189 protein-coding genes and 2 pseudogenes (2 of these 191 running past the window's edge) are annotated in these 230,686 nt (G+C 44.4%); 102 read left to right on the forward strand and 89 right to left on the reverse strand.

Going from position 1 to position 230,686, the window contains the following annotated elements; translation table 11 throughout:
- The 3 genes from OC193_RS20935 to OC193_RS20945 all read right to left on the reverse strand — a co-directional run.
- A protein-coding gene (locus tag OC193_RS20935) for a MaoC family dehydratase (RefSeq protein ID WP_048661150.1) crosses the window boundary here: on the reverse strand, positions 1-78 show its 5' end (the start). The gene continues 609 nt to the left of window position 1, outside the view; only the first 78 of its 687 coding nucleotides appear in the window; the start codon lies at positions 76-78; its stop codon lies beyond the left edge, outside the window.
- Positions 79-427: 349 nt separating this feature from the next.
- Positions 428-3,580, reverse strand: a complete 3,153-nt coding sequence (locus OC193_RS20940) for an efflux RND transporter permease subunit (RefSeq protein ID WP_048662337.1) — start codon at positions 3,578-3,580, stop codon at positions 428-430.
- 11 nt (positions 3,581-3,591) lie between these two features.
- The gene (locus OC193_RS20945; protein ID WP_048662338.1) at positions 3,592-4,728 is read right to left on the reverse strand and encodes an efflux RND transporter periplasmic adaptor subunit; all 1,137 of its coding nucleotides are present in this window, start codon (positions 4,726-4,728) and stop codon (positions 3,592-3,594) included.
- A 259-nt stretch (positions 4,729-4,987) separates the two neighbouring features.
- Between OC193_RS20945 and OC193_RS20950 the strand changes: the two genes are divergently transcribed.
- On the forward strand, positions 4,988-5,431 hold the full coding sequence (locus OC193_RS20950) for a dCMP deaminase family protein (RefSeq protein WP_004737813.1): 444 nt from the start codon (positions 4,988-4,990) through the stop codon (positions 5,429-5,431).
- A 90-nt stretch (positions 5,432-5,521) separates the two neighbouring features.
- Here the strand turns inward: OC193_RS20950 and OC193_RS20955 are convergent, their stop codons facing one another.
- From OC193_RS20955 to pepT, 3 genes are all read right to left on the reverse strand, one after another.
- Positions 5,522-6,364 (reverse strand): mechanosensitive ion channel family protein, encoded by an 843-nt coding sequence (locus OC193_RS20955; protein ID WP_048662339.1) that lies wholly within the window; start codon positions 6,362-6,364, stop codon positions 5,522-5,524.
- Between the two features lie 136 nt (positions 6,365-6,500).
- Positions 6,501-6,968, reverse strand: a complete 468-nt coding sequence (locus OC193_RS20960) for a DM13 domain-containing protein (protein WP_048662340.1) — start codon at positions 6,966-6,968, stop codon at positions 6,501-6,503.
- Between the two features lie 76 nt (positions 6,969-7,044).
- Positions 7,045-8,277 (reverse strand): peptidase T, encoded by a 1,233-nt coding sequence (gene pepT, locus OC193_RS20965; protein WP_048662341.1) that lies wholly within the window; start codon positions 8,275-8,277, stop codon positions 7,045-7,047.
- A gap of 350 nt (positions 8,278-8,627) precedes the next feature.
- On the opposite strand from pepT, the gene OC193_RS20970 reads away from it, so the two are divergent.
- The 3 genes from OC193_RS20970 to OC193_RS20980 all read left to right on the forward strand — a co-directional run bounded on the left by OC193_RS20970 (position 8,628) and on the right by OC193_RS20980 (position 11,087).
- Positions 8,628-8,771: a hypothetical protein gene (locus OC193_RS20970; RefSeq protein WP_165887210.1), complete on the forward strand. Its 144-nt coding sequence runs from the start codon at positions 8,628-8,630 to the stop codon at positions 8,769-8,771.
- Positions 8,772-9,115: 344 nt separating this feature from the next.
- Positions 9,116-10,168 (forward strand): aldo/keto reductase, encoded by a 1,053-nt coding sequence (locus OC193_RS20975; RefSeq protein ID WP_048662342.1) that lies wholly within the window; start codon positions 9,116-9,118, stop codon positions 10,166-10,168.
- 184 nt (positions 10,169-10,352) lie between these two features.
- Positions 10,353-11,087 (forward strand): RNA methyltransferase, encoded by a 735-nt coding sequence (locus OC193_RS20980; protein WP_048662343.1) that lies wholly within the window; start codon positions 10,353-10,355, stop codon positions 11,085-11,087.
- A 194-nt stretch (positions 11,088-11,281) separates the two neighbouring features.
- Here OC193_RS20980 and fdxA read toward each other — a convergent pair whose 3' ends face one another.
- Entirely contained in the window at positions 11,282-11,605 is a 324-nt protein-coding gene (fdxA, locus tag OC193_RS20985; RefSeq protein ID WP_017631334.1) for a ferredoxin FdxA, read from the reverse strand.
- 255 nt (positions 11,606-11,860) lie between these two features.
- On the opposite strand from fdxA, the gene OC193_RS20990 reads away from it, so the two are divergent.
- On the forward strand, positions 11,861-13,492 hold the full coding sequence (locus OC193_RS20990; protein WP_048606003.1) for an NAD(P)/FAD-dependent oxidoreductase: 1,632 nt from the start codon (positions 11,861-11,863) through the stop codon (positions 13,490-13,492).
- A gap of 132 nt (positions 13,493-13,624) precedes the next feature.
- On the opposite strand, the gene bluB is transcribed toward OC193_RS20990, so the two are convergent.
- Positions 13,625-14,293, reverse strand: coding sequence for a 5,6-dimethylbenzimidazole synthase (gene bluB, locus OC193_RS20995; RefSeq protein WP_048662344.1), 669 nt, complete (start codon positions 14,291-14,293; stop codon positions 13,625-13,627).
- A 181-nt stretch (positions 14,294-14,474) separates the two neighbouring features.
- Between bluB and OC193_RS21000 the strand changes: the two genes are divergently transcribed.
- The 4 genes from OC193_RS21000 (at position 14,475) to OC193_RS21015 (ending at position 18,010) form a co-directional block, all read left to right on the forward strand.
- Positions 14,475-15,680 (forward strand): DEAD/DEAH box helicase, encoded by a 1,206-nt coding sequence (locus tag OC193_RS21000; RefSeq protein WP_048661141.1) that lies wholly within the window; start codon positions 14,475-14,477, stop codon positions 15,678-15,680.
- 111 nt (positions 15,681-15,791) lie between these two features.
- Positions 15,792-16,193: a PPC domain-containing DNA-binding protein gene (locus tag OC193_RS21005; protein ID WP_048662345.1), complete on the forward strand. Its 402-nt coding sequence runs from the start codon at positions 15,792-15,794 to the stop codon at positions 16,191-16,193.
- Between the two features lie 70 nt (positions 16,194-16,263).
- The gene (locus tag OC193_RS21010) at positions 16,264-16,887 is read left to right on the forward strand and encodes a 3'-5' exonuclease (protein WP_048662346.1); all 624 of its coding nucleotides are present in this window, start codon (positions 16,264-16,266) and stop codon (positions 16,885-16,887) included.
- A 202-nt stretch (positions 16,888-17,089) separates the two neighbouring features.
- On the forward strand, positions 17,090-18,010 hold the full coding sequence (locus OC193_RS21015) for an IS5 family transposase (protein ID WP_048661579.1): 921 nt from the start codon (positions 17,090-17,092) through the stop codon (positions 18,008-18,010).
- Between the two features lie 29 nt (positions 18,011-18,039).
- Here the strand turns inward: OC193_RS21015 and OC193_RS21020 are convergent, their stop codons facing one another.
- Positions 18,040-18,873, reverse strand: coding sequence for a DUF6279 family lipoprotein (locus tag OC193_RS21020; protein WP_210437839.1), 834 nt, complete (start codon positions 18,871-18,873; stop codon positions 18,040-18,042).
- A 283-nt stretch (positions 18,874-19,156) separates the two neighbouring features.
- Between OC193_RS21020 and OC193_RS21025 the strand changes: the two genes are divergently transcribed.
- On the forward strand, positions 19,157-19,330 hold the full coding sequence (locus OC193_RS21025) for a hypothetical protein (protein ID WP_048662348.1): 174 nt from the start codon (positions 19,157-19,159) through the stop codon (positions 19,328-19,330).
- A gap of 140 nt (positions 19,331-19,470) precedes the next feature.
- On the opposite strand, the gene dbpA is transcribed toward OC193_RS21025, so the two are convergent.
- The 4 genes and pseudogenes from dbpA to OC193_RS21045 all read right to left on the reverse strand — a co-directional run.
- Positions 19,471-20,850, reverse strand: a complete 1,380-nt coding sequence (dbpA, locus tag OC193_RS21030) for an ATP-dependent RNA helicase DbpA (protein ID WP_048662349.1) — start codon at positions 20,848-20,850, stop codon at positions 19,471-19,473.
- A gap of 148 nt (positions 20,851-20,998) precedes the next feature.
- Complete coding sequence (locus OC193_RS21035; RefSeq protein WP_048662350.1) at positions 20,999-21,907, reverse strand: aldo/keto reductase; 909 nt, start codon at positions 21,905-21,907, stop codon at positions 20,999-21,001.
- A gap of 217 nt (positions 21,908-22,124) precedes the next feature.
- Entirely contained in the window at positions 22,125-22,712 is a 588-nt protein-coding gene (locus OC193_RS21040) for a hypothetical protein (protein WP_048662351.1), read from the reverse strand.
- Positions 22,713-22,923: 211 nt separating this feature from the next.
- Positions 22,924-23,034: pseudogene (locus OC193_RS21045) on the reverse strand (PstS family phosphate ABC transporter substrate-binding protein); the annotation flags it as partial.
- A gap of 100 nt (positions 23,035-23,134) precedes the next feature.
- On the opposite strand from OC193_RS21045, the gene OC193_RS21050 reads away from it, so the two are divergent.
- The 3 genes from OC193_RS21050 (at position 23,135) to OC193_RS21060 (ending at position 26,537) form a co-directional block, all read left to right on the forward strand.
- Positions 23,135-24,982, forward strand: coding sequence for a M3 family metallopeptidase (locus OC193_RS21050; protein ID WP_048666373.1), 1,848 nt, complete (start codon positions 23,135-23,137; stop codon positions 24,980-24,982).
- Between the two features lie 216 nt (positions 24,983-25,198).
- Positions 25,199-26,008 carry a helix-turn-helix domain-containing protein gene (locus tag OC193_RS21055; protein WP_048661053.1) on the forward strand — a complete coding sequence of 270 codons (810 nt, stop codon included), beginning with the start codon at positions 25,199-25,201 and terminating at the stop codon, positions 26,006-26,008.
- A gap of 127 nt (positions 26,009-26,135) precedes the next feature.
- Entirely contained in the window at positions 26,136-26,537 is a 402-nt protein-coding gene (locus OC193_RS21060; protein WP_048661054.1) for a DUF1090 domain-containing protein, read from the forward strand.
- A gap of 308 nt (positions 26,538-26,845) precedes the next feature.
- Here OC193_RS21060 and OC193_RS21065 read toward each other — a convergent pair whose 3' ends face one another.
- A complete protein-coding gene (locus OC193_RS21065) occupies positions 26,846-27,679 on the reverse strand; it encodes a RecX family transcriptional regulator (protein WP_048662353.1) in 834 nt (277 codons plus the stop codon).
- A 204-nt stretch (positions 27,680-27,883) separates the two neighbouring features.
- Positions 27,884-29,488 carry a mechanosensitive ion channel family protein gene (locus OC193_RS21070; RefSeq protein ID WP_048662354.1) on the reverse strand — a complete coding sequence of 535 codons (1,605 nt, stop codon included), beginning with the start codon at positions 29,486-29,488 and terminating at the stop codon, positions 27,884-27,886.
- A gap of 252 nt (positions 29,489-29,740) precedes the next feature.
- Between OC193_RS21070 and OC193_RS21075 the strand changes: the two genes are divergently transcribed.
- Positions 29,741-29,989, forward strand: coding sequence for a hypothetical protein (locus OC193_RS21075; RefSeq protein ID WP_017062732.1), 249 nt, complete (start codon positions 29,741-29,743; stop codon positions 29,987-29,989).
- A gap of 528 nt (positions 29,990-30,517) precedes the next feature.
- On the opposite strand, the gene OC193_RS21080 is transcribed toward OC193_RS21075, so the two are convergent.
- Positions 30,518-30,742, reverse strand: coding sequence for a hypothetical protein (locus OC193_RS21080; protein WP_230682298.1), 225 nt, complete (start codon positions 30,740-30,742; stop codon positions 30,518-30,520).
- 159 nt (positions 30,743-30,901) lie between these two features.
- Between OC193_RS21080 and OC193_RS21085 the strand changes: the two genes are divergently transcribed.
- The 3 genes from OC193_RS21085 (at position 30,902) to OC193_RS21095 (ending at position 34,369) form a co-directional block, all read left to right on the forward strand.
- A complete protein-coding gene (locus OC193_RS21085; RefSeq protein WP_048662533.1) occupies positions 30,902-32,965 on the forward strand; it encodes a protein-disulfide reductase DsbD family protein in 2,064 nt (687 codons plus the stop codon).
- A gap of 3 nt (positions 32,966-32,968) precedes the next feature.
- The gene (locus OC193_RS21090; protein ID WP_048662355.1) at positions 32,969-33,538 is read left to right on the forward strand and encodes a protein disulfide oxidoreductase; all 570 of its coding nucleotides are present in this window, start codon (positions 32,969-32,971) and stop codon (positions 33,536-33,538) included.
- A gap of 111 nt (positions 33,539-33,649) precedes the next feature.
- A complete protein-coding gene (locus tag OC193_RS21095) occupies positions 33,650-34,369 on the forward strand; it encodes a DsbA family protein (RefSeq protein WP_048662356.1) in 720 nt (239 codons plus the stop codon).
- A 315-nt stretch (positions 34,370-34,684) separates the two neighbouring features.
- Here the strand turns inward: OC193_RS21095 and OC193_RS21100 are convergent, their stop codons facing one another.
- Positions 34,685-35,704, reverse strand: a complete 1,020-nt coding sequence (locus OC193_RS21100; protein WP_048662357.1) for a succinylglutamate desuccinylase/aspartoacylase family protein — start codon at positions 35,702-35,704, stop codon at positions 34,685-34,687.
- Between the two features lie 377 nt (positions 35,705-36,081).
- On the opposite strand from OC193_RS21100, the gene OC193_RS21105 reads away from it, so the two are divergent.
- From OC193_RS21105 to OC193_RS21115, 3 genes are all read left to right on the forward strand, one after another.
- Positions 36,082-37,074, forward strand: coding sequence for a porin (locus OC193_RS21105; protein WP_048662358.1), 993 nt, complete (start codon positions 36,082-36,084; stop codon positions 37,072-37,074).
- A 156-nt stretch (positions 37,075-37,230) separates the two neighbouring features.
- Positions 37,231-38,121: a DMT family transporter gene (locus OC193_RS21110; protein WP_048661118.1), complete on the forward strand. Its 891-nt coding sequence runs from the start codon at positions 37,231-37,233 to the stop codon at positions 38,119-38,121.
- A gap of 69 nt (positions 38,122-38,190) precedes the next feature.
- Positions 38,191-38,817, forward strand: a complete 627-nt coding sequence (locus OC193_RS21115; protein ID WP_048662359.1) for a glutaredoxin domain-containing protein — start codon at positions 38,191-38,193, stop codon at positions 38,815-38,817.
- Between the two features lie 144 nt (positions 38,818-38,961).
- On the opposite strand, the gene OC193_RS21120 is transcribed toward OC193_RS21115, so the two are convergent.
- The 3 genes from OC193_RS21120 to OC193_RS21130 form a co-directional block, all read right to left on the reverse strand.
- The gene (locus OC193_RS21120; protein ID WP_004737777.1) at positions 38,962-39,096 is read right to left on the reverse strand and encodes a hypothetical protein; all 135 of its coding nucleotides are present in this window, start codon (positions 39,094-39,096) and stop codon (positions 38,962-38,964) included.
- 285 nt (positions 39,097-39,381) lie between these two features.
- Entirely contained in the window at positions 39,382-39,732 is a 351-nt protein-coding gene (locus OC193_RS21125) for a hypothetical protein (protein WP_017057980.1), read from the reverse strand.
- A 100-nt stretch (positions 39,733-39,832) separates the two neighbouring features.
- Positions 39,833-41,038, reverse strand: a complete 1,206-nt coding sequence (locus tag OC193_RS21130) for a multidrug effflux MFS transporter (RefSeq protein WP_048662360.1) — start codon at positions 41,036-41,038, stop codon at positions 39,833-39,835.
- A gap of 108 nt (positions 41,039-41,146) precedes the next feature.
- On the opposite strand from OC193_RS21130, the gene OC193_RS21135 reads away from it, so the two are divergent.
- Both OC193_RS21135 and OC193_RS21140 read left to right on the forward strand, forming a co-directional pair.
- Positions 41,147-42,043: a LysR family transcriptional regulator gene (locus tag OC193_RS21135; RefSeq protein WP_048662361.1), complete on the forward strand. Its 897-nt coding sequence runs from the start codon at positions 41,147-41,149 to the stop codon at positions 42,041-42,043.
- A 161-nt stretch (positions 42,044-42,204) separates the two neighbouring features.
- Complete coding sequence (locus OC193_RS21140) at positions 42,205-44,049, forward strand: putative bifunctional diguanylate cyclase/phosphodiesterase (protein WP_048662362.1); 1,845 nt, start codon at positions 42,205-42,207, stop codon at positions 44,047-44,049.
- Between the two features lie 132 nt (positions 44,050-44,181).
- On the opposite strand, the gene OC193_RS21145 is transcribed toward OC193_RS21140, so the two are convergent.
- The 3 genes from OC193_RS21145 to OC193_RS21155 form a co-directional block, all read right to left on the reverse strand.
- Positions 44,182-45,474 carry a peptidoglycan DD-metalloendopeptidase family protein gene (locus OC193_RS21145; protein WP_048662363.1) on the reverse strand — a complete coding sequence of 431 codons (1,293 nt, stop codon included), beginning with the start codon at positions 45,472-45,474 and terminating at the stop codon, positions 44,182-44,184.
- Positions 45,475-45,751: 277 nt separating this feature from the next.
- A complete protein-coding gene (locus OC193_RS21150; RefSeq protein WP_017630092.1) occupies positions 45,752-46,051 on the reverse strand; it encodes an isoamylase early set domain-containing protein in 300 nt (99 codons plus the stop codon).
- Between the two features lie 126 nt (positions 46,052-46,177).
- Positions 46,178-46,831, reverse strand: a complete 654-nt coding sequence (locus OC193_RS21155) for a hypothetical protein (protein ID WP_048661113.1) — start codon at positions 46,829-46,831, stop codon at positions 46,178-46,180.
- 32 nt (positions 46,832-46,863) lie between these two features.
- Here OC193_RS21155 and OC193_RS21160 point away from each other — a divergent pair, with 32 nt between their 5' ends.
- From OC193_RS21160 to OC193_RS21175, 4 genes are all read left to right on the forward strand, one after another.
- Complete coding sequence (locus OC193_RS21160) at positions 46,864-47,346, forward strand: GFA family protein (RefSeq protein WP_179947237.1); 483 nt, start codon at positions 46,864-46,866, stop codon at positions 47,344-47,346.
- Positions 47,347-47,496: 150 nt separating this feature from the next.
- Positions 47,497-48,171: a YoaK family protein gene (locus OC193_RS21165; protein ID WP_048661112.1), complete on the forward strand. Its 675-nt coding sequence runs from the start codon at positions 47,497-47,499 to the stop codon at positions 48,169-48,171.
- Positions 48,172-48,400: 229 nt separating this feature from the next.
- The gene (locus OC193_RS21170) at positions 48,401-49,771 is read left to right on the forward strand and encodes a YjiH family protein (protein ID WP_048661111.1); all 1,371 of its coding nucleotides are present in this window, start codon (positions 48,401-48,403) and stop codon (positions 49,769-49,771) included.
- Positions 49,772-50,203: 432 nt separating this feature from the next.
- A complete protein-coding gene (locus OC193_RS21175; RefSeq protein WP_048661110.1) occupies positions 50,204-52,075 on the forward strand; it encodes a methyl-accepting chemotaxis protein in 1,872 nt (623 codons plus the stop codon).
- A gap of 112 nt (positions 52,076-52,187) precedes the next feature.
- Here the strand turns inward: OC193_RS21175 and OC193_RS21180 are convergent, their stop codons facing one another.
- Both OC193_RS21180 and ppiC read right to left on the reverse strand, forming a co-directional pair.
- A complete protein-coding gene (locus tag OC193_RS21180; protein WP_048662364.1) occupies positions 52,188-53,594 on the reverse strand; it encodes an alpha-amylase family glycosyl hydrolase in 1,407 nt (468 codons plus the stop codon).
- A gap of 282 nt (positions 53,595-53,876) precedes the next feature.
- Positions 53,877-54,158 (reverse strand): peptidylprolyl isomerase PpiC, encoded by a 282-nt coding sequence (ppiC, locus tag OC193_RS21185; protein ID WP_258185064.1) that lies wholly within the window; start codon positions 54,156-54,158, stop codon positions 53,877-53,879.
- A gap of 281 nt (positions 54,159-54,439) precedes the next feature.
- Between ppiC and OC193_RS21190 the strand changes: the two genes are divergently transcribed.
- Complete coding sequence (locus OC193_RS21190; RefSeq protein ID WP_048662365.1) at positions 54,440-55,354, forward strand: chemotaxis protein; 915 nt, start codon at positions 54,440-54,442, stop codon at positions 55,352-55,354.
- 94 nt (positions 55,355-55,448) lie between these two features.
- Here the strand turns inward: OC193_RS21190 and OC193_RS21195 are convergent, their stop codons facing one another.
- From OC193_RS21195 to hutW, 4 genes are all read right to left on the reverse strand, one after another.
- A complete protein-coding gene (locus OC193_RS21195) occupies positions 55,449-56,009 on the reverse strand; it encodes an ATP--cob(I)alamin adenosyltransferase (protein WP_048662367.1) in 561 nt (186 codons plus the stop codon).
- A 162-nt stretch (positions 56,010-56,171) separates the two neighbouring features.
- Entirely contained in the window at positions 56,172-56,702 is a 531-nt protein-coding gene (hutZ, locus tag OC193_RS21200; protein WP_048661102.1) for a heme utilization protein HutZ, read from the reverse strand.
- Positions 56,703-56,857: 155 nt separating this feature from the next.
- Positions 56,858-57,379, reverse strand: coding sequence for a heme utilization cystosolic carrier protein HutX (hutX, locus tag OC193_RS21205; RefSeq protein ID WP_048661101.1), 522 nt, complete (start codon positions 57,377-57,379; stop codon positions 56,858-56,860).
- Between the two features lie 324 nt (positions 57,380-57,703).
- A complete protein-coding gene (gene hutW / locus OC193_RS21210; protein WP_048662368.1) occupies positions 57,704-59,113 on the reverse strand; it encodes a heme anaerobic degradation radical SAM methyltransferase ChuW/HutW in 1,410 nt (469 codons plus the stop codon).
- A 161-nt stretch (positions 59,114-59,274) separates the two neighbouring features.
- Between hutW and OC193_RS21215 the strand changes: the two genes are divergently transcribed.
- The 6 genes from OC193_RS21215 (at position 59,275) to OC193_RS21240 (ending at position 64,166) form a co-directional block, all read left to right on the forward strand.
- A complete protein-coding gene (locus OC193_RS21215; protein ID WP_048662369.1) occupies positions 59,275-60,087 on the forward strand; it encodes an energy transducer TonB in 813 nt (270 codons plus the stop codon).
- Between the two features lie 2 nt (positions 60,088-60,089).
- On the forward strand, positions 60,090-60,791 hold the full coding sequence (locus tag OC193_RS21220) for a MotA/TolQ/ExbB proton channel family protein (protein WP_048662370.1): 702 nt from the start codon (positions 60,090-60,092) through the stop codon (positions 60,789-60,791).
- Positions 60,788-61,201, forward strand: coding sequence for an ExbD/TolR family protein (locus tag OC193_RS21225; RefSeq protein WP_048662371.1), 414 nt, complete (start codon positions 60,788-60,790; stop codon positions 61,199-61,201). The genes OC193_RS21220 and OC193_RS21225 overlap by 4 nt, the downstream gene beginning before the upstream one ends.
- Before the next feature lie 150 nt (positions 61,202-61,351).
- Positions 61,352-62,242, forward strand: coding sequence for a heme/hemin ABC transporter substrate-binding protein (locus OC193_RS21230; protein ID WP_048662372.1), 891 nt, complete (start codon positions 61,352-61,354; stop codon positions 62,240-62,242).
- Between the two features lie 104 nt (positions 62,243-62,346).
- The gene (locus OC193_RS21235) at positions 62,347-63,384 is read left to right on the forward strand and encodes a FecCD family ABC transporter permease (RefSeq protein WP_048662373.1); all 1,038 of its coding nucleotides are present in this window, start codon (positions 62,347-62,349) and stop codon (positions 63,382-63,384) included.
- Positions 63,384-64,166 (forward strand): heme ABC transporter ATP-binding protein, encoded by a 783-nt coding sequence (locus OC193_RS21240; RefSeq protein ID WP_048662374.1) that lies wholly within the window; start codon positions 63,384-63,386, stop codon positions 64,164-64,166. Before OC193_RS21235 ends, OC193_RS21240 begins: the two co-directional genes overlap by 1 nt.
- A 395-nt stretch (positions 64,167-64,561) precedes the next feature.
- On the opposite strand, the gene OC193_RS21245 is transcribed toward OC193_RS21240, so the two are convergent.
- Positions 64,562-65,023, reverse strand: a complete 462-nt coding sequence (locus OC193_RS21245; RefSeq protein WP_004731875.1) for a TetR/AcrR family transcriptional regulator — start codon at positions 65,021-65,023, stop codon at positions 64,562-64,564.
- 530 nt (positions 65,024-65,553) lie between these two features.
- Between OC193_RS21245 and OC193_RS21250 the strand changes: the two genes are divergently transcribed.
- Positions 65,554-65,853 (forward strand): YfcZ/YiiS family protein, encoded by a 300-nt coding sequence (locus tag OC193_RS21250; RefSeq protein WP_017062761.1) that lies wholly within the window; start codon positions 65,554-65,556, stop codon positions 65,851-65,853.
- Positions 65,854-65,889: 36 nt separating this feature from the next.
- Here the strand turns inward: OC193_RS21250 and OC193_RS21255 are convergent, their stop codons facing one another.
- Positions 65,890-66,192, reverse strand: coding sequence for a YnjH family protein (locus OC193_RS21255; RefSeq protein WP_048662375.1), 303 nt, complete (start codon positions 66,190-66,192; stop codon positions 65,890-65,892).
- Between the two features lie 101 nt (positions 66,193-66,293).
- Here OC193_RS21255 and OC193_RS21260 point away from each other — a divergent pair, with 101 nt between their 5' ends.
- Positions 66,294-66,893, forward strand: coding sequence for a hypothetical protein (locus tag OC193_RS21260; protein ID WP_048662376.1), 600 nt, complete (start codon positions 66,294-66,296; stop codon positions 66,891-66,893).
- A gap of 102 nt (positions 66,894-66,995) precedes the next feature.
- Here the strand turns inward: OC193_RS21260 and OC193_RS21265 are convergent, their stop codons facing one another.
- The gene (locus tag OC193_RS21265; protein WP_048662534.1) at positions 66,996-68,102 is read right to left on the reverse strand and encodes a 1-acyl-sn-glycerol-3-phosphate acyltransferase; all 1,107 of its coding nucleotides are present in this window, start codon (positions 68,100-68,102) and stop codon (positions 66,996-66,998) included.
- Between the two features lie 175 nt (positions 68,103-68,277).
- On the opposite strand from OC193_RS21265, the gene OC193_RS21270 reads away from it, so the two are divergent.
- Positions 68,278-68,904, forward strand: coding sequence for a hypothetical protein (locus tag OC193_RS21270; protein WP_048662377.1), 627 nt, complete (start codon positions 68,278-68,280; stop codon positions 68,902-68,904).
- A 133-nt stretch (positions 68,905-69,037) separates the two neighbouring features.
- Here OC193_RS21270 and OC193_RS21275 read toward each other — a convergent pair whose 3' ends face one another.
- Positions 69,038-69,526, reverse strand: coding sequence for a hypothetical protein (locus OC193_RS21275; protein WP_048661091.1), 489 nt, complete (start codon positions 69,524-69,526; stop codon positions 69,038-69,040).
- A 22-nt stretch (positions 69,527-69,548) separates the two neighbouring features.
- Entirely contained in the window at positions 69,549-70,070 is a 522-nt protein-coding gene (locus OC193_RS21280) for a nicotinate-nicotinamide nucleotide adenylyltransferase (protein WP_048662378.1), read from the reverse strand.
- A gap of 109 nt (positions 70,071-70,179) precedes the next feature.
- Between OC193_RS21280 and nadE the strand changes: the two genes are divergently transcribed.
- Positions 70,180-71,010, forward strand: coding sequence for an ammonia-dependent NAD(+) synthetase (gene nadE, locus OC193_RS21285; RefSeq protein WP_048662379.1), 831 nt, complete (start codon positions 70,180-70,182; stop codon positions 71,008-71,010).
- A gap of 100 nt (positions 71,011-71,110) precedes the next feature.
- Here nadE and OC193_RS21290 read toward each other — a convergent pair whose 3' ends face one another.
- The gene (locus OC193_RS21290; RefSeq protein WP_048662380.1) at positions 71,111-72,967 is read right to left on the reverse strand and encodes a hybrid-cluster NAD(P)-dependent oxidoreductase; all 1,857 of its coding nucleotides are present in this window, start codon (positions 72,965-72,967) and stop codon (positions 71,111-71,113) included.
- A 208-nt stretch (positions 72,968-73,175) separates the two neighbouring features.
- Here OC193_RS21290 and OC193_RS21295 point away from each other — a divergent pair, with 208 nt between their 5' ends.
- Positions 73,176-73,334, forward strand: a complete 159-nt coding sequence (locus OC193_RS21295; RefSeq protein ID WP_004731890.1) for a YqaE/Pmp3 family membrane protein — start codon at positions 73,176-73,178, stop codon at positions 73,332-73,334.
- A 202-nt stretch (positions 73,335-73,536) separates the two neighbouring features.
- Positions 73,537-74,565, forward strand: a complete 1,029-nt coding sequence (gene pyrC / locus OC193_RS21300) for a dihydroorotase (protein WP_048662382.1) — start codon at positions 73,537-73,539, stop codon at positions 74,563-74,565.
- A 138-nt stretch (positions 74,566-74,703) separates the two neighbouring features.
- Here pyrC and OC193_RS21305 read toward each other — a convergent pair whose 3' ends face one another.
- Positions 74,704-75,609: a DUF808 domain-containing protein gene (locus OC193_RS21305; protein ID WP_048662384.1), complete on the reverse strand. Its 906-nt coding sequence runs from the start codon at positions 75,607-75,609 to the stop codon at positions 74,704-74,706.
- 174 nt (positions 75,610-75,783) lie between these two features.
- On the opposite strand from OC193_RS21305, the gene OC193_RS21310 reads away from it, so the two are divergent.
- Complete coding sequence (locus OC193_RS21310) at positions 75,784-76,710, forward strand: M14 family metallopeptidase (RefSeq protein WP_048662385.1); 927 nt, start codon at positions 75,784-75,786, stop codon at positions 76,708-76,710.
- Between the two features lie 201 nt (positions 76,711-76,911).
- On the opposite strand, the gene OC193_RS21315 is transcribed toward OC193_RS21310, so the two are convergent.
- The 10 genes from OC193_RS21315 to xsc form a co-directional block, all read right to left on the reverse strand.
- Entirely contained in the window at positions 76,912-78,519 is a 1,608-nt protein-coding gene (locus OC193_RS21315) for a BCCT family transporter (RefSeq protein WP_048662386.1), read from the reverse strand.
- 485 nt (positions 78,520-79,004) lie between these two features.
- Positions 79,005-79,577: an aldolase/citrate lyase/malate synthase family protein gene (locus OC193_RS21320; RefSeq protein ID WP_017064292.1), complete on the reverse strand. Its 573-nt coding sequence runs from the start codon at positions 79,575-79,577 to the stop codon at positions 79,005-79,007.
- Between the two features lie 236 nt (positions 79,578-79,813).
- Complete coding sequence (locus tag OC193_RS21325) at positions 79,814-80,734, reverse strand: cache domain-containing protein (RefSeq protein ID WP_048662387.1); 921 nt, start codon at positions 80,732-80,734, stop codon at positions 79,814-79,816.
- Between the two features lie 11 nt (positions 80,735-80,745).
- Positions 80,746-82,086: a TRAP transporter large permease gene (locus tag OC193_RS21330; RefSeq protein WP_017057942.1), complete on the reverse strand. Its 1,341-nt coding sequence runs from the start codon at positions 82,084-82,086 to the stop codon at positions 80,746-80,748.
- 37 nt (positions 82,087-82,123) lie between these two features.
- The gene (locus OC193_RS21335) at positions 82,124-82,666 is read right to left on the reverse strand and encodes a TRAP transporter small permease (protein ID WP_048662389.1); all 543 of its coding nucleotides are present in this window, start codon (positions 82,664-82,666) and stop codon (positions 82,124-82,126) included.
- 163 nt (positions 82,667-82,829) lie between these two features.
- Entirely contained in the window at positions 82,830-83,831 is a 1,002-nt protein-coding gene (locus tag OC193_RS21340) for a TRAP transporter substrate-binding protein (RefSeq protein ID WP_048609745.1), read from the reverse strand.
- A 117-nt stretch (positions 83,832-83,948) separates the two neighbouring features.
- Entirely contained in the window at positions 83,949-85,415 is a 1,467-nt protein-coding gene (locus tag OC193_RS21345) for an NAD(P)/FAD-dependent oxidoreductase (protein ID WP_048662391.1), read from the reverse strand.
- A gap of 48 nt (positions 85,416-85,463) precedes the next feature.
- Positions 85,464-85,901 (reverse strand): nuclear transport factor 2 family protein, encoded by a 438-nt coding sequence (locus OC193_RS21350; protein WP_048661081.1) that lies wholly within the window; start codon positions 85,899-85,901, stop codon positions 85,464-85,466.
- Between the two features lie 262 nt (positions 85,902-86,163).
- The gene (locus tag OC193_RS21355) at positions 86,164-86,970 is read right to left on the reverse strand and encodes an FRG domain-containing protein (protein WP_048662393.1); all 807 of its coding nucleotides are present in this window, start codon (positions 86,968-86,970) and stop codon (positions 86,164-86,166) included.
- A gap of 429 nt (positions 86,971-87,399) precedes the next feature.
- Positions 87,400-89,211: a sulfoacetaldehyde acetyltransferase gene (xsc, locus tag OC193_RS21360; RefSeq protein ID WP_048662394.1), complete on the reverse strand. Its 1,812-nt coding sequence runs from the start codon at positions 89,209-89,211 to the stop codon at positions 87,400-87,402.
- Between the two features lie 264 nt (positions 89,212-89,475).
- Here xsc and OC193_RS21365 point away from each other — a divergent pair, with 264 nt between their 5' ends.
- Together OC193_RS21365 and OC193_RS21370 are read left to right on the forward strand one after the other, a co-directional pair.
- Positions 89,476-90,456, forward strand: coding sequence for an AAA family ATPase (locus OC193_RS21365; protein ID WP_048662395.1), 981 nt, complete (start codon positions 89,476-89,478; stop codon positions 90,454-90,456).
- Positions 90,457-90,459: 3 nt separating this feature from the next.
- Positions 90,460-92,181 carry a cobaltochelatase CobT-related protein gene (locus tag OC193_RS21370; protein WP_048662396.1) on the forward strand — a complete coding sequence of 574 codons (1,722 nt, stop codon included), beginning with the start codon at positions 90,460-90,462 and terminating at the stop codon, positions 92,179-92,181.
- Between the two features lie 51 nt (positions 92,182-92,232).
- On the opposite strand, the gene OC193_RS21375 is transcribed toward OC193_RS21370, so the two are convergent.
- The gene (locus tag OC193_RS21375) at positions 92,233-93,000 is read right to left on the reverse strand and encodes a sulfite exporter TauE/SafE family protein (RefSeq protein WP_048662398.1); all 768 of its coding nucleotides are present in this window, start codon (positions 92,998-93,000) and stop codon (positions 92,233-92,235) included.
- A 57-nt stretch (positions 93,001-93,057) separates the two neighbouring features.
- Positions 93,058-94,167, reverse strand: a complete 1,110-nt coding sequence (gene pta / locus OC193_RS21380; RefSeq protein ID WP_048662400.1) for a phosphate acetyltransferase — start codon at positions 94,165-94,167, stop codon at positions 93,058-93,060.
- A 155-nt stretch (positions 94,168-94,322) separates the two neighbouring features.
- On the opposite strand from pta, the gene OC193_RS21385 reads away from it, so the two are divergent.
- Together OC193_RS21385 and OC193_RS21390 are read left to right on the forward strand one after the other, a co-directional pair.
- Positions 94,323-95,111, forward strand: coding sequence for an IclR family transcriptional regulator (locus OC193_RS21385; RefSeq protein ID WP_048661074.1), 789 nt, complete (start codon positions 94,323-94,325; stop codon positions 95,109-95,111).
- A 245-nt stretch (positions 95,112-95,356) separates the two neighbouring features.
- A complete protein-coding gene (locus OC193_RS21390) occupies positions 95,357-96,784 on the forward strand; it encodes an NAD-dependent succinate-semialdehyde dehydrogenase (RefSeq protein ID WP_048661073.1) in 1,428 nt (475 codons plus the stop codon).
- A gap of 211 nt (positions 96,785-96,995) precedes the next feature.
- Here OC193_RS21390 and OC193_RS21395 read toward each other — a convergent pair whose 3' ends face one another.
- Together OC193_RS21395 and OC193_RS21400 are read right to left on the reverse strand one after the other, a co-directional pair.
- Entirely contained in the window at positions 96,996-99,179 is a 2,184-nt protein-coding gene (locus OC193_RS21395) for a malate synthase G (RefSeq protein WP_048661072.1), read from the reverse strand.
- 117 nt (positions 99,180-99,296) lie between these two features.
- On the reverse strand, positions 99,297-100,250 hold the full coding sequence (locus tag OC193_RS21400) for a LysR family transcriptional regulator (RefSeq protein WP_019825141.1): 954 nt from the start codon (positions 100,248-100,250) through the stop codon (positions 99,297-99,299).
- 130 nt (positions 100,251-100,380) lie between these two features.
- Here OC193_RS21400 and OC193_RS21405 point away from each other — a divergent pair, with 130 nt between their 5' ends.
- Together OC193_RS21405 and OC193_RS21410 are read left to right on the forward strand one after the other, a co-directional pair.
- Positions 100,381-101,979 carry an isocitrate lyase gene (locus OC193_RS21405; RefSeq protein ID WP_048662401.1) on the forward strand — a complete coding sequence of 533 codons (1,599 nt, stop codon included), beginning with the start codon at positions 100,381-100,383 and terminating at the stop codon, positions 101,977-101,979.
- A 212-nt stretch (positions 101,980-102,191) separates the two neighbouring features.
- Positions 102,192-102,770 carry a hypothetical protein gene (locus tag OC193_RS21410; protein ID WP_048662402.1) on the forward strand — a complete coding sequence of 193 codons (579 nt, stop codon included), beginning with the start codon at positions 102,192-102,194 and terminating at the stop codon, positions 102,768-102,770.
- A gap of 103 nt (positions 102,771-102,873) precedes the next feature.
- Here the strand turns inward: OC193_RS21410 and OC193_RS21415 are convergent, their stop codons facing one another.
- Positions 102,874-103,266 carry a cystatin family protein gene (locus tag OC193_RS21415; protein WP_048662403.1) on the reverse strand — a complete coding sequence of 131 codons (393 nt, stop codon included), beginning with the start codon at positions 103,264-103,266 and terminating at the stop codon, positions 102,874-102,876.
- 668 nt (positions 103,267-103,934) lie between these two features.
- Between OC193_RS21415 and OC193_RS21420 the strand changes: the two genes are divergently transcribed.
- Positions 103,935-105,170: an acyl-homoserine-lactone synthase gene (locus tag OC193_RS21420; protein ID WP_048661067.1), complete on the forward strand. Its 1,236-nt coding sequence runs from the start codon at positions 103,935-103,937 to the stop codon at positions 105,168-105,170.
- Complete coding sequence (gene luxN / locus OC193_RS21425) at positions 105,163-107,739, forward strand: quorum-sensing autoinducer 1 sensor kinase/phosphatase LuxN (protein ID WP_048662404.1); 2,577 nt, start codon at positions 105,163-105,165, stop codon at positions 107,737-107,739. The genes OC193_RS21420 and luxN overlap by 8 nt, the downstream gene beginning before the upstream one ends.
- Positions 107,740-107,837: 98 nt before the next feature.
- On the opposite strand, the gene OC193_RS21430 is transcribed toward luxN, so the two are convergent.
- Entirely contained in the window at positions 107,838-108,113 is a 276-nt protein-coding gene (locus OC193_RS21430) for a hypothetical protein (RefSeq protein ID WP_048661167.1), read from the reverse strand.
- Positions 108,114-108,554: 441 nt separating this feature from the next.
- Positions 108,555-108,890 (reverse strand): annotated as a pseudogene (locus tag OC193_RS21435) (DUF1254 domain-containing protein); the annotation flags it as partial.
- A gap of 133 nt (positions 108,891-109,023) precedes the next feature.
- Between OC193_RS21435 and OC193_RS21440 the strand changes: the two are divergent.
- A complete protein-coding gene (locus OC193_RS21440) occupies positions 109,024-109,941 on the forward strand; it encodes a LysR family transcriptional regulator (protein WP_048661065.1) in 918 nt (305 codons plus the stop codon).
- A 42-nt stretch (positions 109,942-109,983) separates the two neighbouring features.
- Here the strand turns inward: OC193_RS21440 and OC193_RS21445 are convergent, their stop codons facing one another.
- Positions 109,984-110,910, reverse strand: a complete 927-nt coding sequence (locus OC193_RS21445) for a LysR family transcriptional regulator (protein WP_048661064.1) — start codon at positions 110,908-110,910, stop codon at positions 109,984-109,986.
- A 129-nt stretch (positions 110,911-111,039) separates the two neighbouring features.
- Between OC193_RS21445 and OC193_RS21450 the strand changes: the two genes are divergently transcribed.
- The 5 genes from OC193_RS21450 (at position 111,040) to OC193_RS21470 (ending at position 116,401) form a co-directional block, all read left to right on the forward strand.
- Positions 111,040-111,828, forward strand: a complete 789-nt coding sequence (locus tag OC193_RS21450; protein WP_048662405.1) for a hypothetical protein — start codon at positions 111,040-111,042, stop codon at positions 111,826-111,828.
- A 67-nt stretch (positions 111,829-111,895) separates the two neighbouring features.
- Entirely contained in the window at positions 111,896-113,407 is a 1,512-nt protein-coding gene (locus tag OC193_RS21455) for a DUF1214 domain-containing protein (protein WP_048662406.1), read from the forward strand.
- 231 nt (positions 113,408-113,638) lie between these two features.
- Positions 113,639-114,970: an MFS transporter gene (locus tag OC193_RS21460; RefSeq protein WP_048662407.1), complete on the forward strand. Its 1,332-nt coding sequence runs from the start codon at positions 113,639-113,641 to the stop codon at positions 114,968-114,970.
- A gap of 143 nt (positions 114,971-115,113) precedes the next feature.
- Positions 115,114-115,995, forward strand: a complete 882-nt coding sequence (locus OC193_RS21465) for a DMT family transporter (RefSeq protein ID WP_048661060.1) — start codon at positions 115,114-115,116, stop codon at positions 115,993-115,995.
- Between the two features lie 160 nt (positions 115,996-116,155).
- Positions 116,156-116,401: a hypothetical protein gene (locus OC193_RS21470; protein ID WP_048661059.1), complete on the forward strand. Its 246-nt coding sequence runs from the start codon at positions 116,156-116,158 to the stop codon at positions 116,399-116,401.
- A gap of 53 nt (positions 116,402-116,454) precedes the next feature.
- Here the strand turns inward: OC193_RS21470 and OC193_RS21475 are convergent, their stop codons facing one another.
- Complete coding sequence (locus tag OC193_RS21475; protein ID WP_048661058.1) at positions 116,455-117,642, reverse strand: GGDEF domain-containing protein; 1,188 nt, start codon at positions 117,640-117,642, stop codon at positions 116,455-116,457.
- Positions 117,643-117,945: 303 nt separating this feature from the next.
- Here OC193_RS21475 and OC193_RS21480 point away from each other — a divergent pair, with 303 nt between their 5' ends.
- The 3 genes from OC193_RS21480 (at position 117,946) to OC193_RS21490 (ending at position 121,948) form a co-directional block, all read left to right on the forward strand.
- A complete protein-coding gene (locus OC193_RS21480) occupies positions 117,946-118,734 on the forward strand; it encodes a phytanoyl-CoA dioxygenase family protein (RefSeq protein WP_048661057.1) in 789 nt (262 codons plus the stop codon).
- Between the two features lie 20 nt (positions 118,735-118,754).
- The gene (locus OC193_RS21485) at positions 118,755-119,744 is read left to right on the forward strand and encodes a zinc-dependent alcohol dehydrogenase family protein (protein WP_048662408.1); all 990 of its coding nucleotides are present in this window, start codon (positions 118,755-118,757) and stop codon (positions 119,742-119,744) included.
- Between the two features lie 299 nt (positions 119,745-120,043).
- Positions 120,044-121,948, forward strand: coding sequence for a bifunctional metallophosphatase/5'-nucleotidase (locus OC193_RS21490; protein ID WP_048662409.1), 1,905 nt, complete (start codon positions 120,044-120,046; stop codon positions 121,946-121,948).
- A gap of 192 nt (positions 121,949-122,140) precedes the next feature.
- On the opposite strand, the gene OC193_RS21495 is transcribed toward OC193_RS21490, so the two are convergent.
- Positions 122,141-122,842, reverse strand: a complete 702-nt coding sequence (locus OC193_RS21495) for a hypothetical protein (protein ID WP_048662410.1) — start codon at positions 122,840-122,842, stop codon at positions 122,141-122,143.
- A 474-nt stretch (positions 122,843-123,316) separates the two neighbouring features.
- On the opposite strand from OC193_RS21495, the gene OC193_RS21500 reads away from it, so the two are divergent.
- The 4 genes from OC193_RS21500 to OC193_RS21515 all read left to right on the forward strand — a co-directional run bounded on the left by OC193_RS21500 (position 123,317) and on the right by OC193_RS21515 (position 128,108).
- Positions 123,317-124,024 carry an ABC transporter ATP-binding protein gene (locus OC193_RS21500; RefSeq protein ID WP_048661052.1) on the forward strand — a complete coding sequence of 236 codons (708 nt, stop codon included), beginning with the start codon at positions 123,317-123,319 and terminating at the stop codon, positions 124,022-124,024.
- Positions 124,025-124,028: 4 nt separating this feature from the next.
- Positions 124,029-126,563: an ABC transporter permease gene (locus OC193_RS21505; RefSeq protein WP_048662411.1), complete on the forward strand. Its 2,535-nt coding sequence runs from the start codon at positions 124,029-124,031 to the stop codon at positions 126,561-126,563.
- Positions 126,563-127,696: a lipocalin-like domain-containing protein gene (locus OC193_RS21510; RefSeq protein WP_048662412.1), complete on the forward strand. Its 1,134-nt coding sequence runs from the start codon at positions 126,563-126,565 to the stop codon at positions 127,694-127,696. Before OC193_RS21505 ends, OC193_RS21510 begins: the two co-directional genes overlap by 1 nt.
- A gap of 202 nt (positions 127,697-127,898) precedes the next feature.
- Positions 127,899-128,108, forward strand: coding sequence for a hypothetical protein (locus OC193_RS21515; RefSeq protein WP_048662413.1), 210 nt, complete (start codon positions 127,899-127,901; stop codon positions 128,106-128,108).
- A 298-nt stretch (positions 128,109-128,406) separates the two neighbouring features.
- On the opposite strand, the gene OC193_RS21520 is transcribed toward OC193_RS21515, so the two are convergent.
- On the reverse strand, positions 128,407-129,195 hold the full coding sequence (locus tag OC193_RS21520) for an AraC family transcriptional regulator (RefSeq protein ID WP_048661047.1): 789 nt from the start codon (positions 129,193-129,195) through the stop codon (positions 128,407-128,409).
- A gap of 98 nt (positions 129,196-129,293) precedes the next feature.
- Here OC193_RS21520 and OC193_RS21525 point away from each other — a divergent pair, with 98 nt between their 5' ends.
- The 4 genes from OC193_RS21525 (at position 129,294) to OC193_RS21540 (ending at position 133,447) form a co-directional block, all read left to right on the forward strand.
- Complete coding sequence (locus OC193_RS21525) at positions 129,294-130,187, forward strand: DMT family transporter (protein WP_048661046.1); 894 nt, start codon at positions 129,294-129,296, stop codon at positions 130,185-130,187.
- Between the two features lie 193 nt (positions 130,188-130,380).
- Positions 130,381-132,030, forward strand: coding sequence for a peptide ABC transporter substrate-binding protein (locus tag OC193_RS21530; RefSeq protein WP_048662414.1), 1,650 nt, complete (start codon positions 130,381-130,383; stop codon positions 132,028-132,030).
- A 407-nt stretch (positions 132,031-132,437) separates the two neighbouring features.
- Complete coding sequence (locus OC193_RS21535; RefSeq protein WP_019822926.1) at positions 132,438-132,941, forward strand: acyl-CoA thioesterase; 504 nt, start codon at positions 132,438-132,440, stop codon at positions 132,939-132,941.
- 233 nt (positions 132,942-133,174) lie between these two features.
- A complete protein-coding gene (locus tag OC193_RS21540; RefSeq protein WP_048661044.1) occupies positions 133,175-133,447 on the forward strand; it encodes a hypothetical protein in 273 nt (90 codons plus the stop codon).
- 634 nt (positions 133,448-134,081) lie between these two features.
- Here the strand turns inward: OC193_RS21540 and malG are convergent.
- From malG to malE, 3 genes are all read right to left on the reverse strand, one after another.
- Positions 134,082-134,972 carry a maltose ABC transporter permease MalG gene (gene malG, locus OC193_RS21545; RefSeq protein WP_019822930.1) on the reverse strand — a complete coding sequence of 297 codons (891 nt, stop codon included), beginning with the start codon at positions 134,970-134,972 and terminating at the stop codon, positions 134,082-134,084.
- A gap of 11 nt (positions 134,973-134,983) precedes the next feature.
- Entirely contained in the window at positions 134,984-136,555 is a 1,572-nt protein-coding gene (malF, locus tag OC193_RS21550; protein WP_017060049.1) for a maltose ABC transporter permease MalF, read from the reverse strand.
- Positions 136,556-136,636: 81 nt separating this feature from the next.
- Complete coding sequence (gene malE, locus OC193_RS21555) at positions 136,637-137,821, reverse strand: maltose/maltodextrin ABC transporter substrate-binding protein MalE (protein ID WP_048661042.1); 1,185 nt, start codon at positions 137,819-137,821, stop codon at positions 136,637-136,639.
- A 665-nt stretch (positions 137,822-138,486) separates the two neighbouring features.
- Here malE and malK point away from each other — a divergent pair.
- Positions 138,487-139,599, forward strand: coding sequence for a maltose/maltodextrin ABC transporter ATP-binding protein MalK (gene malK, locus OC193_RS21560; RefSeq protein WP_017060047.1), 1,113 nt, complete (start codon positions 138,487-138,489; stop codon positions 139,597-139,599).
- A gap of 223 nt (positions 139,600-139,822) precedes the next feature.
- Here malK and OC193_RS21565 read toward each other — a convergent pair whose 3' ends face one another.
- The gene (locus OC193_RS21565) at positions 139,823-140,023 is read right to left on the reverse strand and encodes a restriction endonuclease subunit S domain-containing protein (protein ID WP_017065689.1); all 201 of its coding nucleotides are present in this window, start codon (positions 140,021-140,023) and stop codon (positions 139,823-139,825) included.
- 209 nt (positions 140,024-140,232) lie between these two features.
- Positions 140,233-142,149 carry a methyl-accepting chemotaxis protein gene (locus OC193_RS21570; RefSeq protein ID WP_048662415.1) on the reverse strand — a complete coding sequence of 639 codons (1,917 nt, stop codon included), beginning with the start codon at positions 142,147-142,149 and terminating at the stop codon, positions 140,233-140,235.
- Between the two features lie 456 nt (positions 142,150-142,605).
- On the opposite strand from OC193_RS21570, the gene OC193_RS21575 reads away from it, so the two are divergent.
- From OC193_RS21575 to OC193_RS21600, 6 genes are read left to right on the forward strand one after another with little or no spacing between them, the layout of a single operon-like run.
- Positions 142,606-143,562, forward strand: coding sequence for an AAA family ATPase (locus OC193_RS21575; protein ID WP_048662416.1), 957 nt, complete (start codon positions 142,606-142,608; stop codon positions 143,560-143,562).
- 10 nt (positions 143,563-143,572) lie between these two features.
- Positions 143,573-144,499: a DUF58 domain-containing protein gene (locus tag OC193_RS21580; protein ID WP_048662417.1), complete on the forward strand. Its 927-nt coding sequence runs from the start codon at positions 143,573-143,575 to the stop codon at positions 144,497-144,499.
- Positions 144,496-144,981 (forward strand): DUF4381 domain-containing protein, encoded by a 486-nt coding sequence (locus OC193_RS21585; RefSeq protein WP_048662418.1) that lies wholly within the window; start codon positions 144,496-144,498, stop codon positions 144,979-144,981. The genes OC193_RS21580 and OC193_RS21585 overlap by 4 nt, the downstream gene beginning before the upstream one ends.
- The gene (locus tag OC193_RS21590) at positions 144,974-145,966 is read left to right on the forward strand and encodes a vWA domain-containing protein (RefSeq protein WP_123300550.1); all 993 of its coding nucleotides are present in this window, start codon (positions 144,974-144,976) and stop codon (positions 145,964-145,966) included. The genes OC193_RS21585 and OC193_RS21590 overlap by 8 nt, the downstream gene beginning before the upstream one ends.
- Complete coding sequence (locus OC193_RS21595) at positions 145,959-147,923, forward strand: vWA domain-containing protein (RefSeq protein WP_261978796.1); 1,965 nt, start codon at positions 145,959-145,961, stop codon at positions 147,921-147,923. Before OC193_RS21590 ends, OC193_RS21595 begins: the two co-directional genes overlap by 8 nt.
- A 2-nt stretch (positions 147,924-147,925) precedes the next feature.
- A complete protein-coding gene (locus OC193_RS21600) occupies positions 147,926-149,605 on the forward strand; it encodes a BatD family protein (RefSeq protein WP_048662421.1) in 1,680 nt (559 codons plus the stop codon).
- Between the two features lie 106 nt (positions 149,606-149,711).
- Here OC193_RS21600 and OC193_RS21605 read toward each other — a convergent pair whose 3' ends face one another.
- The 5 genes from OC193_RS21605 to OC193_RS21625 all read right to left on the reverse strand — a co-directional run bounded on the left by OC193_RS21605 (position 149,712) and on the right by OC193_RS21625 (position 155,774).
- A complete protein-coding gene (locus tag OC193_RS21605) occupies positions 149,712-151,856 on the reverse strand; it encodes a sensor domain-containing diguanylate cyclase (RefSeq protein WP_048662422.1) in 2,145 nt (714 codons plus the stop codon).
- Positions 151,857-152,192: 336 nt separating this feature from the next.
- Positions 152,193-152,942, reverse strand: coding sequence for a phosphate ABC transporter ATP-binding protein PstB (gene pstB, locus OC193_RS21610; RefSeq protein WP_004732036.1), 750 nt, complete (start codon positions 152,940-152,942; stop codon positions 152,193-152,195).
- A gap of 90 nt (positions 152,943-153,032) precedes the next feature.
- Entirely contained in the window at positions 153,033-153,896 is an 864-nt protein-coding gene (gene pstA / locus OC193_RS21615; protein WP_048661034.1) for a phosphate ABC transporter permease PstA, read from the reverse strand.
- A gap of 15 nt (positions 153,897-153,911) precedes the next feature.
- The gene (pstC, locus tag OC193_RS21620; RefSeq protein WP_019822958.1) at positions 153,912-154,841 is read right to left on the reverse strand and encodes a phosphate ABC transporter permease subunit PstC; all 930 of its coding nucleotides are present in this window, start codon (positions 154,839-154,841) and stop codon (positions 153,912-153,914) included.
- Between the two features lie 111 nt (positions 154,842-154,952).
- Positions 154,953-155,774: a phosphate ABC transporter substrate-binding protein gene (locus tag OC193_RS21625; RefSeq protein WP_048661033.1), complete on the reverse strand. Its 822-nt coding sequence runs from the start codon at positions 155,772-155,774 to the stop codon at positions 154,953-154,955.
- A 466-nt stretch (positions 155,775-156,240) separates the two neighbouring features.
- Between OC193_RS21625 and OC193_RS21630 the strand changes: the two genes are divergently transcribed.
- On the forward strand, positions 156,241-157,884 hold the full coding sequence (locus OC193_RS21630) for a methyl-accepting chemotaxis protein (protein WP_048662423.1): 1,644 nt from the start codon (positions 156,241-156,243) through the stop codon (positions 157,882-157,884).
- An 81-nt stretch (positions 157,885-157,965) separates the two neighbouring features.
- On the opposite strand, the gene OC193_RS21635 is transcribed toward OC193_RS21630, so the two are convergent.
- The 7 genes from OC193_RS21635 to OC193_RS21665 all read right to left on the reverse strand — a co-directional run bounded on the left by OC193_RS21635 (position 157,966) and on the right by OC193_RS21665 (position 168,714).
- Positions 157,966-158,523, reverse strand: coding sequence for an Lcl C-terminal domain-containing protein (locus tag OC193_RS21635; RefSeq protein ID WP_048662424.1), 558 nt, complete (start codon positions 158,521-158,523; stop codon positions 157,966-157,968).
- Positions 158,524-158,525: 2 nt separating this feature from the next.
- Positions 158,526-160,010 carry an Lcl domain-containing protein gene (locus OC193_RS21640; protein ID WP_048662535.1) on the reverse strand — a complete coding sequence of 495 codons (1,485 nt, stop codon included), beginning with the start codon at positions 160,008-160,010 and terminating at the stop codon, positions 158,526-158,528.
- A 4-nt stretch (positions 160,011-160,014) separates the two neighbouring features.
- Complete coding sequence (locus OC193_RS21645) at positions 160,015-162,342, reverse strand: proprotein convertase P-domain-containing protein (protein ID WP_048662425.1); 2,328 nt, start codon at positions 162,340-162,342, stop codon at positions 160,015-160,017.
- 9 nt (positions 162,343-162,351) lie between these two features.
- The gene (locus OC193_RS21650; protein ID WP_048661028.1) at positions 162,352-164,493 is read right to left on the reverse strand and encodes a TonB-dependent hemoglobin/transferrin/lactoferrin family receptor; all 2,142 of its coding nucleotides are present in this window, start codon (positions 164,491-164,493) and stop codon (positions 162,352-162,354) included.
- Positions 164,494-166,515, reverse strand: coding sequence for a prolyl oligopeptidase family serine peptidase (locus tag OC193_RS21655; RefSeq protein WP_048662426.1), 2,022 nt, complete (start codon positions 166,513-166,515; stop codon positions 164,494-164,496).
- Positions 166,516-166,825: 310 nt separating this feature from the next.
- On the reverse strand, positions 166,826-167,734 hold the full coding sequence (locus OC193_RS21660) for a lipase secretion chaperone (RefSeq protein WP_048661026.1): 909 nt from the start codon (positions 167,732-167,734) through the stop codon (positions 166,826-166,828).
- A 38-nt stretch (positions 167,735-167,772) separates the two neighbouring features.
- Positions 167,773-168,714, reverse strand: coding sequence for a lipase family alpha/beta hydrolase (locus OC193_RS21665; RefSeq protein WP_048661025.1), 942 nt, complete (start codon positions 168,712-168,714; stop codon positions 167,773-167,775).
- 480 nt (positions 168,715-169,194) lie between these two features.
- Between OC193_RS21665 and OC193_RS21670 the strand changes: the two genes are divergently transcribed.
- On the forward strand, positions 169,195-170,448 hold the full coding sequence (locus OC193_RS21670) for an SGNH/GDSL hydrolase family protein (protein ID WP_048661024.1): 1,254 nt from the start codon (positions 169,195-169,197) through the stop codon (positions 170,446-170,448).
- A gap of 101 nt (positions 170,449-170,549) precedes the next feature.
- Here the strand turns inward: OC193_RS21670 and OC193_RS21675 are convergent, their stop codons facing one another.
- Positions 170,550-171,881, reverse strand: a complete 1,332-nt coding sequence (locus tag OC193_RS21675) for a DEAD/DEAH box helicase (protein ID WP_048661023.1) — start codon at positions 171,879-171,881, stop codon at positions 170,550-170,552.
- 361 nt (positions 171,882-172,242) lie between these two features.
- Here OC193_RS21675 and OC193_RS21680 point away from each other — a divergent pair, with 361 nt between their 5' ends.
- Positions 172,243-172,509 carry an Lpp/OprI family alanine-zipper lipoprotein gene (locus OC193_RS21680; protein ID WP_017061882.1) on the forward strand — a complete coding sequence of 89 codons (267 nt, stop codon included), beginning with the start codon at positions 172,243-172,245 and terminating at the stop codon, positions 172,507-172,509.
- 177 nt (positions 172,510-172,686) lie between these two features.
- Here the strand turns inward: OC193_RS21680 and OC193_RS21685 are convergent, their stop codons facing one another.
- Entirely contained in the window at positions 172,687-173,661 is a 975-nt protein-coding gene (locus OC193_RS21685; RefSeq protein WP_048662427.1) for a L,D-transpeptidase family protein, read from the reverse strand.
- 346 nt (positions 173,662-174,007) lie between these two features.
- Here OC193_RS21685 and deoD point away from each other — a divergent pair, with 346 nt between their 5' ends.
- From deoD to OC193_RS21705, 4 genes are all read left to right on the forward strand, one after another.
- Positions 174,008-174,718, forward strand: coding sequence for a purine-nucleoside phosphorylase (gene deoD / locus OC193_RS21690; RefSeq protein WP_048661021.1), 711 nt, complete (start codon positions 174,008-174,010; stop codon positions 174,716-174,718).
- An 82-nt stretch (positions 174,719-174,800) separates the two neighbouring features.
- Entirely contained in the window at positions 174,801-176,270 is a 1,470-nt protein-coding gene (locus OC193_RS21695; RefSeq protein ID WP_048661020.1) for a lactate dehydrogenase, read from the forward strand.
- Positions 176,271-176,456: 186 nt separating this feature from the next.
- Entirely contained in the window at positions 176,457-177,926 is a 1,470-nt protein-coding gene (locus tag OC193_RS21700; RefSeq protein WP_048662428.1) for a hypothetical protein, read from the forward strand.
- On the forward strand, positions 177,926-179,506 hold the full coding sequence (locus OC193_RS21705; protein ID WP_048662429.1) for a GGDEF domain-containing protein: 1,581 nt from the start codon (positions 177,926-177,928) through the stop codon (positions 179,504-179,506). The genes OC193_RS21700 and OC193_RS21705 overlap by 1 nt, the downstream gene beginning before the upstream one ends.
- A 65-nt stretch (positions 179,507-179,571) precedes the next feature.
- Here the strand turns inward: OC193_RS21705 and OC193_RS21710 are convergent, their stop codons facing one another.
- The gene (locus OC193_RS21710) at positions 179,572-180,474 is read right to left on the reverse strand and encodes a DMT family transporter (RefSeq protein WP_048662430.1); all 903 of its coding nucleotides are present in this window, start codon (positions 180,472-180,474) and stop codon (positions 179,572-179,574) included.
- Between the two features lie 274 nt (positions 180,475-180,748).
- Between OC193_RS21710 and OC193_RS21715 the strand changes: the two genes are divergently transcribed.
- The 6 genes from OC193_RS21715 to OC193_RS21740 all read left to right on the forward strand — a co-directional run bounded on the left by OC193_RS21715 (position 180,749) and on the right by OC193_RS21740 (position 186,385).
- The gene (locus OC193_RS21715) at positions 180,749-181,144 is read left to right on the forward strand and encodes a DUF3302 domain-containing protein (protein WP_048662431.1); all 396 of its coding nucleotides are present in this window, start codon (positions 180,749-180,751) and stop codon (positions 181,142-181,144) included.
- Entirely contained in the window at positions 181,144-182,274 is a 1,131-nt protein-coding gene (locus OC193_RS21720; protein ID WP_048662432.1) for an HlyD family secretion protein, read from the forward strand. The genes OC193_RS21715 and OC193_RS21720 overlap by 1 nt, the downstream gene beginning before the upstream one ends.
- 326 nt (positions 182,275-182,600) lie before the next feature.
- Positions 182,601-183,149 (forward strand): ECF-type riboflavin transporter substrate-binding protein, encoded by a 549-nt coding sequence (locus OC193_RS21725; protein WP_048662433.1) that lies wholly within the window; start codon positions 182,601-182,603, stop codon positions 183,147-183,149.
- 6 nt (positions 183,150-183,155) lie between these two features.
- Positions 183,156-184,850, forward strand: coding sequence for an ABC transporter ATP-binding protein (locus OC193_RS21730; protein WP_048661016.1), 1,695 nt, complete (start codon positions 183,156-183,158; stop codon positions 184,848-184,850).
- On the forward strand, positions 184,847-185,686 hold the full coding sequence (locus OC193_RS21735) for an energy-coupling factor transporter transmembrane component T family protein (protein WP_048662434.1): 840 nt from the start codon (positions 184,847-184,849) through the stop codon (positions 185,684-185,686). The genes OC193_RS21730 and OC193_RS21735 overlap by 4 nt, the downstream gene beginning before the upstream one ends.
- Positions 185,687-185,908: 222 nt before the next feature.
- Complete coding sequence (locus OC193_RS21740; RefSeq protein ID WP_048662435.1) at positions 185,909-186,385, forward strand: hypothetical protein; 477 nt, start codon at positions 185,909-185,911, stop codon at positions 186,383-186,385.
- Between the two features lie 62 nt (positions 186,386-186,447).
- Here OC193_RS21740 and glgB read toward each other — a convergent pair whose 3' ends face one another.
- The 3 genes from glgB to OC193_RS21755 all read right to left on the reverse strand — a co-directional run bounded on the left by glgB (position 186,448) and on the right by OC193_RS21755 (position 193,613).
- Positions 186,448-188,628 carry a 1,4-alpha-glucan branching protein GlgB gene (gene glgB, locus OC193_RS21745; RefSeq protein ID WP_048661013.1) on the reverse strand — a complete coding sequence of 727 codons (2,181 nt, stop codon included), beginning with the start codon at positions 188,626-188,628 and terminating at the stop codon, positions 186,448-186,450.
- 175 nt (positions 188,629-188,803) lie between these two features.
- On the reverse strand, positions 188,804-190,984 hold the full coding sequence (malQ, locus tag OC193_RS21750; RefSeq protein WP_048662436.1) for a 4-alpha-glucanotransferase: 2,181 nt from the start codon (positions 190,982-190,984) through the stop codon (positions 188,804-188,806).
- 175 nt (positions 190,985-191,159) lie between these two features.
- Positions 191,160-193,613, reverse strand: coding sequence for a glycogen/starch/alpha-glucan phosphorylase (locus tag OC193_RS21755; protein WP_048662437.1), 2,454 nt, complete (start codon positions 193,611-193,613; stop codon positions 191,160-191,162).
- Between the two features lie 567 nt (positions 193,614-194,180).
- On the opposite strand from OC193_RS21755, the gene malT reads away from it, so the two are divergent.
- From malT to sstT, 7 genes are all read left to right on the forward strand, one after another.
- A complete protein-coding gene (gene malT, locus OC193_RS21760; RefSeq protein WP_048662438.1) occupies positions 194,181-196,889 on the forward strand; it encodes an HTH-type transcriptional regulator MalT in 2,709 nt (902 codons plus the stop codon).
- A 588-nt stretch (positions 196,890-197,477) separates the two neighbouring features.
- Positions 197,478-198,398: a DUF368 domain-containing protein gene (locus OC193_RS21765; protein ID WP_048662439.1), complete on the forward strand. Its 921-nt coding sequence runs from the start codon at positions 197,478-197,480 to the stop codon at positions 198,396-198,398.
- Positions 198,399-198,594: 196 nt separating this feature from the next.
- Positions 198,595-199,035, forward strand: a complete 441-nt coding sequence (locus OC193_RS21770; protein WP_048661009.1) for a hypothetical protein — start codon at positions 198,595-198,597, stop codon at positions 199,033-199,035.
- Positions 199,032-199,628 carry an SCO family protein gene (locus OC193_RS21775; RefSeq protein WP_048662440.1) on the forward strand — a complete coding sequence of 199 codons (597 nt, stop codon included), beginning with the start codon at positions 199,032-199,034 and terminating at the stop codon, positions 199,626-199,628. The genes OC193_RS21770 and OC193_RS21775 overlap by 4 nt, the downstream gene beginning before the upstream one ends.
- 85 nt (positions 199,629-199,713) lie before the next feature.
- A complete protein-coding gene (locus OC193_RS21780) occupies positions 199,714-200,172 on the forward strand; it encodes a copper chaperone PCu(A)C (protein WP_048661007.1) in 459 nt (152 codons plus the stop codon).
- A gap of 525 nt (positions 200,173-200,697) precedes the next feature.
- The gene (rsgA, locus tag OC193_RS21785) at positions 200,698-201,762 is read left to right on the forward strand and encodes a ribosome small subunit-dependent GTPase A (protein WP_048662441.1); all 1,065 of its coding nucleotides are present in this window, start codon (positions 200,698-200,700) and stop codon (positions 201,760-201,762) included.
- Between the two features lie 389 nt (positions 201,763-202,151).
- Positions 202,152-203,366, forward strand: coding sequence for a serine/threonine transporter SstT (gene sstT / locus OC193_RS21790; protein ID WP_048661005.1), 1,215 nt, complete (start codon positions 202,152-202,154; stop codon positions 203,364-203,366).
- A gap of 174 nt (positions 203,367-203,540) precedes the next feature.
- Here the strand turns inward: sstT and OC193_RS21795 are convergent, their stop codons facing one another.
- From OC193_RS21795 to OC193_RS21805, 3 genes are all read right to left on the reverse strand, one after another.
- On the reverse strand, positions 203,541-204,752 hold the full coding sequence (locus OC193_RS21795; RefSeq protein ID WP_048661004.1) for a tetratricopeptide repeat protein: 1,212 nt from the start codon (positions 204,750-204,752) through the stop codon (positions 203,541-203,543).
- Positions 204,753-205,058: 306 nt separating this feature from the next.
- A complete protein-coding gene (locus tag OC193_RS21800) occupies positions 205,059-205,661 on the reverse strand; it encodes a response regulator transcription factor (protein WP_048662442.1) in 603 nt (200 codons plus the stop codon).
- A gap of 11 nt (positions 205,662-205,672) precedes the next feature.
- Entirely contained in the window at positions 205,673-207,535 is a 1,863-nt protein-coding gene (locus OC193_RS21805; RefSeq protein ID WP_048662443.1) for a sensor histidine kinase, read from the reverse strand.
- Positions 207,536-207,744: 209 nt separating this feature from the next.
- Here OC193_RS21805 and dsrO point away from each other — a divergent pair, with 209 nt between their 5' ends.
- The 5 genes from dsrO (at position 207,745) to OC193_RS21830 (ending at position 214,974) form a co-directional block, all read left to right on the forward strand.
- On the forward strand, positions 207,745-208,581 hold the full coding sequence (dsrO, locus tag OC193_RS21810) for a sulfate reduction electron transfer complex DsrMKJOP subunit DsrO (protein ID WP_048662444.1): 837 nt from the start codon (positions 207,745-207,747) through the stop codon (positions 208,579-208,581).
- Positions 208,578-209,711, forward strand: a complete 1,134-nt coding sequence (nrfD, locus tag OC193_RS21815) for an NrfD/PsrC family molybdoenzyme membrane anchor subunit (RefSeq protein WP_048662445.1) — start codon at positions 208,578-208,580, stop codon at positions 209,709-209,711. The genes dsrO and nrfD overlap by 4 nt, the downstream gene beginning before the upstream one ends.
- 14 nt (positions 209,712-209,725) lie before the next feature.
- On the forward strand, positions 209,726-212,818 hold the full coding sequence (locus tag OC193_RS21820; RefSeq protein WP_048662446.1) for a tetrathionate reductase subunit A: 3,093 nt from the start codon (positions 209,726-209,728) through the stop codon (positions 212,816-212,818).
- Positions 212,819-213,261: 443 nt separating this feature from the next.
- Positions 213,262-213,903, forward strand: coding sequence for a c-type cytochrome (locus tag OC193_RS21825; RefSeq protein ID WP_048662447.1), 642 nt, complete (start codon positions 213,262-213,264; stop codon positions 213,901-213,903).
- A 9-nt stretch (positions 213,904-213,912) separates the two neighbouring features.
- Positions 213,913-214,974 carry a c-type cytochrome gene (locus OC193_RS21830; RefSeq protein WP_048662448.1) on the forward strand — a complete coding sequence of 354 codons (1,062 nt, stop codon included), beginning with the start codon at positions 213,913-213,915 and terminating at the stop codon, positions 214,972-214,974.
- A 156-nt stretch (positions 214,975-215,130) separates the two neighbouring features.
- On the opposite strand, the gene OC193_RS21835 is transcribed toward OC193_RS21830, so the two are convergent.
- Together OC193_RS21835 and OC193_RS21840 are read right to left on the reverse strand one after the other, a co-directional pair.
- Positions 215,131-216,060 (reverse strand): LysR family transcriptional regulator, encoded by a 930-nt coding sequence (locus OC193_RS21835; protein ID WP_004732134.1) that lies wholly within the window; start codon positions 216,058-216,060, stop codon positions 215,131-215,133.
- 26 nt (positions 216,061-216,086) lie between these two features.
- Positions 216,087-216,527, reverse strand: a complete 441-nt coding sequence (locus OC193_RS21840) for an Lrp/AsnC family transcriptional regulator (RefSeq protein WP_009845852.1) — start codon at positions 216,525-216,527, stop codon at positions 216,087-216,089.
- 141 nt (positions 216,528-216,668) lie between these two features.
- On the opposite strand from OC193_RS21840, the gene OC193_RS21845 reads away from it, so the two are divergent.
- Entirely contained in the window at positions 216,669-217,253 is a 585-nt protein-coding gene (locus OC193_RS21845; protein ID WP_048662449.1) for a LysE family translocator, read from the forward strand.
- 54 nt (positions 217,254-217,307) lie between these two features.
- Here the strand turns inward: OC193_RS21845 and OC193_RS21850 are convergent, their stop codons facing one another.
- The gene (locus OC193_RS21850; RefSeq protein ID WP_048662450.1) at positions 217,308-217,697 is read right to left on the reverse strand and encodes a DUF1294 domain-containing protein; all 390 of its coding nucleotides are present in this window, start codon (positions 217,695-217,697) and stop codon (positions 217,308-217,310) included.
- 622 nt (positions 217,698-218,319) lie between these two features.
- Between OC193_RS21850 and pulA the strand changes: the two genes are divergently transcribed.
- Positions 218,320-221,961, forward strand: coding sequence for a pullulanase-type alpha-1,6-glucosidase (gene pulA, locus OC193_RS21855; RefSeq protein ID WP_048662537.1), 3,642 nt, complete (start codon positions 218,320-218,322; stop codon positions 221,959-221,961).
- 620 nt (positions 221,962-222,581) lie between these two features.
- Here the strand turns inward: pulA and OC193_RS21860 are convergent.
- On the reverse strand, positions 222,582-223,412 hold the full coding sequence (locus OC193_RS21860; protein ID WP_017078578.1) for a MalM family protein: 831 nt from the start codon (positions 223,410-223,412) through the stop codon (positions 222,582-222,584).
- Between the two features lie 162 nt (positions 223,413-223,574).
- Positions 223,575-224,783, reverse strand: a complete 1,209-nt coding sequence (lamB, locus tag OC193_RS21865) for a maltoporin LamB (protein ID WP_048660984.1) — start codon at positions 224,781-224,783, stop codon at positions 223,575-223,577.
- A gap of 434 nt (positions 224,784-225,217) precedes the next feature.
- Here lamB and glgX point away from each other — a divergent pair, with 434 nt between their 5' ends.
- The 3 genes from glgX to OC193_RS21880 all read left to right on the forward strand — a co-directional run bounded on the left by glgX (position 225,218) and on the right by OC193_RS21880 (position 230,051).
- Positions 225,218-227,191: a glycogen debranching protein GlgX gene (gene glgX / locus OC193_RS21870; RefSeq protein WP_048660983.1), complete on the forward strand. Its 1,974-nt coding sequence runs from the start codon at positions 225,218-225,220 to the stop codon at positions 227,189-227,191.
- Positions 227,192-227,439: 248 nt separating this feature from the next.
- On the forward strand, positions 227,440-229,182 hold the full coding sequence (locus OC193_RS21875; protein ID WP_048662451.1) for a sensor domain-containing diguanylate cyclase: 1,743 nt from the start codon (positions 227,440-227,442) through the stop codon (positions 229,180-229,182).
- Between the two features lie 140 nt (positions 229,183-229,322).
- Positions 229,323-230,051 (forward strand): tRNA (adenine(22)-N(1))-methyltransferase, encoded by a 729-nt coding sequence (locus OC193_RS21880; protein ID WP_048662452.1) that lies wholly within the window; start codon positions 229,323-229,325, stop codon positions 230,049-230,051.
- A gap of 104 nt (positions 230,052-230,155) precedes the next feature.
- Here OC193_RS21880 and OC193_RS21885 read toward each other — a convergent pair whose 3' ends face one another.
- A protein-coding gene (locus tag OC193_RS21885; protein WP_048662453.1) for an acyltransferase crosses the window boundary here: on the reverse strand, positions 230,156-230,686 show its 3' portion. Its footprint extends 414 nt past the window's final position; 531 of the gene's 945 nt are visible here — the last part of the coding sequence; its start codon lies off the right edge, out of view; it ends in the stop codon at positions 230,156-230,158.

The raw sequence follows: 230,686 nt of genomic DNA on the forward strand, positions 1-230,686 counted from the left end.
AGACATCCATTGCATAAACTCTGAGTGTTGCGAAGACACGCTATCGCCTCGGTGTTTAAATAAATCAATGACCTTCATAAGAACCTCAATGCACAAGAAATTTCAATATAACTTCGTAATTTTGAAACACTTCACACTATTGTGCAAATGTTTTCGAGCATACACCCGTTAGCTGAACCTTTCTATTTTCATAATAAACAGACACTTACCAATAAAACATCATTTTATTACAAAACTCAAATTAGAGTGTTAGCTCTATCACATAATAAACATTTGATTATATAAATAGCGTTTTTATTCATAAGTGGAATAAAAAAAGGCTTAGCGCGATGCTAAGCCTCAGTTTTTATAAGGGATTAATTTTCACAAGGAATTCGTTTGGGGCTTACTTTTACAAGAAAGCCACCTCCCCAGAAATTAACTTATCCTATTCGTCATCCAGTGGAATCAGTTTGGTATTACCACCGTGCGCCTTCTCACGCTTGCGTTGCACGAATGCATAGAAGCCAGGGATTAGGAACGTACCCGCCAGTAACACACATAGCAGACCACCAATCAATGAAATACCCAGAGAGTTTTGACTCACATGACCTGCGCCCGCAGCGAAGATAAGCGGGAAAATACCCAAGATAAACGACCAAGACGTCATGTTCACAGCACGGAAACGTAGCGTACCGCCCTTCACTGCCGCATCTTCGATTGGTGCGTCTTTCTCTTCACGCTCAACTTTCGCGAATTCTACAATCAAGATTGCGTTCTTCGCGGCCAAGGCTATCAAGAGAACTAAACCAATCTGTGCATATAGGTTCAGCGGTGTGCCTGTTAGGTTCAACGCCAAGAAGGAACCTAAGGTTGCGACCGGTACTACTAAGATAATCGCAATCGGTATGGTCCAACTCTCGTATTGAGCCACCATGAACAAGTAGATGAAGATTAGTGCCAATGCGAACGCGAAGATCGCTTGATTACCTGCGAGTACTTCTTGGTAAGCCATGCCTGTCCATTCGTACTGGTAGCCCTGAGGCAGCACGTCAGCCGCGACACGTTCCATTGCCGCAATCGCATCACCACTTGAGTAACCCGGAGCAGGTTGGCCTTGGATCACTGCACTGCGGTACATGTTGTAACGCCATGCTACATCTGGTTCGAAGATCTGATCGTAAGTCACTAATGTACTTAGCGGGATCATCTCACCATTAGACGAACGCACGTGGAATCGTTGTAGATCATCCATGCTGCTACGGTGTTCGCTGTCTGCTTGCATGGTTACGCGGAAGTTCTTACCAAACATGGTGAAATCATTCACGTACAACGAACCAAGGTTGCCTTGTAGTGTTTGGAAGATTTCCGACAACGGAATTCCAAGTTGTTGCGCTTTCTCACGATCAATGTCGACATAGTAGTGCGGCACATTTGCACGGAAGGTACTGAATGTGTGTGAAATCTCAGGCTGCTTGGTCGCCTCTGCAATCACGTCATTCATAACCATCGCTAGGTCAGTACGGCTACGGCCTAATGTATCTTCAAGAACAAACTCAAAACCAGACGCTGCACCCATACCCGGAACTGCTGGAGGTCCCATTGCAAATACAATCGCTTGAGGCAGTTCTGTTGCTGCTCGACCATTAATACGCTGAGAAATAGCTTGCGCCGAATGCTGACCGTCCAGTGCGTTACGCATATCCCAATCGTGGAGTTTGATGAACATCGACGCACCATTCGATGCAGAAGCGCCCGTCATGAATGCGTAGCCGTTGACCAGCGTCACGCCATCAACACCCGGCTCTTGCTCAACCATCTCTAATAATTGCTTAGTCACATCCTCGGTACGAGACAGTGATGCCGCATCAGGAAGCTGCACATTGACCAGCAAGATGCCCTTATCTTCTTGAGGTACAAACGCCGTAGACGTGGTTTTCGCGAAGTAAGTTACCGCTGCTAGTGCCACAACAAAGAAGGTAAATAGTAGAACGCCCTTTTTCACAAGGAAGCCTGCAATTTGACCGTATTTGTTGGTTACTGATTCAAGACCACGGTTAAACGCTTGGTACCAACGTGCTGTGTTACCACCGCCCTGTTTAAGAACCAGTGAACACAATGCTGGTGACAACGTTAGTGCGTTAATCGAAGAGATAACAACGGCGATACAAATAGTCAGGGCGAACTGACGATACATGATGCCGGTAATACCTGGCAGCATCGCTACTGGGATGAATACCGCAAGTAGAACCAAGGTAGACGTAACGATCGGACCGGTTACTTCTTTCATCGCGATAAGCGTGGCTTTACGCGGTGAAATCGTTGGATCTTTGGCCATCGTGGTATCAACGTTCTCGATAACCAAGATCGCATCATCTACTACAATACCAATCGCCAATATCAAACCGAACAAGGTTACCGTATTGATGGTAAAACCCGTCATCTGCATGATGGCAAACGTACCGATCAAAGATACTGGAATCGCGACTACAGGAATCAAGGTTGCACGTGCACTACCCAAGAACAAGTAGGTAACTGCAATAACCAGCAAAATAGCTTCGATTAGCGTTTTTACTACGCCTTTGATCGACTCTGCAACGAAGAGTGTGGTGTCATAACTCGCTTCATAAGCAACGCCTTCAGGGAAGTTCTTGCTTAGGTTGTCGAGCATCGCCATGACCGCTTTACCACTTTCCAGCGCGTTAGCGTCTGACTGAAGTGACAGCGTTACGATTGAAGCGTCTTGACCACGGTATTTGCCATTACCATCGTAGAACTTTTTACCAAGCTCAACACGTGCAATGTCTTTTAGGTAAACCGTTGAACCGTCTTGATTTGCACGAAGCACAACATTTTCAAACTCATCAGCCGTTTCTAGTCGACCTTTTGTTACCAAGTTGAACTGTACCTCTTGTGCGTCGTTATAAGGTGCTGCTCCAATACGACCTGCAGCAACTTGAACGTTCTGCTCCGCCAACGCGCGATTCACGTCAGAGGTAGTTATATTCAGGTTAGCCATTTTCTCAGGATCTAACCAAACACGCATCGCGTATTCACCACCACCCAACACGTTAACTTCACTAATGCCCTTTACACGAGCCAATTGGTCTTTAATGTTTAAGTTCACGTAGTTGATCAGGAATTGATCGTCGTACTCACCGTTTGGCGAGTAGAAGTTCAATACCATCAAAAGGTCAGGTGAACGCTTTTTAACGGTGACGCCCACCATTCTAACTTCCTGAGGAAGCTTTGATTCGATTTGAGCAACTCGGTTCTGAACGTTGACCTGAGCCATATCTGGATCAGTTCCAACATCAAAGGTCACATTAAGGTTGTAGGAACCATCATTAGCACTCTTAGAAGACATGTAAATCATATCTTCAACGCCGTTAACCGACGTTTCTATGGGGTCGGCTATCGCCTGCTCTACTACTTCAGCACTTGCACCAGTATAGAACGCGGTAACACTAACAGAAGGCGGACTAATTTTTGGATATTCCGCCACTGGCAAGATAGCGAGAGATATAGCCCCCGCCAGCGTTAAAATTATGGATATTACAAGGGCAAACTTAGGCCTTTGAATAAAGAAACGACTCAACATAAATAAGCCCCTTACTCAGGTTGTTCAGCAGTAGGTTGAATGCGAACAGACATACCATTACGCACACGCTGTAAGCCTTGAGTGATAACTGCGTCATCCTTCTCTAGTCCAGAGTGAACAATCACACCACCTTCAACTTGTCTACCCATCTCGATGTTTCTACGTTCAGCGACAGGCGCACTCTCGCCTTCAACCAAAACCATCACAAAGTCACCTTCAAGGTCAGTTTGAACCGCGCGGCGCGGGATAGTCACAACATCAATAGATTGCTTCTCTCTTAGGTCCACACGAACGTGCTGGCCCGGAAGTAGTTGCTGATCTGGATTATCGGCAATCGCACGCATTGCGATTGTGCCTGTATTAAGATTGATTCGGTTACCTAAGAAATCCAGTTGGCCTAGGTGTTCGAATACTTCACCATTCTCAAGCATGATCTGAACTTCAACACGATCAGAATCACTGCTGCCGTCACCTTCAATGCGGTCCATACCTAACTCAATACGCTCACGCTCACTGATACTAAACGACGCATGGATTGGGTCTAGGCTAACCAAAGTTGTCAACACACCTGAAGACGGTGAAACTAGGTCACCTTTACTTACTTTCGTGTCACTGATTCTTCCAGAGAAAGGCGCGATGATTTTGGTATGAGAAAGCTGAACATTGGCGGCATTTAGCTGTGCTTGGCTTGCTTCAAGCTGTGCTTGCGAACCTAATAAGTTTGCCGTCAATGCATCAAACTCCGACTGCGAAATACTGCCCTTTGGAAGCAGGTTCTTACCGCGGTTAAAATCAAGTTCGGCTTTTTTAAGGTTGGCATTCGCTTGAGCAACAGCCGCTTTCGCGCTTGCTACTTCTGCTTCAAATGAAGATGGTTCAATGGAGTAAAGTAACTGGCCCTTTTCGACCATTTGACCTTCATTGAAATGACGGCTTTGTAAATAGCCTGAAACTTGCGCTGTGATAGCCGTGTCTTCAACGGCTTCAATACGACCGATGTACGACTTACTTTGTTGGTGAGAAACAACGCTAACATCCTGTACAGCTACGAGAGGTAAAGGCGCTTGCTTAGTATTTTGAGCATCTTGCCCACATCCAGCAAGAATAAGAGAGCTTGCAAGAGCCGTAAGGATTAACTTTTTACGCATGGTTATACCGTCACTTATGAGAAATTGAACAGCATAAAAGTTACGTAACACAATTGCTTCAAATGTCCGAGGAATATCAATTATAACTCGCAAAAGTGTATCAATATGTTAATTGAAACCAAGTGCTTATAAAGTCATTACAAACACGCTACAATTCCTAAGTAAATCAATCTCTCAGCTTTTGTTCTCTATGGATATTGTCTAACATAATGTATTGTCAGACAGATAAGCATTCACATTTAATTGTTAAGGAATTCTCATGATTTCAAAATGGGCTAAACGTTTCTATCAAATGGCGGAATTGGTCGGTTCTTGGAGTAAAGATCCTTCAACTCAAGTCGGCGCCGTAATCACTAAGCACAACCGTATTGTTTCCGTTGGTTTTAATGGCTACCCACATGGCGTGTCTGATAGTGCGGATACTGATGACAGAGAAATGAAGTACCTCAAGACGCTTCACGCTGAAGAAAATGCAATTTTATTCGCCAAGCGTGATTTGGACAGTTGTGAAATCTGGGTAACTCACTTCCCTTGTCCAAACTGCGCAGCGAAAATCATCCAAACCGGTATTTCTGCGGTTCACTGCCCAGAGCAAAGTGAAGACTTCCTTTCTCGCTGGGGCGACAAGATTAAAGTTAGCCAAGATATGTTTGAGCAAGCGGGTGTACAAGTGGATTGGTTACCACTCGCTGATCTAGACTAATCTCAGAAATAGATAACAAGAACAAAAAAGCCGAGAGTCGATATTATCGCTCTCGGCTTTCTTTTGTTTAGGACTCAGCGGACTGCAGAATTAAGTGCTGGCAGGAAACGCTTCAGCGTATGCTTCCATAAAGTCTTTGCGAATGTCTTGCTCTAAATGAATCGCTTTTTCGGTCGGGCAGAAAATCATAAAATGTACTTCTTGCTCACCCGTCGAACTGCTCGTGATATGGATGTGAGGCTCAGAACCCGGTAAGTCAACGCCAGCGTGCTTTTCGATCACGCCGTTGTAACGGCGGGCAACATCGATAAACTCTTCGCAATGCTCTTCAATTTTTACAATAAGACTCGGAACCATAGGGTATAGGTTTACAAAGTCTTTCACCGTCACAAAAAAGTTATGATAAACATAGCGCTTCATGAAGTTTAGGTTCTTTACCGGATAAGTGAAGAACATGCTGTTGGGCAGCGTGGCAGTCTTGCCAGTGAAGTGATACTGCCCATGATACAAATCGATTTCTTGTATCACAGTCGCCATCAAATTGTGCTCAATCACCTCACCGCTGATTTTACCCACCTCAATCCAGTCACCAATTCTAAATGAGCGAGAACTCGCACGTTGAATAGAACCAGTGAAACACAAAATGATCTCTTTAGACGCAACGACGATAGCAACAGCAATAGCCGTAACTGACAGTGCAAATTCGCTGATTTCGGATTTCCACAACACAAATAACGTCACAACAATAATCGCAAACGTGCCGTTTTTGGTTCGTGACATCCAGTTACGTTGGTCTTCGCTAAGGAAAGCAACATCACCTCTTATTTGAGACAAGGTGATTCGGCGAATGATTAAGATAATAGTGATAATCAACGCACTAAAAATAAACTTATGAGCGAGTAGAAAATCAATTACTTGCCACAACTTTTCCATTACTTATTCCTTAGCATTACAACAGTTAGCTTTACAACGGTTAGCTTTACAAGAAAGCCGCTAATATCAGTGCTATGAAAAAGCGCTCAACTCCTGAGCGCTCGTGTTCATTCTGATATTAACCTAGCTAAGGCTATCATTTTATCTTGGCTGAAGTAATAAATTGACCAAAAGTTTCACACCAAATCACAACGGTATTAAATCGATTAAGATCAGTGCCTTCGGGAAGAGCAACCATAAAACGGTCGAATGTTTTGACATCTCCGACTCTCAGTAACTCGTTCTTGCTGTCATTGAAAGCTTGCTCGGTTTCAATAAACTTAGGCGAGAGGTAAACCTTGTAATCAGGTCCCGGCGCCAACTCACCTTCAAAAGCTATCGCACTTTCAGACACAGAAACGATGCCCTCGCCCCAATGTAAGAAATCACTGTCTTGGCGATCTTTGCTGAACTTGCCGGTATAAATAGCCTGTTGTGAGACCGCTTCAACTGAACTCGAAGATGGGGAATCAGGTTCAATCAAGATAGGTAATGAATAGACACCAAGCCCAAAACCAAAAGCACCCACGGCTATGTGGGTGCAAAGTAAAACTAACTTTTTCATCGCGTACTCCCCTATGCTTAAAGAGAGTATTATTGAATACTCTCAAAAATACAAAGAGATATAACGCTCTGATGTTCTATTTTTGGTAATGCGTCGCTGTACGTTGAGACAATTCGACAATCACTTTTACCGCTTGCTCCATGCCTTGAATGGTAATGAACTCATGAATACCGTGGAAGTTGTAGCCACCAGTAAAGATATTCGGACATGGTAGCCCCATGAAAGATAAGCGAGCACCATCTGTACCACCTCGGATAGGCTTGATCATTGGCTCAACATCGCACTCAATCATCGCTTGCTTTGCTAATTCAATAATATGTTGATGCGGTTCAACCATCTCCTTCATGTTGAAGTAGCTATCAGTTAACACCAACTCAACACGGCCTTTCTCAAGACGCTCATTCAACTCATCTACTTTCTGTTGCATGAATGCCTTACGCGCTTCTACACCTTCACGTTCAAAATCACGGATGATGTAACCCAATTCAGAGCGAGCTACACCCATTTCAGCCGACTTCAGGTGGTAAAAGCCTTCATAACCTTCTGTGCACTCTGGTGTTTCTTGCGCAGGCATCATCAATTGGAATTGCGCCGCAATGTTCATCGAGTTCACCATTTTACCTTTTGCAGTGCCCGGGTGAACGTTGACGCCATGGCAAATAACGTCAGCACTTGTGGCATTGAAGTTCTCAAATTCCAACTCCCCTACTGGACCACCATCGATGGTGTACGCCCACTCGGCACCAAACTTTTCAACGTCAAACAGGTTCGCACCGCGGCCAATCTCTTCATCCGGAGTGAAACCAATGCAGATGTCGCCGTGTTTGATGTATGGATTCGCTCTCAGGTAAGCAATCGCGCTGATGATTTCAGCGATGCCCGCTTTGTTGTCGGCACCAAGCAAAGTCGTGCCGTCAGTCGTAATAAGGTCGTGACCATGTAAAGAATCAAGGTCTGGGTATTGGCTTGGGCTCAAACTCTCGCCACTTTCACCTAATTCAATCGTTCCACCTCGGTAATCTTTAATCACTTGTGGTTTCACGTTGGTACCTGATGCGTCAGGAGCGGTATCCATGTGTGCGACAAAGCCAATCGCAGGTACTGGGTAGTCGACGTTCGACGGCAGTTTCGCCATCAAATATCCATTTTCATCTAAAGAGACATCAACTAACTCTAATGCGATCAATTCTGACTTTAAGGCTTCAGCAAAGGTGATTTGACCCGGTGAACTTGGGCATTGCTGGTTAGAAGGATCGGATTTGGTATCAAAAGTAACGTAATTCAGAAAACGTTCTACTAGCTTTTCCATAATTCATCTCACCATGGATTAAGTAATTAATTTACTGACTTAATATGTAATATAGATAAGTAATTTATTGTTAGAGAATTACCTATGCTAAGTCAGTAGCGAGGTTTTTCATCTTACGCCCCTGACCATCTATGTAATTGCTCTAAATCATTATTGTGCGAAATTAGATGAGCTTCCTATACTTATAAACAGAGGGTTTCGTCAGTTCCAATATTGCATACGGATGATAAGCGATCGCTTTGTACGCATTCTACGCCCTCCACTCTCAGCCTAAAAAAAGTACAAAGTGGATGATGATCACAATTTATCTCAGATGCAGAATCTGTCATACGTTACACGGAGATACAGTTATGACGATTAATAAATATTTCATTTTCTCTCCTCAAGCCTCTGAGGAAACACTTCAACCAGTATTAACTGAGAAAGAAGTTCAAAGGCAGGAAGCTCTAAAACAGGCGCAGACCCAGGGTGGGTTTGATACAAACGCAGCCTAGTAACTGAATGGTTCTCTAGTGCCATTAAGACCCCTATAAAAAAGCTCTACTCACTATCCGGTAGAGCTTTTTTATTTCTAAGGCAGTATTCGTTACTCGGCATTCAAATGCGCTAAAACTGTCGTTACATTACCTTTTCCATTCATCCTTTCTTGCATATCATTTTCACAACTAACGCTTGCTGTCCACAGCGCTTAGAAATGACTCATTAAAGTTCCCCAAGCCATACCTTGTCGTGCCATTTTGTGCTAATAATTCATATTCGTTTTCATTCATCACTCGCCCTTTTTTCAAATACTTTTATGCGAGTACCAGAGAACTTAACCACAGGAATCCCGAATTCAATGGAATATTCAAAACTAGGAAGTAGTCAAATTCCCGTTTCCCGAATCTGTCTTGGTAGCATGACTTGGGGGCTGCAAAATACGCAACAGCAAGCCGACCAACAGATCGAATACGCACTAAGCCAAGGTATTAACTTTATTGATACGGCAGAAATGTACGCGGTTCCGCCTTCTCCAGATACCTACGGCAAAACAGAAGCAATTATCGGCAACTGGTTGTCTCGTAATCCGCAACGCCGCCAAGAGTTAATCATTGCGAGTAAAATAGCAGGGCCAGGGCTACCTTGGGTTCGAGATGGTGGCCCGATAACGGGTGAAGCCGTGATCGCCGCAGTTGATGCGTCATTACAACGCCTACAAACAGACTATATCGACCTTTACCAACTTCACTGGCCAAATCGCACCACACCCCACTTTGGCAAGCATTTCCCTAATCACATTCGATTCAGCGATATCGACCGAAAGCAGCATGAAGCTGAGATGTTAGAAATCCTCCAAGCACTGGCAAGCTGTATTAAAGCCGGCAAAATCCGCCACGTTGGTCTATCCGATGACAGCACTTGGGGCATTAACACTTACCTCAAGTTAGCCGAGAAGCATGACTTACCACGAATGGTTTCGATTCAAAATGAATTTAGCCTACTGCACGCAAAAGACTGGCCATATCTGATTGAAAACTGCGTGCATGAAGACGTCGCTTACTTACCGTGGTCACCTTTGGCGGCCGGTATGCTTAGTGGCAAATACATTGATGGCGCAAGGCCGGAAGGCAGCCGTTGGACTTACATGCAGCGCAAAGGCATTTTCCGTGATACTGAATTGGCTAATGAAGCAGTTAAAGGCTACGTAGAAGTGGCAAACGCTCATGGATTCACGCCGAGTCAGCTCGCCTTAGCATGGTGTAACCAAGTGGATGGCGTTACCTCAACCATCATTGGTGCAACTACTATGGAGCAGCTAAAAGAGAACGTAGCCGCATTCAGCAAACCGCTGTCAGAAGAGATCCTGACTGATATCAATACCGTCTTTAAGCGCTATCCTGTGCCGTATTGATCTTTGGTTGAGCTTTACCAGCTCTGTTCAGCTTGAGTAAATCCTATAAGAGCGCGCTATTTAGTGCGCTTTTCTTTTTTATGTGGGTCGCTTTTGCTTTTTATATGGATCGCATTGAGTCATCACGCTTTTGGTTATCTAACCTTTGCTCTATAATGCGCGGGCTTATATCTAGGATAAAAACATGATTTCAAAAAACCAATTAAAACTCCTTCGTGCTTTGGGCCAAAAGAAACAACGTAAAGCCCACGGCCTGTTTCTAGTTCAAGGTGAAAAGAACGTTCTTGAGCTGTTCAATAGTGACTTAGTCGTGAAGAACGTCTTTGCTACCGCTGATTTCTTATCTGAAAATCACGCTTCACTGATTGAGTTTGATTGTGTTGAAGCCTCGCAGGATGATCTAACCAAAGCGAGCACTTTGGTGAGTAACAACGCAGCGATTGCGGTTGTTGAGATCCCAACGTTTGAACTACCAGAAGCAACAGGACTGATGATTGCGCTTGATGGCGTTTCAGACCCTGGCAACCTAGGTACGATTATTCGCGTAGCAGACTGGTATGGTATCAAGCATATTGTCGCGAGCAGTGATTGCGCAGACCCATACAACCCTAAAACGATCAGCGCGACTATGGGTAGCTTTGGCCGAGTACACGTAAGCCAAACGGACTTACCTGCTTACTTAGAACAAGCGAACCTGCCGGTTTACGGCGCGTTTTTAGAAGGTGAAAGTGTTCATAAGACTGATTTCACTGCCAACGGCATTTTGCTGATGGGTAGCGAGTCTCACGGTATTCGTGAACATGCGGCTAAATACGTGACAGATAAGATTACGATTCCAGCATTCGGTGGCGCAGAGTCTTTGAACGTTGCAATGGCGACTGGCATCATTCTCGACAACATGCGTCGTCAGCATAGCTAATCAATTCAAGATTAAACAGCTAGTTAGAATTAGCGGATACAAAGAGCAAGATTCCCTATCTTGCTCGTCCCTCGCAGTAGGGAATGACGTAAAAAGAGACCCGAGGCAAAGTTTAATACAGCCGTCATCCTCAAGAAGGAGGGACGACTGAGTTGGGGATCTTTTTTGGGGAAGGTTTAGTTCAAGTAACAGAATTACTTTTCTAGCATTGCCAACTTGTCCGACACACCATTCCACTTTTCAGCGTCATCCATTGGTGCTTTTACTTCCGTTTGCACAGGCCAAATCTCAGCGAGCTCGGCATTCACTTCAATAAAGATCTTTTGATCTTCTGGCAGTTCATCTTCTTGGAAGATCGCTTGAGCGTCGCATTCAGGTACACACAAACCACAATCAATACATTCGATTGGGTTGATTACCATGAAATTCGGGCCTTCATGGAACGCATCTGCGGGGCATACCGCCACACAGTCTGTGTATTTACATTGAATACAATTATCGCCTACGACAAATGCCATGATGCTCTGCTCTATAAGTTAGTCAAAATTGAAGAATGGAGGATAATACTCATCCCAAGGCAAAATTCAACATCATACGGCTCTAATATCGTGTCTATTTGCTCCATGTTTCCAAATTAGTATGACAGATAAATCAATTTCTCGTAAAATGCGCGCCATTGTGAGCTTATCGTTTCTTGGAGCATCAGCGTTTTCATCAAACTCTGTACTAATAAACGATCTAGCTAAGACACCTATAAAAAACGAGACATCGAAATGATACGTTTAACCGAAATTAAACTCCCACTAGACCATGAAGAGTCTGCTATTCAAGACGCTATTGAAGCGAAACTTGGTATTAACTCTGATCAGGTACTCTCTTTTAATATCTTTAAACGTGGCTACGATGCTCGTAAGAAATCAAAGATCTTACTTATCTACACGCTTGATGTTCTCGTTGAAAACGAAGCTGAGTTGTTAGAACAATTCATCAGCGACCCGCACGTCAAAGTGACTCCTGATATGGAGTACAAGTTTGTTGCTAAAGCGGTTGAGAACCAAACTGAGCGCCCTGTGGTTATCGGTTTTGGCCCTTGTGGTCTGTTCGCTGGCCTAGTACTTGCTCAAATGGGCTTCAACCCAATCATTGTTGAGCGTGGTAAAGAAGTTCGCGAACGTACGAAAGATACCTTTGGTTTCTGGCGTAAGCGCACTCTAAACACTGAATCAAACGTGCAGTTTGGTGAAGGCGGCGCAGGTACCTTCTCTGACGGTAAGCTATACAGCCAAGTGAAAGATCCAAAACACTACGGCCGTAAAGTAATCGAAGAGTTCGTTGCTGCGGGTGCACCAGAAGAGATCCTATACGTAAGTAAGCCGCACATCGGTACTTTTAAACTGGTTACCATGATCGAAAAAATGCGTGCTTCTATCATCGAACTAGGTGGCGAAATCCGTTTCAGCACTCGTGTTGACGACGTTCACATGGAAGATGGTCAAATCACTGGCCTAACGCTTTCTAACGGTGAAGAGATCAAATCTCGTCACGTGGTACTGGCTGTTGGCCACAGTGCTCGTGACACGTTTGAAATGCTGTACGATCGTGGCGTTTACATGGAAGCGAAGCCTTTCTCTGTTGGTTTCCGTATCGAACACAAGCAATCGATGATCGATGAAGCTCGTTTCGGTAAGAACGCAGGCAACCCAATCCTAGGTGCTGCGGACTACAAACTCGTTCACCACTGTAAGAATGGCCGTACTGTATACAGCTTCTGTATGTGCCCAGGCGGTACTGTAGTAGCTGCAACATCTGAAGAAGGTCGCGTAGTAACTAACGGCATGAGCCAATACTCTCGTGCAGAACGTAACGCAAACAGCGCAATCGTTGTAGGTATCGACCCAGAACGTGATTACCCAGGTGATGCACTGGCTGGTATCCGTTTACAGCGAGAACTAGAAAGCGGTGCTTATGTTCTTGGTGGCGAAAACTACGATGCACCAGCACAGAAAATCGGTGACTTCCTGAAAGGTCGCGATCCAAGTGCAATCGGTGAAGTACAACCGTCTTTCACGCCGGGTATCCACCTAACAGACATTTCAAAAGCGCTGCCTGATTTTGCTATCGAAGCGATTCGTGAAGCAATCCCAGCGTTCGAGAAGAAGATCAAAGGTTTCTCTACGCCAGACGGCCTACTAACCGGTGTTGAGACTCGTACCTCTTCTCCTGTATGCATCAAACGTGGCAAAGACTTCCAAAGCATCAACTTAAAGGGCTTCTTCCCTGCAGGTGAAGGTGCGGGCTACGCAGGCGGTATCCTTTCTGCTGGTATTGATGGGATTAAGGCTGCAGAAGCGCTAGCACTATCAATGGTAGAGCAGAACCAAGCTGAGAAGATTGAGATCGCATAGGCTCTTGGTTTATTTATCTAAATTGGTTTGTATATCTAAATCAGATAACAGCTAGCAAATATCAAAAAGGGCTCAATGAGCCCTTTTTTAGATCTTGATACTAGCCATCGAGATTAATGCCGGTAGATGCAATTACTCTTCGTTTGACTTGATTTGCTCTGAATTCCACTTCCCTTCATGAATCGCTGAATTCACATCTCTTCTTGGTAGCCAACCCATAGTTTCTAGTTCGGGCTTGTCTTTGAAGTGATCAACGTAGCCGATACATAAATACGCCACGATATCGATGTTTTCTGGGATATCTAATGCATCTCTCAGTGTTGAGTCGTGCAGGATACTCACCCAACCTAGTCCTAGGTTTTCAGCTCTTGCCGCGAGCCACAGATTTTGAACGGCACACACGGTACTGTACAGATCCATTTCTTGTTTAATAGTTCTGCCGAGCACGGCCTTTCCGGTTCGATTACGGTCGCAAGTCACGCAGATACCGATAGGCGACTCAACAATACCTTCAAGCTTTAGACGCTTATACATCGCCTGCTTTTCATCAGTGAACATTTCCGCTGATTCGGCATGAGCTTGATTAAAACCCGCTTTGATTTGTTGCTTGGTTTCGATATCACGGACAACGACAAAATCCCAAGGCTGCATAAAGCCAACACTGGGAGCATGGTGCGCTGCGGTTAGCACACGCATCAAAACGTCTTCTGGGATCTCATCAGGAAGAAACTGACCACGAACATCTCGGCGAGAAAAAATCGTTTTATATACTGCATCGCGTTCATTCGGCGTAATTTCCATACATCCCTGTCTTATCGTCGTCTTATTGAGCCAGTATTATTGAGCCAGTATTATCCAACTAAAGTGTCTATGTTACTAGCAGTACACAAGCAACATGGTAGAATGCCGCCATTAATCTTATCCTTGTATAAGATTGTTAAACCTTTCCATCGCTATTTAGCCAAATCATACCGAGAAACTTATGCCATTTTCCAAGCTTGGATTAAGCTCACCTATTGTTAAAGCCGTTGCAAAACAAGGCTATGAAAAGCCAACCTCTATTCAAGAAAAAGCAATTCCGATTGTACTTTCTGGTAAGAACCTTATTGCGGCAGCACAAACGGGTACAGGTAAAACTGCGAGCTTTGTTCTCCCTATCTTAGAAATGCTAAGCAAAGGTGAAACGCAGCGTAAAAAACGTATTCGCGCCGTGATTCTTACACCGACTCGTGAGCTGGCTGTTCAGGTTGAACAGAACATCACTAAGTACGCTAAGTTCCTAAACCTAACTTCATTAGCGATGTACGGTGGCGTGTCTTACCAACATCAAAAAGATCGTCTGATTGAAGGTGTTGATATTCTGGTTGCAACTCCAGGTCGTTTGATCGACATGTACGGACAACGTGCCGTTCACTTTGATGAAGTTGAAGTATTGGTTCTTGATGAAGCAGACCGCATGCTAGACATGGGTTTCATTGAAGACATCAACAAGATCATTGCGCGTTTACCACAAGACATCCAAAACCTACTGTTCTCGGCAACGCTTTCAACGCCAGTTCGTGCGCTAGCGAAAAGTGCTATCAGTGAAGCGGAAGAGATTTCAATTGCGAAAACTGACGCGTCTAAAGCGAACATTGAGCAATGGTTGGTAACGGTAGATAAAGACCGTAAGTCAGCACTATTGAGCCACATGATTACCGAAGGTAATTGGGATCAAGCGCTTATCTTTATCGAAACTAAACATGGCGCGGCTAAGTTAGTGGCTCAACTTGAAAAGCGTGGCATTCAGGCAGAAGCTTTCCACAGTGGACGCAGCCAAGCGATCCGTGAAAAGATCTTGGCTGACTTCAAGAAAGGTCGTCTAAAGTACTTGGTAGCGACTGGCGTTGCTGCTCGTGGTATCGATATCGACAACCTAAGCCGCGTGGTAAACTACGACATGCCTTTCCCTGCTGATGACTATGTTCACCGTATTGGTCGTACAGGCCGTGCTGATGCGTCTGGCGAAGCGATCTCTTTCCTATCGAAAGATAACTTCAAGAACCTGTGCATTATTGAAAAGCGTCTCGGTCACTTGATTGAACGTCGCGTTGTTGAAGGTTTCGAACCACGCAAAGAAGTACCAATTTCAGTATTGAACTTCGTTCCTAAGAAGAAAAGAGAACAGCAAGAGAAAGAAGGCAAGTAACTATCAAAGCTTAACTAGCAGCGATAACGTGTTAGCCGGCGTATTACTTAAACGAAGCCCTCTGTGGCTTCGTTTTGTTCTTTGATACACAGATAAAACAGAGGTATTGAGATGATTACTCCTATCGCAACGAGATTAACCCGAGGCCAAGACCTAAAGCTTGAGATCCAGAGGCTAGTGACAGCACACAATATCTCCGCGGGCTCTATTGCGTCTTGTGTAGGATGTGTTTCTCAACTCAATATTCGCTTAGCTAATGCCAACAACACCAAGCTAGTTCAAGCTCCGTTCGAAATCGTATCTGTGATGGCAACGTTAACGCCTAACCATCAGCACGTTCATATATCCGTTGCTGATGAGAATGGCGATGTGATTGGCGGGCATCTGCTGGAGGGAACGATTATCGCCACCACCGCTGAGTTGATTATTCACCGTTACGATACTTTGACCTTCAACAGAGAGCATGATGATACGACGGGTTACACTGAGCTCACTATTAGCAGTAACACATAATAGCTTCACCTATAGCAGAACCAAACGCCTCATATAAAACGATACCACCCAATAGCAATTAGGAAACACGATGGCTACACACTCCGCAGACTCCGTTATCGTTCTCGATTTCGAAACCACAGGCTTATCACCAAATATGGGTGACCGAGCGATTGAAATCGGTGCGGTGAAACTCGTTAATGGCGAAGTCGTCGACACCTTCCAACAACTCATGAACCCAGGGTTTCGTGTCAGTGGATTCATTGAAGGCTATACCGGAATCAGTAACCGCATGTTAAGCACAGCGGCCAGTTGCAGTGAAGTGATGAATGAATTTGCAGACTTCATTCAAGACAGCCAACTTGTCGCTCACAATGCCTCATTTGATAAACGCTTTCTTGATGCAGAGTTAGATAACATTGGTCGTGATTACAATGGACAATTTGCCTGCTCAATGCTGATTGCTCGCCGCCTAATCCAAGACGCACCGACTCATAAGCTAGGCGACCTTGTGCGTTTCAAGAATATCGACAACGACGGCACCTTCCACAGAGCGTTAGCCGATTCAGAGATGACAGCACGTTTATGGTTATTGATGATTGATGAACTGCAAAGCGACCACGGTATTCAGCAACCAAGCTTTCAACTGATGCAAAAAATATCGAAGACAGCGAAAGGCTCTATTCCAAAGTTGCTGATGAGTAATCGAGGTTAAGTGCATTCGGAATAATTAGAATAAGTGAAGGCTGCTCTATATTTCTAGAATAGCCTTTTCTTTTATTAGCAAGGCATACTTGCGCCCTACTCTTGCAAAGTCATCAAAGTTGACTCAAGGCTCGGCTTTGTTGCGTAATTCAATGGAACTAAATCCAGAGCCTACGATCTGATCAGTTACATCCACTATCTCTCGTAGCCTCATGCCTAAACCTCTTTACAAAACAACCAACTGGAAGCAATACAACCAATCACTCATTAATCGAGGCTCTCTGACCTTTTGGATTGATGAAGAGGCGATAAGCGGGTGGGCGCAAAGCAAACAGAATAAGCGCGGGAGGCCACGTCGATTCAGTGACTTAGCTATCACGACAGCGCTCATGGTAAAACGAGTTTTTTCTATGCCACTGAGAGCGCTGCAAGGATTTATCGACTCGGTATTTAGACTTGCCCATGTTCCATTGAGTTGTCCACATTACACCTGCATCAGTCGTAGAGCCAAGCAAGTTGAGGTCTCATTTAAGAGTAAAACGAGAGGAGCGATACAGCACTTAGCCATTGATGCGACTGGCCTTAAGGTTTATGGCGAAGGTGAATGGAAAGTCAAAAAACACGGGGCAGATGGCAAGCGGAGAGTTTGGCGAAAGCTGCATATTGCAGTCGATACAAGCACTCACGAGATCATTGCAGCCGAGCTAAGTTTATCGACGGTTACAGATGGAGAGGTCCTCCCGAATTTACTGAAACAAACACGCCGAAGTATCCTTGAGGTGTCTGGTGATGGCGCTTACGACACGAGAGCGTGTCACGCTGCTATTAAGATTAAGCGAGCCGTTGCGCTTATTCCCCCAAGAGAAGGGGCAGCCTTCTGGGAGCGCGGTCATCCTCGAAATCTCGCAGTGGGTTGCCAGAAGTTATACGGCTCAAATAAGTATTGGAAAGAGCGGTATGGATACCACAGACGTTCACTCTCAGAAACCGCGATGTATCGAGTTAAACAGTTACTAGGAGGACGATTGAGCTTAAGAAATTACAATGCGCAGGTGGGTGAGACTTACGCGATGATAAAAGCGTTGAACAAGCTCACTGGGTTAGGGATGCCTGAAACTTGTCGTATTGACTAAGAAATACCCGAAACGGGGTAGCTCTATCTTTAAATATAATTACGCAACAAAGCCTCAAGGCTCTCTAATTCATTCATGAAATAAGACCATTGCTTATCACTACTTACCGATGCGATATCCACTAAAAACTTGGCGGATGTCTGCATATTCTTGTTGAGTTGAGATTCCAAACCGTCAGGGTAATAAGACTCATTGTTCAAAAGCAACTTCATAATAATCGGCTGAGCGATATGTAAGTCACTCTTCTTTTCCATAAGTATCGTAAGATCTTGGTAGGTATTATTTTGATATTCTCGCCAACTAGCGTTGGTATTTACCCACTCTTGAGACCAAGTATATATAATCTGTTTTTGTTCTTTCGATACCGATCCTAGCCATCGCTCTAGTCTCTCTTCTATCCGATTTCGATATCGCTCTCTGGAATCTTCGTCATTCAACGACAATCTTTCTTCGTAATAGTCTTGCTGCTTTTCTCTAAAGTTTTTTAAGAATTCACTATCTTGCTTAGGGCTAAGTTGCATACTTAACGCGTACACATCGGGTGCAAACTTATTAACGATCGCACGAATATGATTTTTAATTTGCTCACTTTGGTCGACGATAAAGGCAGAGTTCATATCAGGACGAGTAATACTTTGAATCGCTTCTAATTGCGAAATGTACAAGGGGAGTTGAGTTTCTTTATGCCAGGCTTGCAATGAGTCTAGACGGGCTTCTAGCTCAGACTCTTGACTATTGGATAACGAAACAAAGTCTTCGATATAACTGACCGCAAACCAACTGATATTGTTATAGGCGAATTTCGTCCCACACCCAGCAAATAGGAAGCACACCAATAACATTAACCAACGACATTTTCTCATTACACCCTCTCACAACCCTTTACTGATCAGCGAACCTGTAAACAGATTTATCAGATTCACCCTTGATCTTATAACATTAGCTATAAAAGCAGCTGATCGTAAAAACTTTCAGATAAATTGAGACTTCACCTTGCTAAACCGTCTATTTAGGCAAATGATTAAACTAAAAATAATTAACGGCAGTGATGTAACTTGATTTTTATTACTCATTTGACGCAATACGAACCCTATAAAAGAAACGGGTTAGCGTATTTTCAAATGATTGATATTTGGGAGGCAAGCTATGGCCGCTATTCCTGAGTACCCAAGCGATTTAGAATATGAGCTTTGTTATTTTGATGATGGTTCAATAACCACAATCACGATATTCGTTCACAATCGACAGGAAGCGATGAATTGGTATGTTAGCGAAGGAAAACATATCAACGATCTTTATTCGATAAGACCCGATGAATAATGCTTTGATATAGAGGACTAGATCGACGAACCTAAGAGAAGAAACTTGAGTAACATTTTGTAGAACACCCTTTACTGCAATGCCATGAATTAGCAATGTCATTAATTAGACATATCACAGCAAAGGGCTTCAGTCTCGAATTACTTCAGGATTCGGGCGCGGAATTGACGACCCTTCATTTTACCTGATTCGATCTTGTTCAGTGCTTTCTTAGCTACAGAGCGTTCTACAGCAACGTAAGCGCGCATTGCGAACAAGTTGATCTTACCTACTGATTTACCATCAATACCACCTTGACCAGTCAATGCACCAAGAATATCACCTGCACGAAGCTTAGCTTTCTTACCGCCATCAATCTGAATGGTTACCATGTTTGAGTAGTACGGCTTAGCAATGGGTTTTGCTGGAAGCTCAGATGGCACAATCGGCATATCCATGTACTCATCAATTTGAGCAACACGGTACATCTCTTTCTCACTAAAGAAGCTGATAGCAACGCCCTTGCTTCCTGCACGGCCAGTACGACCAATGCGGTGTACGTGAACTTCAGGGTCACGAGACAATTCAAAGTTGAATACAGCATCTAGGTTATCAACATCAAGACCACGAGCCGCAACGTCTGTCGCCACTAGAATCGAGATGGTTTTATTTGAGAACTGAACCAAAGCTTGGTCACGTTCACGCTGTTCCATGTCGCCATGAAGTTCGATAACACTGAAACCACGGTGGCTTAGCTCATCGTTTACGTTCTGCACTTCTTTCTTAGTGTTACAGAACACAACCGCAGATTCCGGTTGGTGATGAAGTAGCAGCAACTCTAGAGCATCATCACGAGCTTCAGAACCTTCTAGCTTGTAGAAGTGTTGCTGGATGCTTGAGTGGTCATGCGTTGACTCAACCTTCACCATTTCTGGGTTGCGCATAATGCGGTCTGCAACAGATTTGATCTGTTTAGGGAAAGTTGCACTGAATAGCAGAGTTTGGCGTTCTTTTGGCGCCGCTTCAATCACTGCGTCCAAAGCGTCTTGAAAACCCATCTCTAGCATGCGATCCGCTTCATCTAACACAAGTGTGTTCAGCTCAGACAGGTCAATACGGCCTTTCTCTAGGTGGTCAAGAATACGACCAGGAGTGCCCACAAGAATGTGTGCGCCATGCTCTAATGAACCAATCTGTGGGCCCATTGGCATACCGCCACATAGTGTCAGCACTTTAATATTGTGAATACCACGAGCAAGAGTACGGATCTCTTTTGCTACTTGGTCTGCAAGCTCACGAGTCGGACATAACACTAAAGACTGAACACGGAAACGCTTAACGCGTAGGTTCTGCAGCACGCCTAAACCAAAAGCAGCTGTTTTACCTGAACCCGTTTTACCCTGACCGATAACGTCCTTGCCATTTAGGATAGTAGGAAGACTTAACGCTTGGATCGGCGTCATTTCAGTATAACCAAGAGAATCTAACGTATTTAGAAGCTCTGGTTTAAGGGCGATTGAAGAGAATTTTGAAGTGCTCAATGGAAATATCCAACTGGTGAAAAACAGAGTGCATTATGAGTGTTTTTGAAAATTATTCCACCTTAATCACAGTTTTGCAGAAATAGGTTAGGCGAACACAAAAAAGCCAGCTTTCTTAGCTGGCTTTCGCTTCTATATGAATTGCTTTCTATGGCACACCGTGACCTTTAGATGCAACCCATACGCGGTACCACTGCTCGCGAGTCAGTTCAATTTTCAGTGCATCAACAGCTGTCTTAACGCGCTCAATCTTACCAGAGCCAATAATGGCCATTGGGTTAGACGGTAAACGGCGTACCCATGCGTAGATCACTTGATCAATGCTGTCGGCACCCACTTCTTTGCGAATCGCTTCGAGTTCATCACGAACGCGAATCGCTTGTGCTGAATCGCCACTAAAGATGCTACCGCCGCCGAGACAAGACCACGCCATTGGGCGAATGCGGTTCATCTGTAGTTGATCTAAGGTGCCATCATGGGCAACTTCGAAGTTCAGTGGGTTAATTTCAACTTGGTTGGTAACTAATGGCTTACCAAGGCGAGATTGAAGCAATTCAAACTGACGCGGTGTGAAGTTAGAAACACCAAAGTGCTTAACTTTACCGACCTTATGTAGCTCTGCGAACGCTTCAGCTACTTCATCCGCATCCATCAGTACATCTGGACGGTGAATAAGCAATACATCGAGTTCGGCAACACCTAAACGCTCTAGCGAGTTATTTACTGATTGGTAAATGTGGTGTGCGCTGGTGTCATAGTGATTGATCTTACGATCAGGAGTGTGGTCACCACATAAGTTGATATCGCACTTGGTGACAATTTGAATATCATCACGAAGGCTTGGCTCAAGTGCTAATGCTTCACCAAACAACTTTTCACATTGGTAGTTACCGTAGATATCCGCGTGATCAACAGTTGTGATGCCAAGATCAATGTGCTGCTTAAGGAAAGTCAGGCGTTGTTTCGGGGTCATGCCCCATTCAGCTGTACGCCAGTATCCTTGCACCAACTCAGAAAGTTCTGGGCCTTGTGGCGCTGTCGTTACTCTTGCAACCATGGGTTGTCTCCTTTATCAATACTGAACGTATCCTAAGCTCGTTTTACCGAAGGCTCAACGTATAACAAATGGCAAAAGTAAACGCTTGCCAAAAATGTGAGAGCCACAGAAAAACGAACACTTAAATGAATAATAACTTGCTGTCTGCCCGTGAACCGTTATTCCAAACGGCTTGTTCTCTCTAATGAATTACGAAAGCATCTATAAATTTGAGCAATTAAAAGCGATTTAGTTCAACCGTTAAGTTATCACCATCACTCTGTAACTGAACCCAAGGAGAAGACGAACTAGCAGATGATGAGTTAGGAACGTTCCATAAACTCACTTGATCAGATGAATGGTGTGGTGCATTAATAAATTCTACGAGCTGCTTATCTACCTCATCAAAACCAACGCCCTCACGTTTTGCGTGTTCGAGTTGAGCGACGACATCGAACTCATCTTCCCCAATACGGATTGAACTCAGAGCAAAGCCATCTTGACGAAGGTAAGCCTGAAGCTTGGTATAACTTAAGTTCGAATATGGCAAGCTTAAGCGAACCACTTCAATACTTGATTCACCTAGCTCCAGTTCAACATAAACATCCAGATCGTAATATTTGGTTTGGTCACTGCACAGCAGAGTACCTTCTACATCACCACAATCCATAAGATCGACATCGTTGATATAGTTTTGAGAACTTGGTTGATCTGAACTTGTGTTGAATACCGTTCGCAGCCACCAGCTTTCGGTTGCTTGCGCAGAAAATACAATGGCATTCAAAACCAATAAAAAAGGTAGGATTAAGACAGGAAGAGTTCTCATTAATTGTGCTTATTTCGTGCGGCATGAAGCGTTCATTATACGTGACCAATCAACAAACAAACGCCTGACCGACAAATTTTAGGCGAAAAAAAACGGGCATACATGCCCGCTAGATAAATTCTATCGCCGAATAACGTAATCCGTCACGTTGAGAACCATTACGGGACTAACAGTACCATCCCGACGATTCACGTACAACACATCATACTGATTATTTATAGCCACCTTCTATTACAGGCTCTTCAAGTGATAGTCTTACTTTATTACGTTGAATGGCTTCTGGCGGCAAACTGATGAAGCCGTATTGGTTCAACACGCTTTGATAGCCATGTGACTTACATTCCGTTATATGTAATGTCACAAAATACATCTTGTGAATGTGTCATAATCTTGAAATTACTGGTTAATCTTCAAGGAATGTCATGACTGCAACGAACTATCTCAACCAATTGAATCAAAAGTATCTTGCGACTCATAAAGCGAAAGAGGACTTCTTTTGGGATACCTATATGGGCATCAGTGACGATCATGATGGTTCAACCCTAGCGCAAACCCAGTGGACCGAGTTTTTAAGTTCAGCTGAACAGATTGCGGCAATCGAAGCTCAATTAGGTACCATCGACCAGATTCAAGATCCTCAAGAAAAAGAAAGCACATTAGCAGGGCTAAATGGTTGGCTAGCTACGTTCAAATCGCACACTATTGAATCTCAACAATCACAAGCGCTAAAAGCAGACCTCATCAAGTTTGAAGCCGAACTGTTTGAGAAAAAACAAAATCACGTAATGACTTACGTAAATGAAACGGGTGATGAAACAGAAGGTTCGTTGCCCGTTCTCGGCTCAACAGTTCGAACCAATAGTAATGAAAAGGTAAGACTTTCTGCACACCAAACATTGCTCGATTTAGAACAGTGGTTGCTGGTGAATGGCTTCATTGAGCTCATCAAAAAGCGTAACCAATTTGCTCAGTCACTGGGTTATAAAACCTTTTTTGATTACTCAGTCGTTAAAACCGAGCAGATGACAACAGAGCAACTGTTTACGATCCTGGACGACTTCGACGTACGTACGCGCGATAGCCATCAACAAAGTCTAACGAACTTAGCTAAGCAGAAAGGTGAAAGTGCACTGCAAGCTCATAACTTTACCTACTCTTTTGCTGGTGACGTTATGAATGACTTAGACCCTTATGTTCCCTTCTCAAAATCACTGAGACGCTGGATAGAATCTTTTGGTCGCCTCAACATCGAATACTCTCAAGCGACATTGAAATTGGATTTGCTTGATCGTAAAGGAAAGTATCCTAATGGCTTCTGTCATGGGCCAATCCCTTCTTTCTACGACCAAGGCGCTTGGGTTGCGGCTCAAGTTAACTTCACGAGCAACGCTAAGCCCGATCAAGTAGGCAGTGGTTATGATGGGATTAATACCTTGTTTCACGAAGGTGGACACGCAGCGCATTTTGCTAATGTAAAAATGAACGCGCCTTGTTTCTCTCAAGAGTTTGCCCCCACCTCGATGGCTTACGCTGAAACTCAATCTATGTTCTGTGACAGCTTGTTGAACGACGCCGATTGGTTAAAACAGTACGCGCTCAATTCAGAAGGCCAACCTGTGCCAGACGAATTGATTAAAGCGATTATTGATAACAAACAACCGTTTAGAGCCTATCAAGAGCGCAGTATTCTTGTAGTCCCTTACTTTGAGCGAGCACTGTACGAGCTAGCAGATAAGGATCTAACACCTGAAAAGATCACGGCACTTGCACGTAGCAGTGAAAAAGCAATTCTTGGATTGGCTTGCAGCCCTCGCCCACTGATGGCGATCCCACATCTATTGTCAGATGAAGCATCTTGTTCATATCAAGGTTACCTATTGGCTCACATGGCGGTGTATCAAACTCGTGCTTATTTCACCGACAAGTTTGGTTACTTAACGGATAACCCAGAGATCGGGCCTTTGTTAGCGAAACACTATTGGCATAAAGGCAATAGCGTGAACCATAACGGAACAATAGAAAGCCTTACCGGGGAAGGCTTCAATGCCAAATACCTTGCAGATGAATGTAATTTATCACCAGAACAAGCTTGGGCGATTGAGGAGCAAAAAATCAAACAACTGTCGACAAGAGAACGTGCGCCAGTCACTGATTTAAATGCGAAGATATCGATCGTCGATGGAGCAACCGAGTTGGCGAATAATGACAAATCAAACCATAAAATGTGTGATGAGTTTGAGCACTTCATCGTTGGAAAATACGGTCGATAGATTGAATTTTAATACTAGTGAAAAAGGCAAAAATGAGTAGTGACATAACTCATTTTTGCCCCATTACGAGTTACGGGTATAGTTAGGCATTTTGCTGGTAGCTGAATTTCCCACAAATAATGCTAATGTGATAACTATTAATTTGGGGGCTCTAGAGAGCGATACTACAATAAAGCGAAGTAAACTGATTTGTAGATGGAAAGCGGTAGGAACTCAATGACTCGAGATGATTTTTCCAATGAATTAAAAAGGCTTCGTGAAGAGCAAGGCTTGTCACAAGAAGAGCTAGCAACCTTACTTGCCCATTCCCATCGAGCCTTTGAGGGAGTGAATCAAGTAATGATAAGCAAATGGGAAAGGGGAGAAACCAAAACAAGTTTACTGAGACGTTTGGGCATTGCCAATTATTTTGCCCAAGTGTATGAGTTTGATGCGAAAGAAGTAGACGTAATTTCACCTTCAGTTAAGTTGAGTGAAATTCCAGTGAATCAAGATATATCTTATAGTTACGTAATCGACAATGTCGTTAATTACACAGTCAAATCGATTCCTAGCGAGTTATGGACTGATATATTATCGGTTCACTCAAAGCTCTATTCGCTAGACTTTTTGAAATTTTATAACGCTGACCACCTCTCCGTTGATAACCTCGTCATTCTCTGCTTTTACTGCAAAGGGTTAATGGTGGGTCATATCGTTTATGATAATCAGACGGATATGCTGCTAAGTGTTGGCTCGATCAGCTTATCGATTAGAAAACAGGTACTTCAATATTTCGCTGATAATATAAAAAAACCTTCATTCGTTATTCCAGTGCACGACCCCGCGATGGCACAATTTTTATACGATTTATACTTGACGCCTAAGCGTTCTATGTTTGGTTTGTTTCTTTTTAGGGTTGATCCACTGCCGCTCGTTAATAACCCTTTTTATCAAAATATGTCGGCCGACCGTGATCAGTCATTTAAATACTTTAGCTACTATAGCCAAAAGATGAAAAAGAAAAGTATCGAGTTCACTGTGTAATTTGCCAATTGATCGCGCGATATGCCATTTGTGTTTATTTGACGGATAAACAGTATAGAGCCTGATGTTGTTTCCTTGTAAATTGCTCTTCTAGACTCTTTTATTCATTTAGTAACAGGTAATTCCAATGTTCAAAAATCACACCAATCTACTGTTATCTTTACCATTATTTTTCTTCCCACTTGCAGCATTTGCCTCTGATTGTTCAGAAAAAGTGGGCTGTGATAAAAAGGCATGTGAAATTCAGCACAAAATGGAGATTGCAAAAATTAATGGACACACAGAGAAACTTGATGGATTGAGTGATGCGTTAGAGCAAGTAAATATGTTCTGTAGCAATGATGATCTTAAAGATGAGCTAACAGAAAAAATTGAAGACTCTCAAGATGAAATTCTAGAGTATCGTTCAGACCTTAGTGAGGCCGAAACTTATCAAGAAGAAGATAAAATAGCTAAGTACAAAATAAAGATTGAAGAAGAACAGCGTAAAATTGAACATTTTGAAAAGGAATTATCGCTACTTCCATAGCATTTCTGGTAATGGATATCCGTGTACAACGTAATAATCAGTGTTCTATTTTAGTGTGGTTAAATCAAGAATGAATAAAATTAGCTAGGTGGCTCCAAAGAAGAGGGATTCAAACGTTATTTTGAATCCCTCTTCTTTAATTACATTGATTTTTATCGGGCACCTGTAGTGGTTCACTAAATTTGGCGACGCTTATGCAGATATACCATATCTTTTTCCATACGAATGGACTCTATTCGTAACAAGGTAATGTCCAATAGTTACTTAAGGCAAACCAACATACTACATAGGAAATTTTTCCGGCTTAGCTACTCGTTACCTTCACTCAACGCAAATTTAATCTCGTCAGAAGAGAAACCCTTGCGACTTAACATTGCGTACGCCTTTGAGCGCTCTTTGTGATCGTTGAGATCATAAGATTTCTTCTGAAGCTGCTCTAAACACGAAGAGTAAAAATCCAGTTGCTCCTCATTGATTAGTCGGTCGATCAGCGATGACAACTCACTGGTGTCGATTTGTCGCTGTCTAAGCTCTTGCTGAATAGCAGTCAAGCCTTTGCCTTTACGAGCATACTTAAGCACCTCTTTTTCCAAATCGGCTTTCTCGGCCTTAATTTGAATGTTACTTTTCAGTTGATGCGCTTGTGGGTGCTGATCAATCGCTACCTTAACTTGTTGATAGCTAAAGCCACGCTTTTGTAGGGTCGCGACGAGCTTTTCACGGCTCATGGTAAAGCTTGAATAGTAGTGGTTGATTCGGTCTATCAAGATGGTTTGCTCATCGATAGACTTTTCGAATGACACCTTATGGATGGCATCAGAAATGACCGAATCCGTCAGGCCCTTCTTTTTCAATTTTTCAACAATATATCGAGAACCAAATTCACCAGAAAAAGCTTGTTCCACAAATTGTTCTGCGAACACTTGGTCAGACTTGAGATACCCAAATCCTTTCAGAGCCCCTAAAGTTTCATCGATCCAATCTTGATTGTCCGTTTTCACTTTCAACTTCGCAATCAACTCGCTTTCCGTCATGTCCCTCTGGGTTAAATGCCACATCGCAGAGTTCATGACACTTTCGATTCGCGTCGCTTTTCTTACCGTTGTATTTCTCGTTTTTGGGTTTTGCTGTGAATCATCCATTCGATTTCAACTATCCAGACTGAGCCTGCCCCATGATAACGTAATTCTAAGATGGGTGGAGTGATATAAGGAATGAAGCTCAATATAAACCGCAGCCAAAAAAATGGACGCTTATTCAGCGTCCATTTAATATCACATTAAGAATGATGGCTCGAAGCCACACTTAGCTTTTTCGTATTAGCTTTTTCGTATTAGCTCTTTCGCTTAGTTATCTTCGTGATTGTAAATATGCACATCTCGTTGCGGGAATGGAATCGTGATGCCTTCTTCATCGAAGCGTTTCTTCACGGTTTCCGTCACATCCCAATACACATCCCAGTAATCGTCTGTCTTAACCCAAGGTCTTACGACAAAATCTACAGAAGACGTATTCAAGGTATGAAGCTTGATCATGTGCTCTGGTTTTTTCAGTACTAGAGGGTGCGCGACAATGATGTCATTCAATACCGCTTTCGCTTTATCGATATCATCTGAGTAACCAATACCGAAAACCATATCAACACGTCTTACACGTTCTGCCGTGATATTGTTGATCACGTCACCCCAGATCTTGTTGTTTGGGATCACTAAACGTTGGTTATCGATAGTTTGTACCGTGGTCGACACTAAGCTCATGTCTTTTACCGTGCCTTGCACGCCCGCCACTTTAACCATGTCACCAACATCATAAGGACGGTAAATCAAGATCATCAAGCCCGAGGCGAAGTTAGACAGCGTATCCTGCAATGCAAAACCAATGATCACACCTGCAACACCAAAACCTGTTAGTAGTGGTGCTAGCTCTATCCCGATTTGCGACAGCGCAATAAGCAAACCAATAAACACGACCGCTTTCGATGCGATTGATACAAAGAAGTCCTGCATCAAGACACTGAAGTCCATTTTAGAGTGCGAAACACTCTTACGAACGGTCTTACGAGCCACGTTAGCTATAAGGCGAGTGACATACAAAATACCGAGAAAAAGAGCGAGTTTAACGATAAAAGAAGGCGTATTTTCAAAAGCCCATGAACTGAACGAACGAAGCCAACCATCCAACAGTTCCAGTGCAACATCAACATCCAACACATCGGCATTAATGTCGCCTGTCGTCGCCAGCAACACTCTCTTGTAAGAAGTCACGTCGACGCCAAACGGTTCCATTAGTGTGATGGTTTCTTCTAAGCTCGCCACCATTACACTAGTACGCTCGCTGAAACGCTCAAGCTCCTTTTTAATGGTCGCTTTCTCTTCTTCATTCACGAAAGACAAACGCGCTTCTAGATCTTGTCGCTGTGTGTCTGTGTAAAGAATGGCATTAGTCAAGTATTTAGAGCGAGACACCAAGTCTACTTTTAGAGCTGTTTCAGGTACAGCGACATCGACCCCACGATCTTTCGACCAAGTGAGTGTCTTTGCTAGTTGTTGATAATAAACATCCATCATTCCGATTCGTTTTTGAATGCGTAATTCAAGACGTTTCTTAGCGTCACCCTCAGCTGAACGGTTTTCTTTACTCATTGAAACGATTTTGCCTTCATTCAATGTCAGCAATTTTTGTAAAAGTTCAACCTGCTGAGCCAGAATGGCATCTAGCCCTTCCTTCTTGTCTGAAGAGAGTTGTGTAAAAATCTCCTCACGTAGCCCTTGATTCTTACGCCTTAATATATCTTCAAGAAAGGGTTTCTCAGCATCATGCGCCGTTTCTAATGTTGTTAGATCGATCATTAACTGATCTTGTACTTCTGCGATTTTCTCAACGCTCTGCGCATAACTTCCAAATGCGACAAACGCCAACATTAACAATAGACAACGCCAAACCTTCATCATATTAATTCCTATTACTGTCTAAATTGACCCTATAAATAGTAGTAAAAAGAACATGGATAACAAGCATTTAAACGTATGTTATGTTAAAAATTCGCAAATTATCAGCATGCTTCTAATATTTGAGAGTTCCAATCCCCTCTTATGACCTGTAGAGTACGCATCCAACAAAGAATAACGGCCAATATCTTAATTTTAGGGTAAGCACTAAAGCGCCTTAAGTACGATATTGGTTCACTGCAAGAGAGCATAAAAATGAACAACGAACTTGACATCATTGAGTCTCTAGAAGAACTAGAGCAATTCCTAATTTCAGTGGAAGCTGGCGGTTTAGGCCTTGAAGGCGTTGAAGGTGTAGGCATGGCAACCAATAATTCAGATGGTCGTCACTTCGTTGCTGTATTCAACAGCAGCCACAAAGTTCTACTTGCTCGCTGGATCACCAAAGAAGTGTTTGATAACGGTAAAGACTTGGTACGTAACGGCCCTCGCCGCACTCACTAAGCCTTTTCAATAGCGCCAATGGTTAAAGCCCAATACGTTCATCGACGAGCTATTGGGCTTTTTTGTATAGCCTGATAATGAATAAACTACTCGATACAGAATAAATTAGTGGCAACTTCCAGTTATTGTGAACTTTAGTGACAGAGCAATGTCGTATTCGCGAGAATTAGTGTTTATGCGTCGTTTATCGTATACCTACGGTTTCCCTCGTTTATACCTAGTTTCACTTTAACAATTTTATGACTTGTGGCGCGAAGAGAACTTATCTAAGCTAGCCACAATTCAACGAGCTCGTTTTAACAACTAACTGATTTAATTACGGACTAATTTTCTGAACACACCGCTACTTTTCTTATCTACACAGAATCGTCGACAAAAGCATTCGCTTTGGGCGCTCTTCCTGACCGGACTGGTTATCGTAACTTGTCTGGCGAGTACTCTGGCCGTAAAGAAAGTATCGTTATCTGCATCCGCTAATGGTCAATCAGTCCTAGTTGGCGCGCAAACTCATACAGAAAACAGTAATCCTCAAACTGACATCGCTTCTTCAGAAAAAATGGCCACTCTATACGCCAGTGTTTTCGGCTTAGAAGCCTCAAAAATGTTAACGTCACCCAATTCAAGTTCATGCAGTCTGAGTTCGAAAATGCTGACCTTTGCCGCCCCAAAAACCGGCTGGATGATCCCATTCGTACTTATTATTGCGGTTGCATTTAACTTACCTCCCCACATATCGAGATTATCTAGAGACAACCATCGCTCTACTCGACCAACAAAACACCGCTTACACCTAAAGCACTGTATATTTAGAGAGTAAATAACCGGGCTATTCCACCCTTTTATTTATTTTTTGGAGATACATTTGTGTACAACACACTACTAACTAAGTTTGTCGATTCTTTGGCATTCTGCATGCGTACATGCGCGAAAACTCTAGTCACAGCCCTTTTGGTCATGACATCATTTACTGCTTTAGCACAGACTACAGGTTGGCTCAGCGTGCCTGAACACCCGCCAGTCAAAATGCGAATGATGTCGACAGGTGAACAGTCAGATGACGGTTCTAAGATTCAAACCGTGCTCGATGTCGTGCTCGACGGCGACTGGAAAACCTATTGGCGCAGCCCTGGTGAAGGTGGCATACCACCAAGCTGGGACTGGTCTGGTTCAACAAACATTGAGTCAGTAGATTGGCATTGGCCGATACCTAAGTACTACGAGCAGCTTGACGTCATGACGTTAAGTTACAAAAAGCACGTCAGCTTTCCTGTCACGTTAACCCTGAAAGACAACACAAAGCCTGCAATATTCAGGGCCTCGTTTACCTTTCCGTCGTGTACCAATATCTGCGTGTTAACCGATTACGATATCGAACTGCCGATTGACCCAAAAACTTTAGCGCTTGATGAAGAAGCGATGTTCTTGTTCAACCAAGGCATGAGCCAGTCGCCACGAGAAGCTAACCGCACTTCGGTGAACGGTTTGTTTTGGGATAAGAGCAAGCAGCAATTGGTTACTCAGCTGACAAGCAAAGATGGTTGGGATAAGCCAATGGTGTTGATTGACGGGCAAGAAGTGATTGATGACTTCTTCTCTCAACCAAGCGTCCACATAACAGACAATACAATGACTGCTGTATTCGATGTCAGTAACTGGCTTGGCGAGGTCGATCTAACCGATCGCACGGTGAGTGTTACAGTATCGGACACAAACTTTGCCGAAGAGATGACAGCTCAAGTTGGGTCAAAACCAATCGCTTATCAAGAAAACAGTAACGGTTTTACTGCGATGATCGGTTTTGCCTTAATTGGTGGTTTGATCCTCAACATCATGCCATGTGTGTTGCCAGTATTAGGAATGAAGTTAAACAGCATCATTCAAAACCAAGGGGCATCTAATCGTCATATCAGACTCTCATTCTTAGCGTCTGCTTCTGGTGTCATTACGTCATTTGCTCTGTTAGCCCTTGGTATGACCATTCTAAAAATGGGTGGCAATGCGATTGGCTGGGGAATCCAATTCCAAAACGTTTGGTTCATCGGATTCATGCTCATCATCACCTTACTGTTTTCAATCAACCTACTGGGTTTATTCGAATTCAGACTGCCTTCAGGTTTGAACACTTGGATGGCAACCAAAGGGGATGATTCACATTCAGGCCACTTTGTTCAAGGCATGTTTGCAACGCTATTGGCAACTCCATGTAGCGCACCATTCCTAGGAACGGCTGTCGCTTATGCGCTTGGTGCTAGCTACCAAGAATTATGGGCTATCTTCATCGCTCTCGGTATAGGTATGAGTGCACCTTGGTTAGTTTTTGCTGCCTTCCCACGTCTAACCAAACTAATGCCTAAGCCTGGCCCTTGGATGTTCACTGTTAAGTTGATTTTCGGCTTGATGATGTTCGCCACCAGCTTATGGTTAACGAGTCTGCTGAGCCCATTCATTGGAAAATTCCCAACGATCGTGCTTTCTGTATTAATCCTAACAACAGTATTGATTTGGATTGGCAAGAAGCTCGGCACCAAGGTGCTGGCTCCTATCTTGGCAACCACCACAATAGTATTTGGCGCAGCGCTTATCGTAGGTAGTGTCACTGCAGATAACTGGGCGACACCTATCGTTGATGACCTTGCTTGGCAAAAGCTGGATGCGAAACAAATTCCAAAATTGATCGATGAAGGCAAAACAGTATTTGTCGATGTAACTGCTGATTGGTGCATCACCTGTAAAGCCAACAAAATCGGCGTCATTCTTCAAGACCCTGTTTATAGCCATCTGCAACAAGAGAATATCGTTCTAATGAAAGGCGATTGGACCACTCCAAGTGAAAGTGTCACTCAATACTTACAAAGTAATGGACGATTTGGTGTGCCATTTAATATCGTCTACGGTCCGAGCTATAAAAGTGGTATTCCACTGCCTGTCATTCTCAACAGTGACACTGTCGTTCAAGCCATCGATGCTGCGAGATAACTAATGAAGACTCCCAACAATGAAGAGAAGCCCAATACGACCAAAGAGCACTCTATAAAGGGTGAGGCTAAAAAGCCAAGTCGCCTTAAAAAGTGGGGAAAGGAACTGGTCTCAATGATACTGCTCGTAGGCGTGGTTTCCTTTGCTATGGATTTTTATCACAGCAGAAGTATGCCTCAAGGAGGTGCGATTCCAATCGTAGGTCAATCACTCCAAGGTGAGGATATTGATGTTATCGAGCTCAGTAAAAACGGTAAGCCTGTCATTGTCTATTTTTGGGCAACTTGGTGTGGTGCGTGCAAATTCGTGAGCCCAACCATCAATAGCTTCAATGACTCTCACCAAGTCGTTACGGTCGCCCTTTCATCAGGACCAGATGAGCGAGTGCAACGCTACTTGGACGCCAAAGAGTATGACTTCCCGGTGATCAATGATCTTTCAGGGCATATCAGTAGAGACTGGGGAATCAATGTCACACCCAGCATTGTCATCATTAAAGATGGAGAGATAAGCAGTATCGCAACAGGCGTTACTTCTCCTATAGGGCTGTGGTTGAGAACTTACTTTGCCTAGCCTATTGGCAAACAGGGCGAGTAAGTCGTTTCAAATCCACTAAACAAAGAACACTAGTGCGAGCGCCACCAAATTATCGCTCACCATTACTAAGAATTCGAGATAAATAACATGAAAAAGCTTCTGATAAGCACACTAATTTTAGGCTCACTAATGAGCACCAACGCCTTCGCTGAACTAAGCAAAGAACAAACCCAACAACTTGAGGAAATTAACCAGTTTCTGAAAGAGAACCCTTCAACTATTTCGGGGTTACACACCAGCTTAGAGCAATATGTAGCGGGCCAAGCTCAAGCAAAGAAAGCCCAAGCAGAAAGCCATGATTGGTTATACAACAATGACGCTCATCCAGTAACAGGAAACCCGGATGGCAAGTCGGTAATCATCAATTTCACCGACTATAACTGTCCTTACTGTAAGCGCTTAGAGAAAGGTTTGGCTCAATTAGTCTCTGAAAATAGCGACATTAAAGTGATCAATGTGTACTTATCATTTAAACAGCAGCAAGTCGACGGCCTCAACACCAATGCCGCTTTATATGCGATGAAAGTATGGCAAGACAAGCCAGAAACGTTCCCTGAGGTTAATAGATTATTGATGGCAAAAAGCGGTATTCACACAAAGAGTTCATTAGAAGCGGTTGCCAAGAAGACAGGAACAGAGACGGAACTAAAAACAACTCAAGAACAAAACCAAGTTCTAACCACTAACCATCAAACGTTCAGTGCACTCGGCTTAACAGGCACTCCAACCATGATGATGAATGGAAATGTTTTACCAGGTTATGTACCTTACGACCGACTAAAAGACATCGTAGATGACGCCTTTTAATCGAGCTTAGAAAGAAATAGAGCCTCTTAAGTGAAGTTGATAAAGCCTACTCGCGCAAACTCGAAGTAGGCTTTTTTATAAGCTTAAGATAATGTTTTCAATATTATTTTTGAAACAGAAAAGCAGTCGAAGTGTCACTATCTTGCAATAGATTCTTAATCTACTCTCGCTACTCTAAAAGCAGTTTTCTCGATGAGTCCAAGACGTGCTTACTCTAGACAACTGTCCTTTGACCGAGCCCTGCTCGGTCTTTTTTTGCGTGTTTTAGATGGTGACACGCTGTATTAATACGGAAACGTCCAACCGACTGCCCCCCTAACTTAGCAAGCGACAAACAAGTGCACCAGGTTCCCTTAACGCATCCACGTTATAGCTAAGGACACGTCCAGCAGACGGTGCGTAATAACGGCGGCATTCATTACCAAAAGCATCATATTGGATGGCTAACAAATCACCTTGCTCCACGCTTTGCAAAAGCTCGACCTGAGGCAGAACAAAACCACCAATATCAGCACGAATAGACACGACGTTGTTGCCTTCAATCCAATCCATGCTTGGCAGTTGCTTTACTTCTAACGGATCTTGTCCATCGACCTCAAGCACTTCATAATAGGAAAGCATGTTCAAAACACCGTCTACCGCTCTTTGAATCATGTCAGGTTGAGTAAACTTACCCATCCCTACTTCGACCGTGATACTTGGGATACCACTTCGGTTCCATACGGTTTCTAAGATACCTGGGTCGCCTGGGTCATTGAGTACGCAATCGGGTTGCATTAATCTCGCCATCTCCAAGCATTGATCAATCCGGTAATCAGCAAAAACATAGAGAGGATAAACCGCGCCGCGCGTTTGGGTATGAAGATCAACCGCGAACGTTGCATTGTGCTTGAGTAAGCGCTCCCATAATGAAGCTACAAAACGCTCAGCAGCTAAACCATGAGAATCACCAGGGAAAAGTCGATTGAGATTAGCCGGACATGAACCCGGATCAGAAGAGATAAAATCGCGGCTATGATTCAATAGCCCAGATAAATTCACCGTTGGTACAATTGTCACTGTCCCTTTTAGATCTTTCCCTACTAAGTCTCGGATAATTTGCTGAGCAGCCAATACACCGTTCAGTTCATCGCCATGAATACCAGCGGTGATCATCAACTTTGGCCCATCTTGGCTTCCTTTAAAAACAGACACTGGCATATTTTTCGGTTGTCCGAGTCCATCACTGGTCACTTGAAACCAAAACTGATGCTCTCCGACCTGTAAGTCTTCAACATTCAAAGAGCCAATAACCTGCCTGCCTTGTAAAACATCGCCTAAGTACTCTGTTTTCATCCAACCACTCCATCTTGTTGAGCAAAATCTATTCTCTCGTAAGTTTTTGCATCATAGAGGATATCTTAACCAGTACAAGCAGTTAATCGATTTAACAGCTGCAGTTCAGCCCATAGAACTCACTCATAACAACCTCATCTCTTTCAAAGTAAAACTCGTACAGATAGCGGTTCTAAAACTTCCAATTTAGATAATTATTCACAAACCGCTCAGCCAAATGAAATAAAAGTGCAATAAAATCAACATCTAAAAAAGTTCCCCATTCACGAAAATGTAATTTTATGGAAATGAAAGCTTAATTTATCTGCTCTAAATTAGCTTCATATCGAAACGGAGAGCGCATTGCTCACGGATTTTAAAATACAAGGTAAGTGATTATGAAAAAGGCAGTTCTAGCTTCTGCAGTGGTAGCAGCACTAGTTTCAGGTTCTTCTCTAGCAGCAACAGTTTACAGCTCTGACGGCACTGAGCTTAAGATTGGCGGTCGTGCGGAATTCCGTGGCGACTTCATCGGTTCAGGTGGTGCCGAAGTTGAAGGTACAATGGAAGATAAAACTCGTTTCCGTTTAAACCTTGGCGGTAAAACAGAACTTACCGATACTGTTACTGCATTCGGTTTCTACGAAGCAGAGCAAAGCACTGGCGATAGCGAGTTTGATAACCGTTACATGTACGCTGGTGTGGATTTCGATGGACAAGCAGTCTCTGTAGGTCGCCAAGACATGGCTTCAGTCATCGTATCTGACTTTACAGATATCACTGAGTTCTCTGGTGTTCAACAATTAATCGATGCAGCTTCGGATAAAGAAGATAGCGTATTTGCATACCGCGGTGGCTTTGATGCTCTTCAGTTAGAAGCAACTTACCAAGCAAACAGTGCAAAAGACACTGATGGCTACGGCATCTCTGGTGTTTATTCATTGCCAATCGGTCTAGACCTTGGTCTTGCATACTCTGGTCAGGATCTAGGTGCAGGTAACGGAAGCGCAAACCAAATCCTTGCTGGCCTAGCATATTCACTAGATAACCTATACCTAGCAGCAACTTACTCAATGGGTGACTTAAACGATAAAGCCGTTGGCCCTATCGCTGAGTCATTCACTGCAATGGAATTCGCAGCACAATATAAAATCACTAAGCAAGTTTCTGCTGCAGCAGTATACACATACCAAGAAAATGAAGCGGCAAACGGTTCTACAGCCGACTCTGTAGATGGTATCGAGCTTGTTGGCTACTACAAACTAAACAGCAACTTCCGTACATACCTTTCTTACTACATCAATGGCTTAGATGAAGTGAAAGACGTAACTACAGGACTAACAACTGAAGGTGAAGATACGCTTCGCCTAGGTGTTCGCTACGACTTCTAATCTAAATTTACTTTAGGTAGACACTAAAAAGGTTGGGCAATGGCTCAACCTTTTTTCATATTCGAATATTCTGACCAACTTCATCAATGCTTTTTTCTGGTTAAGTGGTGCTAAATCCGTATCATAGGCAAACCACGTCAAATAATTAGAAGCATCATGTCACAACACCATCCGATCCAAGGCGCTAGCTGGATGCTAACCGCTGGTTTAGCCTTTGCTTTGATCAACAGCCTAACTCAAATCGCTAGTATTCATTTCGGACTGACTTCTACTACCGTTGCCGTCATTCAGTATTCAATTGCATTGTTCGCCATTCTTCCTTATCTGAAAACATTGGGAATTCGACGAGCACTAAAAACTGATAATCTCAAGCTACACGTATTCCGTGTCTTCCTATCGGTTATTGGTATCCAACTTTGGATTTGGGCGCTGGCTTACCCTGTGCCGATTTGGCAAGGCATAGCCCTTCTTATGACTTCGCCACTGTTTGCAACCATAGGTTCTGGTCTTTTCCTAAAAGAGAAAGTGGGCGCAGCTCGTTGGGGTGCAACCTTAGCAGGCTTCGCAGGTGCTATGGTCATTCTCGAACCGTGGGCTGAAGACTTTAGCTGGGCGACGTTGTTACCCGTTGGTGCAGCGTTCTTTTGGGCATGCTACTCACTGATGGTGAAAAAGCTTTCTTCACAAGACAGCCCTTCCACCATGGTGGTTTACCTTCTGCTATTGATTACGCCATTTAACATCTTGCTGGCCGTTCCTGATTGGCAAATGCCAAGTGGCGGCACTATTTGGGCTATCTTAATCGTTATCGGTGTTATGACAGCACTGGCTCAGTGGGCTATTGTAAAAGCATACTCGGTGGCTGATGCCTCTTTCGTTCAACCGTTTGATCACGCGAAATTACCTCTAAATGTCTTGGCTGGTTGGCTGGTCTTCAGTTGGGTTCCACCAGGTCGTTTATGGCTAGGGGCTGCGATTATCATTGCGTCAGTTGCATTCATTACCCATTGGGAAACAAAAAAAACGGCGAAAGTTAAGAAAGTTTAAAGTCGATGAAATAAATAGTTCGACTGTCCGTTCTATATTGATAAGAGAATTTTAAGCGAGGTCGTAACCATGAAGAAACCAGTCAAGATTACACTATACCGTTGGGCAGGCAGCTGGGGTCCATTTAAAGTAAATATCCCATGTGGAGAATGTACCCTTACCAAAGACATTCTTAAGGACACTTTTGAGAATGAATTGGCTGACGTTGATGTCGAACTAGAAGTGAAAGATTGGTTATCTCACTGGTGGGAACCTTTAAAGCTGGGTTCTTGGCATGCTCCGATCCTTGTTGTTGAAGGCAAGGTAGTAAGCCAAGGCGAAGCTCTAAATCGCGGTGTTCTGATTCAATCGGTCATTAAAGAGTGGACCAAAAGAGACAGCCTAAAAGGCAATATTGTTTATGGTAAAGCAACCTGCCCATTCTGCGTTAAGGCGAAGAAAATGCTTGATGAAGCGGGTGTCGAATACCAATACCACGATGTCGTAAAAGACAGCGCAGCTTTGTATCGCATGATTCCAGAGGTAAAAGCGCACATCGGTGAGAAAACACCGGTCACCGTTCCTCAAATCTGGCTTGATGGTAAGTACATCGGCGGGGCTGATAACTTGGAAGCATGGATGAAAGAGAATGGCTTAGATAGCATTCCTAATAATGTGGTCGACCTGTCCAATCAATCTGCAGGCTGCATTAATTAATAGCCATTAGTCAGAAGCGTAATTTGTGTTTTTTGTGTCCATCCACAACAAAACAAAGCGATACCTTTCACCAATCGCTAAAACGAAAAAGGCCTTAAACTTCATCGAGTTTAAGGCCTTTTAAAATTCCGTTTCTGAAAATGCTTATTTAGCCATTTTCTTCATCATTCGCTTGATAAATGATGCTTTTTTAGGCTTTGACTTGCCGTACATTGCTTCGTGCATCATGTTTTTTGCTGCCATTTGACCCAAGTATGCGTGGCCTAGTTCGTAATTCATGCTTATCTCCGCACTTAATCAACTTTCTTTAGCGCGGATTTTACACTTAAAACGCTCAAAAACAAGATCCAAATCACACTTTATTGCAAAATAATCAATGCAGTTGCAGTGAGCCTGTTTTTGTCTTTGCGCAGACCGGGATTATATCAGTATATCAATGAGTTAACGTGAAGCCCGGTTTGGCCTTAATGCTCTATCCCTATGAACAATCCAAAACATTGGTCTAGACAGTCATAAAAAAAGCAGCTCAAGAGAGCTGCTTTCTAAAATACTTTACTGAGAAACCTAGCTGCGCTTTGGCTGTCTGTAAGTTTTACCGGCAATTTGGTATGTGTCTTTTTGCTTCAATTCAAACATCGTTTCAAAGAACCAAGCTGCAAATTTGATTAAGTCATCGCCTTCATTCATGACATGTTCGATGTACTCTTGCTCTTCGCCTTGTTCATTTTCTTGAAGCGTCACGTGGTAAATACGCTTTTCGCCTTCCACTTCAGCTAGTGCAAATTGACCAGTCAGTGATGCAGCAGCCTCTGCGACTTCTGTATCCTCATTGGATTTCAATAGCTCAAGCGCTTGAGGCAGGCCATCTAGCGCGCAGATAGCTTTTACCAGTACTTCAAATTCATTTTGCTGCATTTTGTTTTTACCTATTCAATGGACCGAAGCATTGTAGAAAACCATCAGCACAAATACAACGTATTAACGATGGTGCGTTAGACGATAGTGAATTTGACATTTAGCTATATTTCATTTCAACAGTATCGTCTTTCTTGTTCATTTTGGTTGAAGACCAAAGCACTCCCCCCATAGCTGCACCAATAATGAGGTAGAACGCGCCTAACTGTAGATGAGTCGTCACCCAACTCTCTACTAAATACCCACCGAGTAAACCCGCCAAACACATCTGAATTGAGCCTGACAACGCAGAGACGGCGCCCGCTTGCTTCTTATGAGGCTCTAATAACATGCTGATCGATAGAGGGAACGAAATCCCTTGTGCTATCGCCAACCAAGTAAACGCCCAAACTAAGTTAAAAATGGATAATTCATGAGTAAGAAGCCAAGCTCCTGAAGCCAAGATGATCAAGATAGCTAGGCTCATCAATTGAGGCGTACTAAACCTACGATTGAGTAAGTTTAAAGCGACGCTACCGATCAATAAGCCCGCCGAAGGAACAATCATCAATGAGCCATATTCAGCGGCGGTCAGCCCTAATTGCTCTTGCATTAAGAATGGAAACAACGACAACGAAACCAAACTCGCCATATAGCTCATCCAGTTGTAACTGGCGCTGGTTAACACTTGGCGATTGGTCAACAAACATCCGTAGTTCTTCACCACTTGGCAGGCATCAAAGCGACTCTTTCCGTATGGCAAAGTTTCATGAAGAACAAAGTAACCTAGCGTAAATATCGCCAATAAGTACATCAGAACGAACAGGAACACCGCCTGCCAACCGAGGTGAAATGAAATCCAACCACCAAATACTGGCGCGATGATCGGCATGATCGAAGCGGTGATCGAGATATAAGACAGCGCCTTGGTAAGCTGAGAGCCATCATAACTGTCGCGAAGCACACTTCGTCCTAACACCGAGGCACTGCCCGCCCCTAAACCTTGCAACAAGCGGCCAACCTCTAGCGCCGTCATATTGTCAGAAAACACGACACAAACGACAGTACCAATCAAATAAACACCCTGACCTAACAAGAAAATAGGTCGTCTTCCCACTGCATCGGACATCGGTCCGTAAAATAGCTGAGACAAGCCAAAACCCACAAGAAACAGCGTAACGAGCAGTTGCACATCCACTTGGGTAACACTTAAGTCAGAAGCAATTAACGGCAATGACGGCAAGTAGATGCTCACACCCACCTGTCCCGTGGCAATAATCATCATTGCTAAGAGTAACGGCGTTTTTTTAAAGGTCGATTGGCTCAAAAAATTCCCTATTCGTGTGATATTTATTCATGATATAAGTTTATATTCAAAACTAGTAATTGATAATTAACCAAATTGGAATTTAATTAAGTCCTAACAGGAAACAATATGGATTGGATCCTCAACGTAAAGAGCTACGTTAGAGTTGTAGAAGAAGGCAGTTTCAATGGCGCTGCACGTAAACTCAATACCACCAGCTCAGCGATCAGCAAAAGAGTAAACTGGTTGGAAGAGCGTATTGGCACTCAACTTTTAAAACGCACCACACGCTCAATTAGCCAAACCGAAGCCGGTGCGCTCTTTTACCTGAGAGCCAAAGATCAGCTCGACAATTGGCAGTCCATTATTGATGAGACTCGCTCGGTTAACCAAACCCCTGCAGGCTTATTAAAGATAGGTGCGACAATTGCGGTTGGCTCTAAGTTTCTCGTGCAATACATGGACGACTTCTTAGAAAAGTATCCAGACATTAAGGTGCAGCTGATCACGACCACTCCAGGACAATTACCAGAACTGGGCTTAGATCTGGTGATCAGTCGTGAACTGGAACAACTCAACTCGTTAAGCTTCAAGAAGACACCGCTGTTTGAACACAAGGCCAGTTTCTATGCTGCGCCGAGTTATCTGGCCAAACATGGTTACCCCACAAGCGAACAGGACTTAGAACAACACAACTCCTTGATCTGGGGAGAGCGTCCAACCCGTGAAGTCACACTAACTAAAGGACAACGCATCACTTTGAACGGTAACTTTGCGACCACCAACCCTGAGGCTTTGTTTCATGCCGCGAAGCGAGGAATGGGCGTACTGTTAACCATCAAAGCAATGATCAAAGAGGATCTTAAACAAGGGACACTGGTTCCAGTATTACCAAATATAACAGCCGACGAAGTGATGGTTTACGCGTACTACCCTAAGCTTGACTACTCACATACACGAACCAAGCTGTTTTTGGACCATTTGAAAGATAGATTGGACAAAGAGCGCAGCACTCAGGCTCTGTGAAATAAGTCACATTTTAATTTGAAAAGTTATACAACACGACCAATAATAAACTAGACGCATATTGATAGTAAAACTTAATACTGCGCAGTTACAAGATCGTACAAACAAGAGCATACACATACGGCTTATACACTGAATCTGGTTAACTAGGGATGGTGACTATGACTCAACATACGCACAACAGCATGATAGACACTGAGCGCATCGGACGTTTACTGAAGTTGGAAGGTATCGACCTTTTAGAGTCGGCTGTACTTACTTTGCACCAAGCCTTTGGTACTCAATACACCAGTATCATTGAGAAAAAATACTTTCCAGACCAAGTTGTTCCTCTGGTAATTGCTCATTCGGGCCATGTACTGCACGACAAAATCAATGCTCGTCATGGGCATATCTACCAGCAAGCGGTTAATCAAAGACACCCAGATTGCTCTTTCGCTCAGTACGTCGTCCAGTCATTACCGACATCAGCATTTAGGCAGGAAGTAACCTCGCAGAACTCGATCGCTATTCCTACTCGTACCCAAAGTGGTGAAGTGATGGGCGTGTTGTTCTCTACGTTTAGCTCGCCTCTTAGTCCAGACCAACAACAAGCCGTGATAAAACACCACCAATTATTCGCCGATATCATCATCCACACCTTGCGTGAAATGTGGTTCAACGACCGTTCTGAGCAACTGGTGAATCAACTCAGTTACGAAGTGTCACACGACAGTTTAACGGGGTTACTAAACCGAAGCTGTTTATCGGATACCCTAGAGTCGATCACTCAACAGAGCGTCACTCCATTCTCACTCGCTCTGCTCGACATCAATAGCTTCAAGGCCATCAATGACATGCACGGCAACTATATTGGCGATAAGGTTCTCCAATATGTAGCAGAGACTTTGCGTCGAACCTTGCCTGAAAGCAACCTGACTTTCCGGACTGCTGGCAATGAGTTCGCTTTCATTACCTATCATTCAGACCCGATAGCCGTTTGCGAGCAAATACTGGACAAGATAAAGCAAGGTTATAGTAACGTTGATATCAAAATCGATTTCGACGTTAGTATCGGCATTGCCCGCTCAGATGGGGATAACAAGGACGTTGAGCAAATCATTTTCAACACCAGTTTGGCGCTTAAAGAGTGCAAACACAGCCAAGATAGCCATATTCAATGTTATGACACTCACTTAAGAGTTCGCTACCAAAGAAAAACCGAGCTAGTTGCTGCGCTGCGAAGTGAACTGGAAAATCCGATTTCACAAAGCTATATCCCCGATAGCAATGGAATGTACGTAGTTGTGCAACCCATTGTGGGCCAAGGCGAGACGCAATGGGAATATTTCGAGGTACTGACTCGCTGGAAGACCGCCAGACACGGTGATATATCGCCAGTAGAGTTCATTCAAATGGCTGAAGAGTCTGGGCTGATTGTCGAGCTTGGTGAGCGTATTATTGAATTAGTGTGCCGCGCTAAAACCACACTAGAGCAAGGTTTAGGCTATAAGGTTAAGCTTGGAATCAACTGCTCCGCGCATGAGCTCACCGATTCGAAACGTTATATATCCTACCTGACTCGAACCATTGAACAGCACCATTTTAAGGCAAATGAGTTTGTTATCGAGTTAACCGAAACAGTTCTGTTATCGCCAACACAAGAGACAAAATCCGCTCTTAACTTTTTAAGAGGTCAAGGCTTTACCATTGCACTCGACGACTTCGGTACGGGCTACTCCAGTTTGAACTACATCCACAGCTACCCTATCGATTGCATTAAAATTGATGCCACCTTTATCCGTAATTTGTTAACCAATTCAACCTCAGAGAGCGTTGTTTGGCTGATTATTCAGCTTGCTCATAGGCTCGATGTGTCATTGGTTGCGGAAGGTGTTGAGAAGCGAGAGCAATTAGAAAAGCTGCACGCAATGGGATGTGACAAGATCCAAGGATACCTCTACTCGCCACCAATGCGACCTGAAGCTATCGTCAGTTATGTTACTCATTCGGAACCTTTGGTTTAAAGCGCTCCCTTTTAATTGAGCTAGGATCAAAAAACCGCGAGAACATGACTCTACTCCGAGTGATGCTCTCGCGGTTTTAATTAGCTGCTTGATAAATAACAGCCTTATTCAGGGTTATCTCAAAGAGCTTAACTAGCTGTTATTAGGTTGGGCTTCTAAAGCGACCTTTAACAGCTTGTCAGCTTCATCTCTTGCAGCTACAAACGTCGCTTTTTCCTTTTTAGGCACAGAATCTGCCATCGGGATATTTGCTGTCATTGCATTGACAGGACGACCACGTTCAATCAGCTCATAGTGCAAATGCGCGCCTGTCACTCGGCCAGTTTTACCAGACAAACCAATACGCTGCCCACGAGATACCGTTTGCCCTTTACGTACGAGGATTTTACTCAAATGTAAGTAACGTGTTTTGTATGTGCTGCCATGCTGAATTACCACGTAGTTACCCGCATATGGGTGCTTACGCGTCATAATTACTTTACCGTCACCCGTTGCTTGAACCGGCGTACCAACTGGCGTCGCGAAATCTGTACCATTGTGCGGTGAAATTCGGCCTGTCACAGGGTGTAATCGCTTAGGATTAAACTGAGAACTTTGACGCCAACCACTGCTCACAGGGTAACGTTGGAAAGCACGTTGTAAGCTATCGCCATTGGCATCGTAATATTGCCCATCAGTATGTAAGTACGCAGAAACAACGCGGTTACGATTCATGATTTTAATCGCTTCAATTTCACGTTTGCCGGTTGCAACACCATCAACATATTGAGCTTTTTGAAGCACTTCAAACTGATCGCCAGCGCGCAGATCTCGGCTAAAGTTCAACTTGTCTTTAAGAAGCGTCACAATATGGTCAATCTCAAGACTGTTGAGGCCAACCTTGTTCGCTGACATCGAAAAACTGCCTTGAATATCACCGACTAAAGGCTTTTGCTTCCATTCACCCGGAATAGAGATGTCTTCGAATTCGTAGCTGCCGTCATCAAGCAGTCGATAAACCACTTTGTCCGCGACGCTAAATTGAAGTTCCATTTTAGAAAGGTCGCCGGTCGCTTCATCACGCCAAAAGCGTAATGTATTACCCGGACGAAGCGTATCTAAAGCAAGGAAGTTCAAATCGGTTTCCATCACGCTCATCATCGATTTATAAGAAAATCCAAGTTGCGTGAAGATGCTACTCAAGTTATCACCAGATTGAATTTGATACTCAAATGTCGGCGGCTCAATAACGGTAACAGAAGAAGGTGACAGAATTGACTCAATAACCGTTGAGTCTGGTAGATCAAGCTCGATCGTTTTCGTCAAATTTGATTGTGAAGATTGCAGAGCAACTCCGATCGCTGCAATAAGCGGCAGTCCTAAAATAGCTACTTTTTTTACAGGTGAAAGCTCGGCAAACGGAGAGGAAAATATTTTTGAATACACGGTAAACAGGTCTTTCTACGATATAAAGGCATAGGATATGCTTTTCAAACGCATAAATCATCAATGCATTGTCATAATATGATGTGAATCTGCCCAAAACAGGTTAAGTCATTGAGTTGCCGTAGATGTAGTACCATTTAACGAGAAATAAAATTAACCGCTAAATTTGAAAATAAAAAAGCAGAAACGGCTAATTTCTGCTTTCGATAGGTTGGCGTTATTCCGTTTCGACTAATTAATACACGAAGCGAATTAGTTGCTAATTATTATAAAGTGGTTAAGCGTTAACCGTCGACACTAGGCAGTTGTCTTCACCAAATTCATTTGGAATATAACGGTCGGCATTCGAATCGTTTACCCATTGTTGATCATCAACTAGGTAGCGGAATTGGAACTCGCCATCTTTAGGTAGACGAGTTTTAAACTTGTAAACCTTCCCTTTCGCCAGTTTTTTCATTGGGGTAGCTTTCCAGTCAAGGAAGTCAGCAACAATGGATACAGAGTTCGCTTCTTGAGCTTCTAGCTCGAAGGTCACTTCCACTTCATCTTTCGTCTTAAAAAAGCGTTTATTAATCATTCGCAAGCTCCATTTGTAAAAGTAAGCAGACACAAGCATAAAAAAGTGTCTAAATTTCATTCATCTTATTAAGATAATATGTAATTTGGCTCACATAAACAACAAATCCTTGCACTAACGAAAACGCTATTGCTTACCAATTGATTGCGTATCAAAAGAAAAGCTCATCAACACCTTTTCAGAAGGGGCTTCTGCAAAGGATTGTTCCGCAGAATGCTGAGTAAAGCCGATAAAACCTTCCCCTGTGAGTTTTTTCTGTGATTGCGAATGTGGCTGTTGAGTGACATCCAAAGTCTGAATTTGCACGCGATCGCCTAAGAAAAACTGGTCAACTAACACGACACGGCTTCGTTGCTGATCATGTTTAAACAAACCAAGGTAATAGAATACGCCACTGCCTTGGTTAGATATCCACATCGGCGCAACGAAAAAGCTCGCGTTGCCCAAAGTCACCGCAGAAAGGCTTTTCGTATCAACAGTCACCACACCACGCTCTACTCCAGAATCATAACGACCAAACGCGATTGCTCTAGGTTCATCGACTTCATTGATAAAAGCGTAGGCGTTAGTTTCTGGAACTTTAATTGTCCATGGGTTGGTCGTCTTCAAATCAAAAACGTTTTCTACAACTGGGTCATAACTCACTTGAGAAGAAGGAAACTTCGCCAAGATCTCTTCATCACTTAAGCTAAAGCGATAAATACCCGCGACTATCACCACAAACAACATGACAATTGGAATCAGTAGAATCAGAGGAATAGGTAAGATTTTCTTTTTCATGAGCAATTATATTCTTTTGTTTTCATCCAGTTGTGCAGACCATAAAGGGCTTTAGTATAATTATCAATACAGGGTTAACCAGAAGTGGAGCATGGATGGATATCAATCATATTAAAGATCGAAATATCAGAAGTTGCGAGTGCCGCTGTGGATCAGTCAACCTAGTATGCCGAGGCGAACCTCAACGAACCTCTGTATGCCATTGCTATGAATGTCAGAAACGCACCGGAAGTGTATTCGGTGTTCAGGCTCGGTTTCCAATAGAGCAAGTCACCCTCAGCGGTGAAGTGACCTCTTTCTCACGCATTAGCGATACAGGTAATGAAGTCACCTATCAGTTTTGCCCCAAGTGTGGCACCACCATGCTTTTGCAGTCGGTTGCCGCCGCCGATTTTTATATCGTCCCGCTCGGATTATTTAAAGAGCAAGACTTCCCACTGCCAAGCTTTTCGGTTTATGAAGAACGCAAACATGGATGGGTTAAGTTCGACCACCAAATGAGCCATTACAACTAGTTCGTTATTGACCGTTACCTTTATATAGCAACAGTATTAGAGCAAACTGCAATACTGTTGCCTAAGATCAAATATCAACGCCCCACAACGCTAGCGTATCTTTTCGCTAGCGTTATAATCTGCTCCTCTTTCTAACCCAGGGTGAACCACATGATTTCTAAGCTACCTCGCTGGGTTGAATACGGCGCCTTACTGTTAGCAGGCCTTGCTGGTAGCGTAAATGCTATTGGGTTACTTGGTTTCCAGCATCAAGCCATTTCCCACATCTCGGGCACCATGTCTTTACTCGGCAGCAGCCTACTCACCCCAACTTCGGCATCTGTGCACCTTCTATTGGTGATCATGAGCTTTATGTTAGGTGCAGCTTTCAGTGGGTTCTTTATTGAAAACCAAGCCCTGAAGCTAGGCCGCCGTTACGGTGTTGCTTTATGTATAGAGGGTGGATTACTGTTCTTGGCGCTGTGGGCACTGTTGCAAGGCTACACTTCAGGCCAGTATTTCGCTTCAGCCGCGTGTGGTCTGCAGAACGCGATGATCACCACTTACAGCGGGGCGATCATTCGAACAACACACATGAGTGGGATCATTACCGATCTTGGGATCATGATTGGCGCTCGCTTAAAAGGAATGCCTTTTGACCGCCGTAAGGCCAAACTGCTGATGTTCATTGTCGTTGGCTTCCTATTTGGCGGCTTAAGTGGCGCTTGTCTGTTCCAACGCTTCGAAATTTTGGCACTGGCCTTCCCTGCCTCTTTCGCCTTCATTATCGCACTTAGCTACTGGTTCTACCTGACTTATCGAACTGAAACTCCAATCAATTTATAAATATCTGGCAATATATCCTCAAACTACGTAACATTCGCAACACTTTATTCTAAACTCTTAATGAGTTGCAGAATAACCAGTGTGAATAGTTAGCGATATTTGATGAATAGTATTGCAAGCGCTATCAATACTGGGTAATCTTGCAGCCAGTGAGAAAATACGGATGTTTAGAGAATAAAAACGCCAAGGATGTGGCTTTTTTACATGTAGAAATACGAGAACAATTAACATGTCTAACAACACGAATACTGCTCAACCAGAGAAATCTAAAGGCAGTTTCTGGGTTTTCTTAATCCCATCTCTGATTGGTTTATTCCTTTTCATGGCACCAATCAGCTACCAAGGTGATCTAACGATCCCTGTCGCTATTCTAGCCAAATCAATTCAAGCGGTTTTCGGTGAGTCTCTAGTTGCTATTATCACTGCAATCGTTGCCTTCATGTCTGTAGCTTCCGTTTTAAGCACCATTTTCAAGCCTGCATTCATTACATCGAATTCATTCTTAAACGGTCTTTTCAACCCGTCTCCACTATGGTTGTTAGTTCGTTTAATTGGCGGTGCAGCCGCGTTCATGGCTTTCTTCCAAGTCGGTCCTGAATTTATTTGGGAAGAGAACACTGGTGGCTTAGTTTTAGAAGGGCTACTACCGACTCTATTTTCAGTATTTATTTTTGCCGGCTTACTACTGCCACTGCTGCTTAACTTCGGTTTGTTAGAGCTGTTTGGCACCCTATTAAGTAAAATCATGCGCCCTATCTTCAACCTACCAGGTCGTAGTGCTATCGACTGTATGGCTTCTTGGTTAGGTGATGGCAGCGTTGGTATCCTTCTTACCAGCAAACAGTACGAGAAGAAGTTCTACACTCAGCGTGAAGCTGCAGTTGTTGGTACGACTTTCTCGGCAGTATCGATTACATTTAGCCTTGTGGTAATTGCACAAGTAGAGTTAGAGCACTTGTTCCTACCTTTCTACGCAGCAATCTGTCTAGCGGGTATTGTGGCAGCGGTAATCATCCCTCGTCTTCCACCACTAAGCATGAAGAAAGACACCTTCATTGACGGTAGCAAGCCGCACAAAGACGCTGATGCAATCCCAGCGGGTCACTCAACATTCTCTTGGGGTCTTGAGCTAGCGGTAAACAAAGCATCACAAGTGAAGTCGGCTAAATCTGTATTTGGCGAAGGCGTTCGCAATGCTGTAGATATGGTCTTTGGTGTACTGCCTGTGGTTATGGGTCTAGGTACCATGGCGTTGGTGATTGCGGAATACACTTCTGTATTCTCGTTCCTAGGCCAGCCTTTCATTCCATTCCTAGAGTTACTTGGTGTACCTGAAGCCGTTGCGGCATCGGAGACTATTGTTGTTGGTTTTGCGGATATGTTTATCCCAGCTATCCTTGCAGCTTCTATTGACAACGAGATGACTCGCTTTGTTATTGCAGCAATGTCGGTAACTCAACTAATCTACATGTCCGAAGTAGGCGCTCTACTTCTAGGCAGTAAGATCCCAGTGAACATCTTGGAACTGTTTATTATCTTTATTCTGCGTACGTTAATTACGCTTCCAGTTATCGCTGGTGTAGCTCACCTAATATTCTAAATTAGATGCTACTTATATAAGTAAATAAGCAGAAAGAATTATAAGCCTCACTTTTGTGGGGCTTTTTTTTGTACGGAATACATTCACACGTCAACTCAAAGCCTCAGAAATATATAAATCTGGCATATCACTCGATTTCATATCAATTTTACCCCTGCCTCTTTTAAATCGAGAACTACATACATAAACACAAAATTAATACATTATTAATTTCTTCCACCTCCAGACAGATCAATTCTTCAACCCATTGAACCAAATACTAAAAGTAACCAATATGTGATTTAGTGAATTTTGTATTGTTTAGGTTGTTGTATTTTTGTAGTCTATTTTGTGAAATTACATTCAAGTAAAATTCAATCTAGTCGATATATATAATTACAAAAACACAATTAACTTTAGTCTTCGCAAAGCCTGTAAGAAGGGGAAAACTCAATGAAATTTAGCCATAAGGTGGTTGCTGCATCATCAGCCTTGCTGCTAGTGACAGTATCATTGCTTTCAATACAACAACTTTACACCGTAAGAAGCGCTGTAGAAAACCACGTCAATGCGAGCCTAAAAGAGATGGTCTCCGGCGTTAAAAACACCGTCGAATCAGAGATGAACGCCAAGAAAGCCTTGGCTCAATCGACGACTGAAGTCATCGAGATCAACCCTGAAGATCGCGCTTACGTTAAAGAAATCTTAGAAAAGCCAAAGCTTAAAAACAGCTTCCTAGCGGTTGGTTTTGGTTATGAAGCAAACGGTTTCGTTATTGAGAATGACGATGGTTGGGATGCAGGTCCAGATTACGACCCGCGAATCCGTCCTTGGTACATTGATGCTAAATCCAAAAACAGTTTAGTCGTGACCGCTCCTTACGTGGATGCATCAAGCAAAAAAGTCATCATCTCAGTAGGTACGCCAGTTAAAGACAACGGCCGCTTTACTGCAGGTATGTTCTACGACCTAGAACTGACCAACCTTGCGACCTTAGTCAACCAAGTAAACTTGTTTGACGCGGGTTACCTATTCCTAGTCACTGCTGACGGCACCACGATTGCTCACCCGAATGCGAAAAACAACGGTGAATCGCTTTCAAGCTACATGCCTCAAGCGACTATTCGTGAAGGCTCTCAGGAAATTGAAGTCGATGGTAAAATGTTCTTGGTTAATTTCACGCACATTCCGAGTGAAGATTGGTACATAGGTGCCATCCTTGACGAAGAGATCGCTTACCAAACCGTTGAAGACTTGAAAAACAGCTCAATGATCTATTCATTGATTGCCGTTATTCTTAGCATCATCGCCCTGACTGTTCTGATTCGTGTATTAATGCGTCCACTTGATGCGCTTAACCAAGCAATTCAAGATGTCGCGAGCGGACAAGGCGACCTAACTAAGCGCCTAGATACCAATACCGACCAAGAGTTCTCTGACCTGGCGAAAGGCTTCAACACCTTTACTGAAAACCTGCAAAATCAAATCATTCAATCGAAAGCGATTGGTGTTGAGATTAAGCGTGGCACTGAAATCACCGTTAAAGGTGCAGGCGAATCAGCAAACGCGATGAATACGCAACTACAAGAGCTTGAACAGCTAGCAACCGCAATGAACGAGATGGCGGTTACGGCAACAGAAGTCGCCAATAATGCTCAAGGTGCGGCGGCTGCGGCTCGTGAAGCTGACGAAGCAACGCTAGACGGCACTTCTGTAGTTAGTGACACCACTCAAGCGATTGATAACCTATCTGAGCGCATCGACCAAGCCGTTGCTGAAGTACAAGTACTTGAATCAGCAACAGCAAACATCGAAACGATTCTCAAGGTAATCAATGATATTGCAGACCAAACCAACCTACTGGCATTGAACGCAGCGATAGAAGCGGCTCGTGCTGGTGAATCAGGCCGTGGTTTCGCAGTCGTAGCCGATGAAGTTCGTACACTGGCGCAGCGTACTCAAGAATCGACCACTGAAATCCGCAACATGATTGAGCAGCTCCAAGCAGGTGCAAGTTCGGTATCGAACGCGATGAATCAAAGTAAAGATACCGCAACTGACGCCGTTGAACGCGCTCAGCAAGCCAACTCTTCACTTGACCGCATCCGAGACGCGATTCAACGCATCTCAGATATGAACATTCAGATTGCTTCAGCAGCAGAAGAGCAGAGCTTGGTAGCGGAAGAGATCAATAACAACACAGTTAAGATCAAAGACCTTTCAACACAAGTGTCAAACGCGGCTCAAGAAGCGAACACAGCAATGCAGGTTCAAACGGACAATGTTCGCCAACAAGACGAGCTATTGAACAAGTTTACGGTTTAACCGTCTTACCGTTAAACTAGCACTCTGTTTAGTAACTAATAAACAGCTTCAAATAAAAAGCCCCGCTTACTGATTACCAGTAAGCGGGGCTTCTCTTTTTAGCCTATCCGAGTTAACTCATGACAGGCTTCAATTCGTTCGTCGTCAACATCATGCACTGGTTGGGTTCAACCTTAATGGTTAAATCCTTACCAACACATTCAAACACATCACCCGACAATAAATCGGTCACTGCGCCAGTCCAATTTAATGAAGCCGTCTTGCTTCGTTTCGATTTATTAATCACCACAATGCCTTTGTCACCACGAACGAACACCAGCAAATCATCATTCGCTTCAACCACACGCATCGCTTCGCCATGAACATGGTTATGAAATTGAATCATGTTTTTCATGTAAGGCGCTTGCCAATCGTTAAGCCAACGAGGCTGACCATTCTCATCCAAAATACCGCTAGTGCTCAGCTCACTGTAAACCAGTGGCACACCGCCATCTCTTCCAAGAATGAAAGCATGAGCCAATCGCTCGTCCACTTCATCCATCACATGCTCCAAAAACACCTCGTTGTTTGGAATATCATGAGTTACTGCAAACGTAATAGCTCGCATGTTCGACAGAGCTTGACCAAAACAGTAAGGGTTAATCAAAGACTTAAAGCTGCCCTGCTCTTCAAAAGCTTTGAAAATAGTATTGAACAACGGGAAATCGTACGCACCTAAACGAGTGTGTTTAAGGTATGGCTCAAGGAAAAGCTCATACTCTTCTTCTGTCGCACCGCCATCGGTAATGATCTCACCGAAGATGTGCATTTCTTCGCAGATGTCATCAGTCCACACCTTACGTAGGTGTGCCAGTGTCATGTGCTTTGCCGCATCAATGCGAAATCCTTTCACACCAATCGCTTTCAAGGCTTTTAGATACGCTCGCTGCTGCGCAACCACATTATCGTTATCCAACAGCGTTGGCAGGCCAGGATCGCTAGCGCCACCGGTAATACGTCCGTTTTGCACTTCCCAAGTGTCTTTCCAGTTCTTGATACCAAACGCTTCCACGAAGTCGTTTTCATCAAATAAAGGCTTAGAAAGATCACCAAACAAGCGGATCGATTCGTAATAGTCAGCATCTTTTTGATAAGACGTCATGTCTTGCTGGTTGGGGTACGTTAAATCGCCGCGGATGCCCGATTCGTTGGCCATGTGGTTAAACACGACGTCTACATAGGTACGAAGCCCATGTTGCTTTAACGTGTCGACCATCGCTTTAAAATCTTGTGTGTCACCCAACTGATTATCGATCACACGATAGTCTTGCGGCTGATAGCGTTGCCACCATTGAGTGCCAGAATCTCGATCGCAGCCTTTAGGACCACGTAATGACTTCATTGCTGGTGAAACTAAAACAGATTTATAACCCAACTCTTGGATCAGTGGGGCGTTCTTCATTACGTCAGCGTAGCACCAGTCAAAGGCATGCAATATGACATCTGTCGCTGGGTTGCTTAACATAGCTGAACTCTCCATGTTGTTCTCCTACCAAACTCGTTTACAGCTTTTTAGAAAAGGCAAAGGCTAAAAGGCAAAGCTGCATAAATTTCCTTAAGAATGGCATTTATTATATGAGTTACTCATTAAAAACCCTCCTCCTCCCAACGATTAGTCACGGCGGATAGTTAAGGGCGTAGCGCTAATTATCGCATAACGTCTGGGATGAACACTCAACCGTATTGCTCTAAAGCGCGCAAAAAAGTCACAAAAAAGGAGCGTATATACGCTCCTTTTATTCAATCTATCACATATTTATTGCTAAGTTCTGTAAAGAACCTTAACCACATGCCAACCAAATTTTGTTTTCACAAGGTGTGGTACTAGCGTCTCGCCAGAGAAGCAAACCTTATCAAACTGAGGCACCATTTGACCTTTTTTGAACTCGCCTAGGTCGCCGCCCTTTTTACCTGATGGACAGGTTGAATGTTTCTTCGCTAGCGTTTGAAATTTAGCGCCCTTTTTAAGCTGCGTCATGATGTCTTCTGCTAGTTCTTTATGCTTCACCAAAATATGAAGCGCTGCTGCTGTTCTTGCCATGATAATTCTCAGTTTGTTGCTGCCAGTTTACTTTCGACGGTTGCTTTGAACATCGCTAATGAACTGACTGTTGTAAATCTGTTTGCCGCTAACGACTTATCGACATAAATCCATCGACAGCCAGCGTTTAGCGTGATTTTAACCCAAGAACAGCTATTCTTCACTCTATAAGCGAAAACAACTGCCTTAAAGGCTACTAAAAACCGCATCGCGACTTGCTGCGGCTTCCATTTCCCTTTAAATTAATCCTTATAAATTAAGCGCGTATTAAGTAGGAGCCACTTATGGCCAAACCGATCAGTAAAGCGAGTCAGTCACAGGGAATGTTGATGTTCAAGTTATCCCTCACTCAAAGTTTTGCGATTGGCACGCTTAAGGTCAGAGAGATCGTCCCTTTTCAGCCGATGACTCAGATCCCCTACTCTCATCATCACGTGATTGGTACAGTGACTATCCGCGACCTTACGGTTCCTGTGATTGATATGTCCGCTGCGATTGGCTTCCGTCCGATAACACCCGCTGAATACCAAGATTGCGTACTCATCGTCACCGACTGTTTAAGAACCGTTGTGGCGTTCTTGGTTCGTTCGATTGATAAGATCATTGAATGCGACTGGAAGAGTATTGAATCTCCACCCACCAGTGTGGGTCGCAATGTCTTTGTAACGGGAATTACACGCTTTGAAGACCGTATTGTACAAATGCTCGACGTGGAACTGCTGCTTTCTAAGATCTACCCAGATTATGAGAATGCGCATATCCCGATGCTGACCGATGTAGAGAGAGAACGCCTCAAAGCATTGAACATCTTATTGGTGGATGACTCTTTGATTGCGCGTAAACAGTTATCTGATGCCTTAGACAGCATCAACATCCCTTACAGCATTTGTAACAACGGCTTAGACGCCATCGACCTAATGCGACGCCAAGCCAGCGCTGGCAATGCCATTGATCTTCTGGTGAGTGATATCGAGATGCCAGGTTTAGATGGTTATGAGCTTGCATTTGAAGTGCAAAACGACAGCGCTCTAAGTCACGCTTACTGTATTTTGCACACATCATTGTCCAGTGAAATCTGTGTGGACCGTGCCAATCAGGTGGGGGCCCACGAAGCGCTTGAGAAGTTCAATGCGGGTGAATTAATCGAAGCTATGCTACGCGGTGCAAAAGTCTTAAACGACGCCTCTACGGCTGCTTAAACTCCATTTTAGAAGCTAAACCTAGCATAGTGCTTAATGGTTTAGCTTCTTATTCTCTTATTTCTTCAAATCCTAACGAGATTAGAGCTAACCGTTAGTCTTTGTTTTCTGGCATAGACTTCTTTGGCATAGAATAGCTCTTACTCACAAATTCCACTTCCTCGACTTCATTGACATGATTGGTAAAAGAGGCCAACGCATAGAGAGTGTTCGCGACTAGGTTTGCGTATTTAAAAAGAATCGGGGCTGGCGACTTTTTACTTTCATGGTGTTCAATACTGACCAGCGCTCGCATGACCTTTTTAGCCTGACAGCGACACAAGTGAAGCTCGCTAGACACTCGGTGCCCACCGGGTAAAACAAAGCCTTTAAAACCACCTTCTAGCTGCTCACGGATACGATGATAGTCTTGCTTGAGCTCGACCAATTCAAATTCGGTGATGGCAAGCTTACCGCGCACAGAGCCATTCAAGTGATAGATGTTTGGCTGCAAGCGTTGCAGGATCTCGCGAACCTGAGGCTCTAGCTCTAAAGACAACACCAGCCCAACTCGGCAACAAAGTTCATCCGACAAAATCTCAAAATCACAGATAGGACTGTCTTCATAGATAAATGGGTAACAGAACTCGTCCCAATCTCGACTTACTGGTTTCACGTACCGATCCTTACACATAAATAATCATCAAACGCCAATATACCAAACTCTTTGATTGAGTCTGAGTTTATTAGCTAAAAGACCCGCAGTTTCCCTGCTTGATAATGAGATAGCAAAAAGCCCTCACATTGGAGGGCTCCTGAAGAAGTAGGTTAAACGAGATTACTCGTTAGACACTTTTTTGTGGCCTTCTTGCAGGTGAACGAAATCCACCAAATCGTCGCCTGATACTTGATATGCTTGACCAAAACCTTTCACGAACAGTCCGTTATCTGCTTTAAGGTTAAATAGAGAGAAATCTTGAAGTTGACTCAAACCATCGATGATCTCGCCAAAACGCTCTTGCATCTGGCCGATCACTTGAGTCCAAAGTTCCGTTTCACGTTCAACAACACTTGCTTGAGCATCAAACGTTAAACGCTTGCGTGCGTAAAGCTGCTTCGAGCTCTCTTCGTCTTCAATCATCATCAAAGAGACTTGAGGGTTCGCTTTCAAGTTACGAGCATGACGAGCAATATCAGAAATGAGAACAAAGTAACCTTCTTGGTTCTGAACGAAAGGTGCGTAACTTACGTTCGGGCGACCTTCTTCGTCAACCGTTGCAAGCTGAAGGGTACGGCGCTCTTGGCGAAACTCTTTAATTTCTGGACCTAGGCGACCTTGTAGACGTTCTTGTTTTACTTGTTGTTCCATGGGTAATTCCTTTCTTCACTTTCTCTGATTTATTATTTTTGCCCGAGGTTGAGCGATCATTAGCGAACTAAACGATCCTCGAGCATTTATGTCTTGTTTAAGCCAGTTGGCAACCCTATGTAAGATTGCTGCTGATTATTTACTATTGACTGTACTTAAGCGTGTTCTTTTAGCGCTTTGAAGCGTTCGACTTGGTCGGCAATCAGCTCACGCTTTTCGTTGCGGCCTAGGTAAATCTTAAAAATATTCTCGCCCGTTTCACTGAAGAAACCGAAGTAATGACTTTCACGACCCATGAACGCTTTGCTCACTAAACCGATCTGTTTGACATTGTCGAGTTTCAGGTGACCATGAAGCTCGCCTTCTTTGCCCATCAGATTGTAGTAACCACGCGCTACTTTACCTTTAGGGAACGGCGCTTTTACTTCAAAGATTGAGCCGAATGAATGCACGATTGTGGTCACTGGGCCCCAACCCACTAATCCTTCTAGAATTTCTTGAGCACGGCTGCCATCTAGCATCACTGCCATGTCGTTTGGAAAAGCAGCTACCACTTCAACTTCTGAAACACCTAGCTTCTCAGCAATCGCAGTAGGAAGCAGTTTTGGTTCTTCTTCTAGAATGCGTGCGACACGTTGTTCTAGGGTTTGTGTCATTTCTAATGTTGTATCTGTCATTGAATATGTTTCCGTATAAACGAGTAATTGACATTAGGGCGTGTTGATCTATCGAGCTGATTTTTGCAGCGAGTTGCTGGGTATTTATACAAGGCAGAGGCTTTGATGTGTAGCTAGCCTACATGAGAAGCCAATAACGTAGTAGAAATGACCAGCAAACGCTGCCCGAAGGGTTCGGCTAAAAGCGTTCTACTCTTTGTTGAGGGAGATTTGCTTAGAATGACTAGGCTACTTCCCCCTCGCCGCGATTAAAACGCTTTTATCTCGAACAAAATTTAACCTCGAAAGGTCAACACGCCCTAGGTATAAACTAAAAATTCGATATTAAGCGTGCTTCAAGCTTGCATGCGGGTGAACGCCCGAGCCTGACGCTTTCGGCGCTGGGTGCATTGCTTGATATTCAGCGTTAAGCACTTGAATCACACTCTGAGCCAGGCTTACAGCCCAGAAGCTGCCAGCAATAGTCAAGCTCAGGTAATCTTCCGAAAGCTCAACCAAACCATTCTTTTCCCAATGTGAGAACAAAGGCTTCAAGTAATCGAACGTGTCTTGTCCCATAAAGGTCGGCAACGTACTTCTTCTAACAACACCAGAATCAAAGCCTGCCTTTAATGTCGAGAAGATTGGCTCTAATGAGCTTTGCTTCGTCATCATGGCAATCGGCAACTGACCTTGTTTTATAGACTCCATATAGCTGTCTAAAGTTCGATGTTGCATCACACCGTGACCGCCAATGTTGCCACCAGCACCACAACCAATTGGAAGCACTTCGGCATAAGTTTTCGCTAAGCTGTTGTAAATGCTGCGTTCGCGGTTATCGCGAGTCCAGTGATTCACGCTCAGTTGTTTAACCTTGTGCTTAGCCATGAACTCAACACCCGCCAAATACATGCTCGCCTTATCAGGCGTATTGGCCGGTGGTGGGATTTTTCCTTTCTCAACAAGATTAAGCATAGGTGCATTGCCCGCAACGATCAGTTGGTAGAGGTCAATACCGTGTGCGCCAGTAGACATGTAGTCTTCTAAATCTTGTTGGAACACTTCCATAGACTGGTGCGGTAGTCCGTATAACAAATCCAGAACGATGGGCGCTTGCTCTGTACGACTTAGTGAACTGATACGTTCTAGCACAACCTCTCGGTCATCTAGGCGCTTAGCACTGCGTCGAACTTGAGTGTTGAAACTTTGAATGCCAAAAGAGAAACGGTTGAAACCACCTTCAAGCGCACGATCAAACATCTCGTCGCCAAATCGATTGATGCGCCCTTCTAAAGTCATTTCCACATCGTTTGCTAACGGAAAGTATTGGCGAATCGCTTTACCTAGTTGCTCCACCTGTTGAGGCGATAGATCGGTAGGTGTTCCACCACCAATGTAGACGGCGTGAAATAATCCAGACTGAGCCCAAAGCGTTTTGGCTTTTTGCTTTAGCTCAACCATCAGAGCATCGAAGTACTCATCCACTAATTTTCGGCTTGCAGCATTTTGGAAGAAGTTACAGAACGTACAGCGCACACGGCAGAAAGGAATGTGGATATACAAGCAACGCTTATCCTGTTTCTTCCCTTCGCTTAGCATCTGTTCATCAAAGAGCTCCAACTTCTTGCTCGGGTCGACCGGAATTGAACTTCCTCCGGCGTGTGCAGAATGCTTTTTGGCAAACGCAAAACGAAGCGGATCAGGGCTAGAAACGCCCAAGATTGATTCGTCGAATTTATAAATATTAAGACTCATATAATCTCTCTAAACACTTACATAGCAAAGCCTGGAAGACTATTCGCTAAAAACTGAGAGAATCATAGATACACGCAAATGATAATGCAATTGATAATTGATCTTATTTAGATTCTAAGCAATAATCCGATACAGAATTTTGATTTGGTAAAGGATTGACTGTGAACGTTCCTAGATATGTTATTGCAGGCGGAGCATCGTTAGTGATTCATGCAGCGCTGTTGTTTGTCGCTCAAGAATCCAAAGTATTTGCGATGCCTGCAGGTAGCCAATCGAGCACGGTATCGATCAACTTCACTCCTAAGAGCATTCCTTCACAAGCTCAGCAAAAAACAATCACAGAACCTGTTGAACCAGAGCCAGTAAAAGAAACAGTCTCGCAAGCCGAACCTAAACCAGTCGAACCAAAAACGGTTGAGCCAAAGCAAGCTAAGCCAACCCCAAAGAAAAAAGCGCTCACCAATAAGCCTCAGTCAAAGAAAGTTGAGAAAAAAGTAATTGAGAAGAAGGTCGTCGAGAAAAAGCCAGTTCAAAAGAAACCAGTGACTGAGAAAAAGGTAGTTAAGAGAGAACACCCAGAGCTGAAACCAGCCACTCAAGCAGAGAGGTTGGCCGACAAGAAAGTCGATAAGAATATGGACGAGTCTGCCAACCAACCTCAGGAAGTAAACCAAGGCGTATCAAACCAAGAGCCGATGCTAGTCACTAAGCCTTCTTTTTCTGCACGCCCTACACCGCCGAATTATCCTCGCCAAGCCAGACGTCGTGGCGTTGAAGGTGTTGCAACTTATGAGATCTGGTTAGACGCAGAAGGCAAACAAATTAAACAAGCATTAGTAAATTCATCAGGCGCACTAATGCTCGATAACGCCGCTTTAGACGCCATTAAACAATGGAAATTCTCACCTCATACTGTCAATGGTCGAGCGATTGCTCACCGAGTACAAATACCTGTTCGTTTTAGGTTGGATTAATCATGCAACAAATCAGTTACTTACAAGATCAACTGGGCTTAATGACTTGGCCTCTTCTTATCTGTTCAGCACTAACAGCAATGATCATCGCAGAGCGTGTATTCCAAGTCATGCTCAGCATTGGTGTGGGCAAACGAGCCATTCGTCGTGAGCTAAACCAAATCTCACCAACCAACAGTAAAGAGATTGAAGCGCTTGCTCAGTCGATTTCAGATAAACGCCCGCTACTGTACAAGGGCGTGTCAATGTTGCTTGCTCACCACTCTTTCTCAAAAGGGTTGCGTGAAGATGCTGCTGGCATTTGGCTACAAGAAAAACGCCACCAGCTTCATGCAGGTTTAAGACTGCTTGGTTTGATCGGCGTGATCAGCCCACTCATCGGCTTGCTTGGCACGGTACTTGGCCTTATTGAAATGTTCAAAGGTGTTGCCGCGACAACAGGCAGCATCACGCCCAATGATTTGGCAGACGGTCTTGGATTAGCAATGAGAACGACTGCCGCAGGCTTGATGATTGCACTTCCTGCTATTTCAGGTGCACAACTATTAGGCCTTTGGGCTGACCGAGTGCTTGCTCAGTTAGAACATACTCTGAACTATGTGAATGTGTGGCTAGAAGGCATGTCGATTCAAACGAATCAATCCGATGATACTCAAGGTAAGCCTGACAACAAAACCTCTATCGGTGATGTGAGCCAAGCATGATTAAAACGCCCTACTCATCGAACACACAGAGCCTGGCTCCTGACTTAACGCCGTTACTCGACATCATTTTTATCGTGATGGTTTTCCTATTGCTTACTGCATCGGTAAAGCTGGAATCGCTAGAAGTTGAGCTGCCAAGCTCGGATGTCAAAAACGTTTCTGAAGTCCACAAAGATTCGATTAGCGTCAATATTTTAGACCACGAACCCTACTGGGCGATTAACGGCCAAGAGTACATCGACTGGGAAAATTTCAAGATAGCCTTGTTAGAAGAGACAGGTTCTGCGGATAAAAAGCCGATCATCATTGGCGCAGATAAAGCTGCCAACGTGGAGAACCTAGTGAAGTTGCTTTCATTCCTTCAAGAGAACGGAATACCAGCGACTCAATTGCTCACTGACGATGGCTAGAACAACACTCAATTTTCAGAAGGTTTAGCTATTGATTGGTGAGACTAAAAAGCCAGAACTAAACCTCTCTATAAATTCGAACTCACAATGCGAACGGACTTCTCACTGAGTATCTTCGCGATACAAGAAGAAAATATAAAGATAAATATTATGAACAACTTAAACGTGCTCAATAAATTAAAGACCAAGACACACCTCCTTTCATTAGCAGCAATCAGCCTGGCACTTAGCGCATCACCCACAATGGCCAACGACGCTGAACAACCTCGCATCATCAGTGCTGGCAGTGCCGTTACAGAATTAATTTTAGCGCTTGGCGCAAAAGAACAATTGGTGGGTATTGATGTGACTAGCCGCTTCCCTCAGTCTGAAAAGCTACCAAAGATTGGCTACCACAGAAACCTGTCTGCGGAAGGTTTACTTGCCCTAGAGCCAACCACATTGATTGGCTCTGATGAAATGGGACCAGACAACGCGATCTCTCAATTAAAATCGGCAGGCGTCGATGTCGAGATCGTGAACACTGAAGCAAACGTTGAAGGGTTATTGAAGCGTATCGACCAAATCGCCAAGATTACCGATACCAAAGCACAGTCACAGCAAGTTAAAGCTGAAGTAAATCAGAAGATTGCTGCACTGAAAGCGAACCAAGTACCAAGCAACGAAGCGAAGAAGGTGCTTTTCTTATTGCTGCATGAAGGTCGTCCTGCGAACGTTGCTGGTGGTGAAACATCACCAAACGCAATCATCGAATTAGCTGGCGGTATCAACCCTGCCGCTCAGAGCTTAACGTCTTACAAGCCACTTTCAATGGAATCACTCGTTGAGATGCAACCTGATGTCATTTTAGTAAGCGGCCGTAGCTATCAAAAAATGGGCGACGCGGATGCCATCCTTAAATCACTGCCTATGCTAGCGGCAACCCCTGCAGGTATGAACAAGCAAATCATTACCGTAAATGGCAGTGCTTTGGTTGGCGGGCTTGGCCTAGAAAGTCTCTCTGAAGCTAAGCGTTTAAACGCACTTATCTACCCGCTATAACTCGACCACCCTATTTCTGCTATCGCTAATTCACTTCCCTTCACCAACTGACTCACGCTTTTGGTGAAGGAGATAAAAGTTAGCGATAGATATTGAGGCCCTTTATGTTGTTACGATCCGTCCCACTGAAAACATCGATGTTAGGCCTAGGTGCTACCTTAGCTTTTGTCGCACTGTACTCGATCACTGTTGGGCCAATGAACATTAGCTTAGCCGACAGCGCTACGAGCTTAATTCGACCAAACAATGACTTAGCACCTCACATTAACTTAGTGATTCAAGAGATTCGCTTGCCAAGAACCATCTTGTGCATGCTGATTGGTGCAATCCTCGCCTTATGTGGCGCGGTAATGCAGGGTTTGTTTCGAAACCCACTTGCCGAGCCTGGTATCATCGGTGTGTCTGCGGGCGCAGCATTAGGTGCTGCACTGGCTATCGTTTTGTTCTCTGAGCTTTCACTTCAATACCCTGCTTTCATGAACTTTGCTGCAGTACCTGTGTTTGCCTTTTTAGGTGGCGCTTTAACCACACTGTTGGTCTATAAGTTAGGCACGGGGAAATTCGGCACCTCTGTCACCATCATGTTGTTGGCGGGTGTAGCGATCAGTGCGCTCTCTGGCGCTGGTATTGGCTTCTTGAATTTTATTGCTGATGACCAAATGCTGCGTGATCTTTCACTGTGGTCGATGGGTTCACTAGCAGGCGCTAAGTGGTCAGGTATTTTACTGGCTGCTGTCACACTCGTTGGGTTGTTTGTTGTTTTCTACCGCCAGGCGATGCCTTTGAATGCCCTATTACTGGGCGAGTCAGAAGCACAACACCTTGGCATCCCAGTACAGAAACTCAAGCGAAAGCTGATTCTACTGACTGCCGCAGGCGTTGGTATCACGGTGAGCCTGTCTGGCATGATTGGTTTTATTGGCCTAGTGATACCTCATTTAGGTCGTATGTTGGCAGGGCCTGACCACCGAGTTCTTCTACCACTATCTGCGGTACTAGGCGCATTGTTGTTAACAGCCGCAGACATGTTCTCACGCGTTGTACTGGCACCAGCAGAGCTGCCAGTGGGTATTGTCACAGCAATCATCGGCGCTCCATTCTTCTTGTATCTACTATTCCAACAGAAAGGGAGAATCCTTTAATGTTTCCTGCAGCGTTAAAAGCAACCGACATCGAAGTGAAGTTCGGCAGCAAAGTGATATTAGATGGCGTTTCTATTGAGATTGAAGCAGGAAAGGTAACCACATTGCTTGGGCCAAACGGCGCAGGAAAAAGCACGCTGCTGAAAGCTTTATGTCAGGAGATATCGAGCACGGGTGATATCCAGTATTTTGGACATGTCAAAGACAAGTGGCCTTCACGCAAGTTGGCGAAACATTTGGCTATGCTTCCTCAACACAGTACCTTGACCTTCCCTTTTTTGGCACATGAAGTTGTTGAGCTTGGTGGTATACCTCTGCAAGAATCCAACAAGAAGCTGACCAGCATTGCTAGCCAAAAAATGGATGTTGCTGATGTGACTCACCTAAGTGAAAGACTCTACCCTTCGCTATCTGGCGGTGAAAAACAGCGAGTTCACTTGGCTCGAGTGTTAACTCAACTCCACCACTCTGGCGATCAATGTATCTTGATGCTTGATGAACCCACATCAGCACTGGATCTTGCCCACCAGCACAACACCTTAAAGATCGCGAGAGAGCTAGCCGACAACCACAATGCCGCCGTTATCGTGGTTCTGCACGACCTAAACCTAGCCGCTCAATATTCTGATCGACTCGTAGTATTAAAAGACGGTAGCTTGGTGTGTGATGGCAGCCCTTGGGAGGCACTTCAATCTTCAATGATTGAGGATGTATACGGCTACAAAAGTATAGTAGAAAAGCACCCAACCATGAGCTTCCCTCAGGTTCACCCCGCCCAATAGACTCGATTTAGAACCCACTCATTTTGAGTATTCGTTCCTAATAACAGTTAAGTCATTCTAAGCCTCGATTTTCTCGAGGCTTTTTATTGGCTCATAGCCTCTCTCTCACCTGAAACTCAATTTTATTAGCAACTATAGCAATGAACCCCACAACGTCTCACTCCGAGCGTTTGAGGCTCTAGAAATAAACAGTATCAGTTAGTGTTGCTTAGTTTTTTGCAACTAAGATTGAATATAAGAGGCAAACGTAAGCATTTAAAAAGAAAAGAAATAACTTCATTTGGAACTAAATACAGTTAGCGGCAACGGTGTGAGAGCAAGAGAAAAAGAGCGAGATAAATGAAATTGCAGGCACAAAAAAAGCCCCCGTAGGAGCTTCTTTCATTGTGTATTGATTATTGGCTCATTCGAATCAATGATTTACCAATCAACCACTCTAGTTCTTTACCGCTAGTATCGCCAAACTGAGTTTCAGTCAGCTTGTATAGACGATCAATACCGTTTGCAGCGAACTCATGCGCGCTCTCAGCAGTAACGATATGATGGAAAAGTAAACGTAAAATCGCTAGGAACTCAGCGTCTTCAAGTGCTGCAACCCAGCTAGCTGAAAATGCGTCAAGGCCATTTTCGAAGTCAATGTGTTCCATGAACATCTTGAAAATACGACCGTCTAAAGCAGCAGTAAAATCCGTTTTCTTTGGAAAGTGATGACTAATACCTGTACGAGAAACGCCTGTTTGTTGACTCAACGTCGTGTATGACATCTTGTCGTAACCCAATCTCAATAGCTGGTCCACAACGGCATCCATGATCTTCTGGATCGTGATTTCTGTATCTTCTTTACTACGCTTTGGCATATTCAGGCTCTTCTCTTTGTAAATCCATCTAACTCAATCAAATGAAGTCAGAATGAAAATCGTTATCAGCATTATGTGAGCAAGGTATTTTTTCGCAAGTATTTATAACTAAATTCACACAAATACTATGTACGAACAATTTTACAGTGATATCTCTTTGGACACTTTGTCTAATTATTCTTCGAAAATCACCTTACAATCCTAAGTCGATAAGTTTAAATAACTACTTAGAATATGAAATACCCAACGAAAAATTCATTGTATAAATACCTATCAAGCGATAGATAGTCTTATAAAATCATTCCTGGCGCAACTAAGTGAATGATATTCTGACAAATTAATAACATTCCTTTTCAACAAAACGTGAGGTAAATCACATACATATTTATCGGCGCGAATGTAGATATTCATTAAGCACCTTAACAAACAACATAGCATACCAGTACAAATTAGTTCAAAGGTTTTAATTTTTGTAGATACAGTTCAAATTGCTCGTTAGAATAACCTCAGACTTTGTAAGAGGATTATTTATGAGCCAAGATATTGGTAACAATGATGTATGTGAGGCTTGCGGTTGCGCAGGTGAAATTGGCTTCATCATCAAAGAAGGCGACGATGTTGCTGAAGTAACGGTTTACGGTAACTCTAAAGCCCTTATTGAAGCTGAATTCGCTAAGTACGTTGAGTTAGCAAAGCAAGTGTCTAGCAATGTTGAATTTGAAGCGTCAGAGATGACTGAAGAAAGCACAGAATTGCATGCACGCTTTAAATTTGAAGTAAGCGCTGAAAAGATTATTTTCGAACTTAAGACTCGCTCTCTAGCTCGCTAATATAAGCACTTACACGCACACTATTAAAAGACGAGTTTATTGCTCGTCTTTTTTTATTATTTCAACCCAACCTAGAGCACCATTAGTCTCAAAGTCATTTTCAGCCGCACATTTAATCACAACACCCGACACCTCAACGATAGCACCGACACTATATGCCCTATCATTGTAATAACAAACTCGTTGCTGTGAACCACTCTGAGTGACTACGACTGCCGCCTTTGCTGGCGTTGATATTGTTTTATTAGCACTTGCTGATATTGAGCAAAGCACCGCGGATAAAATCACAAAAATTTTCAGAATTTGACGCTTTATTCGAATCATAGATTTACCTTTCATTGTCTCTGATTCCTATTTACCTACCAACAAATGAGTAAAACACTATGCGAGGGTAATTTTTTCATTATAGTGTTAACGTCTATCGTAATAAGAAGCTCGTTATGCTCCGAATAATTGCACTTATTATTGGTTCTTTAACCATAACAAATGTGACTGCAGAACCACTCGATCAGTATCAAATATTGAACCATCTCGACAATTACGGAAACTTATATCTACGAAATAAGCCTTATACATCACTACCCACTGGGTTAATTGTTGATGGCAATCTAAATATAGAGAACACAGCGATCACTCGCCTGCCTAAAGGCTTAGAAGTTAACGGTAGCCTCAAAGGCTCTAACAGCCAGCTCTCTCGAGTTCCGACTGGAATTAAGATAAAAGGCTACGCCGACTTAATTGGCAGCAAAATCACCAGCTGGCCAAGAGGCGTAAGAGTGGGTGGTTTTATCAACCTCACTGATACTCCACTTCAGAGGCTACCTAATGGCTTTAGAGTGAAAGGCGATCTGAGCGTGATTCGTACGCCTTTAACAGAACTACCAAACGGGATAATCATTGATGGTGACTTATATATAGGTGGTTCTGGGATCACAACGTTTCCCGATACCATGACAGTCAAAGGCAACATCTATCTAGGCGGCAACACTGTAACCACATGGCCAACCAACCTAGAACTCGGTGGCGCTGTCGCTCGATAGTTCAATCCAAACTTTAGGTCTTAAAAGCAGATGACCAGCAACAAAAAAGGAGCCTAAGGCTCCTTTTTCAGTTCCATCAATGAACTCGTTTGCTAACACTCGTTAGCCGATATTCTTCACTGGGTTCGCATAGCTATCGATCAAGTATTGACGAGCGCCTTGTGGCAAAGTCGATAACTTCTCTTCAAACTCTTGCTTAACCGCAGCTGTAATCGACTCGTCTTCTCTTTCCGCTGCTAGCAAGTTAACTGGGAACAGCTTGTAGTTATCGTGGATCTGACGATCGATCTCTTCAGCAAGAGCTTCAGGCGTATCAAAATCTTGGTTGATAACCTGACCGAAGCCGACGTGAACGCGTCCTTTATTACCGATGATGCCTTGAATGATACTTTCGATATCTTCAAACTCACCCTTTTCGTAACTACCGTTTACGTCTTTTTCGAAAAGCTCTATCGCTTTAGCTGTGTCACATGGGTCGTTCTCGTAAGAAATAGCCACAGGAACAATCTTTAATGACTTTACGTATTCAGGAAAAGCAATTTTTTGCTTACGTCCTTCAACATGGAACATTTTCAAGATTGCTGGCTCAGTAAAATCGTTACCGTCTTTAGCGCGACCTTCCTTTTGAGCGATCCAGATTGAGTTACCCGTTTCTAGAGAGTGCTTAATGTAAGAAGACAACTGCCCTAGCGCTTTCATCATTTCACGTGGTCCTTTCAGAGAACGCTTTACGATAAAGCTCTTGTTCAAACGCATCAATTCAGTTGCACAAGGCTTCTTCAACAGGTTGTCACCAATAGCGATACGACAAGTCTGATGATTATTTTGATGCAGAGCATAATTTACCAACGCAGGATCCATAGCAATGTCACGATGGTTTGATACAAACAGATAAGCTTGGTTCGCATCCAATGACTCGACACCAGTGTACGTCACACCGTTGGTGGTTTTCGCTAGCGTGTCGCGTAAGTACTTTTTCACTTCAATCTGAATGGATTCAACGCTAGTCAGCTTGCTCCATTTCATTTTTAAGTACACACGCAAAATCGGGCTCATTAATGCTTTGAACCAAGACGCATGGTTTGAAAAACGGTAGTGCAAGATTGCACTGATAAATTCTTCATCATTAATAAGACGGTTTAGTGCCGCTGGAATTTCATCATCGCCGTAAGGGCGAATATCAACATATGGATCGGTTGGAGAGGTCATTTTTTCATTCATATAATAAAAAGCTGGCTCATTCTACGCGTTGTTTTGACTTCTCGCAGCTACAGAGCCCATACTTTTGACAAGGTCAGACCAGAAACATTGAAAATCCCCTGTTATTGTTGGCATTCTTTAAGATTAACGGTAATCTTGACGCCCCAAAATTAAGGTACTATCTATGAACTTCGCTATTGAATATACATCGGCTTACTTTTCACACTTGGTGATCACACCACGCAAGAAAGTACTAAAACATAGCCTTGTATCGGTTCAAAGTGGCTTGGTTTTGATCAAACTGGGTAAGCAAGAGTACGCTGTTGAACCTGGCCAAAGCGTTTGGATTCCCTTTGACTGCTTAACTTCGTTGACTTACTTCCCAAACACTCAAATTAGCCGTGTCGACTTTTCTGTACGTTTGACGGATTCATTCCCAAGACAAGCGGGGTACATTACGCAAACTAACCTCTCTTCGGCACTATTAGAAAAGCTAGAACAGACCAAAGCTCGCGCTTCCAATGCCAATAATACGGAACAAGCGTTTAAAGATATGCTTTCTGTATTGAAGCAAGAAGTGCTGTCGTTTAAACCACTGCTTTGCGAAAGTGCGCTTTCTCAGCGATTCAATCAATGGAACATTGATGATTCAAACCTACCACAAGAGCACACTCTGGTGATGGTGATGCGAGAAGCAAAGAAACGTATGCAGTCAGGCCAAAAACGTTCACTTGTGATTGATGATCTGTTCTCAGGTAAAGAGGAAGAGTTCGAGCAACTGTGTATGCTTGTTTTTGGTAAAGATTTATAGCTTGGCGGTAAGTGAGAGTTGGTATTTAAACTAATAAGCCAGATACTAAAAAGCCGCAAAAACTGAGTTTTTGCGGCTTTTTTAATTCTTAGTGTTTTTACATAGATAGCAATCTATCTATGTCACTACCTGTCTAAAATGGCAATTCAACCTGCATCATTAGGTCGGCGTCACGTGAGTCATGCCAACGATAATCAAAGCGCATACGCGGCTGCCCTTCTACTTTCTCACCAAAACCGATGCTGAGTTGAAGACCATGATTCATCAACCACTCTTCCGTCGACATATCATACTGCTCGTCTTCCAGATCTTCGGGAAACCACATCCCCAAACCTACATAGTTTGATTCAATGCTTTGTGTCAGTAGTGGTGCGTCTTTACTTTGAAGAACCCAATCAGACCAATAATCAGGTGTACTTTCTGGTTCATCATCGCTCAGCCCACTGATTTCCATCATACGTTGGCCAAAAGACTCGATACTCGAAGAAAAGTCCAAGCAATTATCGTCACTAGAAGTCAGCATGATCGAATCTAAGCTAAAAAAGTCACATTCAGCGTATGCAGGCATACTGCATGCTGTTATCAACAACGTCGCTGGTATCGCGCGCTTTAGCATAGTCATCAGACCTCTTGAATTAATGAATCTACATTATTGTATACAGACCACTATCTTGCAACATCTTTGTAACTGACTTAGTGCTCAGTTTTGATACATCGCTTCCACTTATCAACGCATTACGAATGTCTGTACTACGAATTTTGACTTTTTCAGGGCAAGCCATTACAGACCACTGCTCGGTAATCTCATCTGATTTATAGAAAGATGAGAACTTAAAGAAGTTATCTGGGCCAATCACAAACGTCAGTTCAGCGTCACGATGTAACTTTTGAAGTTCACTGAGCACTGCAAAAGTCGTGACGCTTTCACCTGGGGTAAATAGGCTCTTTTCGATCAAAGAAAGCTCCACTTGATCCAGTGAAAGATCACTAATAAATGCGTTAACTAACTGACATCTCGTATCAAAGTCTAGCATCTCTTTTCCCCAAGCATGGGCAATACTTGGAACCAGAAGAATCTTGTCGAAATGAGCCAGTGAATCAATCACACTTTTATGCCCTAAGCTCGGCGGATTAAACGCACTACCGAAAATGGCTATTTTTTCCATTATTAATTACTGCCTTCTCTTTCTAAGCTTGTGCAAAGAGGTTTTTAAATCGAATGATTTAGGTATGATAACACTAGATTTTTAATTTGCTTGCAGGAAAGGAATACGAATGGAACAGTTAATTCGTGACGAAATGCGCGTACTACCTTCAATTGACCCTCACTTCGAAGTGACTCGTCGTGTGGACTTTATCAAAACGAAACTTCAACAGTCTGGCTGCAAGTCCCTGATCCTTGGTATCAGTGGCGGTGTAGACTCAACGACCTGTGGCCGCTTGGCACAAATGGCCGTTGATAGCCTTAATGAAACTGCTGGTAGCAACGACTACCAATTCATCGCAGTTCGCCTACCTTACGGTGAACAAAAAGATGAAGACGAAGCGCAACTTGCGCTGTCTTTCATTCAGCCTTCTCAATCTGTTTCTGTAAACATCAAAGCGGGTGTTGATGGGCTTCACGCTGCATCTCACGTTGCGCTTGAAGGTACAGGCTTACTACCAACAGACTCTGCGAAGATCGACTTTGTAAAAGGTAACGTAAAAGCTCGAGCTCGTATGATCGCACAATACGAAATCGCAGGTTACGTTGGTGGTCTTGTGATTGGTACTGATCACTCAGCAGAAAACATTACTGGCTTCTACACCAAACACGGTGACGGTGCCTGTGATTTAGCGCCTTTGTTTGGCCTGAATAAGCGTCAAGTTCGAGAACTTGCAGCAACGCTAGGTGCGCCAGAGCTATTGGTTAAGAAAGTTCCTACTGCCGACCTAGAAGAACTTGATCCACAGAAAGCCGACGAAGCAGCATTGAACCTTTCTTACGACCAAATCGATGATTTCCTTGAAGGTAAAGAAGTCCCTCAAGATGTGTCAGACCGCTTAGTAAGCATCTACAAAGCAACACAGCACAAGCGCCAACCAATCCCAACGATCTACGATTAATTAGTTTTTGAATTAGTCTCAGAATCAAAAAGGCCGGAAGCTCATTCACGAACTTCTGGCCTTTTCTATTTAGTGCTTTTCCTTTTGACCGAACGCGTCGTTAATCAACAACTTCGATATCGGTTTGAGGCACACTGCAACACGCCAGTATCTGTCCCATGTTGCGTTCATGTTCTTGCAGCGCTGGTACATCCGGTTGATGAACTTGCCCTGACTCAAGGGTCACTTTACAAGCACCACAGAAACCTGCACGGCAGCTTGATGCAATAGACACACCCGCCGACTCGGCTTGCTCTAGTAAGGTTGACTGGTTGTTACCTTCGAAAAGATAGCCGTTAACACTCAGTTGTAATTGCTTCACGGCTTCTTCAGTAGCCTGAGCGACACCAAATGCTTCTTGATGATAATGCTGAGGGTTAAGCCCCATTTGAATCAGTAGTTTCTTTGCATTATCCATAAAGCCATCAGGGCCACACACGAACGCTTGGCGCTTGTGTAACTCATCAATTTTAGCCACATGAGACACGCTTAAACGACCAGACAAACCATCCCACTCTTTCGTTGGCTGGCTTAACGAATAAATCACGCGCAACCCAGAATGTTCGTGAGCGATCTTATCAATCTCTGCTTGATAAGGGATATCTTCTTCACTGCTGCATTGGTGATAGAACACCACATCATCAATTTGATCATGGTCTGCTAAGTAACGAAGCATCGACAGCATTGGCGTGATGCCGCTACCTGCAGATAAAAGTAGTAAAGGGTGCGTTGGATTTTGTTCTAGATAAAAAGCACCGTCTGGGTTTTGAGCAACAAGAGTGTCACCTACTTGGAAATGGTCATTGAGCCAGTTTGAAATTTGACCATCGTCCACTCGCTTTACAGAAATCGCCAAACGGCCTGCGCGTGATGGGCTAGAAGATAACGTGTAACGACGAGAAACCTTCTCGCCATCAATCACCATCTCAATCGGTAGATGCTGCCCAGGCTGGTAACTTGGTAGTGAGTGGTTCTCTTTCGCTGGTTCTAGCCAAAACGTTGTAAAGTCGCGAGCGATCTCTTCACGTTCAACACAGGTTAAGTGCAGCGACTCCACCCATGTGTCTTCATAATGCTCTTTCTCTTTGGTTTCGAGCACCTCAACCACATCACCGGCTTTGATTAAACCTTCATTTTTCGCCACTAGGTTTTGACCAAAGAATACGCCACCACGCTCATTCGCTCTGAAAGTCGAGAAGGTATTCAGCGGCTCTTTTGTTGCTCTAAACTCGCCACGTTCAACATCCACCGTCGTTAGAATACAACGCTCACAAGGTTTCACCGCTTCGAATTCAACCTCGCCGATACGGATACGCTTCCAACCATCTTCAGCAAAGGCTTCTGTATTGGATACAACAAAATTGGTACGGAACTGATCCATCGAATGGACTTCAGGGCTGCGGCGATTCAGCTCATCAAGTGATGCTTGGCTGATGATCAACATCGGGTAACCGTCGGCAAAACTCACGTTATGGCCCAACTTTTCACGAACACGATTCGATTGTTCGCCAGAGAACAGTAACTCAACACGAACACCCAACACGTCACTGAACCAATCATCGGCTTCATCACATGTCGTGTATGCCGTGAAGCTGTCTTTCCACACCGTTGCTGGCGCTTCTTGCATCTTGAAGTTTGCATATTTCAGACGCAGTGGCTCTTTATCTTCATAAGTAAAGATCAAACCATCTGGCAGCAAGCTGGAAGACACTTTGACCATTTTCGGATATTTACGCGCCGTAACCATTGAGCCGTCAGCCAATGCCAGCATGAAACGTCTGTCAAAAATTAGACCTTGTTTTTCGACCCAAGCAGAAGAAAGCGCAATGCCGCCCACTGATTTAACCGGAAACACATTGATTTGAGATAAGGAAGGAGCTTGCTCTGAAGCCTTTCGATCTAGAGGTGACTGCGACATAACGATTCCAATGTTTTGTTGTTTGTCCCAATGCTAACAAATGGTTATAAATAGATAAACTGGCAGCTACTAAACACTTGATACTAAGCTAGTATCTTGAGATGTTTAGCTTTCTACCTTGATACATTAAGGCAGCAATGCAGTAACACGTTCTATACTTTGAACACAATTACCGCATTGAACTTTCATTGAATAAAAAGGATTTATCATGAACAAACTCGTCATTATCATCTTATGTGTACTACTTCCGCCTGTTGGCGTGTTCTTCGCTCGTGGTGCAGGTAAAGACCTTTTAATTAACATCATTCTGACTTTCTTCTTCTGGGTGCCCGGAATGATCCACGGACTCTGGGTGGCGACTCGTTAACCCGTCTCCGACCACCTCCGAGAATTAATACCGAATTAAATACGAAGAAAAACAAGCTCCTAACCCTGAAGAGTTAAAAATAGGATGAAATGAAAGTGCTTTTCCACTATCATCCTGTCGCCTAAACGTAAGCGATTGCTTTCACAGATTTCGCCGAGTTTAGGCTCCAACTACATAACACTTCAAATGGTGGGAGCCTTCAATGACACAACTTACGATTACTCGTCCTGACGACTGGCACGTTCATCTACGCGATGGCGAAGTATTAAAAGATACAGTGCGCGATATCAGCCGCTACAATGGTCGAGCGTTAATCATGCCAAATACCATCCCACCGGTAACCGATACCGAAATGGCTCTTGCTTACCGTGAACGCATCATGGCAGAGCAGCCAAGCGAGCAGTTCCAGCCTCTAATGGCACTTTACCTGACAGACAACACAACACCTGACGAAATTCGCAAAGCGAAAGAGTCTGGTACAGTAGTCGCTGCAAAGCTTTACCCAGCAGGCGCGACGACTAACTCGGATTCAGGCGTAACTTCGGCTCAAAAGATTTACCATGTGTTAGAAGCCATGCAAGAAGTGGATATGTTGCTACTGGTTCATGGTGAAGTAACCACTCACGATGTTGATATCTTTGACCGTGAGAAGCAATTCCTAGACACCGTGCTAGCGCCGATTGTGAACGACTTCCCTAACCTGAAGATTGTTCTAGAGCACATCACAACTGCTGATGCTGCAAACTTCGTGAAGAACGCGAACGACAACGTAGCGGCAACCATCACCGCTCACCACCTGCTTTACAACCGCAACCACATGTTGGTTGGCGGCATTAAGCCACACTTCTACTGCCTTCCTATCCTGAAGCGCAACACTCACCAATTAGCACTTATCGAAGCTGCTACAAGCGGCAGCAAGAAGTTCTTCTTGGGTACAGACTCGGCACCACACGCAAAAGGTGCAAAAGAGTCAGCATGTGGCTGTGCGGGTTCTTATACAGCGCACGCTGCCGTTGAACTGTACGCAGAAGTGTTCGACTTAGAAGGTAAGATTGAGAACCTAGAAGCGTTTGCAAGCCACAACGGCCCTGACTTCTACGGTATTCCACGTAACACGGACACCATCACTCTTGTTAAAGAAGAGTGGAACGTTGCTGAAACGATGCCTTTCGGTTCAGACATCGTTGTGCCAATCCGTGGCGGCGAGACGATCGCTTGGTCAGTAAAATAAGAACTTGGAAGGCAAAGTAAATACGATGTAGATACTTCGTAAATACTTCACTTCAACTAAAAAGGGTCACCCGCTTATGGGTGACCCTTTTTTTATTTTGTATGAAAGGAACGCTTTAACTAAGACGTTGTTCAAGCCCTACTTACCGCGAATTTTTCCAATCACAGTCCAAACAGCAACAACGCTCAGTCCAGTTAAGACACCAATAACACCATTCAACAGAGTTGGAACCACCGCTGTCGCTATCGTATGTCCACGAAAATCCATAATAATCGGCTCAATTAAGTGATGAATCGCAGGAACGTTGTGCACCACAATGCCACCGCCAACCAAGAACATCGCTGCAGTACCGACCACAGCAAGCGTCTTCATTAACTTGGGCGCAAACGCGACTAGCCCGTTACCCAATTGAGTTTTAATGGTACTTCCATTCGATGTTCGCTGCAGATAGAAGCCTAAATCGTCCAACTTAACGATCCCTGCCACTAAGCCATAAACACCAATCGTCATCACTACCGCAATCAAACTCACGACAAGAATCTGAGTAAGGATACTTGTACCCGTCACAGTACCCAGTGCTATCACGATGATTTCCGCCGATAAGATAAAGTCGGTACGAATCGCGCCAGCGACCTTTCTCTTCTCGTATTCCTCTATGGATTCACCAGTACTCGTATCTTCCCCCTTTTCATCATCATGATGAGCATGAGGAAAGAGCTTCTCTAAGATTTTCTCTGCGCCCTCAAAACAAAGAAACAGACCACCAATCAAAAGCAAAGGCATGATCAGCCAAGGAATAAAGGCACTGATCAATAATGCCGCGGGCACCAAAATCAGCTTGTTTTTAAATGAGCCTTTGGCAACCGCCCATACCACTGGGATTTCTCGCTCAGCAGAAACACCGGATACCTGCTGGGCATTCAGCGCTAAATCATCCCCCAACACACCAGCGGTTTTTTTCGCTGCGACCTTAGACATCAGTGCGACATCATCCAATACGGTTGCAATGTCATCCAGTAGCGTTAATAAACTTGCTCCAGCCATTTTATGGTCTCTTTTAAGGGATTAAACAATTGATAAAATGTAACACCATCAATTCACTCGTCAAAGTTATGAGTCTGTAAAAAATAGAGTCACAAGTTGTGTTTTCTATTGCCGGATCAGCTAGACAGGACTAGTCTGTCCTCATCTTTCACGAACATAAAAGAAGAAGTATAGATGAAAAGTGAATACTCCTACCCAATTGGTAAGCCAGGACAAAGATGGCAAGAAGCAGAACGTCAAGCATGGTTCGCTCAAAGAACCGTTAAGCGTGAATACCAGCAAGAAGTCGTGCCAAAAATCCAAGCATTAGCAGACCGCTTTGATATCGAGCAATACGGTGCATTGAGCTACGATGAAGCTCGCTTCCCGCTTTTTGCAATCAAAAGCAAAAACTGGGACGCATCAAAACCGACGATCCTTGTAACAGGTGGTGTTCACGGTTACGAAACCAGTGGTGTGCATGGCGCGATAAAATTCGCCGCAACTCAAGCGGAACAATACTCAACGCACTTCAACATTGTAGTAGCACCTTGTGTAAGCCCTTGGGGTTACGAAGTGATTAACCGTTGGAACCCAAATGCTGTTGATCCAAACCGCTCTTTCTATGACGGTACGCCAGCAGAAGAATCAGCAAACCTAAGAGCTTTAGTGGCCTCTTTGCCAGAAGTATTGGTTCACGTTGACCTACATGAGACGACAGACTCTGATGAAACAGAATTCCGACCTGCACTCGCAGCACGTGATGGTATTGAGTACATTGAAGGTATGATTCCAGACGGCTTCTACACGGTTGGCGATACTGAAAATCCACAGCCAGAGTTCCAAGCGGCGGTGATTGCTTCAGTAGAAAAAGTAACGCACATTGCGCCAGCAGATGCAGACGGCAAGATCATTGGTTCTGAAGTTACCCAACATGGTGTAATTAACTACCCAATGAAGAAGCTTGGCTTATGTGGCGGTGTGACTGATTGTAAGTACGGTACAACCACAGAGGTTTACCCGGACAGCGATAAAGTGACAGACGAAGAGTGTAATGACGCTCAGGTTGCAGCGGTAGTCGGTGCTTTGGATTACGTTATTCAGCACGAACTGAACGCGTAAGCTATTAGCTAAAGCTGCTCCCTAAAACTAAAAAGAGCCATAAGTGACGATTCACTTGTGGCTCTTTTTTTGTCTTTTCTACTTGTCTTTGATTTCTTCTTGGGCATAAAAAAGCTCCCTTGCACACAGTACAAGAGAGCTTTGAAATAACACTGAAAAAGGAGTAATTAGCGAACTATATACTCCCCATACTCGATTACTTTATTTAGCGGTTTCACTAACGTTTTCTTGTCCTTTATCTACTTCAGTCAGTAGACCTTTCAACAAGCTAAAACAGCCAATAAGAAGAATGATCGTAAACGGCAGTGCAGCAATGATCGTGATCGATTGCAGTGCTTGGATAGATTGAGTACCACCAATCCACAGCATTACCATTGCAATAGCGCCTGAGATAACCGCCCAAACCACTTTCTGTTTCACTGGTACTTCAAGCTTACCACCCGCCGTCATGCCATCGATAACGATAGAACCTGAGTCTAGCGTAGTCACGAAGAATACGATGATCAGTGCTACAGCGATAACAGATAGAATGCTACCAAACGGGTATGCGTCTAGCATGTAGAACAAGCTTAGAGATACATCTGTGATGCCTTGGTCGAGGCCAAGTTGCCCCACATGACTGATCACTTGCTCGATAGCCACGCCACCAAAGATAGACATCCAAGCCGATGTTACCAATGTTGGGATAATCAGTACGCAAAGTAGGAATTCACGCACCGTACGGCCTTTAGAAATACGCGCTACGAACATACCGAAGAATGGTGCATACGCAACCCACCATGCCCAGTAGAACACAGTCCAACCATGTAGCCATGTTGTGTCTTCTCGGCCTGAACTTTGGCTCAATGCAACGATGTTTGTCACATAACCCGTTACCGCAGTCGCCACAGAATCAAGCACAGTTGTGAAGTTCAGAACAGCGATAAGACCAAGGAATACGAACGCAATAACCATGTTCAAGTTACTAAGGAACTTAACACCACCGTCCATACCACGTAGAACGGAGATGATCGCTAAGCCCATGATCAGAACGATGATAGATTGCTGAAGGAAGATGTTGTTTTCCAAGCCAAACACGTGGCTGATACCACTTGCTGCTTGTGTACCACCTAAGCCTAATGAGGTCGCAAGACCAAACAACGTAACCAGTACAGTAAGTACGTCGATCACATCACCGGTTTTGCCCCATACTCGTTCACCCAGAATTGGGTAGAACACGGAACGCATTGATAGCGGTAAGCCTTTGTTGTAAACAAAATACGCAAGACAAAGTGCCGTCATGCCATAGATAGCCCAAGCATGGAAACCCCAGTGGAATACGGTCGCACCCAGTGCCAATTCACGGCCAGCTTCTGTGAAAGGTTCTGCATCGAGTGGCGTTCCGAACCAGTTGGTGAAGAACGCCGTTGGCTCTGCAACACCCCAGAAAATAAGTCCAATACCCATGCCTGCTGCGAATAGCATCGCAATCCAAGATGACATTGAATAATCCGCAGTCGCGTCTTCGCCACCTAAGCGAACTTTACCCAAAGGTGAGAATGCAAGAATAACGGCAAAAACTAACATGATGTTGGCTCCCCACATAAAGAGGAAGTCAAACTTAGATAAAACAGCACCCTTGATAGAATCAATCGCAGCTTTGGCATCTGCAGGAGGAAGAGCAAGAAGAGTGATGATAAAAAGAAGAGATAAGCCTACTGAGGCTACGAAGACTGTGTTATGGACATCCATGCCCCATTTACTGACGTTATCTTGACCAACTTGATAGTCAGTAGAATCAATACTGTATTTTTTTGATTTAAAACTCATAAATTATGATGTTCGCATATCCGAATCAACGAATATAAGGACGCTCTCCATATCCAACTACTACTTGATTAGCTCGCCATTTCACAAAAATAAAACGTGATAAAAACCACCGAGCAAGGTGATAAATGGACTTACTGGCTCAATCCCAGGACGCGCATAATAGCACAGCACGAAGCATTTTGACTGAGTTTTTGCTCAATAGTCACCCAAAGCACCGTCAATCATGATAGTTGAGACAATAAAAACAGAATAAAATAAACAAATAAAAACCTTTAAATACAGCGCATTAAATTAAAATAACGCACCGTAAAATATCATTCAAAGTTTCTACAGATAATTTTACTAACCACCCAATTTATTTATAGCTCTAATAAAAAAGCCCCGCTATAGGGGCGGGGAAATTACCAAAGGTAAAAGAGAAATCAGTGTTAGGATGTCAGTGCTGCGTCTAGCAGAGCAGCACTTCACATTTCAAAGACAGCACATTAGATCGCGAAGCAAAAACCTAGGTTGTAGTCTTCGCCATTCTTCGCCGTGAACTCTTTGTCTTCACTTGATGCATTCGGGCGGCCGCTTTCATCACCTTTTACTAAGCTCACCCAGTGACGAATACCTGAAGAACGGCTAGCCTCAGTTTGGCCAAACGTGGTGCACGTCTCTAATTGGATATCTTGAATATCAACTAACTCCAGACGGCCTGTGCCTTTACGAGCGCCGATTGTCACTTCAACGTGTGTACCACTTTCATCGCGGAATAGGATTGCTGAAGGCTTAGACTTGTCACCGGTGTAAGCTACAAAATGCTTAGCGCGTTTCAGGCCGGTGTGTTCACCGTTTTTGAAATAAACCTGAACATGTCGGTAATCAATCTCGTAGCTCACTACATCTTCATGTGAACCAGTCTCTAGAGGAAATAGAGTATCAAGCAGCTGTTTCGCCATTTTTTGTTTTTCGAGTTGCTTGTCTGCTTTCACCATCTCGACGGCAAAGACAGCTTCAGCAATAAATGTTGAATGGTTTCTGTGAAGTTCTGTTTTGTCTAGTGTCAGCATATTCATAGTCTATCCCTCGTACGGCTTTAAATTTCATTTAGGTCAAACATCCCAATAGACCCTTTTCAAAATTGTTCTTTACTGTGTGGTTTCCATGTTCTTCATACTACTTGTATTTTTGAAACAATTTCACAACAAAAATTACACACTGTGAATTTTACTAAATCGCTTTTTTACACAAACCGGTATTTCGAGCCCCCAGCCCTTTATTTCACTGGGTTGAGGGTTCAGTAGAAACACGTTTACGTGTTGTTTGAATTTGTGTAATAACCCACTCCAACCAACTTATTGTCGATCACTCGATAGTAAGTATGCTTGGTTTCTACTTTGCTCGACAGCGGGTTTAACCATCGGTAAGTGTAAACACCTCGGCCGTTTTCTTTCGCAAGGTTCAACATCTCCGTGAGAATTGGCTTATCGTCAGGGCTTAGAATTTCGTTGTGTGAACGCCCGACAAGCTCAGGAGAAACCCCGTGCGCCAGCAGTTTCCCAGAGCTCATATCCATCACAAACACATATAAGTCTCCTTCTACAAAACTTCCTTCGGCGTCATTGAACTCCGTTAAACTCTCTTGTTCTGACTCCACTATCGCGGTCATCGCTCTCGCCAATAAATTCTTAGCCTCAGCAGCACTCGAACGTTCTGGGTAATAACCCACAGCGACAATCACATCGCCCACACGCTCAAAGAAAGTCGTTTTCGGCTCACCCATACGATCAGTCGGATTAGTCCAGTGATACTTCACTTCACCAAAACCGTTGTGTACCGCTTTGGTGATCATTTCTCGGAAAAAAGGATTGCCGTAAACGTCTTGCGTGTCCAACACACTGTCACCAACCAGCACCATCGAAGATCCGCCACTGGCAAGGAATTGGCCATCGATGCCCAAAGCAAACACATATAGCTCACCATCGATATATTCAGGGTCACTCATAAAGTCTTTAACGCTTTCATCGCCATCCTTTTGAACATGGACCACCGCTTTAGCAAGGAGAGTTTTGGCTCTTCTTTCTGCGTCACTGACAACGTGTGGTTCAGAAATATCGAGCACATTAACTGGCTTATTTTCTTCCATGGTTTTTGAATGTTCGGCACGTAAACCAATGCCACTCACAACAGCAAACACGGCGCAGCCAATGAGGATGATTCTGGATAAATTCATGGTTATCTCTCCTAATAGCCCACTAAGGACGGAAGCCAAAGCGTAATTTGTGGGAAGAAAGCGATAACGAAAACACCCACAACAGAAGCAAGTACAAAGGGATGGATCTTCGCGGTGATTTGCTCAACCGTTGAGCCCCCTATGCCCGAGGCGACAAAGATATTCTCTCCAAGTGGCGGTGTTGCAAAACCTATCGATAAGGTACACACCACCACAATGCCCACGTGAGTAGGATCAGCACCTAGCATGTACATGATTGGTAGTAACACTGGCACGATGATCATGATGGCCGCTAAGGTTTCCATGAACATGCCGATGAACAACAACAAGGTAATGGTTAACGCCCACACCATGTACATGTTATCGGTGAAGCTGAGTAGTGATTCAGCTACCACTACTGGGATCTTTTGTTCAATCAACAAGCGTCCAAACACGGTAGCGGCAAAGAGGATCAACAACACACGCCCAGTGATCCATGTCGTAGTCGACAGAGATTTCATCACGCTTTTGAACGACAGTTCTCGGTGAATGAAAAGCCCCACAAACAATGAGTAGAATATCGCTACAACTGCGGATTCTGTTGGTGTGAACATGCCGCTGTAGATACCGCCAAGAATTAAGAACGGCGCTAATATCGACCATAAACCGCGGCGCAAGTAGTGCCTTACATCGCCAAACGACCACGTTTCAGTCAGCCCTTTATAGCCTTCGCGCTTAGCAATGAAGTAGTTGGTTACCACCAGCGTCGATGCCATGATGAAGCCCGGTACAACCCCAGCAACAAACAGTTTTGGAATCGATAAAGAAGCAAACTGGCCGTGTTGAGCAATGGCTTCTGGTGGCGCCATTAAGCCCATTGCCGAGATACCAAAGATAACCAAAGGAATAGACGGCGGGATAATAATGCCCAAGCCTCCGGATGCAGCCGTAACGGCCGATGCGTAGCTCTTATCGTAGTCACGCTTGACCATTGCAGGCACCATTAGCATGCCTACCGCAGCGGTGGTTGCAGGGCCAGAACCCGAGATAGCACCAAAGAAAAGACACGCCATTACCGTTGCCGCGCCAAGGCCGCCTGTCACGGGACCCGCCAAGCTTTCGGCGATATCGACCAGACGTTTGGAGATACCCGCCGCCTCCATTAATGCGCCCGCAAGAACAAAGGCTGGCAGGGCCATTAACGGGAAGTTACCCACCGAGGTAAACGCGATTTGTACTAAAGCGATGGGATTTTTGTCGAGCAACATATAGGCCGCCATCGAAGCGCCGGCCAGTGATACTGTGATTGGTGCGCCCAGAATTAACAGCGTTAAAAAGCCACCAAATAAAATTAGAGTTAAATAGGATTCCATTATTACATCTCTCTATTACGACTATTCTCTGTGATGACTATTGCGCGGACTTTTGTGCCGTCATTTTGCGCAGCTCTTTGACTTCTGGATCTTCGTTGGTTGCGCCTTTGAATAAACGCTCATAGTTGTTCCAGATAATTCGAATCATCATCAGTGAAAACGCGATAGGTAAAATCATGTAGAAGTACTTCATCGGGATACCTGTGGTTTGAGACTTCCAAAACAGATTCATTTTGTTGAACACGAAGTCGTAGCTGAGGTAAACGAAGTAGCCGTTGAAACAGAGCCATAGGAAGTCAGCGATGGTTTCACTCACGGTCTGCACGATTGGCGGAAAGAATTTAAAGTGAAAGATCACTCGGTTGTGCGCCGACATCTTGGCCGCAACAACAGCCCCTAGATAGGCAAACCAAACGAACATGTAGGTCGCCACTTCATCACCCCAAGGGATAGAGTAATCAAAAAACTGACGAGTAATAATTTGTGTAAACAGCAATAGGACAAAGCTTGCAAGCAACAAACAACAGGTATATTCCTCAATGTTGTTCAGGTGTTTTTTTATTGTTTTAGCGACTGACATATAACCTCCAATGTTGATTTTCACATGACAACCAGTCGCTCACGGTCCTAAAAGATCAGGTACAGAACAGATCAACGAGTACAGCCATGTAAATGCCCTATCTCACTGTTCTACCGCTAGGTGATTAAGTAGCGGAGAACAGCAGATAGGGCGAATCTAATCGTTACTTTCTACCTAGTAACTCAAGAACGTCGTCTAGCTTGTCTTTGCCCCCAATGCTTGAGTAGAACTTAGGCCAAACTGACTTAGTCACTTTGTTGATCCACTCTTGCTCGTTGTCTGCTGGGTCTGTGAATACCATGCCTTTCGCTTGTAGCTCTTCGCGAATCTTGTTTTCCGTATTTTCTAGATAAGCAAAGCTGTGCTCTGTTGCTTCCTGACCCGCTTCAAGAATGATTTTTTGCATTTCAGGTGTCTGTTGTTGGAAGACCGTTTCACTCACGATTAGAGGTTCTAGAGAAAAAATGTAGCGAATGTTGGTCACGTACTTTTGTACTTCGTTGAACTTCATCGCGTGGACTGTGATGTAAGGGTTATCTTGTCCGTCTACCACGCCTTGTTGCAAACCAGTGAAAGTCTCAGACCATGCCATAGGCGTTGGGTTTACACCCCATGCTTGGTAAGACGCGATCATGATTTCGTTACGAGGTACACGAATCACGAGCCCTTTCAAATCTTCTGGTGAAGCGACGGGCTTTTTCGAGTTAGTCAAAACCCTAAAGCCTGAATAAGCCCAACCGACAATACGGACACCAGCATCACGAATCGTGTTATCGACTAAGTCCTGACCTACTTGCCCTTGAGTCAGTAGTACCGCTTCTTCTGCGCTTTGAATCACATAGGGCATGGTCAATAGACCAACGGTTGGAGAGAAAGGCGTCACGTTGTTGATCGCCAGTACCGAGAAGTCGAGAAGACCTATTGCAGCATCGTTTACGGTGTCTTGCTCATTGCCTAATTGGCCGTTCGGAAACAGATCGATTTTCACTTTACCGTCTGTTTTTTGCTCCATCAGTTCAGAGAATGAGGTCGCTAATTCCCACTGCGTACCACCAGCAGCATCGCCGATAGCCATTTTAAAATTCGCTGCTGCCGCGGTATGAGATAGCACCGCTGTTGCTACAATGGTGACACCAGCAATAATTTTATTTTTAATCAATTTCATAGTCTTAACCTTTCCTATCGTACAGACTTCCTGCCTGTACTTTGCTCACAAGGTGACCTGGTACAACTTTCCTGGTCGTAGTTCTATTTCCCTATTTTGGAAACAATGTTCGGGTAGTTACAGTCTTTCATCCTTTAACGAATACCACTGATAAAGGAACCGCTGCCCCATTCTTCGAAACGGTGCAAACATCTCTGATTCCACCACTTCCCTCACGTTGGGGAACGGAAGTTTTGATTCAAATATTGGTAGGTCGAGCTTGTGACCTTCACCTGCTATCCACTGAGCAAGGCGTTTACCTGCTTGAGCGGAATACATCACGCCATTGCCGCCATAACCCAGCGCGTAGAAGATGGATTGTTTTGGATTCGGCTGATAAATTCTCGGCATCATGTCGTGACTGACATCCACCCAGCCCCACCATGAATAGTCGATTTTGATCTGATCGAGAGACGGGAATTTTCGGGTTAAATCCGATCTCAACATGTCTTCATATTTCTTTTCGGGTGCGTTCTTGCCACTGATGGCACTGCGTGTACCAATCTGTACTCGGTTATCCGGTAACAAACGGTAGTAGTGGCGCAGAATTCGAGTATCAGTAATCACCTGATTGGTTTTGAAGTTACACGCAGCGATCTCGTCTTGAGTTAAAGGACGTGTCACCATCGAGTTAGAAAGCACTGGCAGAAGGCGATTCTTAAGCTCGGAATGCAAACCTTGGCTGGTATACCCACCCGTACAAACACCGACAGAACGCGCCTTCACAACACCACCTGGCGTTTTCAGGTAATGCACACCGCCACGAGTTTCCCAACCCATAACTGGGCTCGACGGGTGAACTTTCACACCGAGAGCTCGCGCCTTTCTTAGGTAACCAAACGCCAGTTTTCCTGCATGAATACCAATCCCTTCGGGTTCATGCATCGCGCCTGCTGCTTCTTGGTCGCCAACGTAATCACGCTTTACGGTTTCCGCATCTAATATCTGCGCATCGTAATCAAACGTGTCACGCAGCAACTTGGCTTCTTTCTCGAGTGTTGACATCACTTTTGGACGATGAGCCACATATAAGTGGCCGCCCGGTTGTGGGTCACAATCGATGTCTTTGATCAGTGACTTGAACGTTTCCATGCCATCCACACACTCGCGGTGCATTTTTAGCGCGGTTTCTAGGCCCCAGCGTTCAATCCACTGAGAACGCTTCAAACGCCCAGAAGCACACTGTGCTTGGCCACCATTTCGGGTACTGCAGCCCCAACTCATACGGTTAGCTTCAATCACAGTCGCTTTAATGCCGTACATTTCAGCAAGGTGTATCGCGGTACTTAGGCCTGTGTAGCCTGAACCGATAATCGCCACATCGACATCCATGTCTGACGTGATTGGGCCATCATCTTCAGGTGGTGCGCCTGCGGTATCTACCCAATAAGTCGGGGCGTATTCCTTGCCGTGACCAGGGCTCTTGTCTTTAAGTGGATCGTATTTTGGATCGTATTTATCTTTTGCTTGGGTACTTTCTTTTACTTGGGTGCTTTTCACCTTTGGCGACACATCGGCTGCCGGTTGTTCCATTACTAAACTCATAATTCGACTCTCCTAGTCATAACACGTGAACGGATTGTGGTTTCGTGTCTAGCTCTTGGGAGTGTTGTTAGGAGTCAAAAGAGGTCGTGTTTTACGGAAGGCATTTTTTACGCTGATTTTTCCATCTTTCAGAGTAAACACGTCGACCATGCGAGCTTCGATGACACTGCCATCTGGGTTCGTCGCAGAAAACGTTGATTCACTCACAGCACGGTCACCGCATACAAAGTGGACTGGGTCGCTCCAAGCCGCATCTGGAAAGTTCTGCCAAACCAATTCAAAGCTATTTCGAACCGCTTCGTACCCTTCGATAGTGTTTCCAAGCAAGCCTTCTCCTGCCACCGTGTGGAATACACAGTCTTCTGTCATGAAAGACATCAGCGCTTCAATATCATGGTTATTCCACGCATCACTAAAAGACTGTAAAAAGGTGGTGTCGACTTGGTTTTCCAGCACGAATGTCGCTGCATTGGTTTGCATATTCATATTCCAGAATCCTTTATGTTTTCGTTATTGGTTTAAATTTCAGTAGCTTTGCGCCACTTTTTTATTAGAGTGTTTAAACTAGATCTGTAAGAATTTAACAACTTGATAACAAGGTTCATCACTCTAACTTCGAGTTAGGTTATAAACAATCTCTAAGCTCACAGATTTCATCTTTTTATAAATTAATTAGTGTTCTAATTTTATTTACTCAACTTTTCACTCACGATATAAGAGGTATAATTAAATTAGAACGTATTAGCCTTTAGTCGAAATCAAAGTCTTGATGATACTTTCGACCATACTGTTCAAGTTGACGATCATGAGTATTAACTTGCAATTCAATATTGCCGTCACCTTTATTTATGACTTGGTTGTTATCTGCATGTGCTTCGTTTTTTAAATCCGTTAGTTTCTCTTCGACATACTCTGTCGGTTCATTTAAAACATTCATGGATATTAACTCCTTTATCAGGTTTACTTTCACTGATGGAAGAATATGAACGGACACTAGACCGTTTGAATATTCTTTCTCATCGTACAAAGGCTGAATGGCATCATTGCCACCTTCCTTAAATGGGTGAATGGAATACCACTTGTCCTTGCGTGGCTCTTTCTGATCGCAATCCGTCACATTAAATATCTGAGTTTTGTTGAGATCACACGGCGAGCTAAAAACACTAACCCGATGATAATCAATAGCTTTAATTATATTTATGCAGTCTTTACTTTGGCTATGACACACCGACCACAGCGCATTTAACAGGTTATCGGTCCATTCAAGTAAACGGGTAGGAAAGCCCTGTTTCTTGGCTAAACACATCAATAACCAGTCGTTTATTTCGTGTGAGCTCAGCGAGTGACCACCGTAAACTCTCACAGTTGAAAGCAACTCTTGTTCGACACGGCGTAGGTTCTTACGATTGGAACGGCCTAAACTTGGCATTAGATTATTATTTTCATAATCACACACGTTATACATCAAACCACGTTGGTCACTGCATTCATTCATTAATGAATCAATTATTTTATACAGTTCTTCGAGCGTGCTGATATAACGTTTATTGTTCATACTTGGTTCCAACCACTCGACAATATAAATAACTAAATTAAAATTTATTCGTTAAAAACTGACATGTAATGAAATACAAAGACTAAAGTCTAATAACTCTATCGACTTATCGGTAATTACTATTTAAAAGTAACTCATAATAATTATTGATAAGTCTCTATTACTGAAACCGAGCACCTATTCACCTTGGTTATTTCTTTAGGGCTCTAATATTTAGAGCGAAATAATAGAAATATATGACCCAATATTTAGATATCAGTACTATTAAGAATCTTTGAAAACAACTCGGTCGTTGAGTCATCCTGTTTGATCATCCAATTTGCAATTAATCGCTAGTTTTGAATCCTAATTTGTTTGCCCGACCACATTCTCGATAACGCTTTATCTAGCGTTCATGAGACTGTTTTGGCCGGGCAAACTTCCTATGACTTATACGTAGTCTTTGTACTTATCTAGGAAACGAACCGGCGTTGATAGTGCATCTCGGCGGAACGGGTCGCCCAATTCCTGAGTACACATGATTTCAATGATGGTTGTTTTGCCTTCGTTCATTTGCATGTCGATGGCTTTCTGTAGAGTTGGACCAACATCTTCTAGCTTATCAACCGTGATACCTTCAGCGCCCATTGCTCGTGCGATTTCCGCAAAGCTTTGGTTGTCCAGTTCACCAGCAACAAAGCGTCGGTTGTAGAAGTCGACTTGATTCTTCTTCTCTGCACCCCATTGACGGTTGTGGAATACCACGGCTGTCACTGGAATGTTATGACGAACACATGTCATGGTCTCCATCAAGCTCATGCCCCATGCGCCGTCACCTGCATAAGAGATAGCTGGACGATGAGGTGCTGCTGCTTTCGCACCAATAATGGTTGGGAACGCGTAACCACAGTTACCGAAACTCATTGCCGCAAAGAAGCTGCGTGGTTTTTCAAAACGTAAGTAGCTGTTTGCCACTGAGTTGATGTTACCGATATCCGTTGAGACCATTACATCTTCTGGCATCGCTTTTTCTAGCTCACGCAGTACTTGGCGTGGGTGCAGGTATTCACCACCAGAGAACGGAGTCTCATGCGAGTTTTCTTCAATCATATCCAAACTGAACGAATCACGTTCGTGCGTCCACTCATCAAGCTCTTTTTCCCACAAGGCCTTTTCTGTTGCTACTGTGTCTTTGCGAGCGCCTTTGTTGTCATCACACAACAGTGCACGACCTTCCAGTCTTTCAGCTAATGCCACAGCCGCTGCCTTCGCATCACCACAAATACCAACAGAGATCTTCTTAACGAGGCCAAGCATCTTGTTGTCTGCATCGATCTGAATGATTTTCGCGTCTTTTGGCCAGTAATCCATTCCATGTTGAGGCAAGGTACCGAATGGGCCAAGACGTGTACCCAAAGCGATAACCACATCCGCTTGAGCCATCAACTTCATTGCTGCTTTCGAACCTTGGTAGCCTAAAGGACCACACCATAATGGGTGACTAGCAGGGAAAGAGTCATTGTGTAGGTAGCTGTTTACTACGGGTGCGCCTAGTCGTTCTGCTAGTGCCGCACACTCTTGAACTGCGTCAGCCATTACCACGCCGCCACCAGAAATGATGACTGGGAATTTCGCTTCAGCAATCAGGTCTGCCGCTTCATTCAGAGACTTCTCGCCGCCCGGGCCACGGTCCAAGCGCGCTGGTTTAGGGATCTCGGTTTGAGTTTCACCATAGAAATAGTCACGTGGAATATTCAGCTGAGTCGGACCCATTTCGCTCATTGCGCGGTCAAAACATCGACCTGTGTATTCCGCCATACGGTCTGGGTGCGTTACGTGTCCTTGATACTTAGTAAACTCTTGGAACATTGGAAGTTGGTTACACTCTTGGAAACCACCTAAGCCCATTGTTTTTGTGCCAGTCTCTGGCGTCACAATCACGACCGGGCTGTGTGCCCAGAATGCCGCTGCAATCGCAGTTACACAGTTACTAATACCTGGGCCATTCTGCCCGATAACCACACCATGGCGACCAGATACACGAGAGTAACCATCTGCCATGTGAGCAGCACCTTGCTCGTGAACCACTGGGACCAATCGAATGCCAGCAGGAGCAAAGATATCCATTGCGTCCATAAATGCTGACCCCATGATGCCGAACATGTCGGTAACATCATTAGCAACCATAGTTTCAACGAACGCTTCTGATGGTGTCATTGTTACTGTGCCGGAAACAACCGTACGTTTTTCTTGCTCACTCATTCTTCCATTCTCCTTGAGTTAACCAAAATTTCATTTTTCGGAATGAATTGTCTCTTTTTCGAATTCATTTTCACCTTAGTAGTAGATTTTTTGCGCGTCAACTTTTTATATTAAATTGGAACAATTCATTCTAATTAATAAAACTGGATCACATTATTGATAGTTTTTCGTACAAAAAGTGCCGTTAACTTAGAGTGAGCTGTTAATAATCGATGGCATATCACCCATCGCGGCAGTCATGGAAGCTATTAAGAGGGAAGAAAAATGAATGATGCGGAATTGATACCAACGCAACCAGTAAGTGTGAGAGAGTGTTTTGGCATCGACAGCAACCTAACCGTATTGGCGTTTGAACATGCTGGCGAGTATGTACCCAAGGTCGATCCTAACTATTGTTTTGATCCGGAAGTAACGCTAGCGATATTGGCGGGGTTTACCTCTAATCGCCGCACGTTGATACAAGGTACACACGGAACGGGCAAGTCTTCCCACATTGAGCAAATTGCCGCGAGATTGAATTGGCCGTGTTTGAGGATCAACCTAGATGGGCACTTAAGCCGATTGGATTTCATAGGAAAGGACAGCATCGTCATTAAAGATGGAATGCAGGTGACAGAGTTTAAAGAAGGTATTCTTCCGCAAAGTATCCAGCAACCCATCGCTCTGGTATTAGACGAATACGATGCAGGACGACCTGATGTAATGTTTGTGATTCAACAACTCTTAGAACAAGACGGCAAATACACCTCTTTAGAGCAAAACCGAGTGATCACGCCTCACCCTTCTTTTCGCCTATTTGCAACCTGTAACACGCTGGGGTTAGGTAATTTCTCGGGGTTGTATTCCGGTACTCAGGTGCTTAACCATAGCCAACTTGACCGATGGAACATCATCGCCACGCTTAACTATTTAGATCCGCAACACGAAACCAAGATCGTGTTATCCAAGCGCCCAGAGCTGAACAATGAAAGTGGTCAGCAGTTAGTTGAGAAAATGATCGCAACCGCGGGTTTAACGCGAAATGGTTTTAGAGCGGGCGATCTGTCGACGGTAATGTCTCCGAGAACCGTGATCACATGGGCCGAAAATATCCGAATATTCGATAACGTAGCCACGGCATTTAGGCTTTCATTCCTAAACCGTTGTGAAGACGAAGAGAAAGAGTTGGTAAGCGAATATTACTTCCGCTGCTTTGGTGAGGCCCTAGAAACGCCTACTCAGAGTTATGCGCAGTCGGAGTCGTAAACCATGGCCAATGTTTCTTCTCAGCAGAAAAAGATCCTCGACCTTGGTGTGTCTGTCGCTAGAGCGATCAGTGGTGAATTGAACCTGAATTATCGGGGAGAGCGTCTCTATAACGGCAATAGCCCCTGCTATTATCAGTCGGCACACACCAACGATCTCACCTTTGTGTCTCGCCATGAGCTGACAAACAGCAAGCTCTCAATGCAAGGTAAGATCGATTCATCGGCACTGAGACTATTGTTGTCAGATACTGATCTTCACTATTCATTACGACCAAAAAACGAAGTCGAACGTCTGTTATATGATTTCTGCGAACAAGTACGAATCGAGTCACAAGTCCCGTCTTACCTAAAAGGTGTGACTAAGAGCATTCAGTTCAACTTTGCGTATTGGAGCGATCAATACCATCAAAATGGCTTTACTGAATCTCGAATTGGGATGTTGCTGTTCACGCTGATGCAAATCATCCACACCCGCTTAACCAGTGTCCCAGTTTCGGAACTAATTGCCGAAACCATTGAATCGACTCGTGCGGGCATCGTGCCTATTTTCGGAAGCAGCCTAAAGCGCTTGAAGGAACATAGAACCAACCAACAACAGTTTGCTCACTACGCCAATGAACTGGCCTCTTTAGCACAAGAGCTCATCAACCAAGAACAAGAGAGTAATAACTCACTGACACCAACAGTGGAAGAAGACATCAAAATCCTCGCGCAGCTGGCCCTTATCGTTGATGGCGACATTCAAGATGAGGAGGTCGATACCGACATCACAGGCAACAGCAAGGTGTTCGAATTGTCGGGCGCCAATTATCAGGTCTTTAATTCAGAATTTGACCAAGTGGTCGCCGCAGATAAGCTCGTCAGGCGTGCCCTATTACTCGAGCTGAGGCAAAAGCTCACCGATGACATTATGGCGAGACAAGTGAACACCCGCCGCTTAGCCGCTATGCTCACCAACTTTGTTGCGACGCCACAAAAGAATCGACGTCAGGATCATTTAGAAGAAGGCATTGTTAACGCCACTACGATCACCAAGCTCATCACTTCGCCGTTGGATCGTACTGTCTTTTATCAGCCAGAGATTGGCGCATCCCATCAATGTGCCATCACGTTTTTGATGGACTGTTCAGGGTCAATGCAAAAACACAGTCACAAACTCAGCCTACTGATGGATACGATGCTCAAATCGGTTGGACTAGCCAATATCCCTTTTGAAATTATCGGCTTCACCACTAATAACTGGAATGGTGGCAAGGTTTATCGACAGTGGCTCAAGCAAGGTCAACCGAAACACCCAGGTCGTTTAAACGAAGTTCGACATATCGTGTTTAAGGATTTTGATGCGCATTGGAGACGCTCTCGCCTTGGCATTGCTAGCCTTCGCAAAGCCGACATATTTAAAGAAGGGATTGATGGCGAAGCGGTTCAGTTCGCTAGCCAACGCTTGCAACAGCATAGCGCACAGCGAAAGGTGTTGATTGTATTCTCAGACGGCTGCCCGATGGATACCGCCACCAGCACTGCCAACGATCAGTTCTATTTGGACAACCATCTCAAACAAGTGATTGAGCGCGAGTCGGCCAAAAACGGTATTGAGATTCATGGCGTGGGAATGGGAGTAGATTTGAGCCCGTACTACCGCAGTAACATTACTTTAGATATACAAGAGAGCTGCTTGTTTGGGTTATCTAGGAGCATCTTTGAGATGCTAAAGCGTTCTTAAACAGGGAAGATTAGGCTAGCGAACCGCTAGCCTCCTTTGTCGAAAGTGGTTTTACGAAAAGCCAAACAACGACCATGCCGATACGGCCATCAAATACCCACCAATCAACATCAACACCATAAATACCAACTTCCTCAGTTGGTCATTCGACAACGGCGGTGGGAAGCGCCGAGCAAACATAGTTACAAGCGCCACCAAGGGAACAGCAATAGCAGACAACCACAATATGCTCGCTTCCATGTCGCCTGCCGCGTAGACATTGACGGTACGGGACATCGACGTACAAGCGAACACCATCAGCAATGTACTTCGTACCAGATCGAGCGTAAAAGGCTGTCGATAGAGATGATAAACAATCGGTGGACCTGCCATCCCAAACAGCCCTCCCGCTAGCCCAGAACTAAAGCCAGACAATAAGAACGATACGGTTGCCGAGCGATCTTTTCGGGTTTTAGGTTTGAACATAAAGCTCAGACCAGCGAATAACACCATTGCCCCCAATAGCCCTCGCAGGATATGCGTCGCCGACTCGCTCAACTCGTCCAGTAAAAACACGCCCAACGACACGCCGGGGATAATACCGATCACTAACACCACCAGAATCTTGAGTTCCCCAAGCAGCGGCTTACCCATCAACGCGACCAAACAATTAAACAAGGTCACGATACTGACCACGGCGGCAATCACAGGCAACGAAACCAGATTAAGGCTGACCGTAAGACCAATCACGATAATGCCAAGCCCAAACCCCGTGACGGTTTGGAAATAGGTACCTACCGCAATGGTGGCAAGAATGGCGAGTAAAACAGGTAACTCCATTGGCGATCCTAATTAGGTGTTTTTACTTAGTATGAGTGCGAGCTTTAAGTGTAAGCCTCAGTATCTAAACTCAAATTCTGATTCTTCTCTTTCTTTAGCTTCTTGATCTTCTGAAGCGTTTGGATCTTCTTGAGCATCAGCGTCAATATCCGTCGTTGGATTTGCCGTTTTACTTTGCTGTGCTTGCACGGCAGTCACCGCGATTACATTTAAGATATCTTCAGCACTGCACCCTCTGGATAAATCATTGGCAGGTTGATTCAGCCCTTGCAACAACGGACCAATCGCGACCGCACCACCTAGCCTTTCAGCAAGCTTGTAACCGATATTGCCAGCTTCTAAGTTGGGAAATATCAGCACGTTAGATTCGCCCTTCACCTCGGAATCGGGCAGTTTTTTCGCCGCAATTTCAGTCACAATCGCCGCATCGAGTTGAACATCCTGATCAACCGCAATCCCCGGGCAACGCTGCTTCACTAACTGGGCGGCATTACGCACCTTATCGACCGATTCATGCTTAGCACTGCCATTGGTAGAAAACGAGAGCATTGCCACTTTCGGCTCTTCCATCAACAGCGTTTGTGCACTGTTTGATGCCGCCACTGCAATTGATGCAAGTTCAGTTTCATTGGGGTTAATCACCAAGCCACAATCACTGAAAATCATGCCACCTTTAAGGTTATGGAAAGGCTCGCACAACATCATTAAAAAGAAGCTCGATACCAATTCACTGTCTGGTGCTGGCCCAATGATCTGCAGCGCAGCTCGCACCACATCAGACGTGGTATAAACGGCGCCATTGACCGTGCCGTCAACCAGCCCTTCCCTTACCATCAAGTTGGCAAACATCAGTGGGTCTTTAACCTTCCCCAATGCATCTTCATAAGTCATGCCTTTGGCTTTTCTTAACTCATACAGTCGTTCAGCCAACACAGCTTTCAGTGCTGATGTTTGTGGTGAAACAATATGAATGCCCGCGAGGTTAATATGATGCAACTGAGCGGCTTCGATAATCGCCTTTTCATCGCCCACCAGCGTGATATAAGCGAGCTGTTTATCTATCGCTAATCGTGCAGCCTTGAGTACACGAGGATCTTCAGCTTCACTCAAAACCACACGCTTACGATCTAAGTGCGCCTTATCAATAATCCGTTCAATTGCTTTCATCTTTAAAATTCCATTTATTGAGATTTATTGTTCCATAATTTATATTTATATAATTGAAATAATAAAAAAGGTCAAATTTTATTCAGATAATTGAAGAATATTAATTTGGTATGTACACTCTTACACATAGACATATCGCAAGGATGAATCACTGTATGCAAACAGAAACACCACAAGTTCAAGGAGATACGCCCACTCTCCGACTTTTTGCACTATTAGAGGTGATAGCGCAAAAAGACGAGTTTATTTCCCTTCAAGGGCTCGTCGAAGAAACCGGACTGCCGAAACCCACTTTGCACCGTATGCTGCAACAATTAGAATCCGCAGGCATCATTCAAAGAGACGGTGACGAAAAGCATTACAGCTCTGGCATTCGACTCAGAAAGCTTGCTGAAAACCTGCTTTTAAATAGCACCATGCACAGCGCCCGACGCACGATTCTTGAAAATCTAAGAGCAGAAGTCGGTGAGAGTTGCAACCTGACGGCTCTTTCAAGTGGTGAAATCATCTATCTTGATCGTGCAGAAACCGAAGCACCACTTCGCTTCCACCTGCAACCCGGATCTCGCGTTCCTGTGCACTGCTCTGCGACTGGCAAACTGTTTTTGGCTCACATGTCGAAATCACAGCGCAGAAGACTGATTGAAAACGTGCCACTGACTCAGTACACAGTCAAAACCATCACCGACTACTCAGTGTTAGAGCAAGACATCGAAGAAGCGAAGATCCAAGGCTTTGCGATTGATGATGAAGAGTTTCTGCCGGGTTTGGTGTGTATTGCGGTACTCATTCCATCGCCAACCGGCCAATCTAATCTCGGCTTAGCAATCCAAGCACCTGTGATTCGAGTAAAGCCGGATGAAGCAATAAAGTTCTTACCCGCACTTCAAAAAGCAGCAAAAGCGCTAGCGAAAATCGAAGCTGATAATTGGAGTCAGCAATAGACTTTTCTTAAAAAATTTCGAAGTCCATGACTTAGCTGATCATGGATTTCGAAAACTCGAATTTAATAAACAATGATTTTGTATACCTTGCTTTGGTAAACAATGCTTTCACAAACAAGGACTTCAAAACTATCGAATTAACGACCACAATCTGCGACTAATGAACATTTGGTCGAAATGATCTGAACACTCACCAACCCGCATATCAGCAACACGTCTAAAGTAATCACAACAAAGGAATCACGATGCTAAACATTAAGAACCAGCACTTACTCTCTTTTATGGTGACAGAAGCGAACAACGCAGTTGCAGTCACAAATCCAGCAACGGGTGAACTCATCGGACACGCACCGGTATCATCAGAAACAGAGTTAGCAAGCGCGATTGAACGAGCTCATGTAGCGCAGAAAGAGTGGGCAAAGGTTCCAGCTAAATCTCGAGCTGCATCACTGCACCGTTGGCACCAGCTAATCATTGAGAATAAAGAAGACCTTGCTCGAATCATGACGATTGAACAGGGTAAACCGTTAGCAGAAGCGGCAGGTGAAGTGGTATATGGTGCGAGCTTCATTGAGTGGTTCGCAGAAGAAGCCAAGCGCACTTATGGTGATTCCATTCCTAGCACAGTCGCAGGCAAACGCTTGGTGACTATCAAGCAACCTATCGGAGTCGCGTGTGCCATTACGCCATGGAACTTCCCTGTTGCAATGATCACTCGTAAAGCAGCGCCTGCATTAGCTGCCGGTTGTAGCTTTGTCGTGAAACCTTCAGATGAGACACCGCTTTCCGCATTTGCTGTGGTCGAACTGGCTTACCAAGCGGGTATTCCTAAGGATCTACTCCAAGTCGTATTAGGTGATAGCCCAGAACAGATTGGTGAGCTATTCACATCACACCCACTGATCAAAAAGATCTCTTTTACAGGCTCTACTCGTGTGGGCAGTATTTTGATGGCTCAAGCTGCAAAAGGCATCAAGCGTACCTCTATGGAACTCGGCGGCAATGCACCTTTTATTGTGTTTGACGATGCAGACATCGACGCTGCAGTTCAAGGCGCAATGGTCTCGAAATTCCGCAATGCTGGCCAAACTTGCGTTTGTGCAAACCGATTCTATGTTCACAGTAAAGTGTACGATGAGTTCGTTGCTAAATTTGATCAAGCCGTTCAACAACTTAAGATTGGTAACGGCTTAGATGAAGGTGTAACCATAGGCCCTGTTGTCAGCCGGAATGCCAAGAACAATATCCAAGCATTAATAGACCGAGCGATTGAACAAGGAGCTGAGCCTGTTACTCCAATTAAGGATCTTGATGGGCTTTTCCTTCAGCCTGTCATTCTTAAAGATGTGAAACACAGTATGGACATTGTTCAACAAGAGATCTTTGGCCCAGTCGCACCTGTGATGAAATTCGACACTGATGAGGAACTCATCGAGATGGCGAACGATACTATTTATGGTTTGGCGTCTTACTTCTACAGCCAGAATATCCACCGAGTGTGGAACATTGCAGAAGCGCTTGAGTACGGTATGGTCGGTATTAATGATGGCCTAATCTCAACCGAGGTAGCGCCTTTTGGTGGCGTAAAACAATCAGGTATTGGCCGTGAAGGTGCTAAAGAAGGCATCGATGAGTACATGGACATTAAATACTTATGTTTTGGTAGTAACTAGGATTTAGTAGCAATTAGGTTTCGGCGTTAACCAAGATTCAGAAGCACTTAAATCTTAGTGAGCACTAACCTGGCCCACTCTCCCCCCTTCCCACCACAAAAATGAATCAAAAAAAAACCGCGCTATAAAAGCGCGGCACCTTGGGCTCGGTTAAAGGGGGTTTCTTTTTTTAGTATTTTACATTCTCTGTTTTTGTTATTCGGTTGCTTCGCTATTCCTGCGCTTTCAGCTTTAGACGCATCGCGTGCAGCACTGGCTCGGTATAACCACTCGGCTGAGCACAGCCTTCAAATACCAACTGGCACGCTGCTGAAAACGCAATGCTGTTTTCAAAATCAGGCGCCATATTTTGGTAGCTTGGATCCCCTGCATTTTGTTCATCAACCACTGCTGCCATGCGCTTCATGGTTTTCATTACTTGGGCTTCCTCGCAAATGCCGTGACGTAACCAGTTAGCGATGTGTTGGCTTGAAATTCGCAGCGTTGCACGGTCTTCCATTAATCCCACATCGTTAATATCAGGCACTTTCGAACAACCTACGCCTTGGTCAATCCAACGAACTACGTAACCAAGAATACCTTGCGTATTGTTGTCCAGTTCGTTTTGGATATCTTGAGCAGTCAGCTTTTGATTGCCTAACAATGGGATAGTAAGAATATCGTCAACATTTGCTCTCACACGCTCACGAAGCTCTTTCTGACGGCTAGGAACACTCACCTTGTGATAGTGCAAGGCATGCAGAGTCGCCGCAGTTGGAGAAGGAACCCAAGCGGTATTGGCACCGGCTTGTGGGTGTCCAATTTTCGCGTCCATCATCTTCGCCATGTTATCTGGTTCTGGCCACATACCTTTACCAATCTGGGCTTTACCTTGCAGGCCACAAGCTAAGCCAAGATCAACGTTTTGATCTTCGTACGCGCCAATCCAAGTCATGGTTTTAAGCTGTGTTTTAGGAGCAAACGGACCCGCTTCCATACTAGTGTGGATCTCATCACCCGTTCGATCTAGGAAACCTGTGTTGATAAACACGACACGGTCTTTGGCTGCGCGAATACACTCTTTCAAGTTCACAGAGGTACGACGCTCTTCGTCCATAATGCCGACTTTAATGGTGAAGCGTTCTAAACCTAGTGCATCCTCAATGCGACCAAACAACTCATTGGTGAAAGCCACTTCTTCAGGGCCATGCATTTTAGGCTTTACAATATTGATGCTGTTCGCGGTCGAGTTTTGGTAAGGGCTATTACCCTTTAAATCGTGCATCGCGATGAGCGAGGTAACCATGCCATCCATGATACCTTCAGGCACTTCATTACCTTCAGCATCAATAATAGCAGGGTTAGTCATTAGGTGGCCCACATTGCGTATGAACAACATGCTGCGACCTTTAAGTGAGATTTCACCACCCGTCACACTGGTGTATTGACGATCGGGGTTAAGATTACGAACAATGGTTTTACCGTTTTTCTCTAGCGACTCTTGAAGGTCACCCTTCATTAAACCTAACCAGTTTCGGTAAGCCAATGCTTTGTCTTCACCGTCAACCGCAGCAACCGAATCTTCGCAATCCATAATCGTGGTCAGTGCCGATTCCACCAGTACATCTTTAATACCCGCCACATCGACGCTGCCAATCGGCGCACTCGGGTCGATTTGAATTTCGATATGAAGGTTATTGTGTTTAAGAAGAATGCACGAAGGTGAACTTGCGTCACCTTGATAGCCAATGAACTGGTTGCTATCTATGAGAGTGACTTCTTCACCGTTATCGAGTGTCGCTATCAGCTTATTGCCGACGCTCGCGTTACTGATGCTGTATTTGGTCACGTCTTTATGAGAGACACCGTTTAGTGGTGCAGCGTCATCAAGGAAACCTCGAGCGTAGCTCACCACTTTAGCACCGCGTACAGGGTTAAAGCTTCCGCCCTTTTCCGCGCCGTCACTTTCACTGATGACATCGGTTCCATAGAGCGCATCGTATAAACTACCCCAACGCGCGTTGGCCGCGTTAAGCGCAAAACGTGCATTCATAATAGGTACAACAAGCTGCGGACCCGCTTGTGTTGCAATTTCAGGCTCAACGCTGGCGGTCGTAACTTGAAAGTCATCGCCCTCAGCAACTAGGTAGCCAATCTGCTGTAAGAACTGTTTGTACTCGGCAGCATCTAGCGTTTGTCCCGCACGCTCTTGGTGCCAAACGTCAATTTGATGTTGAAGATCTTCACGCTTGATAAGTAAGGCACGGTTCTTTGGTGCCAGATCTTTAAGGATGGCTGCGAAAGATTGCCAAAAGTCCTCTGCGACTATGCCTGTTCCAGGAATGACCTGTTCATTAATCAATTGGTAGAGGGTGCTATCAATGCTCAAGCTTCCCTGTTGAATACGACTGCTCATAAAATCTCTCTCAAATTAACCGCTGACTACTAAATAAATTTACGTAACTGACGAAAATTTAGCTAATTTATGCCGCTTATATTGGATATTCACAAAAGAAATACCACAAAAACTGTGTTATCCCGTCACACCACTTTCGATTTCATTGGCGACACTTTTGATCAAGCGACGCATCCACTGGTGGTCTGGATTGGTTTGTAACAAGGGGCTCCACGCCATCTTTACTTCAAAAGGTTCAATAGCAAATGGGGCTGGTTTGATTAACAAATTAGGGTTGTTGCGCTGCAATTGCGCCGCTTTAGTAGGAATAGTAAGGATCAAGTTCTTCTGTTGTGCGAAAAGAATCGCCGACAGGTAGTGTCGAGTAAATACCGTGATATTGCGGGTTTTACCAATGCGCATTAACGCTTCATCTATCCAACCGAGCTTTTGTGCTTCACTGGGGTTGATTCCCACTCCGGTTCCCATCCCCGTCTTACTTACCCAGATATGTTGCGCCTTTAAATAAGACAAAATATCAAAGTTATCGGCAATTGGATTATCACAGCTAAATAGGCAAGAGAACCCGTCGTGCCAAAGGCTCATCTGGTGAAACGACTGTGGGATGTCGTCAAAACGGTTGATGATTATATCAACAGTACCTTGCTCTACATCCTGATAACTCACGTCACTTGGCGTCATGATATCCAGTCGTATTTTCGGTGCTATCTCACTTAACCTTTTCAGAAGAGGTTGAATAATGGTCGATTCAGCATAGTCACTCGCCATGATACGAAACACGCGTTCACTGTCTTCTGCATTAAACTCTGTGGTCGGCTGGAGTGTCTTTTCTACATTCGCCAAGATGTTTCTAATCAGCGGTTGCAACTTTTGCGCTCGCTCGGTCGGCACCATCCCTTCACTGGTTCTCACCAATAGTGGATCTTCAAACAGATCACGCAATCGGCGCAATCCATTACTCATGGCTGGTTGAGTTATTCCTAATTGATTTGCCGCTCGTGTAACGTTTCTTTCACGTAGCAACATGTCTAAATACACAAGCAAATTAAGGTCTATACGAGCAATATTCATAAGAAAAATACCGAATATAATAACTATAAATTAACAAAATTATCACATGTGTGGTTATTCTTTGTCCATAGCAAAGTTTTAATCCAAGCCAATTTGGCAACCATACCCCACGTGAAACTAAGGAATAGTTATGTCGCAAATTACACAAGATATCGAAATGATAGAAGTTGCAAAAAGCGCTGCAGGTGCTCCATGGGATGCAATCAATGCTGAATCTGCTGCTCGTATGCGAGCTCAAAACAAATTCAAAACAGGTCTAGATATCGCGCAATACACGGCAGATATCATGCGTGCGGATATGGAGGCTTACGATAAAGACAGCTCTCAATACACTCAGTCTTTAGGTTGCTGGCATGGTTTTATCGGTCAACAAAAGCTGATTTCTATTAAGAAGCACTTTGATGGCAAGACAGATCGCCGCTACCTATACCTTTCTGGTTGGATGGTTGCTGCACTTCGCTCAGACTTTGGTCCACTTCCAGACCAATCAATGCATGAAAAAACATCGGTTGCAGGCCTAGTAGAAGAACTATACACATTCCTGCGCCAAGCTGATGCACGTGAACTGGGTGGTTTATTCCGTGAGCTAGACGCTGCACGTGAAGCGGGCGATGTTAACCAACAAGACCTTATCCAAGACAAAATCGACAATCACGTAACACACGTGGTGCCAATCATTGCAGATATCGATGCAGGTTTCGGTAACGCAGAAGCGACCTACCTAATGGCTAAGCAGATGATTGAAGCGGGCGCATGTTGTCTACAAATTGAAAACCAAGTTGCCGATGAGAAGCAATGTGGTCACCAAGACGGCAAAGTAACGGTTCCACATGCTGACTTCCACGCAAAACTTCGCGCACTTCGTTACGCCTTCCTTGAACTAGGCATCGACAACGGCATCATTGTTGCTCGTACCGATTCTCAAGGTGCTGGTCTAACAAAAGAAATCGCAGTAGTGAAAGAGCCGGGCGACCAAGGTGATATCTACAACTCATACCTAGATGTTGAAGAAATTGATGTTGCTGATATGGCAGAAGGCGACGTTTGCTTTAACCGTGACGGCAAACTAGTTCGACCTAAGCGTCTACCTTCAGGCTTATACCAATTCCGTCAAGGTACTGGTGAAGATCGTTGTGTATTTGACTGTATTGAAGCAATCAACGCAGGTGCTGACCTTCTTTGGATTGAGACTGAGAAACCACACATCGGTCAAATCAAAGAGATGATGGATGGCGTACGTGAAGTACACCCTAATGCGAAACTTGTTTACAACAACTCTCCATCATTCAACTGGACGCTAAACTTCCGTCAGCAAGCTTACGATGCGATGGTAGCAGAAGGTAAGGATGTATCAGCTTACGACCGTGCAAGCCTAATGAGCGCGGAATACGACGAATCAGAACTGTCTGCAAGCGCTGACGAGAAGATTCGCACATTCCAAGCAGACGCGTCTCGTGAAGCGGGTATTTTCCACCACTTGATTACACTGCCTACTTACCACACTGCAGCGCTGTCTACTGACAACCTCGCGAAAGAGTACTTCGGCGACCAAGGCATGTTGGGCTACGTTGCGAACGTTCAACGTAAAGAAATCCGCCAAGGCATCGCATGTGTTAAACACCAAAACATGTCTGGTTCAGATATGGGTGATGACCATAAAGAGTACTTTGCTGGTGAGAACGCACTAAAAGCAGCAGGTGAAGCGAATACATCGAACCAATTTGATTAATCGCTAACACGAAAGCCTCCCTCGTCCTTCTCTCTTACTTAGGTAAGATCCGGGGGAAGGCTTTGAGATAAAGCTACTACTGCCAGCTTTATCTCAAAGCCTCAGATTTGTGTTCCACACCACGGTTAACCAAACAACTTCTGTTTAAGCTAACTGTATTCAAGTTTTTTGAGATTCCTGTTTGTTGATATTTCTTTTGATTGAGAGTGCCTATGACTTCAATACCTAAACACCTACAAGATGCAAAAACGCTGCTATCAGAAAATGGTTTCGCGACGGGTGATACTTGGTATCACGGTACATCTTCAGCTTTACTCGCTTCTATTCAAGGCCAAGGACTAAAGCGCTCTGGAGACAAAGCCCTCAACGAAGCGGCTTCAAAAACCATGGCGACCATCGGCAATAACTACACCGAATCGGTTGAACCAGTGTTTCTAACTCAGAGTAAAGAGCTGGCGTATTACTGGGCGCAACAAACCGTTCGTGAGCGAGGTGTTCGCTTCGAAGGTGAAGAACACCCTATCGTGTTAGCGGTAAACCTATCTGAAAAGCAACGAGCTAAAGTAAGACCGGACGTGGGTGCGATGAGCCTGTTAATGATGAGTGTGGGTGAACAGTTCATGGCTCACATGGCTAAGGTTTATCAAGAGAACAACATCGCAGGCCCTGATATTGAACTTCGCACTGCTGATCGTATGGATTACTTGAACAAGCTGGGTATGGCTTACATTGATGAAGACATCAGCCGAGCTTGTATTCAAGAGTTAGCTGTCCCCGAGCTGGCCAACTAAAAACGTTCAATAATCAGTCTTCTTAAAAACAAAAATGGCTCCCAATACGGAGCCATTTTCATTTGCTATCAAGCCTATCTCACAAGGTACAGAAGCCTCTAGATTATGAACACAAACGACCTTTCTGTGCAGGTCGCGTCATTTCGATGTCACCTTGTAGAGAACGGTAAACGATGGTGTTCCACACTTCACCATTATCCATCTCAAACTCAATAGCATAGTTCAAACCCGCGACGACTTGAGTTCGAACACTCAAGATCTGCTTGAGCTCAGCTGAAGTGTTCATTTGGCCAAGAACTGCGTCTAAAGCTTGCTTAGCTTCTGGTGTAATATCGCTTTGCGACCAACCACCAGTTAGGTTTTTAGTGCTACAGATCGGATTCGCAGTCTCTTGTGGCTGAATTGGTACCTCAGATTTCTGACTACATCCAGCTAACGCAGCGACACTAAACAAGGTTGCTACTCCAAGTAATGATGTTAATCGTACTTTCTTCATAAATTCTCTCTACCTCAATCATTCACGAGGGAATACTCGCAATAATGTTTCATATGTAGGCAAGCTTAAACCTCAAATGTCAACACTTCATCAGAGATTATGGTGTAACTACTCTATAAACACAGAAGATTGTCAGGAAAACAAAGCCGAGTATTCTGGCTCGGGGTTATCCACCTGATATTTAAATCATTAAAATGGGTAGCGAGGGAGTAAGCGAGTATAAGACAGACACAACCCATCAGTTGATCACATGCTTCAAGGTTGAGGCATTTCCATCGCGATTAATAAGGTTAGCTCATCTTGATATGAATTATGATATTGGTTCAAAAAAACAGAGAATTCGCATTATTTTATAAATTCAAAAGTATATTCTCGACTTAATCATTATTTAATCCAGCATTATGGAAGAGAGTACAAGCTATTGATAATAGTATATTTTATTCATCCATAAACTGATTCAAATATGACAAAGCTTTGTTGTTAAGGGTGAACGCAAGTAGTAGAATTTCGTCCGATTATGCAACTTACCTCTCACATCATGGACACAAGTAAAGTTACGATTAGCTCGCTCAAAGTAACGTAACTTCAAACACATACTTAAAATCAGTGTCCTGTAGATAGCGGCAGATCGTATAAAAATAATTATATAAACCTAGGCTAGGTTAAACATGAAATTAACGTCGTCTTTAGGCTCGCTGTTGGCTAGCAGTCTGTCTATCGAAAAGAAACAACAAGCGCTGATCGAGCTCGTGATCAACACTTATCAGCCACAAGATCGCACTGCACTTTTCCAAACCGTCACAGACTACCGTAGACGACTATTGGAATCGTTCTTCCCAGAACATCAACACAAAAGCCTCTCCGTTTTATTTGAATTGATGGACTATCGCGATCTCATTCAACGCTATCCAAGCAGTTTATCGACCGAGATGGCATTGTTAGAGGAAGCGGCAGGTCAGTGTTACATGCATTGGTTAGACTTTTGGTGCGAATGCGAAATTGCTGCCATTAAGGCAAAGTCGCCGCTCGATAGTCGTTCACCCTCTGGTATCGATCTTCCCATTAAAGACAGCGCTTATTACAGTGCGATCATCGATCAGATAGAAGATGATCAACTTGTGGTACAAACACCCAGTCACCCACAAGGAATGCCTATCAGTGATGCCATCGCTTTAAGCAACCTTGAGGTTTTCATCAAGGGTGAAAAATGGTTTGAGATGCTGCCTTTATTACACCTGTCACAAACGGGTAAGCACTTTATCCTGCTCAAACACCCAGACGATGAAGCCTTCCCAACATTAGTTTCTTCCGCCTTGATTCAAGATTGGTCAAAAAATGAAACCTGGCTAAGCTATGCGCCGCCATTCAGCAATGATCACTGGCAATACTGCTTACCAAATCATGGTTACGATTCACTTTCAGGGTTACAGCTATTCACGCCACCGATATTGTCAAAATGTGACTCTCTGCCAAAATTCGATAATCAGTTTCAGTTACAACTATCCGAAACTCGAGCCATATGTGAAGTTCTGCGCTTAACCGTCAGTGGAAATACCCAACAAAAACTCTACTTCCTCTATCTCGCTCAAAAAGAGCTGATGAGCGTCTTACATCAAGTTGGCTACAAAATTGGCTTCACCATCATTGAACAACCTTTCATGCTTCAGTTTTATCAAGCTATTGACCCAAAAGCGTATTTCCATTCGGGATATTACGAATTGAACGATGACGGCACCACCATTTACCGTGGCTTTTGGAATTTCGAATTGATGGTCAACGTATTTAATGACACCGACTTCAAAGGCTACAAACGCGCCGTGCGTAACAGCAGAAAACTTAACTCTGTTCAACAACCAGTTTCTCTGCAACAACCAAGCTCGGTAAATAAGGACGAACATGTTTGATTTCGGCTTAGAAGCCATCATCCACGCCAAAGCGATAACGCTTCTTGCGACGGTTGTTGTAGTCGTGATGTGGTTACTCTACTATTGCTACCGTCTGAAACTAAAGAGCGAAGCGATCGCAGGTACACACCACGTTGCCTACATCGCCTATTCGGTCTGTATTGTGGCGTGGATCAGCAGTAATGCGTATTTCCATACCGACTTATTATCAGAGCTTGGGCCGTCAGCAGCTGTGTTTGCAGCCAAATTTGCCAACCTCGCCTCCTTCTTTGCGTTTGCCTTCGCGTATTACTTCTCGTGTCAGCTTGCCGCCGAGCAACGCAACGGTAAGGTGCACCTATGGCAACAAGCGATTTTCGTCACTCTAACCGTCTACTCCTTGTTTATTAATTTAAGTCCGGGCTTAACCGTTGAAGACGTTATCATTGTTGGTCCAAGTCAGTTCGTGATTGAATTTGGCCCGCACACTTCGTACTTCTTCATCGGCATGATCAGCTTTGTGGTACTGACACTGGGTAACCTAGTGGCAATGCGCGCCAACAGCAGCAAGCTCACGCTGACCAAAACCAGCTATATGATTGCAGGTATCTTGGTGTTCATGTTGTCCACAGCAACGATCCACCTAGGTATGACTTACTTCTTGCGTGATTTCTCACTGACTTGGCTACCACCAGCCTTGTCTATTAGTGAGATGTTGTTCGTTGGGTATGCCCTGCTGACATCTCGTTTCTACAGCGTGAAATACCTTGCGTACATGAGCCTGAACGCCCTGTTAGTGTGTGCTATTCTAGTGATACCGTTTGGTGCGATATTCATCCCGCTGACCGAAGATAATCAATGGCTAATCGCCATTCCAATCTGCGCGCTAATAGGCATTACTTGGCATGTACTTTATAAACGTGTGAGCCGTTATGCCTCCTTCTTTGTCTACGGGAACAAGACAACACCAGTACAGCAAATCCTTGCTTTAGAAGAAGATTTCAAGCTATCAATTGATGATGCGATGCGTCGTTTGGGTAGCCTACTTCAAATCCCAGAAGACAAACTGCGCCTTGTTAACAGCAACTACAACGAGACTTTCTACGAAGACTACCTGTCGACCAGCAAGTCTGTTTTAGTGTTCGACGAACTGTCTGAAGAGCTCGATTACACTGCGCCAGCAAAACGTTCTATCAATGCGCTCTATGAAAAGATGAGTTCTAACAACACGGCCTTGGTAATGCCTCTGTTTGGTCAGGGAAAGTCGGTCACGCACTTGTTGGTGTCATCGCACAAGAGCAACGATCAGATGTTCTCTAACGAAGAGATTTCTGCACTGCAAACCTTGTTAACTCGTGTGCAAAGTACCATCGAAGCGGATAGACGCATTCGCCAAAGTCGTGCTCTGGCTAACTCCATTGCCCATGAGATGCGTAACCCGCTTGCTCAAGTGCAACTGCACTTCGAAGTACTAAAGCAGCACATCGACAACCAAGCGCCAGCAAAACAGATCCTACTTGATATCGAAAACGGCCAAGCTGCAATTCAACGCGGCCGACAGCTGATTGATATCATCTTGCGTGAGGTCAGTGATAGTTCACCTGAGCATGGTCCGGTGACAATGACCTCTATCCACAAAGCTGTCGATCAAGCAGTAAGCCACTATGGCTTTGAAAACGAGAAGATAATCGAACGTATTCGCTTACCACAACATGCTGATTTTGTTGTAAAGCTAAATGAAACCCTATTCAACTTCGTTATTTTCAACCTAATACGCAATGCGATTTATTACTTTGATTCGTATCCAGATAGCCAGATCGAAATCAGCACCAAAATAGACTCTTACGAGAACGTTTTAATATTCCGAGATACCGGCCCCGGCATAGATGAAGCGATTGCTCACAAGATCTTTGATGACTTCTTCTCTTACCAAAAAAGTGGTGGTAGCGGCTTAGGGCTAGGCTATTGCCAACGTGTAATGCGTTCATTTGGTGGCAGAGTTGAGTGCCATTCTAAACTTGGTGAGTTTACTGAGTTCCACCTGTACTTCCCTGTGGTACCGAATGCTCCCAAAGCAGATGCGCTTCGTACACCTTATTTCAATGATTGGAAACACAACCAAACGACTACTCAAGATAAAACCTGCGCTGATACCCAACCAACAAGTTCGCGAGAATCTGAGAGCCATTTAGCACCTACCGTGCTCATCGTTGATGACAAAGAGGTGCAACGCACACTTGTTCAGATGTATTTGAGCCGACTTGGCGTTAACAGTTTACAAGCCAAAAATGGCGAAAATGCTGTTGAGTTGTTCAGAACACACAAAGTTGATTTGATCTTAATGGACGTGCAAATGCCGATAATGAATGGTTTTGACGCAAGCCAAATCATCAAGGCACGCTCTCCTCAAACGCCAATCATTGCTTTGTCCGGCGAATCAGGACAACGTGAATTAGAGATGATCAATCAGTTAATGGATGGTCGACTTGAAAAGCCAACGTCTTTGAATGCATTGCAGCACGTACTCGATAACTGGCTTGAGAAAGACTGGGCGTCAAATGCTTCCAAAGAAGCCGAAGGTGAAGAGTAGATGGCTAACAAGTAAATTAACGACTGATTAAAAATCCCCTCAAGAAAGGTTCTTGAGGGGGTTTTTATTTTGGGATATTTCAGCTATTCGAAGAGATACTAAAGCTCTTTAATCTCAATTTGACGCAACGTTTCCATATACTCTAAAGTTTCATCCACATCGACTGGCTCGTACAAACGTAATACGCCAGCCCAACCTTCAGACACTTCAAAATCATAAGCTGCACCGGTACCACAGTTGAATGTGACAGACACTGTGCCATCACCGTTATCACGCATGGATTCGCCAGAAGCATAGAAGTGCTCAGAGTCGATCCAACCATCCGCTCCATAAGTGGTTAGAGAGTAGTAACCACCGCGCCCCTCAAAGTCCAAATTTGGCGTTGGAATCGTCCACTCTTGGCAGGTCGTCTTACCTTGACCTGGCACGCGCTCTAGGTATTGCGCTGTATCGGCTGGTAGCCCTGCGTAACCAAATGCCGTCACGTATTTGAAGTGGTGGTCTTCTACGTCATCCAAAGTCGCACCAAATCCCTTTAACCCTTCAATAGGCGCGCCGTGTTTCATTACATTGTTGATCAGTTTTAAACGGTAATTTTCAACATCACTAGGGTTATAGCCTTTACCTTGATAAGGCTTATCTGAATTCGCTTTGATAGAAAGCAGACTTTGGCGACGTTTGGTATCTTCGATAGAATCTGCGATACGTGTTCTGGCTAGTACATGAACATGTGTACCTGTCGTCAAGTCACTAGCTGTTAGGTTAAGTGTTTCACCACGACGAACCACCTTATGCACCAGATGATTTTCGTCCATGATATGGATGATTTGGAAATAGTCGTTGTCTTCTGCGGGCACATGGAACGTTGCACCTTCTGATACATCAACAACCATCGTCGAGTAAACAACATCACGATTTGAACGAATCACAGTTTGTGTATCTTTTGAGACTGGTTCGGCGTGCAACCAATGGTTTACACCGACCTTATTTTGGAGACCAAGAAAGTTCCAATCTGACTCCGCTTCTGGGTAGTTATCCCAATTAACACCACCAACAGCAGTATGATCATAAACAGATGAACTGTTGTTATCCGCAGCTGTTGCGCCAAATGCAGTTAATGCTAATAGCGTCACTAACGTCGTTTTCTTCATAATGATTACTCATGTCTGTTTCGATGAGCTCAGTATGTAGACACTTCATGATATACTCCAATCGATTATATGAAATCAAGATATACAGTTTGGGTATATCTAAACGACTTCTCAAGCCTGGAGTGCAGTAATCATGATGAGTAACCGCTTTAAACGATTAGACCTTAATTTACTTAAGGTATTGAAAGTATTAATTGAGGTAAAAAATACTCGAAAGGCTTCAGAGCTTCTGTTTACAAGCCAACCCTCTATCAGTCGGTCACTACAAAAGCTACGTGAGTACTTTGACGATGAGTTGTTTATTCGCTCCCAACACGGCTTAGAACCCACTTCTAAATTGCTTGAAATTAAGCAGACCTTGTTACCGGTGTTGTTGCAGTTAGAACAAGTACTTGAACCAAAGTCTGAGTTTGATGTTGCTCAGTTTGATGGCACTGTGAACATCGCCATTAATGGCTTTATTGCTAACAGCATCTCGGCAAAGCTAACTCAGATATTGTTAGCGCAAGCTCCTAAGGTCAAAGTGAATATTGTGGATTGGGGCGCGAATACTCTGGATTTACTCACCTCTGGTGAGGTTGATTTAGGTGTCAATTATTACCCATTAGAATTATCCAAACAGGTATACCAGAAACGTATCGCAAGCGATGATTTTGTCTTGGTATGCCGCACTGGGCATCCACTTGCCAACACGCTTTTGCAAAGTGACCAGCAAGAAACCTTGCAATTAGCGAGCTTGGTGGTCAGTGATTGGAACGACAATATTGCGTTAGCACCGAACGTGTTAGCCGATGTTGGCATCAATACTGAGGTAAAAATACGTTCGACTTACTTACACAGCTTATTATCTATAGTGAAGCAGAGCGACGTATTATTCCCATGCTCAAAGCTACTGGCCAATTCGCTTTCAAATGAATTTTCTTTTGTGCAGTTTCCTCACATGCCCAACATGCCAAATGGCGATATTGGCATGACTATCGGGCGTAAACATCGCAATCAACCGAAGATGCGCTGGTTGGAATCGTGTATCGAAGAGGTGTTCAAAGAGTAGTTATATGTAGTTCTGAAAAGTAGAAACAAACAAGCATGACCCTTACTGGTGATTGGCCTCTGTCATCGCCGTTTCAATCAAATCCAGCAACCATTTATATTTAGCTGAGTGCTGGTTTTTCTTATGAAAATAAGCGAACACCTCCATCTCCTCGGTTCCCTCTTCCAATCCCTCAATTGCGATTGAGCGCAAGACACCTTTATGTTGTTCAATCACCGGAGGCATGCAAGGTGCGATAATGTTGGAGTACTTGATCGTTTCAATTAACCCAACGATGGAAGTCGTTCGCAGTGCCATGTTAATCGATTTACCTTGGCTTAAGACTTCCTCTTCCAATCGAGAATGTTTGTTTTGGTCGAAATAAGCAAGGTCAACATGAGCAAATGGGAACGACAACAAATCATCAATCGTCGCGATGGATTCCTCGAAAGGATGATCTTCTCTTACTGCCAATACAAACTTTAAGGTCACCAGAGGTACGGCAATGATCTCAGCAGGCAAATTCTTAGCTTCGAAGTGAATGACAAAATCAATCTCGTCACTCTTAAGTCTTTCTAATGAATTTTGGGAACTCGTATGACTGATCAGTCTTGAAAGTGGACTTTCTACTGATAGCTGATGAAACAGAGCGGGAGTCAACCAAGGCAAGACATGAGGATTCGCCTCTATCTTAAAATCTTCACTGAGGTCCGCGGGATTAAACTGTTTTCCTTCTTCTATCGCCGTAACCAATCCATCTAATAGCGGGAAAACGCGTCGATACAGGTCGTCTGAATAAGGTGTTGGCAAAAACTGCTGATGAGACAGGACAAACAATTCTTCACCTAAGGATTCCTTGAGCTTCTTGATGCTTTGGCTAACCGCTGGTGTCGAGACAAACAACTTCTCAGCCGCTTTTCTCAAGCTCTTCTCCTGATACACCACCACAAACACTTTCAATAAGTTCAGATCGACATTATTAAGTTTCATGAGACACCATAAAGCATTGCTTAACGAATGGTTAAGTTTATATGAATTAACTTAACAAAGTCCACTTTGTATAGTTATCCCACCTTCACGAAGTACACGGATGTAGTGAGATAACTCTATGAGGCAGCTATGTTATTACAACGTTCGATCCTTTCTCTAACCCCTCTTTTGTTAGCTAGCGGTGCTATCGCTGAAGAAACAGAAGTTCAAGATATGTCAGACCCATTAGCGGTCTACACACAAGCAGGCTTCGGCTACACCGACAAGGGCTTAAACCTAAAAGTTGGGCAAACCTACGACACGGGCAGTGATACCACTATGGGCATGAATGTGTTCGAAATCAAAGGTATCGCTGGTGAGGCGATTGGTTGGAGCGGGCGAGGTGCAGACGACAGTATTGATTCCTTCCGCTTTAGAAACTTCGGCGTAGACCTAACTAATGGCCGAGGCTCGCAAGTTGATATGTCTTGGGATTTCGATAACAACCAAGGCAGCGCGTCTTACAGCTTTATTCAAGCTTTACCACAAATGGGCATGTTTAACTTCTACCCGCTCGCTGGTGTCGGTATCGCAGCAGGTGAAGAGTTGGTTAAAGGCGAAGGAGGCGATCTCGATGCCGATCAACTTCGCGACCGCTACAACATGCACGGTACTTTCTACGTCGCAGGTATGTACGCCAAGATGCAACTGACTGACAAGATTTGGCTGAACTATAACCCAATGTATTTAGGCACAATGTCGGGGTCTTCAACGTTCAAAGATTTTGGCTTTGAGGGCAGTGACTCAGTACTCGCGCATGAATTTGCAGCGAGCTATCAAATCAATCCAAGAGCCAACGTTCGTTATTTCGCAAACTGGACAGAAAACACAAGTATCGAAGACGGCGATCACCGTATCGAATTTAACTACCAATTTTAAGTAGTGATTTCGGCTTTAACGAGCTGGTTTCGCTTGAACGAATAAGTTTAAGTTTTGAGGACACATTATGAACATGATATCTAAAGCCCTTGCCAGTACTTTCACACATCCACTGCGATCAACAGCGATGCTCGTTTCTATAACAGCCTTGTTTTCAGCAACGGCGATTGCTGGAAACGATAACCCAACAGAAACCCTTCAAACACGTGCGGGAGACTTCACCTTCGAAACCGACTTTCTTCATGGTATTCCAACACAAGAAAGCTCAGCAAAACTGTTCGAACTAATGGACTATCAACGCGCGTCACAAGCTTACATTTGGTCAGTGCCTTTGGTGTCAAACTACGCATGGAAACAAGCCTATGCAGACATGGGGGCAGAAGATGGTCAAATTACTTATGTTGAGTCTCATGAATCTAAGCTAGGCGGCTTAACTTACAACACCTCTACGCCTTACGCGATTACTTGGTTTAACGTAGAAAAAGAGCCCGTTGTTATAGAAATCCCCACAGATGAACTGCGCGGCGCAGTACACACCATGTGGCAGATCGGAATTTCTCAGATGACCGAGCCGGGCGTCTACGTGGTAAAAGCCAAAGGGTCTGAGACACCGAGTAATCTGCCAAAAGGCGCTCAGGTTTTTGAGTCAGACACCAACTATGTTTTCTTTGGCGTTCGCTTAATGGCAGAGTCCGACCAGCAACGTATGAAAGACTTAGAGGCCCTGAAAATTACCAACCTCAACGGAAAGCCACTGAGTGATAACGGCGTAAACTTCCCTGAGCGTGGTGAAGATGCCAAACACCCAAGAGGCATGGCATTTTGGAATACGTTGAATGAAGCCATTCAAGCTGAGCCAGTAGCAGAGCGTGATCGCATGATGCACGACATGCTACGTCCCTTGGGTATTGAGAAAGGTAAGACGTTTGAACCATCAGGTCAGCAGCGTGAGATTTTAGAACAAGCTGTAGTGATGGGGGAAGCTATGGTTAAGAATATCGACTTCAACAAAACAGAACGCTTGCCACACGCAGCTTACGGTAAGGAAGGCAACTTTTGGGAAGTAGCGACGGCTTCAACACCAAACCAAGATCGTTACTACGGTATGGATCTCGATGGACGCGCAGCATGGTTCTACGAAGCTGTAACTAACGACGTAGCAATGCACGGTTTTGAGAATGGCGGTTGGGGCCAGATCTATCTAGACAACTACCGCGATGACAGTGGTAAGGGGCTTAATGGCAGCAACCACTACACTCTGACTCTGGATGGTGATGTAAACTTCGCGGATCTGTTCTGGACAATCACTATTTATAACGTTGAGAACCGCGCCATTATCGACAACGACATTGAGCGTGCAGATGTAGGTTCAAACATCGAGGGAACGGTCAAAGACGCACAAGGCAATTACACCTTCCACTTCTCGCCAACTAAGCCAGCAGGTGTGAATGAAGCTAACTGGGTGCAAACACGAGAAGACGAAAACTGGTTTGTTTACTTCCGTGCATACTCACCAAGTAAAGCATTTGTAGCGCAGCAGCCAGAAACCTTATTGCCTAACTTCAAGCGTGTGGATTAATCGCCTATAAGAAAATTTCATCAGGAACAATTATCAAGTTAGATGAAGTAATAAAAACAAGAAGAGGAGCCTAGTTGCTCCTCCTCTTGTTAGCTCCTTTATATTTTTAGCCTTTATATGTACAGAGAGACAAGCTCATCAAAAGTTTTCCGATTCTTACAACAATCCCATGATTTAAATAGAGAAAAGAGGTATACATAATGATGTATTATCTAAATTACTGAAATTATCATGACGCTCAAAGAGATCCTTAAAATTCCCAATGTCCGCTACTTCTTGATGTTCAGAAGCAGCTACTTTGCGCGTTTTTATTACCCTATTTTCACCCTACTCTATTTAGATTACGGATTAACCCTCTCTCAGTTTGCCATGCTAAACGTAGTTTGGGCGGCGACCATCGTGCTTGCAGAAGTACCATCAGGGGCGTTCGCCGATACCTTGGGTCGCAAAAAGCTTGTAGTGCTGTCTTCGATTGTCATGTTCATTGAGATCGCGATGATCGCGCTAGTGCCGACTGGAGACGCAAATCTTGTCTTCATTGTTTTTCTGGTTAACCGGATATTAAGTGGCTTAGCGATGGCGTTGGCCAGTGGAGCCGACGAGGCATTGGCTTACGACACCTTGAAAGAGCAAGGTAACGAAGAGTTATGGCCGCGGGTGTTACAAATCCAGCTTCGTGTCGCGTCTAGTGTGGGGATCTTTGTCACCTTGATTGGTGCTGCGATGTACGACGTGAATTTTATGACGAACATCTTTCATGCTCTCGGATTAGCAGAGCCAGAAAGCACCAAAGACCTCATGCGCATCCCTGTTTTCGCTACTCTGTTTGTCGCTATGATCGCCATTTATGCCGCGGTTAACATGCGCGAAGAGAAAAAGGTGATGCCAAGCGATCAAACCAAATTAGCAACCACCATCGCCAGCCTTAAATTAACGGCTGACACAGGTAAGTGGGTACTTGCTACGCCTTACGTGCTGTTCATCTTGCTGTACTACAGCCTGTTCGAACACACCTCGAGAATGTTCCTAACCATGAACAGCCAATACTATCTCGCGATCGATATTCCTATCATCTACTTCGGTTTTATTGGCGCGGGGATCAGTTTACTCAAAATCATCTTGGCGGGACAAAGCCGTAGATTGGCAGAAAGCATCGAGCCTAAAACCTTCATTGTGGTCATGGGGTTAGCGAGCATGGCGACCTACTATTGGACCAGTTTAGGTTGGTCGATTTATGGCGTGATTCCCGCGTTGGTGCTGATCTTTATCATCATGACGATGAACATATTCATTAGCTACCACCTGAACAAAAAGACGGAATCACACAACCGAGCGACCGTTCTCAGCTTCAAAGGCCTGATGTTTAACCTTGGGTATGGCTTGATCGGTATTTTGTATGCTTATTACTACAAGTTGGTCTCTAATAATTACACAGAGCAAGAGATAGAACAGAACCTCGCCTTCCTAGCATCGCTATCTTCGTTCTGCTACTACTTCGCTTTATTGTTCGTTTTGATTAGCGCGTTGTTCTATTTCAAAAACAAAAAACAGCCAATCTTTTGAAGAAAACGTCGATTTTTTCAAGAACGCTCTAATACCGAATAGAGAGTAAAAGTGAGCCTCTGGCTGTAAATAGACTATGTCGCTTCTTATCATGTGATTTTTTGTTAGTATCATCATCAAATTACATCACACATGGAAGCGTCATGTCTTTTAGTTGGATCGCCTTTACTCTTCTCGCAGCCTTTAGCCAATCTTGGCGCAATGCCTTTCAAAGCAAACTCAGTGGCACCATGAGCGTGGCTGGCGTGACGTTGGCGCGTTTTATTTGGGCTGGCCCAATAGCCCTTATTTACCTCTACACCCTCTATCAATGGCAGCCTGTAGCTATCCCCGACTTTTCGGGTGAATTTGTTTTCTATATTGTTGCTGCCGCCATTATGCAGATCCTCGCGACCGGCTTAATGGTGATGCTGTTCAAGCTAGAAAACTATGCGATAGGCGCTGGGTTAGCCAAGTGTGAAGCTCCTGTTTCTGCGGTGCTCTCCGTGTTGTTTTTTGGCACCGCATTAACAGTGACAGGTTGGGTCGGCGTACTTATTGGTACTTTAGGCGTGCTAATCATGAGTAGCGCTTCTGGCTGGCGAAGCTTGTCCCCGAAAGTGTTCTTGTTAGGTATGGCGTGTAGCACCGCCTTTGCTTTAACGTCTCTTTGGGTACGTGAAGCTAGCTTGAGCATTGGCTTACCCTTCCCTCACAGCGCAGCGTGGGTGCTGTTCCTAGTTATTTCCCTTCAAACAGTGATTATCTGTACGTACCTCTTTTTCAGAGAACGCGACACGTTACACCAGATATTCAAGAAGTCGAGATTGGTGGTGATGACAAGCTTAGCCAGTGTGATTGGTTCTCTTGGCTGGTTTAGTGCGATGTCACTTCAAGCCGTGCCTTATGTGAAAACGTTGGGACAAGTTGAGGTGGTCTTTATGGTGTTGATATCTTACTTCTGGTTGGGGCAAAGCATCGCGCGCAAAGACATTGTTGCGCTCATCTTACTCTCTATCGCAGCAGTATTAGTGATGTGGCAATGAGTAAGTTTCTCAATGCTTGGGCGTTGGCAAATAATACCCGAACAAAATATTCATCCACAGTATAAATCTTACCGTGGCATAAAATGATAAGAACGACCGCCACATAATTTTTATAGTGCTCGTATCAGCTATTAATCATAACCCAATAGGATACAGCCCAATGAAAACGCTCGCTCAAATCGCACTAGCAACGATCTTTTTTACAACCTCAATGATGGTATTCGCTGAACCCGCGACGATAAACCAATCCCAATCAAAAACGGCAACCACAACTGTGAAACATGAAGCAATGACTGTAACGTTAACTGATAAACATTTTACGTCTGCAGAAGAAACTGAAGCCACTGCCTCACAGACTTTAACGCAAAGCCAAAAAACAGACTCAGCGCCACAGCCAACAATATAATGGCTGTATCAAAATAGTGGCGGGGCAAACTAACGCATAAAGACCTGTCATCATCAGGCAGTGACGAGCTCGTTAATATGGCTAGGACAAATTGAAGTCATATTGCGACCGTTTGTTTTCGCTTGATACAACGCTTTGTCGGCTCGACTAATAAACCCATCCCAATTCTCATGTGGGTGAAGCTGAGCGACACCGAAACTCGACGTCAGAAACATCTCTTTTCCTTGCACGGCTGAGATCTCTGAAATAGACAATCGCAGCTTACAAGCAATAGCCTGTGCTTGTAGGAAATTGACATTGGGTAATAAAATCATTATCTCGTCTCCGCCAAAACGGAACGCGCTGGCTGTTGGCGATGTTTTTATCGCACTTTGAACCATTTCAGCAAAAGACTTGATCACGAGATCACCCACAATGTGTCCGTGTTGATCATTGATCGACTTAAAATTATCAATATCCATCATAATGGCACTGACAGGCGTAGTACCCGCCTGCTTCATGATGACTGGAACCATTTCATCTAATGCTCTGCGGTTTCCAAGTGCCGTTAAAGGATCACTGTAAGACAGGTCATGAATAGACCTAAGTAACCTTGCATTAATCAACCAGAGCATCGTGAAGCTCATCGATACGATAAGAACAATACTGACTAAAAAGGCAAGTTGATGAATAAGTGCGGCCGCCATGAAATCCTCCAGCTCAGCTGAAAATAACGTCACCGTTACTCGGAAAACCATAAACCCGCCATATATCAAAAATGACAAGGCCATCATCCGAGTTGCTAAGGTTAAGTCATCGCGTTGACCCTTCAATACCGCAAAGGCAGTACAAACAGTCACAAAGGCCAAATAGAAACTAATGAGGATGATTCGAGCCTTGATGGAAGGTTCGTAGTACGTAAAATAAATAAAACATGGCAAAAGAGCCAACATCATCAGACTACTTAGGTAGGTGCATTTTAGGGAATATTCTCGAAACAGGCATAAGCTATACAAAGCGAGATGAAAGCCAAGCGCAATGACCATGTTGGCGCCAATAACAGTGATCCAATCAGGGAGTTCCCCTCTTAGGCTCAACATCAACGGCCCACTTCCGATAACAAATATTGAAATGGAAAAAATTGAAAGCCCTTTAATGGACTGTTGGGTAAATTGGAACAGCAACAAGCCAATGCAGTAAATGAAAGAGAACAAAATAATAATAAAATTAAGTGTTCTCATATCCAGCGAAAAACCATCCATGATTTACTCTCTTCCCTAAGCCAATTAAATTATAACATGGTCAATAGTTATCGAAATCATAAATTTATTCACTATATGAATCATTACACTTTGTAAAATAGGGGATGTGTCACATATGGGGAGATCGGTATCGCATGAGTCCATGATATGGATAGGTATGTAAAACTCGCCCCATATGGCTTTATAACATCACTGAATCTACACGCTTCTTCACTCGTTACTTGGTTGAATGACGACTGTCTGGCATTATGCGCTCAAGAAATCTGTAGTTATTACGCGGTACAGAATGAATGAAGGTAGTCAGTGGTAGAAAACAGCCAACAATTAAGTAGCCAATACGACGAACATGGTTACTTTGTTATCAGAAATTATTTCAATGAAGCTCAAATTGCATCGCTAAGAAAAGTCGTGCTGAAATTCCATGAATCATGGAAAGCAGACAACGAAGAATTCTATCAAGAAGAAGCATTTAACTCGTCTTTGATTACGGGAAGTGAGTATTTGCCAACCGAAGATAGACGCGTACTTTTCAACTTCATCAGCTCAAAAAAAGTCATGGAAGTGGTCGATGCGGTGATTCCGAACAAACCGGCATTCATGAATACACAGCTGTTCTTCAACCCAGTAAACCCGCAGCAAAAAGACTTCTGGCATCGTGACTGTCAATACGACTACGACATTGATGACCAGATGAAAGTCATCATGGAAACCCAGGTATTGCATCTGCGAGTGCCCCTTTTTGATGAGCCAGGTATGGAGCTTATCCCCGGAACACATAAGCGCTGGGACAACGAAGAAGAGTACAATGTTCGCCAAGAAGAAAACGGCAAAGTGAGCAGCGATGACATATCTGGCGGTAAGCAAATACCATTAGCAGCCGGGGACTTATTGGTGTTTTCAGCGGATATGATCCACCGAGGCCGTTATGGCTTGGATCGTTTAGCTTTGGATATTTTGATCTTCGATTCGGCGGCAGACTATGTCGACTACGTTGATGACGACTGTTTACCAACACCAGCTATGTTGAGCAATATTAGCGACCCAAGATTGTTTATGAACACGCTACACTTAAAATCAATGCAGTACTCATAATCCATAAAGGTACCGGAACTATGACTGACACTAAGCAAAATACCCGAATTAGCCAGTTCCGTTTCGGTCAGCCAAAAGAATCTCTCAAGTTAGAACATGTCGCTTTAGGGGCACTAGACAAAGATAAAGTTCGAGTACAAATTGAAGCGACTAACATCAACCCTAGTGATCTGTTGTCGATTTATGGTGTGGGCCAATACAAACATAGCCACCAGCCGCCGAGAGTACCGGGGTTTGAAGCGGTAGGAAGGGTTATCGAGTCCAGTCATGCAGAGTTTGCAGTGGATCAGCGCGTGCTTGTGGCAACCAGTGGAACATGGCAGAACTATGTCGATGTATCACCAGATGACCTGTTCCAAATTCCTCAGCATCTAGAAAATGGCTACGCCTGCCAGTTGTACATTAATGCGCTAACCGCATGGGTGTTGACGACAGAAGTGGCTAAGCTGACCCAAGAAGATGTGTTGATCATCAACGCAGGCAGCTCTGCCATCGGTAAGATCTTCTCCCAGTTATCAGTATCACTCGGCTTCCAAATCATTGTCGTTACATCACAGCCGACACAATACCCAACCACTTCCAGTTGGGTGTTAGATGCGAACGCTAATCTAGTTTATCAAATTAAGGCGTTAGACTTACCTATGCCAACCGTTGCCTTTGATGCGATTGGCGGTTCACCCGGAACCGATCTTATTCACACCCTTGGCAACAATGGGCGCTTTATCAACTATGGGACGTTGTCGCTGGATTTTTACGAGCCACGCTTCTTTGAATACGCGAAAAGCCAACACATCGATTTCAGTACCTTCTTCTTACGTTATTGGGAAGAAGCGGAAGGTAAAGATGTTCGCCGTGATAAGTTCACGACCATGCTAGATCACTTCATCACAAACGACATTCAGCTCGACATTGACCGCTATCTGCCATTCGATGAAGTGCAAACCGCGATTGATCTCATTGAATCGAAAACCATACGCTTGAACGGCAAGATCATATTACAGCCACAGTAAGTGAAAGTTGGACGATATACCTTGTTTATCTCAACAGGCAAGACGTTCAACAGCTTACAAACGTGCTTATTAATACACCAACGCATAGAAAGTTTGATCAAAGAATTCGGAGTATTAAAAGATAGCGAAGAGTTGTAGTGAGTTTCATCGTAACTTAAGTGGTTACGAGATAGTCATGAATCACATTTATTTGAAACACCAGTAAGTTACATCACCATAAATATGACACTGATCACCCATAAGGTAATCTCGATTCTATATGGTAGCGTCATACTTAAAACCACGATGTGAACATACTTATGAAAAGACACATACTATCAAGCGCCATCCTACTCTCTCTAGCCTTTCCGACCTTTGCAGCTGATGGCGACATACACGATGTCACGATACTGGGTACTTCAGATATCCACGGTCATTTTATGGCGTGGGATTACGCGGCAGATAAACTCAACACTCGTGGTAGCTTGAGCCAAATCGCGACCAAGGTTGGTGAGATCCGCAAAGAGCAATCTAACATTATCCTTGTCGACGCTGGCGACACCATCCAAGGCAACTTCGTAGAAACCTTCAAAGACGAGCCCGTTGATCCAATGATGCTTGGCTTTAATCACATGAAATATGATGTGTGGGTTTTAGGTAACCACGAATTCGACTTTGGCCTTAAAACGCTCAACAGAGCCGTTACCCAATTTAAAGGGCAGTCTCTCGGCGGCAACATCAAGAACAAAAACGGAAATCCATTCTTACCGGGTTACACCATTCTAGAACGCGGTGGCATTAAGATCGGCGTGATCGGAATGGATACCCCAATGACGGAGGTCTTTGCGCAAGGTACCAACCGTTTAGAAGGCGTCACTTTCACTAATCCAACCTTGGAAGTGAAGAAAATCGTCAAAGAGATTGATGATAAAGTGGATGCTATCGTATTGGTTGCCCATATGGGGATTGAGAACGAGAATGACATTGCCGACACCGGTGTCACAGACATTGCCAACGCAAACCCAGAGCTTGATGCCATTGTTGCTGGCCACATGCACACTCGCATCGATAAGGCCGTTGTGAATGGCGTTATTATTACTGAGCCCGACAAATATGGCCGAGCCCTATCTCGTATCGATCTTCAATTTGAAGAGCGCGATGGCACATTCACTCTCGTCAACAAAGACAGCTTCACTTATAAAATCAAAGGTATCGATTCTGATGAGAATATGGACGAGCTATACCAGCCTTATCATAAACAACTCCGAGAAATGGCGAATCGACCTGTCGCTCAGCTTACCGGCGTTGATTTAGTCCCTGAAAACGAAATCCGCGGTATCCCTCAAGTCCATGTTCAAGACACAGGCATCAGTGCGCTATACCAAGAAGCGAGCTTCTTCTATGCACCTAAAGCCAATGTCATCGCACTTCAAATAGACAATGACAATGCAGAGCTCGATGTTGGCCCAATCAAAGCCAAAGACATCGCGTACAACTACCAATATGCAGGTGGCGAAATCACTGTCTACCAGATGACAGGCAAAGAGTTAAGAACCTACATGGAATGGTCTGCGGGCTACTTCAACTCAGTACAACCTGGCGATGTGACCTACAGCTTTAACCCTGAACGTAGAGCTTCAAAATATTCGACCAATGACTTCTTCGCGGGCGTAACTTATACCATCGACCTCACTCAGCCTGCAGGTACACGCATCACCAACCTCGCGTTTGCTGATGGCACACCGGTAAAAGATGAAACAGAAATCCGCATTGGTATGAATAGCTATCGAATGGGTCATCTAACCAAGCAAGGCGGCGTGCTAGAGGGTGAATCGTTCCCTGTACTCTTTGATACTGAAGCCGAGTATGGAGAAGAAGCAGGCACAATCCGTAATATGACCATCAAGTATCTTAAAGAAGAAAAGAACGGCCAGTATGAAGGCAAACCTCAGCAGCGTTGGGCACTTTCTGGTTTAGAAAGCCGCTACAACGAACAGCGTGAGATCGTAAAGTCATTGATTAATGATGAAACCATATCAATCCCAACCAGTGACGATGGCCGCTACACAAACATCGCTTCTATCAACGTGAAAGAGCTGATGTTCAAATCTGACGAAGCCAAACAAACAGCCATAACCACACGCGAAAAGAAACTGGCGCAGGCAACTGAGCAAGAGAGTAAGCAAATCAAACGCGAAATCACTCTGATCAAAGCGCTCAATTAAGCTCTGACCTCAAACCAATAACGACTTAACGACGCTTAGAGCGTGGTTAAGTCGTTGATTGTGTTATCTTGCGCTCGTTTTAGAGTCCCGATTAGACAATTTATATTTGATATTTAAAACGTTTAGGGAAATCTATACATCAAATATTTATCGCAATAAATAAGCTATATGATAAAGCGGCACTAGACTCACCTATACCCTAACTATGCCATAATATTTTTCTGTAACATCAACCAAATCTTGGGCCTTATTGAGTAAATCTATAAAATTATTCTCGTACTTTTGTAGAGTATCTTTTTCACACCAATGCCACATTGCAGGAGGATAGTTCGTCACATCTTCAATCAAACTACAACGTTTTAACTCATAGAGCGCCTCTAAGTATTCTGGTTCAAAATTTATGGCTAAGACTTCAACAAGTGAAATTTCCTTAATCAAACCATCAACTAAGAAATGCTCTAACGCTTGAATATTATTCATCATTATACCGGGAGTAGCGGTACTAACAGGTGAATCAGACTGAACACGTGCAATCTTTAGTTGGGGAGAAACTAGTGATATAGAAGGGATTACTCTTTCATCACATCTTATTACTTGACCATTTAGTCTCAGTAAAAAATAACGAATTTTGAAGCTAAGATTTCGTGTGGTTTTAATACAGCTTTGTGCGTTTCTCCTGCGCTTTTCATCTGCAGGTAAATAGACAGTTAAAATGTAGAATAAAAGACCAGAAAGAAAAGATAGTGATAAATTAACCAAAATCGATACTAATGCAGCCCCACCTTTAAACAACTCAGTTGTTTCGCTAAATATAAACTCGAACGCTAACAATAAACAAGCGCTTACTACAGCAAGGATTGAAATGATGGAATGTAGCTTAATAAACCTGATCATACTAACTTCTCAATATTTCATTATTTAAACTTATGTTTTTAATCAGTATTTTAAACCAAAAAAATGCGCATGAATACTTGCTTCCTTGCAAAGGACATCTAAGCATCGAGCCTGCTTTACATACATTAACTCACAAAGTAACAGGAACGATTTAGAGAAATACCAACCCACCCCACCTTCATAAATAAAACGTTTAATAAGTTGAGCTACGATTTATTGCACTTAAACGAGATCACGAACCATCTAACGATAAATCCAAAAGCCTCCATAGTGACTCTAAGCTCCCACCACCAACTGTATTCTCCCTCTCACTGATCTATTTCCCTCTTTTTGAAGTACAAGTTATTAATAATTCGATATAAATCGCTCTATTGTTTGAAATTGTTGTCTACAGTTTTATAGAGCTTGCCGTTTTGGTAATTGCCACAAGTAACGACACCTTTTGATGGTAATTTTTGGTTATAAGGAAAGGAAATGGAAAGCCCAATTGTCACACTCACACATGCCATCAAAAGCTTTGTTGATGGTAAAGATATCCATCACGTGTTGGACAATGTCGACTTCGCTTTGGCGACAAGGGCAAGCGTGGCTTTAACAGGGGCGAGTGGCAGTGGGAAGAGTACTCTGCTGAACATCATTGCGGGCTTTGAACCTCTATCTGGTGGCGAGTTGTGGCTCGATGGCGAAAATACATTAAATTGGAAAGATCCACAGTGGAGCCGATTCCGCCATCAAAAATTAGGCGTTATCTTTCAACAGTTCAACTTGTTAACCCCACTCAACGTAAAACAAAACATCGCCTTCCCTCTTCATTTAAATCAACAGAAATGGAGCGACTGGTGCGACTATTTAGTTGATGCATTGGGTATCAGCGAGCTACTCGAAAGACATGTATCCGCACTCTCTGGCGGTCAGCAACAACGAGTCGCAATAGCGCGTGCACTAGCACACAAACCCAAACTACTGCTTGCCGACGAACCCACAGGCAACCTCGACCACAAAGCAGGTATTGAGGTAATGAAACTGCTCAGTGAAATTACCACGCAAGGCAACACTGCCGTGCTTTTGGTTACGCACAGCCCAGAATGCGCCAGCTTTATGCAGACAAAATTGGTGTTAGATGATGGTTGTTTGAAGAACGCAGATCGAACCCAAGCCAAAGAGCAGCAACTTTGTGAGTAATCCAATGAAGCAAACTGGCTTCGCTCAGAACCAGCTCACCCATACCAAACTGACTCTGAACCTATTCGCGGCACACTATCGCCAATCACCATTGCAAGCCGCAGCGATTCTGATCGGCATTGTGTTAGCGGTCACCTTGTTTGTCGCGGTGCAAGCCATTAACCTCAATGCCAAGCGCAGTTATGCAGAATCGACCGAGCAACTTAGCGCTCAAGCTCAGAACCTTATCATTCCACCAGCAGGGCAAAACTATTTATCAGAATCGCTTTACTTCAACTTAAGACAAAGTGGATTAAGCACAGCGCTGCCCGTGATTGAAGGACGAGTAAGAGACGAACAAGGCCGACGCTGGTCAGTTCAAGGCAGTGAGCTAATCGCCGCCCTCACTTCAAGAGCTCGCCACTCTCGCATCGACGAAAAAAGCAATACTCAAACCAAAGAGCCAAACATTTCCCTGTTCGACAATGCCTTACCTTTGCCGCAACTCTTATCGGGTGAACCCATTGTGATGATGAGCCAGTCGCAACACCAGAACTTGGGAGAAGTAGACACACTCACTTTGGATGAAGTGCTCACCAAAGTCGTGGTATTGCCAGATGAATGGCAGCTCGGTAGCCGAATGTTGATGGATATTGGGTTCGCTCAGCAACTGCTTAACAAGCAAGGGCAACTGAGCTATATCGCTATTTTTGACACTAAGAGCGACACGAACAGCAATACTCAGGATAAATGGCAAAGCCTTATTGGCAAGCAAGGGCAATGGATACCCAACAACCAAAGCACGGATCTCGGTTCAATTACCGATAGCTTTCACCTTAACCTCACCGCCATGAGTTTGTTAGCGTTTTTGGTTGGCCTGTTCATCGCTTACAATGGTGTGAAGTACAGTTTGCTGAAACGTAATCGACTGTTGGTGCAAATCCAACAAGCCGGGATTGCACCAAGCATCGTATTTTCAGCTCTGTTAGTCGAGCTGATTCTTTTAGTCACACTGGGCGCTTCGCTTGGATTCATTCTCGGTATTCAACTCAGCCATTGGCTGCATCCCACCGTCGCGATAACGCTTGAGCAACTTTATGGTGCAACACTGCTGCCCGGCACATGGCAGTGGCAATGGTTAGTGCAGGCACTATTACTCACGTTGGCCGCAACGCTTATTGCTTGTTGGCAGCACTTTAAACAGCGGGTGCGACAACCACTCTCCTCCCATGGCGGTTTCTATCAAGCGCCGGAAACGTCTAACGAAAATCAGCTGTTTGTCATCGGGGCAGTATTAACCATTCTCGCGTTAGCAGGGTTATGGCTGAGCGAACACCATCGGTTCACTATGGCCTGGCTCGGTGTGTTAGTGGTGTCGATTCCCTTGTATCTACCGAAAACCCTAAGTGTGCTAGCGAGTTGGAGCGAAAAGCGCGCCCAATCAGGCTTAATACAATATCTGTTTGCTGAACTGCGTGAGCTGATCTCCCCTCTTTCCCTTGCCATGATGGCGCTGCTTCTTGCTGTTACCGCCAATATGGGAATGAATACCTTAGTCGGCAGTTTTGAATCCACGTTAAAGCAATGGCTTGAACAGCGCTTACATGCCGATATTTACGTTAGCCCTGCCCAAGGTGAAATCGCGAATGTAGAGCGCGCGTTAGAGCAGTTTGAAAATGTTGGAACCGTTTATAAGCAATATTATGTCGACGATAACTTGCAGGGCTTACCTACTTTGCTCGGCACTAAAGACAAAGACACACTTGAGCAAACCATGGTGTTCCAATCCCACGTTGATGATTTCTGGACGCGCTTTTACCAAGGTGAATTCGTGGCGATCAGCGAACCTACAGCGGTGAAGCTCGGCTTGTCCCTTGGAAGCCTACTAAAGCTCGACGCGATCCAAGACAAAACACTCATCGTCGGGGCGATTTTCCACGATTACGGCTCACCGAATGGCGAAGTGTTGCTTGCACCTGATTTATGGCTTGAAAGCGGCTTTACTGACCTACCCACTAGCTTGGGGATCAAAGTCTCTGGCGACCCACAAGTGATGTACGAACAACTACGCCAACAACTCAATTTGCACCCTAGCCAGCTTTACGATCAAGCGCAGATCAAATCGATCGCTTTAGATATATTCTCACAAACTTTTGCCATCACTCGGGCGCTTAATGGCGTCACATTAATGGTGGCGGTGATTGGGTTGTTCTGCGCCTGTTTCATGTTGCTCGACGCACGCAAAGCCGCTATTGCAAGGTTGTATGCACTCGGTGTTAGTCAGCGAAAACTGATGGCGATGGTGGTCGGGCAAATCATAGTTCTGGTCACCTTTACTCTGATTATCGCCTTACCACTCGGTGCGATGGTGGGCTACGTGTTAACAGACATCGTTACCCTGCGTGCATTCGGTTGGAGCTTAAATTACCAGTGGAATTGGAGCGATGCGCTCAGCATTTCCTTCATCACGATTGTTGTAGCTGTGATTGCGACACTCATCCCCCTATGGCGCTTGGTCAGTAAACCTGTGGTATCTAGCTTACAAAGTGAGGTATTGTGATGAACATTGATATGAAGAGTAAATTAATCAAACTGTCTGTTCTCTTACTTAGCCTACTGTCTCTATGGGGTTGTGACAAAGCCGATCCAAATTCCGCTCAAAACATGGGTTCAATACTTGGAGGTAACAGTGAGCAAAAACAGAATGATCAATTCACTCCCGTAGTTAGAGGCGTAGACATCACTTTCCCTGCAGACCACCAAGCGCACCCGAGCTTTCGCCATGAATGGTGGTACTTAACCGCTAACCTCACTGATGAAAATGGCAATGAACTGGGCGTGCAATGGACACAGTTCCGCTTTGCCGCAGCGCCAGAAGATAACGCCGAACAAAGCAAGCTAACCGCATGGCAAAGCCACCAGATCTATATGGCGCATAGTGCTGTCACCACCGAAGACAAACATTATGCCGATGAAAAATGGTCGCGCGATCAAGCAGAATTGGCGGGAGTTGATGCTTCACCATTTCGAGTCTATCTTGATGACTGGCAGTGGAACTCATCAAGCAATGATCTATTCCCTGCCACGTTGAACGCAAACTCAGAACAGTTTGGCTACTCGTTGACACTCACCAGCGACACTCCCTATCAAAAACAGGGTGAACAAGGCTACAGCACCAAAAGTAGCGACGGAAAAGTGGCTTCCTATTACTACAGCCAACCATTTATCGATGTATCGGGTAACGTGACGATTGATGGCGTGACCCATCAGGTTTCTGGAAAAGGCTGGATAGACAGAGAATGGAGCTCGCAGTTCTTACTCGACTCGCAACAAGGTTGGGATTGGTTTGCGCTAAGGCTGAGTGATGAAACCAGCTTGGTGGTGTTTCAACTTCGCAACTCAACAACAGGCAAAGCCAGTTACTCCCATGCGAGGTTGATGAATCAAGATGGCTCCGGCATCACGATTAAGCAGCAAGACATCAGCTTAAGCGCCATCAAGCAAACGGAAATCGATGGGCGTGACTACCCAACAGAGTGGCAAGTTTCGATTCCAACGCAACAAATCGAACTGACCGTCTCAGCACTCAATCCTAATTCCAAAATGCCGCTGTCAGTTCCCTATTGGGAAGGGCCAATTAAGATCAAAGGTTCTCATTCCGGCTCTGGCTATATGGAATTGACGGGATATTAAGTCGTGTATTAATAAAGGTGGAATCTAACAACAAATACATCGCGATAGCCATGAACTAAACCATTTCAACCAAAGCTTCCACAGCGAAGGCTTTTTGCATTCTCAACGTTCTATTTACCTTAACGCCTGTTGAAAAATATCTAATTTAACCAAACTATGAGCTCCCCTAAAATACCAATCAAATGCTTATGGGAGATAGAACATGATTAGCTCAGTACACAATGACGAACTCAACAGATACATAGAGAAACTCGACTTAAACCTTACAAAGGCTCAGGTTAGTGAACTTGGTTGGCAGCAAAGTAATGAAGAGGTAGGAAAAGAAAAAACAGTATCGGGCTCGTGGTTTTTCTTTTCTTTCTTTGGCTTATGTACGTCTGCATGTCTTGCACTGCTGATGTATATCTCATGAAGATAAACAGAACAATGACCACGTATAACCAGCATGGAACGTTCAATTGGTTCGAGGTCGACGGAGAAACGTACATACTGTTCAAGGTCGGCAGCAACAGCGCTCTATTAAACCAACACTATGAGGATGTCACCGAACAACAGAGCGAAATATATGGGCTATTAGGGGCGATTCCATAAGCTCATACTGCACATATTCACTTATGGTGTATCTATTCACTTATGGTGTATCTATTCACTTATGAGCTACCTAATCACTAACTAGTTGAAAAATAATTTCTTTTAGAAACAACAACGAGCTACAACAAACGGTTTTTATACTGTTCCGGCGTTTGGTTCGCGTAACGTTTGAACATGGTGATAAATGGGCTTGCTTGGTTATAGCCCAATGTAAGAGCGACCTCTTTGACCGATTGGCCGTTTCTTAACAAGTCCATCGAGTACAGATAGCGGACACGCAATCGCCACTCTGTAAAGCTCATTCCAAGCTCCGTCTGGCAGTGGCGAGAAAGAGTTCTTTCCGTGGTGTGAACACGTTCAGCCCAATCTTTCAGCGTCACTTCGTCTGTTGGGTTTTCTTCAACAGATGCCAATATAGGCGCTAGGTACTTATTGTCGGTCGAAGGTAAAAAGTGGTGTTCAACCTCACGTTGCGCAAGTTGGTCAAGCAGTACCTGGACAAGCCTTTGATCTTGTTCTGTTTCCGCAACATTTATTCCACGCTCGCGAAAGTCATCGATGATCGAAGACACAATCGGCGTGATCTTTATAAGACTGGTTTTTTCTGGCAGATGTTGCGTTAGCTCTGGGGCGATATTTAGCGAACAGTAGTCCAAAGGCTTACGGTTATAACTGCAATGCATCACCCCGGCCGGTACCCAAATCGCCAAATGTGGTGGCGCTAGAAATCGGGTGCTTTCCGCTTCCATCTCTAATATACCGCCACTGATCAACTGGACCTGTCCCCATGAGTGGCTATGAACTCGAGTTTCAGTGTTCGAAAGAAACGCTTCAAAATTCATAAATACGTTGGATGGTGCCTTATCAATTGATAAGGATGGATGAAGGTTTCTGGACTGTTTTTTCAAACTTGTCTTCCTATCGCGCCTGATGTCTTTCTAAAGATACTTGTAAGTATAACGACCTGTCAAACTAGCCGCATCAACTCATTTGCGACGGAATTCACATGCATTATCTCTTACCATTTTTTACAGTCTGTATCTGGGGCGCCAATGCAATCGTCAACAAGCTTGCTGCAAGCACCATAGAACCTAGCGCGATGAGTTTTTACCGCTGGTTTTTTGCGATGTTAATTCTCACGCCTTTCTGTATTCGCCCGGTGATGAAGCAGTGGGCTGTCATTAAGCCAAACCTATCGAAATTAGCGTTCCTCGGCTTTTTGGGCATGGTGTTGAACCAATCTCTAGGTTACTACGCAGGCTTAACCACAACCGCTTCAAACATGGCATTGATCACGTCTTTAGTCCCGTTGATCAGTGTATTTCTGAGCGTTCCTTTGTTGCATAAGTCCATTTCTAGTTTGAGTATTGTGGGTGGTGTGTTGTCACTGTCAGGCTTAGCTCTGATGTTAGGTAAAGGCGATCCTTTGTTCTTCATCCATCAAGAATTGACCCAAGGCGATGGCTATATGCTGATTGCGGCCTTTGTTTATGCTTCTTACTGTGTGCTCTTGAAACGCTGGAAAATGCCAATCAGTAGCTGGGTGGTGATTTACATTCAGGGTCTGTTTGCTGTCGCGATGCTTACGCCACTTTGGCTTACCAGCGAACAACTTTTACCACCGCAACAAGCGATCCCATTGATTGCTTACGCCGCAGTTGCCGCTTCGATTTTAGCACCTTGGATGTGGGTGAAAGCGATTGACACCATTGGTGCTGACTCAAGCGCGATGTTCATGAACTTGCTTCCGGTTGTTGCGATCGTATTAGCTGCGACATGGCTTGGCGAAGAAATTAACCAGTTCCACATCATTGGCGGTGTGATGGTGATTTCAGGTGTCATTCTTGCTCAAATTAAAAGAAAACCAAGGCTTGAGGCTCCTCTCCCTCAACAAAGCTAAACGCATCATCCAACGCTCACTTTAGGGCAAATATTCAAACTCACTTTTCTTACTGTGCCTACTCCGAAGTAGGCACTGTTGTTTTATTCACAAGTCTTTCAAATGCTTTTAATACGCGTTCATTGTGGTTGCAACATGTTACCGACTCAGGTTTAATGCATTGAGTACTGTTTAAGTTGTAAAAGGAATTACAATGACTCAACCAACGATCCCTGTGATCATCTCGTCTCTACTTGCTTTGTCATCTGCTTCAAGCTTTGCTGCCACTGCTCCTGCTCCTGCTAATACTAATGCACCATTAGCTGAAGAACTATTAGCTGAGGAACAACATTTTGTACGCGGCAACGGTGCAGAGCCCAACACACTAGATCCTAGCTTCGTAAATTCAGGCATGCCCGGTGACATCATCGTCAATGATATGTTTGAAGGCTTTGTGATTGAGAACAGTGACGGGCAAATCATCCCAGGGCAAGCCAAAGAGTGGTCTATCAGCAAAGACGGCAAAACCGTGACGTTTGTATTGAAAGAGAACCTCAAATGGTCAAATGGCGATCCAGTCACAGCGTCTGATTTTGTGTTTGGTTGGCAGCGCGCGGTGTCTCCGAAAACAGGTAATAACACGGGTTTTGTTTTTTCTACGGCTAACATAGTGAACGCTAGCGAGATTCTATCAGGAGATAGAGATCCCTCTAAGCTTGGCATCAAAGCATTAGATGAGCGCACGGTTGAGATTTCACTTTCAAAACCTACGCCCTACTTTATGAGTTTAATGAGCATCAAGACCTTTTTCCCTTTGCCTGCTGAGTTGGTTCAAGAGAAAGGCGACCAATGGACTCGCGCAGAAAATATCGCGACCAACGGTGCTTACACTTTGAGTAAATGGGTGCCCAACGAATACGTTGAAGTCGAGAGGAATCCAAATTATTGGGATAACACATCGACAATCATCAACAAGGTGACCTATTTGGGCTTATCATCTCAAAATGCTGAGCTTATCCGTTATCAAGCGGGTGAAATTGATATGACCAATCGCGTTCAGCTTGAGTACTACCAGAAATTAATCCAAGAAAGCCCTGAGCAGATCAAAGCGCAAGCTCTACTAGGCTCTTACGTCTATTCATTCAATACACGTCAAGCGCCGTTTGATGACGTCAGAGTACGCCAAGCACTGAGCATGGCCGTCAATCGTGAGATTCTGGTCGAGAAAGTTACAGGTCAAGGTGAGCCAGAAGCATACAGCGTGACGCCGAATAATATTCCTGACTACACAGCGCCTTTATCCGAATTCAATTCTCTAGACAGCGAGCAGCGTTTAACCAAAGCCAAAGCTCTACTTGAAGAAGCGGGATACAACGAAAACAAGCCTCTCAAGTTTACCCTTACGTACAACACCAGTGAGAATCATAAAAAGATAGCGATCGCGATTGCATCGATGTGGAAGCCACTTGGCGTAAAAATTGAGTTGGAGAACATGGAATGGAAAGCCTATGTTGCAGCGAAAGGGAGTGGCGACTATCAGCTGGCTCGCTCATGGGCATTTGGTGACTATCCAGAGCCTTCTGCACTGTTAGAAGCCTTCACTTGTGACCACACAGCAAATGAGAGTGGCTACTGTAATCCAGATTATGATGAGCTCTTACAGCAAGCGAGTAAAACGGAAGATCAGTCTAAACGCTTTGCTTTATATCAGCATGCTGAGTCGTTACTCAACGATTCTGCAGCAGTTATGCCTTTATATCATTACAACCACACACGATTAGTGCGAAATACACTAAAGGGCTTCCCAAACAATAATCCGAAAGGAAATATCTACGCGAAGGATCTATACTTTGTAAAACAGTAAAAGTGAGCTGATAAGAAAACAATAATAGCTACCACTTTAGTAGTAACTAAGATACAGTCACTTTAACTAAACCAAATCAACAGCGGTTAGTTGGCTAACACAAAAAAGGTACCGACATGAGTACCACACGGCTTAGAAACACCTAGCATTGCGCTAGGTGTTTTTTTTGTAATCGACCTATCTAGTGACTTAATCAGTATTTCTAATCTTTTGCTTGCTATGACTTCATCCATGTTTGCCATTCGCCTCATACACCTTTAAACACCGATATTCATCAACTGATCATCTGTTTGAAAAAAATTGTCTTAACCGTGAGATTATCCGCTTTAACTTATGTCATCTTAAGTATATTGTTATTAGTAAGTAACAAGCATGTTATGCAGCAAAATAATAATGAAGGAAGATAGATGAGCAGTAGCAATAGCCGACAAGATGGCAAACGAGACGTTACTCTGCGTTTTTTAGCTGAACCCGGGGATGTGAACTTTGGTGGTAAAGTTCATGGTGGGGCAGCAATGAAGTGGATCGATTTAGCAGCCTACGCTTGTTCCGCAGGGTGGAGCGGTAAATACTGTATAACAGCTTATGCAGGCGGAATTCGATTCGTTGCTCCAATTCACGTAGGCAACCTTGTGGAAGTAAGTGCAAAGGTCATCTATACAGGTTCATCTTCAATGCATATCGCTATCGACGTGCAAGCCAGCGACCCTAAAGAGCTCAATAACCGCCTAACAACTCACTGTATCGTTATTATGGTCGCTGTCGATGAGAATGGTAACCCGACTAAAGTGCCAGAGTGGATACCAGAGACGCCAGAAGACATCGAATTACGAGATTCGGCTATTCGCTTAATGAACATGCGAAAACAGATTGGTGAAGAGATGGAAGCTCACGTGAAGTACCTTAAGTAAGGTCCACCAGCTCCTCCCCTACAAACCCTATTACAATGCCAAGCACCTGCTTGGCATTGATCTATTTGATACCTTCGTGCTCTACACAGCCAAATCCGCTGCACACCCAATACAGACAATAAGAGCGTGATACCCAGCCAAAGGTGGCAATGAATCGGTATTTGTTCACTGATTTATTTTGACTGTAATAAAGTCGTCATTTTGCTCTGATTAAATACCGCCAATCATAATGGATGTACTTAAATTTCCCGGAGCCACACTTGAGCGTCACACGCCCCACTCTTAGCGAATCTACACTGAACAATTTGAAGGCTGTTGAGTATCAATGGGTTAGAACTTTGTACGTCGAAGGCTACGACAGCAATGAAATCAACCACTATATCCAGACGTGCTTCGGCGGCGACCCAACGTTTGCGGATCTGTTTCGTCGTGTCGCACTCGATCAAGAGAGCATCTATGTATTACTGCAGCATTTAGGTTGCGCACCTTCGAGCAAAGAGTTCTAGCAGCTAGAACTCATTATCCACATTCTGTAGCTACCCATTCTATGTTCATCCAGCCCGGCGTTTTGATCATTAGCTCTCAACTATAACTCCAGTGTAGTTTCATAACCCTGAGTTATAACCATTTAAAACTCACAGCCACATCCCGTTTCTATATGCACTTTCTGTGCAATTTCATCATTTGTTGCATACAAATCATTGAAGTATCACGCATTGGATTATTAGCAATATATCAATAGATCAACAGCCCCTTATACTGAGTGTCTGATTTGTGAGACTCGTTCACGCCTTCAAGTAAGAGGAATGAGTCAAGAAAGGTGTAGGAGAGAAGTGACTCGAAGCTTTTAATATTAAAGCGCTTATCAGCACAATAACGGTGATGGGTACAAGAGTTGACGAGTAAAGCAGACACAAAGACAAAAAAAGTAGCGGGCATAAAAAAACCCAAGTAAATACCTGGGTTAGAGTTACAAAAACCACTAATCATTAATAGCGTAAGGAACCTGATTAGTAGCCAGCTATGCGTAACCTGAGGGTTATTTTTATTACTGATCGGCGGCCAAACCAAATGATGTAATAAAAATGCCAATATAGAGCGACCTAACGGTCGCTCTTTTTCTTTCTTATAGAGTACAGCTTATCCTTTTACACCACCTGCCGTCAAACCGCCAACTAACCAACGTTGAGCAAGTAAGAACACGATAGTAATCGGAAGTGCTGATAGTACAGCCGCTGCCGCAAAGTCACCCCATAGGTAGTTCTGAGGGTATAGGTATTGCTGCATACCTACTGCTAGTGTGTAAGAGTTCACATCTGTAAGTAGTATAGATGCTACTGGTACTTCACCAACTGTTGCGATAAATGACAGGATAAACACAACCGCTAGGATTGGCACAGACAACGGTAGTAGAACCAGTCTGAATGCTTGCCAAGGCGTTGCACCATCAAGGGCTGCTGCCTCTTCCAGAGAGTTATCAATCGTTTCAAAGTAACCCTTAATCGTCCATACGTGCAGTGCAATACCACCTAGGTAAGAGAAGATTAGACCACCGTGTGTGTTCAAGCCTAAGAACGGAATGTATTGACCAAGTTTGTCAAACAGCGCGTAGATTGCTACTAGAGCCAGTACTGCTGGGAACATTTGGAAAATCATCATCGCTTTCAGGATAGTTTCTTTACCTTTGAAGCGCATACGAGCAAATGCGTAAGCCGATGTCGTTGACAGTGCCACGATTAAAATCGATGTAACACCCGCCACTTTGATCGAGTTCCACAACCAAGTCAGTACTGGGAACGGAGGTGACGTTACCGAGCCATCTGCGTTCGTCACTGACATACCTAATGCTAGCTTCCAGTGTTCCAATGACGGGTTATCTGGAATCAAACTACCGGTTGCGAAGTTACCTTCACGGAACGAGATCGCGATGATCATCAGTAGTGGGAAGATAATCATTGCCAAGAAGCACCACAACACTGCATGTGTTGCCCACACTCGGTATTTAAGGCCTTTACCTTGTACCATAGCCATTGTCGTGCTCCTTAATCTTGAGACAGTTTAGTGAAACGAAGGTTTAGTAACGCTAGTGCACCAACCAATAGGAAGATAAGCGTTGCGATAGCACTTGCTAGACCGAAGTCTTGACCGCCGCCGCCTTCGAATGCAATTCGGTATGTGTAGCTTACAAGCAAGTCTGTGTAACCCGCTGGCTCAGAAGTACCAATCATGTTCGGGCCACCGTTCGTCAATAGTTGAATCATTACGAAGTTGTTGAAGTTAAAGGCAAACGCTGCAATCAATAGCGGTGTAAGCGGTTTAATCATCAATGGGAACGTAATGCGCTTAAAGTTATCCAAGAAGTTCGCACCATCGATTGCTGACGCTTCGTATAAATCATCAGGAATCGCTTTAAGCAGACCCATACATAGAATCATCATGTAAGGGAAACCTAGCCATGTGTTAACCATCAACACCATGGTTTTCGCAAGAATCGGGTCTGAGAACCAGTTAGGGCTTAAGCCGAAGATATTCTCTAGCACCATGTTGATCTCACCAAAGCTTTGGTTGAATAAACCCTTAAAGATAAGAATCGAGATAAACGCAGGGACGGCGTAAGGCAGAATCAGTAGAACACGATAAATAGAACGACCTTTCAACTCTTCCCATTGCACGATGTTAGCCAATACAAGACCGATAACTAGCGTGAACGCTACGGTACATACCGAGAAGATAACCGTCCAAATAAAGATGCTGATAAATGGTTCTTTAATGCCATCATCTTTCCATACACGCTCAAAGTTATGTGTACCAATGCTAACCACGAAACCGGGAGAGATGGTATTACCCGTAAACTCACCGTTTGCATCAACAGGCTGGTAGAAACCCACATCCATATTTGGCTTGAGAACTTCACCCGTTTCATTGTTGATTAACGTTTCTTCATCGTCTTGAAGGGTGTAAAGCGGAGCAACAGAAGCAAACTTACGTAAGCCACTCATGCGGATGTCACCACCGTCCGGTAGATTGAAATCAACACCACTGATCGCTGCTCGGTTTTGGATGATCGCTTTGATCTTCTCTTTTTCACCTTGCGCAGACTCGATGACAGATAAGTCCATCTCGGTTTCTGTCATATTGTCTAGAGAAAATACGTCAGTCGCTAACAGTTGGTCGCCATCTTTAACCACGATCTGGTGACCATCATCTGTCTTGTACAAAGTAAATGGGTAGCTCTCACCGCTTTGGAAAGAACGGTCTAAAAGAACGGTTTGAGTACGCTCAAGAGAAAGCTGGTTTTTCGCGCTGTAGTTAGTAAACGCAAGCCCTACGGTGTATGCCAATGGGAAAAGAATGAACAAGATCATTCCGGCAATACCTGGGTAAATATAACGGTGGGCGTAAGTTTTCTTACTACCAAAAATGTAAAGTGCCAAAGCCGTTAAGATCACTGTAAGCAGCGCAAAAGCGAGCTCACCGCGAGAATACATTAGAATTGTAGCGTAGCCGTTTATTAAGCCAACGCTACCAAGCAACCCCCATTTGATGAAGACGCTTTTACTGCCTGGAAGGCTTGATGGTGCTGGGATAGCATCTGTACCTTGAACTGACTGCATAGAGGAACCTGCTAGCGATATAGATAAAAAATAGAAAAGTAAGGAGAGGTTACCCCCTCCTTAAAAGGTAGTGCTTGGTTGTTACTTAGTCATGCGACCTTCAGCAGCTTTTAGTGCTTGGTCTACTGATTGACGGCCGTCAACTACGTTGCCGATCGCTTCTTCCATGCTGTACCAGAATGTTGTGAACTGAGGGATGTTAGGCATGATTTCACCGTTCATCGCGTTGTCCATTGTTGCTGCAATACGAGTATCGCTGTCTAGTTGACGTTGGAAAGAGTTAAGAGCAACTGCACCTAGTGGCTTGTCGTCGTTTAGGCTCTTCATACCTTCATCAGTTAGTAGGTAGTTTTCCATGAACTCAACAGCTAGGTCGCGGTTTGGAGAAGCAGTGCTGATACCACCCGCCCATACACCAACGAAAGGTTTAGACGCTTTACCGTTGAATTTAGGTAACGTTGTTACGCCGTAATCTACGCCAGCTTTCTTGATGTTTTCCCAACCCCAAGGGCCGTTAATTGTCATTGCAACATTACCCGCAACAAATTCAGACTCAGCAACTGAGTAATCCATGTCTGCAGAGATAACTTTGTCTTGTACCATCTTCTCGATGAAACCTAGAGACTTCTGAACACCGTCAGTCGCTACGCCCGCATCTTTAATGTCGTAACCTTCTGCAGTCTGTTTGAATGCGTAACCGCCGTCAGCTGCAAGTAGAGGCCATGTGAAGTAAGCGCCGCCACGTAGAGGCCACATGATCGCTTTTTTGCCATCTTTTTTAAGTTCAGCATCAAGTGCTGGGATTTCTTCCCAAGACTTAGGAGGGTTAGGAACAAGTGCTTTGTTGTAGATTAGTGAAACTGACTCAACCGCTACAGGGTATGCGATTGTTTTACCTTCGTATGAAACAGCGTCCCATGCGAAGTCTACGATACCTTCTTTAGTTTCTTTAGAAGGTTTGATATCAACAAGAAGCCCTGCTTCTGCATAGCCGCCAAAACGGTCATGAGCGTAGAAGATCATGTCTGGGCCATCGCCAGCTGCTGCTACTTGAGGGAATTTCTCTTCTAGCTTATCAGGGAAAGCAACGGTTACTTTAACACCAGTATCTTCTTCGAAGCGTTTACCTACTTCAGCCATGCCTTCATAAGCTTTGTCACCACCTACCCAGATTGTTAGTTGTCCTTCTTCGATAGCAGCATTTGCACCAAAAGAACCCAGAGCAACTATTGTACCTAGAGCTACAGCGCTTAGAGCGTTTTTCATGTGAATATCCTTTTTATATTTATACGTAGGGCACATCTACCAAGACGAGCCAGTTTTCGGAGGTTATGATCTGAGAAAACAGACCATAGCTCATCATCCTAGCCACTACGCCCTAGCTATTATGGCTTAAATTCGTGATCGCCATCCGGTCAGATTAGAGACTGAAATCACAAAACGTATAGTCATCGTGATCAACATCACCGTTATGTGGTGGATTTATTTGAACTGGATCGCCAATTGAGGATAACCCCATTTATCTACTCCTCCCCTCCTACTCCCCCTAGTTAATTTTCCATTAGGAGGATGTACCCTTACGCTAATTCACCGAAACTGCAGTCATCCAAGAGTGGATAGTAAGAACCCTTTACCGGCAAGTGTTATGCGTTGACGCATTATTCATTTAGTTGGCTTCACTGCTCGCTGGTGTCTTATTATTAGCATCGAGCTAAATCTGTGATTGAATCACGGGGGAGGTTTAGCTGGATGTGGGGGAAATGGACATCAGTTTGGCTATGACGGGTGGGCTTGGTTAAAGAAGCCAAGTCTCACCCACTTTTTTCTTACTCACTCAATACTTACCCATTCCTACAGTTACTGCTGACCCAAAAATTTCTTATAATGATAAGCAGTAAAACTTAAAATTTGATCGATCGAGGACAAGCTAGATGGCGAGTGTCACGTTAAAAAACGTTTATAAATCATATGGTGATGTACAGATTTCTAAGGACGTAACCTTAGACATCAACGAAGGTGAGTTCGTAGTATTCGTTGGACCATCAGGTTGTGGTAAATCGACGCTATTACGCTGTATCGCAGGTCTAGAGGACATTACGTCTGGTGATTTGTACATTGGCGACCAACGCATGAACGACGTTGAGCCATCAAAGCGTGGCGTAGGTATGGTATTCCAATCTTACGCGCTTTACCCTCACCTTAACCTATACGACAACATGTCTTTCGGCCTTAAGTTAGCAAACGCAAACAAAGCTGAAATCGACAAGCGTGTTGAGCATGCTGCAGAAATCCTTCAGCTTGGTCACCTTCTTGAGCGTCAACCTAAAGCACTTTCTGGTGGTCAACGTCAACGTGTTGCGATTGGTCGTACTCTAGTTTCTCAACCTAACGTATTCCTACTGGATGAGCCGCTATCTAACCTAGATGCTGCGCTGCGTGTTCAAATGCGTTCACAAATCACTAAGCTACAACGTCAACTTGGTTGCACGATGATCTACGTTACCCACGACCAAGTGGAAGCGATGACAATGGCGGATAAGATCGTTGTTCTTGATGGTGGTTATGTATCTCAAGTCGGTAAGCCGCTTGACCTTTACCACTACCCTCAAAACCGTTTCGTTGCGGGCTTTATTGGCTCGCCGAAGATGAACTTCATGTCAGTTCACATCGAGCAAGCTGAAGCAGAACGCGTGTTGGTACAACTTTCTAATGGCATGACTTTCTGGATTCCTGTTGACGGGACGACAGTTAATGCTGGCGATCGTATGTCTCTGGGTATTCGCCCTGAACACTTGATGTCTGCTGAATCAGGTGACGCGACGATTGAAGCTGACGTGATGATGGTAGAGAAACTAGGTAACGAAACTCAGGTTTACCTAAATCTTGAAAGTGCCGATGCTGATGTTATCTATCGCCAGCCAGACACGTTGAAAATCGAATCAGGTGACAAGTTGGCGATTGGTATTCCAGCACACCGTTGTCACCTGTTCCACAGCGATGGCCGCGCATGTCGTCGTTTGTACAAAGAATACGGCACAGACTAATCAGTTCGTCTTTTTAGGATATAACTTGCCCATATCGAATCCCTCTTACCTTGTAAGGGGGATTTTTCATTTAAGACGACTAGTTTTACTTTCATTAAACAGATCGCGCGTTGTCTGTTCAGCATAAAAACAAAAAAGGCCTAGCGAATACTAGACCTTTGTCTGTTTGAGCTAAAAGCCATCCTATCTAACCGATAAAGATATAGGCTTGCTCAATTGAAACTTAGTGAATTGGCGTATCACTTGTTTTATTGAACTGGCCAAAATGCTTCTCTAACACTTCAGGTGTCAGTTTGCCTTCCGCTTCTAATCGCTTGAACTCCGCAACAATTGCTTTTTGCTCTTCAAGTGATGGTAGTTTTACCTCAGGCTCATCGCCCATCTCTTGAGTCATCTGCTCTAGTTCTTTTTCAAAATCGCTCATGATACTTACCTAAATATTAAACCTAATCAGATTTTACTCATTTCCGCTCTGTGATGCTAGGTTGATTGAAAGCAAAGCCCGAAACCAGATCAAGCTAAGGTCAGTTAGAAAGAAACAAAACCACAAAATAAAAAGAGCTGGATTCATGATTAAATGAATCCAGCTCTTAGTCTATGCCGCTATCTAAGCCATGTTACAGCTTGAAAGGGTTAAAGCTTAAACGAACCAACCATCTTATCTAGACGAGAAGACAAGTCACGAAGCTCTTGGCTCGCCTCTGCAAGTTGCTCAGCAGTACCGGTTGTCACTTCATTGATTGCGTTGATCTCTTCAATGTTCTGGTTGATGGTGTGAACCACGGTCGATTGCTCTTCCGTTGCCGTTGCCACTTGAGTGTTACGGTCTGTGATATCAACGATACGGTCTGAGATACCACCTAATACGTCTACCGCTTCATCCGATGCAGATACACCCTCAAGGGTAATAACCTTACCTGCACTCATTGCCGTTACCGCATCTTTCGCATCGCTTTGCAGTTGGTTGATCATCTTCTGAATCTCTTCCGTTGAATCCGCAGTACGACTTGCTAGGTTACGAACTTCATCCGCAACGACTGCAAACCCACGACCTTGCTCACCGGCACGCGCAGCTTCAATCGCAGCGTTCAATGCAAGTAAGTTGGTTTGCTCTGAAATATCGCGGATAACACCCAGAATAGAGCCAATATCTTGAGTAGTAGAAGCCAGTTGCTCTACTACCTGCCCGGTGCTTTCGATGTCTTGCGCCAAACGGCTAATCGCATCTTTTGCTTTGTTAACCACAGAGCGGCCAACTTCAGTATTACCCGAAGCTTGTGTTGCCGTTTCAGCTGCGGTTGCCGCGTTCGATGCAATCTCGCTGATGGTCATACCCATTTGGTTAATGGCAGCAACCACTTGAAGGGTTTGATCACGTTGCTCTTGGCTGTTGTCATGGGTGATATGTGCTTTATTAGAAACACTCTCTGCTGCCACTTGAAGCGCTTGGCTTGTCGAACACACCTCTTTCATCGACTCATGAATCTTTTCAATGAACCCATTGAAGCCTTTTGAAAGCTGAGCGATTTCATCATTGCCTTTCACTTCGATACGCTGCGCAAGGTCACCGTCGCCTTCACCTAGGTCGCCGAAACGCTTAGCCAAAAGTTTAATCGGCTGAGTAATGCTGTTCGCCAGTACTACACCCATTAGGATAAACGCTAATGCCACAACCGCCGTCATGATCAGCATCTTTTGTGCCGTCTCATCTAGCTCAGCAAATACTTCGCCTGTTGGTACCACACCAATGACAAACCAGTCCATCGACGACACGTATAAACTCGCAACGAACAGCTCTTGGCCTTGGCTTTCAGTGGTAATCAAGTTGAAGCCTGACTTATTCAGTAGCTGACTGGCTTGAGGGCCGTAAAGTTGTTGAAGTGAAGAATCGCTGCGTGAACGTTCACGGTGAATTTGAACATCACCTTGGCTATCGGTTAAGAATACGAAGCCTGTATTCTCAATCTTAAAACCATTGAGTAGGTTAACCATGTCATCCATCGATTTTGATAGACCTGACATCGCCAAACCTGAAGGCTGTTGGTAGTTAGCAAACATCTTCACTTCGCCATTGGCTTCTTGGAACATGCTCACCATAGTCGGCTGTCCAGATTGCGTAAAGCCAAAGAACCAACCATCTTGCTGTTGGTTTAACTGACGCAGGAAACCATTTTGGTTCCAATAGTAAGCCGTTTGACGGTTCGCCACTGAAGCATCGTTTAACTGATATTGGTTACGAACATTATTCAGCTGTTTGACCAATTTGTTCTCTAGTGCAGGATCGCGATCGGTCGATTCAATCGCATCAGAAATAAATTCATTTGAAGCAATTTGCTCCGCTGCTAGCAATAGCTGAGACACTTCACGATCAATCTCGCCATTGATTCGCTCTAGCATTCCTGGAAGTTCAATATCGATCAATCGATGGCTTAATACATCTCTTGCTTGTTGTTGTGCCATCGCGCCGACAATCACTGTCGATGCAAGAACCGCAAAGGTAATTCCAAGTACAACTTTTTGCTTGATACTCAGAGAGTTAGTTTTAAACATATTTGGACCTTTAAAAAGAATCGCTCGTTATTGGTATACCCTGAACAGGACTTTTTTAGTGCACTCCAACAAGCAATGCACAATCTGAGTGATGTATCGGCCACAACCAATAAAACTAGAGACTTTTCTCTCAAAAAATTGCAAATGTGATGTAACATTTAAAAATATTCACATTAAACATGAATTAACTAGACAAACACCGCATTGTCGAGAGTCGATTTTTAGCTCTCAGCCCTCAGATCTAACCGAACTCAAACCACTCTCCACCGTCGAGCTTTTGTATATAAAAACCAATTGATATGGTAATAATCACAACCTAACGATGTTTTTAGCTAACCACTTGTAAATCTTTCCAATTTTGAAAAAATAAATTACGCAAATGTACTGGAACTTTTTCCTAGAAATCAGTGACCAATACTCAAAATAAAAATCAAATGGATACCCAGAGAGTCCAAAATGCACAAAACAAATTTCGAAGTCCTTCAAAACTATCTAGAGTCTCAAATCATTGGTCAAAAAGAGCTCGTTAAGCAACTGATGATCGCCCTTTTAGCGGATGGTCATATCCTCGTTGAAGGACCTCCAGGGTTGGCAAAAACCCGCGCCGTAAAGTCACTGGCTGACTGTGTTGAGGGAGATTTCCACCGCATTCAATTTACGCCAGACTTACTGCCTGCTGACTTGACTGGTACCGATATTTTCCGACCAGAGACAGGGGAGTTCACTTTCCAATCAGGCCCAATTTTCAACTCGCTTATTCTAGCGGATGAGATCAACCGTGCTCCGGCGAAAGTTCAAGCGGCTATGTTGGAAGCGATGGCAGAAAAACAAGTCACTGCCGGTCGAAAAACCTATGCGCTACCTGAACTGTTTTTGGTGATGGCAACACAGAACCCGATTGAGCAAGAAGGCACATACCCCCTGCCAGAAGCCCAACTAGACCGTTTCTTACTTCACCTTGAAGTTGAATACCCAGACATGGAAAGTGAGCTGGAGATCTTGCGCCTGAACCGAGGTGAAGCTCAAGGCAACGAATCTGTTCAGCCACAAGAGATATCTCAGCAAACGATCTTTGAAGCGCGCCAAGAAGTACTCAACATTCACATGGCAGACACCATTGAGCAGTACATCATCAGATTGGTAATGGCGACTCGCCAACCTAAACAATACAGCGACCAACTTGATCAATGGTTAGACATGGGTGTCAGCCCGCGTGCAACCATCGCGTTAGACCGTTGTGCCCGCGCTCACGCTTGGCTTGCTGGCCGCGATTATGTCACACCACAAGACGTGCAAGCGATGGCATTCCCTGTATTGCGCCACCGCCTGCTTCGCAGCTACCACGCACAAGCTGAAGGGGTCACTGCAAACCAAGTGATCGCACACCTTATCTCGTTGGTTGGCAGCGCATAGGGATACGCGCATGAATAATCAATTACCCAACCATAGTGACGGCGTCACGTTAAATCTGGATGAACTGCTGCAATACAAAGCGCAGTCTGTTCGCTGGTTGCCTCCAGCCAAGAGCCTGTGGTCGCAACTTAATGGTCAACACGAGAGCAATCGTAAAGGTCGCGGGATGAATTTCTCTGAGGTTCGTCAATATCAGGCAGGCGACGATATCCGCAGCATTGATTGGCGCGTCACGGCTAGAACAGGCAAGGCGTACACCAAACTGTTTTCTGAAGAAAGAGAACAGCCTGTGATTTTGTTCTTGGACCTATCAAGTAGTATGATTTTCGGCTCAACCTTGCTGCTTAAATCGGTTCAACTCGCACACTTTGCTAGTCAACTGTGTTGGTTAACTGTGGCTCAAAAAGACCGAATTGGCGCTGTGATCGATACAGGCAAAGAGGTCATTGAGATTAAACCAAGTGCTAGCAACCATGCTCCGTTGCGTATTCTGCAAAAAGTCATAGAAATCAATAATGCAGCACTGACCAACCACGATAATCATAATGACACGACCTTCGAACTTGGGCTGAAATCTCTGCACCAGCTTTGTCCGAAAGGGAGCGATATCATTATCCTCAGTGACTTTGTGCGTTACCAAGAAAGTGACTACTCACTTATCAGCCAAATTCGCCGGCACAACAGAGTGCGTCTGGTCCATTTCTACGATCCGCTAGAGCAAGGCGAAACCACCTATAAAGGTTCTAAACAGGTCACCGATGGCAGCAAGACTCAATGGTTTAATTTCTCCTCCAATAAAGAGAAGCAAAAGCTTAACCATGCTTTTTCGCTTAAGAAACAGCAGCTACAGCAGATGGGGTTATCTCTCGCGATACCCTATAGCTCGCTGTCGAGTGCGCAGTCACTCATGAGCCAGATATCAGGAGCTCAGTCATGAATCAGCCCTTAGATTTAAGCCCAGTTATTGCGCCTGACGCTCCGACCTGGTGGTCTTTGGCTTGGGGCTGGTGGGCAGTAATTATCACAGCCATTGCCCTGAGTGCCTTAGTATTTTTCATTCTAAAACGTAGAAAAAACAATCAACAAGCGAAGCAAGAAGCGCTGTCTTACTTTAGCAATAATCACTCTCCAGATGGCTTGTCTCCGAGCAAAGCTCAAGACATCGTTCGACAGGCTGCACTTAGCTATTTCCCGCGAGAAAAAGTGGCAGGCTTGTCTGGTGATGATTGGTTGGCTTTTTTAGATGCGCAATTAGCGAAGCCGTTATTTGTAGCAAAACAATCCCAGTGGCAGCAAGCGCTCTATCAAAATGCAGCCCTAATGAACGACGAACAGAAAAAGGCTCAACAGCAATTGGTTAATGACTGCGAAACCTGGCTTCGTAAAGCCCTTCCTCCAAAGCGAGGTCGTTATGACTGATCTTTTAAACACGAGCTTACTAAATATTGAATTCGTTTGGTGGTGGATGCTGTTCCTAGCGCCCTTGCCGATCCTTGTTTACTTATTCTCACCAAAATCAGAATCAAGCAGCGCTCTAAGGCTTCCGTTTTTGCCCGAGGACAGCAATACCCAAACACCGAGCAGTCGCTTACCCAAAGCCTTGTCAGTCATCATCTGGCTTTTATTGGTAACGGCCATGGCACGTCCAGTTTGGTACGGTGAACCAGTTGAGTTTCAGCCGAAACACCGTGATTTGATGTTGGTTGTCGACCTCTCCTACTCCATGAGCCAAGAAGACATGCAATTCAATGGCGAATACATCGATCGCTTATCTGCGGTAAAACATGTATTGAGTGACTTTATTGAACGACGTAAAGGCGACCGAGTCGGATTGGTACTATTTGCTGATCACGCCTACTTACAGACGCCACTTACGCTAGATAGAGACACGCTTTCACAACAGCTCAATCAAGCGGTGTTAAAGCTGATTGGTACTCAAACCGCGATTGGTGATGGTATTGGCCTTGCCACCAAAACCTTTGTCGATAGCGATGCGCCCCAACGTGTAATGATTCTACTCAGCGACGGCAGTAATACCGCAGGGGTATTAGATCCGCTAGAAGCAGCGGATATTGCAAAGAAATATGACGCGACGATTTACACCGTGGGTGTTGGCGCAGGCGAAATGATGGTTAAAGAGTTCTTCATGACTCGCAAAGTGAACACTGCTCAAGACCTCGATGAACGCACGCTAATGGAAATCGCCAAACGCACTGGCGGCCAGTATTTCAGAGCGCGTGACAGTAAAGAGCTGGCGACCATTTACGACACCATCAACCAGTTAGAACCCGTGACGAACGCTACTAAGATCTGGCGACCACAACAAGAGTGGTTTGTCTGGCCACTGTCGGCGGCAATGTTCTTCGCATTTATGCTGTTAGCCATTAGGAGAAACAATGTCTAACTTTACTTTTATCTACCCATATTGGTTCTTGGCGCTTGCCGTGCTGCCCGCTATTTGGTGGCTGAGCAAGGCACAGTCCAAACAAGGATTACTCGCGTCACACATCGCCCGTTATCTAGCTCCAGAATCGAGTAAGCCATCGAAAAATCGCAGTACTTACTTCGGTATTTGGTGGCTGATCGGCGTTATTGCATTAGCTGGACCAAGCTTCGAGAAAAACGAACAACCAAGCTTTGAAAAAACGCAGGCACGAGTTGTGATGATGGACATGTCGATGTCTCTATACGCTACCGACATAAAACCAAATCGCCTAACTCAAGCGCGATACAAAGCTCTGGATCTGCTTTCGTTGTGGAAAGAAGGTCTAACCGGAATGGTCGCGTACGCTGGCGATGCTTACACCATTAGCCCGCTAACGTCAGACATCAACACCATTAAGAACCTAGTGCCTAACCTTTCCCCGGATATCATGCCTTACCAAGGCAGTAATGCACCTGCTGCGGTAAAGCTTGCGATTGAGACGATGACTCGCGCGAAGATCTACCAAGGTGACTTGGTATTGATTGCGGATGATATCGATGACCAAGAAAAGCGAGAAATAGACGCCCTACTCTCTGGCAGCAATTGGACATTGTCGATTTTAGCAGTAGGGACAGAAAGTGGTGCGCCAATCTCGTTACCTACTGGCTCGATGCTGCAAACCGCCTCAGGACAAACCGTGGTGGCAAGAACCCACTTAGAGAACATGCGCGACCTGACTCGCAGTTATGGTGGCACGTTCACTGAGGTTCAATTTGATAACTCAGATGTTGAACACATCGCGAACTATCTCGACCGCATTGCAACAACGACAGAAGTGACCAAAACCAATAACTCACTCAACACCAGAATTAACAATGGCTTCTGGCTTCTGCCATTCCTATTACTGCCCGCACTTGGACTGTTTCGAAAGGGTGTTATTTGGTGCGGATTAGCTGTGGTTTTGTCGTTCAGCCAACCGAATACTGCGTTTGCGAATCCTTGGAAAACCGACGACCAGCTGGGTTATCAGCTTTATCAAGATGAAGACTTCCAACAGGCAGCTGAACAGTTCCAACAACAAGAGTGGAAAGGCATCGCACAATACAGAGCGGGTGACTTCGAAGCTGCAGAGCAGACACTACAAGGTTTAAATGGTGAAGATGCTCGCTACAACCTTGCAAATGCACAAGCGCAGCAAGGCAAGTACGATCAAGCGATAGAAGAGTATCAACACATTCTAGAAAACAACCCTGAGCACACCTATGCGAAGAAGAATCTAGAGATCGTCAAACAAGCCCAACAGCAACAGCAACAGCAACAGCAACAGCAACAGCAACAGCAACAGCAACAGCAACAGCAACAGCAACAGCAACAGCAACAGCAACAGCAACAGCAACAGCAACAGCAACAGCAAGATGATTCTGAATCCAGAGATCAAAAAGACCAGCAGAATCAGCAAGGTCAGCAAGGTCAGCAAGGTCAGCAAGGTCAGCAAGGTCAGCAAGGTCAGCAAAATGATTCTTCGCAAGACTCGTCGGATCAACAGCAAAGCTCTGCAAGCGGTGAAAAATCACAGAACCTAACAGACGACCAAGCTGAAAGTGCAAACCAAGGGCAAGCCAAAGACCAACCGGATGCAAATGCAGGCGAGCAAACAGCTCAGTCTAAGCAACCAAATAAAGCCGAGCAGTCAGAAGATCAAGATGAATCAACACCTCAAAGTGCAAGCGCACAGCAAGCTTCAAGCGAAAAAGGTGAAGGCGATGCTCGACAGGCGGTAGCACAAACCTCAGAGCAACCGCTATCGAGTGACCCAGAGATGCGAAAGCTTGAGCAAGTAGAAAGCGCCCGAGACCCGAGTCAGCTGCTTAAAGCGCAAATGATTTTACAAGCACGACAAAAAAGTGCTCCTAACAACCAGAACAAAAAGTGGTAACCATGCGATTTCTAAACAAGCCATTTTTATCCGTACTCCTAACATTGTTGTTGGGAGCTTTCTCGTCCTTCTCAGCATTGGCTGCAAACGCTGTGGCGAGTGTTTCACATAACAGTGTCACCAAAGATGAAGTATTCCTACTTAGAGTCGCGACCGATGAAAAGGTCTCTTCTGATGCTTTAGATCTAACGGCGCTCCAACAAGACTTCTATGTCGGTACACCAAGCTTTGGCTCGTCGATGCGAATCGTCAATGGCAGCCGCTCGGTGTCAAGTGAATGGAACATCAGCCTTGCTCCGCTGCGTTTAGGCAAGGTTCAGATCCCTAGCTTTGATATTGAAGGGGCGAAAACCAAGCCAATTACCATCAATGTTGCCGTTAATAAAGCTGCACCCACTCAACATGATATGGCTGAGTTCCAGCTTAATCTGAGTAAAGACTCGCTGTACCCGCAAGAAGTCGCTGAACTTGATGTAAAGCTGATAATTAAAGCTGATCCAAGAAGGCTGCAAGATCCCAAGATAGCACCACCGAGCTCGCCGGGCTTAGATGTGGAACCTATTGGTGAATCAAAGCAATTTCAAGATGTCCTCAATGGGCAAGAGGTGACGGTTGTTCAACAGTCTTTCCGCATCTCGTCACAAAAAGCGGGACAATTTAAACTGAACGGGCCGAAGCTGACAGGAGCCGTTGTTTACTCAACCAACAACTCCAGTACAACTCGTCTGTTCCAACTCGATACTCCCGTTGAAACCCTAAATGTAACCGTCAAAGAGGTACCAAAAGGCTACCAAGGTGAGTGGTTACCAACATCAAACTTCAAACTGATTCAAAAATGGTCAGATAGCCAAGGTAACGAGCTAACCAGTAACAATGGTTTAGAAGGCGGCAAGCAAGCCATCGAAATGGAAGCGGGTGATTCGTTAACTCGAACCATCACCATGACAGCCAGAAATTTAACCCAGCACCAACTACCAAAACTGAATGTCACCTACCCTAAATCGGTTCGTGTTTATGAAGAGAAGCCGCAATTTGGCACAACACAGTCCGGTGATGCGGTGGTGGTTTACAAGCAGGTATTGATCCCGAAAGAAGCTGGAAATATCCCACTTCCGCAGGTCTCTCAATCTTGGTTCAACACCGATTCACAATCAGAACAAACCAGTAAAGCGCTTGGACTAGAGTTAGCGGTAAAGGCAAGTGAGCGCGCGACGTCTAGCACACCACCAGTTACCGCACCACCAACCCAACAAGTCAGCCCAACGGTTGTGACTGTTGATAGCCCGGGGTTCTGGCCTTATCTCACCGCTCTGTTTGCTGTTTTATGGTTAATCAGCTCAGCGATGGCTTTCTATTTCTGGTCACGCCGTGGGGTAACGACAAAACCAACACACACTGTTGAACGTCAATCAGATACAGCAAAAGCGCTTATTGAAGCTCTAAAAAAGAAAGATGGCGTGATGACGAGAACCTTGTTTGAACAATGGAAATCTGAAAATGCAGATCTAAGCGATGAGACGTTAGAAGCCGTTGAAGCAGAGCTAACCAAGCTAAACCAAAGCCTTTATGGTGAAGCTAGCTCGACAAACCCATCATGGGACCCTTCTGAGGTAATCAAAGCGGTTAAGAAACCAAAGCGAGTCTCTAGCAAAACGAGTCAAAGCTCACTAGAAAGTCTTTAATTAACCAGAAACACTTTGATTTAGAAGAAAAAATGAAGCCGTGATGACCACCTCGTGAGCATCACGGCTTTATTCGTTTTCACGCTAGGAAGAAGCAGATACCAGACTAAGAGATTGAAACCGCGACCTTTTTTCGCTTCAAGGCTGAGACGATTCTATTTCGTCCCAAGTCCTTGGCTTGATACAAAGCTTTATCGGCCTTGCCGTAAAGCAGGTCAAAATCAAATTGGTGCTGGTCAGAAGTTATCGAGGCATACCCGACTGATGCGGTTAAATATGGGCTAGTGCTACTTTCGCTGTGAAGGATTTTCGCCTCTTCAATGCACTTTCTAATCGACTCTGCACGCTGTTTAGTTTCAGAGTGATGAGTGCCGATCATCAACAACATGAACTCTTCTCCGCCAATCCGACAGAAGGTTTCCTTGTCACTATGAACATGAGCATTAAGTATCTTGCCGATGGTTCGAAGAGCAGAATCACCCTCCGTATGACCATAAACACTGTTGTACAAGCCAAAATGATCTAAATCGACAAGGATAAGCCCAAATGTAATTTCATGTTGTGTGGCAAAAGCACCTTGATCGTCGCAGTTCAAATCTTCTAAGACCTGCGACAGCATGCGGCGATTTCCAAGACGTGTCAGAGGGTCTAGCTTGGAAATGATATCCAATTGCTCATTCGCCAACTCTAGCTCTTGGGTGCGCTTACTGACTTCTTGCTCCAGAGTTTCATTGAGCTTTTTGAGCTCCTCTTGCGCCATAGTTCTTTGCAGCACCTCAGCAAGGCTTGAAGCAAAGATACGTATAACTTCGCGCAATTGTGAGGTCAATGGGCTACGAGTTAACAGGTTATCGGCTGCGATAAACGCAATCGGCTCACCCGTGTTTGTGGTGAGCATGGTCATTGCCGTCCAACCGACACCAACAATATTAAAGTCGTGATAAATTGGGACAGACTCTTCAAACGCCACTTGGTTAGGGCAAGCACGAGCTGCGGCTACGATGTCTCGCTCTACCAGCTCAGAGCGATAATAGGACTCATCGACAATATCGCCTTTTATGTCCGTGCCCCACGTGCCTTGCATGTAACTGCAATTTTTATCGGTGAGAAAAACCGCCAGTCGATCGATGCCTAAATGCTGAATCGCAAAGCTCACCGCCGATTTACACACTTCACTGACAGTATCGCAGCGAGATAGCTCCACCATACTTGAGTGCAACATGCGTATATTTTGTTCTTGGCGTTTGCGAATGTAGATCTGAGAAAGCAGAGAGCCAAAGGATTCAAGCATCTGCTTTTGATAATTGGTGATGGGTGAACGGTGAATGTAGTTATCCATCGCAATCCATCCGACGGGTTTATCACCTTCACGTAAGATGAGCATTCCATTCCACCCCTGCCCGACCACTTTTCCTTCCGTGTAGAGCGGGGCTTGCTCGATAACAATGAGGTTGGTGTGATTGTCAGACAAAGCTTCAATATATTCAGCTTCAAGCTGGTGTAAATCATATTGAGTATGGTGCTCACTGTTTGTCTTACCGGACTCATCAGTGCCGTATGTCCCGCTAAAACAGCGCTTTTTCATATCCAATAGCATGAAGATCGCACGATCAAATCCTAACCGATCACGAACCGCCTCAACCGAGGCTTTATACAAGGCATCCAAAGAGTCAGGATTAGAAAGCTCTAATGCCACCTGATGAACCAGTTTCATATTCTCCACAAACAGTTCACGAAGCTTTATTTCATCAAGGTACTGCGCTTCACGCGTGTCGCGGTGTTTGATCTCCAGCGCAGCGTTCTTTTCTGCACGAATGCATTGCCAGCGGGCTGCTGCAAGTTGAAGAACATCAAGATCTTGGTCGAAGGTTTGGTTGATATGCTGAGCATTGCAATTTTGAACAATTAAATAAGTTCTACAGGCAGGCGCGTTGTCGAGCATCATGATGAATGACTCTCCACCTAACACTTTCATGTGTTCCCACTTACAAGTGTTGATAGACATTGGGAGCACGCCATCTGCGGTATCGAATTGAGAAACCCAAGGCCAAAACGTAGCAGGATAATTAGCCAGAGACGTTAGCTCTCCATAAGAAAACAAGGGGAACGAATCGACTTCTGGTATCGGTTCTGCAAATATCCCAATCCCTTTTGGAGCAAGCATCTTAGTCAAGTAGTCAAAAAGAGACTCTGCCAATAAACGGTGATCACGCGTAGCAGATATTTGTTTTGCAAAGGCTTTTACAGGCACAGCTTCCGTCCATTGGCTATTGAGAATACAGCAAAAATACAGAAGCCTTGATATGCAATCAATGTAACTAAAAATGAGATGTTAAGCGGGTCGCAATTTCACTTTTTACATTATCACAAGCATGAGAAGGACTACAAAAATGGGATTTCCTGCCCAAAATTTCATCGACATTGGGACTTTTTTAAAGGTATAAAAAAGCCCCACCTAAAGTGGGGCAAAACTTCCATCGCTTATAGTTATAGTGATAATTCTGTCGATCTATTCGATTATCTAACCTGCGTATCAGTTAGCGTGCTGATTTCGCTAAAAGGCCAAACACAGCACTTGAATAATCAATTAACCAAAGTCACCGTTTACGTAACCTTTAGTACGATCATCTTTTGGCTCGCTAAAGATAACACTCGTTTCGTTGTGCTCTACAAGCTCTCCCATTAGGAAGAAAGCAGTACGGTCTGAAATACGACGCGCTTGCTGCATTGAGTGCGTTACGATAACGATAGTGAAGTCTTTCTTCAGATCTTCCATCAATTCTTCAATCTTATGCGTCGCGATTGGGTCTAGAGCCGATGTTGGTTCATCCATTAGGATTACATCCGGTTCCATTGCAATGGTACGAGCGATACATAGACGCTGTTGCTGACCACCAGACAAGCCAAATGCGTGTGCTTTAAGACGGTCTTTTACTTCGTCCCAAAGTGCCGCACTGCGCAGTGAGCTTTCTACTACTTCGTCAATGTGCTTTTTGTCTTTGATACCTTGAGCACGTAGCCCGTAAGCCACGTTCTCGTAGATGCTCATTGGGAATGGGTTTGGTTTTTGGAATACCATGCCGACGCGGATACGTAGGTCAGCCACATCAATATTGCCGTAGATGTTTGTGCCATCCATATCCAGCTTACCTTTGATAGTAACGCCTTCAATTAGGTCATTCATGCGGTTCAAGCAACGTAGTAGCGTTGACTTACCACAACCAGATGGGCCAATCAGTGCCGTAACCTGACGAGTTGGAATTGGCAGGTTGATAGATTTAAGCGCTTGGTTGTCGCCGTAAAACAGATCTAGGTTCTCAATATCAAATTTGTTCATTGTCGTAATCTCTAAATTCTTAAATTCGTGTCTAGCTTGATGCTTTCTTTATCACGGAGGCTCTCTTTATTGTTGAGCCTGCTAATCAGCTTAGTAAGTTGCCGTGTTGAAGCGTCTTGCAATCAGTTTTGTAACCATGTTGATCAAGAGAACCAATACGATTAGGACTGTCGCCGTGCCGTAGGCTTGGTTCCACTCATCGATAGTAAATAGCTCTGTTGTCAGCTTATATAGGTGAACCGTTAGTGTACGGCCAGAATCGAATACCGACTCAGGAACACGTGCCACCATACCTGCTGTTAAAAATACAGGTGCTGATTCGCCAATTACACGACCAATACTAAGAATGACCGAAGTTAAGATACCTGGCATTGCGCTTGGTAAGATCAAACGCCAGATAGTGTAGATTTTTGAAGCGCCAAGGCCGTATGAGCCTTCACGGTAAGTTTGTGGTACTGCCATCAATGCTTCTTCTGTAGTACGAATGATTACAGGAAGAATCAAGATACTTAGCGTTAATGCACCCGATAGAATCGAGAAGCCAAGGCCAAGGATCGAAACAAAGAAGGTCATACCGAACAGACCGAAGATAATCGATGGAATACCAGCGAGCGACTCAGTACAGAATCGAATCACTTTCACCAAACGGCTACCTACTTTCGCATATTCTGTTAGGTAGATTGCCGTCATGATGCCCAGTGGTGCTGCGACTGCAATCGATGCAATTACCATGTAGATCGTGGCGATGATCATTGGGAAAATACCACGCTCTTCACCAGTACGAGTGTAATCGTCAGTGATGAAGTTCCAATCTACGTATTGCAGACCGTTCGATAGGATGTACCAAATAATCCAGAATAAGAAACCAACGGTTACAGCCGCAGCTGCCCAGATAAAACCTTTTAAGATGTTATCTTTGATTTGACGTGCTTGCTTTAATTTTACGCGATCCATATTACTTATCCTCGCCTACTTCGCTTTTTCACGGTTAAGATAAAGTAGAGCACCATTTAACATCATGATGAACACTAGAAGTACAACACCTGTTGCGTACAGTGCGTTAGCGTGAACGCCACTTGCGTAAGACATTTCAATTGCAATGTTTGCTGTTAGCGTACGAGCCGAATCCAAAATACCTTCTGGCATTGCTGGCGCGTTACCCATAACCATGATGATTGCCATCGTTTCGCCAAGTGCGCGACCGATACCCAAAATCACACCAGTCATAATGCCTGAACGTGCAGCAGGAACGAGTAGCTTAAAAATTGTGTAGATTTTCGAAGCGCCCAGTGCAAGTGAACCTTCTTTGTATGTACGAGGTACAGCACGAATCGAAGTTTCAGAAACCGTGATAACGGTAGGAAGAATCATGATACCCAGAACAATGATACCTGCCAGGATAGTATTACCGGCTGGTACTTGGAAAATGTTCTGAATCATTGGAACGATAATTACCAGACCGAAGAAGCCGTAAACTACCGACGGGATACCAGCTAGAAGCTCAACTGCTGGTCGAATAATATCTGCCAGACGCTTTGGAGCAATCTCAGCAATAAAAATAGCGGTTAATACACCAACCGGCACACCAACAACTACAGCTCCAAGTGTCGAAACGATCGAGGCAACGATCATGGTTGCAACACCGAATAGAGCTGGAGGTAACCAGTCAACACCCAGAACGATGCCAGAAACACCCGCCTCTTGGAATGCAGGGATACTCTCTGCAACGATAAAGTAAGCGATAACGGCTAGTGATACGATGCCGATTACAGCACTCGATAAGAACAAGCCGTGGAAGATTCTTTCTCTCCAGTCGATGCGCTTCTTAGCACGTAGACTTGGCTTGTTGATTTGAGTCGCTTCAGTATTCATAAGCTTTTCACTATTTGCGATGGTCATATATAAAATCTCAAACTTTGTGGCTCAACAAGAGCTCGAAATAGACAAAGTTGAAAGAAAAGGCTCAGCCTAAGTTAGGCTGAGCAATAATTAAGTGTTGGTCAGTTAAGATTAGTTAACTGTGATGTAGCCTTTTTTGTCAGCGATAGCTTGAGCTTCATCTGCAACCATCCAGTCTAGGAATTGTTGAGTTTCAGCTGTTGGAGCGCCTGCTTTGTAAAGAACTAGGAAAGGACGAGCAACTTTGTAAGAGCCGTTCTTAACGTTATCAACTGATGCTTCTGCGCCGTCGATAGTTAGAGCTTGAACTGTGTTGTCTACAGTACCAAGAGAGATAAAGCCGATAGCGTATGGGTTGCTAGCTACAGAAACTTTAAGTGCGCCGTTACCGTTTGCAACTTGTGCACGTTGAGAGATAGCCGATACTTTCTTGTCGCCAATCTTCTTCTTAAGTTTCATGATGTCTTCGAATGCACCACGTGTACCAGATGCAGTATCACGAGTGATTGCTACGATTGGCTTGTCTGCACCACCAACATCTTTCCAGTTAGTGATGTCGCCTTTGTAGATTGAAGTGATTTGCTCAGCTGTAAGAGCAGATACTTCGTTATTTGGGTTAACAACAACTGCGATACCGTCACGAGCGATAACGAGCTCTTTCAGGTCAGCTGTTTTCTCTTCTTCTTTTAGGTCACGAGAAGAGATACCAAGGTCAGCACTTCCATTTTTTGCTGCTTTGATGCCTGCAGAAGAACCCGGTGCTTGAATTTCGATGAACACTGGTTCGCCTTTATTCATGTAGGTTTCTGCAAAAACTTCAACCAGTGGAGAAGCACTGTTAGAGCCAACTACAGAGATAGTTTCTTTAGCTGAAGCTGTATTCACTGTTAGAGCGCCTAGTAGTGCAATTGCACCGATAACTGTCTTTTTCATCACAAATTTCCTTTAGTGGCGTTATTGCCGTAATGTTGTTTTGCTTGAACGGTGCCCACTTTAGAATCTGAATGTGACAGTTGTGTTTCACTTAATTGAAGCCTATATGACAACTACAATTTATTTTCTTGTTTTCCCCCTACCAAATAACCTTGAAGTAATAAATTAGCCTCACTTATAGGCACTGAATATTCATTCCAACCTATTTAAGCCAAACCGCTCAATATCTCGCCATCCCTTTCATTACCTAATACCACACAGGGTTCTGTGTTAAATAACCCTATCTTAAAAATGGCTAAAGCCTTGTTTGTACGATAAATAATCAGAATTTATGAAATACCTATCGCATATATCAAAATCGAATCTATTACTGATTGAATTGTCATTCTCAGAAGTTAGAATCACTGACTAATAACAATAATAACAATTGCTTCTGCTCATTTAATTATTCAAAGAGGGACATTACATGCGCCAACTTCTCAGTGGCTTATCGATAAAAATACAAATTCTCATTCCAGTACTCTTTTCTGTCGTATTACTTTTGACGGGTGTCATCATCGGTGGTGACAAACTGGAAAACGCTTTTAAAGATGTATCAACAGCAACCGATCAACTCATCCTACATAAAGAAGAACTCAGTGAAATCGTCGACAACAGCTATGGCATGCGCATCAAAGCGATCTACAGCCTATTCAATGCTGATGACGTAAAAACACTGGTTGAAACACTAAACCAAAAACGCGACCAAAATACTCGCCTACTGAACTCATTAGACACAGTGCCAGGCATGCAAGATGAAGTAGCCGCAATGAGCAAAGCGATGAATCACTATGTCGATTTTTCTCGCACCACTATGCTTCCTCTACTAAGAGCAAAACATGGCAGCGCAGCGCTACCTTCTGACTTTGATAACCGCTATCAGATCGCAATCGACCAATATCGTCACGCGGGTAACGAAATGGTGCAAGCTATCAACCTCCTCTCAAAGCAACTGAACCGTATTGCCACTCAAGAAGTGGACATCAATGGCCAGCAACACACCAGCACACTCAATACCGCAACCATCGCACTGTTAGTGATTCTTTCAATCGCATTAGTCATCAGCTGGACGCTAGCTGGCATCATTGTTAAGCCGCTTAGCAATATCCAAGAAACCATGCGCGAAGTAGCAAAAGGTAACCTGCTAGTAAAAGCGGAAGAGCATGGCGACAACGAAATATCTCGCCTTGCCCAAGACGTAAACCAATCGGTAGACCAACTGCGTGATACGGTAAGCTCGCTGTCTCGAATCAGTATCGAAGTGGCTTCTGCGTCGACAGAGCTAGCGGCTGTAATGACACAATCCAGCGTTAACTCAGACCAAGAGAAGCAAGAAGTGGAGCAAGTCGCTTCTGCTGTAAACCAACTAGAAAGCACCGCGTCGCACGTTAATGAGAACGCAGTCCAAGCTGACTCAGCGTCTAAGCAAGCCGACGAAATGGCAACACACAGCATGAGCTTGTTTAATGAAAGCAACAAAGCTAACGAACAGATGGCGATTCAGCTAAGCGAAGCTGCAAATGTTGTGGGCACGCTAAAAGAGCACTCTGAACAGATTGGCAAAGTGATTGAGGTGATTCAAAGCATCTCTGAACAGACCAACCTGCTTGCGCTTAACGCAGCAATTGAAGCGGCGCGTGCGGGTGAAAGTGGTCGTGGTTTCGCGGTTGTGGCAGATGAAGTGCGAATGCTGGCAGCACGTACTCAAGACTCAACCAAAGAGATCCAAACCATTATTGAAGGTTTGCAGGTTCAATCTGGCAACGCTAACGAGAGCATGAGCAGCTCACTAGCAATGCTAGAGCACAACCAAACACTGGCAGCGGAAGTAAGCACGGCCCTTTCAGGCATTGCTAACTCAGTAACGGACATGACGGAAATTAACACGCAGGTAGCTTCAGCCGCAGAAGAGCAAAGCCAAGTGACGTCAGACATCAACCGTAATATCTCAAACATCTACAGTTTGGTAAGCCAAAACGTAACCGGTATCACTCAAGCCGCAGCAGCAAGCCACGAGCTATCTAACCTAGCTGAGCAACAAAAGCAGCAGTTAGACTATTTTAAGGTGTAGGCTTTAAGTTAATACCTGTTTACCAAAACCTAAAAGGCCGTGGAAAACCACGGCCTTTTTATTTACGTCTTAAGAACTAATTCATTCTGCAACTAATAAAACACTAAACTTGTATTGCGCAGCGTTGTACTGATAAACCTCACCATTAATGGAATCAAACGTCATCACGCTCTGTCCATCACTTGCAGGAGTCGAACTCCATATAAATGAAGCCAAGTTTCCTGCTTCAACATTAAACGTATCACCGAACACCTTGTGACTTATTGCTGGAGAGTGGCATGCCACTTCTTTTAATGACACTAACTCTTTGATGTTTGGCATACGCCATTCTTTTACACCTGAGAACTGATGCAACGCATGACTACCACTCTGGTCATTAATTGATTCAACCATAGCAAGTGCACTCTGCCAGTGGTAGGTTTCAGCTGGTCCACTACAAGCTAACGTCTTTGCATCCCAAGTTTTCCCCAGCTGGCAACGCATCCAAGTCAGCCCTGTGAGTTCATCACTAAACGTCCCATTATCGTTCGCCACATAGCGTGTGCTTGGAGCCGATTTTTCCATATCTAGGCTGCATTCTTGTGCCATTGCACCCGCAGAAAATAGGCCAATTAAAGTTATTGAGAGTAAATTTTTCATATCTATTGACCTTGTAGTGAAACTAAACGAACTGGGAATTGGTACGAATCATAATTATCTGAAGAATCAACATCACCTGAATAGATCTCTATGGAACCAACAACCCCTCTATCTGCTCCCTGAGTTCCAATCTCGTTATAATAGAAGCCACCCGTGACAGCGCCATTTGTGTATTGACTATAAGTAATGGATTGAGTCCATACCGAACCAGTGTAAGTCGTATAGTCAATACCAAGGGTTTGATGTGGGAAGTACTTGTAAGTTAAACCATAAACTTCACCATCTGAGTTAGTTTCAGTTTCACCGAAGTCGAGCAAGTTGTAGAACTCATGGAACGTTGGCAAACGCCAATCTGACTTACCGCATAAATTCATTGCGTTGATATGCTCAACGTAATCTTGAGTGGTACATATCGCATCACCTTTCGTTTTACACGTCGCTAGATCAACATCCTGATCGTAAGGCGTTACTAATCCAGGTAACTCTAGCGCTAAAATGCGATCTTTATATTGAACAGAGTTTTCATCATCCGTTTTCGACTCCCAAATCAAGCCACTGCGTTGATCGAGGATACAAGACCACTGTGCAGCATCATCAGCAAGCACCTGACCACTTGAATCTAACTTTGCAAACTGGAAACCATTGCCAGTATTGCTATTCAGCTCTGTTTTATCGAAGCCGTATTCTGCATCTTGACCTGGGAATGAACTCTGTGGCTCAGCGACATTTTGTGTATCATCGATATCTGAGAAATAGCGTAGAACACCAGTATCATTCAATGCTGTGGCAGCTTTCAATTCACCTTCTAAGAAATTAGCAAAAGCGGTAACTTCATCATTTGTGAGCACGCCATTTACATAATCAGCCGCACTCTTATCAAATTTCGCACTTAACTGAGCGAGCATGAATGCACGATTCGAGTGCTTAAAAGCCTTGATTGTTGATACGATATTTTGTTCCAAACTCGCGAGCTCAGACGCAGATAAATCGTCTTGTATGTCACCAGAAATAGAGATACCACTTTTCGCGAGCTGCGCTTTTAATTTGCTGTTGGCCTCAGCAACCGTCAGTCCATCCGCAACATAACCCGCCAAAAGTGAACTAATACCATTAATCTCATTCCCCGTGTTTTTTTGAAGACCGGGAGCTGCGATATAAGCGTAAGAAGACGCAGAACCGCTCGTGCTATTGGCTGCTATCCCCGTATCCACTTGAGCTAATAAAGGAACCGATAAAATTGACTTCTTAGTACTGGTAATACTAAATTCGCCATTCGCGTTAGCCGTCGAGCTTGGCTCTCCGCTATCACACATATAGTTTTGATTGATGTCTGCGCAGACCTTACTTTGTAAATCTACATTTTGTGCTGTCACTGTACCTGAAACAGTGTAGGTTGGTGCTGCCGATGCAGAGGTATCGGAACCGCCCGAACCACCACAGCCAGCTAGGGCCAAAGAGATGGCCAAAATAGTCAATTGAGGTTTCATAGAGTTATCTTCTTGTTTTGTTTTTAAAGAGCCTTGCCATTTGAGGCAAGTAACGTGTAGCAAATGACCTGCCTAACGAAAGCAAAGATATAAATAGAATCAAGATAGGTGAAGCTGAGCCACCAGAAGAGCTATTGGTAGCTATTGGTTCTTTAGGTGAAGTCGTCGTTTCTCCACATTCATATTTCGAAATAGTGCCGAGCCCCCAACGCTTTAAGCTCCCTGTTTCACCATTTACATAATCGGCAATTTCCAAACGCCAAGACCCATTAATAGGCTCACCCTTAAACGAATCAAGAGCCGAGTCATGCTTGAGTGTGAAGTAGCCATCAAAGCCAGAAAAGCGTGTCGACTTATGGTTAAGTAAATCAACTCGAGTTCCCTTCGGTGAAATCAGAGTTACCACTAAGTCGCTTAAACGAGGATGCTCGATTTCTAAATACATACCGAAATTTTCGTCTGCGATCTGATCCGTTCCACTTAGTGTGAAATTGAATGTTTTAAAGCCAACGATCGGCTGATTAGTCGAGCTAAATCGGCTATCGGGAAGATAGCTATCCAACTCTTTGATATCGGATTCGAGTACAGGTAAGCCATATACCAGGGGCAAATCATGCTGCCACTTTTGTGATTTGAGGGTGTCGCTGTATCGATAGTCGACATTCGTATTCATGGTGACTGAAGAACCACACACCTCACCTGTAGGAAGTGTCGCTTCGATCGTTAGTTGGTTAACCGGAGGACTAACAAACGACTTCACCAATTCTGAAATATTGATTTCGCCATCGACTTGAGCCTGTCTTAACGTCGGGTACAACTCAATGGTCAGCGGCTTCTTTGGATCAACATAATGATCAGGAACCTCTACTTTAAATGGCTCGATGATCAGTCCATGCACATCAAACTTTTGCTTCAATATTTCGGCATAATCTCGATTCGGATAGAGCTGTTGAGCCACAAACAGCGTGCTCTCAGCTAGATCATGCATTTTCACCCCACGTCCGAGCCCGTACATAGACTCAAGTATGATTGAATCGAACTCTTTAAAAGCGAGCTCACCATACTGTTCAACCGCGGCTTTCAGAGCTTGGAACAACGGTGTTGACCAAAGTTCATCACCTAGCTCCCCCGCAACGCTTTCATGGGGGCGATATTCCGCTTGTCTAAAGTAACGTGCTCTTTGGTTCCAAAGGCTGCGAGTGGTATTTCTTACGCCAAAGTAGCCATCCCAGTTAAAGACGGTATCAATCTCGAACTCTTGTCCACGAGTTTGGGCATTTTCATATTGAGTACGAAAGCTAAAGCTACCAGCCCAGTAATCACCAAAACCTTCACCGATTGCACCGGTATGACCATAAGCCCAATCTTTTACTATGTGATAATGAATCCCATGCCCAAGCTCATGCAAAATGACGTCGCCATCTAATGCATCTGGAGAACCTCCACCGACACCAAACAGAGTTGCTTTAGGACCGTAGTAGTAAGTCGAGTTATCTGCAGATAGTCCTCTACCGTCGAATTCAAGAGGTGCATCAAACACATCAAAGCCCAAGCTACTGATATAACGCAAAGACTGATCAAGGTGAGCAAAAACCATCAACTGTGGGAATCGCGTGTCTTGCCAATCCACATTTTGTAAATCAGCCAGGTCAGTAAACTTAGTAACACCCTCAGCTGCAAGGAAATTTGAAGCATCACGGTTCGTTACAGCACCCGAGTCAGGGTCAATCGAGTATAAGGCTGTTGCATCAACCTGAGACACACGATCGTTGGTAAGGTAGATTCCATTACTATGGTTCAACACTTCCACATCCGTTTGGACATAGCTCGGAGAGTTCGGATACTGACTCACATCCGTTAATAGCGTTTCTGGTGGCGCAGACCTGTCCATAGTTCTCAAGTCTGGACTGAACACGTTCACATGAGTCGCAACAACTTGCCCACTGCTTAAGCTCGGCGGACGTTCTGCTTCTAATAAACGAGGAGCTTCTAACTCAGCAGCCGTTGTCGGATTTCCGTTGAGTAACACGGTATTTTCTAAGCTTCTGAAAACACGTAACACCTGTTGGTCAGTATTCGTGGAAAGAACCATAGACTTCTGTTGTTGATACTCACCTTCGATCAATACATCGAAATTGTAGTGGTTCCCCAATTTAGACTGTGTTTCATAGCGAAACCTTAGCGTACCAACCTCAGGATAAGCATTTTCCAAATAAGCCTTAGCTTCTTGTTGCGTTGTCACAACGGTGCTGCCAATTGGGTAATCCCATTCAGCGGCACTGCTTGTTGCAGAAGCTAAGCACAAAGCAAGGTAAAGAGAACTCTTCTTCATATGTCCTCCTTAAAACTCATACTTGGCGTTAACAGTGAAGTAACGACCAGGTTCTGTAGAGTAAAGTTTATTGCTGTCCGCAATACCCGCAACATCTTGGTATCGGATGTATTCTTTATCAAATAGGTTGATCACATTGGCGCTAACATCCAAGCCAAAGTTCCAAGAGTAACTCAAACCTAAATCGACACTCGCCCAGCCAGCGGTCGTCGCACAATCGGTAACGATACCTAAATCATCTTCACATTGAGGTACGTTATCCATAGCTTGTGCCCAATTGACCTGCGCGTAAGCAGAGATAGCGTTGTCGTCATAAGCTATCTCAGCATTACCTTCCCAAGGTGTGAGTGTACGAACTTTTTCTCCATCTTCGTCTTCTCCATCAACGTAACCAACCTTGGTACTCACACTCCAAAACTCGCTTAAACGATGAGCAATTGAAGCTTCAATGCCATACGTCTCGACTCCATTTACATTTTGATACTGCTTGTAGTAGTTACCTGTATTTGAGTCCGGCACAAACGTGATCTGTTTAACGTCGATAAAATTATCGAACTTTTGATAGAAAACGGCCGCGTAAAGCTGCGTTTGTCCATTATCAAACTTACTGCCTAATTCGAACGAATCACTGGTTTCGGCCTCTAGATCCATATTCGGCACAATGACAAATGGGGTGATTGGGACAAAATCATGGTTCTGGTAACCATAAATTTTGTCATAACCCGGAGCTCTAAAGCCGTGATTGTAAGAAAGGTATGTATTAAACGAGTCCGTCAACTGATAACTCACCGATAAGCTAGGAGAAAACTCACTCGAATTTTGCTCCTTCACTTCATAGCCATTGATCGTGTTCTGTGACTCAGGTTTCAACTGGTGTAAATCAAAACGAGCACCTGCCGTCACAGTCCAATCGTCAATTTCAATCGCGTCACGAATAAAGGCGGCAAAGTTGTACGAGCGAGCGGGAGCAAAAGGCACATCCGTGTTAAGTGACACTCCGTTCCAATCTAAAACAGAAGATTGACTTGGACGCTCATGGAGGTTGGTTTCCATATTCACGCCATAAGATAAGGTATGACTCATGTTGCGATGTTGGAATGCACTAATAAAATCGGCGTTTACACCAAGAAGCTGATCGGTAAAACCACGAACATCAATCGTTCTGCGTAACTCAGAAACGTTGTTGTTGGTTCGAGACATCAAACGATTGGTGGTATCTTCATTAGTCATATCACGCCAATAGATCTTGGCATCCAATTCCTCGAACCAAGTATTGGAAGGAAGGTACTCAAAGCCCGCATACGCAGAAAAAGTCTCGGTATAGGATTGTTGATCAAAATCTTCAGTATCCCACTTGCCATCTTTTTGGATCTTAGAGGTGCCCTCTTTTCTATTTAGATTCTCTTTATAGTACTCAACATTCCCTTTAAGCATTAATGCATCACTTGACCAGTAATTGAGCGTATAACCACCACCGACACCGTCTATGTCTCGGTTATATAAGTCTTCGTCAAAATTACGAGTTTCTTCACCTTCCCAATAAGAAAGGTTTATCAAGCTTTCAAACTTTCCCGAACGAAAAGCAAGGTTTGTCGCGCCTTTGTATTTATTACTGATACCGGTATAGGTTGCTGAGACATCACTATAAAAGTCTTCGTTGTCGAGATAATCCCCCGGCTTTTTAGTCCGAACCACTACCACACCACCAATAGCACCCGAACCAAATACAGACGAACTCGCCCCTTTTATAACCTCAATACTTTCGAGGTTAGACATATCAAACGAGTTACGCCCAATTTTGTCATTGAGGTCATTGGCTCCAAAGCCGTCAGCAGACTTTATTCCGTCTTTAACAATCAAGATACGGTTACCAGTCATTCCGCGGATAGTGATATTTTGAGGTCGCCCCGCTCCCCCAGAAACACTGACTCCCGGTTCGCTCTTTATTGCATCATAAAGCTCAGTTGCGCCCTTTTTTTCGAGTTCTTCACCAGTAATCACGGCAACTGAACCTGCAACTTCAGATAGTGGCTGTTCAATTTTATTCGCTGTTACGATCACTTCTTCAAAGTGATAAACCTCGGATTCGGCATGCACGAGGTTGGCAGCAAGTACGCTCAGTACTGCCGCTGATAGGGGGGAAAGCTTCATTTACTGCTCCGCTTTAATGTCTTTCAGGGTAAGTGATAAAAGAAATGCGTACTCAAACGCTTGTTGTGACTGGGAGCGCCGCCTGTCGGTCGAGTGCCCCTGAGTAAAGTTTGTCGCTAACAGATAGGGCCCGCTTCCGGTCGTAAGCTCGTTAAGTTTCGCGTAATACTTAGCCCCTTCCCAATAAGGAACACGGCGGTCATTGAGGCCAACTTGAATTAAAATCGGAGGGTAATTTTGTTCTCTAAGATTCAAATAAGGGTCGTATTCTTCCATTGCCTTTAATTCATCGGCGACACTAGGGTTACCCCATTCCCCGTACTGTTGAGCGGTTAACGGTAGAGATGAGTCAGACATGCTGTTTACTACATCGACGAACGGCACTTTGAGGACTGCACCATTAAATAATTCAGGAGCCTGATTTAGAGCCGCCGCAACAAGAGTTCCACCAGCACTGCCACCCATCGCATAAATAGAACGCTTACCTAGATTGTATGTAGTCAAATCACGAGCAACGGCGATGAAATCCAAGATGGCATTTTCTTTTTTTATCCCCTTGCCTGCTTGATACCAAGAGTCACCATAGAAACCACCACCGCGAACATGCGCAATCGCATAAATAACACCTTCATCAAGGAGGCTGATAATTTGAGGCATAAAGTAGGGCTTCATCGTCACGCCATACGCCCCGTATCCGTACAAAAATACAGGAGTATCCTGAGTGAGTTTATCTTTACGATAAGCCAGAGTAACGGGGATCGATACCTCGCCAGACTTCACCATAACTTGTGCAGTTTGATACGCTGATTGTTGGTATTGAGGGTAATGATCTTGAGAGAGTAATTCTCGTTTTAGAGAACCCGTATTTAAGCTTTCCCACTTTGCAGGTTGGGTAAGAGACATACTTCTAATATGCAGTTTATTACTCGTGTAGTCGCCAACTTGACTCACCCAAGCAACCTGGTCCACCTCGGTTATTGGTTGGCTTAAACGATATTTGTTGCTGCTATCAAAGAAATGTAAAGACTGAATTGCCCCACTCTGACTAATAACCACAGGACCAGATTCAAACAAATAAAAGTTGTTGATTCTGGATTCATCTGCCGGCTCAAAGACGGTGGTCCATTGCTCTACTTGTGAAGCTTGGTGCAGCGGTACAGAGTAAAATGCAAAATGACTGCGTGTATGGTTACTGTTGACGAATAAACGAGAGCCAGAAACATCAAGGTAGTATTCCACGCCAACTTTACGTGGCAAAACGGGTTGAGATATTTCCCCAGAATCAAGGTTTAATAAGCGCTGCTCACTTGAACTACCACTGTTTGCCTGTACCACAGCAAATTGAGTATCACTTGATAGGTAATACGACAGTAACCAAGCAGAATCTGACTCTTCTAGTAGCTGAATGGGATCTGACTGATCTAAGAAGTATTTCGCTAATGCATAAGGTTTTGAGGTCTGTTTTTCCAGTTGAATCAAATACAGAGACAATCCATCTTTAGACCATGCCAATGAACTATCTACATTTTGGGCTACAGAGATAACTTGATGAGTTTGAAGATCAACAACACTTACTCGATATTGTTCTGCCCCTGTAACATCTTCAGCGATCGCAAGTTTTGTTCTGGTTGAGTCTAGTGTCCAAGCGCCTAATTGGTAATAGTCAAATTCAGCAGATCGAGCATCAATGTTAAGTAATTCAGTAAAATCTTCACTCCCAACTAACCGTGATAGCAAGGATCTCTTACCATCGCGCTCCAGGATCGCATATTCATATCCACCAATTTCTTGCCATGGTTTGTCAGCTCGATTAGGGCGGTTGTCATACCAATTTTTTTGTAGGGATTCACTCAAAGATTGAATACGTTCTTGATACTGGTGAGTTTTGTTATTTTGTTGTTCAAGATACTTGAGCACATTGCTCCCGCTACGAGAATCATCTCTGGGCCAGGAGAATTGATCAGAAGCACTAACTTCTCCTGTCAACAAGAGAGCAAAAGCTAACAACACAAACGCTTTCATAAATACAACAAATCCATACGCTAATTTGATAAATTTCGCTTATACTGCACATAAACGATAATGAGATCAATTATCATTTGCATAAATATGTGACTTGAATCACGAGGAATGCATCAATTAATGATGGCTTGCTATTGCAACCATAGGGAAAATTTAAATTCAAATAAGAGTGATAAGTTAGTCAATAATGTTTATTGGTGGCAAATTTATGGGCAATTATAGAATAAGCAATCGTTTACTTAATTTTAGGCAACGACTTAGTTCAACAGGCTCTATCTATAAGTTCAACTAACACGTTGGCTCAGCAAACCTACTCACCAAGATCTTTGTCCCAAATCCTTTCTATCGCTTCTACTCTTCGAATCTGCTTTGAAGGAAAATGTACGACCCTAAGATCAGCGATCGTTTCTTGTTGTTCTAACTGCGAAAGCGCAGCATCGTTGAGAATGTCATTTCGTTCTACTTGGTAAACTTCCAAGGCATCTTCAAATTCAGCTCTTTGTTGGTCGAGCGCTTCAAGCCTTTGCGCAGCTTCTTCGCCGACAAGTTCATTTCGCTTTAAGTATTTATCTTGTTGATCAAGCCCCTCAGAGCTTGATAGTTGTTGCAGCAAGACCTGATTCTGATGGCTCGTTTGAACGTAATCAGGCTGTTCTGACATCAAAGCATCCATCCTTTGTTGATAGTCTTGCTCACCTAAGCCCTCTTGTTTCAGAAGTAACTTTTCTAAAGCGATTTCTCTCATGCGATTGTCATGAGTAAACAGAATACTTATCTCGCTCTGGCTAAAGAATTGATCCTGGAGATCGAGTAACGCTTGATTAAGTGCTTGTAAGTCTTCGGCTGAAATTGATGTAGTGTCGAACCGAACATCCAACGAGGTCAGTGCCGATTTATACTCAAGGTATTTGGCAAACAATGCTTCATCGACAACGGCACTTTGTGATTGATTGTGATGTTTTGCCACGTTGTCACGAATATCTTCGAGGGTTAGTTCGTTATTGCCTGAGACAAAATATTCCATCATGTCTTTAGCTGATGCATTATCGATTTCGGTATCTTGTTGAGAGGTGGCCTTCAAAGAGGAGGCGTTTTGTTCTATTTTTTTGTTTGAATTTAGCTCGTCTGTCTTTACCGGTAAAAAGGTTGGATACAAAAAGACCGCCGCTGTACTCATCAGGGCTATCGTAGTTATCGACAAAATGGCGGTCTTTTTCATCATACTTTCCTTGTTTCTAATTTAAACGGTTGTGCAGACTACAAACCAGCCAACTTTAATCGATTGGCATGCTGGCGATAGAGCGTCACAGGATCGGTCTCAAAGAGATGGTGAATTCCCAATAACCCATTTATCTCATCTAGGTGGTTCATTTTGTAATCGTCACCAATCACTTTGCCTAAATGCGCGCTGCACGCCCCCACTAGCCCGTCATTCGGTTCAGTGAAGGCTAGGCCAAGGATTGTCATTGCTCCGTCGGTAGGATCAAGAAGGTTGGTAAAAGTGGATGACCCTGTCCAGGAGTAGTAATAAACACCGTTACTTGCTTGCCACTCACCATCACCACATTCAGACGTAGGAACGCCTTCTGGGTAAAACTGATTGAATGCAAGCGAACCTTCTGTCGTTAAAGCTTCAAGAGAAGCGAGTCCGTCTTGGTCTAGATCCGTTCCACCAGATAAAAGGTTAATCAGTGTCGTTAATCCATCAGCAAGTTTAACCGCAATACCTTCTGTAGCTGAGCCTTCAGGTACGGTGCCGCGAACTAAATCGGCCACCTTAGAGCCTTTGTGAACGCCACCAATACTGGTCACTGATGCAACCAGATCTGGGCGAACTGATGCCACATAGCGTGCAGTCGGTCCACCATGACTGTGTCCAACCAAGTTCACCTTACTCGCTCCGGTTGCCGCTATAAGTGTTTCAACTTGAGCCAGCAACTGCTCGCCACGAACTTCAGAGCTGTTGGTCGCAGAAACCTGAGCGACGTATACACTCGCGCCATCTTTTGTCAGAGATTCCGGTACGCCATAGAAATAGTCGACGCCCGCCAATGTATCGAAGCCAAACAAGCCATGTACCAACACAATGGGATATTTCGTTTCAGTGTATCCGCTGACTTCTAATGCCGATGCGCTCGTTCCTGCATAGGCACCAAAACTGGATAGACAAGCTATCGTCCAAATTAATATCTTTTTCAATGCTCTTTCCTTAAACAGATTAGACCTCTGATGAGTAAAAGAACCGTAGTTGATGATTTTATAAAACAGAAAAAAGTGACTCGATATTTGTGAGATTGAACTGGAATTAAACAGTAGTGATTAACATCAACACAAACAGATTAAGACCTAAAGCTAAGGTGTTAACTAATTGATTTAATTAATATTTAATGCAATAGCATGAACTCGCACTTTCAATAAACTAACCAAAATATCAACCTAACATTCGTAAAGATCAAAAGCGCGATGGCAAACGTTCAAGCTTTTAAACCGTTATTTATCAACCATAAACCCGTTGGAAATTTGATATTTATACCAGTAATGACACTCCAATAGTTTGAATGTATTGACGTAAATTATTAATTTTATGTATAGGTCGTACCAGTCATTTAGTTATTCACTTATCAACAAGCAACAACGTTTCCATTGGCTCACCTCAAAATAAAAAAAGAGAACACAGTGATGAAAAATACGGCTTTAATACTCGCGTTAACCATGCCTTTCGGTGCTTATGCCGCTGAAGATCCAACACCAACACCAACACCAGAATCTATAACATCCGCTCAAGTGCTTAGCACGCAAGGCTCCGAAACTTACTCTTATGTTCGATGTTGGTATCGAACCGATGCATCGCATGACTCTGCCGCTACCGATTGGAAATGGGCTAAAAAAGAAAACGGGGACTATTACACGATCAACGGTTATTGGTGGTCTTCTGTTTCATTCAAAAACATGTTCTACAGTGATACTCATCAATCTGAAATCAGGCAGCGTTGTGAAGAGACGCTCGACATCCAACATGACGTCGCAGACATCACCTATTTTGCCGCAGACAATCGTTTCTCTTACAACCACTCCATCTGGACCAACGATAACGTAGTTCAAGCCAATACAATTAATCGCATTGTTACTTTTGGTGATAGCCTTTCTGATACCGGGAATCTATTTAATGGTTCTCAATGGGTTTTCCCCAATGCGAATTCATGGTTTCTTGGGCACTTCTCAAACGGTTTGGTTTGGACGGAATATTTAGCCAAAGCCAAAGATGTTCCTCTGTATAACTGGGCCGTCGGCGGCGCAGCCGGTACCAACCAATATGTCGCGTTGACTGGTGTTTATGATCAAGTCACCTCTTATCTGACCTACATGAAAGTCGCTAAGAACTACCGCCCTGAAAACTCCCTATTTACGATCGAGTTTGGCCTTAACGATTTTATGAATTACGACCGAGAAGTCGCCGATGTAAAAGCCGATTTTAGTAGCGCACTTATCCGGCTAACAGAGTCTGGTGCGAACAATATCTTACTGTTCACATTGCCCGATGCGACCAAAGCACCGCAATTCAAATATTCAACCGAGCAAGAGATTATCAAAGTTCGAGGAAAGATCTTAGAGTTCAATCAGTTCATTAAAGCACAGGCTGAGTATTACCAAAGCATGGGGAAAAATCTGGTGTTGTTCGATGCGAGTGCGTTGTTCGCCAGCATTACTGATAACCCTGAGCAGCATGGCTTTAGAAATGCGAGTGACGCTTGTCTTGATCTCAATAGAAGCTCAGCCGCTGACTACTTACGAAGCCACAGCTTAACTAATGATTGTGCAACTTACGGTTCAGACAATTATGTCTTTTGGGGCGTGACACACCCAACTACAGCTACTCATAAATACATTGCAGACCACATCTTGGCGTATTCGCTCTCGACGTTCGATTTCTAGCTAAATACCGGAAGCTAATGCTTAGACAAAGTAGAGAAACAAAAAAACCGCCTAATATTGGCGGTTTTTATTTACGTTAGCTTTTGGCTCACGCGAGTTGGTTACTCATCGTCAGTTTTTGGCGCAACTTTCTTCTTAGGGATAAACACTGTGTCACCCACTGCCACATTTTGGTGGAAGCTCTTATCACGTTTAACTGGCTTCTTCGCTGTCTTCTTCGCTTGAGGTTTGCCCGCTTTCTTAGCTGGGCCGCCCTTCTTAAAGGCTGGTTTACGAGGCTTGATACCTTTGAACTTACCTTTTAGGCCTTCAAGCACAGAGAAAGTAAGATCTTGTTGAAGGTAAAGCTCAACACGCTTGAAGCTGTCCCAGTCTTTTGGACCAACCAAAGAGATTGCATCGCCTTTGTTACCTGCCCGGCCAGTACGACCAACACGGTGAACATACTCTTCGGTGTGCTTCGGCATATCAAAGTTAATAACGTGGCTCACGTTTGGAATATCGATACCACGAGAAGCAACATCGGTTGTTACCAAGATTTTGTAAACCGCACGCTCAAACTGGCTCATAATAGCATTACGTTGCGTTTGGTTTAGGTTACCACTCAGTGCAACCGCTTTAAGCTTCTTCTCGTTCAACTTATCTGTTAGACGATCGGTATCAGCACGAGTTGCAGTGAAGATCATTACCTGACGGTATTCAGCTTCTTCTAGTACACGGTCTAGAATCGCTTCTTTGTGATCGAGGTGATCACATAGGTAGAATTTCTGAGTGATATCTAAATGCTGCTCGTTAGAAACACCAACAGAGATACGCTTAGGCGCATCTAGCATTTCATTGGCAATGCCGTTTACTTCAGCGTGATCTAACGTTGCAGAGAACATTAGTGTCTGACGACGACGGTGTTTAGCAGCATTAGCAATGCGACGAAGTTCTGGAGCGAAACCCAAGTCAAGCATACGGTCTGCTTCATCAAGGATTAGCGTTTCAACACCATCTAGGAACAATGAACGATGTTCTAAGTGGTCAGCAAGACGACCTGGAGTTGCAACGATAAAACGAGGGTACTTACGCAGTGCTTTAACTTGGTCGTTAAAGTTTTCGCCACCCAAGATAAGCGCCGCTTCGTAAGATAAACCACCAAGCATGCTACGCAGTTCACCGTAAACTTGCTTAGCCAGCTCACGAGTAGGAGCCAAAATTACACCACGAGGATCTTTAGCAGAAAACGCTTTTGTTTTTAAAGCCTTATGTATCATTGGCAACACAAACGCCAATGTTTTTCCTGATCCCGTTTTTGATGAAGCCAATAGATCCTTACCAGCAATAGCAACAGGGATCGCTTTTGATTGGATCTCTGTCGCCTTCTTGAAGTCGTAATGTTTTAAGTTCTTCAGTAAGCGGTTATCTAAGCCTAAATCTTTAAAGTGCAAAGGACTCTCCAGTCATGATGGTATTGAATAAAATTAATTTAACGTGACATGATACCGCGAAAGTACTTTATAAGGATAGAGATCACAGTAAATTTATCCCTTAATCTATCTCTAGCTAGAACATTGTATGCATTGCTAGCAAAGAGATGGCTCTCCAAGAACACATTACAGTCTCCTCTAAACCCTTCATCTCATAAGTGAGACAGAACGTGATGCTCAGCTAATTACCTCAAAAATTTAGCAATTTCTTTATTTATTGTTTTTGCAGTTAAAAAATTAGTCGCTACAATCATTAATGAAGCGACTATATGATAGAGAATGTATAGCGCATCTTTTGATGATAAATAAGCAAGGAGTTCTTATGAATAAGACGTTAATCGCAGCTGCAGCCTCAGTTTTCATTTTAGCCGGTTGTTCTTCAGAGCCAGAAGAAGCTGCAGTGTCAGAAATGGATCAACTAACTAACCAAGTTGCTCAACTTACTAGCGAAGTTGAAGCACTTAAAAGTGACAAAGCAGCCGCAGAAATGAAGGCACAAGAAGCAGAAGCAGCCGCTATGGCAGCAAAAGAAGAAGCGGATCGTGCTAACGAACGTATCGACAACATCGCAGAGTCGTACACTAAGTAGTTTGAGATCTAAGTGCGATTAAGCTGTAGTTTAAATAAGTCGCAAAAGCAGTATATGGACAGCACCACCTCTTAACGGATGTGGTGCTTTTTTTTTGGGCGATACTAACTCGAGTAGAAGGGACTAATTCGAGTAGAGAAAGGGAAACCGCCCCTTGTTACAGAAGAGGCAATCGAATTAAAACTCAATCACAGGTGGTGCTATCTCTACAGGCACGCCGTTTTGAGCAAAGATAACCGCCTTCGCTTTTGAATTAGGCAGTTCTGCGTCTTCAAGCCACCATTTTAATTCCACAGGGATCTGTAATGATTTCTTTGAACCATCACTTCGAGTTAATGGTTCGTGCGCTTCGACAAACACACTTCTATCTGGCTCTAGTGACACTTTGATTGGCTCATTGATAATGGTGACCTGTTCGCCACGGTTCACTTGCTCAAACAGCCATTCAATATCCTTAGGTTCCATTCGGATACAACCAGAGCTAACTCGTAAACCTATTCCGAAGTCTTTATTAGTACCATGGATCAAGTAGTCACCAGCGCCATAAGAAAGCCTCAAAGCGTACTCACCCAATGGGTTTTCCGGTCCGGCAGGAACCACTCTCGGTAATTCAATGCCCTTTTCAAGATACTCTTTGCGGATTGAATTTGGTGGCGTCCATGTTGGATTCGGTCTTTTTTGACTTATCTTGGTGATCATCTCGGGGGTATCGCGTCCCACTCGACCGATGCCGACAGGAAAAACATGTACTTGATTTTTATCGGGCTCAAAGTAGTACAACCTCAACTCAGCAAGGTTGATAACAATCCCCTTTCTTGGGGTATCAGGCAGAATCAGACGACTTGGAATGCTCAACACATAACCTTCCGCGGGAAGAAAAGGATCCACTCCTTTGTTGGCTGCCATTAAAGAGAGGAAACCAATATCGTATTGCTTGGCAATGATGGCCAAGGTTTCGCCCGCCACCACTTCATGCTGCTGTATTCTGCCAACAATACGGCTTTCTGTTGGTGGCAATTCAAAGGTTGCAGCAGACACCCACGATGAAGCTATTCCACTGGCAAGCAAAGTAGTTCTTACAACAAGCGATGCTGCCCTGTGTAGTCGGGTTTTCATTGACTGCAAAGGCGTCGAGTTAGCGCAATACGACATACAAATCCTTGGTTTGTCTTTTATCAAAGTTTAGATTATCGCTGATCAAACGTCTCTACAACGTATTGTTGTCTCGAAACTGATAGGCAACAAGTTTATATGTGGGCCTTTTCCTCTCATTGGCTTGCAATTTACCCATACAAAATCGATTGCCTTTACGCTTTCAACATATTTGGTTATCAATATTAATAAAACTATAATGACAGACCTATTTTGTGACTAAAGTCTCATGGAGCCACGTTCTAACTCGCTAATATTGCCTCAACAAAACGAATTCAATTCAACAGAATCGGTAATTGATTAAATCCTGTTCCTATAATTACCGTTTAAACTTTGGAGAACGACCATGGCTACACCTCATATTAATGCTCAAGCTGGTGATTTCGCAGAAACAGTACTTATGCCGGGCGACCCGCTTCGCGCAAAATACATTGCAGAAACATTCCTTGATGACGTGAAGCAAGTTTGTGACGTTCGCAACATGTTTGGCTACACAGGCACTTACAAAGGTAAGAAAGTTTCTGTAATGGGCCACGGTATGGGTATCCCATCATGCTGCATCTACGTACACGAGCTTATCGCTGAGTACGGTGTGAAAAATGTTATTCGTGTAGGTAGCTGTGGCGCAGTACGTGACGACGTTAAACTAATGGACGTTGTTATCGGTATGGGTGCTTCTACTGACTCAAAAGTAAACCGTATTCGTTTCAACAACCACGACTTCGCGGCTATCGCTGATTTCGGCCTTCTAGAAGAAGCAGTAAACCAAGCACGTGCACAAGAAGTTCCAGTTAAAGTTGGTAACGTATTCTCTGCTGACCTTTTCTACACTCCAGAAGCTGACCTTTTCGAAAAAATGGAAAAACTAGGCATCCTAGGTGTTGATATGGAAGCAGCTGGTATCTACGGTGTTGCTGCAGACCTTGGTGCTAAAGCATTGACTATCCTAACAGTATCTGACCACATCATCCGTGGCGAGAAACTAAGCTCTGAAGAGCGTCAAAAGTCTTTCAACGACATGATGAAAGTTGCTCTAGAGACAGCAATCAACATCTAACGACTTGATAAAAGATACATTGAAAAGCGTTACCCCGCAGCCAAGCTCGCTTGGCTGCTCAAATAATCCCGAGGGGGAGATCGTGTCTAACGACAAGCTGCCAAAAGATGCGGATGGTTTGCAACTCAACTTTTGTAAAACATTGGCGTGTGACAACTTTGGCTTGAGCGATGCAAAACGGTATGTTTTGCAACACGCTAACCCTAAGCGTCCAGCGATGGTTTGTCGTGAATGTGGAGCTTTCCCCCCCTTACTTAACAATCGTGAAGTGTTAAGCGAACTTCATCGCCTAAGACAACTTCACAGCGATGGGCTCCCTGCTTGTCGTAATGATGATTGCGATAACTTCGGCTTATCGGTTCATACCCACAAACATCTTTATCATGCCTTCGGCTATAGTGGCGACAGGCAGCGTTATCGATGCAAAGACTGCCAATCAACCTTCGTTGATAAATGGTCTGGATCCAATAAAAAACTTCAATTTCAAGAAAACCTCATGGGCTTACTGTTCATGGGCTATTCCGTACGTGAAATCTGTAGAAAATTAGAGATCAATCCAAAGACTTTCTATGATCATGTTGACCATATCGCGAGCCGTTGTCGTCGTAAATTAGCGATGATCGATGCACGATGGGTTAACCATGCGAAAGATTACGAGTTCGCATCTCACTACCAGCGTCTACAGCCACAAAGTAACAACGGTGTGGTTTGGATAGCGACTGGCGAGGCGCATTCTGGCTACATCCTTTGCCAACACGTTAACTACTCTCAAAATGAAGAGCCATCAGGGAATGTCGACCACAACCCTTATGATGATGTTGCACGCTTTGTATCCAAAGAGCACTCTTCAGAAGCGAATCTCGAACTACCTCAGCCCTCTGACAAACTAAAAGAGCGCATTGAACAGCAGTACCAAGTGATTCTTGCGAGAGGTAACGTTGAGGACCCTATGGGTAACCTCACCACATTTAGCTACCCTTCAAAAGGCGCACTAATTCGACCGCCTTATACCTCTTATGCTCACTTCCTACATGTGTTGGATATGTGTAATGAAGACAAACATGTCGCCATCTATATGCCACAAGATCCATTACTAAGATCTGCCGCTTTAAGCGTATGTTTGCCGCGCATTCAGAGTCAAAATATTGACCTTATGTATGTAGAGGAAGATTCAGGCTGGCAAGACGATCAAAGTTTTGAAAAGATCGACATCGTTCATATGAGTTGGTGGCGAGATCGTTGGGCTATTGCGAATCAAGGTGATAATCAGAAAGGCATCTGCTACCTAACAGGTAACAATCCAGAACCAAAACAGTGGTTTAACACGGCCTCAATTCAACAAACTAAGTTCTATCAACAGCGCTTTCAGCTGTTATTTGATAGCTTCATCAATGAGCCCAGACGTAAACTTCGTCCTGGGGGCATTCTTCCATTGCTCGACATATTTAGAGCTTGGCACAATCTGTGCTACCAAGATAAGCAAGGGCTCACGGCAGCGCAACGCTTGGGCGTAGCAGAGCAGCCATTAACTCTAAAGCAACTACTTTCATAGCAACAAAGCCTCTAGATAATTATTCGGGAACTCATTGATTTTAAAGCAACAACATGAGGTAACACCCATAATTAGAAAAGATCGATGTTCCTTTGACGCTCTAAGAAAGATAATTGGTGCTTATCTCAAATTACACTCTTATAATGATTGTGTTATCAATATGTTCGATAATCATGGATCTAAGTCTTGGACAAAAATCAGTACCTTCTTGAAACAGAATTAGAAAAACTCAAAACTCGTGTTGACTCTGAGCCATCGGTGATCCTAGAGATCGCTCAACAGTGCCTAGTCAGATCAGAGCAAGTTCTGTTTGAAGAGGGTGCCATCCAGTCATTGATGTTAATGGCAAGGTGTAGCTGGAACCTGATGGATTACCAGAAAGGTTTAAAGCACATCAAGGAAGCCTATAAGCGCCAAAGCCGATTAGATACCGACCTTTTTCTCCCTGAAATCCTCCATTTACACGCTCTCCAGTTCTGGGGGCAAGCCAAATATTATTCCGCCCAACAGTTTTGGATCAATGCTTTAGAGCAATCTGCGTTGGTTGATGAAGTCGAAATTCAAATTGAATGCCTCATTGGTCTCGGCAATATTTGGCGAATGACCCACGAATATAAACTTGCACGTTCTACTCACCAACTTGCCGTTAAAGTGGCTAACAACAGCCGCATTGGTTGGTTAGAGGGCAAAGCCAGAATACTGCTCGCGTGGGATTACTATCTGCTCAACAACTATGTTGAAATGCTATCGGTACTAGACGGTGCAGAAGAAGCATTAAAAGACCATAAAGATAACACTTGGCATGCAGAAGTATGGGACTTCCGAGGCCTTGCTCTACTTGGTCTTGAACGCTTAGATGACGCAGAGCGCGCCACTGCCAAAGCGCACAGTCTGGCAGTCGAACACAACCTAGTTTGGATGAAGGCGCATTCATACATCAGTCGAGCTCGATTGGATCTCCTGAGAAAAAGGCCAGAACAAGCGGCAGAATTACTGAGACTCGCTGAACAATCCGCCAATGAATTTGATAATGGTGAATTGCTTAGCCAAATTTGTTACCAACAGTCCTTGGTTGCAGAAGAAAACCAGGATTTCAAAGCAGCATTAGTCGCCTTTAAAAAGTACCGTCAATATTCTATCGGCATGCTTAAAGAGCAAACTAATCGTGTCGGTTTGGACAAAGCACGCAGTTCAAAACGCCAGCTTGAACAGAGGGCACGAAAACTGATTAATCGTATTCGTGGCCAACACGAATACGATCCTGAAAAGCACCTATCTTACGTTGTCTCTGAAACCTTTTGGTGGGAAAAACTGGTCCTCTTTAAGACAGAGCTTAAGCGTTCAAACCACAGCATCATTATGTTCCATCATGTCGATACTGATTACTTAGATGTCTGTACCGAGATTGCTCATGCTTTATGTAACCAGAATGACTTCATTGCAAGGCTAAGTTCTGAACGTGTGGCTCTTATGCTTTCCGAAAAAGGCGAAGCCGCAGAGCAAACCTTCCAAACTCTCAGCACCATGCTTGATATTTATCCTTGGCATAGAAAAGGATTAAAAGGTTCAAGACCGACCGTCAGCCTCAATGATATTTTGACGTTCCCGTTTACGCTTGAACAATTAGAAGAAGACGATGCTGAGGTAATAGAATAATGGAAACGCTATTAAGCAAGATCACAGACGCCGGTTTAGACCCTTCATCGGTATCAGGTGAAGAAGCGATCATCTTCTGGAACCACATTCGCCAGCACGTTTCGACAACGCAAACAGAGCAAGCGCACTGCTATATCATCAGCTCTGAATACCGTGCCGAGTTACAACAAAATCAAACCAGTATCGAAGAGTTGAGACGAGCACTCGATCTGCTCCACCTTCCTGCCGATATTGAAGACATTCTGACAGTCAAGACCAGCCTAAGTGACCGCTTAGTTGAAATTGGTGATTACACGTCAGCACTCAATGAATTCGTCAGTTCATCGACAATCGCGGTTGAACACGGCCATATCGATGAGTATGTACTAGCAATTTTAGGCATGGGGAACCTGTGTGATTCCTATGGCGATCACAACAGAGCCCTTCGTTATTACCAAAAAATCAGCAGCATAGACCATGCGATAAGCAGTCGCTCACTTCGCCTCAAATTCAAGCTGCATATGGTGGCGAGCTTGCTTCTGCTCAACCGTATTACTGCAGCCAGCGATTTACTGAATGAGTGCGAAGAACTGAGTATTTTGGTGAGTGACAAGTTGCTCACAGCTCAAATATTGCTTTACCAAGCAAAGGTGCTGCGCGTTAAGAAAAAATATCATGAAGCGCTACGCTGTCTGTCCAAGGTTCAATACCCAGCCAACAGCACTCAAGCAAGCTGGCTTTCGACTATGACTCGTCTAGAGCTAGCACATTGTCTAAGTGCAACCGGCAAGCAAGACTACGCGAGCATGATTTTGTCGAGCACAGACAAACGAGTGAAAGCCTACTCGTCGCCAGTGCTTGCGAAGCGATTCTACGATTCGCTGAGTGACGTGTGCATGAATCAAGGACGTTTTCAAGATGCGCTAAGCTATGAGAAAAAAGGCTACCGAATTGAAACCGATCTGATGAAGCAGATCCCGATAAGTGAACTCGGCGCAAGCCAGCTACGCCGCTTGTCTCGTTTTGAGTTACAACTCAAACTCATTCTCTCTGAACAAGAAAACAAAGAGCTGAAAGAGACGACTGAGCAACACAAGAATGCGGTTGCTCAACTTCAACAAGACGTATTCACCGATCCATTGACAGGATTACACAACCGTCGTTGGTTAGATGTGAAACTGAAAGACATGCTGCTGCACGACACCTCTTTCGCATTGATGGTTATCGATATTGACCACTTTAAGTCTATCAATGATGAACTAAGCCACTTAGTGGGTGATAAAGCGATCGTCAGCGTCTCGCAAGAGCTTAGATCGTACTTCAAGTTTAGAGGTGCATCCTGTGTCCGATTTGGCGGAGAAGAGTTTTTGGTCATCCTAGAGAACAGCGATCTCGCTAAGGCAGAAATGCACTCTGAAAATTATCGAGAACGTATCTTCCAATTCGGATGGCATGAAATACTTGGGGAGCGCGGTTTGACCGTAAGTATCGGTATCACTTTGCATCGTGACGGAGAGAATACTCAACGCACCTTCTACCGTGCCGATAAAGCGCTATACCGAGCTAAAGCCAACGGCCGCAATCAAGTCTGTACAGAGTAGAGCCATGACACTCTTTAGCTCTGTAATTCTGTAGTTCTGTAGTTCTGTAACTAAAAGCCTGCCCCTTATTGATAAAAGAACAGAGAAATTCCCGCAAGGGCGACAAGTGTGCCGATGACACTTTGCTTTGACACCTTTTCCCCTTTCAGCGCATAAATCACCAAAATAAAGACAGGGCTGGTCGCTATCAATGTTTGTGCAACCGCAGGGTTAGCATTTTTCAGCGCCACTTGCTGGAGCCAAAGGGCGAGAAACGTCCCAACAAAGATCGCCCCTAATAACCAAAGTTTGTCGAGCTTGGTCATTTCCCATAAATCTCTTTCTATCGATGAATAAGGCTTCTTTTCAACGAAAGGGATAATCAGCATTACGACAGACACGCCAATCGTCAGGCGAATCAAAGCACCTAACAATGGTGGAATGTCACCCGCCACTAACGCGTAATGAGAAATAACCACACCAGATGCCTGACAAACACTCGCCACAAGCCCATAACCAATGCCACCCCACTCCGCTTTGTCATTCGAATCACCGCTCGCCGATTTTGATGGCTGGAAGACGACGAAGGTCACCGCTAGTGTTGTAATCACGACACCGAGCCAGCTTTGCAATGTCAATACAGCGCCAAGGAACATCAACGCTAATACACCAGAAAGAGGCGGTGCCAAAGATTCCAATAGTAGAGTCTTATTGGCGCCGATTCTTTTCAATGCCGCAAAATAGGCGCTATCTCCGATCGCTATTCCAATTACACCTGAAATTGCCAATATCAGAAAATGGTTGGTACTAAGCTCAAAATCCGGCATTGGGATAAGAGGCATTACCAGCAACATCATCCCAGATGCCACTACACCCTTAACAATATTCAGTTGCATTGCAGAGAAGCGATGTCCAAATTGTCCATAAATCCATGTCGCACACGCCCACACAATCGCAGCACCAATGGCCGCCAATTCACCTACATACATCCGTGTTTGTCCTTTATTTTTTGTTGTTATGACTATGGCTATGGCTATGCGCATCGTTTGAATCGGAACTGTCATCATGTCAGCTTGAATACCAACAAAGAAGCCGAAATAACCTCTTCAAATACGATTGAATTTTATAAGATCCATCCATGCTTTGAGTCACATAAGAAGCGACAACATATTATTTCAAATTGGTAAATCATTTTTATAACAATTACTTGGATGATAGCGTAGTATATTTATAACTTAACATCTAACATTACAAGGATCTGTTATGTTTTTAGACTACTTTGCACTCGGTCTACTGATTTTCGTAGCATTAGTCATCTTTTACGGCATCATCGTTATTCACGATATTCCCTATGAAATTGCGAAAGAACGCAACCACCCTCATCAAGATGCCATTCACGTCTCAGGCTGGGTTAGCCTATTCACTTTACACACTATTTGGCCGTTCCTTTGGATTTGGGCTACGTTGTGGCGCAAAGATCGTGGCTGGGGCTTTGCTAAATTAGAAGAAGAACAACACGATATTCATCATCGTGTCGACTCTCTAATCGACCAAGTGAGCACACTTCAGGACGAAATTGCCCAACTCAAACAAGCGGCTACTGTGCAAAACAGCACAGAGAAAGAGACCACCAACGTTCAAGATCAGGAGGCTAAGTAATGGATTTACTGCTGATAATGACCTACGCGGCACTTTGTATTACGATTTTCAAAGTATTCAATATCCCTCTAAACAAGTGGACGGTTCCAACTGCGGTACTTGGTGGGGTCGTACTCATAGGTACTTTGATTCTATTGATGAACTACAACCATCCGTTCACGCAAATCGGTAACCAAGTTTACTCAACAACACCGATTGTTTCTGGTGTTCGAGGCAAAGTAATCGAAGTGCCTGTGGAAGCGAATAAACCTCTAAAAAAAGGCGATATTCTTTTCAAAATCGATCCTATTCCGTTCGAGGCTGAGGTCGCAAGATTAGAGGCGAAAGTAAAAGAAGCTAGCCAGGGTGCGCTAGGAATGGAATCTGATGTTGCTGAAGCAGAAGCAGCGAGAATCAAAGCGATTGCTGAGAGAGATAAAGCCCAACGTGAATTCTCACGTTACAAACGCGGCTACGACAGCGGCGCCTTTACTGAGCAACAACTGGATACTCGCAGACAAGCTTATAAAGCATCAGAAGCTGCCGTTAAAGTGGCAGATGCGACCTTAGAAAGAACAAAAATTGCTTTGGATTCTGAGATAGGTGGTGAGAACACTGCGGTGTTAAGCCTCTTAGCGGAATTGCGTAAAGCTCAGTTTGACTTAGAACAGACTGTGGTTCGCGCGCCAACAGACGGTTACGTGACGCAACTGGCTCTTCGACCGGGTGTCATGGCAGTACCACTTCCACTGGCGCCTGTGATGACGTTTGTTCACACCGAAGCTCAGTTCTACACCGCTGCCTTTAGACAAAACTCATTGCAGCGTCTGCAACCAGGGTTCGAGGCTGAGTTCTTATTCAGAGCTCTGCCTGGCAAAGTATTTAAAGGCCGTATTGATGAAGTATTGCCTGCGATTGGTGAGAGCCAATTCCAAGCTCGAGGTGCTTTACTAGGTACTGATGCTCTGCGCACCAGTGGTCGCGTGTTTGTTAAGTTAACCATCACAGATGACCTATCTGAATACCATCTACCTATGGGTACTGCAGTTGAGGTTTCCGTTTATTCAGACAGCTTCACTCACGTATCTATCATGCGTAAGGTGCTTATTCGTATGAAGAGCTGGCAGAACTATCTATACCTAGATCACTAAGTAAGTGTCATCTAGACCAAGAAATTAACGATACTTAGCCCTTCAATGGAACTAACACATTGTTAATATGAATGAAAAAGCCAGACCCGCTCTGGCTTTTTTGTTGTTTGATTAACCGTAAATTTGCGTATTTTTCATCATATCTAGGTGTTCAGATGGAATTTTAGACATCTAGACACTTACCTTCCCTTATGGAAGGGTTCTACTGTATAATGCGCGCCTTATTTTTTATATTTGCCCAAAAAACGTTCTCATTGAGACGCATAGTAATAATGGCGAATATTCGTTCTTTATCATGTTTTATCTTTCAGTATTCGAGGTTATCTATGAACTTTTCAGCTAAAACAGTCGTCGTTATCGCCATTGGCGCGGCACTGTACGGCATTGGTGGTTTACCTATGTTTGGTGTCCCAGTGTTTGCGAACACGACATTGAAACCAGCAATGGCAGTTCTAGCACTGTTTTCTGTTTTGTTCGGCCCAATTGTAGGCTTCTTGGTCGGCTTCATTGGCCACTGGGTAACAGACTTATTCGCAGGCTGGGGCGTATGGCTAACTTGGGTATTGGGCTCAGGTATCGTGGGCATGGTTATTGGTCTATTTCCTATGATGACTAAAAACCGTCTTCAACAAGGCGAACTGCCAATGAAAGATTTTGCGCTATTTGTCGTACTGGCTCTCGCAGGTAATGTTGTCGGCTACGGCTGTTCTGCATTCCTAGATACCATCTTATACGCAGAACCGTTTACTAAAGTCTTCACTCAACTGTCTATCATCGCAGCGGGTAATACCGTTCTGATCGCTGTTGTTGGCTTCCTGATCCTAAAATCAGTCGCTAAGCGTAACAAACAAAGCCGCAACCTGACTGAGGCATAAGCGATAATGACTATAGCATTTTCGAACTTCTCTTTTAGATATGAGTCGCTGGATAAACCGACGCTAAAAAATATCAATCTAAGGATAGAGAAAGGAGAGAAAATCGTCATTATTGGACCAAGTGGTAGTGGTAAATCTACCCTAGGTCAGTGTCTTAACGGTCTAATCCCTCACGCGATTAAGGGTGAGGTCACCGGCTCTTTAGAGATCAACGGCAAGAACATCTCTGAGTTTTCAATGCACGACTATACCGAGCAAGTCGGCACGGTATTGCAAGATACTGACAGCCAATTTGTCGGCTTAAGTATCGGCGAAGATATCGCATTCGCATTGGAAAACCAGTTAATGTCGAACATTGACATGTACCCGTTAGTTAAGTCGACTGCAAAAATGGTCGACCTAGCGGGCATGCTTGAGCGTTCACCTCATGACCTTTCTGGTGGTCAAAAGCAGCGAGTATCATTAGCGGGCATCTTAGTTGACGACGTTGATATCTTGTTGTTTGATGAGCCTCTAGCAAGCCTTGACCCTAAAACGGGTAAGGCAACGATTGAGATCATCGACCAGCTGCATAAAGAAACCAACAAGACCATCGTGATTATCGAACACCGCCTTGAGGATGTTCTACATCGCGATATCGACCGTGTGATCTTAATGGAACGTGGTGAAATCGTTGCTGACACGACACCCGATGAAATCTTGGCTTCTGAATTACTTGATACACACGGTATTCGTGAACCGCTTTACTTGTCGGCGCTTAAGGCGGCGAAAGCCCCACTAACCAGCGAAGACAAGCTGTCAAACCTCAAGGCTTTAGATTACAAAAGGTTCCGTCCTGCCGTTCAAGCATGGTTTGCTGAGCGCCCTGCCCCGGTAGCAGAGAAGCAGTATCAACCTTTACTCGAAGTTCATGGTCTGACTTATTCTTACGACGGCGAGAAAAACGCACTCGAAGATGTGAGCTTCAAGATTGGCAAAGGTGAGTTTGTTTCGATTCTGGGCAAAAACGGTTCAGGTAAATCTACCATCACTAAACTCATCATGGGTGTAATCGATGCCGATTCAGGCTCTTCATATCTGAATGGTGAAGACCTATCTGAACTTTCTATCTTTGAAAGAAGTCAGAAAGTCGGTGTCGTGATGCAGAACCCCAATCATATGATCTCGCATCATATGATTTTTGATGAGATTGCTTTTGGTCTTCGTAACCGCAACATTGCAGAAGAGCTAATCACAGAAAAAGTAGAGCATGTTCTTGAGCTATGTGGTCTGAGTAAGTTCCGCCACTGGCCGATCGAAGCACTGAGCTACGGTCAGAAAAAACGTGTAACCATCGCTTCTATCCTAGTACTGGAGCCTGAGCTTCTTATCTTGGATGAACCGACTGCAGGTCAAGACTACCGTAACTACACATCGATGCTGGCATTCATCCAAAAGCTTAATCGTGATTTGGGTATTACTGTTGTAATCATCTCACACGACATGCACCTCGTTCTAGAGTACACCACACGTTCAATCGTGATTGCAGACAGCAAGCTGATTGCCAATACCGCGATGACAGAAGTATTCAGTCAGCCTTCGCTGTTAGAACGCGCAAATCTTTGTACCACCAGCATTTATGAACTCGCGACCATGATGAAAATCGACGACACCAATGCATTTATGCAGTACTTCATCGACTACGAGAGAAGTGCTCAATGAATGCATCAAAAGTAAAATTCGGCATCAATTACATTGATACCAAATCACCGCTACACGCTCTCAATGGCATCACCAAGTTTGCACTGTTTTTAGCTTGGGTAACCGTTGTTCTTACAACGTTCGATCTTAGACTCATCGTTGTTTTGATCCTGACTGGCTTATATCTATTAAAGCTGACTCAAGTTCCTGTTCGTGTTTACAAGCCGCTATTGATTGGTACTGCAAGTGTTCTGAGCCTAAATGCTTTGTTCATGTATCTATTGGCTCCACAGCAAGGTACAGAGCTCATCGGCAGTGAAACATTATTATTGACGCTTCCTGGCAATTACTCATTGAGCCAAGAGACTCTGTTTTACTTAGTCACTGTCACGCTCAAGTACATGAGCATGTTCCCGATAGCGTTGATTTTTGTCTTCACAACGCATCCAACTGAGTTTGCAGCGAGTCTCAACCGTATCGGAGTTCCTTACAAAATTGCTTATGCGGTGAGTTTAACCCTGCGTTACTTGCCTGAGGTTAAGAAGGACTTCATCAATATCATGCACGCTCAACAAGCTCGTGGAGTAGAACTTTCCAAGAAAGCACCATTCATTACTCGCATCAAAAATGTTGCTAAAGTGTTAGGGCCATTGATTTTTTCAAGCTTGGATAGAGCAGATGAGATCTCAAATGCGATGACACTGCGCGGTTTCGGACGACATAAATCTCGCACTTGGTATAGCTATGCACCTTTGAAACGTATCGACTTTGTTTGTTTGAGTATCATCGCTTTTATCGTGGTGTTAGCCATTGCGAAACGCATTCTAGAGCCGCAGTTATTTTGGTATCCGTTCTAGCTTTCTGAATTAGCAATATAAACAAAGACTTTAGATAACACACCGCTCAATAGAGCGGTGTTTTTATATGGACTTAGAGCTGGTTGAAATTCAAGCGAACGATCTATATCTATCGAATTTTGACGATAAACTGACGTTTTTATTACCTCTAGGCTTTGAGATCTCTATAAGAAACTATTAATATATGTGTTTACAGAATGTTACACTCAATAGAGATTTGTAATGGCTCGAATTACCCAAGCTCAGAAAATAGAAAATCAAAAAAACTACGATGAAATCGTATTAAATCTTTTTCTAGCAGAAGGACATGAAGCGCTAACTTATGCAAGGATTGCTCAAGAAATCGGCATTAGTTTAACTACGTTGCAAGGGTACTATCCTTCAACACGTGCAGTAAGAACTGTCTTACATGAACACGTATTAGCTATTATGATGAAGTCATTAGACTTTTCAGATCAGGAGACGTTTTATCGCTCTTGGCAAAGCGCACTTACTGAAAAACCTTTTAGACACTCTATCAAACTAATGTTTTTCCATGCATCGCAAAACTGTGTTCCAGAAGAGTTCAACTTACAAGTTGATGGTGAATTTCGCCAAAAGATGACTGAAAGGTTCGGGGCTGATGCAAGGGCGATCATTGAAGTGGTCATTGGACGCTCACTACTACAACTCACCAATTTTAGTAGAACTCCAGCGTAAAACAGCAACTGACAACAAAAAAATGGGAGCCTTTCGGCTCCCGTCTTATTTTAAGCTAGCGCTTATTTCAACTTATAGAATATTGTTGAAAGTGGCGGTAAACGCAGCTCAATCGAAGTGTCTAGACCTTCGCTTTCTACCGATTCAATCTCAGCTGTCTGCTTCACTTCAAAACCACTGCCCGCATAATCAGTTGAGTCTGTATTCAACAGTAGTGAGTACTCACCTTTTGCAGGAACACCTAAGCGGAAATGCTCGTGAGGAACTGGTGTAAAGTTAGAGACAACTAATACACGCTCACCAGATTCACTGATGCGCTCATGTGCAAGAATGCTCGCTTCAGCAGAGTCCTGTAGACGCCACTCAAAGCCTTTCGGGTCAAAATCAAGATCGTGCATTGCAGCTTCAGAGCGGTACAGATTATTCAGGTCTTTCGTTAAACGCTGAACACCTTGATGACGATCATAATCTAACAAGAACCATTGCAATTGGTCATCATGGTTCCATTCGGCCGTCTGACCAAATTCTGCACCCATGAAATTCAGCTTCTTACCCGGCTGAGCATACATGTAACCCATATAAGCACGAAGGTTTGCCGTTTGCTGCCATTCATCACCAGGCATCTTGTTGTGGATAGAGCCCTTACCGTAAACCACCTCATCGTGAGACAGAGACAATACGTAGTTCTCACTGTGAGCGTAAACTAACGGGAAGGTAATCGTATCGTGGTGATATTTACGGTTGATTGGATCTTCTTGGATGTAAGACAAGCTATCGTGCATCCAACCCATGTTCCACTTAAAGCCGAAACCTAAGCCGCCCATAAAGGTCGGTGCTGAAACACCCGGGAAAGCAGTAGACTCTTCAGCAATTGTCATCGCATTCGGGAAGTGCTTGTATACTTCTTCGTTCATCCACTTAAGCGTAGCGATAGCATCGTAGTTTTCGTTGCCGCCGTCTGCGTTCGGAATCCATTGATCATGGCTGCGCGAGTAATCGAGGTAAAGCATCGAAGCGACTGCATCAACACGAATGCCATCAATGTGGAATTGCTCGAACCAGTACAATGCGTTAGAAACTAAGAAGCGACGTACATGCTCTTTGCCTAAATCGTAAATGTACGAGTTCCAATCTTGGTGCCAACCACGACGTGGATCTGGATCATGGAACAATGGCGTACCGTCGAAGTTTGCTAGGCCGTGATCATCACTTGGGAAGTGAGCAGGAACCCAATCCAGAACAACACCAAGACCCGCTTGGTGACATTGATCGACGAAGTATTTGAAATCATCTGGAGAACCAAAACGGCTAGTCGGTGCAAATAGACCTACTGGCTGATAGCCCCAAGAACCGTAGAATGGGTGCTCTGAAACTGGCATTAGCTCAACGTGCGTGTAGCCAAGATCTGTTAGGTATGGGATCAGCTCTGCCGCAAGCTCGCGATAATTTAAGAACTCACCTTCAGCGTTACGCTTCCAAGAACCCGCGTGCAGTTCATAGAACGAAAGCGCTTCTTTACGCTTTTGCGTCACTGGACGATTCTGCCACTTAGTATCTTGCCACTCGTAACGAGCGTGATCGTAAGTCACAGAAGAAAATGATGGGTATTGCTCTGAGTAAAAACCCCATGGGTCGGCTTTATGCGGTAAGCCTTCGCCATTTGGTCCTTTTAATTCAAACTTGTATTGAGCGCCCTCTTCCAGTTCAGGAATGAATAGGCCCCACATACCGTAATCTAAGCGTTGCATTGGGTGGCGGCGACCATCCCAAGCGTTGAAGTTACCTATCAAGCTTGCCGCTGTTGCGTGCGGTGCATACACCAAGAAACGAGTACCTGCAATCGTCTGTCCATCACGCTCTAGCGTAATAAACTGAGCCCCCATGTGATGGTACATATCTTTCGGTGTGTGAAGATCTTCGTAGCTCGCGTACAGATCGTGGTACTGGTACGGATCATCGATGATCTGTTCTACACCAGCCCAATCAACCGCAAGCTTATAGTGAGTGAAACGCAAATCTCTCTCTTGCTTAAGAATGAAACCACTTTCACCCTCTCGCGATAACTCAATACGAGGTTCCTTTCCAACAATCAACTCGACTTTATCTGCTCCAGGAATCCATACACGTAATGCACCTTGATCAGAAGGTAAGTATGGACCTAAAAACGCAAATGGGTCTGTGAAGCAAGCCTGTGATAGTTGGGTATATATTTGTTTTTGCTTTGAAATCGAACTTAGTTCCAAAACGTTTCTCCCTAACCAAACATCCAAAAAATATAATACAAAAATGCCCGCTATTAGTGCGGGCAATATAACGACGGTTTATTCTACCAGATGAGCATTCATTATTGAGTGACCGAGGTTGTAGTTTCGTACGGCGTAAGCAAAAAACCACCTAATTTCAAGTCACTCAACGTCATTACTTACCTGCTTTTTCTCGAACGTCAGTTAGCTTAGAAGCGATACGATTAACGCCTTCATGAGCAAAGATTTCGTCCAAGTTCATTGATAGTTTACGACGCCAGTTAGGATACTCATCGACCGTGCCAGGAATGTTTACCGGCTTATCCATCTCTAACCAATCTTCCAGCTGAACACTCAATAGTGTTGAACCACCAGCTGCTACGTGCAGTTGAAGAGCTTCAGCAAGGTAAGAATCCATCGGTACTTTGCTTGCATCGCGACCCACACCTTCAGGTAGGAAACCATGCCATGCCACTGAGTCTAAGATACCTTGTTTGCACTCAAGACGGTCATCGAACAGAGTTTCTAGCTGTGCTGCATCTGGGTATAAACCAATCTCTTGGCCCATCTTCAAGTCATCACAGTGCCAGAAGCCACGTAATGTTGGCATATCGTGCGTACACAGTGCCGCCATTGATTGTGATGCATAGTGTTTCGGTGAGATGAAACCACCGTCTTCTTCTGATGTTTCAAAGAAGAACACTTTGTAAGAGTGCACGCCAGCATCTGCTAGGATGTCTACAATCTCATCAGGCACCGTGCCTAAATCTTCACCGATAACGCTACATTGGTAACGGTGAGATTCGAGCGCAAGAATCGACAGCATGTCTTGTACTGGGTAGTAGATGTAAGCGCCTTTGGTTGCGTTTTCACCCTTTGGAATCCACCACAAACGCAGTAGACCTAAAACGTGGTCAATACGCAGTGCACCACAATGTTTCATGTTCGCACGAAGTAGCTTGATGTAAGCATCGTAGCTTGTTTCTTGAAGCACTTCTGGGTTCAGTGGTGGTAAGCCCCAGTTTTGGCCTAGAGGACCAAGAATATCAGGTGGAGCACCAATGCTCGCATCCATCACTAAGTTGCCTTCATCAGCCCAAGTTTCGCTGCCCGAATCTGCAACACCTACCGCTAAGTCACGGTACAGGCCAACAGCCATGCCTTTCTCTTCAGCAAGAGACTGTGCATCGTTGATCTGGCAATCTGCTAGCCATTGTAGGTACATGTACAGATGAACGTTTTCTAGGTTCTCTTTGATGTACTTCTGTGTCGCTGGGCTGTCGAATGTACGGTACTTCTCAGGGAATACCGGCCACCCCCACATGCCAGAATCTTCAGCGTGTAGTTCACCATGTAGAGCATCAAACGCGGCTTGATGCATTAGGCTGTCGCCCCCCTCTTCTACGAAGGCTAAGAACGCTTGTGCACGGTCGCTGTTCTTGTCTAAATGACGAGTCTTAAACTCTGCAAATAGCAAAGGCAAGATGCTCATCTTCAGCTCAGACACTTCAGTGTAGTTTACCCAGTGTGCTTCACGCGCTTTTTGTAGACGCAGCTGGAACTCTGCGCTGCCTACGGTTTGTTGTGCTTCTGCACTTAGTGCGAATTCAGGTACTGAACTCACATCAATGTATAGGATGTTCAACCAGCGACGAGAAGACGGGCTGTATGGGCTCGCGCCTTCAGGGTTCGCAGGGAACAATGAGTGGATTGGGTTTAGACCAACGAAATCACCGCCGCGAGAAGCGATATCAGCAACAAGCTGTTTTAGGTCACCGAAATCACCAATACCCCAGTTGTGCTGAGTTCTTAGTGTGTAAAGTTGAACACTTGGTCCCCACAGCTTTTTGCCTTGCTCGATTGGTGACTGCTTGAAACACGCTTTTGGCGTAATAATCAGTGTCATCTCGTAAGGCTTCTTACGGCGCTTACGGCTCACAATTAGCTTGTGATAACCCCATGCCAAATCACTTGGCAATGCAAACACTAAAGGGCCACCCTCAGCACGCTCATCACGAACGACTTGAGATTGAAGATAGCCTTCAAGTACCTCTCCTTGCTCGGTTTCTAAGCGCCAGCTGAACTCACTTTCACGAGCACTTACACCTAGATTAAGCGCCACTTCTACTGGCTCACCATCACGCAAGACAAGAACTGGGTCTAGTACATCTTTTTTGTGTTTTCTTTCTGCTGACTTAAGCAGTGCATCATCGCTGCTTGTATCGTAGCCCAACGAAGCCAATAGAGACGTAATCGTCTCGTCTGATACTTGTGCTTCATCGCCCCACGCACTAACGTAACTGTCGGCAATGTTTGCCATTTCTGCGACTTGTTTTAATACGGTCTGTTCTTTCATCGCTCTCTCCGAAAACGTTCTGACGCTTTCTATTTTGTAGGGTTGTTAATTTAATTTTTTACTAATCAATTAGCTTGTGGCAATCAGTTTGTAAGCATTGCTATCGGATAAGCCATCTGTTTGCTCACAAGCTAATTGAGCCAAGGCAGAAACTGCCTTGGCTACTTTGGAAGTATTAACGGTTAACCGCTTCAAGTTTCCAGATGTTGTTCACGTAGTCGCGGATAGAGCGGTCTGATGTGAACTTACCAACCAATGCGGTGTTAAGAATCGCTTTCTTAGCCCAACCTGCTTGGTCTTTGTATTGCGTACCCATGTCTTCGTGCGCTTTGACGTAAGATGCGAAGTCAGCAAGACATAGGTAAGGGTCACCACCGTCTAGCAGGCTATCAAACGTTGCACGTAGAAGACCTGGTTGACCTGGAGTGAACTCATCACCAGTCAGTAGATCTAGAGATGCTTTCAGTAGTGGGTCAGCATTGTAGTAGTCGTATGGGTTGTAGCCCTGAGCTTTCAGTGCTTGAACACCATCAACATCTAGGCCGAAGATGTAGATGTTTTCATCACCAACTTCTTCACGAATCTCAACGTTCGCGCCATCCATCGTACCGATAGTTAGCGCGCCGTTTAGAGCCATCTTCATGTTGCCCGTACCAGATGCTTCTTTACCAGCCAGTGAGATTTGCTGAGAAACGTCTGCTGCAGGGATGATGATTTCAGCCATGCTTACACGGTAGTCAGGGATGAATACCACTTTAAGCTTGTTGCCGATGCGAGGATCGTTGTTGATCTTATCTGCGATTTTGTTAACCGCGAAGATGATCTCTTTCGCTAGGTGGTAACCCGGAGCTGCTTTCGCTGCGAAGAAACATACGCGTGGCTCACACTCGAAACCAGGTTCGTTTAGAATACGGTGGTACAGAGACAGAATATGTAGCAAGTCTAGGTGCTGACGCTTGTATTCGTGTAGACGCTTGATCTGCACATCGAAGATAGCGTTAGTATCTAGTTCGATACCCATGTTCTCTTGAACCCAATCAGCAAGACGCTGTTTGTTTTCTTTCTTAACAGCCATGAATTCTTTTTGGAATTTCGCGTCTGTTGCAAACTTAGCGATACCTTCTAACTGCTCAAGTTTTGCAGGCCACTCAGTACCGATCTTGCCAGTAATTAGCGTAGATAGACCTGGATTACAGAACTTCAACCAACGACGTGGCGTAATGCCGTTCGTTACGTTAGTCAGTTTACCTGGGAAGATTTCGTTGAACTCTGGGAACAAGTCTTTCTTAACCAGTTGAGAGTGAAGCGCAGCTACACCGTTTACTTTGTAAGAGCCAATCACACATAGGTTTGCCATGCGAACCATACGGTGGAAACCTTCTTGAATGATAGAAAGCTTCGCTTGCTTCTCACCGTCACCAGGCCACATCTTGCGAACTTCTTGCATGAAGCGGTGGTTGATTTCAAAAATGATTTCCATGTGACGTGGAAGAAGACGGTTGATCAGTGATTCAGACCAAGTCTCTAGTGCTTCAGGAAGTAGTGTGTGGTTCGTGTATGCGAACGTATGAGCACTGATTTCCCATGCTTGATCCCAAGATAGACCTTTCTCGTCAATCAAGATGCGCATTAGCTCAGGAATCGCAATTGTTGGGTGCGTATCGTTAAGCTGAATCGTTTCTTGCTTAGGCAGATCTTCTAGAGAAAAACCTGCTGCTTCGTGACGACGTAGAATATCGCGAACAGACGCTGCTGAGTGGAAGTACTGCTGCATTAGACGCAGAGTCTTACCTTTCTCGTGGTTGTCGTTCGGGTAAAGTACTTTAGTGATGTTACCTGCATCGATTAACGAGTGTTGTGCTTCGAAGTAATCACCGTTATTAAAACTTGCTAGTGAGAATGGTGCGATTGCCTGACATTCCCAAAGACGTAGCGGGTAAACCGTGTTTGACTCGTAACCTACGATAGGTAGATCCCAAGGCATTGCTTTTACTTCCATACCTGGAACCCAAGTACGTACTTCTTTACCGTCGATGAATTCAACTTCTACATGACCGTAAAAACCAATGTGTTGTGCTAGTTCTGGACGAGCGACTTCCCACGGGTAACCTTCAACACCGCGCCATGCGTCAGGTGCTTCTTGTTGGCGGCCGTCTTGGAAAGATTGTTTGAATAGACCATACTCGTAGTGAAGACCGTAGCCTACTGTTGGGTATTCTTGAGCAGCACAAGAATCCATGAAACAAGCAGCTAGACGACCAAGACCACCATTACCTAGTGATGGGTCGCGTTCTTCTTCTAGAAGGTCAGTTAGGTTTTGACCTAGCTCTTCCATTGCATGAGTGATCTGTTCGTATAGACCCATGCTGATCAGGTTGTTACCTGTCAGACGGCCAATCAAAAACTCTAATGAAAGGTAGTTAACGCTTTTCGCGTTCTTAATTTTTTCATCGTTTTCAGTTTCTAGCAGGTCGAATGTTGTGAGTTCTGCTAATGCGCGACCCATTGCTAGGTACCATGCGCGGCTATCCGCGTTTTCAATAGTTGTTGCGTAGGTTGCAGATAAATGCTTCTTAACGCTTTCTTGGAACGACACTTTATCGAAAGTTTTTTGCTGAGTTGGTTTCATTTCAGAAATCTCGCTTTTAATAGTTCTAATTCATCTGTGACATATCGTGCATGGTCACCATAAACTAAACATCCTCCCGCTAACGCGACTGACTAGGAGTAGATAGGAGGGCGTAGGGGGCGTACCGACTTAGGGTTAGTGATCTGACTCTCATGTTCTGACTTCGAACAAAAAGTTGGAGTGACTAAGATCACAAGCTCCCGTTCGATAACTTAACTTCAATTGATGTGACTTTTATTTAACCAGATTACAGTCATTATCAAATCTGAGTTTCAGATCACGAAAATAATTTCTCGCTCTCATCCTTTGCATAGATTCCCGTGTAGGGAAGAACAAAGTCACATTCACGAACCAACCAACAACGTGATCAAAGTCTCAAATAAAGGGCGTAGACACCCAAAAACATGCAGAAGCGCAAGGTTTCTGAGGAGGATCATAGTCGGTGCCGTTTTGCTTCACGTAATATGAGTGAAGACTTAAGTAATTAGGCTAATGTCATTGGATTGCACTCAACGATAGATTGGGATAATTCTGAACATAGCCACGGAATAGGTGAAAAACTTCGACATGTGGATCCCATCGAAACTAACTCGTCCCGGCCGCTTACATAATGCAATCCTACGACCTAGGGTTCTCGATCTGCTTCAGAACGCAGATTGCTATAAGCTTGTGTTGTTCCGCTCTCCAGCGGGCTACGGCAAAACCACCATGGCTGCACAATGGTTGGTAGATAAACCCAATGTGGGTTGGTACAGCATTGATGATAGTGACAACGATGCCTTCCGCTTTATCAACTACCTACTTCAATCACTTAATAAAGCGACTCAAAATGCCTGTCCGAATGCCCAAAAATTAGCAGAAAAACGACAATTTTCATCGCTGCATTCTTTATTGAGTGAAGTGTTCGCCGAAATGTCTGAATTCCATCACGAATGTTTTCTAGTGTTGGATGACTATCATTTGGTCAACAATGACGACATCCACGAAGCAATGCGCTTCTTTCTTAAACACATGCCCGACAACCTAACGCTAGTTGTAACCAGTCGTGGTACACCACCACTTGGTACAGCAAACCTGCGCGTTCGTGATTTAATGATCGAATTGGGTAATGACTCGTTGGCGTTTGATACCGAAGAAACCACACGTTTTTTCAACCAACGTGTTGCTGATGGCATTGATGACATCACCGCAGACAGTATCTGTAACTATGTAGAGGGTTGGCCTTCTGCTCTGCAACTTATCGCGCTGCAAGCACAGCACCAAAAACGCACCCTTGCACAGTCCGCAGAGTCGTTTTCTCACTTTAACCACGCCCATCTTTGGGACTACTTGGTTGAAGAAGTATTCGACCTGCTAGACAAAGAAACCCGACAGTTCTTGATGCAATGTTCTGTGCTTGATCACTTCAACGATGAGCTTGTGTGTGCACTTACACAGCGCGAAGATGCGTTAGGTATGATCGAATCACTCAACCGTTTTGGTTTGTTCATCTACCCACTTGAGGGCGAAAAGAACTGGTATCGCTTCCATAACTTATTTGGTGAATTCCTCGCACATGAGCGTCAAGCTCGAATCCCTCAACAGGAAGCAGAACTGCATCGAAGTGCGGCAAAAGCGTGGATCAAGCAAAACACACCACACCAAGCACTACGCCACGCACAGCGCGCTGAAGATCCAGAACTGATCATTCAAATCCTGACTGAACACGGTTGGCCGATGTTCAACCAAGGTGAGCTTTCATCTTTAGAGATGGCGATCAAGCAACTGACCACGGATCAACTTTACAGTGAGCCTAAACTGTCCATGTTGCGCGCGTGGCTTGCACAAAGTCAGCACCGTTATGACCAAGTGGGTACTTTGCTGGAAGAGGCAGAGACTCAATATCAAGCTCGAAACATTGAACTCGATACTCAGCAGCAAGGTCAATACAACGCCTTGCGCGCCCAAGTTGCCATCAACAGCAATGAACCTGAAAAAGCGTTAGAACTGGCTGAGCTTTCGTTGAGCCAACTGAACACCACTGTTTATCGTAGCCGTATTGTTGCAACCTCGGTTGTTGGCGAAGTGAATCACGTAATGGGTAACCTCAGTCGTGCACTACCGATGATGCAACAAACAGAAAAACTGGCACGTCAGTATCAGGTTTACCATCAGGCTCTGTGGGCGATTCTGCAACAAAGCGAAATCTTGATTGCTCAAGGTTATGTTCAAGCTGCATTTGAGCTACAAGACAGTGCATTCAAATTGATTGAAGAGCACCAGCTTCAATACGTGCCTTTGCATGAGTTCTTGCTGCGTGTTCGCGCCCAGATCTTCTGGTGTTGGAACCGACTAGATGAAGCGGAAGAGTGTTGCTACAAAGGGTTAGATATCCTTGGTCACCACTCGCCGAGTAAACACCTGCACAGCTACTCTATGTTGGCTCGTATTTCATTGAGCCGCGGCGAGATAGATAAAGCGTCGAAATTTATCGACCAAATTCAGCACTTGTTACGTCAATCAACTTACCACGTAGATTGGACTGCGAATGCCTCGTTGTCTCTGATCTTATTCTGGCAAGTGAAAGGCGACAAAGACGCAATCCGTGACTGGTTGAGCGTTGCTGTTCGCCCTGAATCAGCAAGCAACCACTTCTGTCAGCTTCAATGGCGTAACATCGTGCGTGCTCACATCATCCTTGAGCAATACGAAGAAGCAGAAGAAGCTTTGGCGTTCTTAAAGAGTGAAGCTCAGCGTTCGCATCTGATTACTGATACCAACAGAAACTTGATCGTTGAAGCGGTATTACGCACCCAGATCAACGATGAAGACAGTGCGCGTGTATTATTAGAAGAAGCCCTACACATGACCAACCAAACCGGTATGGTCGGTAATTTCTTGGTCGACGGTGGGACTATCGGACATATCTTGGATAAGTTGAGCAACAAGCCTGGTTTAGGTGATTTAGAACGCCATCGCGCGCAACAAATCATGAAAGATATCTCGACAACTCAACGCAGTCGCTCGGTTCACTTCGATGAAGACTTTGTAGAGAATCTGGTTAATCACCCGAACATTCCTGAGCTGGTGCGTACCAGCCCACTCACCCAGCGTGAATGGCAAGTACTTGGCTTGATCTATTCCGGGTTCAGTAACGAGCAAATCGCTCAAGAGCTTGATGTAGCAGGCACCACTATCAAGACTCACATCCGTAATCTGTACCAAAAGCTCAACATTGCTAACCGTAAAGAAGCGATAAGCACAGCAGAGAACTTGCTGCAGTTGATGGGGTACTAAAATGGGTTCGAGATTGATTCGAGATTGATTCGAAATTGATTCGAAATTGATTCGAGAAAAACATAAGCTAGTCACCGATGGTGGCTGGCTTTTTTTTCGCTTGGAGAATGGGAAGTAACCGATAAAAACTAGAGATCGCCAAACGACAGGCAAAAAAATAGCCAACCGCAATAATCGCGATTGGCTCTATATATTTGTGAACAAATCATAAGTTCACTAACAACGTCAGTTGGCTAGGTGACCCTCGGCTTAAGAAGGGTCAAATAATACAATGCAGTTAGCGTGCCAACTTTAATTTAGCGTTTTATAAGCCCTGCATCGCATAAAAACCGCGATTTTCACATGCGAATTGCAAAGTGCATTTGCATAATGCAACCAAGATGCAATATCGATAAGAGATCAGTTTCATCGATACTCTTAATGACAAATCACTAAGTGGTTGTATTTTAAATATTAGACCAAAGTTCACTTCAACTTATTGCCTTACAATTAAAGAGGTAATAAAAGCATCGACCCAGTAGCATATTCATACTTTTTTTACACTAAAGTTTGTATACTGCACAAAATCATCCTCAACTCTATGAAGCAATGAACTACTTAAGTACTTTTTTCAAAGGCATGGCAATGGGCGCTGCCGATGTTGTCCCTGGCGTGTCGGGCGGAACCATCGCATTCATCACCGGTATCTACGATACGCTGCTAGAAAGCATTCGCAGAATTAACCCTAGTGTACTTGGCTTATGGAAACGCGAAGGCTTCAAAGCTGCGTTTAACCACATCAACGGTTTCTTCCTGATTTCACTGTTCGCGGGCGTGTTCACCAGCATTGCAACATTCGCCAAACTGATTTCTTGGTTATTGGTCATGCACCCTGTTCCACTGTGGTCTTTCTTCTTTGGTCTGATCTTGGTGTCAGTTTTCCATATTCTTAAGCAAGTAGAAAAGCGCGATATGATTCGATTCGTCTTTTTACTGCTTGGTGTTGCCTTCGCTTATAGCATTACCGTGCTTAAGCCATTGCAGATGGAACCAACCAGCATCAACATCTTGATTGCGGGTGCGATTGCGATCTGCGCGATGATTTTACCGGGTATTTCAGGCAGCTTTATTCTGCTACTGATTGGCATGTATGGTCCGGTACTTGGCGCTGTTAAATCGTTTCAAATCGATGTACTTGCCCTATTCCTAGGTGGCTGTGTGATTGGTCTACTGACTTTCTCACACGTACTCTCTTGGCTACTGCGCTCATTCCGCGATTTCACATTAGTATTCTTAACAGGCTTGATGATCGGTACGCTGCCTAAAATCTGGCCGTGGAAAGAGACCATCAGCTGGCGCATCAACTCGAAAGGTGAGCAAGTACCGCTGATTCAAGAGAACCTATCTCCGTTCAATTTCGAAGCGGTAACTTCTCAACCTTCTCAACTCACTTTATCGGTGATCATGATGTTGGTGGCCATCGCGCTAGTGCTGGGGTTAGAAAAGTTTGCTGAGCGCAATGCTGACTAATCTCTAACAATCGTGCACAAGTTAGCATGTAGGGTGCCGAGCTTAGATAGCGATGCACCTTGTAAGTTGAATCAAAGCGAAGCTACCGGCTTCGCTTTTTTATATCTACCTACGCACAAAATTGCTTTTTGATACAAGCACGTATTGAGTGGTGTGATACCATCGCCGTTCTTATAAAATCAAATGAGAACACGACATGCATCCAGCATTAAAGGTTGCTGCGCTTGGTATTGCTCTGGTCGCTGGCTTTTATGGACCACAGGCAGTTGAGCAATTTAAAACGGTAGTAGAGAGCCACTCTCCTGACGTCAACTTAGATGACTACTGCATGCTTTCAACAACATCGTGTGAGCAAGACACCGTTGCTATGACGCTTGAACATGAGACGGCACAGCCTCTGGTTCCGACTAAAATCAAAGTCGTTTGGGAAGGCGCAGCATCTGAAACATTAATGCTGTCACTCACTGGCTTAGAAATGGAAATGGGCTCAGCACGTTTTCAATTAAAGAATATTGGTAACAATACCTATGAAGGTGATGTAATTTTACCTGTGTGTACCATGGATAAAATGACTTGGCTTGGCGAACTCACCGATGGTGTTGAAACCGTAAACCCTGCAATAAGGATGGCAAGATGAGTAAGAATTGGTCGTTAGCATTAGTGGTAGCGTTTGTACTTGGCTTTGGTGTCAAAAGCTACCTTGATGGGCAAAACGAAGCTCAAGAACAGCACGCTGCAAAGCAAGAATTCTCGGCAACAACGCTTTTTGGAAAAGACAACCAACCAATAAAACTCTTTGACGAAACCGACGACAGAATTCGTATCGTTTACTTTGGCTTCACACGCTGTCCTGACGTTTGCCCAACGTCATTAGCGATGCTAGCTGGAGCACTTAACCAAGTGCCAGATGAAGCAAAAGCGAAGATTCGCCCAATGTTTGTCTCTCTTGACCCTGAGCGCGATGCCGCGGAAGCTTCATACGAATACGCGCAGTACTTCAACCCAATGATTGAAGGTATGAGTGGTCCACTGGATGTAACCACTAATTTGGCACATAAATACGGTGTTATTTTCAGAAAGACACAGCTTGAAGGTTCAGAGCTGGAGTACACACTTGACCACAGCTCATATTTCTACTTTTTAAAGCCCAACGGTACCTTAATTACTAAAGTACCGCACACGTTGACGCCTGCGCCAATTGTTGAAGCTATCAACAAGCTGACGCAGTAAAACGTAAAAACAAAGAACTTAACGAATAAAGTTCAAACATAAAGTCAGGTCCCAGACCAAAACATAAAACAATAAGGACAACAACATGAAGTTAAAAGCACTTGCTCTAGCAGGCTTATTGCTCACTCCTCTTGCTCATGCAAAAAGCGACATCATGGTTCATGACGCGTACGCTCGTGCGACACCACCTTCAGCAGTGAACAGCGCAGTATTCACGACCCTGATGAACCACAGCGATAAAGATCGCGCTATTGTTTCTGCAACTACACCCGCAGCAGGCAAGGTAGAGCTTCATGATGTTATCGTTGATGGCGACGTAATGAAGATGCGCCAAGTTCAACAGATCACAATCCCTGCGAATGGTGAAGCGGTACTTAAGCCTGGCAGCCTGCACATTATGTTATTCGACCTAAAAGATGGTCTAAAAGAAGGTGAGCAAATCGAGATGACTCTGACTTTCGCTAACGGTGAAACGCAAACCTTTGAAGCGCCAGTTAAGAAAGTAATGAGCGGCATGAAAAAGATGAATCACGATCATCACTAATCGGATTCACAATCAATGAACTAAATTAAGCCACGATGACTTCTCGCCATCGTGGCTTTTTGCTAAACTGAACTCGCTTTTTATTCAAAGCCTGAACACATTAGTAACCAAGGAGAATAGAAGATGATTGTAATGAAAACACTAAAACTGGCAGTAAAAGTAACGCGTTAATTTGTTTGGTTAAGCAAACTTTTATCTAGAACGACCAACATCAAGCCATCTACTGGCTACCGCACACTTTTACCCGGTTTACTATTGATCTATAAGTGATCGATACCTGCATGCTCAATAACGCATGACTAAATCCGGGGTCCTATCTATTTGAATTCGACCCAAGCTCAAAACATTTTTGACGTCTCGACGCTTTTGAACTCATCAACGCTTTTTGGTTTCATCAACACTTTTTGATCTCGTCAATAACCTGAGATCTCACAAGATGTTAATGCTCTCATAAGACTTTAATGCACTGATAAGACTTTAATACTGTCACAAGAAAAGAAAGCTCGCACGTCTGGGTAAATAAACATGAATTCACAACACGCATTTTCTCACCCAATGTCACTTCAACAACTTGGATGGCAACCTGTATTTCAACAACAACTGACACTCGAAGACTATGACCAATCCGTCATTGCTCGTATTACCGCGCACCATCGCAGCGGCTATACACTGGCGTCGGAACAAGGCGAAATCGTTCTACCTATTAATCAAAACCAACCCGCAATGACGGTTGGCGACTGGGTAATCTTGAACTCTGAACTGCAATTCGACCGCTTGCTAGAACGTCAATCACTCTTCAGCCGCAAAGCAGCGGGCAGTCGCGTCGCAGAACAATATATCTCGGCCAACATCGACACGGTTTTTATCGTGGTTTCGTTAAATAACGACTTTAACCTAAGCCGTATCGAACGCTACCTAGCGCTCGCTAATGAAGCACAGGTTGAATCGGTTATCGTACTCACCAAGAAAGACTTGTGTGACGACTACCAAGACAAAGTACAACAAGTGCAAAGCTTAGATTCGATGTTGATGATCGAAGCGGTGAACAGCTTAGACCAAGAATCAACTCAAGTATTGTTACCTTGGTGTAAAACAGGCAAAACCGTCGCTTTGATGGGTTCATCCGGTGTGGGCAAATCTACGCTAGTAAACTCATTGCTCGGTGAAACTCAACAAGCTACGGGTGTCATTCGTGAAGACGACAGTAAAGGCCGTCACACAACCACATCACGGTCGCTCCACTTGCTAACATCGGGTGGTTTACTACTCGATACTCCAGGAATGCGAGAGCTACAACTTGCAGACTGCGCTGAAGGCGTGAGTGAAACCTTTTCTGATGTCGAAGAGTTAGCCATGCATTGTCGCTTCTCTGATTGTCATCATGAATCCGAGCCGGGATGCAAGATACGCAAAGCCATTGAGGATGGTGATTTGTCTGAAAGACGATTTACTAACTATCAAAAGTTATTGAGAGAGCAAGCCAGAAATGGCGCCTCATTGGCAGAGCAACGCGCGAACAGCAAACAGCTTTCCAAGATGTACAAAACCGTACAGTCAGAAAGCCGAAACATTAAAAAAGCGACTGACTAAACCAATCAGGTGAATCAAAATACGCTTTATTTAAATGATTAAGCCCCACGGTGTTAAACACGTGGGGCTTTTGTTTCAATTTAGTAGTAAATCGACTATTTATGCACACAATGTTCTTATCTATAAGTATTTACATTTCCAAATTTACAGTATATTAGGTCTAATAAATGCAGTTCTGCAGATTTATAGCTCAATCGAAATACAATTATTTAACATTTAGCTCTAAAAACACCACGTAGTGCAAACAATCACCCTAAAAGTAAACTATTCCTAGACACCCGCTAAGATCCCGCTAATATGACCGCCCATTCCACTAGTGTATAGTCGGATTTGGTACAACTTTATAAAAAGATACATCACTATAATAAATTAACAATTGCAGGTATTTTATGCAAAATCACAACATGCTCGCCCGCATCGCTCGTGGAAATCTCGTTCTACAGATCCTTGCTGGTATTGTTTTCGGTGTCGTTCTCGCCATGGTTTCTCCTTCAGCAGCTCAAGATGCAGGCCTACTAGGTAGTCTGTTTGTTGGTGCTCTGAAAGCTGTTGCCCCAATTTTAGTATTCATTCTTGTTGCAGCTTCTATCGCAAACCAAAAGAAAGGTCAGCATACCCATATGCGTCCAATCATTGTGCTTTACCTGATTGGTACGTTCTCAGCGGCACTTACTGCTGTAGTACTGAGCTTCATGTTCCCAACCACTTTGACACTGGTTGCTGGCGCTGAAGGTGCTAACCCTCCTCAAGGTATTGCTGAGGTTCTTCATACTCTTCTATTCAAGCTTGTAGATAACCCAGTTAGCGCGCTAATGAACGCGAACTACATCGGTATTCTTGCTTGGGCAATCGGCCTAGGTCTTGCACTGCACCACGCATCTGCAACAACCAAAGCGGTTTTCGAAGACCTTAGCCACAGTGTTTCACACATTGTTCGCTTCATTATTCGTCTTGCGCCATTCGGTATCTTCGGTCTTGTTTCGACAACATTTGCAACAACGGGCTTCGATGCACTAGCAAGTTACGGTCAATTACTAGCGGTTCTACTAAGCTCAATGCTGATCATTGCTCTTGTGGTTAACCCATTGCTTGTATTTGCAAAGACAAAACAGAACCCATACCCACTAGTACTGCAATGTATTCGTGAATCTGGTGTAACGGCATTCTTCACTCGTTCAAGTGCTGCAAACATCCCAGTGAACATGAACCTTTGTAAGAAACTAAACCTAGACGAAGATACTTACTCTGTATCTATCCCACTAGGCGCAACGATCAACATGGCGGGTGCTGCAATCACCATCACTGTGTTAACGCTTGCAGCTGTACATACAATGGGTATTGAGATTGATATCTTCACTGCTATCCTACTAAGCCTTGTTGCTGCAGTATCTGCATGTGGCGCTTCAGGCGTTGCCGGTGGTTCACTACTACTGATTCCTCTAGCTTGTGGCCTATTCGGTATCTCAAACGATGTAGCAATGCAGGTTGTAGCGGTTGGTTTCATCATTGGTGTGATTCAAGATTCAGCTGAAACAGCGCTTAACAGCTCAACTGACGTAGTCTTCACTGCGGCTGTATGTAAAGCTGAACAAAACAAAGCTTAATCGGCTCCTAGCTATTCGGCTTCAGCTCTAAGCTCTAAAAGCAAATAGCACATAAAAAAAGGGAAGCATCAGCTTCCCTTTTTATTGTCTTGAGTTTCTCGATTAGAGCTAAAACTATTGTCGACTAATCGCAAGTTGCTCCATCGATAATCGAACACAGCTAATGAGCGCTACTTACTGATTTCGATTCCAGTTAGACTCAACAGCAGACTGACTGAAGTCTAAAGAGCCACTATTCTGACTCGCTGGTTTATCTGTTACAGCCTGCTCGGTGTTTACCTGTTGGCTGTAATCAACATTAGCCTCTTGAGCACCCGGCACTTGAGTCTCTATGTGACTCGCCTCTACATTCAACTCATTACCTTCTTCATCGAGCACTTCTTTCACTTTCTTCGGAACAGGTACATTGCGTTTGTAGAGCTTGTTAAGCGCCTTAATAATCGAATGCTTAGTGATTGCTTCTTGGGTCAGCTTGGTCATTATCGGCTTAGTCAGAGCCTGTAAGCCCACAACTGCATCCACACCAAGCTCCCCGCCTACTTTATCCCGCAAATGCTTCGCTTCTGAGTAACCAAAATGGGCCGATAGAAATAGCCAGATATACGCGATAGCGTTGCCGTGTTCACCATGGTCGATCCAAGCTTCGCCCGCTCTAAACATCGCTTCTGCACTGTTCTTTTCTGCGGCCGTTTCAAACCAGTAAACAGCCTCACCATGGTTAGGCTCAACACCCACACCGTTCAAATAACTCATACCAAGTTTGATCTTACCGTCTAGGTTATTTTTTTCAGCGGCCTTTTGGTACCACTCGACCGAACTTTCGGCAGAGTAGTCCGGATTTTCTTTATCTAGACACCAGTCACCGATAAACAGCATCGCTTCGGTATTACCACCAGCCGCAGACTCTTCGATATAGGTGTAGCCTTTAGGGATGTTCTTATCGGTTCCACGACCAAAGACGAGCGCTTTACCCATCTCGAATTTCGCCGATACGTCATTGTCTAAAGCAGAGATTGCTAGCTGCCAAAAGTTGGCTTTCTCTCTTAAAATCAGGTCTTCTTTGCGCTTCATGCTTAGGCGTACAATGCCGTACATGCCATTGATATTATCGAGTTGCGCCGCTTTGTCGTACCAATACAGAGCTTCCTTAATATTGTTACGTTCAGCTTCTTTCGCCAAATACAGAATCGACGGTACATGCCCGGTTTCGGCTTTGAAGTGACGCTCTTTTTGCTCTTGGATACGCGCTTTTTCAATCGCTTTGCGGTAAGCGACAGCACGAGCCTTACGTTCTTGTTCCAAGCGCTGCTTTCTTAGCGATAAAGAGATCAGCCACACGGCGACAAGTATTAACGAAAGAGCCGTCGCACCAATTGCGATTCCCATTGTACTCATAAAATATTTTAACCTAACTCGGCTGATATCAGCCTCGGTGTCGAGGAGTTATCAACCTATAGTGAATGTTTCGAATTACAGGGAAACGCGCCGTTATTAAAACGTTCCGCCCTAAAATGAACTTAGTTCAGTATCTCAGGAATACATAGCGATAAAAAGTCTCCTAAGACCCATCTTTATGTACTCCATAAATGGTGTGATCTTGCTTCAATATCGATTATTTATGAAGACCACCTGTCATCAGAAAATCAGTGGTAAAAGTAATGATTCCCCATCCCTAATACCTTACATCTATGGTTAGGTGAGCTGCCCATAAATGTATGCTAACTCAGCAACTGTTTTCGCAGAAAACTTCTTCATCAAACTCGCTCGGTGTACTTCCACAGTTCTCATTGCAATGCACAATTCATCGGCAATTTTCTGGTTACGCTTACCGTCGATAATTTGTTTGAGGATGTCTATCTCACGCTCGGTTAACGACGCGTACGCTTGGCGATACACGTTCAGGTGTAAGTGTTTTTCAGAAGCGTCCAAACCTTGTTTGATTGCCTCAGCCAACTCACTGCCTTTAACTGGCTTTTGGAAAAAATTCACCGCACCGGCTTGCAGAGCTTCCACGGCCATTGGCACATCGCCATGCCCTGTGAGATAGATAACCGATAACGGGCTCTGCGCTTTCACCATCAGATCATGAACTTGCTGCCCTCTCATCTCTGGCATTCGGCTGTCTAATACCACGCAACCCGGCGCACTCAAATCCACTGAATTCAAAAAGCTTGGTCCATCTTCATAAGCTGATACGGTAAAATCATGCTCTTCCAGTAAGAACACCAATGAATCACGCATTGACTCATCGTCATCAACCACATAGACCGGCAACGTTTGATGAAGTTCAGACATAACAAGATTCCTCATGAATCATTTGAAAGAGAGAAAGGTAAAGTCACCGCGACATGACAACCATGTGGAGTGAGAGACGTAATGCTCATTTGACCACTGTGGTCTTCAATCACGTCTTGGCATATCGCAAGCCCTAGACCCAAGCCGTTTTCTTTGCTGCTCACAAAAGCTTGAGTCACTTGATGCTCGGTAAAATCTAATCCCGTGCCATTATCGATAACTGACAACATCATTTTATCGGGTTGATACTCGGTAATCACTTTAATTGTCGCTGGCTCGTAGTTTTTGTTAGCAATATCAGACATCGCGCGCTGCTGTTGGGCGTTACACGCATCGGTCGCATTGTTGATCAGGTTTACAATCACTTGTTGTAGCCCCACCGAATCAACATGCATCTCCATGGGCTTACCTACGACGTAACGCTCAACGGTAATCTGGTGCTGTTGTAAACGGAACTGTAGCAATTCAATAGTGTCTGATAGTAACTGCTCGATGTCAGTCTGCGACTTCTCTGATGAACGTTTCTTTATCATGTTTCTTAGGCGCCGAATGATCGCGTCTGCTCGATCCACTTGCGATTGGATCTTCTCAAACACAGGTTCAATATCGGTGAGTGGCTTGTTCTTCGAAATCCGTAATAAACCGCCTTCGCTGTAGTTACGAATCGCCGCCAAAGGTTGATTGATCTCATGCGCTAGACTGCTCCCCAACTCACCCACGACGGCGATGCGTTGAGAATGCTCTAGCTGTTCACTCTTACTCTTTAGCTTGTTAAGTGTCGCTTCTAACTGCTTTTTGCTGCGACTGAACTTGTACTCAAGCCAAAAGTGGTAAGCATTCAAGAACACGACTAACAAGAAAAACGCCCATGCCCATTGCTGATTGTACTTCAGCCAGATTAACGCTTCTTTCCACCAAGGTTGTTGTAGTGGGTGCATATCGAGTTGCTGATAAAGCTTGTCGATCGGCAATAAGCTTGTGGGTGATGTCCAGCCGGAAGCATTCGCCGCAATCGCTGGCCCACTGTTTTTTGGCATCGCAAATAGTACCTGACTCATTTGCTTAGCCAGTGCTGAAGAGGCTCGCTCTGTTTTGGCAAATGACCAGTTGGAATACAGAGGTGTAGACACTTGGCATCGGAACCCTTCCGGTGCTTGGTTGCCAATAACACGATATTGTTCAGCCACCAGCAAGCCTTCACTGATCATGTTTTCAACCAAACAGGCTGGGACGACTGCCGCTTCAATGTGACCATCTCGCAGCTGATACAGACTCGCATCAATCGGGAAGCCCAAGAAATGAGTATTAGAGAAAAATTGGTTGGGGTTCAGCCCTTCCTGCATCACTTGATAGCGCATGGTGAGGTACCCGCCAAACGCATTTTCAGAAACCGCAGCAATTGGTTTTCCGCTGAGCTGTTCAAACGAGATATAGGGGGACATTCTTCTGACCACCAATGCCGATCCGATACTGCGCGTGCTACTCACACCTTGATCGTCATAATTGTGACTGGTCATGGTCGCCATCCAAGAGAGCGCGTATTGACGTCCTAAACGAACTGCTTGACCGGGGTTGGTGACAACAAAATCGACCGTGACATCTTTTACTGCTTCCGCCATCTCTTCCAAATTAAAAGGCTTGAGAACAAAGTGCTTACCCGGAATGCGTTCAGACAACCAATCCATTGTTGGCTGCCAGCGTTGTTGCGCTGCAAGTTTCCCCCTGATGGCTAAAACACCCACTTCAATCGTCTGATCTGATTCAATCGTACTTGTCGCTACTGAAAGAGGTTCCGTTTGAGCAGCGAAACAAATACCTGCACTCAAGCTCAGCCAGCACGTACTGATGAATGTGATGAAGTTGCGAACAGTCACGGACATCTCTTTATTCAATCGGATTACCTATTCAATGAGTTCTCAATGCGTTAAAACGCTTTTAAATAAAGCATAACAGCTAGATAGCGAAAACCACATTTGTTCTAGATCAACTTTGCTCTGGGTATGTGGAAATCCACAATACCCCGTGAACAGCCAAAATCTGACAATGAGCCTAACAGAACCAATACCCATTTATAGGTACTAATATGGACTCATTGAAAAGACGGTTTCTCAGCCAATTTGGTAAAGTTTCCGCCGGCGCTGCGCTCATTCCCATTACCGGAATCAACACCGCAGTCGCGAGCACAGCCATTCGCAATAACAACCAACCAGACCGTAAAGGTGAATTAGGCAAACGCTACGCCATGGCGATTGATTTGCGTAAATGCGTGGGCTGTCAGGCATGTACTGTTGGCTGTAGCGTTGAAAACCAAGCACCGATTGGCCAGTTCAGAACCACCGTAAAACAATATGAAGTCTCCCTTGATGATGGTTCAACGGCTCAACAAGAGGTGAAATCATTCATGCTGCCTCGCCTGTGTAACCACTGCGACAACGCGCCTTGCATCAAAGTTTGCCCTGTTCAAGCGACCTTCCAACGTGAAGACGGCATTGTAATGGTCGATAACGAACGCTGCGTAGCCTGTGCTTACTGTGTACAAGCCTGCCCTTATGACGCTCGTTTTATTAATGACGACACACTAACCGCCGACAAATGCACCTTCTGTGCACATCGCCTTGAAGACGGCTTACTGCCCGCTTGTGTCGAAACCTGTGTCGGTGGCGCGCGCGTAATCGGTGACCTAAAAGATCCAAACAGCGAGATCAACCGCCTGCTCAATGAGAACCGAGATGATATCAAGGTGCTCAAGCCAGAGCAGAATACCAACCCACATGTTTTCTATATCGGCATGAACGAGCGTTTCGTTAGCCATATCGAAGGTCAGCCTGCGATTTATGATCCAGCCACCATTGATAACTCATCCTCTAGCAAACAAGAATTGGCAATCGCAACACTAGGAAAACAAGGAGAGACAGCATGAATATCACCGAGGTGTTAGTTCCCGATCAAGAGATTGCTTGGCTACCGTGGGCGGTTCAATATTTCTTCTACATTGGTTCTGCCTACGCGGCGGCTATTCTGTTTTTGATTGCACTGATCTTCAAAAACTCAACCAGCCACCAATTCCGCTCAGCCCTTGTGCTTGTAATGGCCATTGGCGCGATTGTTGGACCATTAGCCCTTACTGGTGACTTGCACCAACCAGGACGCGCGTGGCATTTCTACGCACACATCACGCCTTGGTCATGGATGTCATTGGGTTCTCTGTTTCTTCCTCTGTTTTCTGGTCTGGCTGTCGCGACGGCTTGGGTTTACTTGCGTGATGACATCGCACGACTTAAAGAGAGTGAAAACCCGCTTCTAAAACGCTTGTCTTGGCTAACCCTAGGCCAATGGCAGGTTTCAACAAAATTGATGATTGCACTCGCTGCTGCGACGGCAGTTTCGGGCTTAAGCATCGCGCTTTACACAGGTGCCGAGATTGCAATTTTGGCGAGCCGCCCGCTTTGGCATCAACCGGCCTCTCCGCTGCTTTGGTTTACGACCGCATTCTTTGCTGCAACGGGCTTAACACTGTTGATTTGGGCTCTGCTACCTTCAAGCAAGCCAAGCTTGAGACCAACAGACCTCGCTCTGGTACAAAGAACCATTACTTTAACGGGTGGCCTTGCCATCATTCTTACGTCAATTTGGGCATCTAACCATGGTCACTTCAACCTCTATGAAAACGACACTTGGGGCATTAATTTAGGCATCATGACCACCAGTATTTTACTGTGCATGATCTTGGTTCTGCCGCTGCAACGTCTATCGCAAAGCAAGCTTGGCGTCATCCTTGTTGCACTTGCGACCATAGTTTCAGCATGGGCGGTACGTTGGGTCACCATGATGGAAGTTCAAACCATTCCACGTTTCGATGTGGGTGCATTCCCTTATGAATTGCCAATGGGTAGCGCAGGTTTACTTGGCATTGTTGGTATGTGTGGCCTTTGGTTAGCACTTGCCTTGTTCGCCTCTGAAATCGTGTCTACCGGTTCTGGAACAAAAACAACATCAACTAAATCAGCTCCAAAAACATCATCACCACTTAACCGTTCACATAGCTTGTAGTCTGAGGAATCATCATGGATAACAAACGTCGTCAATTTTTGAAAACAGGTCTTGCTGCCGGTGGTGTTGGAGCTTTTGCTGCAGGTTATGCGACAACCACAAAACACATGGTTCACGGTGCTATCGATGGCACTGCTGGTAAGAAAACCAACCACATCCATCACGGTAACTCATTAGAGACGGAATACAGCGTGGATGAGCAAGGTAAGATTTCGCCGAATCCAAACCAACGCGTTGCACCATCAATGTGTTTTGGTTGCTGGACATTGTGTGGCTTGCGTGTACGTATCGATAATCGCAATGACGAGATCTTGCGTATCTCGGGCAACCCGTATCACCCGCTATCAAGTGACCAACAGATCCCATTCAAAACGCCTGTAAAAGACGCCTACATTGGCTTGTCTGGTGAATCAGGCATCAATAACCGTTCGACAGCCTGCGCCCGTGGTAATGGCATGTTAGAGATTCAAAACAGCCCATACCGAATCACTCAACCGTTAAAACGTGTTGGTAAACGTGGTGAAGGTAAGTGGGAACCGATCAGCTACGAGCAACTTATCTCTGAGATCACCGAAGGTGGTGACTTGTTCGGAGAAGGCGAAGTTGAAGGCTTGCGATCGATTCGCGACATCGAAACACCACTTGATCCGAACAACCCTGAATACGGTCCAAAAGCCAACCAATTGTTGGTGACTAATGCGGGTAATGAAGGCCGTGATGACATCTTGAAACGCTTTGCATTCAACAGTTACGGCACTCGCAACTTCGGCCACCACGGCTCTTACTGTGGCTACGCATTCCGTGCAGGTTCTGGCGCGATCATGAATGACTTAGACAAGTTCTCACACTTAAAACCCGACTTTAATAACGCTGAGTTCATTCTGTTCATCGGTATGTCTCCAGCTCAAGCGGGTAACCCGTTTAAGCGCCAAGCACGACAACTTGCTGAAGCTCGTACTAACGGAAAACTGAGCTACACCATAGTAACGCCAAGCCTTCCTGCTGGCTCTTCAAGCCTTGCAGCTGGCGATCGTAACAACTGGCTTCCGATCAAACCGGGCACCGATTCAGCATTAATTCTGGGCATGATCCAATGGATCATCGAGAACCAACGCTACAATCACGACTTCTTGTCTCGCCCAAGCGCACAAGCGATGAAGAAAGCAGGCACCACACACTGGTGTAATGCATCTCACCTCGTGATCAGTGACGAAACACACCCACAAAACGGGCGCATGCTTCGTGCATCGGATATCGGATTGATAGAAACAGGCGAACCAATGTCTGACGATGATGGATTTATCGCACTAGACGTGACAGCGTCACTATTATCATCGCATATACAGGTGAATGAAGCGGCTCTGTTCGTCGATCAAGACGTAGAAATCGATGGTCAGACCGTTCGTGTGAAGTCTTCTCTACAAAGATTAAAAGAAGAAGCCTTCAAATATGACCTTGCTTACTACAGCGAGCAGTGTGAAATCCCACAAGATCAGATTATTGCACTGGCGAAACGCTTCACCAGTTACGGGACAAAAGCCGTCGTCGATACTCATGGTGGCAATATGCACACTAATGGCTTCTACAACTCGTTCTCTATTCTGATGCTGAACGCGCTGATCGGTAACATCAACGCGAAAGGCGGTGCGATGGCGAAAGCGGGCGGCTACCCAACTTCTGTTGCAGGCCCTCGTTACGACTTTACCAAGTTCAAGGGTAAGACGAAGCCGCAAGGTATATTCTTGTCTCGCAGCAAATTCCCGTATCACAAAACCAGTGAATACAAACGCCGTGTTGCTGCAGGTGAATCACCTTACCCGACACGCGCGCCGTGGTACCCAATCTCAGCTCCGCTTTTAACCGAGCATTTATCAGCTGCGATTGATGGCTATCCTTACCGTGCAAAAGCGTGGATCAACCATATGGCGAACCCACTTTATGGCGTTCCAGGCTTAGATAACTTACTAGGCGAAAAGCTTAAGGATCCAAAACAGCTTGGCTTGATCGTCTCTATCGATGCCTTCATCAATGAAACCACAGCACTCTCCGATTACCTAGTCCCAGACACGGTTACCTACGAAAGCTGGGGCATGGCAACACCATGGCATGGCGTTGCAACTAAAGCGATCACCGCTCGTTGGCCGATAGTTGAGCCTAAAACCTCACGCACTCAAGATGGGCGCGCGATCAACCTAGAGAACTTCTTTATTGATCTGGCGAAAACACTTGGCTTGGGTGGCTTTGGCGATAACGTAATTAAAGACAGTCAAGGTAACTGGCACGGCATCCATAGTGCGGAAGATTTCTACCTTCGCTCTGCGGCTAATCTAGCGTTCGTTAAAGGCGGAGTGCCTAATGTAGATGCAGAAGATATCGTTTGGTCTGGTCTAGAGCGCCTAGTACCTGTAATGAACAAAACGCTTAAGCCAGAAGAGATACTCAAAGTGGCGTATATCTTTGCGCGTGGCGGTCGTTTCGAAGACGCAACCAATGCCTACACCAATGAAACCATGAAATACAAATGGACCAAACCTTTGGCTATCTGGAATGAAAAGCTGGGGACCTCTCGCAACACCATCAGTGGCGAACAGTACATGGGTTGCCCGACATGGTATCCACAGAAGCTGGCAGACGGCACACCTTTGGCAGAGCAATTCCCGACCAAAGAGTGGCCATTTACTCTGACCAACTTTAAATCCAACATTCACAGTGCAGTATCTAACTTGTCACCACGTTTGGAGTCGATCAAAGGCGTGAACCCAGTTTACATTCACCCGCAAGACGCCTCTTCTGCTGGCATCAAAACAGGCGACTTATTTGCCATTGAAACACCGAGTTCAACTACACACGCGTTGGCGATGGTGATTGATGGTATCAAACAAGGCACATTAGGCTTTGAACACGGCTTTGGACACAAAGAGCTCGGTGAACGTGCACACTGGATTGGTGACACACAACAACCATTGAAGATGAAGTCGAACGATGGCGTTAACATCAATGATATAGGCTTGATTGACCCGACAAGAGAAGGCAAAGGCGTGATGTTAGATTGGGTTGTGGGAGCAGCAGCAAGACAAGCGCTTCCGGCTAAGATCTACAAAGTCTAATCAGTGCTCCAACATATATCCCTAGTCATTCCGGAATAGGGACACAACAGAGCAACTTCGCCATTCGAGGTTGCTCTGCTTTTTTAGCAGTCAATACATCGACAGCATTCAATTCACAACAACCAAACACTCTTCACTTCTCTTTTCTTCTCTTCATCACAACTTTTTAAGCCCGGATCTATAAAGCAGCTATGCTTATACGATCGGTGCCATAAAAGAGCCTTAACAAGCAGTTACACCGAGGCGAACATGGCAGTTCCCTTGCATTTCGTAAACAGCGATTGGATTGGCCTAACGGAATTCACATCAATACCATTATAGTGGTTGAGGTTATTAATGTGAGACCCACCTCAAATTCAAAGTGAATTAATGTGGAAATCCACAATAGCGCGAACAATCAATTATGTCGAAAATGCGTGCACTACAACCAATAGTGACGCCTCATGACTAAGCTGAAAATTAAAACTCAAACACTAACGCTTTGTATCGCAGCTCTGGGAAGCCTTTCTTTATCTGGTTTTGCACAAGCAGCGCCTAATCCAATGCCAGAAGCCGCAGAAACCTGTAGCGGATGCCACCAAGTTGACGGTAAAGGCATGCCCAACATTGCCCCTATGCTAGCAGGGCTCAATGCTGACTACCTTGAACACCAACTGGTTCTATTCTCTAGTGGTGAGCGTCAAAGCGCGATCATGAAGGGCATGGCGGATGGTGTGTCTGATCCTACCGTTCGTCGTGAAGTAGCAGAGTACTTTGCATCATTACCGTCATACGAATTCAGCGATTTAGAACAGCGCGGCTCACAGGCTGATATTGATAATCCTTATCGTAAGCTTGTATTCCAAGGCGATTGGGATAGAAACATTCCAGCTTGTGCAACCTGTCATGGGCCAAGTGGTATGGGTGTAGACAAATTTCCACGCCTAGCGAGCCAGCACGCCGACTACATTCAAAATCAGCTCAACGCTTGGAAAAACGGCACTCGTAAGGGTGATGATTTGAACATGATGGGCAACATCGCAGGCAAGTTAACCGACGATGAAATCAAAAACCTGTCTTACTACTTCGCATCTTTCCGATACTAAAGGGCTCGCATGAAAACATTACTTTTAATTACCGCAACCCTTGCCTCTGGAATCGCTTACGCCGAAGGTGAGTTGCCCGATCGCCAAACCGAACTGCCCGCTGTCGAGAAGCCTCAAGATAACAAGTATCTGGTGCCACGCGACTTGGTTGATATTCCTGCTGGAGAATTTGGTGACAAGGTCAAACTGGGCTACTCGCTGTTTGTCGATTCTCAGCAGATGCGTGGGACGTTCGTAGGCAATGAACAAAACTGTGTAAACTGCCACATGCAAGCGGGCATGAAGGCAAATGCAGCGCCTCTATGGGGAGCTTACATGGCCTACCCAGCTTACCGTAAGAAAAACGACAAGGTAAACAGCTACGCAGAGCGTATCCAAGGTTGTTTCACTTACTCAATGAATGGCTTGCCACCAGCAGTTGGCTCAAAAGAGATGGTCGCGCTAACGGCTTATTCATATTGGTTGGCGATGGGTGGCATCTTAGATAAAAACGGCATGCAAGACACTCCAGTTCCTGAGATCAGCGATGCAGATTTGCAAGTCGGTGGTAAAGCGGAAAGCTTCCCTCTTCCTGAAGAGCTGTTAAGCAAATACCCAATTGATGACCGCAGCAAGCTGGCAGGTCGTGGCTACCCTAAGATTGCCAACCCAGAACAAGAGCCGTCGATAGCGCGTGGTGAAAAGGTTTACCAAACCAGCTGCCAAACTTGTCATGGTCAAAATGGTGAAGGAATTAAAGGAGCTGATGGTCGCTCATACCTACCGCCACTTTGGGGAGAGAATTCGTTCAACTGGGGCGCAGGTATGCACCGCGTGAACACCGCTGCCTACTTCATCTATGAAAACATGCCGCTTGGAAAGAGCCAACAGCTTTCGATTCAAGATGCTTGGGATGTGGCCGCGTTTGTGAATAGCCATGAGCGCCCACAAGACCCGAGATACAAGGGCGATGTGGCTGCTAATGCAGAACGCTATCACAACCATCAGGGCTACTACGGTAAAGAAGTGGATGGCCACGTATTGGGTACAAAAGCTTATCCAAGTGGCAAAGAAGTGATTCACAATCACTAGCTTCACTTAAAGAGGGACTCTTTTCGAGAAAAGAGCCGTTCACACCAGCTATAGCTACGCTTTACATTGTAAATCAGTTATAGCCTGAGAGTAAAAAGGAGCCAGTTCGTATGAAGTTCTGGCTCCTTTTTTTTATTTGATATGGCATAGAAGCAGCTAACCTTGCTGCATCTTCTCCCAAATGGTTGGAGAGCCAATATAGTCTTGAACCGTAGTGATGAACTCTTTCACCAGCTTGGTCTGTTTGCGGTGTGGATAGACAGCATAAATCGCGGTATCGATTGTAGAAATCGGATAATCCGGTAGCAAGGTGACTAAGCCAAGCTCTTTCATTGAGGCATACAGGTTTGATTGATCAAGGAAGCCATAACCCAAGCCATCTTTCACGCAAGACACCATGGTACGAACATCACTCACCTTATAGTTGCCACGAATCGTCAGGCTTTGGAAAGTATTGCCATGCGGCTCTTCACTGATACGCAGATGATCAACCGTCATATCGCCATTGGTATAAATCACCGCAGGCAAAGCTAGCAAATCTTGTGGTGTCTTAGGTTCACCGTGCTGCTTAACAAAATCATTCGACGCGACCAACATGAAGTTACTGTCAGCAATCTTCTTCGCAATCAAATTCGATTCAACAAGCTTGCTGAAGCGAAAGGCGATATCGAATTGGCCTGCGATGATGTTGGCGATCTTATCGTCCAGTGAAAGGACAATCTGAACATCCGGGTACTTTCTCATAAACTGAGTGATGATAGGTTGCAGGTATTGCTGACCAAAATAGATCGGAGATGTAATTCGTAACACACCTTTGGGTTCAGACTGGTATGAATCAGCAATGCCTTGGATCTGATTAATGGTATCTTTCAGCACATAGGTTTGCGCTAAAATATCTTCCCCTGCCGACGTCAATGAGAACGAACGCGTAGAACGGTTGAGCAACTGAACACCTAAATCTTGCTCGAGTTTTTTTATCTGTTTAGAGAGTGATGAGTTGTCCATATCATGCAAGGTTGCCGCTTTGGTAAACGACCCTTGTTGAACCACATCTAAGAACAATAACAACTGATTAGTATTGGGCACTGCGCCTCTCCTGCAATAAAACTCGATTAGCGTTCGTCTTTAGGGGTATCCATCACAACCATAGTCGTTATGGATTGAACCTGAGCACATTCTCCAAGCACATCGGCATGAAACTTCTTGTAGCCCGGCAGATCTTTGGTTTCGACTCTCAGCAAATACTCGTTAGCACCGGTAATGTTGTGGCACTCGACCACCTCTTTTTCCATGCTGACGTGTTGTTCAAATTCCAACTGAGCCGCTTTGCTGTGGCTCGATAAGCCAATCGAAACATAGGCAATAAAGCCCACGCCCATCAAGCCATTATCTAAAACCGCGCGGTAACCTTGGATGATGCCTTTACGCTCAAGATCTTGTACTCGTCTTAACGTCGCTGAAGCCGACAAACCAATTCGTTCTGAAAGCTCAATGTTGGAGATTCTGCCGTCCAATTTAAGCTCTTGCAATATCCTTTCGTCAAATCTATCCATAGGTACTTATTATTGTGCATTTAATGATAATAGAGGAAATAAAAGCACATAATTGCCTCACTTTCCACCTACTATGTTTCTCAACACGTGAAAGTCATGACCGGTCAGTCACTTCGTTCCTTTTATTGCTGGAGAACCATTATGCCTTTAGAACAACTTAGCGCACTTGCCTTATTTGCGTTTGTCTCGACCTTCACGCCGGGTCCAAATAACATCATGCTCATGACATCAGGTGCGAATGTTGGCTTTGCCCGTACCATTCCACACATGCTTGGTATTGCTCTAGGGTTTGCAGCCATGTTGCTGTTGGTTGGTTTCGGCTTAATGGGGATTTTCAACGCGTACCCAGTGACGCACCAAGTCTTGAAATACCTGAGCCTTGCTTACCTCGTCTACCTTGCGATTAAGATAGCATTGAGCGGTAAAGCCAAAAGTACCGAAGCGTATAAGCCGATGACCTTTCTCGGTGCGGCAAGTTTTCAATGGGTAAATCCGAAAGGTTGGTCGATGGCACTGACGGCGATATCCGTTTATAGCAGCGGCAGCTCATGGTGGGAACTTGCGATCATCGCAGCCATTTTCACGCTAGCTAACTTGCCATCAGTAACCTTCTGGACGGCAGCGGGCAAGCAACTGCAACACTGGTTAACAACGCCAGTACGCATCAAAAGCTTCAACTACGGCATGGCGGGGTTGCTGTTAGCATCAACGATTCCAATGCTCTAATCGACTCACTATAGCTATTGATGGTTAGTACACAGTTACTAGCCATCATTATCGTTAAAGAAGCCCAATAATTTCACCAACCCAACGACCAAATATCGCCTGCCCGCTTGGTGTTAACGTCCACACAAACGCCGCTACATTGATTACCACTGTTAGCCAATAAATCGCTCTAAACGGCTGCTTTTGCGTTTTATGACGCAGCTTGTCTTGTGCGATCAAAGCCCCCAGCCAACCACCAGCAAAAGACAAAATGTGCAAGGTTTTCTCAGGCACACGCCAATTGCCATTGATCGCCGCTCGCTTGTCTTTCGCGTACACAAAAAACGCCACCAATCCGATAGCCAAATACCACACCAACAGCGCTTTAGAACTTTCTGCAAACAACACAGATATCGCAACCAACATCAGATAGGTGATAGCAATTTTAATAGATGAAGACAACATCAACTCCTTTTGGGTAACAGCTCACATATTGTGGCAATTACGCCCTGTAGATTTTGATAGAAAGAGCTCAGTAGCACGGAGCTAGTCTACTAAGAAACCTCTTCCTAAACACACGTTGGATCTATCGTGATCGAAAGGATCTGAAAATAGAAATGACAGTATTTTCACACTTATGTGAATCCATTTTTAGTGTCAAAATATTTGTGGTTACTCCACACTAATTAATAGGGTTATTATTATCTATAGTAGCAATAAAAACGGTAATAAATAAAACTTTATTGCCATTAAAAAATAAGAACCAAAAAAAGTGGTATTCGTCTCACATTAATAAGGATGAGTTCTCATCCTTATTATCTACTCCTATCCTCTACGCCTTAGGTTATTGATTCCGAACATATGAGTCATTGATCCAATTAATCCAGCACTAACCAAATACAAAGCGTGATATTGACACTAGGTTTCTTATAATTACGAATTAAAAATAACTTTATACATTGCCATCACAAATAGTTGACCTTGGTTAAAGCTAGGATATTTATCTTCATAAAAAGTGAAATATGGATATCAAAACGTGAACAACATAAATATTAATAAAATTATCTCTCTACGAAACACCTTCAATATGACCAAAAAGAGAAGCTTCAAGCGCTCGACTTTGGCCAAAGCGATTTTACCTCTATTCACCGCTACTTTGATCGCAGGTTGTGGCAGTGATAGCGACAATGACACAGACGCTGGCAACGATGGCTTATACAAAGCAGGCGAAAACGAAGTCGTTGTGTATTACAAACGTGATATTGCAGCCGCGAGCACTTCGGGCTCTACTTACGACGGTTGGGGGCTTCACCTATGGAATGGCGAAGGTTGTACTAGCACAGACTTAGTCGGCATGGGGTTGAGTGAAACCGGAACCGATTGGAACAGCCCTTACGAATACGATGGTATCAGCGATACTTACGGTGCTTACTATGTATTGAAAGTGGATCCTGATGCTTCTGACCCACATAAATGCATGAATTTCATCTTACACAATGGAGACGAAAAAGCGTTTGGTAGTGCCAATTCAAAAATCGAGTTAACCAAACTTGGTGATTCGCAAGGTGTATTCGGGTTCCATGGCAGCAGCGAGCTGTACTACGACCCAATTTCAGAGCGCCCAGTAAATATTGATGGCCAAAAAGCGCATTGGTTAGACGCAGACACTATCGCTTGGGAAGCCGCTGGTAACGCCGATTCTGTCAAGCTGTTCTACGCACTCGATAACAGCATCACGATGAACGACGACAAAGAGATCGTGGGCGGCACTGCAATTGAACTAAGCAAAGATGGGGAATTGTCTTCTGAATTGAAAGAGCGTTTCCGCCACCTTGCAAGCTTACCTGCCCTTGCTATCGACGTTGACGACAACACATTACGCACCATCTTAAAATCTCAGATAATTTTTGTTGCCTATAATGCCAATGGCGATGTTATCTCTTCAACTGAGGTTCAAAAGCCAGGTGTGCTTGATGCGGTATTTGCTAGCGAAGATGCTGGTAACGCAATGGCTGAAGAACTAGGCGCGATTGTTGAAGGCAGTGCAGCGACCTTCAAGCTTTGGGCACCAACCGCGCAAGATGTAGAACTCGTCTTGTACAGCGAAGATCTGCAAAGTTCACAAGTGTTCCCAATGACGGAAAGCACTGAGACGGGTATTTGGGCGACTGACGCGGTACCTAACGCTGTCAACAGTTACTATCGCTACCAAGTGAAGGTTTACCATCCAACCACAGGTAACATTGAAACTCGCCTAGTAACCGACCCTTACTCACTCAGTTTGTCGAAAAACTCAGCATACTCTCAAGTGATCGATCTTGATGATTCAGCATTAATGCCTGAAGGTTGGGTTGGATATGAGCGTCCAACGGTAGAGAAAGATGAAGATCATGTACTTTACGAATCACACCTTCGTGACTTCAGCTTCAGCGATAAGTTCGGCACACCTAGCCTAAATGGAAAATACCTCGCTCTCACAGAAGCAGATCGCGAGTCGGTCAAGCACCTACAAGCTTTGAAAGATGCAGGTTTAACCACGCTGCATATCTTACCAGCATTTGATATCGCTACCGTTGATGAAGATGAAGCAAGCCGCGTCGATATCACCGACACCGTTGGCAAACTGTGTGATGTAAAACCGACTGCTGCCTTATGTGGAAACGAAGACGAAAATAAAGTCATCGAAGATGTACTCGATGGTTATGACCCTTCAACAGGCGATGCGCAAGCATTAATGAACGACCTGCGCATGCTGGACAGCTTCAACTGGGGCTACGACCCATTCCACTACACTGTGCCAGAGGGCAGCTACGCGACCGATCCTAATGGTTCTCAACGTATTCTAGAATTCCGTCAAATGGTGAAAGCCACGCACGACATGGATCTCAAGCTGATCATGGACGTGGTATACAACCACACCAATGCGTCTGGTGTGAACGATAAGTCGGTACTGGATAAGATTGTCCCTGGGTACTACCACCGTCTTAATGTGAACACAGGTGGCGTGGAAAACTCGACCTGTTGTGACAACACTGCGACCGAAAACCTAATGATGGGTAAGTTAATGGTCGACTCACTTAAGGTGTGGGCTGACGACTACAAGGTGGATGGTTTCCGTTTTGACTTAATGGGTCACCAACCAAAAGACGTAATGGTAGAAGCTCTTGCTGAAGTTCGTAAAATCGACGAGAACACACTGTTCTACGGTGAAGGGTGGGACTTTGGTGAAGTAGCTAACAATGCACGCTTCGACCAAGCGAACCAAATCAATATGGCAGGCACAGAGATAGGTACATTCTCTGATCGATTACGTGACGCTGTTCGTGGCGGTAGCCCGTTTGATGGTGGCGTCGATTCAGAAGGCAACCACCCACTTCGCTTTAACCAAGGCTTTGGTAACGCAGCGATTGCCAACGAAGAAACCAAAGTTGATCAAGATTCGATTAATGGTCGTTTGCATAACCAAGACCTTGTTCGTTTAGGTATGGCAGGTAACCTCGCAGAATACGTACTGATTGATTACAAAGGTGATACCAAACTGGGTAAAAATGTTGATTACAACGGTGCGCCCGCTGGTTACACCAAGATGCCTTCAGAGAACATCTCTTACGTTTCAAAACACGATAACCAAACGCTTTGGGATAACAACGCTTACAAGATCGCCACTGGTACTAGCTCTGCAGAGCGTGCGCGTATGCAGTCTGTATCGCTCTCTACCGTGATGCTAGGCCAAGGCATACCATTCATCCATATGGGTTCTGAACTGCTACGATCTAAGTCTATGCAGCGCGATTCTTACGATTCTGGTGACTGGTACAACCGCGTAATGTTTGATGGTACTGATAACAACTGGAACGTCGGCTTACCTCGTGAAGACAAAGATGGTGCGAACTGGGATCTGATCAAAACAATCATTGCTGACCCAACGGCTAAACCAGACGAAGAAGACATTAATCTGACTAAGCAGCAATTCCTAGAGCTATTAAAAATCCGTAGCTCAAGCGAACTGTTCCGCTTAGACACAGCAGACGAAGTCATGAAGCGTGTCGACTTCCGCAATGTTGGTGAAGATCAAATCGAAGGCCTGATTGTCATGTCTATCGATGATGGTGTGTCTGCGGGCGACGATCTTGACCCTGCAAATGATGCGATTGTGGCAATTGTAAACTCAACTAATGAATCTCAATCGTTCAAAATCACGGGAGCAACCGGCTTTACACTTCACACCGTTCAACAAAACTCAACTGACGACACAGTGAAAAACGCAACCTTTGCTGCTGAAACCTTCACAGTACCAGCACTAACCACCGCTGTGTTCGTGCAAGCTCAAGACGGTGCCCAAGGTGCTGGTCTGCCAGTTGATAATTCAGACAAGGATGTGTCTAGTATTCCGCCATACGGCCAAACAACAGTTTACGTTCGTGGTGACATGAATGGATGGAATCATGTTGATGATTGGGCGATGAGCTTTGTTGCTAATGGGGTTTATTCTGTAACAGGCAACTTGGAAGCGGGTGACTATGGCTTCAAGTTTGCAGATGCTGACTGGAAAACACCTAACTTTGGTTGTGACTCCGTTGAACTTGCTAATGGGTCAATCAACCTAGGTAGTGATGGTAACTGCCAACTAAGCGTAGCAGAAGCTGGCACCTACACCTTCACTCTGAATGCGATTAATGAGCTGGATGACAATGTAGAAAAAGCGGTCGTTTCAGTAACCAAGAATTAAGCCTTAAAGCTTACGATTCTAATAAACAGATAATAAAACCAGCGCAAGCTAGCCTTTTGGGAGACCTCAGTCTCCCTTTTTTTGTGCTCAACAAACACCAATCCCAACACGTCCCCCCCTTCCCTGACCTTGATTAACATAAATGTTAAGAGATAAACAAACCGCCTAAGTTCTTGGTTCTTGGTTCTTGGTTCTTGGTTCTTGGTTCTTGGTTCTTGGTTCTTGGTTCTTGGTAGAAAGTATAACGATGTCGTGTGAACGTATAATTCCAGTGTACGTAAAGTTTAGGAGGCCGACTTTAGGTCACTAGATGAAATAGCGATTCGTCAATAGAGCTCGTATTCAGCTATTTGACAAGAGTAAAATAGACGAGAGTGTTTTTTAGTAGTTAGTAAATCAAAACTATAAACAACGAATTACGCCCATTTATATTAGCTATTGGTTATTGGTTATTGGTTATTGGTTATTGGTTATTGGTTATTATGTGTAAGCCTGAGATTATTTACATTCAAATATTCTGGTTAACATGAGTATTACTTTTAATTTATTACAATCAATAAAAAAGGCTCCCTACTAGGAGCCCTTCTCTTTATATCAATCAGTATTTACAAACTATTCGACTACTTTTTATTGACGGCTTTTACAAATACTTCTTGCGCGCCTTCAATACCTAGTGCTTTTGCTTCATCTAATAAGCTCAGAGCTTTAGGAATATTGTCTTCAGTTACAGCCGTTTGAATCGCATTGTGATAGTAGGTTTGCGTTTCAGGTTGAATGGTATCGATCTTAGTCGCAGCGGCTGGTTTAGCGTTAGATTCGCTGCTCGATGAACCAATAGAAAAGAAGCTCGCTTTATCGATTGTTACTTCTATCTTACCAACGTTAGCATTTGGAATCGGGATATCTTTCACTTCAGGTAAATAGTTACCACGACCTTCCGCATCTAAACGAGCAGGATGGATCACATCAGTAAAATCACCAATATCAGCTTGATCTGTATAAATAACTAAATAAACTGATTTTGCTGTTGTCGGTGGGTAAAAATCGTTCTCAGCAACGAGACGGTTCCCCAAGTGTAGTCTTGGTTTAGCGTACTCGAAACTCTCTTTACCGTAACGCTCTAGCTCACTACCGTTTTCGTCATAGATAACCGCATTAGGAACAAACGCTGTATCGCCGATAATGCTCGTGATATTAATCGAGTACTCACCGCGATCTGCAGGCAGTTCAATCGCTACTACAGGGCTGTTTATTCCTTGATAGTTTAATACTTGGCTATTTGGTGTCACATCAAAAATTGCCGAGCTTGGAAGCTTCATCGGGGCAAATTGAAGACCAGTAATCGAGTTAACTTGTTCAGCCTGTGCCACTTGCACTTGCTCGACTACTTGTGCAGATTGGCAACCGGCCAATGCAACACAGCCACTCAACATCAGAGCTTTAAAATACATAACCCTTCCTTTTTTATTTTTTTAAGAAATTTACTAACTTTAATTACCACAAAGAGAACTATTCACCTAGGGAACGATCAACTTAATCGTACATTCCTTAAAAAAATAGCCGACGCAAGCCGGCTATGAATTAGGACAGTTTAGGATTTTAAGCTAAGTGGCTTACCACCAAGCTTCAACTTGGATACCAACAACGAAGTCGTTGTCTGCGCCTTGACCAGTAACAACACCGTTTTCATCTTTCACTTCACCGAATGAATCGTTTTCTAGATCCATCAAGTAGCTACCGTATACGCGGATTTCAGGACGAGCCCAGAAGCTGTCACCCATTGCCCATGCTTGAGCAACAGTAAATTTAGCGCCACCGAAGTCAACGTTGTCTACTTCACCAGCGTTATAGCCTGCTTCGAAGATAGTACGCATTGTGTCGTTCCACTTATACATTGGACGAGCCACAATAGAGTATTGGCTTGAATCATGTTTATCAACACCTAGATCTGAACCTGCTAGGTATGCAAGTTGGTGACCCATTTCCCAAGATTCGCCTAGGTTCATTACACCCCAGTTAAGAATACGGTAACCAAAACCATCATCTTGAGCACCAGAGCGATCATAGTAAGCACCAGAACCCCAGAAGTTAGCCATTTGAACGCCGTAACCAGCAGTACCTAGCTGAACAACTGTTTGGTTAAAACCATTGCTCATGTTTTGGTGGATAATACCTGTAGCAAGTAGACCATCATCACCATCGTATTTGCCATTCTTGTTTTCAGTACCGAAGTTGTAAACAACGCCAAGCTCTAAACTAGCATCTTCCCATAGACCGATATTCGCTAGGCGAGCATCAGCCATGTAACCAGCACCGTTCTCATCTTCGCCATCTTGAATAATTGCTAAAGAAAGTTTTTGGTTACCAACTGAAATGTTTTCGATACCACCACCAGTACCCGATGTATTTAGGAAGTAGAAATCAGTAATGTGGATGTCTTTACGTTGGTAGTATGTTTTACCAGCCCAAAGAGTCGCTTCTTCATCGAAAGATAGAACGCCTTTTGCTTTAACCGCAAACTGAGCAACGTTAAAGTCACCGTCTTCCCAACCATTTGCGCCATCAGCACCAGAAGCAATCATTGACTCTAAACGCCAAGTTTGCTCACCAGTTTTTAGTTCTTCAGCCAAGCCAAACTCAGAGTAGTTGTCGTTTTCATTACCTAGACGGCCAATACCATTCTTCATGAATGAAACGTCACCACCATCATTTCCGCTAATACCAGTACCAGCACGCATGTAGCCATTAAAATCTACAGCGAACGCAGAGCCAGCAGCTAATGTAGTTGCCACTGCAGCAGCAATCAAACTTACTTTTTTCATTCTTAACTCCATTAAGGACGATTTATTTTAGGTTTTTATATTTTTGCTCTCTTGCGGCAACCAAAGGCAGTAATGGTAGTCGTAAGATAGAGAGGTTTAGGGTTTCCCCTGATTCGTTTCAACGGGGTCAATATTAAGAGGGGATGACAAGTTTGACTTCCTCCACCCCTAAGTTAATTAAGGGGGACTAGAGGGGAGTAGAAAATATACAGAACGGTGTTTTAAAGAGGTAGATCACTTAATCTAGGAGGAGTAGACAGCACACAGATCTAATTATTCACCTTAAGTGAGATCTACTTCAAATATATAATTTGAACCTAATCGGTAAATTATTTTTTTAACAATAATTATTCTGTGAAGTTGCTTGACCTTACTGTGACAAAGCTTTTTACTTATAGTTCACTGATGTTGATAAACGAACAAGAAATCAAGCAATGACTAGAACGCTCGCTCGCCCTTATCCGCTAGGCGCAACGCTAGGTAACACTGGCTGCAACTTCTCAATTTATTCTCCTGACTGTAAATCTCTCTCTCTCGCTCTTTTTGATGAGAACGATGAATTCACTACTTATAAATTGGAAAATGAATACGCTGATATCAGATATGTATTTATTGACGGTATTAAAGCAGGACAAAAATACGGTTTCATTGCTGAAACAGACAATGGTCCTATCCTACTTTCAGACCCGTACGCCAAAGCAATAAGCGAACCGCTCGATTACGTCACGCCCTATAGCAATGAGAAAAGCTTTGCGATGGCGAAATGTGTCGTTGTCGATGACACCTTCGATTGGCAAGACGTGGAAAAACCGCGAATTAGCCGCGAAGAGACCGTTCTATTTGAAACCCATGTAAAAGGCTTATCTCAACTTCATCCAGAAGTAGAGACCAACACTAAAGGTCGTTACTTGGGATTAGTCAGCCCTGAAATGCTTGCGTTCTACAAACAGCAAAACATCAACTCTCTACAACTTTTACCTATTGCTGCATGTATGCACGAACCTCACCTATTGGATATGGGGAAAGTGAACTACTGGGGTTACAACCCATATTTGTTCATGGTGCCTGACCCTCGCTATGCAGAGAAAGACGCGGTTACTGAGCTTAAGACTGCGATTCGTGAGTTGCACCGCAATGGTATCGAGGTCATTCTCGACGTTGTCTACAACCACACTGCTGAAGGTGGTGAAGGCGGTACAACCTTTAACCTAAAAGCGCTAGATAGCCGCTATTACATCAAACATGGTTGTCATTACGCGAACTTCACAGGCTGCGGTAATACGGTCGATCTAACCCATCAACCTGCACTCAACTTAGTCATGGATACGCTTCGTTACTGGGTAAATGAGTTCCAAGTCGATGGCTTCCGTTTTGATTTAGCAGCAACACTGGGGCGCGAAGGTGACAACTACAACCCTGAGGCTGCTTTCTTTAAAGCCGTTGCTCAAGATCCTGTACTGAAAGAAACCAAGCTAATCGCAGAACCATGGGATATTGGACCTAATGGTTATCAAGTAGGTAATTTCCCGCTAGGTTGGAATGAATGTAATGACAAGCTTAGAGACATCACTCGTAGCTTCTGGCGTGGCGATCAAGGCTACCTGAAAGAGTTTGCAACTCGCTTGATGGGTTCACGTGACATCTATAGCGCTGCGCACTGGCCGTACAAATTAACCGTCAACTACATCACTTATCACGATGGCTTCACCATGCAAGATCTTGTTTCTTACAAGCATAAGCACAACGAAGAGAATGGTGAGAACAACCGCGATGGACACGGTGACAACCGCTCTGAAAACTACGGTGTTGAAGGTGAAACCGAAAACCTGTTAGTGATCGCGACACGTGAAAAGCAGAAACGCAACTTCATGGCGAGCTTGCTGTTTGCTTTTGGTATTCCGCATATTTTGACGGCCGATGTGTTATCTCATACTCAAAAAGGTAACAACAACGCTTACTGCCAAGATGGCGTAACCAGCTGGCTAAACTGGGAAGACTCTGAGCGCAAGACATACTTCAAGACTTGGCTATCGGAAATGATTTCTGCTCGTCAGCAATACATGGTGCCATTTATTAAGGCATTCAGTGGCGAAAAACGTAATTCTAACCGCATCTTCTGGAGCCGTGTCGATGGCACTCTGATGGAGCATGATGATTGGAACCGTTTAAGCTCAGTTGCGCTGCATTTAGGCATTGGTAAAAATGGTGACGAGTTGATTTATCTGATCAACCAAACCAACGCACCAGCACGTTTTTCTTTACCTAGTGATCGTGATCAAAACTGGGTGAAGATCTGCGATACTAACCTACGAAATGTAAAACCAGGTCATGCTGAAGGTGAAATGTTATTGTCGCCAACTTCGATGGCGATTTTGCATTATTCGCCAGGAAAGACTGAGTTAAGTTAAAAGTTAAGCCAACGTAATAAAACACCGAAAACCATAGAAGCCAGTTATATTTATGACTGGCTTTTTTGTTAGCCTAATATCACAAAACTCATTCATTTATATGGAATCATTTGCATTGATGTGATTACGAAAACTGTTTAGTATGGCCGTACTATAAAAATGAATCTATAACGTCTTTGGATATCATGGCTTTACCTAAAACATTAATTCGGCTTTTTAAACCATACATTATTTTATTAACTGGAGGGATGCTCTATCTAGCTGTGGCTCAGCTTGAAAAAGTAGAAACAGCAGCAACTGAACAATCATCGTCAAACATTCGTATCGCAAGCTCCACTATTCGTTCCAACATCGAAGCGACATTCGGCAAGCTCTATTTTTTAGAAACCAGTCTAGGCTTACCTAAAACGGCTCCAATCGGTGATAAAAAATTCAGAGAATTGAGCGATAATATTCTAAAAAGAACGCCAAACTTCTCCGATATCGTTCGGTACCAACCTCAAACCCAACAATATATATCAAGTCGTGGCTTACCTCTTTCCAACGAACAAGTTGGCTCCATCAAATGGAATCCAATAGACAGTGTTGTGGAAGATTTTTATATCTCTTCTATTTATCAAAAGCCCGATGGTCGTTGGGTGTTCGCGGTGAAACATACAGCGGAAAGATTGAACGAAGAGATATGGATTGAGTTTGATTTATTGCACACAACCCAAGGGTTAAGAGACTTAAAAACGCTTAACCACGGCTATGTGTTTGTGGTTGATCGAGCAACAGAACGACTTGTCTTTCACCCTAATCCGAAACGTATCGGCTCTAAATCTATCAGTTATCACGCAGGTATCAGCCATCAACTCTCACAAGGTGAAACCGTCGGTAAGCACGAATACTACTATCAAGATAACTTCAAAATATCGGTATTTGACGCTGACAACAGCTTGAATTGGGTATTTATCGCTGGCACTGATCGCCACGATATCTTAACCAGCTCACACCAGTTTACGTTAACGGGCTTGGTACTTGGTTCACTGCTTCTATTGTGGATTGGCGCAAACTATTTGGCTTATCGTTTGAACGTGTCCTTGTCACAACTGAATAAAGTCGATGACCTTGTAAGCTTTAAGCGAGAGTTAAAATCCATACTTGATAGCTTCACCTACCAAAAAGGCATTCAATTCTGTCTCTATCAGCCTGAGAACCACTCATTCAGTACCATCGACTATCACGGAAATAAATCAACGGTACATTGTGACAAAGCCCTTGCAGAGCGATTTACACCGGACACTATGGCTTACCGAAGTGGTAAGTACGCCGATCCACTGGCGTGTAAACTCAAAATACACCAACGTCATTACTGTATTCCTTTGCACTCTCGTCAGCAGTTGATCGCAGTGTTGTACGTAAACGCAAACTTACCGATCAGCCAGAGTATTCTGCGAATGATCCGTGATTACACTGAAGTCTCTTTGTCTAACTTACTGCTTCAACATCAATTGAGCAGCAAAGATCTGATGACACAGTTAGACAATAAGAGCAGTTTCAGTAGCGCCATCGAAAACTACGCGAGCGAGCCCGATACCTATGTCGCTTTGCTAGATATCGATAACTTCGACCACGTAAACCGAGCCTACGGTGAAGCGGTGGGTGACAAGATGATCAAACTGACTGCAGAATCGATACGCTATTACTTCCCGAAGCCGAAAGGACTTTGCTTGGCGCGTATAGGAGGAAAGGAGTTCGCTGTATTGTTCAAAGCCAATGATGTGAAAGATGCCAAATTCCAACTAGACCAGTGCAGAGTCGGAATCGCGGAGAAAACCATCGTCACTCCAGATATCACCTTATCACTAGGGGTTAGCGTGGGGTTCTCGCAAATAGAAGGCGAACGCGATTCAGCTTTAGCGCTAGCGGAACAGGCAAAGCTTATCGCACAACAGCTTGGTAAGAACCGAGTGGAAGGCCATATCAGAGCCGTTGCCAAAGCATCTTAAACGTATTCCAACAAGCCTGTAGACTATCTCACACGACAAAGCACCTAGGGTTCACATCCAAGGTGCTTTTGTTTTTCTAGAAAGTCATTACAATGCGCCTTCGATAAGACAATATCCCCTTTTCTAACGACACGAACCTTATGAAGCTAAGTAACCGACTGCAAACTCTCCATTCCCTTGTCAGCAACGACTACCAGCATATTTGGGACTGTTGCTGTGATCATGGCTTTTTGGGTGTTCAACTGTTGTCGGATAACAAAGCCTCTCAGATTCACTTTGTCGATATAGTCCCGTCTCTGATGAATGAACTGGAAGGCAAGCTAGCGCGCTACTTTCCACAAGATAACAGAGCTGAAAAAACGGTTACCAGTCAATGGCAAGTCTACTGCATGGATGTCGCCGCTATTCCGCTTGAGAAACATACTGGCAAACACCTGGTTATTATTGCAGGCGTCGGTGGCGATCTGACTCAGAAATTAGTCGATGATATTCACCGTCAACACCCAGACAAAGCGATCGATTTCTTGCTTTGCCCGGTGCATCAGCAATTCGAGTTGAGAAGCCATTTAAAGGCGCTCAATTTTGGTCTTATTGATGAAATTTTGATCGAAGAGAACCGTCGTTACTACGAGGTTTTATTGGTGAGTAATAACCAAGGTGATTCAGATAATAGCCAAAACGTTCGCGAGATATCGAACGTCGGTGACAAGATCTGGGCACCAAATTGTGACGAACAAATGAAGGTATCACAGCAATACAAAGCCAAAACATTGCAGCACTACTTACGTATCCATCAAGGACAGGAGAAGCAAGGAAAACCGAGTCAAGTGAAGCATATTATTGATGCCTACCAGTCGGTTAAACCATAGTAAGTACTAACTTTATTGCTGAATATTAAGAATATTCAAATCAATAAAAAGCCGATAGTTCAATGAACTATCGGCTTTTTCAATACTATCAGTTTGGTTTGAGCTTACTGCTCTTGTTTCTTATGAACCGCATCTGTCTCATCAATCGATTCAGCCTCAGAGGGTGTATCAACCCCATAAACCGTATCAAGATAAGCATCTTTCTCTTTCCACGTGTTGTTCAACCAACTGTGGAAGCGACGTTTAAACGCTTTATCTTCAAAGTAATTACCGTTTACGTTCTCGTCCATCGGGTGCAATTTAATACGTACCACAACCTTGGTCATTTTGCCTTTCAACATATCTTCAAACGGAGAGACTTGGTTTTCAGGGTAAGCCAAAGTGACATCCACGATCCCATCTAAGATTGGCCCCATTGCAGATAGAGCAAACGCCACACCGCCGGTTTTTGGTTTCAATAGGTGTCGGTATGGAGTTTTCGCTGTCGCCAGTTTGTCGTGGTTGGCACGCGTTCCTTCCACAAAGTTAACCAATGTTGTCGGCGCTAGCTTGAACTTAGTACACGCTTTGTTGATTGCATTGAAGTCATCATTACGACGCTCTGGGTTACGTAGCAAAAACTCGCGTGAGTGTCG

The sequence above is a fragment of the Vibrio crassostreae genome (assembly GCF_024347415.1).
Classification (GTDB): Bacteria; Pseudomonadota; Gammaproteobacteria; order Enterobacterales; family Vibrionaceae; genus Vibrio; species Vibrio crassostreae.

Bases quoted from the DNA above. Each gene is read 5' to 3' on its own strand.
- OC193_RS21310 (WP_048662385.1), top strand. From the start codon at position 75,784: ATGAAAAGTGAATACTCCTACCCAATTGGTAAGCCAGGACAAAGATGG.
- OC193_RS21765 (WP_048662439.1), top strand. From the start codon at position 197,478: ATGAACTACTTAAGTACTTTTTTCAAAGGCATGGCAATGGGCGCTGCC.
- OC193_RS21270 (WP_048662377.1), top strand. From the start codon at position 68,278: ATGAACTTCGCTATTGAATATACATCGGCTTACTTTTCACACTTGGTG.
- OC193_RS21580 (WP_048662417.1), top strand. From the start codon at position 143,573: ATGAATAATCAATTACCCAACCATAGTGACGGCGTCACGTTAAATCTG.
- OC193_RS21395 (WP_048661072.1), bottom strand. From the start codon at position 99,179: ATGAGCAGTCGTATTCAACAGGGAAGCTTGAGCATTGATAGCACCCTC.
- OC193_RS21050 (WP_048666373.1), top strand. From the start codon at position 23,135: ATGACTGCAACGAACTATCTCAACCAATTGAATCAAAAGTATCTTGCG.
- OC193_RS21165 (WP_048661112.1), top strand. From the start codon at position 47,497: ATGATTTCTAAGCTACCTCGCTGGGTTGAATACGGCGCCTTACTGTTA.
- OC193_RS21335 (WP_048662389.1), bottom strand. From the start codon at position 82,666: ATGTCAGTCGCTAAAACAATAAAAAAACACCTGAACAACATTGAGGAA.
- OC193_RS21225 (WP_048662371.1), top strand. From the start codon at position 60,788: ATGATTAAAACGCCCTACTCATCGAACACACAGAGCCTGGCTCCTGAC.
- OC193_RS21115 (WP_048662359.1), top strand. From the start codon at position 38,191: ATGAAGAAACCAGTCAAGATTACACTATACCGTTGGGCAGGCAGCTGG.
- fdxA (WP_017631334.1), bottom strand. From the start codon at position 11,605: ATGGCATTTGTCGTAGGCGATAATTGTATTCAATGTAAATACACAGAC.
- OC193_RS21410 (WP_048662402.1), top strand. From the start codon at position 102,192: ATGACTTCAATACCTAAACACCTACAAGATGCAAAAACGCTGCTATCA.
- OC193_RS21150 (WP_017630092.1), bottom strand. From the start codon at position 46,051: ATGATTAATAAACGCTTTTTTAAGACGAAAGATGAAGTGGAAGTGACC.
- OC193_RS21740 (WP_048662435.1), top strand. From the start codon at position 185,909: ATGGCTCGAATTACCCAAGCTCAGAAAATAGAAAATCAAAAAAACTAC.
- OC193_RS21315 (WP_048662386.1), bottom strand. From the start codon at position 78,519: ATGAGTTTTAAATCAAAAAAATACAGTATTGATTCTACTGACTATCAA.
- OC193_RS21845 (WP_048662449.1), top strand. From the start codon at position 216,669: ATGCCTTTAGAACAACTTAGCGCACTTGCCTTATTTGCGTTTGTCTCG.
- OC193_RS20990 (WP_048606003.1), top strand. From the start codon at position 11,861: ATGATACGTTTAACCGAAATTAAACTCCCACTAGACCATGAAGAGTCT.
- OC193_RS21535 (WP_019822926.1), top strand. From the start codon at position 132,438: ATGAGCAGTAGCAATAGCCGACAAGATGGCAAACGAGACGTTACTCTG.
- OC193_RS21730 (WP_048661016.1), top strand. From the start codon at position 183,156: ATGACTATAGCATTTTCGAACTTCTCTTTTAGATATGAGTCGCTGGAT.
- OC193_RS21510 (WP_048662412.1), top strand. From the start codon at position 126,563: ATGAACATTGATATGAAGAGTAAATTAATCAAACTGTCTGTTCTCTTA.
- OC193_RS21305 (WP_048662384.1), bottom strand. From the start codon at position 75,609: ATGGCTGGAGCAAGTTTATTAACGCTACTGGATGACATTGCAACCGTA.
- OC193_RS21455 (WP_048662406.1), top strand. From the start codon at position 111,896: ATGAACATGATATCTAAAGCCCTTGCCAGTACTTTCACACATCCACTG.
- OC193_RS21880 (WP_048662452.1), top strand. From the start codon at position 229,323: ATGAAGCTAAGTAACCGACTGCAAACTCTCCATTCCCTTGTCAGCAAC.
- OC193_RS20980 (WP_048662343.1), top strand. From the start codon at position 10,353: ATGATTTCAAAAAACCAATTAAAACTCCTTCGTGCTTTGGGCCAAAAG.
- hutX (WP_048661101.1), bottom strand. From the start codon at position 57,379: ATGACAGATACAACATTAGAAATGACACAAACCCTAGAACAACGTGTC.
- OC193_RS21110 (WP_048661118.1), top strand. From the start codon at position 37,231: ATGTCACAACACCATCCGATCCAAGGCGCTAGCTGGATGCTAACCGCT.
- hutZ (WP_048661102.1), bottom strand. From the start codon at position 56,702: ATGGAACAACAAGTAAAACAAGAACGTCTACAAGGTCGCCTAGGTCCA.
- OC193_RS21100 (WP_048662357.1), bottom strand. From the start codon at position 35,704: ATGAAAACAGAGTACTTAGGCGATGTTTTACAAGGCAGGCAGGTTATT.
- OC193_RS21085 (WP_048662533.1), top strand. From the start codon at position 30,902: ATGCGTACATGCGCGAAAACTCTAGTCACAGCCCTTTTGGTCATGACA.
- OC193_RS20940 (WP_048662337.1), bottom strand. From the start codon at position 3,580: ATGTTGAGTCGTTTCTTTATTCAAAGGCCTAAGTTTGCCCTTGTAATA.
- OC193_RS21570 (WP_048662415.1), bottom strand. From the start codon at position 142,149: ATGTTTAAAACTAACTCTCTGAGTATCAAGCAAAAAGTTGTACTTGGA.
- OC193_RS21595 (WP_261978796.1), top strand. From the start codon at position 145,959: ATGTCTAACTTTACTTTTATCTACCCATATTGGTTCTTGGCGCTTGCC.
- OC193_RS21275 (WP_048661091.1), bottom strand. From the start codon at position 69,526: ATGACTATGCTAAAGCGCGCGATACCAGCGACGTTGTTGATAACAGCA.
- OC193_RS21230 (WP_048662372.1), top strand. From the start codon at position 61,352: ATGAACAACTTAAACGTGCTCAATAAATTAAAGACCAAGACACACCTC.
- OC193_RS21820 (WP_048662446.1), top strand. From the start codon at position 209,726: ATGGATAACAAACGTCGTCAATTTTTGAAAACAGGTCTTGCTGCCGGT.
- OC193_RS21600 (WP_048662421.1), top strand. From the start codon at position 147,926: ATGCGATTTCTAAACAAGCCATTTTTATCCGTACTCCTAACATTGTTG.
- OC193_RS21495 (WP_048662410.1), bottom strand. From the start codon at position 122,842: ATGATCAGGTTTATTAAGCTACATTCCATCATTTCAATCCTTGCTGTA.
- OC193_RS21220 (WP_048662370.1), top strand. From the start codon at position 60,090: ATGCAACAAATCAGTTACTTACAAGATCAACTGGGCTTAATGACTTGG.
- OC193_RS20945 (WP_048662338.1), bottom strand. From the start codon at position 4,728: ATGCGTAAAAAGTTAATCCTTACGGCTCTTGCAAGCTCTCTTATTCTT.
- OC193_RS21715 (WP_048662431.1), top strand. From the start codon at position 180,749: ATGTTTTTAGACTACTTTGCACTCGGTCTACTGATTTTCGTAGCATTA.
- OC193_RS21680 (WP_017061882.1), top strand. From the start codon at position 172,243: ATGAATAAGACGTTAATCGCAGCTGCAGCCTCAGTTTTCATTTTAGCC.
- nrfD (WP_048662445.1), top strand. From the start codon at position 208,578: ATGAATATCACCGAGGTGTTAGTTCCCGATCAAGAGATTGCTTGGCTA.
- OC193_RS21040 (WP_048662351.1), bottom strand. From the start codon at position 22,712: ATGAGAACTCTTCCTGTCTTAATCCTACCTTTTTTATTGGTTTTGAAT.
- OC193_RS21420 (WP_048661067.1), top strand. From the start codon at position 103,935: ATGAAATTAACGTCGTCTTTAGGCTCGCTGTTGGCTAGCAGTCTGTCT.
- luxN (WP_048662404.1), top strand. From the start codon at position 105,163: ATGTTTGATTTCGGCTTAGAAGCCATCATCCACGCCAAAGCGATAACG.
- OC193_RS21340 (WP_048609745.1), bottom strand. From the start codon at position 83,831: ATGAAATTGATTAAAAATAAAATTATTGCTGGTGTCACCATTGTAGCA.
- OC193_RS21635 (WP_048662424.1), bottom strand. From the start codon at position 158,523: ATGAAAAATTTACTCTCAATAACTTTAATTGGCCTATTTTCTGCGGGT.
- malF (WP_017060049.1), bottom strand. From the start codon at position 136,555: ATGCAGTCAGTTCAAGGTACAGATGCTATCCCAGCACCATCAAGCCTT.
- lamB (WP_048660984.1), bottom strand. From the start codon at position 224,783: ATGAAAAAAGTAAGTTTGATTGCTGCTGCAGTGGCAACTACATTAGCT.
- OC193_RS21125 (WP_017057980.1), bottom strand. From the start codon at position 39,732: ATGCAGCAAAATGAATTTGAAGTACTGGTAAAAGCTATCTGCGCGCTA.
- OC193_RS20975 (WP_048662342.1), top strand. From the start codon at position 9,116: ATGGAATATTCAAAACTAGGAAGTAGTCAAATTCCCGTTTCCCGAATC.
- OC193_RS21250 (WP_017062761.1), top strand. From the start codon at position 65,554: ATGAGCCAAGATATTGGTAACAATGATGTATGTGAGGCTTGCGGTTGC.
- OC193_RS21660 (WP_048661026.1), bottom strand. From the start codon at position 167,734: ATGAAAAAGACCGCCATTTTGTCGATAACTACGATAGCCCTGATGAGT.
- OC193_RS21670 (WP_048661024.1), top strand. From the start codon at position 169,195: ATGAAAAATACGGCTTTAATACTCGCGTTAACCATGCCTTTCGGTGCT.
- OC193_RS21655 (WP_048662426.1), bottom strand. From the start codon at position 166,515: ATGAAAGCGTTTGTGTTGTTAGCTTTTGCTCTCTTGTTGACAGGAGAA.
- OC193_RS21095 (WP_048662356.1), top strand. From the start codon at position 33,650: ATGAAAAAGCTTCTGATAAGCACACTAATTTTAGGCTCACTAATGAGC.
- rsgA (WP_048662441.1), top strand. From the start codon at position 200,698: ATGAATTCACAACACGCATTTTCTCACCCAATGTCACTTCAACAACTT.
- OC193_RS21625 (WP_048661033.1), bottom strand. From the start codon at position 155,774: ATGAAAAAGACAGTTATCGGTGCAATTGCACTACTAGGCGCTCTAACA.
- OC193_RS21590 (WP_123300550.1), top strand. From the start codon at position 144,974: ATGACTGATCTTTTAAACACGAGCTTACTAAATATTGAATTCGTTTGG.
- OC193_RS21405 (WP_048662401.1), top strand. From the start codon at position 100,381: ATGTCGCAAATTACACAAGATATCGAAATGATAGAAGTTGCAAAAAGC.
- OC193_RS21825 (WP_048662447.1), top strand. From the start codon at position 213,262: ATGACTAAGCTGAAAATTAAAACTCAAACACTAACGCTTTGTATCGCA.
- OC193_RS21135 (WP_048662361.1), top strand. From the start codon at position 41,147: ATGGATTGGATCCTCAACGTAAAGAGCTACGTTAGAGTTGTAGAAGAA.
- OC193_RS21120 (WP_004737777.1), bottom strand. From the start codon at position 39,096: ATGAATTACGAACTAGGCCACGCATACTTGGGTCAAATGGCAGCAAAA.
- OC193_RS21565 (WP_017065689.1), bottom strand. From the start codon at position 140,023: ATGAGCGATTTTGAAAAAGAACTAGAGCAGATGACTCAAGAGATGGGC.
- pepT (WP_048662341.1), bottom strand. From the start codon at position 8,277: ATGGAAAAGCTAGTAGAACGTTTTCTGAATTACGTTACTTTTGATACC.
- sstT (WP_048661005.1), top strand. From the start codon at position 202,152: ATGCAAAATCACAACATGCTCGCCCGCATCGCTCGTGGAAATCTCGTT.
- OC193_RS21190 (WP_048662365.1), top strand. From the start codon at position 54,440: ATGGCCAAACCGATCAGTAAAGCGAGTCAGTCACAGGGAATGTTGATG.
- OC193_RS21035 (WP_048662350.1), bottom strand. From the start codon at position 21,907: ATGGTTGCAAGAGTAACGACAGCGCCACAAGGCCCAGAACTTTCTGAG.
- OC193_RS21770 (WP_048661009.1), top strand. From the start codon at position 198,595: ATGCATCCAGCATTAAAGGTTGCTGCGCTTGGTATTGCTCTGGTCGCT.
- OC193_RS21020 (WP_210437839.1), bottom strand. From the start codon at position 18,873: ATGAGAAAATGTCGTTGGTTAATGTTATTGGTGTGCTTCCTATTTGCT.
- OC193_RS21780 (WP_048661007.1), top strand. From the start codon at position 199,714: ATGAAGTTAAAAGCACTTGCTCTAGCAGGCTTATTGCTCACTCCTCTT.
- malK (WP_017060047.1), top strand. From the start codon at position 138,487: ATGGCGAGTGTCACGTTAAAAAACGTTTATAAATCATATGGTGATGTA.
- OC193_RS21175 (WP_048661110.1), top strand. From the start codon at position 50,204: ATGAAATTTAGCCATAAGGTGGTTGCTGCATCATCAGCCTTGCTGCTA.
- OC193_RS21575 (WP_048662416.1), top strand. From the start codon at position 142,606: ATGCACAAAACAAATTTCGAAGTCCTTCAAAACTATCTAGAGTCTCAA.
- OC193_RS21390 (WP_048661073.1), top strand. From the start codon at position 95,357: ATGCTAAACATTAAGAACCAGCACTTACTCTCTTTTATGGTGACAGAA.
- OC193_RS21260 (WP_048662376.1), top strand. From the start codon at position 66,294: ATGCTCCGAATAATTGCACTTATTATTGGTTCTTTAACCATAACAAAT.
- OC193_RS21415 (WP_048662403.1), bottom strand. From the start codon at position 103,266: ATGAAGAAAGTACGATTAACATCATTACTTGGAGTAGCAACCTTGTTT.
- OC193_RS21265 (WP_048662534.1), bottom strand. From the start codon at position 68,102: ATGACCTCTCCAACCGATCCATATGTTGATATTCGCCCTTACGGCGAT.
- OC193_RS21295 (WP_004731890.1), top strand. From the start codon at position 73,176: ATGAACAAACTCGTCATTATCATCTTATGTGTACTACTTCCGCCTGTT.
- OC193_RS21255 (WP_048662375.1), bottom strand. From the start codon at position 66,192: ATGAAAGGTAAATCTATGATTCGAATAAAGCGTCAAATTCTGAAAATT.
- OC193_RS21475 (WP_048661058.1), bottom strand. From the start codon at position 117,642: ATGGATGGTTTTTCGCTGGATATGAGAACACTTAATTTTATTATTATT.
- OC193_RS21640 (WP_048662535.1), bottom strand. From the start codon at position 160,010: ATGAAACCTCAATTGACTATTTTGGCCATCTCTTTGGCCCTAGCTGGC.
- malT (WP_048662438.1), top strand. From the start codon at position 194,181: ATGTGGATCCCATCGAAACTAACTCGTCCCGGCCGCTTACATAATGCA.
- OC193_RS21840 (WP_009845852.1), bottom strand. From the start codon at position 216,527: ATGGATAGATTTGACGAAAGGATATTGCAAGAGCTTAAATTGGACGGC.
- OC193_RS21245 (WP_004731875.1), bottom strand. From the start codon at position 65,023: ATGCCAAAGCGTAGTAAAGAAGATACAGAAATCACGATCCAGAAGATC.
- OC193_RS21450 (WP_048662405.1), top strand. From the start codon at position 111,040: ATGTTATTACAACGTTCGATCCTTTCTCTAACCCCTCTTTTGTTAGCT.
- OC193_RS21440 (WP_048661065.1), top strand. From the start codon at position 109,024: ATGATGAGTAACCGCTTTAAACGATTAGACCTTAATTTACTTAAGGTA.
- OC193_RS20970 (WP_165887210.1), top strand. From the start codon at position 8,628: ATGACGATTAATAAATATTTCATTTTCTCTCCTCAAGCCTCTGAGGAA.
- OC193_RS21650 (WP_048661028.1), bottom strand. From the start codon at position 164,493: ATGAAGCTTTCCCCCCTATCAGCGGCAGTACTGAGCGTACTTGCTGCC.
- OC193_RS21515 (WP_048662413.1), top strand. From the start codon at position 127,899: ATGATTAGCTCAGTACACAATGACGAACTCAACAGATACATAGAGAAA.
- OC193_RS21290 (WP_048662380.1), bottom strand. From the start codon at position 72,967: ATGTCGCAGTCACCTCTAGATCGAAAGGCTTCAGAGCAAGCTCCTTCC.
- OC193_RS21485 (WP_048662408.1), top strand. From the start codon at position 118,755: ATGACTGACACTAAGCAAAATACCCGAATTAGCCAGTTCCGTTTCGGT.
- dsrO (WP_048662444.1), top strand. From the start codon at position 207,745: ATGGACTCATTGAAAAGACGGTTTCTCAGCCAATTTGGTAAAGTTTCC.
- OC193_RS21365 (WP_048662395.1), top strand. From the start codon at position 89,476: ATGAATGATGCGGAATTGATACCAACGCAACCAGTAAGTGTGAGAGAG.
- OC193_RS21325 (WP_048662387.1), bottom strand. From the start codon at position 80,734: ATGAATTTATCCAGAATCATCCTCATTGGCTGCGCCGTGTTTGCTGTT.
- pyrC (WP_048662382.1), top strand. From the start codon at position 73,537: ATGACACAACTTACGATTACTCGTCCTGACGACTGGCACGTTCATCTA.
- OC193_RS21055 (WP_048661053.1), top strand. From the start codon at position 25,199: ATGACTCGAGATGATTTTTCCAATGAATTAAAAAGGCTTCGTGAAGAG.
- pstA (WP_048661034.1), bottom strand. From the start codon at position 153,896: ATGGATCGCGTAAAATTAAAGCAAGCACGTCAAATCAAAGATAACATC.
- OC193_RS21105 (WP_048662358.1), top strand. From the start codon at position 36,082: ATGAAAAAGGCAGTTCTAGCTTCTGCAGTGGTAGCAGCACTAGTTTCA.
- OC193_RS21060 (WP_048661054.1), top strand. From the start codon at position 26,136: ATGTTCAAAAATCACACCAATCTACTGTTATCTTTACCATTATTTTTC.
- malG (WP_019822930.1), bottom strand. From the start codon at position 134,972: ATGGCTATGGTACAAGGTAAAGGCCTTAAATACCGAGTGTGGGCAACA.
- OC193_RS21755 (WP_048662437.1), bottom strand. From the start codon at position 193,613: ATGAAACCAACTCAGCAAAAAACTTTCGATAAAGTGTCGTTCCAAGAA.
- OC193_RS21140 (WP_048662362.1), top strand. From the start codon at position 42,205: ATGACTCAACATACGCACAACAGCATGATAGACACTGAGCGCATCGGA.
- pstB (WP_004732036.1), bottom strand. From the start codon at position 152,942: ATGAACAAATTTGATATTGAGAACCTAGATCTGTTTTACGGCGACAAC.
- OC193_RS21540 (WP_048661044.1), top strand. From the start codon at position 133,175: ATGTACTTAAATTTCCCGGAGCCACACTTGAGCGTCACACGCCCCACT.
- bluB (WP_048662344.1), bottom strand. From the start codon at position 14,293: ATGGAAATTACGCCGAATGAACGCGATGCAGTATATAAAACGATTTTT.
- OC193_RS21375 (WP_048662398.1), bottom strand. From the start codon at position 93,000: ATGGAGTTACCTGTTTTACTCGCCATTCTTGCCACCATTGCGGTAGGT.
- OC193_RS21025 (WP_048662348.1), top strand. From the start codon at position 19,157: ATGGCCGCTATTCCTGAGTACCCAAGCGATTTAGAATATGAGCTTTGT.
- OC193_RS21850 (WP_048662450.1), bottom strand. From the start codon at position 217,697: ATGTTGTCTTCATCTATTAAAATTGCTATCACCTATCTGATGTTGGTT.
- OC193_RS21830 (WP_048662448.1), top strand. From the start codon at position 213,913: ATGAAAACATTACTTTTAATTACCGCAACCCTTGCCTCTGGAATCGCT.
- OC193_RS21370 (WP_048662396.1), top strand. From the start codon at position 90,460: ATGGCCAATGTTTCTTCTCAGCAGAAAAAGATCCTCGACCTTGGTGTG.
- OC193_RS21400 (WP_019825141.1), bottom strand. From the start codon at position 100,250: ATGAATATTGCTCGTATAGACCTTAATTTGCTTGTGTATTTAGACATG.
- OC193_RS21385 (WP_048661074.1), top strand. From the start codon at position 94,323: ATGCAAACAGAAACACCACAAGTTCAAGGAGATACGCCCACTCTCCGA.
- OC193_RS21470 (WP_048661059.1), top strand. From the start codon at position 116,156: ATGAAAACGCTCGCTCAAATCGCACTAGCAACGATCTTTTTTACAACC.
- OC193_RS21490 (WP_048662409.1), top strand. From the start codon at position 120,044: ATGAAAAGACACATACTATCAAGCGCCATCCTACTCTCTCTAGCCTTT.
- OC193_RS21155 (WP_048661113.1), bottom strand. From the start codon at position 46,831: ATGAAAAAGAAAATCTTACCTATTCCTCTGATTCTACTGATTCCAATT.
- OC193_RS21725 (WP_048662433.1), top strand. From the start codon at position 182,601: ATGAACTTTTCAGCTAAAACAGTCGTCGTTATCGCCATTGGCGCGGCA.
- OC193_RS21875 (WP_048662451.1), top strand. From the start codon at position 227,440: ATGCTCTATCTAGCTGTGGCTCAGCTTGAAAAAGTAGAAACAGCAGCA.
- deoD (WP_048661021.1), top strand. From the start codon at position 174,008: ATGGCTACACCTCATATTAATGCTCAAGCTGGTGATTTCGCAGAAACA.
- OC193_RS21585 (WP_048662418.1), top strand. From the start codon at position 144,496: ATGAATCAGCCCTTAGATTTAAGCCCAGTTATTGCGCCTGACGCTCCG.
- OC193_RS21170 (WP_048661111.1), top strand. From the start codon at position 48,401: ATGTCTAACAACACGAATACTGCTCAACCAGAGAAATCTAAAGGCAGT.
- glgX (WP_048660983.1), top strand. From the start codon at position 225,218: ATGACTAGAACGCTCGCTCGCCCTTATCCGCTAGGCGCAACGCTAGGT.
- OC193_RS21525 (WP_048661046.1), top strand. From the start codon at position 129,294: ATGCATTATCTCTTACCATTTTTTACAGTCTGTATCTGGGGCGCCAAT.
- OC193_RS21240 (WP_048662374.1), top strand. From the start codon at position 63,384: ATGTTTCCTGCAGCGTTAAAAGCAACCGACATCGAAGTGAAGTTCGGC.
- OC193_RS21005 (WP_048662345.1), top strand. From the start codon at position 15,792: ATGATTACTCCTATCGCAACGAGATTAACCCGAGGCCAAGACCTAAAG.
- xsc (WP_048662394.1), bottom strand. From the start codon at position 89,211: ATGAGTGAGCAAGAAAAACGTACGGTTGTTTCCGGCACAGTAACAATG.
- OC193_RS21345 (WP_048662391.1), bottom strand. From the start codon at position 85,415: ATGAGTTTAGTAATGGAACAACCGGCAGCCGATGTGTCGCCAAAGGTG.
- pta (WP_048662400.1), bottom strand. From the start codon at position 94,167: ATGAAAGCAATTGAACGGATTATTGATAAGGCGCACTTAGATCGTAAG.
- OC193_RS21630 (WP_048662423.1), top strand. From the start codon at position 156,241: ATGCGCCAACTTCTCAGTGGCTTATCGATAAAAATACAAATTCTCATT.
- OC193_RS21465 (WP_048661060.1), top strand. From the start codon at position 115,114: ATGTCTTTTAGTTGGATCGCCTTTACTCTTCTCGCAGCCTTTAGCCAA.
- OC193_RS21075 (WP_017062732.1), top strand. From the start codon at position 29,741: ATGAACAACGAACTTGACATCATTGAGTCTCTAGAAGAACTAGAGCAA.
- OC193_RS21000 (WP_048661141.1), top strand. From the start codon at position 14,475: ATGCCATTTTCCAAGCTTGGATTAAGCTCACCTATTGTTAAAGCCGTT.
- OC193_RS21180 (WP_048662364.1), bottom strand. From the start codon at position 53,594: ATGGAGAGTTCAGCTATGTTAAGCAACCCAGCGACAGATGTCATATTG.
- OC193_RS21065 (WP_048662353.1), bottom strand. From the start codon at position 27,679: ATGGATGATTCACAGCAAAACCCAAAAACGAGAAATACAACGGTAAGA.
- OC193_RS21235 (WP_048662373.1), top strand. From the start codon at position 62,347: ATGTTGTTACGATCCGTCCCACTGAAAACATCGATGTTAGGCCTAGGT.
- OC193_RS20950 (WP_004737813.1), top strand. From the start codon at position 4,988: ATGATTTCAAAATGGGCTAAACGTTTCTATCAAATGGCGGAATTGGTC.
- OC193_RS21010 (WP_048662346.1), top strand. From the start codon at position 16,264: ATGGCTACACACTCCGCAGACTCCGTTATCGTTCTCGATTTCGAAACC.
- OC193_RS21710 (WP_048662430.1), bottom strand. From the start codon at position 180,474: ATGTATGTAGGTGAATTGGCGGCCATTGGTGCTGCGATTGTGTGGGCG.
- OC193_RS21860 (WP_017078578.1), bottom strand. From the start codon at position 223,412: ATGTATTTTAAAGCTCTGATGTTGAGTGGCTGTGTTGCATTGGCCGGT.
- OC193_RS21795 (WP_048661004.1), bottom strand. From the start codon at position 204,752: ATGGGAATCGCAATTGGTGCGACGGCTCTTTCGTTAATACTTGTCGCC.
- OC193_RS21685 (WP_048662427.1), bottom strand. From the start codon at position 173,661: ATGTCGTATTGCGCTAACTCGACGCCTTTGCAGTCAATGAAAACCCGA.
- OC193_RS21445 (WP_048661064.1), bottom strand. From the start codon at position 110,910: ATGAAACTTAATAATGTCGATCTGAACTTATTGAAAGTGTTTGTGGTG.
- nadE (WP_048662379.1), top strand. From the start codon at position 70,180: ATGGAACAGTTAATTCGTGACGAAATGCGCGTACTACCTTCAATTGAC.
- OC193_RS21775 (WP_048662440.1), top strand. From the start codon at position 199,032: ATGAGTAAGAATTGGTCGTTAGCATTAGTGGTAGCGTTTGTACTTGGC.
- pstC (WP_019822958.1), bottom strand. From the start codon at position 154,841: ATGACCATCGCAAATAGTGAAAAGCTTATGAATACTGAAGCGACTCAA.
- OC193_RS21645 (WP_048662425.1), bottom strand. From the start codon at position 162,342: ATGAAGAAGAGTTCTCTTTACCTTGCTTTGTGCTTAGCTTCTGCAACA.
- OC193_RS21800 (WP_048662442.1), bottom strand. From the start codon at position 205,661: ATGTCTGAACTTCATCAAACGTTGCCGGTCTATGTGGTTGATGACGAT.
- OC193_RS21320 (WP_017064292.1), bottom strand. From the start codon at position 79,577: ATGAATATGCTGACACTAGACAAAACAGAACTTCACAGAAACCATTCA.
- OC193_RS21530 (WP_048662414.1), top strand. From the start codon at position 130,381: ATGACTCAACCAACGATCCCTGTGATCATCTCGTCTCTACTTGCTTTG.
- OC193_RS21355 (WP_048662393.1), bottom strand. From the start codon at position 86,970: ATGAACAATAAACGTTATATCAGCACGCTCGAAGAACTGTATAAAATA.
- OC193_RS21280 (WP_048662378.1), bottom strand. From the start codon at position 70,070: ATGGAAAAAATAGCCATTTTCGGTAGTGCGTTTAATCCGCCGAGCTTA.
- pulA (WP_048662537.1), top strand. From the start codon at position 218,320: ATGACCAAAAAGAGAAGCTTCAAGCGCTCGACTTTGGCCAAAGCGATT.
- OC193_RS21735 (WP_048662434.1), top strand. From the start codon at position 184,847: ATGAATGCATCAAAAGTAAAATTCGGCATCAATTACATTGATACCAAA.
- OC193_RS20960 (WP_048662340.1), bottom strand. From the start codon at position 6,968: ATGAAAAAGTTAGTTTTACTTTGCACCCACATAGCCGTGGGTGCTTTT.
- OC193_RS21350 (WP_048661081.1), bottom strand. From the start codon at position 85,901: ATGAATATGCAAACCAATGCAGCGACATTCGTGCTGGAAAACCAAGTC.
- OC193_RS21720 (WP_048662432.1), top strand. From the start codon at position 181,144: ATGGATTTACTGCTGATAATGACCTACGCGGCACTTTGTATTACGATT.
- malQ (WP_048662436.1), bottom strand. From the start codon at position 190,984: ATGAAAGAACAGACCGTATTAAAACAAGTCGCAGAAATGGCAAACATT.
- OC193_RS21705 (WP_048662429.1), top strand. From the start codon at position 177,926: ATGGAAACGCTATTAAGCAAGATCACAGACGCCGGTTTAGACCCTTCA.
- malE (WP_048661042.1), bottom strand. From the start codon at position 137,821: ATGAAAAACGCTCTAAGCGCTGTAGCTCTAGGTACAATAGTTGCTCTG.
- OC193_RS21460 (WP_048662407.1), top strand. From the start codon at position 113,639: ATGACGCTCAAAGAGATCCTTAAAATTCCCAATGTCCGCTACTTCTTG.
- OC193_RS21090 (WP_048662355.1), top strand. From the start codon at position 32,969: ATGAAGACTCCCAACAATGAAGAGAAGCCCAATACGACCAAAGAGCAC.
- OC193_RS21500 (WP_048661052.1), top strand. From the start codon at position 123,317: ATGGAAAGCCCAATTGTCACACTCACACATGCCATCAAAAGCTTTGTT.
- OC193_RS21330 (WP_017057942.1), bottom strand. From the start codon at position 82,086: ATGGAATCCTATTTAACTCTAATTTTATTTGGTGGCTTTTTAACGCTG.
- OC193_RS21070 (WP_048662354.1), bottom strand. From the start codon at position 29,488: ATGATGAAGGTTTGGCGTTGTCTATTGTTAATGTTGGCGTTTGTCGCA.
- OC193_RS21505 (WP_048662411.1), top strand. From the start codon at position 124,029: ATGAAGCAAACTGGCTTCGCTCAGAACCAGCTCACCCATACCAAACTG.
- OC193_RS21015 (WP_048661579.1), top strand. From the start codon at position 17,090: ATGCCTAAACCTCTTTACAAAACAACCAACTGGAAGCAATACAACCAA.
- hutW (WP_048662368.1), bottom strand. From the start codon at position 59,113: ATGAGTCTTAATATTTATAAATTCGACGAATCAATCTTGGGCGTTTCT.
- OC193_RS20955 (WP_048662339.1), bottom strand. From the start codon at position 6,364: ATGGAAAAGTTGTGGCAAGTAATTGATTTTCTACTCGCTCATAAGTTT.